The following is a 230,686-nucleotide window of genomic DNA, read 5'->3' as shown; positions in this document are numbered from 1 at the left end:
CTGTTCGAGGATCTTCGGCATATCGGTGCGGATGCGTAGCTGACGTGCTTGGTCCATGCCGGCGGTCCATTCGAAATTGACCGCGCCGGGGATATGGCCGCCCTTGGCTGCAAGAACCTTTTCGCCGGAGTACTCCAGCGGCCCGCGCGCATCCCAGATCGCCAGATCGGCGGCGCCGAGACGGCTTTGCAGGTACTCGCGGGTAGCCGTCGGCTCGTCGTGCAGGGTCAGCGCCACCGGACCTCCGACGGCTGGCGGCACTTGAATCGACATCGGCAAACCTTCCGCCAGCCAGGCCGGCAGGCCACCGTCTATATAGTGGTATTTATCGTGACCGATCACATCAAGCAGCCAGATGAACCGTCCGGCCCAGCCGCCTCCCTCGTCGTCATAGACCACGTAGACCGCATCCGCACGATGCCCCAGCTCACCGAACAACGCTTGCAGATCGGCTTGCGCTGGCAGCAGGCCCGGTGCCGGTGGCTGGCCGAGCTGAGTGCGTTTCGGGTCGACAAAACGTGCGCCGGGAAGGTGACCCTCGGTGTAGCGGGCAGGGCTGGTCAGGTCCACCAGAATCAGTTCCGGGGACCCGAGCCGCGGGAGCAGGTCGCTCGGCTCGATGACGAGCGGCAAGCCAGAGAAGTCAGACATGCGAGGTCTCCAGAGCACAAAGGGGAGGATTGTAGCGCAGGCTCATCGGCCACGGCTGCTAAAGCTGTGCAGGGCTTTTTCGATGCACTGCGCGGTTTTAGCGAACGCTTGCACGGTGATATCGGCGAACGGCCCGCCGCCCTGATCGGCGACGACGATCATGATCACCCGGCCGTTGTTGACCAGTGAGCGCAAGAACAGATGCTCGCCGCGAAACAGTGTGCGCAGGCTCGCGGGTAATAATGCAGAGAATTGCGCGTTGTTCTCCGGCGTGATCCGCACTTGCGCCTGTTGCGTCAGCAGGCGTTGCAGCACCTTGCTTTGACTGACGACGAAGCTCAGCGCGCCGGCTTCCTTCGGCAGGCCGGCGGTCTGATGCACGCGCAGCGTCGAGTGCGTGCGGTCGGCCATCAGAATCATCACCCGGCGCATGCCGCTGGCCACCAGCGCATCGCGCGCGGCGACGGTCAGGCTCATGGCGTTGGTGAAGCGACTGGGTTCGGCGAGCAGTTCCGCGCATTGCCGACGCCATTCGCTGAGGTCATCAGATGATGGTGCCGCTGCGGGCAACATCCCCGCCGGCAAGCGTCGCGTGCCCCACGGCCAGAGCAGCGCAACCGCCGGGTGCCACACATCCGGCATGGCGTGCTGGCGCGCGCTGTTCGCCGCTTGCTGGTGCAACTGCTGTTGCACCTCGTCCATGGACATCTGTAGATAAAGGCTGGTCAGGTACTGCCAGCGCTCGCTGTGCGGACTGTCCCAGGCCTGATGCGCCGACAGTGCCAGCCCGTTGGCCAGCAGCACGGTGTTGGCCGGCTGATTGAGCCAGCGGCGCAGGGTCGGGTCATCGTCCAGGCGATTCTGCTGGCGCAACGGATGTTCGCTGTCGCGGGCGATACGCAACACTTGCACCAGTTCACGCTGTTCGTTGAGCAGCAGTTTATAGCCTTGCTGAACCCAGATCGGCAGACGCCAGGCCTCGACCAGCGCATCGGCAATCTTCAGCAGGCGCACGCCAAACAATTGCTTCTCGACGAGGTGCGCCGGTTCGCGTTTGTGGATGACCCGCAGCTCCCATTCCTCAAGCAGTTGCGGAAAGGTCAGCGCTAGCGGCCACAGCGGTGACAGAAACAGCAGGCTGCCCCAATGGATGTCCTGCCACAGCCGCGCCAGGCGACTGGCGAAAAAACCATTGGCCTGTTGCGTCGCGTGCTGACTGATCAGCTGCAGCTGGCGCAGGGCCTTGGGGATCTGCATCTGCGGTTCGGCGGGCAGGCGTGCGAGCAATTCTTCGGTACGGGCGAGGCCGAGACGATTAATGGCAATCTCGAGATTTTCCGCCGGCGTGGCCATCGTGCCGTGGGTGTGACGATTCGCCTCACGCAGGATGCTCAAGGCCAGCGCCGGGCTGTCCTGCATCAGATCGGCGATGTCGCGCAGCGAGCTGCGATTGTCACGGATCGCCCGGCAGACTTTGTCGTGCGCCGCTTGCGGCACGGGCAGCCGGACGCTGTCGAGCAGCTTGACCCAGCCGTCGAGGGTGGTCGGTTTTGCGTGTGGGACGTTCGTTTCATTAGCCATGTCTGGACGGGATCTTCAGTGACTGTAGACGCGCCCGGCATGGGCTAAATTGGCTTTTCGCCTGAACTGGCTATAGTCTGGCGCAGTTTTGCCGATAAGTAGAAGAAGAGATTTTTTAACTTCCGAATATGACCTTGAACCCGACTTAAACAAGTACCTTCTACCTATGGCTAAAATTATCGGCATCATCGTCGTATTCGCGAGCGTGCTCGGCGGATACGTGCTCTCCCACGGCAAGATTGCCGCTCTGATCCAGCCCTTCGAGGTGATGATCATCGGCGGTGCGGCATTGGGTGCGTTCCTGCAGGCCAACCCCGGTTACATGACCATGCACGTGCTCAAGAAATCCCTGAGCATGTTCGGTTCGCGTTTCACCCACACCTTCTATCTGGAAGTGCTCGGGCTGATCTACGAGATCCTCAACAAGAGCCGCCGCGAAGGCATGATGGCTATTGAAGGTGACATCGAAGACGCTGCGGCGAGCCCGATCTTCGCCAAGTACCCGGCGGTACTCAAGGATGAGCGCATGACCGCGTTCGTCTGCGATTACCTGCGCATCATGTCCTCCGGCAACATGGCTCCGCACGAGCTCGAAGGCCTGTTCGACATGGAACTGTACAGCCTCAAAGAAGACCTAGAGCACCCGTCGCATGCGGTCAACGGCATTGCCGACGGTATGCCCGGTTTCGGTATCGTCGCGGCGGTACTCGGTATCGTGGTGACCATGGCCTCGCTGGGCGAGGGCGACCAGGCGTCGATCGGTCTGCACGTCGGTGCGGCACTGGTCGGTACGTTCTTCGGTATTCTCGCGGCGTACGGTTTCTTTGGCCCGCTGGCGCACTCGCTGGCTCACGATGCCAAGGAAGAACTCAACGTCTACGAAGCCATCAAGGCTTCGCTGGTGGCTTCGGCGTCCGGCATGCCGCCGTCGCTGGCGGTCGAGTTCGGTCGTAAGGTTCTGTACCCGGCGCACCGTCCGAGCTTCGCCGAGCTGGAACAAGCGGTTCGCGGTCGTTAAGTCATGGAAAATAATCAGCCGATCATAGTCAAGCGCGTCAAGCGCATTGCCGGCGGGCACCACGGTGGGGCGTGGAAAATCGCCTTCGCCGACTTCGCCACGGCGATGATGGCGTTCTTTCTGGTGTTGTGGCTGCTGTCCACGGCGACGCCGGAACAGAAAATCGCCATCGCCGGTTACTTCAAGGACCCGGTCGGCTTCTCCGAAAGCGGTACGCCGTACATCATCGATCTCGGCGGTACGCCGACCCCGGCGCCGGAAAATACCCTCAACCCGGAAGTGAAGTCGCAGCCGCAACCCGACAAGGTCACGGTCGACACCGACCAGGTTGAAGGCATGGCCGAACAGGTCGAGAAGGAGCGTCTGGAGCTGTTGCTGCAAGAACTGCAGAACAAGGTCGACGAGAACCCGCAGCTGCAGAAATTCAAGGACCAGATCCTCTTCGAGATCACGCCGAACGGCTTGCGCATCCAGATCATGGATGCCGAGAACCGGCCGATGTTCGACTCAGGTTCCGCACGTCTGAAACCGTACTTCGAAGACATCCTGCTGGCCATGGCCGACACCATCAAAGCGGTGCCGAACAAGATCAGCATCAGTGGCCACACCGACGCCAAGCCGTACATCGGCACGGGCGACTTCGGCAACTGGGAGCTATCGGCCAACCGCGCCAACGCTGCACGGCGCGCCCTGGTTGCCGGCAGCTACCCGGATGCGCAAGTGGCGCGAGTGGTCGGTTATGCCTCGTCGGCGCTGTTCGACCGCGAGAACCCGTTCAACCCGGTCAACCGCCGCATCGATATCGTCGTGTTGACCAAGAAGGCCCAGGCGGCCATCGAAGGTGCACAAGGTGCTGATGCTGCCAAGCCAGCGGATCAGAGTCAGAGCGGGGCTGCTCCGGCAACGCCTGCTGATCCGAACGCATTGCCGGCGGATCAGCAACCGGTGCCTGCGCATGAGCTGCGCGAGCGGTTGAATCTGTTTGATGATGCCGCGCCGAAGCCGGGTGGGGCGGCGCCAGCGCCGAAGCAGTGATTGATAAAAAAACCGACAGTGATGTCGGTTTTTTTTGCCTGATGTGTTCGGCTTGAGGATCACTGTGCGGCGAAGATCGCGGCCCCTCACCCCAGCCCTCTCCAGAGGGAGAGGGAGCCGATCTTCAGGGATTTCAAAACCAGAGTTCGACCGTGATACCTCAGGTCGGCGTACCCCTTGAGCTCGGCGCGGTCAGTCCCCTTTCCCGCCGGGAGAGGGCCAGGGTGAGCGGCTCTTCAGGCATGACAACGCTCTAGAACCCGCGCCGAATCCGGTTTTTCAGTTGTTCATGAAAGAACTCGGCATTGCGCTTGTAGCTGCCCTTGATCGATTCATTGATCGAATCCAGCGCCATCGAGCGTTTGCTCATGACTTCATCGCGATAGGCGTCGATGAAAAAATCCAGATCACTGGTGGTGCTCAGCTTCGGCCATTTATCCAGGTAAAGCGGCAGCTCCGCCGGGCCGGTCTTGAACGAACAGATCCGGCGATTGCTGATGGTCGCTTCGCCAATTTCGAACGGCACCCACCACGACAACGCCGTCTTCTCTGAAACCACCGCCAGCAAATGCGTGCACTCGGTGATGTTGCGCGTGATCACCCCGGTGATGTCATCGGTGGTCTGCGATTCCGGGTCGAGTACGTCGAGGTAAGTTTTGATCTTCGCCTGGGTCAGACGGGCATTGATAGCGATCGCATGGGCGCGGTCCATGTGGCGGTAGCTGATGAATACGGGCATCAGAAGTGTCCTTTGATGGCGAGTTCGCGGTAATAGGCGCCGAGGGCGGTAAGGCGGCAACCGGTGGAGTGGAGGGCGGCGTAGTACATGTGTTCGGCGTCGACCGGCTCGATCAGGCTGTGGCGGTTGCATTTCTGCAACTGGGCGAAGATCTCGCCATGCTCGGCCACGAACGTCGCTTCGGTGGGCTCATAGCTCGGGTCGAGCGCGAACACCGACTCGGCCTCGGCGAACCAGTCCGGCAACTTGCGCAGGATTTCCTTGGGGATCAGCGGCGAGACCTCGCGCAGGGATATGAACTGCGAAACGTTGGTCTTGAATACCGGGCGCTGCTCCCAGGCGTCGAGCGCATTGTCGACGAAGGAATACAGGCTGCCGGGGGTGATCTTGCCAAGGATGTTCGCCGCGCCGCCGTGCAACGCTTGCAGCAACAGGCCGGTAAATACTCCGTGCTGCGCGCCTTCCATGGCCGGCTGCTCTTTCTTGCAGGCAGTCAAAATGGTCATGCCTTCACCTATCGTGCTGCTTTCGCTGCGCAAGGCGCGCGCGTCGCCGGCCGAGCCGCTCTGACAGCAGTCGAGGATGATCACTTTGTTTTTGATGCGCGTGGCTTTGGTCGCCCAGTTGAGAATGTCGCTGATGCGGATGCCGTCTTTCGCGTTGCGGTAGTCCTGCGGGATCAACATGCCCTCATCGGTATCGGCGTCAAAGCCACCGTGTCCGGCGAAATACAGCAGGGCGACGTTGCAGTCGCCGGAAAACAGCTCGCGGATCTGGTCCTCGAGTCTTTCGCGGCTCAGGTAATCCTCGGCCGAGGTCAGCACGACATTCTTGAAGTTAGGGTCGCCATTGGCGTTGCTCTTGAGCACCGAGGCCATGGCCATGGCGTCATTGCAACAGCCGCTCAATCCGGAAATATTCGAGTAATCGTTAATGCCGATAAACAGTCCCTTGCGCATGCTCACACCGCCGTGTGCAGACGGATCGCACTGACGATGCTGTTGGTGTTCCACGCACATTCGGCGTGTGCCGCGTTGCGCACCACGGTCGAGATGCGCTCGGCGCCGAACGGTTTGATCGCAATGATCACCTTGCCCATGCGTTTGGCGATCTCGATTTCCTTGTTGATCCACTTGCTGTAGGTCGAATACATGCCGGCCATGATCAGCACCGCCGAGCAGGGGCGAATCTTGTTTTCTATGGCTTGCTCAAGTTCTTGATCGGTACGAGCATCAAGGATCGGGTTGTGCGTAGGCACCGAAAAATTCTTGTAGGTGAACCCCGGTTTCGCATTGAGCAGGCGCACCAGATTGTCGTGGGCGTGGGCATAGCTCCACGAATGGCTGATGAACAGATGATAGGTTTGCATGACGTTCCTCGAAGATCGCAAGAGGCGAAAGAGGAACCGAATGTAGGCATCTGGAACGCGCTCACAAGGTCTGAGCGGCAAAACAGAAATGTCCTTCAAGCAGGCGTGCGAAAGCCTTACAGAAAACTCCGACGTTTAAAAATGCCTCGAAGGATCAGGCAGAAACTGACAGTCGGCAGCCCCGCGTGAAGGGCTGCCGACTGGCCTGTTTAATAGCCGTTTTCAGGCAGGCTGGCGATGATCGAGCGGTAGCTGTTCATCCGCTGCTGCTGGATGCGCCCGTCTTCCAGTGCCTTGAGCAGCGCACAGTCAGGTTCACGGTCGTGCTTGCAGTCGCGAAAGCGGCAGGTGCCGAGCAAATCATCGAACTCGATGAAACCGGCTTCAACATCGGCGCGGCTGACGTGGCCAAGGCCGAATTCGCGGATACCCGGGGAGTCGATCAGTTCACCGCCGCCGGGGAAGTGGAACAGCCGCGCGGTGGTGGTGGTGTGCGTGCCCTGGCCGGACAACTCGGACAATGGCCCGACCCGGGTTTCCACCTCGGGCAGCAAGCTGTTGACCAGCGAGGACTTGCCGACCCCGGACTGGCCGACGAACACGCTGATGCGCCCGTCGAGCTGTTTCTGCAGTTGTTCCATGCCGTTGCCGTGGTGCGCGGAAACTTCCAGCACCGGATAACCCAGCGTGCGATAGACCGCCAGCAACGCGTTGAGCGCCGGAGCATTCTGTTCGTCGATCAGGTCGAACTTGTTCAGCAACAGCAACGGGCGGATGCCGGCGTGTTCGGCGGCGACCAGATAGCGGTCGATCAGGTTGGCATGTGGCTCGGGCAGCGGGGCGAAGACGATGACGATCATGTCGACGTTGGCTGCGACCGGTTTGAGCTGGCCACGGCTGTCGGGACGGCACAGTTCGGTGGTGCGCGGCAATTGCGCGACGATCACGCCGATGCCCTGGTTGCCGGCGCGCCAGACGACTTTGTCGCCAGTTACCAGCGCTGGCAGGTTGGCGCGCAAGTGGCAGCGAAATACCTGGCCAGCCAGTTCGCCGTCAACGGCCTCGACTTCGACCTGCACGCCAAAGTGCGCGATCACCAGGCCGTGCTGTTCAGGGCCGAGGTCGCCGCCCTCGAGCGCTTCGACCGCCGAGGACTCGCGTTTGGCGGCGCGGGCGGCGCGCTCGCCCTGAATCTTTTCGATGCGCCAGTTTTGACGACGATTGAGTTGGCGTTTGGCCATGGGTGTTCCGTCTGAAGAATGCAGCGATTAGGTAAAACGGCCGCGAGTTTAGCACGCCCGGCCAGCGGCCTAGGCTAAACTGCGCAGCATTGCCCAGGAGCCCGAATATGCAAAACCCGCAGAACCTGATCTGGATCGACCTTGAAATGACCGGTCTGGACCCGGATAACGACGTCATCATCGAGATGGCCACCATCGTCACCGACAGCGACCTCAACACGTTGGCCGAAGGCCCGGTGATCGCCATCCACCACAGCGACGAAGTCCTCGCGCGCATGGACGAGTGGAACACCCGCACCCACGGCAACTCAGGCCTGACCCAGCGTGTCCGCGACAGCCGCATCAGCATGGCCGAAGCCGAAGCCGAAACCATCGCCTTCCTGGAAAAGTGGGTGCCGAAGGGCAAGTCGCCGATCTGCGGCAACAGCATCTGCCAGGACCGTCGCTTCCTCTATACCCACATGAAAGCGCTGGAAAGCTACTTTCACTACCGCAACCTCGACGTTTCCACGCTCAAGGAACTGGCCGCACGCTGGGCGCCAGACGTGCGCGACAGCTTCAAGAAGGGCAGCACGCACCTGGCGCTGGACGATATCCGCGAATCAATCGCCGAGCTGCAGCATTACCGCAAGCACTTCATCAAGTTCTGACGGGGGTAGTGCAGGAGCTGCCGCGGGTTGCTCCTGCATTGAAACGTGTCGCTCGCGCCGTGTCGTGCCCGCGTAAAACGCGCTGGTGGCGCTTGCCGCTGATCGTCGATATTTGTCGCAAATGGCCTGCCGTAAAACTTCGAAGCAGATGTTATCTATTATTACTGTTGCGAAAAGCTGAACTTTAGTGTTGATCGGAGTTTAATTTGCATCGCGATGTAAGTTCAGGTTCGTCATTTTAATGGAATGATGATCGCTTTCTCGTTTTTTATTACACATTTCCAATGCGGGGTTTGATTGTTCTTGTGCTATTACTTGCGCTCTATTTCGAGTTGCGAAGTGCTCGAGACTCAAGTCTTGCAAGGAAGAAATTCATGAGTGAACAGTTGGATACATTACAAGGCCAGTCCGACCAGTCGGGTGCGGCGGAAAGTATAGGTAGTTTGGCTGTAAAGTTTGACGCAGGTGGATTCAGTCGGAATAAAGTCCTGTATGCCAATGGGCGCATGCAGGTTAAAGTCCAGGTCGTAGTATCTGGTCTGGATCGCGACGGAGACGTCGTTGCGGTTTCCGACGAGGTCATGGAGAGCATTCGTCTCATTCACTATGACAGCGGCAAAACCCTGCGTAATGGCTGGCGAGCCAGCGCGGAGCAGGGCCGTTTTACCCTGGCGGTAGCGCACACCGCCACCGTTGCGGAGGATGAGGGCGACGAGGATTCTTCGGGCCAGCGCCGGGTCCGCACGTTCTGGGTTTCCAGCGAGAATGTCGAAACCATCCAGATCGGTGCGTCCTTAAAGTTTGATAACACAATCATCCGCAGTAACGGCACAACGCTGTCGAGCAGGCATGACAGCAGCGTCAGCGTTGAGGCCATCCTGCCGGTTACCTATGCGGTGGAGCAATTCCGTTGGCAAGACGTCTGGTATGAAGGCGGGTTTAGAAATCAACGTATTTACAAGTACTACCTTGGCCTGTATCCCAATCTGCAACAAGTCAAGTTAGTGGACTGGATTGCTGAAGACTCCGTCAAGAATGTTGTTTTTGCCTTCGGTAATAAAATCAACGCGTGGAATGCAGCGTTTCAGGCAGGCATCATGGTTCGCCCGGACCGGCAAAGTCTTGATGTGTCGCTACCGTTTACCGACGTCGTCGGATCGACGCCAGACTCCATCAGAGATATTTATCATGAGAAGGACTACGAGGTTCGAGTCAACGACCGCGTCGGAGAACTGACGGTTGTCCAACTACTGTCCCCGGCTGCACGCGATCAACCACCGGTGGACAGGTCTGAAGTTTTCCGCTTTACCGCACTGGATCAATTTGGCACTGAACATAAACTGGCTATTCGCACCGATTTCAAAGAACGAAGCTTCAGACTGGAACGAGGCTAACGCCATCTCTTTTGATACCGGCGCGAAGTGGCTAGACTGCGCGCCTCTCTGCCGGGATCGCCACCATGTTGCTGATGCTCTATCTGATTGCCATTACCGCTGAAGCCATGACCGGGGCTTTATCTGCCGGCCGTCGCGGCATGGACTGGTTCGGTGTGGTACTGATTGCCTGCATCACCGCGTTGGGTGGCGGTTCGGTTCGTGATGTGCTGCTGGGGCATTACCCGCTGACATGGGTCAAACACCCGGAGTACCTGGTGTTGACCTCAGTTGCGGCAATGTTCACCGTATTCACCGCACGCTGGATGCGCCACCTGCGCTCATTGTTTCTGGTGCTCGACGCAGTCGGTCTGGTGGCGTTCACCCTGATCGGCTGCATGACTGCTCTGGAAATGGGCCACGGTATGCTGGTGGCATCGGTCAGTGGCGTGATCACCGGGGTATTCGGCGGCATTCTTCGCGATATTTTCTGCAACGATATTCCATTGATCTTCCGGCGCGAACTTTATGCGAGCGTGTCGTTTGCTGCAGCATGGTGCTACATGTTGTGTCTTTATCTTGAACTGCCCAGCGAGCAGGCCATTCTCATCACTTTGTTTGGCGGGTTCCTGTTACGTCTGCTCGCGATTCGCTTTCATTGGGAAATGCCAAAGTTTGTTTATAACGATGAGCACTGAATATTTCTATCTGAATGCGGCACAGGATATACGCTGGCAGTTTGCGTTAATTTTTATGAGTGCAATTTGTATCTGTAGCGCGGCTGATTAATGTTTTCACTGATGCAATGTCGGTGGAGGTAGTAACTGTATATGCCTCATGCGGTGTAGCGACCAATAAGCTGTGATGTTCAAGGGTGGGCAGTTTGCATAACCGCGCCCTTACCAACTTTCAGACGCTCGCCCCTTTGTCGAAAGGGGCAGCACAACCCCACTCAAGGATGAGTACACATGGCTGGAAAACCGCCAAAGGTCAAACCTGTTTCTGCCCCAACCAAAACGCCTGAGATCAATGCGGATGGCCCTCACCGGCCACCGTTCGCCTCTCCAGCAATGCCGCATTCGCCCATACCCGGCAGCTTCGAACCGTTGCGTCGTTCCTTCGAACCAGACGCCGTCGTAGTAATGCCGGCGATCAGCGTGAGCGCGAACCCGGGTTCTTCCGCAATCGACGAATTTGCGCTGCTTGCTGCGAAGTCTTCGCTGACGGATTACTGGGTACCCACACCCAAAAACCTCGGCGATGCCGATGCGCAGGGCATCCGGATTTTGAAGCAGCGTCAGTATGTCGCCGTCGCCAGTGACCATATCGTGCAAGTGGTTACGGACGCTGAGAGCGGTCTGCTTCGTGCCACGCTGGCCAGAGAACGCACGCCTTCCGGGCCTCTATTGAAGCGGGACGGCGAGTCCCGGTTTTGGGTCGCACTGGAGAGCGACGGTTTCACTATTTCCGATTCAATTACAGCGCAGGCCGCAGAACTTTTTCGCCGATCGGGACGCTCCGTTGCGCAGTTTTCCGACACCACGGTTGTACGCATGCTGGCAGTGAGCGGGGTTAACGAAGCAGTGCTGCGCGATGTGATCGCGCATGATCGTCCCGTGCCTTTTTTGTTGGAGGACACCCTCAGGCGATTCGAACTTGATCAGCAAGTTCAGGCGGAGGGGCGGGTAGCCCCTGAGAGTTTCAAGCGCTTCAAAGACGCTGAGGATGCGTTCGAGTCCGACTGTGATGAAAACACTTTACAGATGCGCCGGGTATTTCCTGATCTACCGAAGACCGCTGCCCAGGCGATATGGCGTAATACCAGTGCTGCCGAGCGTTTGCATATGCATAACCAGCCTGGCATGCCGCGGCAAATGGCAGAGCAAACGCTAGTGGCGCTGCGCGATGTTCGTCTCGCAAGAGCCTGCGAAGGCCTCTATCTGGATTCGGTGTCCAGTGCGGACAGTGAACGACTGGCGTTAAAAATGATGGAACGTCTTGCCGGATGGCCGTCAAAGATTCGTATCGAAATTCGTCAAGGCGTGGCGGATGGCGACGTTTTCAGCGCTATAGGCGATGCTCGATGGCCGGTTCGGCACGTGATGATTCGTCAAAACGAAGGTTACGCCATCCGGAACAGCGACAACCTGTTTGCTCAAGGGACGACTGGGCTGTATTCCGCAGTCTGGTTCCTGTTGCAACCCACGCAACACCGGTTGCTGGGTGTGACCGATGGCGGTGGTGCGGCGTTGCAGCAGTTGGTTCGAGCACTACCGTTGCCATCGCGGCAAGACGTGTGCGAATTGCTCGGGCTAGCACCGTTGCCAGTCACTCCCGTCACTGCTCAACACAGGCAAGCGGGGCAATTGCGAGGCGGTGGCGACACTAACCCGCAACCGTCAAAGTCCGTTGTCGAGCGTGTACGTGAGCTTTATCCACAGCTTTCGGATGAAGAAGTGAATTCGTTCGTTACCGAGCGTTTGAAGAGTGACCCAGCCGGCGTATTGACCCGCCTGGAAAAGAACTCGCGACATTGCGTGATGAATTGGCGTTATGGAATGCCAATGGGTCGTCACGTCATGCGCAGGGGGCGGAACAGGAGGGGGCGCCGCTAGCCGCCGGACAACGCCAGGCTCGCGAGCAGTTCAGCGCAAAGCTGCAGGATATCTGGCAGCGCAAGTCGGTTTCCAAGTGGAACGACGGACATGATTGTTTTTCCCACTATGTCGAATTTTCGGGTGAGCTACCAAAGTTGTCCGCCCGATTTGAGTACGTAACAGAGTTATTATTGACCGCAAATAAACCGGGCGCACGGATAGGCGCATTTCTTGACAGCTTTCCCAATATTGAATATTTGGGGGTCGTCCGCATAAAGATGGAGGAATTTCCCTCAGTTATATTTCAAATGCGCCAGTTAAGCGAGCTTACGCTGGACGGGTGTTCGCTGAAATTATCCGAGGTCACAGCTGAAGGATTGTCTAGAATCGAAACGCTTACCCGGTTGAATCTGGCCAACAACCCTCTGACACTCGCTCCGCATGTAGGCTACATGGCAGGTTTAACCGAATTGATGCTGAGCAACGCAAATATTTCCAGCGTCCCTTCAGGCATAGATAAGCTCAGGGAACTGGGTATGCTCGCATTGCATGATAATAATATCTCCGACATTGGAGATGAATTGTTCGAAATTCCGGATACCCAGGGGCTGTTCGTTGGTTTGTTGCGTAACCCGCTGAGTGACGTTTCGAAACAACGGATTAATCAGTATTTGGAAAATTCCAGTCTGGATCGCAAAGTGGAAATCCAGTCCGAGGAGGTGGTTTTGGAATCTGACTCCGATAGTGAGTCCTCTGAAAGCGGATTTTCGACAGGCTCGGACAGCGACTGAATATTTGTGAAAGTAACGGGATCTTTGTTTTCATAACATACCTCGAAAAGAATAAACTGCCTGGCGGCTCCCCTGCTGATTCGATACGCTTGAAGTCAGGAGGGAGAGTGATCATTGTGAGTCGGAACAGTAATGGCATTGCGAAAGTCTGTATCGTAAGGTTTGCGCTTTTCAGATTTATTAGTATTTGTGAAGTTTTTTCCTGGTGGTGTGGAGTTATTGCGTCTTCACAATTTGTCGAATGTCGCGGCTGTTCTTATTTAGATTGAGCCTCAATACTTTGCTGAGTCCTTAAAGGATGAAATTTATCAGTCAGCAAGGTGGTATCAAATGTTTGATGATCAAATTGGTATTTCCCGTATCGAGGTGAAACTCGACTCCACACGTTCAGGCCAGCACAAAGTGCTTTATGCCAACGGTCGTATGCAGGTGCGTGTATTGGTGCTTCTGCACGGCATCGATAACAACGGTGACGGCGCATCGTTGTACGGGCATCCCGGTTTGCAATCACTGCGATTGATTGCCTATAACGGCGCTCGGCCGCTGGATGGAGACTGGAGTGTATCGCTGCAAGAGAATCGTTATGCTCACGAAATGTCGGGTGGGGAAACGCGCCTGACAGAAGTTCCGCGTAGCACGGACCACCGGATAAGCGACCCCTCTGATCCGGTACAGATTTTTCAGTTCTGGGTTTCGGCTTCCAGACCTGGAATCATGGACGTGGCCGCCGAGATTTCCATGGACGGCGTGGTATTGCGAAGCAACGGAATCGGTTTCGACAGCAGTGTTACGCTGGAGGCGATCCCGCCGAAAAAATATACCCGGAGCAGTTTTTCTCTTCATAAGTACGGCACGTTCACGGAGCGAGTATACGAGGAGCGGATTCAATATTTTCATCTCGGACTTCACGCTGATGGTCGTCAGATAAACTTGCTTGATTGGTATAGTAATACCATAGCGCTTAATCCGTATGATGCTGAAGATGCGGTCATGGTGTACTCGTCAGGTACGATAAATCACAACAGTGGCGGCGGCAGAAGTTTTTATGGTTATCTGGCGCCGATCTACGGGCGATCGGCTTCGGTCAAGACTCCTCTCGGTTATATCACTTTTCCGCTCAACGATGTTCCGGGGGTGTTGACCCTTGTGCAGCGCACCACGCTTCAGACAGAGGAAAAGCCGGGCAGCGACGGTGCGTTTGAACTTGCAGTTATTGATGAGTTCGGTTCGGAACACTGGCTTGCTATTGATGGTGATATAGAACGACGGACTTTCATTCTGGGTGAATCGAAGCGTTCAACAAAGCAGTTTTCCTGATTTTACGTGTGTGGTCAGCGATTGTTCGCTGATCAACGTGACCTGCCATTATCTACATCTGAAGTAACGGAGATTTTTTTCTATGGAAAGTAATTCATCTTCCGCTGTTCAATCAAACGCGTTCAACTTCGGTGAGTTTGTTTCTGGAGGCGTTGATCCCCGCACGGGCATGTACACGTGCGCCTTTTCGTTGGGAAAATTGCATTCGGCGGATCTCAATGGTCCTGAGCTTGCACTTTCACTGGGCTTCAATCCGCTCAATCAGGCGGATGCCGGCTTTGGCATTGGCTGGTCTTTGACCATGACCAGTTACGACGTGCTCAGCAAAGTCATGACGCTGTCCAGCGGCGAGCGCTACAAAGCCGTAGAAACGCCTGACAGTCTGCACTTCAAGGAAATGAAGCTGCAAACGGCGAAAGTGTTGGTGGCCGGATCAGGGCGCTATGAAGTTCGGTACAGGGATGGGCGGCGCGAACTGCTCAAAGTCCTGGCTGGCACTCAGGTCGCCGTAGCGGAAAAGATAATCGCGGCGAACGGTGCGAGCATTACGCTGAAGCACGAGTCGTTCAACGGTTTTCCCCGATTGAGCGAAGTCCATGACGCCAAACGATGCTTGTTGAAAATCACCCGTTCTGAAGGTCGGGTCAACTTGACCCGGCATCCTGATACCTCGTCAAGTTCCAATTACAAGTTGATTTTGAGCAACAGTCGAGTAACGGAAATCAAGCTTCCGGTCGGCAGCGAATGGAAACTGGAGTATGAGGTTATTGATGGGGCCAGCTACTTGTGGCGCGTCGTCAATCCGTTGCGTGGCGTAGAAATCATTCGCTACAAGCGACTAGGTCACCGCTTCAAAAGTGACGGGGAAAAGACACTCCCCTTTGTCATTGCGCACGATGTTTACCCAGGACGCGGCCAGCCTCGACTCTGCAAGGCCTACGCTTACTCCGATCATAATTTTCTGGGGCAGGGCGTCGACGCGACTCCAGACAAGGACAACAAGGAACTGGATCCTCTTTATCTGGCGCAGGGTCACTATGTCTACACCTCGGACGAGCAGTTGATACTGAGCGGTAAGGTGCATACCCGCATTGTGCGCACCTACAACAAATTCCACTTGCTGGTGGCTGAGGTTACAACCTGTGGCGACGCTCAGGTCGCCACGGCCACTGAGTATCACTGTTCCGTCACCAAGCTTTTCAATGAGCAGGTGGCTCAGTTCCGCATGCCGAAGGTTCACACCGTGACTCACCTCGATCGGCGCACCCTACAGCAGCGTTTGGAAACGACCGTCACCGAGTTCGATGGTGAAGGCAATTTGCTCAAGCATGTTGAGCCAAGTGGTGTGACGACTACGACGGAGTTTTATCCGGCAAGTGGTGGCGATAACTGCCCGAAAGATCCGCTGGGTTTCTCCAGGTTCCCGAGAAAGAGGACGGTCACTGCTGCCGCCTCGGAGGATGCTTCGACAGTCACGTACTACGACTATGCCCTGCATCCGGCGCTGGAGGGCGCGGGATTGGCCAGCGTGTTACCGGTTGCGGAGCGGTTTTTCGAAATAGTGGACGGTGTCGAGATTTTGCGCTCGAAAACCGAACGCAGCTATCTGTCTACGCCAAAGGACCCGCTCAAGCACGGGGCCACGAAACAGCAAAATGTCATCCTCAACGATAAAAAAACCTCCACCGAATTTACCTACGAGCTTGAAGGCGACAAGTTGCGGGTCAAATCCAGCACCCGAGGGTTTGACGATGCGCTGCAGACTTTTGAGAAAGTGCTTTGCACACTCAATGGATTACCGTTGTCGGAGTTGGGTGTCGATGGTGAGCGCATCGAATATGAATACGATGCAATTGGCCGAACGGTGCGAAAAACGGTTGCTCCTGGCACCCCTTATGCGGCTGCCACTCAGTGGGCGTATCTGGCTGCCAGCAAGGAGCAGCCGGCGACGGTGGTGACCACCGATCCCGTCGGCGGCGAACAGCGGGTGACCTATGACGGTCTGGAGCGGGTGATCACCGTTCAGGAAAAGGACTGCGACCATCCGGACAAGGACGGGCTCATTCAGAGTCGCATGCTGTATTCGGCTCAGCATGATGCGGTCGGACGCAAAGTAAAAGTGACGCTGACCGATTGGCGTGAAGGCACGCCTTATCCTGCCAGCACCGGCTACGAGTTCGACTCTTGGGGCCAGGTCAGCAAGACGCTGCATGCCGACGGGCGAGTCGAAAAAAACGAGACGAATCCGGTCCTTCGCCAGCAAACCACTTGGCTCCAGGGAATGGGCAAGACACTCACCCTCGTCAATGATTTTGGCAAACCGCTGAGTGTCGAGAGCTTCAATCTGAAGAACAAGAGTCTGGGCAAAACCGTTTACGCCTACGACGGATTCGGACGCACAACCAGCGAGACAGATCCTGTCGGCAATACCACTCGATATGAGTACGACGTTTTTGATCGGATAATCCGCACGGTCCTGCCTGACGCCAGTGAGGTGATCACAGACTACGCCGAGCACAGCGACGAACAGCTGGCGATCGGTATCAAGGTCGATGGCAAAGCGTTGGGGCAGCAAACCTATGACGGTTTGAGTCGTTTGATCCAAAAGTACCGTGGGCGGGCGAAAGTCCGAGGCAGGTTATGAAGCGGGCTTCACTCAGCCTCAGTGGCACAAGAGTGCTGATGGCAAAAAAACCGAATTCACCTATTTGCGCGATCTGGGCGGTTTACTGACGGAGCGCAAGGCAGGGGAACTGGTCACCACCCTGACTTATGACCGCGTCAGTGGCAATCCTTTGGCTTGTACCGAAAACGGCAGGCAACGCAGTTTCAGCTATTACCCTTCCGGACGCGTCAAATCCGAAACGACGACCTTTGGCACTGTCACGAAAGCAACGTCCAGTAGCTATTCCCTACAGGGGCGCCCGGTCAGCCATGTCGATGTACTCGGAGTCCAAAGCACATCCGCATACGATGAGCACGGCCGCCTGCTGGTCACCACGCAGGGTTCGTTGAAAACCGAATTCCACTACGACCTCCAGACCGGGATGCTGGGCTGGACGAAAACCGAAGACACATCGATCAAGCGTCAGATGATCACCCGGTTTGCCTATGACGATATCGGTCGAGAAGTCCGCCGTACATTCGAGATCCAGGGCCAGCCTGACCAGACGCTGGAATCGACTTACACGCTTGCAGGCAAACTGGCGCAGAAGGTGTCCAGGCGCGGTACGCAACTCTTGCGTGATGAGCAATTCATCTACGATGTTCGCGGGCGTTTGATCCAGTACGACTGTGCCGGTACCCAAAAGCCCCACGATCCGTATGGCAAGGAAATTGTCCAGCAGAAATTCACCTTCGATGCGCTGGATAACATGCTTACCGTGCAGACGAAGTTCCCGCTGGGCGTGAATCTGACGACCTTCAGTTATGACAATCCAGATCCTGTACAGCTCAGCGCCGTCAAACATTCCCATGGCGACTATCCGCCGGCAGTGACGCTGGAGTACGACGCCAACGGCAGGATGATCAAGGACGATCAGGCGCGAACCCTGGCCTATGACGCGTTCGGGCGCCTTGAGCAATTATCCGGCGCAGGGGGATCAGTCATTCGTGGCTACCATTACGACGGTTTCGACGATCTGGTTGAACTGTCGCAACCCGACAAGGTAACGACGCAGCGTTACTACTACGCAGGCCGGGTCGCCCATGAGATCAGTGGTGAGAATTCATCCAGTGTCATGCGTCACGGTGGCGCGCTTGTGGGGCAACAGCAACTGGGCTTGAACGCCGGCGCCCAGCTGTTTGGCACCGATCAGCAGCAAAGCGTGCTGGCAACGCTGGGCAAGGAACAGCTCTACGATTGTGCCTACAGCCCTTACGGGCACCGTCCTGCTGAAGGCGGATTGTTCAGCCTGGCTGGATTCAACGGCGAGCAACTTGATCCGGTAACCGGACTGTATTTGCTGGGCAACGGTTACAGAGCCTATAGCCCGACATTGATGCGATTCCTCGCCCCCGACAGCATGAGTCCGTTCGGCGCGGGCGGATTGAATGCCTACAGTTATTGCCTGGGCGACCCTGTCAACCGTGTTGACCCGACCGGGCATATCTCCTGGCAATCAATATTGGGCATCGGGCTGAGTATTCTCGGGATTGTTGCCAGCGTGGTGACGATGGGCGCGGCGACGCCATGGGCAGTGGCGGCGTTGGGGCTGGCGGTTGCTTCAGGCCTGGCGGGTATTGCCGGCGAGGTGGTCAATGAGCTGGCACCGGCTTCTCAAGCAGGCGAGATATTGGGCTGGATCAGTTTCGGTCTCGGGCTGGCTTCGCTCGGTGCAGGTTTGGCCGCGGGTGCAAAAGCTGCCGTGAATGCTGGCAGGAAGATGGCTTCAGCCTTTAGCAAAGGGCTCAGCCCTGATCGTAACGGCGTAGCCAAAAACGCAAGACATGTAGGAACGCGTAGAACAAGCAACAATCCACAAAGTTCCACGGCGCCCGCAGCGGAAGAGGCGAAGCCCTGGCAGGTGCAAAGGCCCAAGAAACACAAAATTTCGACTGCTAAAAGGGAAGAAATGGCTGAAAAGTTTTACAAAAAAGTGGAAGAAAATGTGCCACCCAATGAAGCAGCCGCGGCGTCCGACATGCATTGGGGTGACATGGGAGGAGCCGGCGCTGGAAGAAGAGTAACGCATGTTTATTTCACGAGGTCGGCCGGACGCGGGGAGCGTATTTACCTGCTAGAGGACAGTAATACGAGAGTTTGCAAAGTCATGCAGGCAGGCGGCCATTGGACTAAGGAGGAAACCCCCGGAAGAATAAAAGCTGCTGCAAGTATGGAAGCAAAACGCCAATAGCATCCTGAGTACTTCGCTCGCCGTTTAGTGATCTGAAGGTCTGGAGTGCCGGCCCAGCGCCCACTCCACATGCTCTCTAACCAACTCTGACGGATAATCCCGTCGCGCCTTCAACGCTTCCAGCACCGGAATCGTTGAAGGCGCATTGCCCAGCCCCACTGCCAGATTCCGCAACCAGCGCTCATACCCCGCTCGCCGCAACGGCGAACCTTCGGTGCTGCTGAAAAACTTCTCTTCATCCCACAAAAACAACTCCGCCAGTTCGGCATTGTCGAGGTTGTGCCGTGGCTTGAAATCGCTTTCCCCGGAAGGCTTGGCGAAGCGGTTCCACGGGCAGACGATCTGGCAGTCGTCACAGCCGAACACTCGATTGCCGATCAGCGGGCGCAGCTCTTCGGGGATGGCGCTTTTCAGTTCGATGGTCAGATAGGAAATGCAGCGCCGCGCGTCCAGCACATACGGGCCGACGAAGGCGTTGGTCGGGCAGATATCCAGACACGCAGTGCAACGGCCGCAATGTTCAGTGCTGTGCGGCTCATCCACCGGCAGCGGCAGGTCGACGAACAGCTCGCTCAAGAAGAAATAACTGCCGGCCTTGCGATTCAGCACCAGGGTGTTCTTGCCGATCCAGCCCAGCCCGGCCTGTTCGGCGATGGCTTTTTCCAGCACCGGCGCGCTGTCGACAAACGCGCGAAAACCGAACGGGCCGATCTCGGCCTGAATCCTGTCGGCCAATTGTTGAACACGTTTACGGATCAATTTGTGGTAATCGCGGCCCAAGGCATAACGCGACACGTAGGCTTTTTCCGGTTGCGCCAGCATTTGCGCCATTTGGGTGTCACCGGGCAGGTAGTCCATGCGCAGCGAGACCACGCGCAAAGTACCCGGCACCAGTTCCTCGGGATGCGAGCGTTTGCTGCCATGGGCGCCCATGTAGTTCATTTCGCCGTGGTAGCCGGCGGCGAGCCAGCGCTCGAGGTGCTGCTCGTGCTCGGCGAGGTTCAGGCCGCTGATGCCGACTTGCTGAAAGCCCAGCTCGCGGCCCCACTCCTTGATCGATTGGGCGAGGGCGGGCAGGTCTGTGGTAATGGCGGACATGAGGCGAGAGAAACCGGAGCTGAGGTGCGTATAATTCTGCCAGACATCGGAGCCCGAAGACGCATGCCGCAGACGAAAGATGAATTACCCGACGCACTGTACGGCGCCGCTCAGGTGCGTGAGCTCGACGCGCGGCTGATTGCCGCCGGCACGCCGGGCTTCGAATTGATGCAGCGCGCGGCCCGGGCGAGCTGGCGCGCGCTGGTGCGGCAATGGCCGGACGCGAGCGAGCTGACGGTTCTGGCCGGGCACGGCAACAATGCCGGGGACGGTTACCTGATCGCCGCACTGGCATTGCGCGCCGGTTGGGCTGTGCGCGTGCTGGCGGTGGGCGATCCGCAGCGCTTGCAAGGGGATGCGGCACGCGCCCATGCCGAAGCTCTGGCCGCAGGTGTTGCTATGCAGCACTGGACAGATGACAGCGAGCTGCGCGGCATCGTTGTCGACGCCTTGCTGGGCACAGGCTTGAGCGGCGAGGTGCGCGAGCCTTATGCCGCAGCGATCAACGCGATCAATGCCAGCGGTCTGCCCGTGACGGCAGTCGATATTCCTTCCGGGCTTTGTGCTGACACCGGACGAACCTTGGGCGTCGCGGTGCAGGCTGATCTCACGGTGACTTTCATCGGCCTGAAACTCGGCCTGTTCAATGGCGATGCCGCCGATCACGTCGGTGTGCTGGTATTCAATGATCTGCAGGCCAGCGCCGACATTTATAGTGACATTGCTGTCCGCGCCCGACGCCTCAACCCGGCTAATCTTCCGCTGCCAGCCCCGCGCGCACCGACGGCGCACAAGGGCCGTTTTGGCCATGTGCTGTTGATCGGTGGTGATCACGGCTTTGGCGGAGCGATTCTGCTCAGTACGCAAATGGCCTTGCGCAGCGGCGCGGGCATGGTGTCGCTGGCGACGCGTCCCGAGCACGTTCCGGCGGCGCTGACCCGGGTGCCGGAAGCTATGGCCCTCGGCACCTCGTCGGCCAATCAGTTAATGGGTTTGCTGGAAAAGGTCTCGACGCTGGTCGTCGGGCCCGGGCTGGGGCAAGCCAGTTGGGGGCGCGCATTGTTGTCCGCCGCAGCCAACGCATCCTTGCCACAGGTGTGGGACGCCGATGCGTTGAACCTGCTGGCCAGCGGCTTCGTTCAATTACCCAAGGATTGCGTGATCACTCCGCATCCGGGGAGGCGGCGCGTTTGTTGGGCATCAGCACTGCCGAAGTGCAGGCGGATCGCCCGGCGGCAGCGCTGGCGTTGAGCAAGAAATACTCAGCAGTCGTCGTGCTCAAAGGCACGGGCAGTCTGATCGCGCATCCCGACGGGCGCCTTTCGCTGTGTCATCAAGGCCATCCGGCGATGGCCACGGGTGGCCTCGGCGATGTGCTGGCCGGTTTGATCGGCGCACTGCTGGCGCAGGGCATGCAGGCTTTCGATGCGGCAAGTCTCGCCGTGTGGCTGCACGCCAATGCCGGCTTGCAACAAGGCAAATTCGGCCGTGGGCTGGCGGCCAGTGATCTGATTCCAGCCATTCGTCAGTTGTTGGAGGAGCAAGCACCGTGTCTGAAGTAACCCTGTACCTGGCCGATGAACAGGCCATGAGCGACTTTGGCGCACGGATCGCCCGCGTGACCCAGGGCCATGGCCTGATTTTTCTCGAAGGCAACCTGGGCATGGGCAAAACCACGCTCTCGCGTGGCATCATTCGCGGGCTGGGGCATGTCGGCGCGGTAAAAAGTCCGACCTTCACCTTGGTCGAGCCCTACGAGATCGGTGACGTTCGTGCCTTCCACTTCGACCTGTATCGCCTGGTCGATCCGGAGGAACTGGAGTTTCTCGGCATCCGCGATTACTTCGAAGACGATGCGCTGTGCCTGATCGAGTGGCCCGATAAAGGTGCAGGCTTTTTGCCAAAGCCTGACCTGACCATTACCATTAGCCCGCAAGACAGCGGGCGTTCGCTGAAAATTTTATCCCAGGGCTCGCGTGGCGAGGCCTGGTGTGCCGCTTTGGCATTGGAATCCAATTAAATGATGGGGTTTGGTATGCGCTTTCGCGCGTTGGTGGCTGCCGCTGGACTGATGTTGATGGCAGTAACCGTCAACGCTGTGGCCGATTCAAAGGTCAACAGCGTGCGTCTGTGGCGGGCGCCGGACAACACGCGACTGGTCTTCGACCTGAGCGGCCCGGTACAGCACAGCGTATTTACCCTGACTGCACCGGACCGTCTGGTCATCGATATCAATGGTGCCACCCTCGGTGCGCCTCTGAATGTGCAGACCGCCAACACGCCGATCACCGCCATGCGCTCGGCCCAGCGCACGCCGACCGATTTGCGCGTGGTCATCGACCTGAAGAAAGCCGTCACCCCGAAAAGCTTCTCGCTGGCGCCGAACGCGCAGTACGGCAACCGATTGGTGGTCGACCTGTTCGACAACCCGGCCGATGCCGCGCCGCCGCCTGCGCCAACGCCTTCGGTGGCGACCGTGCCGGCAGTGCCGGTGACTCCGACGGAACCGGCGATCAAACTGCCGCCAGCCCCGGCCGGCAAGCGCGACATTATTGTGGTGATCGATGCCGGCCACGGCGGTGAAGACCCGGGTGCCTCTGGCTCACGCGGCCAGCGTGAAAAAGACGTGGTGCTGCAGATCGCTCGCGAATTGCAGCGTCAGGTCAACGGCATGAAAGGCTTCCGCGCCGAACTGACGCGCACCGGCGACTACTTCATTCCGCTGCGTGGGCGTACCGAAATCGCCCGCAAGAAGGGCGCCGACCTGTTCGTCTCGATTCACGCCGACGCCGCGCCATCCGCTGCGGCGTTTGGTGCGTCGGTGTTTGCCCTGTCTGATCGCGGCGCCACGTCCGAGACTGCCCGTTGGCTGGCCGACAGCGAAAACCGTTCCGACCTGATCGGTGGTGCCGGCAACGTCAGCCTAGATGACAAGGACCGCATGCTCGCCGGCGTGCTGCTCGACCTGTCGATGACGGCCTCGCTGACCTCCAGTCTCAACGTCGGCCAGAAAGTTCTGACCAACATTGGCCGCGTTACGCCGCTGCACAAACAGCGCGTGGAACAGGCCGGGTTCATGGTGTTGAAATCGCCGGACATCCCGTCGATTCTGGTCGAAACCGGTTTTATTTCGAACGCCAACGAGGCCAGCAAACTCTCGGCGTCGAGCCACCAGCAAGCGCTGGCCCGCTCGATCAGCAGCGGCGTGCGGCAGTTCTTCCAGCAGAACCCGCCACCGGGCACCTACATCGCCTGGCTGCGGGATTCCGGCAAGATCGCTCAAGGCCCGCGTGATCACCGCGTCGGTCCGGGCGAGACGCTGGCGATGATTGGTGTGCGTTACCAAGTGTCGCCGGCCACATTGCGCGCGGCGAACAACCTGAAAACCGATGAGCTGAAAGTCGGCCAGCACCTGACCATTCCCGGCACTGAACTGGCGTCGAAAGAATGAACGAGGTTTTGAACAGCGCCCGCATCGAACTGCTCAGCCCACGGCTGGCGAACCAGATTGCCGCCGGTGAGGTGGTTGAACGCCCGGCCTCGGTCATCAAGGAGCTGCTGGAAAACAGCCTCGACTCCGGCGCCAAACGTATCGATGTCGATGTCGAGCAGGGCGGTGTCAAGCTGTTGCGGGTGCGTGACGACGGTAGCGGCATTTCCGCCGACGACCTGCCGCTGGCGCTGGCCCGTCATGCCACCAGCAAGATTCGCAACCTCGAAGACCTTGAGCAGGTGATGAGCCTGGGTTTCCGTGGTGAGGCGCTGGCGTCGATCAGCTCCGTGGCGCGCCTGACCCTGACCTCGCGCACCCGCGATGCCGATCAGGCCTGGCAGGTCGAGACGGAGGGCCGCGACATGGCGCCTCGCGTACAGCCCGCCGCGCACCCGGTCGGCACCTCTGTAGAAGTCCGCGACCTGTTTTTCAATACCCCGGCGCGGCGCAAATTTCTCAAAACCGAAAAAACCGAATTCGATCATCTGCAAGAAGTGATCAAGCGTCTGGCGCTGGCGCGTTTCGACGTGGCCTTCCATCTGCGCCACAACGGCAAAACCATCCTCAGCCTGCACGAGGCCCACGATGATGCGGCCCGCGCCCGGCGGGTGGCGGCAATCTGCGGTTCGGGGTTCCTTGAGCAGGCGCTGCCGATCGAGATCGAGCGCAATGGTCTGCACCTGTGGGGCTGGGTCGGTTTGCCGACGTTCAACCGCAGTCAGGCCGATTTGCAGTATTTCTTTGTAAACGGCCGCGCGGTGCGCGACAAACTGGTCGCCCACGCGGTACGTCAGGCTTATCGCGACGTGCTGTTCAACGGTCGTCACCCGACGTTCGCGCTGTTTTTCGAGGTTGATCCGGCGGCGGTCGACGTCAACGTGCACCCGACCAAGCACGAAGTGCGCTTCCGCGACGGGCGCATGGTGCATGACTTCCTCTATGGCACCTTGCACCGTGCGCTGGGCGACGTGCGTCCGGAAGATCAACTGGCCGGCTCGGTCACCACGGCGATCGTTCGACCCAGCGGAATCGAGGCGGGCGAATTTGGCCCGCAGGGCGAGATGCGTCTGGCCGCCAATGCGCTGCTTGAGCAACCGCAGGCACAACCGGCGTTCAATACCTCGTCCGGTGCCAGTGCTGGCGGCGCTTATCAGTATCAGTACACGCCACGCCCGCAATCGGCTGTTCCCGCCGCCGAGGCTCAAGCCGCTTACAAAGAATTTTTTGCGCCGCTGCCTGAGGCTAATGCCAGCGCGCTACCGACCGGCCAGGAAGATATTCCGCCGCTCGGTTATGCACTGGCGCAGCTCAAAGGCATTTATATTCTGTCCGAGAACGCCCATGGCCTGGTGCTGGTGGACATGCATGCCGCACATGAGCGGATCATGTACGAACGCCTGAAGATCGCCATGGCCAGTGAAGGGCTCAGCGGACAGCCGTTGCTGGTGCCGGAGTCGCTGGCCGTGAGTCAGCGCGAAGCCGATTGCGCCGAAGAGCATGCCGCGTGGTTCCAGCGGCTGGGCTTCGAATTGCAGCGGCTGGGCCCGGAAACCCTGGCGATCCGGCAGATCCCGGCGTTGCTCAAGCAGGCCGAAGCCAATCGTTTGGTGGGTGACGTGCTCTCGGACCTGATGGAATACGGCACCAGCGACCGCATTCAGGCGCACCTGAATGAATTGCTCGGCACCATGGCCTGTCACGGCGCGATTCGCGCCAACCGGCGCCTGGCCCTGCCGGAAATGAACGGCCTGCTGCGCGACATGGAAAACACCGAGCGCAGCGGTCAATGCAACCATGGCCGACCGACCTGGACCCAACTGGGCCTGGACGATCTGGACAAACTGTTCCTGCGCGGTCGTTGATGAGCCAGCTGCCTCCAGCGATTTTTCTGATGGGCCCGACCGCTGCGGGCAAGACCGACCTGGCCATCGAGCTGACCAAGGTGTTGCCATGCGAGCTGATCAGTGTCGATTCGGCGCTGGTCTATCGCGGCATGGACATCGGCACCGCCAAGCCTTCAAAAGAGCTGCTGGCCGAGCATCCGCACCGCTTGATCGATATTCTTGATCCGGCCGAAGCCTATTCGGCTGCGGACTTTCGCCGTGATGCCCTGCAAGCCATGGCTGAAATCACCGCACGCGGAAAAATCCCGCTGCTGGTGGGCGGCACCATGCTCTATTACAAGGCGTTGGTCGACGGCCTGGCGGACATGCCCGCCGCCGATCCCGAGGTGCGCGCGCAGATCGAAGAAGAGGCCGCGCGCCTTGGCTGGCAGGCGCTGCACGATCAATTGGCGCTCATCGACCCGGTGTCGGCGGCGCGGATTCATCCCAACGATCCGCAGCGTCTGAGTCGCGCCCTCGAAGTGTATCGAGTCAGCGGTCGAAGCATGACCGACCTGCGTCAGCAACAATCTGCGCAAAGTACCGAAGCAGCCGCTTCGGGACTGCAACAATTGCCCTATACTGTCGCGAACCTGGCCATCGCCCCGGCAAACCGCCAGGTACTGCATGACCGTATCAGACAAAGATTCACAATTATGTTGGAACAGGGATTCATCGACGAGGTCGTAGCCCTGCGTAATAGAAGTGACCTGCATGCCGGGTTGCCGTCTATACGTGCGGTAGGCTATCGCCAAGTCTGGGACTACCTGGATGGCAAGCTGACGTTGGCCGAAATGCAGGAGCGCGGCATCATCGCCACGCGCCAATTGGCCAAACGCCAGTTCACCTGGCTGCGCAGCTGGGAAGATTTACACTGGCTGGACAGTCTTGATTGCGACAATCTGCCACGCGCCTTGAAATACCTTGGGACCATCTCCATATTGAGCTGAGTCCTTGCAATTGCCGTCTATCCTTGGGGGTGTGGCGGCCAAAGCCATCTGAATTACCTATTTTTTATTATTGAATCCTTAAAGGAGTGCGGCACATGTCAAAAGGGCATTCGCTACAAGACCCTTACCTGAATACTTTACGTAAAGAGAAAGTCGGGGTTTCCATCTACCTGGTCAACGGTATCAAACTGCAAGGCACGATCGAGTCGTTCGACCAGTTCGTGATCCTGCTGAAGAACACCGTCAGCCAGATGGTTTACAAACATGCTATCTCGACCGTAGTGCCGGTTCGTCCGATTCGTCTGCCTAGCGCAACCGAAAACGAACAGGGCGACGCAGAGCCAGCTCCGGGTAACGCCTGATAGGAGTCTCCTTTGTTCTTTGAGCGCCACGGTGGTGGTGAACGGGTAATCCTCGTTCACTTGGATGGACAGGACCCTGAGGCGCGCGAAGATCCGCAGGAGTTTCAGGAGTTGGCTAATTCGGCCGGCGCCGAGACCGTTGCGTTTTTTAACGTGCCGCGTCATCGGCCAACCGCCAAATACCTGATCGGCAGCGGCAAGGTCGAAGAGCTACGCGACCTGGTCAAGGCTGAAGAAGCCGATCTGGTGATTTTCAATCACGTCCTCACGCCCAGTCAGGAACGCAACCTCGAACGTGTTTTCGAGTGTCGCGTGATCGACCGCACCGGTCTGATTCTCGATATTTTCGCCCAACGCGCCCGTACCCATGAAGGCAAGCTCCAGGTCGAACTGGCCCAGCTTGACCACATGAGCACCCGGCTGGTCCGCGGCTGGACTCACCTTGAGCGTCAGGGTGGCGGCATCGGCATGCGCGGCCCGGGTGAAACCCAGCTCGAAACCGACCGGCGACTGCTGCGGGTTCGTCTGCGCCAGATCAAGGGCCGGCTGGAGAAGGTGCGCAGCCAGCGCGAGCAATCGCGTCGCGGCCGTTCGCGGGCAGAGATTCCGACTGTATCGCTGGTCGGCTATACCAACGCCGGCAAGTCCACGCTGTTCAACAACGTGACGAAATCCGAGGTCTACGCGGCTGACCAGTTGTTCGCCACGCTCGACCCGACCCTGCGTCGTCTGGATCTGGATGACCTGGGGCCGATTGTCCTGGCCGACACGGTGGGTTTCATCCGGCACTTGCCGCACAAGCTGGTTGAAGCATTTCGGTCTACCCTCGAAGAGTCGAGCAACTCAGACTTGCTGTTGCACGTCATCGACGCGGCGGAACCGGATCGCATGTTGCAGATCGAGCAGGTGATGGTGGTGCTGGGCGAGATTGGTGCCCAGGACTTGCCGATCCTCGAGGTCTATAACAAACTCGATTTGCTCGAAGGTGTCGAGCCGCAAATCCAGCGCGATGAAGACGGCAAGCCCCAGCGGGTCTGGCTGTCGGCGCGCGATGGCAGCGGTCTGGAATTGCTTGAGCAGGCGATTGCCGAATTGCTCGGCAGTGATCTGTTTGTCGGTACCTTGCGATTGCCGCAACGATTTGCGCGACTGCGTGCGCAGTTTTTCGAACTCGGCGCGGTGCAGAAAGAAGAGCACGACGAAGAAGGTGTCAGTCTGCTGACCGTTCGTTTGCCCCGGATCGAGTTGAATCGACTGGTAAGCCGCGAAGGATTGCAGCCGATGGAATTCATCGAGCAACACACTTTGCAATAAAAGCCTGAAAAAGCGGTTGTGCCGCAACGGCAGGCATTCTGTAGCATTGGTCGGCGCGCCGTGGGTGCGTCTTTGCTTTATCAGATGGAGAGCGCTATGGCTTGGAATGAGCCGGGTGGCAACTCGAACAATCAGGATCCCTGGGGTGGCAAGCGCCGCAATAACGGCGACCGCAAGGGGCCACCGGATCTCGACGAGGCCTTCCGAAAGCTGCAGGAAAGCCTGAACGGGTTGTTCGGTGGTGGCAAGAAACGTGGTGATGACGGCGGTGGTTCGGGCAAGAGCAGTGGCGGCTTCGGCGGCCTGCTCGGCATCGGCCTGGTCGTGCTGGCGGCCGTCTGGCTGTACAGCGCCGTCTACGTGGTGGACGAGCAGGAGCAGGCCGTGGTGCTGCGCTTCGGCAAGTACTACGAGACTGTCGGCCCGGGCCTGAACATCTATTTCCCGCCGATCGACAAGAAGTACATGGAAAACGTGACGCGTGAGCGTGCGTACTCCAAGCAGGGCCAGATGCTCACTGAAGACGAAAACATCGTCGAAGTGCCGCTGACCGTGCAGTACAAGATCAGCAACCTGCAGGACTTCGTGCTGAACGTCGATCAGCCGGAAATCAGTCTGCAGCACGCGACTGAAAGTGCCCTGCGCCACGTGGTCGGTTCGACCGCCATGGACCAGGTGCTGACCGAAGGTCGTGAATTGATGGCCAGCGAAATCAAGGAACGTCTGCAACGTTTCCTCGATACCTATCGCACCGGTATCACCGTTACCCAGGTCAACGTACAGAGCGCAGCGGCACCGCGTGAAGTGCAGGAAGCCTTCGATGACGTGATCCGCGCCCGTGAAGACGAGCAGCGTTCGCGCAACCAGGCCGAAACCTACGCCAACGGCGTGGTGCCGGAAGCCCGTGGTCAGGCCCAGCGCATCATCGAAGATGCCAACGGTTACCGCGACGAAACGATCTCGCGCGCCAAGGGTGAGGCCGATCGCTTTACCAAACTGGTCGCCGAATATCGCAAGGCGCCTGAAGTCACCCGCGAGCGTCTGTATCTGGACACCATGCAGGAAGTCTTCAGCAACACCAGCAAGGTACTCGTGACCGGCAACAAGAACGGCCAGAGCAATCTGCTCTATCTGCCGTTGGACAAGATGATCCAGAACAGTTCGGGCAACGCACCGGTGACTGGTTCGGCCGCCAGCAACAACTCGGACGTCACGCCGCATGTCACTGACGTGCCGCAGACGCGTACAAGGGAGACCCGCTGATGAGCAATAAATCGCTGATCGCCCTGATCGTTGGCGTCGTTGTGGTACTGGTGGGCTGGAATTGCTTCTACATCGTCGCTCAGACCGAGCGTGCGGTGCTGCTGCAATTCGGCCGTGTGGTTCAGGCGGACGTTCAGCCGGGTCTGCATGTGAAGGTGCCTTACGTTAACCAGGTGCGTAAATTCGACGCACGCCTGTTGACGCTGGACGCACCGACACAGCGCTTTCTGACCCTGGAAAAGAAAGCCGTGATGGTCGATGCCTACGCCAAGTGGCGGGTCAAGGATGCAGAGCGCTTCTACACCGCGACTTCCGGCCTCAAGCAGATTGCCGACGAGCGTTTGTCACGTCGTCTGGAATCCGGCCTGCGGGACCAGTTCGGCAAGCGCACCCTGCACGAAGTGGTGTCGGGTGAGCGGGACGCACTGATGGCTGACATCACTGCATCGCTGAACAAGATGGCGGAAAAAGAGCTGGGTATCGAAGTCGTCGATGTCCGGGTCAAGGCCATCGATCTGCCGAAGGAAGTGAACCGCAGCGTGTTCGAGCGTATGAGCACCGAGCGTGAGCGTGAAGCTCGCGAGCACCGCGCCAAGGGTAACGAGCTGGCCGAAGGCATCCGTGCCGACGCCGATCGTCAGCGCCGCGTGTTGCTGGCTGAAGCTTATCGTGAATCCGAAGAGGTTCGCGGTGATGGTGATGCCCAGGCCGCTGCGATCTATTCCAAGGCCTACGGTCAGGATCAGGAGTTCTACGGTTTCTACCGTAGCCTGCGTGCCTACCGTGAAAGCTTCGCGAACAAATCCGACGTCATGGTCCTCGACCCAAGCAGCGACTTCTTCCGTTACCTGGAAAAAGCCAAGCCTTGATGCGACGTTGACCTGAATCGCTCCGCCCGGCGGCTAAATCCTCGGGCGGGGTGATCCTTTGGGAAAACGTGTGTATGATGCGGCAGCCGGGAAATTCCCGGCTTTTTTGCGTCTGCACGTTTGATTGCTGTTTTTTGTTGCAGGCATCGGGTTGAATGGCCCGAACGTTTTTCGAGGAAAGTGGTGGGCGAAGCCGGTAACAGGCCTTTCGCCGCGTCGTTCATGCGCGTGCGTTTTGAACGGATCGATCATTTTCTGCTTCACTCAAGGCTCGCCCGCAGGCTGGCCGCCCGGATCAAAGGGGAATGGCGTAATGGCAACGGTAGACCGCTGGCTGCTGCCAGATGGCATCGAAGAAGTACTGCCACCGGAAGCGGCGCGCATCGAAGTCGCGCGTCGTCAGGTGTTGGATCTGTTCCAGAGCTGGGGTTACGAGTTTGTCGTGACTCCCCATATCGAGTACCTGGAATCCCTGCTGACCGGTGCAGGCCAGGACCTGGATCTGCGCACCTTCAAGGTCATCGACCCGCAGTCGGGCCGGCAGATGGGATTCCGCGCCGACATCACGCCGCAAGTCGCGCGCATCGATGCCCACACCCTGCGCCGCGAAGGCCCGAGCCGCCTGTGCTACGCCGGCAGCGTGCTGCACGCCCAGCCGCGGGCCTTGTCGTCCTCGCGCAGCCCGATCCAGTTGGGCGCCGAGTTGTACGGCGACGCCAGCCCGAGCAGCGACGTTGAAGTGATCAGCCTGATGCTGGCCATGCTGCAACTGGCCGACGTGCCGGATGTGCACATGGACCTTGGCCATGTCGGCATCTATCGGGGGCTGGCGCGCGCTGCCGGTTTGTCCGGTGAAGTCGAACAGCAGTTGTTCGATGCGCTGCAACGCAAGGCCATCGACGAGGTCATTACCCTGACCGAAGGCTTGCCAGCGGATCTGTCCGATATGTTGCGCGCACTGGTCGACCTGTGTGGCGGCCGTGAAGTATTGAGCGCTGCGCGCGAGCGTCTGGCCAATGCGCCGGCGCCAGTGCTGGCGGCCCTGGAAGACTTGCTGGCGATTGCCGAGCGTCTTTCGGCGCGCTTCCCTGATTTGCCGTTGTACTTCGACCTGGGCGAATTACGTGGTTACCACTACCACACCGGCGTGGTGTTCGCGGTGTTCGTGCCGGGCGTGGGTCAGTCCATCGCTCAGGGTGGTCGCTACGATGACATCGGCGCCGATTTTGGTCGTGCCCGTCCGGCGACCGGTTTTTCCACCGATTTGAAAACCCTGGTGACCCTGGGGCGTGCTGAGATCGAGCTACCGTCTGGCGGTATCTGGATGCCTGACAGTACGGATGCGGCACTCTGGCAGCAGGTTTGCCAGTTGCGCAGTGAGGGTCAGCGTGTCGTTCAGGCCTTGCCTGGACAACCTTTGGCCGCCGCCCGTGATGCGGACTGCGACCGGCAATTGATTCAGCAGAACGGGCTTTGGCAAGTATCGCCACTGGCTTCTTGAGTTTTCCTGCCGGCCATCGCCGGCACCAAGTTTGCGCGAATGAGGACAAGTGTTATGGGTAAGAATGTCGTAGTCCTGGGCACCCAGTGGGGTGATGAGGGCAAAGGCAAGATCGTTGATCTGCTGACCGAACATGCTGCCGCCGTAGTGCGCTACCAGGGTGGCCACAACGCGGGCCACACGCTGGTGATCGACGGCGAGAAAACCGTCTTGCACCTGATTCCGTCGGGCGTGCTGCGCGAAGGCGTGCAGTGCCTGATCGGCAACGGCGTGGTCGTCGCACCTGACGCCCTGCTGCGCGAGATCACCAAGCTGGAAGAGAAAGGCGTACCGGTGCGCGAGCGTCTGCGTATCAGCCCGTCCTGCCCGCTGATCCTGTCCTTCCACGTTGCGCTGGACCAGGCCCGTGAAAAGGCCCGTGGCGAGCTGAAGATCGGCACCACCGGTCGCGGCATCGGCCCGGCCTATGAAGACAAGGTTGCTCGTCGTGGCCTGCGTGTCGGCGATCTGCTGAACATGCCGCGCTTCGAAGACAAGCTGCGTGAACTCGTGGATTACCACAACTTCATGCTGGTCGGTTACTACAAAGAGCCGGCCATCGAGTTCGAAAAGACCCTGGCCGAGTGCAAGGAATACGCCGAACTGCTCAAGCCGCTGATGCTCGACGTGACGGCCGAGCTGCACGACCTGCGCCGTGCCGGCAAAGACATCATGTTCGAAGGCGCCCAGGGTTCGTTGCTCGACATCGACCACGGTACCTATCCGTACGTGACCAGCTCCAACACCACCGCCGGTGGCGTGGCGACCGGTTCGGGTGTTGGCCCGATGTTCCTCGATTACATCCTCGGCATCACCAAGGCGTACACCACTCGCGTTGGTTCCGGTCCGTTCCCGACTGAGCTGTTCGACGACGTCGGTGCACACCTGGCCAAGCAGGGTCACGAGTTCGGCGCCACCACCGGCCGTGCCCGTCGCTGTGGCTGGTTCGACGCCGTCATCCTGCGTCGCGCTATCGATGTGAACAGCATCTCGGGCATCTGCCTGACCAAGCTTGACGTACTCGACGGTCTGGAAACCATCAACATCTGCGTCGGCTACAAAGACGCGCAGGGCAACGCTGTTGCCCCGACCGATGCTGACAGCTACGTCGGCCTGCAGCCGGTGTACGAAGAAGTGCCGGGCTGGAGCGAATCGACCGTGGGTGCCAAGACCCTGGAAGAGCTGCCGGCCAATGCTCGCGCCTACATCAAACGCGTTGAAGAGTTGATCGGCGCACCGATCGACATTATTTCGACGGGCCCGGACCGCAACGAAACCATCGTTCTGCGTCATCCGTTTGCTTGATAAGTCGTTGATGTAAAAAACAAAGGCCCCTTAATCGGGGCCTTTGTCGTTTATGCCTGTTGGACGGCATGACCTTTGCTGTGAATCTGTCTACAAGAGTGCCATCAAATTAATGGCGTCAGACGTAGAGGGATTTCAAAGTGTCGGCCGTTCTCTCACTGTTACAAAGCCGTTTGCTGCGGCCCGTGTTCGTTACCTTGGGTATCGCCCTTTTGGTGCAAGTGTTGGTGGCCGTTGCCCTGACGCGGAGCACCGTCACGGCGCTGGAAGCAGATCTGGCGACGCGCCTGGGAACCGACAGCCAGAAGCTGTCCGGCGAACTGGAGCAGGCCGGGCGGGAGGTCACTTCCAGTCTCGACGCTTTGTCTGCCAGTACCCGGCAGCGACTCACCGCTGGCCTGTCTTCACGCCTCAAAGAAGAGCAGGCGCAACTGCGTGCCACGCTGGAAAAGGACCTCAAGGATTCGGCCAACGATATGGCGCAGTTGCTCGCCTCCGTAGCTCCGCGGGCGATGTGGGACAGCGACGTACCGACCCTGTCGGAATTTGCCCGCCGCGCCCAGCGCAATCCCAATGTGTTGTTTGTGGTGTATGACGATGCCGCCGGCCAGCACCTGACCCGTTATCTGAACCGGGAAAACCCGATCAACAAGGCTTTGCTGGAGAAGGGCCAGGGTGAGCGCGCGCTGGATAAAGTGCTGGATGCAGCGAAAAACGATCCCTCGGTGTATTACCTCGAAGCGTCGATCAATCCCAACGGTGTGGAAATCGGCAAAGTGCTGATGGGCGTTTCCACGGCCTCGGTGGAAACCGATCTGGTCGAACTCGACAAGCGTTTCTCGGCACTGATCGCCAGCAGCGACCAACTGGTCGGTGACAGCCTCAAAGGCGCTGCGGCGGACAGCGCCAAAGCCATGCAAGCGCGCCTGCAGTCGGCGCAGTCCACGGCTGGCGAGATGAAAGCCAATACCGCGCAAACCGTTCAAGAGGCAGCGGCGACTCTGCGCTGGCGCATCGGCCTGGGCCTGGCGCTGGTCGGATGTGCGGTGTTGCTGTTGCTGGCCGTGGTGTTGGGCCATCGCGTGGTCAATCGCCTGAAAATGCTCAACGCGGCGATGGACGATCTGGCGGCGGGCGAGGGCGATCTGACCAAGCGTGTGCAGATCAACAGCAAGGATGAAATCGGCGACATGGCCTCGGCGGTCAACCGCTTCGTGGACAAGTTGCAGCCGATCGTGCGCGAAGCTGGCGATGTGGCGCAGCGCACCGGAGTCGAGATTGGCGCGATGACCCTGCGCAACGCCGGCGCCGATGCGGCGGCCGGCATGCAGCGTGATGAAGTTGCCGAGAGCCTGCGTGCGTTGTCGCAGATGGCCGACGAGGCGCAATCGGAAAGCCATGCGATGCAGGCCGCACTCAAGCAAGTGGTGGAAATTCGACAGGCCACTGATGAAAACACCCGTACCTCGGCCAAGGTCGGCGGCCTGATCGAAGCGCTGGCCGGGCAGGTGGACACCGGGGCGAAAGTCATCGAGCGGCTGGCGCAGCAGAGTGAACAGATTGAAGTGGTGCTGACGGTGATCCACGGCATCGCTGAGCAGACCAACCTGTTGGCCTTGAACGCGGCGATTGAAGCAGCGCGCGCGGGCGAGACAGGCCGCGGCTTCGCCGTGGTGGCGGACGAAGTGCGGGCGTTGGCAAGCAAGACGCAAAGCTCCACCGGCGATATTCAGGCGCACATCGTCGCGTTGCAGCAGGGCGCGCGCGAGGCGGTCGAGGCGATCGGCCAGGCCGGGCGTCAGGCCAGTGAAGGCTTGCTGGTGTTGCGTGACAGCGCGCGACTGCAACAGTCGGTGCAGGCCTCGGTTGAACAGGTGCACGCAGCGATCGGCCTCGCGACACAAGCGGCAGCGCATCAGGCGCAGGGTGCGCAGGCGGTGCGTGGGCGGGTGGAAACAATTCACGCACAGGCGGAAAAAGCCGCGCAGGCGGTGGTGGAGACCACGGCCAGTGGCAAGGTGCTGGATGGTCTGGCGGCACAGCTCAAGGCGAGCCTGGGACAGTTCAGGGCCTGATATTGGCCGGGCTGGCCTCTTCGCGAGCAGGCTCACTCCTACATTTGAAATACGTTTCCCTGTAGGAGTGAGCCTGCTCGCGATAGCTTTTTCAACGGCTCAGATACATTCGCGTCGTGAGCAGATAAACCGGCAACCCCGACACCACGATCAACAACGCCGCATAAGGCGCTGCGGCCGCGAACTCGACATTCGCGGTATGTGCCCAGACCTCGGTCGCCAGCGTATTGAGCCCGGTCGGACTCAGCAGCAGCGTCGCCGTCAATTCCTTCATCGCATCGAGAAACACCAGCGCAAACGCCGCACCCAATGCCGGAAAAATGATCGGTAGTGTTACCCGGCAAAACGCCGTGAACGACGAAGCCCCGAGCGTGCGCGCCGCCTCTTCCAGCTGCGGTGCAGCCTTGTTCAGCGCCGTGCGAATTGGCGCCTGCGCCAACGGCAGAAACAGCAGCGCATAAGCAATCAGCAACAGTCCCGAGGTCTGATACAGCACTGGCACGTAGTGCAGAGCGAAATACACCAGCGTCAGGGCAATCACCAATCCCGGTAGCGCGTGCAGCAGATACGGCAAACGCTCGGCCCAGATCGCCAGTTGACCTTTGTAGCGCACCACCAGCAGCCCCACCGGAACCGCCAGCAGCAGGCACAGTGCCGCGCCGCCCAGTGACAATGCCAGCGATGACAGCAGCGCTTCGCTAATCGCCGCAACCGGGAACGCAGCCGATGAGCCAACCGCCAGCCAGTAAGCGAGCATTCCCAGTGGAATCCCGCTGCCGACAATCGCCAACGCCAGGCAATATAACTGACCCAGCGCAGCCCATGGTCCCAGGCGGACTTGTTCCGCCTGACGCGCTGCGCCTTGACCGGTGCGCACATGCCGGCCCTTGCCACGCACGCGCAGTTCCAGCCAGAGCAACAGCAGGCACAGCGCGAGCAGCACTGCCGAAAGCATCGCCGCGTTGGCGTTGCTGAATTCCAGCTCGAACTGCTGATAGATCGCGGTGGTAAAAGTTTGCAGACCGATGATCGACAGGGCGCCGAACTCCACCAGCATGTGCAAGGCGATCAGCAGCGAGCCGGCCAAAAGCGATGGCCAGAGCAGCGGCAGGGTCACGCGAAAAAATACCCCCCAACGATTCTGCCCCAATGTGCGTGCGGACTCCTCGAGTGAAGGATCAAGGTTGCGCAACGTCGCCGCGACCGGCAAAAGATCAGCGGATACTTCGACAGGCTCATCACCAGAATGGCCCCGCCAAGGCCTTCGAACTGTGCGCTCAGCGAAACCCAGGTAAAGCTGCTGACAAACGCCGGCACCGCGAACGGCAGACACAGAATCACGCCCCACAAGCGTCGCCCCGGCAGATTGCTGCGTTCCAGCAGCCAGGCCAGGGACAGGCCAATCACGCCGCAGGTGAGCGTCACGCCGACCATCAGCGCCACGGTATTGCGCAACAAGCCAAACACATACGGGCGCCACAGCAAATGCATCGCCTCGGCCCAACCCGCCTGCCACGCCTTGAGCCCGACATAGGCCAGCGGCAACAGGCTCAACACCACCAATAGCAATACCGGCAGCAGCAGCCAGATCGATGGCCGCTTGCGTTTTGGCACGTAACCCCCGCGCGGGGCGGGGGCGGATAACGATGCGCTCATCAGTTCAAGCCAACTTCGCGTTCCAGCTCCAGCGCTTCTTCAGCATTGCCCAGATCGGCCGGCGTCACGTTCGGTGCTTCCAGCTCGCTGAATGGCTTGAGCCCGCGATCCGATTCCATGCCTTTGTGCAGTGGATATTCGGCGGTGGTCTGGGTGATCACGCGCTGACCTTCTTCGCTGGCCATGAACGCAAGGAATTGCTGCGCTTCTTTTGGATGTTTGCTGGATTTCAGCACCGCAGCGCTGGACACTGTGATCAGGCCGCCAGCGTCACCGCCGGTAAAGTAGTGCAGTTTCGAATCGAGCTGGCCTTTCTCGCGTTGCAGGGCGAACCAGTAGTAGTTGTTCACCAGCACTGTGGCGACTTCGCCGTTTTCCACGGCTTTGAGCGCGACCATGTTGTTGCTGTAGGTCTTGCCGAACGCGCGCAGGCCGGTCAGCCATTCTTCGGCGGCGTCGCGCCCGTGCAGCTTGATGATCGCCACGGCCTGTTCCTGGAATGCGCCGCTGGTCGGCACGAAACCGACCTTGCCTTGCCATTGCGGCTCGGAAAACTCCATCACCGATTTCGGCAGGTCTTTCTCGTCGATCAGTTTCGGGTTGAACGCAACCACGCGCACGCGGGCGGTGACGCCTATCCAGGTGCCGTTGGTGGCGACGTATTTTTCCGGCAATACCGCCAGGGTTGCGTCATCAGCCTTGGCCAGCAGGCCTTGCTCGCCAAGATTATTCAGCGGCGGCGATTCTTCGGTGTAGATCACGTCGGCGGGGGAGCGGTCGCCTTCTTCGATGATCTGGCTGGCGAGCTGATTGCTGCTGCCTTTGCGCACGTTGACGTGAATGCCGGTCTTGGCTTCGAAGGCCTTGGCAATCGCATCGCCGACCTCTTTGTGCTGGCCGTTGTACAGGGTAAGGGAAACCGCATCGGCTGCCTGGGTGAGGGGAGTGGCGAGCGCCGCGCTGAGGAGGGTGAAGGCCAGGCCTCGGCGCAGGGTATTTCGAAACGTCATTCGCAGGGTTCCTCACTGTCGCATTGCAAAAACTTGCAACAATGATAAACGATATTGTTTCTCAAGTGCGCTTCGCGGTCCGATCGGCATGTGAGGTGCGAGTCGGCAATTAGCGGAAGCCAGAAACGCAAAAACCCGCTTTCGCGGGTTTCTGTGAAATTCAAGGCCTGAACCTTGAATTTGAATTGGTGCCCAGAAGAAGACTCGAACTTCCACGACCGTAAGGTCACCAGCACCTGAAGCTGGCGTGTCTACCAATTTCACCATCTGGGCAATCATCGCGAGCGTTGCCGCTGTTGATGTGGCGCACTATACGGAGCGCTTTTTGATCTGTAAACCCCTGATTTAATTTTAATAAATCGGTTTTAAGAAAACCCGGGCTTAGAATGCAAAAAACCCGCTTTCGCGGGTTTTGTGTGAGCCTTGAAACTGATCTAGTCTCAAGCTCGAAATTGGTGCCCAGAAGAAGACTCGAACTTCCACGACCGTAAGGTCACCAGCACCTGAAGCTGGCGTGTCTACCAATTTCACCATCTGGGCAGCATCGTCAACGCATCTGCGTCGTCAATGGCGCGCACTATACGGAGGGTCTTTTTAGCTGTAAACCCCTGTCAGCAAAAAATATGATTTTTTTTACCAGCGGTGGTCAAAATGGCTTTCGGACGGCAGATCATGGCATCCGTTGCGCCTTATATAGCCGGAAATTTCCCGTTTCATGGCGCCTATGCCAAACTAACCCGTATATAGACAAGGTGAAAACTCTCTAATGGCCGATTGGCAGTCCCTCGATCCCGAGGCCGCTCGTGAAGCGGAAAAATACGAAAACCCTATTCCTAGCCGCGAACTGATCCTGGCGCATCTCGCCGATCGTGGTTCGCCGGCTGCCCGCGAGCAACTGGTCGAAGAGTTCGGTCTGACCACCGAAGACCAGATTGAAGCCCTGCGCCGCCGTCTGCGCGCCATGGAACGCGACGCTCAACTGATCTACACCCGTCGTGGCACCTATGCCCCGGTGGACAAGCTCGATCTGATCCTTGGTCGCATCAGCGGTCACCGTGACGGTTTCGGCTTCCTGGTCCCGGACGACGGCAGCGACGACCTGTTCATGAGCCCGGCGCAAATGCGTCTGGTGTTCGATGGCGATCGTGCGCTGGCCCGCGTTTCCGGCCTCGACCGTCGCGGTCGTCGCGAGGGCGTGATCGTTGAAGTGGTGTCCCGTGCCCATGAAACCATCGTCGGTCGTTACTTCGAAGAAGGCGGCATCGGTTTCGTCGTTGCCGACAACCCGAAGATCCAGCAGGAAGTGCTGGTCACACCGGGCCGCAACGCCAACGCGCAGATCGGTCAGTTCGTCGAGGTGAAAATCACCCACTGGCCGACGCCGCGCTTCCAGCCGCAGGGCGACGTGGTCGAAGTGGTCGGCAACTACATGGCACCGGGCATGGAGATCGATGTTGCCCTGCGCACCTACGACATTCCGCACGTCTGGCCTGAAGCCGTACTGAAGGAAGCCGGCAAGCTCAAGCCGGAAGTTGAAGAAAAAGACAAAGAGAAGCGCATTGACCTGCGCCATCTGCCGTTCGTCACCATCGACGGCGAAGATGCCCGCGACTTCGATGACGCGGTTTACTGCGAAGCCAAGCCGGGCAAGCTGCGCCTGTTCTCCGGCGGCTGGAAGTTGTACGTGGCGATTGCCGACGTCTCCAGCTATGTGAAAATCGGTTCGGCGCTGGACAACGAAGCGCAGGTGCGCGGCAACTCGGTGTACTTCCCTGAGCGCGTGATTCCGATGCTGCCAGAGCAGCTGTCCAACGGCCTGTGCTCGCTGAATCCGCACGTTGATCGCCTGGCCATGGTCTGCGAGATGACCATCTCCAAGTCCGGCGAAATGACCGATTACTGCTTCTATGAGGCGGTGATTCACTCTCACGCCCGCCTGACCTACAACAAGGTCAGCGCCATGCTGGAAACGCCGAAGGCTACCGAAGCGCGCAAGCTGCGTGGCGAGTACACCGACGTCTTACCGCACCTGAAGCAGCTTTATGCGCTGTACAAAGTGCTGCTGGCAGCCCGTCATGTGCGTGGTGCGATTGATTTCGAAACGCAGGAAACCCGGATCATCTTCGGTTCCGAGCGCAAGATCGCCGAAATCCGTCCGACCATCCGCAACGATGCGCACAAGCTGATCGAGGAGTGCATGCTGGCGGCCAACGTGGCCACTGCCGAATTCCTCAAGAAGCATGAAATTCCTGCGCTGTATCGCGTTCACGCCGGTCCGCCGCCGGAGCGTCTGGAAAAACTGCGCGCCTTCCTGGGCGAGCTCGGCCTGTCCTTGCACAAGGGCAAGGACGGTCCATCGCCGAAGGACTATCAGGCCTTGTTGGCGGGCCTCAAGGATCGTCCGGATTTCCATCTGATCCAGACCGTCATGCTGCGCTCGTTGAGCCAGGCGGTGTACAGCGCTGAAAACGACGGCCACTTCGGCCTGAATTACGAAGCCTATACCCACTTCACTTCGCCGATCCGTCGTTATCCGGACCTGCTGACGCACCGCGCGATCCGCAGCGTGATCCATTCGAAGCAGGACACCCCGCACGTTCGCCGTGCCGGTGCGATGACCATTCCAAAGGCGCGCATCTATCCGTACGACGAAGCGGCGCTGGAACAGCTCGGCGAGCAATGCTCGATGAGCGAGCGTCGTGCCGACGAAGCGACCCGCGACGTAGTGAACTGGCTCAAGTGCGAGTTCATGAAGGATCGCGTCGGCGAGTCGTTCCCGGGCGTGATCACTGCGGTGACCGGTTTCGGCCTGTTCGTCGAGCTGACCGACATTTATGTCGAGGGTCTGGTCCACGTCACGGCGCTACCAGGCGATTACTATCACTTCGACCCCGTGCATCACCGCTTGGCGGGCGAGCGCACCGGGCGCAGTTTCCGCCTCGGCGATACCGTTGAAGTGCGGGTCATGCGCGTCGATCTCGACGAGCGCAAGATCGACTTCGAGATGGCAGAAAAAACCATCAGCGCGCCGATCGGCCGCAAAAAACGCGGCGCTGAAACCGCCGCGCCGGCTGCCAAGGCTGCAGAAGACAAGGCGCCGGCGAAAACCGCCAGCCGTCGTCCGGCCAAGGAAAAGGTGTCCGAGGCTTATCGGCCAAGCGACGCTGTGGCAAAAAACGCCGAGCTGCGTAAAAGCCGTGAAATGAAAAAGGCCTTGCTCGCCGATGCAAAAAGCGGTGGTAAAGCGCCGTCTGCGGGAAAGACCGGACGGTCGGCGCCTGAGAAGGCTTCCGGCGGCAAGCCAGCCAAACCGAGCAAGCACCGCAAGGGCCCGCCAAAAGCGGGTTCCGCTCCAGCCAAAAGTGGCGGAGCCCGTAAACCGAAGGCGAAGTCATGAGTCAGTTGGAAAAAATCTACGGCGTTCACGCGGTAGAAGCGTTACTGCGTCACCACCCAAAACGCGTCAAGCAGATCTGGCTGGCGGAAAGCCGCAACGATCCGCGGGTGCAGACCCTGGTTGAGCTGGCTAACGAAAATCGTGTTCAGGTTGGTCAGGCCGAGCGCCGCGAAATGGACGCTTGGGTCGAAGGCGTCCACCAGGGTGTGGTTGCGGAAGTCAGCCCGAGCCAGGTCTGGGGCGAAGCGATGCTCGACGAACTGCTCGATCGCACCGAAGGCGCGCCGCTGCTGCTGGTGCTCGACGGCGTGACCGACCCGCACAACCTCGGCGCCTGCCTGCGCTCGGCCGATGCGGCCGGGGCGCTGGCGGTGATCGTGCCGAAAGACAAGTCGGCGACCCTGACGCCTGTGGTGCGCAAAGTCGCTTGCGGCGCAGCGGAAGTCATCCCGCTGGTGGCAGTGACCAACCTCGCCCGCACGCTGGAGAAACTTCAGCAGCGCGGCCTGTGGGTGGTGGGTACGGCGGGGGAGGCCGAGGTCAGCATTTATGACCAGGACCTGACCGGCCCGACCATCCTTATCATGGGCGCCGAAGGCAAAGGCATGCGTCGCCTGACTCGCGAGCACTGCGACTATCTGGTAAACCTGCCGATGGCCGGTAGCGTCAGCAGTCTCAACGTCTCCGTGGCTACCGGCGTCTGCCTGTTCGAAGCCCAGCGCCAGCGTGGCGCCAAGGCGCGCGCTTCGCGCAAGCCATAAGTGCAAGCTGCAAGCCTCAAGTCAAAAGCGGTCCGCTTGCAGCTTGAGGCTTGTAGCTCATAGCTGCTGTTCATTTATTCACCAATTACCTTGCACCCCCGCAGTCCCTTCTCTACAATTGCGCCCCTTGCTGTGGCGGCAGGCACGCATGTGCCCCGGGCCAGCAAGTCCATAAGTGTCATTCACTCCTTGTCTGACCGTTTTTGAGCGGCAGGCTACAACCCGTAAGGAGCATTCATGCGTCATTACGAAATCATCTTTCTGGTCCACCCGGATCAGAGCGAGCAAGTCGGCGGCATGGTTGAGCGTTACACCAAGCTGATCGAAGAAGACGGCGGCAAAATCCACCGTCTGGAAGATTGGGGCCGTCGTCAACTGGCCTACGCAATCAACAATGTTCACAAGGCTCACTACGTGATGCTGAACGTTGAGTGCACTGGCAAAGCCCTGGCCGAGCTGGAAGACAACTTCCGCTACAACGATGCAGTGATCCGTAACCTGGTCATCCGTCGCGACGAAGCCGTTACTGGCCAGTCCGAGATGCTCAAGGCTGAAGAAAACCGCAGTGAGCGCCGTGAGCGTCGCGACCGTCCTGAACACGAAGGCGCCGAAGGCTGATGACAGTGACAACAGCGATAACGCTGACGAGTAATCCACGGACCTTATTAAGGAGCCTATCAAATGGCACGTTTCTTCCGTCGTCGTAAATTCTGCCGCTTCACCGCTGAAGATGTGAAAGAGATCGATTACAAAGATCTCAACACTCTGAAAGCCTACGTATCCGAGACCGGCAAAATCGTTCCAAGCCGTATCACCGGTACCAAAGCTCGTTATCAGCGTCAGCTGGCCACCGCTATCAAGCGCGCCCGCTTCCTGGCCCTGCTGGCCTACACCGACAGCCACGGCCGCTGAGACCGGGCAGTCGACAAGTAGCAAAGGATTGAATGCATGCGCGCCTTAGCTGAGTTCATCATGCGCGGCCGCATGCAGGCCACTCTCGTGGTGGCCGGATGTGCAACATTGCCGTTGTTGTATTGGTTGGGTGCTGCCGCAGGGAGCCTTGTGCTGCTGCGGCGCGGACTGACGGACGCCCTGGGTGTTCTGTCTCTGGGGCTGCTGCCGGCGTTGATCTGGTGGCTGTATGCCGATGACCCACGAGCGCTTCTGGTGCTGCTGGGGTCTTCGGGGCTTGCGCTGGTTTTGCGCGCAAGTGAGTCCTGGGTTCGCACGCTGCTGGTCAGCGTAGTGATAGGAGTGGTGTTTTCAGTGGTGCTCGGGGCCGCGTTTGCGGCACAGATCGAGATGCTCGCGCAGGCTTTGATAAAAATCATGCCGACGCTTCTTGGTGAAACCTACAAGCAATTGTCGGTGGATGAGCAAGGGCGTTTCGCGTCCCTGATTGCACCGGTCCTGACCGGCCTGATTGCGGCATTGTTGCAAATCGTCAGCGTGCTGAGCCTGATTGTCGGGCGGCATTGGCAGGCGTTGTTGTACAACCCGGGTGGTTTTGGTCGCGAGTTTCGCGCCATCCGCATTCCGCTGGGGCCGGCGATGTTACTGCTGGCGTTGATGCTTCTGGGCCCGAATCTCGGTGCACAGATGGCCATGTTGACGCCGTTGTGCAGTGTACCGCTGGTGTTCGCCGGGCTGGCCCTGATTCACGGGCTGGTCGGGCAGAAGCGACTGGCCGGTTTCTGGCTGGTGGGGTTGTACGTCACGCTGCTGTTGTTCATGCAGCTGATCTATCCGTTGCTCGTGGTTCTGGCCATTGTCGACAGCCTGATTGATTTTCGCGGTCGTCACGTGTCGAAAGACACCGACAGCGCGAACGGTGAAGGTTAAAAGTTAGAGGATTTTCACATGCAACTGATCCTTCTGGAAAAAATCGCCAACCTGGGCAACCTGGGCGACAAAGTAAACGTTAAGGCCGGTTACGGCCGTAACTACCTGCTGCCTTTCGGCAAGGCTACCGCTGCGACCGCTGCCAACCTGGCTGCGTTCGAAGAGCGTCGCGCCGAGCTGGAAAAAGCCGCCGCAGACCGTAAAGCATCGGCCGAAAGCCGTGCTGCCCAACTGGCCGAGCTGGAAGTGACCATCACTGCCACCGCTGGCGACGAAGGCAAGCTGTTCGGTTCGATCGGTACTCACGACATCGCTGACGCACTGACCGCTTCCGGCGTTGAAGTGCAGAAGAGCGAAGTTCGTCTGCCGAACGGCACCATCCGCAACGTGGGTGAATTCGACGTAGCCGTGCACCTGCACGCCGAAGTTGAAGCCACCGTACGCGTTGTCGTGGTAGCAGCTTAAGCAACACCGGATCGGCTGGCGGCTTGTCCGTCAGGCGGTTAACATCGGGCACGATCCTGTTTACAGGTCGTGCCCTTTGTCTTTCTGAATCCCTGCTTTTCACTGATTATCAAGTGGCCATGAACGATATCTCCGCTCCCGAGCAATACGATCTGCAAACCGCTGCCCTGAAGGTGCCGCCACATTCCATCGAGGCCGAACAGGCCGTACTCGGTGGTTTGATGCTGGACAACAACGCCTGGGAACGCGTGCTCGATCAAGTCTCCGACGGCGATTTCTATCGACATGACCACCGCCTGATCTTCCGTGCGATCGCCAAACTGGCCGATCAGAACATGCCGATCGACGTCGTGACCCTGTCCGAGCAACTGGACAAGGAAGGCCAGACGTCCCAGGTCGGCGGTCTCGGTTATCTCGGTGAGCTGGCGAAAAACACGCCGTCCGTCGCCAACATCAAGGCCTATGCGCAAATCGTCCGCCAGCGCGCGACGTTGCGCCAGCTGATCGGCATCAGTACCGAAATCGCCGACAGCGCGTTCAACCCTGAAGGCCGTACCGCCGAAGAAATCCTCGATGAAGCCGAACGGCAGATCTTCCAGATCGCCGAGGCGCGACCGAAGACCGGCGGCCCGGTTGGCGTCAACGAACTGTTGACCAAGGCCATCGATCGCATCGACACCCTGTTCAACACCGACAATGCCATCACCGGCCTGTCGACCGGCTACACCGACCTCGACGAGAAGACCAGCGGCCTGCAACCGGCCGACTTGATCATCGTCGCCGGCCGTCCGTCGATGGGTAAAACCACCTTCGCGATGAACCTGGTGGAAAACGCCGTGTTGCGCAGCGAGAAAGCCGTACTGGTGTACTCCCTCGAGATGCCAGGCGAGTCGCTGATCATGCGTATGCTTTCGTCGCTTGGCCGCATCGACCAGACCAAGGTCCGTTCAGGCCAACTGGAAGACGACGACTGGCCGCGCCTGACCTCGGCGGTCAACCTGCTCAACGACCGCAAGCTGTTCATCGATGACACCGCCGGCATCAGCCCGTCGGAAATGCGCGCGCGGACCCGGCGACTGGTGCGTGAGCACGGAGACGTCGGCTTGATCATGATCGACTATTTGCAGTTGATGCAGATTCCGGGCTCCAGTGGTGATAACCGTACCAACGAAATTTCCGAGATCTCGCGATCCCTGAAAGCGCTGGCCAAGGAATTCAACTGCCCGGTTGTGGCCCTGTCGCAGCTCAACCGTTCCCTCGAACAGCGCCCGAACAAACGCCCGGTGAACTCCGACTTGCGTGAATCGGGTGCGATCGAGCAGGACGCCGACGTGATCATGTTCGTGTACCGGGACGAGGTGTATCACCCGGAAACCGAACACAAGGGCATCGCCGAAATCATCATCGGCAAGCAGCGTAACGGCCCGATCGGCTTTATTCGCCTGGCGTTCATCGGCAAATACACACGCTTCGAAAACCTCGCGCCGGGCAGCTACAACTTCGACGACGACGAGTAAAAGGCTGGCCACAACGCTTCGGCCAGCCCTCGCCTTATCGGCTACGCACTTGTGCCGGCGGCATTCTCTTCAGTGTCGCTGGCCTTGTATTGCGCCAGTTCCTTGCGGCTCAGTTTTTCGATCAGGGCCGACTCCTCGATCAGCCATTCTGCCTGCATCGCTTTTGATTGCGCGTCGTAGTCGGCGAATGACAATTCGTTTGCCTTGAATGATTCATCCAGAGCCGCCTGGCGGTCTTGAAACGGCTGACGCCGGGCTTCGAAGACCTCCTGATAGTGCGTAGTCAGGTATGTTTGCCAGAACTCCCTCGCCACCAGGGCCTGAAACTCCTCGGCTGAGTTATCTCGCGCGAGGACGGTTTGGCAAGCACTGTCCAGTTGCGCTTTGGAGACGCTGACCAGGTGGGCAAACCCCATTTTCTCCGGTTGCCCGGGCAGCTGCAGGCGGTCTTTGAGACCGTGGCGATAGAACAGCCTGATTTCAACTTCTTCGGGCACCTCTGGCGGCCGCAGATTGGCGGCCTCTTGCGGTGTTCTGGCTGCGGCAAGGTTCGCTTCGCGCTGGGCGATGTCCGCCGAGGCAATCTTGTCGACTTCATGCAAGCGGAACAGCGCTCTGTTCAACTTGAACAGTTCCAGCCCCTGCGTTTTGTCGCCGGCCCGGGCCACAGCGTTGTGCGTCAACGACAAGATCTCGAGATTGGCGAAGGTAAAAGCTGCCCGGTCACAGCAGGCCGCTTCGCCGGCGCGATCAAAGACTTCGTTGCGCAACCGTTCGGACTGTGCGGTGTTTTCGGTGATGCTATCGATCAACCGCCAGACTCGCCCTTGAAGTGCCAAGTGGCCGGTTGGCGTATCCAGCAGGCGTTGCAGTGTGTTGAACAAACCGTCCGAGCGCGCCTGATCGCGTAGGGTTTGCCATTGCCGTGTTCGTGTCGTCAGCTGTTTTTCGGTGAAGCCCGCTGTCCAGCGCAGCATCGGGTCAGCCGGAGCCAGGCGAAGGGGCTCCGGCCTGGCGCTCGCCGTGTCGAGGATGTTCCTTAAGCCTGTCAGCGGTGTGCCGGCTGCTCTCAGGCGACTGCGGTAGTTGATCAGGCGGCTGTATGTCGCGTCCGACAATGGATTATTCGAAATATCAGTGATGTTGTTGATGCGCACGGTGTTCGCCAGTTGATCATCCGGCGGCGCGATGACGGCGTCGGGAATTTCCGTGATGCGGTTGCTGTGCAGCTCGATGGTATCCAGCAGCGGCTGATGGATGAGGCCATTGGGAAAGGTGTCGATCCCTGTGAGAGCCAGACTGACCGACCGCAGGTCGACGATCTGGCTCATATCCGGGGCGATGCCCAGTTGCCGGTTTCCCTGCAGCTCCAGTGCACGCAAGGTCGTGCGGCTCGCGAGGACGCGGGCAGTGTCGGCGGTCAGGGTGATGTTGTTGCTATCCAGCGACAACCACGTCAGACCATGCATTTCGCCAATCGCCGGTGGCAGTTCACGCAGTTGATTGCGCGACAATTTCAACCAGCGTATGTGGCGGAAACGCGTCAGAAAACCTTCCGGCGACGTGCTCAGGCGCATATTGACGAGTTTGAGTGAGCCGACGTGAGTGAAGTCAGCATCTATGTCCGGCAGGCTGGGCAGCCGCAGATTGCTCAGATCGAGCTCCAGGCCGATGGGAGTACCGTCATGGGCATGAGCTTGCGGCCCCTCTCGGCGCCAGCAACTGATGATTCTGTCGTTGGCCGTGACCCGATCAGCTCGGTTCTGTGCATTGAGCGCCAGTTGGTCGGCGCGAATGTACCCGCCCAGATTGCCTCCACCGGAAAAAACCCAGGCGTCGAGCTGGCGTTTGAGTCGCGCGAACTCCTGCTCAAGACTGCGCACCTTGATGGTCGCGGCGTCAACGTCCATGGTCCAAAGGTATTCTCTGCACTGCTTCAAGTCTTTTGGGGAAACAGTCGCCGGTAACGTTTCGCCAAGGAGTTGTCGCTATCGAACATCACACCCTGATGAGAGGTCAGCAGTTCGGGAGCGACTGCGCTGACGCGTCGCCAGTAGGCATCGAATTTCTTCCAGTAATCGGCCGGGAACGGATTGCCTTTGAGCCGGGTTACGGCGTTGACCCGTGCGACCGCCAACAAGTCCTCATCCGCTGGATCGATGAATGTCGGCGGCACTTCCTTCAAGCGGTTGTTGCTTAGATCCAGTGTGATCAGCCCCGTCTTGTCGTGTAACCCGCTCGGCCACTGATCGATACCGATATTGCTCAGCAGCAGATGCCTGAGTCTGGACATATGGCTGAAATCAGGCGTCAGGCCGAGGGCCGGATTGTCGGTCAGGTTGATCGTCCCCAGATGATGCATGGCACTGAGTGTTGCCGCGCTCTGCTCAGTCAGTTGCAGGCGATTATGGGACAGATTCAGATTGACCAGGCCACGCATGGCAGCAATCGGTGCGGGCAAGTTTTCAAGCCCGCAATGATTGATGAGCAAGCGTTCCAGATTGGGGAAACCGGCCAGGAAGGTATCGGCGTCAGCCGACCATTTAGCGGTGTTGATAATCAGTGTTTTGACATGGCCGAAGTCCGCGCTGAGCGGCGGCAGTGACGCCTCTGTCGACGACAGCCTCAGTGTGTGCATGGAATTGAGCCAATTGGCCTGGAGGGTGGCGGCAACGCGGCGCGCCTGAATCCTGGCCGGCGTGTCTGCGCCGGACGCATCGGTCTGGCTGCCATCGACGTAGGCCTCTAGCTGGGACTGCAGCGAGTCCAGCGCTGCGACACGGCGTGCCAGTCGCGCTTTGCCGTCATCATTCAGAGCGAGTAGAAATGCCCGCACCTGCTGAGGATTCTTGTTTGGGTAAACCCGCTGCACGTCGGGGGTTTCCGGCATGTCACTGGGGAGTCTGAATGCATCGGCCAGAGCGCTGCTGCCCAGCTCCGGTTGATCGATCGCCACCCGTTGCCAAAAGTCTTCCAGTTTCGTCCAGTAGCCGGGTGGAAAAGGATTGCCTTCCAGCAGGCTGACACTGTTGATACGCGCGAGCGCTTCGAACTGATCGGCTGGTGGATTGAGGTTGGCTTCCGGGACCGCGCTCAAGCGGTTGTTGCGCAAGTCCACACGCACCAGTCGGGCCTGGCTGTGCAGACCTGCCGGCCACTGCTCCAGTTGCGCATTGCTCAGGTTCAGCGTCTTGAGGTCGGCCATGGCGGAAAAGTCCGGCGTTTGCCCCAACGGGTTGTCGGACAGATCCAGATGCTTGAGTTTGCTCAGTGAACCCAGTGCAGCGGTCGTTTGTTCGTTGAGGGCGATGCGGTTCGCACTCAGATCAAGGCTCTTCAAATCGGCCATCTGCACGAGAGCTGCGGGCAGCGTGTCCAGTGTCGAGCCGCTGATGTGCAGGCTTTCCAGTCCGGAGAAGTTGCCGAGCATAATGCCTGAGGCGTCTGACCATGCGACCGATTTCAGTGTCAGGTGTCGGACGTGGCTGAAATCGGCTTTCAGCGCCGGCAGTGTGCCGTTGCCAGCCTCGAGCCAAAGTATGGCGCCGCTCTGATGGCGCCAGCAGCGCTTGAGACTGTGCGCGATTTGCTGCGCGGCGGTTGGCGAAGTGCCGGACGGCGCTGCATTGGCGGATTGCCGCAGCCAGGCATCGAGTTCAATCTTGAGGGATTTGTAGGCGCTCTCGCGCTGGGTCAAACCGCCAGCGACGTCATTTCCCAAGGACTTGATGAATTGACCGATTTCTTCATCGGTGTGGTCCGGAAACAGCTTTCGCGCCCGCGATTGAGGGCTGCGCAACCGGTTCAAAACCTGCGACAGCCGCTCGCGCATGCTCGAATGCGCAGGCACGTTGACGCCGTCGCCACGCATCATGCCGCCGGCGCCGGCCACGGTGGTGCCCACCCAGCCTTGTATGGCATCGAAAACAATCGGTTCCGACCGGCCCGGACGCGTCGCGACATACCGATTGGCGCTGTCGCTGGCGACCGGGTCATCGCTGCGGACGATGCGCATCACCGAGGCCAGCGGCGTCGAGGCATCCAGATCGTGCAACACCTGATAAGCATGGTTATCGATCAGCGCATACAGTTTGCCGTCGATGCGGTGCAGTCCGTCGCTGCCAGGTTCAACGCTGTGCAGTTGCAGGGTTGTGCGAAACGCTGCCAGACGGCTCTCGCTCAGGGCAAAGGTTATCGGTTCAAAATCTTCCAGCGGATGCCACAGGCCGCTGTCCGGATCGCGCAGCAGAATCGGCCCGGAAGCTTTCGCTTCGCTGGGCAGCCTGGCGCGGAACAGCCCGCTGTCGGCATCCTGAGCGATCTGTACGGTGCCGATCTCGACCACATCGACGTATTGCCGCCCTTTGAACAGGCGCAAGCCCTCGGCATTGGCTGCCGGCAAATCGACAGCGGCCGTGACCCGGTAATCCTCCAGCGGCAGACCGACCGCGCGTGGCGTTTCGCTCGGCGATGCCGATGGGTGAACAGTAACGATAGGCGCTGAAGTGTTCGCATCGAGATCGGTGTCGCCGGCGGGCCCGCCGGGACGTGTTGGCAGGCCGCGGTTGTCAAAGCCGGGACGCGATGTGGTACCGGGGCGCGGCGTAGTCACGTCCGGCATCGTTGTCGGACGAACAGTTGTGACGCCTGAGGTGTTGCCTTTGGGCGGCGATTTGATGGGCATGAAAAACTTCCTTGTAGGTTGCCAGTCGCTCCCGCAGTCGGGCAGCGGCTGGCCGGTTCGGCGTCATTGCCGGTGCGAATGAATCAGTGGGCCGCCGCTGCGCTTTGGCTGGCGAGAGCAAAGATCTTGCTCGCGGTCCTGCCGTCGAATGTCTGGCGCCAGATGGCAACGTGGGGTAGGCCGGCCTGTGCGTCACGGCGTTGAGATTCGATGCCGCGCGTGCCTTGTTCCAGCGTTTTCAGGTGACCACCCTTGATGCTGAAACTCAGCGTCTCGCTGTTGTGCCTGTCGTAGTGAAAGTGCGCTTCCCATAACGGCGCATCGTCAGCGCGATCGCGGATCGAATAGACGTCGAGAAAGGATTTCTCCTTGCCCTTGCCCTGCTGTTTGCGATCTACCGTTTTGCGCACACTGAGTTCGGCATGATCGAGCAGCCAGTTCAGACGCATGATGTCCAGTACGTCCTTGTTCTTGTACATCCGCACCAGCGCCCTTTGGCCATGCGCGGTTAGTGTGTCAGCAGCTGTTTGCAAGCGTTCGGCCAAGCTCTGGATCTCGGCATCCTCGGCCGCGTTTTCTTGGTTTTGCAGGCGGCGTGCCTGCTCGTTGAGCGGGTCGACAGCTTTTTCGAGGTCTTCAATAATTTCCGTCGGATTGTCTTTCGCGGTTTCTTTGGTCCGTGCTACGGCGATGTGCTTTTCAACGTCAGCCAATAAACGGTTGGCCTCGGCGATCAGTTCCGGTCGCGGAGTGCTGACGATGGGCGGACGAACTGGCAGCCATTCACCCTGCCTTTTCTCGTAGCGTTCGACCGGGCCATTCGGCTGGAACGGGTTGCAAACCTTGACGATAACGCTGCCGTCTGCGGCGGTTTCCGTGTCGCCAACCATTACCCTGGAAGTGCCGTGCCGTCGGGTGCGGAAGACTTTCCTCATTGACGGCGGTCGGACTGCCACGCTATCGCTTGGCCGCGGCGGAATGAAATCGAAGTCGATGTTCTGTTCCAGGCTGGGCAGCTCGGTATCGCGGTTGAACGAGGCAAAGATGTCTTTCAAGCGGGTTTCGATGCCGGTCTCGAACTGATCGGCCAGCGCGAGGATCTCCCGGGCGTACTCGGATTTGACGCTGCCTGCCGACAGCTCTGCTTCAAAGCGACCTCTCTCACCTCTTATTTGATCAAGGGTCAGCATCAGCGCCAATGGCTGCATGGCTTCGGGAATGTTTTGCAGATCGTCAGTGAGCAGGTCGATGGAATAAAGCGAGCGCATGGTCGCTTCGGGCGCGTAGTCAGGCGTGCCTGCGAACATGTGGACGTACAGGTTCAACTTGTTGAAATTGATGCGCTCGGCCGAATCCACTTTATTACGGAGCTTTGCAAGTATCGGGGCCGCTCCTCGGTCTGCTTTCAGGATCTGCTCCATCACCAGATCCCGGTCTTCGAGAAGCTTCAGCTTTTTGTTCATAATGCTGATGACTTTCATACAGGTGTCAGCATTCAGCGTGGTGAACATAGACTCACCCCTGAAATTCATGACTATCATCAGTCGGTTCAGGTATTCCACCCGGTCCAGGCGAAGGGCATGAAGCTCTTCGGCGTACACCCCGTTGGCTTTGATGTGCATCAACCAGGATTTGTGGTCGAGTATTAACTGCAAATTGTCAGCCTGCTTTTTGATGTGCCTGAGCAGGTGAACTTCAACGGCAATCAATGCCGCCGTCCGCCCTGCGCTGTCTTTCGGCAGAGCGTCTGCCTGCGCCGCGAGCTCGTTATAGCGTTCAGCGGACTGATTAATCTCGTTTATTCTCATGACGAAGGGCTCATAGCGCTGCATCAGAATCGGTATCGCGTCCTGGCGGCGCATTCCTCCAAGCAAGCCGGTGGAGGCGGAAACCCAGGTATCGTGAGCATTGCGTGTGATGGCCCGAGACTCTCCACTGCGGCTGGCGTGATAGATGTTGTCGCTATCACTCGCCACAGGATCTTTGGCATTAACGATGCGCCAGACCTTTCGTACAGGCGTAGACCCATCCCTATCAAGCATGACCTGATAAGCATGTTCGTGGATGAGCGCGTAGCGTTTGCCATCGTGCCCAAACAAACCGTCGAGGTCGGGTTCGCTCGTACTGAAGTCCAGATCCGTACGAAACGCCTGCAGACTCGCATCGGTAAGAGCAGCGGTAGTGGCATTTCCATCGTCGGTTGCCCGCCAGAGCCCATCGTTTCCATCGCGAAACAAGACAGGCCCGGAAGCTTTCGCTTCGCTGGGCAATCTGGCGCGGAACAGACCGCTGTCGGCATCCTGAGCGACCTGTACGGTGCCGATCTCGACCACATCGACGTATTGCCGCCCTTTGAACAGGCGCAAGCCCTCGGCATTGGCTGCCGGCAGATCGACAGCGGCCGTGACCCGGTAATGCTCAAGCGGCAGACCGCCTGCGTGTGGTGGGTCGTCCTGTCGGGCCGAGCGATGCACAGTGACAGTGGGCGCCGGGGAGATCGCATCGAGATCGGCGTCGCCGGCGGGCCCGCCGGGACGTATTGGCAGGCCGCGGTTGTCAAAGCCGGGATGCGTTGTGATACCGGGGCGCGGCGTAGTCACGTCCGGCGTCGTTGTCGGACGAACAGTTGTGACGCCTGAGGTGTTGCCTTTGGGCGGCGATTTGATGGGCATGAAAAACTTCCTTGTAGGTTGCCAGTCGCTCCCGCAGTCGGGCAGCGGCTGGCCGGTTCGGCGTCATTGCCGGTGCGAATGAATCAGTGGGCCGCCGCTGCGCTTTGGCTGGCGAGAGCAAAGATCTTGCTCGCGGTCCTGCCGTCGAAGGTCTCGCGCCAGATGGCAACGTGGGGCAGGCCGGCCTGCGCGTCACGGCGTTGAGATTCGATGCCGCGCGAGCCCTGTTCCAGCGTTTTCAGGTGACCACCCTTGATGCTGAAACTCAGCGGCTCGCTGTTGTGCCTGTCGTAGTGAAAGTGCGCTTCCCATAACGGTGCATCGTCAGCGCGGTCCCTGATCGAATAGACGTCGAGAAAGGATTTCTCCTTACCTTTGCCTTGCTGTTTGCGATCTACCGTTTTGCGCACACTGAGTTCGGCATGATCGAGCAGCCAGTTCAGACGCATGATGTCCAGTACGTCCTTGTTCTTGTACATCCGCACCAGCAGCTGTTGCCCTTGCGCGGATAAAGTGTCGGCGGCGCTTTGCAAGCGCTCGATCAAGGCTTCGACTTCAGCGTCCTGCTGCGCTTTTTCGAGGTTCTGCAGGCGCCTGGCCTGCTCGCTCAGCGGGTCGATGGCTTTTTCCAGATCTTCAAGAATATTCGTCGGGTTGTCTTTTTGCGCTTCTTTAGCCCTGGCATCGGCGCTGTGGTTTTCGACCTGCGCCAACAGCTGGTTGGCTTCGGCAATCAACTGCGGTTTCGGTGTGCGGACAAGCGGCGGGGGAACCGGCACCCATTCGCCGTGACGCTGTTCATAGCGTTCAGCCGGGCCGTCGGGCCGCAGCGGGTTGGCTACCTTGATGACGATGCTGCCGTCCGCAGCGGTTTCGGTGTCGCCGATGAGAATTCTGGAAGTGCCGTGCCGACGGGTACGGAACACCTTGCGGGTCGCAGGCGCTGTGGCTGGCACATTGTCGCTTGGCCGCGGTGGCAGGAAGCTGAAGTCGATGTCCTGATCCAGGTTCGGCAGTTCGGTATTGCGATCGAACGTGGCGAAGAGTTCGTTCAACCGTGCTTCGATGCGGATTTCGATCGGGTCAAGCAACGCGATGATTTCCCGGGCGTATTCGGCTTTCGCATCCTCGGTAGACAATTGCGATTCGAAGCGGCTTTTGTCGCTTCGGATCTGATCAAGCGTCAGCATCAGAGCCAGTGGGTGCGAGCGTTCAGGGATGTTGTGCAACTCACCGGTGACCAGATCGATGGACGCGAGCGAAGGCATGGTGACATTGGGCGAATGGTCGGGCGCGTCGGCATACAGATGGACATACAACATCAGTTTGTTGAGGTTGATGCGTTCGGCCGAGGGCACTTCCTGGCTGAGTTCGATCAATGTGGGCCCCGCTCCGGGGCTGCTTTGCGGATCTGTTCCATGACGTTCTGGCGGTCTTCGATCAGCTTCAGTTTCTTGTTCAGGTGCGTGATCATTTTTTTACAATTTTCTGCGCTCGTCGTCGCAAACAGCGGAGCGATGCGAAAGTCCATCACGGCCATGAGCCGGTTCAGATAACGCACGCGATCCAGGCGGAACGTGTGCAGCTCTTCCCTGTAAACCCCGCCGACTTTCAGATGGACCATCCAGTCCTTGTTATCGACAAGGGACTGGACGAAATCCGTCTGCTTTTTGATGTGCTTGAGCAGATGAACTTCAACGGCGATCAGGGCTGCGGTTTTCCCCTCGCTGTCCTGCGCCTGCGCACGTGCCTCACTCCAGAGACGGTCGAAGCGGGTAGCAGACTCGACCAGTTCCCGATGCGCAGCGGCAAAGGTTCATAGCGTTGCATCAGCATCGCCATATTGGCCTGAGCCGTTTCACGGCGGCGCATGCCTGCGTTCAGGCCTGGGAAAACCAGCACCCAGGCGTCTTGCGCATTGCGTGCAATGGCACGGGTCTCGCCGCTGCGGCTGGCGTGGTAAATGTTTTCGCTGTCCGTGGCCACCGGGTCCCCGGGCTTGACGATGCGCCAGACCTTTTGCACCGGCGTCGAGGCCTGCGTATCGAGCAGCGCTTGATGGGCGTGGTCGTGGATGACCACGTAACGTTTGCCATCGTGGTGAAACAAACCGTCAATGTCGGGTTCGCTGGTACTGAAGTCCAGATCCATACGAAACGCTCGCAGGCTGGCATCGGTAAGAGGGGCAGTAATGACTTCGTCGGTATCGTTTGGCCGCCAGAATCCGCTATCGACATCGCGAACCAGAACAGGGCCGGAAGGCTTCGATTCGCTCGTCAGGTGAGCCCTGTACTGTCCGGTCTCGGCGTCTTTGGCGACATGCACAACCCCGACATTGACCACATCGACATACTGGCGGCCTTTATGAATTCTGAAGCCCTCGAAATTGGCTGCCGGCAGGTCGACAGCGGCCGTGACACGGTAATCCTCCAGCGGCAGACCGACCGCGCGTGGCGTTTCGCTCGGCGATGCCAATGGGTGAACAGTAACGACAGGCGCCAAAGTGATTGCATCGGGGTCGATGCCGCCAGGTGATCCGCCCGGTCGGTATTTCGGATGGATCGACGTTGCAGTGTCGAAGCCTGACCGCACTGTTATGTCGGGGCGAAGAGCTGGTGAATCCACTGCGGTATCCGGCCGCGGATGCACTTGGGCGGTAGTAGTGCCTTTTGAAAGTGTTTTGATTGGCATGGTTTACGTTCCTTGTGGAATTGGCCAGCAGCCTTCCGATGCTGCTGGTGTTCTCGGCGTCATGGCCTGAGGGTGATGACGACGTGGCTGTAGCGGATTCTTTCCCGCGAACGGCGCACCGGGTTACTTTCCCGTCAGGCCGTACGATGCCCGGCACGGGAGGCCATTACGGGACGCGATCAGTGGTGGTGGCCGCCAGATCGAAAATTCTCTGCGCGGTGCGTCTGTCGAAGTGATGGCGCCAAATGGCAACGTGTTGTCGTCCGGCCTGTTCTTCTCTGCGCTGCGACATACTGCCCTTCGCACTTTGCTCAAGGGTTTTCAGGTGAGCGCCGCGCACGTTGAAGTTCAGAGCGGGCGTGTCTGCGGCGGGGTAATGAAAATGCGCATGCCAGAGTGGCGCGCCGGTATGGGCATCCGTCAGCACGTAAATGTCGAGGTACTCCCTGTCCTGGCGCTTGCCCCGTTTCAGTCGGGTGACGGTTTGCTGCGCCCGGACGTGCTGCCTGTCGATCAGATAAATCACCCGGTCGACGCAGAGAAAATTCTTGTCCTTGTAAATCCGGATGCGAATGTCCTCACCTGCGGTCCGCAGACGCTGACTGTCCTGTTTCAGCCTTTGGATCAACGCCTTGGCAGTGGCATCGTTGTGTTCGAACCGCTGAAGCTGCAGGGCTGTGTCATCCAGCGCTCTGACTTTCTCTTCAAGTTTTTCGACAATGTTGTCCGGGTTGATTTTTTCCCGCTCCTCCCTTAGGGCGGTATTGACGTGCGAGTCGGATTCGCGCAGCAGTTGATCGGCGTCTGCCAGCAGCGCGGGCAAGGCTTTTTCCGGATCGACTGCACCGGGCGCCATTCCCCCTCTCTGTGCTCGTAGGTTTGTATGGGTTGCTGCGGATTGAAGGGGCTGCTGACGTCAATGACCTCTACCCCTAGAGCGGTGCGCCGTGACTCGCCGATGTTGATCTTGCTGACACCGTTCTTTTTTGCCCGAAACAGGCGCCAGGGCTTTGTTTGCGGGCCGCTCCGGTCTTGTGGCGGAATATAGTCGAAGTCAATCGGCTGCTCCGGGGCGGGTCGTGCGGAGCCATCCGGCTGGTCCAGATAGAGGCGCGTCAGGCGAGTTTCCAGGGTGAGTTCGAACGCCTGGATTTCGGCGTTGATGTCATTGCGTGAGGTGACGTGTTCGGGGCCGGCTGGCAGGTCCAGTCGATCGTACCAGTCGCGCAGTGCGGCGCATTGCTGAGACAGGCCACTGAGTACCGATACGTGCAGGTCTTCCGGGATCTTGCCAAGCGCTGCGTAAACGACGGTCGCCATACCGAACTGGACAGCCAGGTCAGAAGCCTGAACAGCGTTGCCGGCCGACAGCGGATTGTCCAGCAGTACACTTTTGGTGAGCACCCACGAGGCGACGACGTTATGCGTGTCCGCCGATGAAAGTATGTCGCTCAGATCGTCCGGCGAGACCTTCCATTTTTTCACCAGATTATCGGCAATGAGCTGGCGCTCTTTCAGGTGGCCCATCATTCGGTAGAGGAAGCTGACGGTCCGTGGAAGCCCGTCCGGAGCAAGGTCAAGCAGTGGGCCCTTGAGTGCACGACGACTCAGGCCGCATTCTATGAGCTGTTGATAGGCGAGCATCTGGCCTTTTTGCAACGCGATCATTTTGTCTCTGTAATCTGCCTCCGAAATAAGCGTACTTACGACGGATTTTTGCTCTTTGTAGTAGTTCAGGGCCTCCCTAAGACTTCTCAGTTCCTTGAGGCTGTGCAGTTCGCGATCTACAAGTGCCGTTAATTCGCCAGCCACCCGCTTGGCGGGCTCACCCTCCAGATCCTTCGCAGTCAGCCATGCAGCGATGAGTTCTTGACGTGTCTCGTGAGCTTTTTGGATTCGCAGATTTATCTGGTCAAGTTCAGAAGCCACTTCCAGACGCTGCCAGAAGGCACTTGAAGACGCTGCCACGGTTCGCGGCATGCCTGCGGCACCGTACACAATCGTGCCCTGCCAGCCGTGCCGGGTATCGAAAGCGACAGGCTCCGAACTGCCGGGGCGCGAAGCCACGTAAAGATTGCCAGCATCGGTGGCGACCGCGTCCCCGGGACGAACGATGCGCATCACCGACCTCTGCGGTGACGAGGCATCGAGATCATGCAGAACTTGATAGGCATGTTGCTCTATCCGTGCGTAGAGCTTGCCATTGAAGCGATACAGTCCATCACTTCCCGGATCGGCCGTGCTGAAATCCAGGTCGGTACGAAACGCCTCCAGTCGTGCAGTTGATAGCGCAAAGGTCAACGGCACCAGGCGTTCAACCGGATACCAGAGCGAACTTTCGACGTCGGGTTTTAAAACCGGTCCTGAAGGTATCAGTTCACTCGGTAATTTCGCGCGATAAAGGCCGCTGGCCGGATCCACTCCGATCTGCACATGACCGCCGTCCGGCACTTCAACATACTGACGTCCTCGGTAGATCGAAATGCCTTCGGCGTCAGGGGCCGGCAGCACCGCCAGCGACGTGATCCAGTAATCTTTCAGTGGACGCTCGGGCAGAGCGGGGGCAGGTGCTGAGTTCGCCGTTGCGCTGACCGCAACTCGCGGTGGCACAGGAGTGATGACCGGATGAACTGCATCGGTCGGTGAGGATGGGCGTCGGGTAGGAGATGGGGGCACCAATGTGCCGCCGAATGGATTCCTGTTAACGGGTCCGGGTACTGACTCGCTGACGCGCGTCCCATGGACCGAGGCGGTTGTTGTGCCTCTGACTGGCGGTTTGATTGGCATTGCTTGTCACCCTTTAACGTTCACGCCTCGCTATCCCATAAAAGATGCGCTGAGTGGTCGGCTTCCTTGCCGTGTCATGCGTCGTGCGTTCGTATGAAACGCGTAATGTCCGGAGGAGCGGCCTCTTGGAGAAACCGACCACTGTCGTCGGAATTGGTCAAAATTTGTGCTATATTCCGCGCCCGCGATTTTTCACTTCAACACCGGTCGTCGACATGCAAGCAGCCAAGCCGTTATTTGACTATCCAAAATATTGGGCCGAATGTTTCGGACCCGCGCCATTCCTGCCGATGAGCAGGGAGGAGATGGATCAGCTTGGCTGGGATTCGTGCGACATCATCATTGTTACTGGTGATGCCTACGTCGATCACCCATCGTTCGGCATGGCGATCATTGGCCGGCTGCTGGAGTCGCAAGGCTTCCGCGTCGGGATCATTGCCCAGCCGAACTGGCAGTCCAAAGACGACTTCATGAAGCTCGGCGAGCCGAACCTGTTTTTCGGCGTCGCGGCGGGCAACATGGACTCGATGATCAACCGCTACACCGCGGACAAGAAAATCCGTTCCGACGACGCCTACACGCCCGGCGGCATGGCCGGCAAACGTCCGGACCGCGCGAGCCTGGTTTACAGCCAGCGCTGCAAGGAAGCCTACAAGCACGTGCCAATCGTGCTCGGCGGCATCGAAGCTTCGCTGCGGCGCATCGCCCATTACGACTACTGGCAGGACCGCGTGCGCAACTCGATCCTGATCGACGCCAGCGCCGACATTCTCCTGTACGGCAACGCCGAGCGGGCCATCGTCGAAGTCGCCCAGCGTCTGTCCTACGGCCACAAGATCGAAGACATCACCGATGTGCGCGGCACGGCGTTCATCCGTCGTGACACGCCGCAGGGCTGGTACGAAGTCGATTCCACGCGCATCGATCGTCCGGGCAAGGTCGACAAGATCATCAACCCGTACGTCAACACCCAGGACACTCAGGCTTGCGCCATCGAGCAGGAAAAGGGCCCGGTCGAAGATCCGCAGGAAGCCAAGGTCGTGCAGATCCTGGCCAGCCCGCGCATGACCCGCGACAAGACGGTCATCCGTCTGCCGTCGATGGAGAAAGTCCGTAACGACCCGGTTCTGTATGCCCACGCCAACCGCGTGCTGCACCTGGAAACCAACCCGGGCAACGCCCGTGCGCTGGTGCAAAAGCATGGCGAGATCGACGTCTGGTTCAACCCGCCGCCGATTCCGATGACCACTGAAGAAATGGACTACGTGTTCGGCATGCCTTACGCCCGTGTCCCGCACCCGGCGTACGGCAAGGAAAAGATCCCGGCTTACGACATGATCCGTTTCTCGGTGAACATCATGCGTGGCTGCTTCGGCGGCTGTACCTTCTGTTCGATCACCGAGCACGAAGGCCGGATCATCCAGAACCGTTCCGAAGAATCGATCATTCGCGAAATCGAAGAGATCCGCGACAAGGTTCCGGGCTTTACCGGGGTCATTTCCGACCTCGGCGGGCCGACCGCGAACATGTACCGCATCGCCTGCAAGAGCCCGGAAATCGAATCCGCATGCCGCAAGCCGTCGTGCGTGTTCCCGGGTATCTGCCCGAACCTGAACACCGATCACTCGTCGCTGATTCAGTTGTATCGCAGCGCCCGCGCTTTGCCGGGTGTGAAGAAGATCCTGATTGCTTCCGGCCTGCGTTACGACCTCGCGGTCGAGTCGCCGGAATACGTCAAGGAGCTGGTGACCCACCACGTTGGCGGCTACCTGAAGATCGCCCCGGAGCATACCGAGGAAGGTCCGCTCAACCAGATGATGAAACCGGGCATCGGCAGCTACGACAAGTTCAAGCGCATGTTCGAGAAGTACACCAAGGAAGCGGGCAAGGAGCAGTACCTGATTCCGTACTTCATCGCGGCGCACCCGGGTACCACCGACGAAGACATGATGAACCTCGCGCTGTGGCTCAAGGGCAACGGCTTCCGTGCCGACCAGGTGCAGGCGTTCTACCCGTCGCCGATGGCCACCGCCACCGCGATGTACCACTCGGGCAAGAACCCGCTGCGCAAGGTGACGTACAAGAGCGACGGCGTGACCATCGTCAAGAGCGAGGACCAGCGTCGTCTGCATAAGGCGTTCCTGCGTTATCACGACCCGAAAGGCTGGCCAATGCTGCGTGAAGCGCTGATCCGCATGGGCCGTGGCGACCTGATCGGCCCGGGCAAGGATCAACTGATCCCGGCGCATCAGCCGGCCACCGACAGTTATCAGAGCGCGCGTCGCAAGAACTCGACGCCGGCCGGCAGCCATAAAGTGGCGAAGGAAGGCAAAGAGAAGACCACCAAGATCCTCACCCAGCACAACGGCCTGCCGCCGCGTGCCAGTGATGGCGGCAACCCTTGGGACAAGCGTGAACAGGCCAAGGCCGCGGCATTCGCCCGCAACCAGCAGGCCGCCAAAGAGCGCAAGGACGCCGCCAAAGGCAAAGGGCCGAAGCCGACACGCAAGCCGGTCGTACCGCGCTAAACGAAAACGCCAACCTTCGGGTTGGCGTTTTGCGTTTCAGGCCTTGAGAAATGTGGTGTCAGGATCATCGCTTCCCCCTCACCCCAGCCCTCTCCCCCAAAGGGGGCGAGGGGAAGGGAGCAGATCTCCAGGCTTTTCAAACTCGCAGCTCGATTCAAGACCGGGCGCGCTGATCGTTCCCACGCTCCTGCGTGGGAATGCCTCAAGGGACGCTCTGCGTTCCAGCCGTTACTCGCAGTATTGCCGAACAGGGTTGTGACGCGGAGCGTCACGGGCTGCGTTCCCACGCAGAGCGTGGGAACGATCAAAGGGTGTTGAGGAGACTGGCTTCTGCTGATCGTTCCCACGCTCCTGCGTGGGAATGCCTCAAGGGACGCTCTGCGTTCCAGCCGTTACTCGCAGTATTGTCGAACAGGGTCGTGACGCGGAGCGTCACGGGCTGCATTCCCACGCAGAGCGTGGGAACGATCAAAGGGTGTTGAGGAGACTGGCTACTGCTGATCGTTCCCACGCTCCGGCGTGGGAATGCCTCAAGGGACGCTCTGCGTTCCAGCCGTTACTCGCAGTATTGTCGAACAGGGTCGTGACGCGGAGCGTCACGGGCTGCATTCCCACGCAGAGCGTGGGAACGATCAATACAACCGGCCCCTTCGCGAGCATTCTTACAGGCCTGCCACAAATAGAAGCAAACTCGCCAAAGCTTTTCCTCGCATCGCCCGGTTTTGGTGCTGTACTGCCCTGAGCATTCCGCGAAAGTGCGCAAGCCTGTGCATGGCATAAGTCTTGCGCGCTTTCCCATACGCCCAAGGCTCGCAGGAGGCACGCCGTGTCGATTCATGTCGCATTGCACCACGTCACGCATTACCGCTACGACCGCGCTGTCGAACTCGGCCCGCAGATCGTGCGTCTGCGTCCGGCTGCCCACAGCCGCACGCGGATTCTGTCCTATGCGCTGAAAGTCTCGCCCGAGCAGCATTTCATCAACTGGCAGCAGGACCCGCAGGGCAATTACCTCGCGCGCCTGGTATTTCCCGAGAAGACCGATGAGCTGCGCATCGAAGTCGACCTGCTCGCCGAGATGGCGGTGTTCAATCCGTTCGACTTCTTCCTTGAGCCTTACGCCGAAAAGATCCCGTTCGCCTATGCCGCCGACGAGCGCAAGGAGCTGGCGCCGTACCTCGAAACCCTGCCATTGACGCCGAAATTCAAAGCCTATCTGGATGCCATCGATCGCACGCCATTGCCAGCGGTGGACTTTCTCGTCGCGCTCAACCAGCGCCTGAGCGAGGACATCGGCTATTTGATCCGTATGGAGCCGGGCGTGCAAACTCCCGAGCACACCCTCGAACACGCCTCCGGTTCCTGCCGCGATTCGGCGTGGCTGCTGGTGCAATTGCTGCGCAACCTCGGGCTGGCGGCGCGGTTCGTGTCCGGTTATCTGATCCAGCTCACCGCCGACGTGAAAAGCCTTGATGGCCCGTCTGGCACCGAAGTGGACTTCACCGACCTGCACGCCTGGTGCGAGGTGTATTTACCGGGGGCCGGCTGGATCGGCCTCGATGCGACTTCAGGGCTGTTTGCCGGTGAAGGGCACATCCCGTTGGCTTGCAGCCCCGATCCGTCCTCGGCGGCGCCGATCAGTGGTCTGGTGGAGCCGTGTGAATGTGAGTTCAGCCACGAAATGTCCGTCGAGCGCATCTGGGAAGCGCCGCGGGTCACCAAGCCCTACACCGATGAACAATGGCGGGCGATCGAAGCGCTGGGCCGGCAGATCGATGCTGACCTGCTCGAAGGCGACGTGCGTCTGACCATGGGCGGCGAACCGACCTTCGTCTCGATCGACGACCCGGACGGTGCCGAGTGGAACACCGCCGCGCTGGGCCCGGCCAAACGCCGGCTCTCCGCCGAACTGTTCGAACGCATGCGTACGCATTACGCGCCGCAGGGACTGGTGCATTTCGGCCAGGGCAAGTGGTACCCCGGCGAGCAACTGCCGCGCTGGTCGCTCAACTGCTACTGGCGCCGCGACGGCGTGCCGATCTGGCACAACAACGCGCTGATTGCCGATGAGCAGCAGGACTACGGCGCCGACGGCGAACTGGCCGGGCGCTTTCTGGCGAGCGTTGCTGAACGGCTGAAACTGCCGCCACGTTTCGTCTTTCCGGCCTACGAGGACAATTTCTATTACCTGTGGCGCGAGGGCGCGTTGCCGAGCAACGTCAGCGCAGAAGACTCGCGTCTGGAGGAGCCGCTGGAGCGCGCACGCCTGCGCAAAGTCTTCAGCCAGGGGCTGAACAAGGTCATCGGCCAGGTGCTGCCGCTGGCACGTACTGCCAAGGGGGATCAATGGCAGAGCGGGCGCTGGTATCTGCGTGATGAACATTGCCGGCTGGTGCCGGGGATTCGCCGCTTGGCTACCGTCTGCCGCTGGCTTCGCAGCCTTGGGTCAAGGCTGCCGAATACCCGTTCATTCATCCGCAGGATCCGAATCAGGACTTCCCCGAATTGCCAGATGCCGAGCGGCTCAACCGGCACGCTGAGGCTGCGCCCCTGACGAGCGTGCGCCGGGCATCGACGAATCCGCCGACTGGCTGACCCGCACGGCATTCTGCGCCGAGGCGCGCGCAGGGCGTTTGTATCTGTTCATGCCACCGCTGGAGCGGGTCGAGGATTATCTTGAACTGGTCGCGGCCATCGAGGCCACCGCCGAAGAACTGCATTGCCCGGTGCTGCTCGAAGGCTATGAGCCGCCGAGCGATCCGCGCCTGAGCAACTTCCGTATCACCCCGGACCCCGGCGTGATCGAAGTCAACGTACAGCCCTCGTCAACGTGGAGCGAGTTGGTCGAACGCACCGAATTCTTGTATGAGCAGGCGCGGCAAACCCGATTGACCACCGAGAAATTCATGATCGACGGCCGCCACACCGGCACCGGTGGCGGTAACCATTTCGTGCTCGGTGGCGCGACGCCGGCAGACTCGCCGTTCCTGCGCCGCCCCGACCTGTTGCGCAGCCTGATCAGTTACTGGCACAACCATCCGTCGTTGTCGTATCTGTTCTCCGGCTTGTTCATCGGCCCGACCTCCCAGGCACCACGGGTCGACGAGGCACGCAACGATGCGTTGTACGAGCTGGAAATCGCCTTCGCGCAGATGCCTGCACCGGGCGAAGCCTGCGCGCCATGGCTGGTCGATCGTCTGCTGCGCAATTTGCTCATCGACGTCACCGGCAATACCCATCGCGCCGAATTCTGCATCGACAAGCTGTATTCGCCGGACGGCGCCACCGGACGGCTGGGTTTGCTGGAACTGCGCGCCTTTGAAATGCCGCCGCACGCACGCATGAGCCTGGCCCAGCAATTGTTGCTGCGGGCACTGGTGGCGCGGTTCTGGCGCGAGCCTTATGCACCGCCGAAACTGGCACGCTGGGGTACCGAACTGCACGACCGTTTCCTGCTGCCGCACTTTATCGAGCAGGACTTTGCCGATGTCATTGTCGAACTCAACAACGCCGGGTATCCGTTGCGCGCCGAATGGTTCGCCGCGCACCTGGAGTTTCGTTTTCCCAAGGTCGGCGATTATGCGGTCAACGGCATTGAACTCGAGCTGCGCCAGGCATTGGAGCCCTGGCATGTGCTGGGCGAGGAGGGCGCGGTGGGCGGCGCGGTGCGCTATGTCGATTCATCGCTGGAGCGTTTGCAGGTCAAACTCAAAGGCCTGCCGCCGCAGCGCTATCTGCTGACCTGCAACGGCGTTGCCGTGCCGCTGCACCCGACCGGGCGTGTCGGCGAGTTCGTCGCCGGCGTGCGCTACCGCGCCTGGCAACCGGCCAACTGCCTGCAACCGACAATCCCGGTGCACGCACCGCTGGTGTTCGACCTGCTCGACACCTGGATGGGCCGTTCGCTGGGCGGTTGTCAGTATCACGTTGCCCATCCCGGCGGGCGCAATTACGAGACTTTGCCGGTCAACGCCAACGAAGCGGAGAGCCGGCGCATGGCGCGGTTCTTCCGCGTCGGACACACGCCGGGGAAACTTCCGACGCCCCCTGTCGAAATCACTGACGAGCTGCCGATGACCCTCGATTTGCGACGTTTCCGTGTCCTGCGCGACGAGTAGATGTTTCGTCTATCCGGGCGTCATGTGCCTGCGTTAGTCTGACCGTTCCTTGCTGTCTGCCGAGCTTTCCATGCCTGACCTGCTAGACCGCTACCCGCTGAATGCGGGCACTTATCACGAACTGCTCGACGGCAGTGGAGCGGTGCGCGCGCATTGGCAGCGGCTGTTCGATCAATTGCAGCGCAGCACCCCGGCGCAACTGATTCAGCGCCAGGCGTTGCTGGCCCGGCAGATTCAGGAAAACGGCGTGACCTACAACGTCTATGCCGACCCCAAAGGCGCAGACCGGCCGTGGGAACTGGACCTGCTGCCGCACGTCATCGCCGCGGATGAATGGCAGCATTTGTCCGCCGGCATTGCTCAGCGCGCGCGCCTGCTCAACGCGGTACTGGCCGACCTGTATGGCCCGCAACGGCTGATCAGCGAAGGTCTGCTGCCAGCGGAACTGGTGTTCGGCCACAACAATTTCCTCTGGCCTTGCCAGCACGTCACCACCCCGGAACAGACGTTTCTGCACTTGTACGCGGTGGATCTGGCGCGGACCCCGGACGGGCGCTGGTGGGTGACGGCTGATCGAACCCAGGCGCCTTCCGGCGCCGGGTATGCCCTGGAAAACCGCACCATCGTCTCGCGCGCGTTCCCTGAGTTGTACCGCGATCTCAAGGTGCAGCATCTGGCCGGGTTTTTCCGCACCTTGCAGGAGACCCTCGCGCGGCAGGCGCCGTGTGACGATGACGCGCCGTTGGTGGTACTGCTCACGCCGGGGCGCTTCAACGAAAGCTATTTCGAACATCTGTATCTGGCTCGCCAGCTCGGCTATCCCTTGGTCGAGGGCGGTGATCTGACGGTGCGCGATGCCACGGTCTACCTGAAGACCCTGAGCGGCCTGCGCCGGGTGCACGCGATCATGCGCCGGCTCGATGATGATTTCTGCGACCCGCTGGAGTTGCGTACAGACTCGGCGCTTGGCGTGCCCGGCCTGCTCGAAGCGGTGCGGCAGGGACGGGTGCTGGTGGCCAATGCGTTGGGCAGCGGGGTGCTGGAGTCGCCGGGATTATTGGGGTTTCTACCAAAGATCAATCAATACCTGTTTGGTGAAGAACTGATATTGCCGTCGATTGCCACGTGGTGGTGCGGCGAAGCGCCGGTGCTCGCGCAGGCGCTGGAAAAACTCCCGGAGCTGCTGATCAAACCGGCGTTTCCCTCGCAAAGTTTTTCCCCGGTGTTCGGTCGCGATTTGACGGAAACACAACGTCAGGAACTGGCCGCGCGCATGCAGGCCCGGCCGTATGCCTACGTGGCGCAGGAACTGGCGCAGCTGTCCCAGGCGCCCGTCTGGCAAGCCGACGAAGGCCAGTTGCAGCCGCGGGCCATCGGCATGCGCATGTACGCGGTGGCCAGCGCTGATGGCTATCGGGTGCTGCCCGGCGGCTTGACCCGGGTCGCCGCCGAAGCCGATGCCGAGGTGGTGTCGATGCAGCGTGGCGGGGCGAGCAAGGACACCTGGGTGCTCGGTGACCGGCCGCCGAATGGCGAACAGTGGAAGAGCCAGCGCAATGTCGGGGTCCATGATCTGGTGCGGCGTGATCCTTACCTGCCATCACGGGTGGTGGAGAATCTGTTCTGGTTCGGTCGTTATTGCGAGCGCTGCGATGACAGCGCGCGTCTGTTGCGGATCATGCTCGCCCGCCATGTCGATGGCGATGACCCGCAAGCGCTGCAGGCCGCCGTCGACCTCGGCGAGCGGCTGTCGCTGCTGCCCGACGAAGGCGAGCTGCCCGAACGCCTGCTCGCGGCGCTGCTGGGTGACGATTGGTCATTCAGCCTGCGCTCCAACTTGCAGCGCTTGCAGTGGGCGGCGTCACAGGTGCGCGGCAAGCTCTCGCGGGAGAACTGGCAGGCGCTGGTGGAATTGCAGCGCGAGGCCATGGAGCTGGAAACCGATGAGCCGGATTTTGCCGAGTTGCTGGATTTTCTCAACCGTCTGGTGATGTCGCTGGCGGCGCTGTCCGGTTTCGCCCTGGATGACATGACCCGCGATGAGGGCTGGCGCTTCCTGATGATCGGTCGACGCATTGAGCGTCTGCAGTTTCTCAGCAGCAGCCTCGCCGCATTTTTGCGCGGCGCCGGGGCTTATGATCAGGCCGGGCTGGAATGGCTGCTGGAACTGGGCAACAGCAGCATCACTTACCGCTCACGCTATCTGGCCGTGGCGCAGTTGATCCCGGTGCTCGACTTGCTGTTACTTGATGAGCAGAACCCGCATGCGGTGCTGTTTCAGCTGAAGCTGGTGACGCGCACACTGAAACGCCTGAACGATGATTTCGGCGCGCCACGGGAGGCCGGCCTGGCGAAACTGGTCGAGCGTCTGGCGCGGTTCGATCTGGGCTGTCTGGAAAATCCTTTGTTTGGTGAATCCAGCGTGCGTGCGGCACTGGAGGGGTTGGCCGATCTGCTGCAGGACATCGCCGAGGCCAGCGGTCAGGTCTCCGATCGCCTGGCGCTGCGGCATTTTGCTCACGTCGATGATGTCAGCCAGCGCACGGTGTCCGTCTGATGAACGCTCGCTACCAGATCTTCCACGACACCTGTTATCACTACGACAGCCCGGTTTCGCTGGCGCAACAACTGGCGCATCTGTGGCCGCGTGAGTGCGCCTGGCAGCGCTGCACTGAGCAGCAATTGCTGATCAGCCCGCAGCCTACGTCGCGCCGCGATGAACGGGATGTATTCGGCAATCCGCTGACCCGTCTGGCGTTCGAGCGCCCGCATGACCAACTGCAGGTCGGCGCACGGCTGACCGTCGAGGTGCTGGCGCGGCCGGCGCTGGACTTCAACCAGTCGCCGGCCTGGGAATCGACCCGCGATGCGCTGACCTACAGCAGTCAGCCGTTGCCCGCCGATGTGCTCGAGGCCTGCCGTTTTCGGTTCCAGTCGCCGTACGTACATTTAAAACGCAGCTTCGTCGAGTTTTCACACAGCTGCTTTCCGCCGGGCCGGCCGTTGTTGTTGGGCGTGCAGGACTTGATGGAAAAAATCTTCAGCGAATTCACCTTCGATGCCGAGGCGACCCAGGTGGCGACGCCACTGGTGGAAGTGCTGGAACGCCGGCGTGGGGTCTGTCAGGACTTTGCGCACCTGATGTTGGCATGTGTGCGTTCGCGAGGGCTGGCGGCGCGCTACGTCAGCGGCTATCTGCTGACCCAGCCACCGCCGGGACAGCCACGGCTGATCGGCGCCGATGCCTCGCATGCCTGGGTGTCGGTGTTCTGTCCGGTGCTGGGCTGGGTGGATTTCGACCCGACCAACAATGTGCAGCCGGCGCTGGAGCACATCACCCTGGCGTGGGGGCGGGATTTTTCGGATGTTTCACCGCTGCGTGGGGTGATTCTCGGTGGCGGCAATCATGACCCGGAAGTGAGCGTCACGGTGATGCCGCTGGATGAATGATGGTGAACCCTGTGGGAGCGGGCTTGCCCGCGATGACGGAGTGTCTGTGACGACGTTTTCGGATGTGCCGCCGCCATCGCGGGCAAGCCCGCTCCCACAAGGTTTCCAATTGAATTCTGAAAAAAACAGGGTTGTGAGGGCCGGCAGGTTAACCGCCAGCCCTGTCACAAATCCGCAGGGTTCGATGCGCTGATCAAACCCGGTGGGGCTCAGGCGTCGGGCGCCTGGTCTTTCGGTGCTTCCGGTGCATCAACATCATCATCTGTCGCCACTTCACCGTCAGGGTTCAGTGCCGCTTCTTCAGCGGTTTGTTTCTTGCGCTGAAGCTTTTCCTCTTTCTTCTGTTCCTTTGCCAGGTCTCGTTGACGTTTGGCGAAGGAGTAATTGGGTTTGGCCATGGGCGATCCTCTAGGTCGAAGGTGAGGTTGAGCGGCGCATATTCTGCCCTGTATCGGTGCCGGAGGGTTAACCGGGTTTTTGGTCGACCCACTTGGGCGTGACGGTCGGCCGCCATTGATCAAGGGTGTCGAGCAGGGTTTGCGACGATTCGCTCACTTGCAGCATGTCACGGTGTGGCGCGCGAACGAAGCCTTCGCCGACGATATGGTCGAGAAAATCGGTGAGTTTGCTGTAGAAAGCCTTCACTTCCAGCAGGCCAAGCGGCTTGGGATGGTAGCCGAGCTGGCCCCAGGTCCAGACTTCGAACAGCTCTTCGAGCGTGCCGAGGCCGCCGGGCAAAGCGATGAATGCATCGCTGAGTTCGGCCATTCGGGCCTTGCGCGCATGCATGCCGTCGACCACTTCCAGGCGCGTCAGGCCTTTGTGACCGATTTCCTTGTCCATCAGGCTCTGCGGGATGATGCCGATCACTTCACCGCCAGCGGCCAGCGCGGCGTCGGCGACAATGCCCATCAAACCGACGGCACCGCCGCCGTAAACCAGCGTCAGTTGCCGTTCGGCCAGCGCGCGGCCGAGGGCCACGGCGGCTTCGCTGTAAGCCGGATCAGCGCCCGCATTGGCACCGCAAAACACACAAACGGATTTCAAAGACATGCCTTGCTCCTGAGTCGATCCGTCACAGGGTAATGGCTGGCACGCCTTGATCCAAGGGCTAAACTTCGCGCTCTGGCGATTCAAACGTACCGCTGGCGCCACAGGCGTAGGCGGCGAGCAGGCTGCGTAACAGACCGTTGATGAACATGATCGTACTCCGTCTCGGTTGATGGGCCGATCATAGGTGGTGCCGCCTGAAAGGGCCGTTAGATTGTTTCCATGAGTGTCATAGCCTGAAAGTTGTATACAATTTTTGACACAAGTCATAGGAACTTGCGAAGATTTCAGGCAGTCTTTCCACCACTAGTGCTTTTGTTAACCCTGCCTTGGAGATTCACCATGTTTTCCAAAGTTGTTGCGGTATCCCTGCTGGCACTGGCCAGCAGCCAATTGATGGCCGCCGAGTGCAAAACCACCGTTGACTCCACCGATCAGATGTCCTTCAACACCAAGGAAATCGTGATCGACAAGAGCTGCAAGACCTTCACCGTCGAACTGACCCATTCCGGCAGCCTGCCGAAAAACGTCATGGGCCATAACCTGGTGATCAGCAAAGAAGCCGACATGCAGCCAATCGCGACCGACGGTCTGCAAGCGGGTATCGACAAGAACTACTTGAAGGAAGGCGATGCTCGGATCATCGCCCACACCAAGATTATCGGCGCCAAGGAAACCGACTCGCTGACTTTCGACGTAGCCAAGATCGCTGACGGCGGCTACGGTTTCTTCTGCTCGTTCCCGGGCCACATCTCGATGATGAAAGGCACCATCGTCGTCAAGTAATCCGCGTCATCGTTCTTCGCGAGCAGGCTCGCTCCCACACCATGCTGTGTCGGTCACACATTTTGTGAATCACAGAGAACCCTGTGGGAGCGAGCCTGCTCGCGAAGAGGCCATCAGCATCGATAGATGATCTGGCCAAAGAAAAGCCCGCTGAGGATCACTCCCCAGCGGGCTTTTTCATGCACTCACAAGATCAAGGCGCAAATGGCATGACCCGCTTGTGATGGGTCTTGTTGTACGTGTCGACAATGATCTTCGCCGCTTCGTCACGTACCGTTTTACCGTGCAGAAACGCATCGATCTCGGCATAGGTCACGCCATGTGCCGCCTCGTCCGGTTTGCCCGGCGAGAGGTCTTCCAGGTCCGCCGTCGGCACCTTCTCAACCAGCGACTCCGGCGCGCCAAAGCTACGGGCAATTGCGCGAACCTGATTTTTCACCAGGCCGCTGAGCGGGGCGAGGTCGCAAGCGCCATCGCCGAACTTGGTGAAGAAACCCATCACCGCTTCCGCCGCATGATCGGTACCAATCACTAAACCGCCCGACACACCGGCAATCGTGTACTGCGCAACCATGCGCATGCGCGCCTTGGTATTGCCCAGCACAAAATCCACCGACGCCGCTGGCTTGCCTTCAAACGCACGCACCTGCGCGGCCAGCGCCTTGACCGCCGGGCCGATGTTCACGGTGTGAATTTCGTCCGGGGCGATGCAGTCGAGCGAAGCCTGGGCGTCATGCTCGTCAAACTGGGTTTCGTAGGGCAGGCGCACGGCGATGAATTTGTAACTGCTGTCGCCGGTTTTCTCGCGCAGCTCACGCATGGCGCGCTGGGCGAGGAGGCCGGCGGTCAGCGAGTCGACGCCGCCGCTGATGCCGAGCACCAGTGTCTTGAGCCCGGAATTGACCAGGCAATCCTGAATGAACGTCAGGCGCCGGGCGACTTCGGCCTGCAGGGCCTGATCATCGGCGAATGGCGGTTGCACCTTGAGCTGCTCAGCAATCTCACGCTGTACGGCTTGCATGAATTCACTCCTTGCTAGATAGACTGGAATCGGCAGGAACCTGGAATACGTGTCGCAAATAGGCGACGAAATTCGGGTCTTTGCAGTGGGTCTTGCCTGGCTCGTCGGAGATCTTCGCCACCGGCTGGCCGTTGCAGGCGGTCATTTTAAGCACGATGCTCATCGGTTCGACACCCGGAATGTCGCAGGTGAAGTTGGTACCAATGCCGAAGCTCACATTAATGCGACCGTGCAACGCGCGGAAAATCTCCAGCGATTTTGGCAGCGTCAGACTGTCGGAAAAAACCAGGGTCTTGCTCATCGGGTCGATGCCGAGCTTGTGGTAGTGGGCGATGCATTTCTCACCCCAGGCCACCGGATCGCCGGAGTCATGGCGCAAGCCGTCGAACAGCTTGGCGAAGAACAGATCGAAATCGCCGAGGAAAGCATCGGTGGTGATGCAGTCGGTGAGGGCGATGCCGAGCAGGCCGCGGTACTCGCGGACCCAGCAATCGAGCGCGGCAATCTGGCTGTCGATCAGGCGCGGGCCTAGTTGCTGGTGCGCCATGATCCACTCATGGGCCATAGTGCCGAGCGGTTTCATGTCGAGTTCGCGCGACAGATGCACGTTGCTGGTGCCGACGAAACGGCCGGGGAAGTCGTGCTTGAGCACGTTGACCACTTCAGCCTGCACACCGTAGGAAAAACGCCGGCGCGTGCCGAAATCAGCGACTTGCAGCTGCGACAGTTCATCGGCCGAAGCGTTGGCGCTCAGCCAGTCGAACTTGCGATACAGCTGCTCGCGCGCGCGTTCCAGTGACATGTCGTGATAGCGATGGCGGTTGCGCACTTCGCTGACAATCGCCAACAGCGGCACTTCATAGAGGATCACATGCAACCACGGCCCGCGCAGGCGGATGAACAGTTCGCCGTTCTCGATGCCGGTTTGCACGTAGCGCAGATTGAAGCGAAACAGCCCGAGAAAACGCAGAAAGTCCGGTTTGAGAAAGCTGATGCGTTCAAGGAAATTCAGCTGATCGCCGCTCAGGCTGGTTTCGGCCAGGCGCTCGATCTGAAAGCGGATCTCGGCCAGATACGGGCGCAGGTCCTCGCTGTTACGGCAGCGGAACTCCCATTCGACCTCGACGTTGGGGTAGTTGTGCAGCACCGCCTGCATCATCGTCAGTTTGTAGAAGTCGGTGTCGAGCAGGTTCTGCACGATGCGATCGGCAAACACACTCTCGCTCATAACGGGGTCTCCAGGTGCGCCGCGCCGTGGCGCGGTCTATATCGATGGCGCTAGTGGCGCATATCAGCGGTGGGGATTGCCAGCATTTTTTAAGCACATCACAGAACCCATGTGGGAGCGGTGGATTTCAGGTTGGGCTATCAATCTGCTCCAGCATCCACTTCACGAAATCGCGCACCTTGGGCACTTCCGCTGCGTGTTCCGGATACGCCAGGTAATAGGCGTCCGTGCTGGGCATGGCATGCGCCCACGGAATGACCAGTTTGCCGTCGGCCAATTCTTCTTCGACCAGAAACCGTGGCAACAACGCCACGCCGCAGCCCACCTGGGCTGCGCGAATGCACATATAGAAAGTCTCGAAACGCGGCCCGTGATAGCTGTGTTCGGTCTGGTAACCCTGGCTGTCGAACCAGTCGTGCCACGCCTGCGGACGCGAGGCATTTTGCAGCAGGACCAGATCGGTCAGTTGCGTCGGATCAGTAAACGGCGTGTCCGGCAGGCTGCCCGGCGCGCAGACGGGCACCAGCTCTTCGCCGAACAATTTCAGGCACTCGGTTCCCGGCCGGGCGCCTTGACCGAAATAGAACGCCAGATCGCTGCGCCCTTGCAGCAGATCGTCCGCCTCCTGCTCGTTGCACAGGTCCAGATGGATCGACGGATGGCGCAGGCGCCAGCCTTTCAGGCGCGGCACCAGCCAGCGCGCGCCGAAGGTCGACGGCGTGGAGACGCGCAGGACTTCGGTTTCGCCGCCGTAGGAACGCAGGTAGTGCGTCGACATCTCGACCTGGGTGAGGATTTTTCTCACCTCCACCAGGTACAAATCCCCGGCCGGGGTCATCTGCAAGCGCCGACGCACGCGGCGAAACAGCAGATGCTGCAGCAACTCTTCGAGCTGCGCGACCTGTTTGCTCACGGCGCTCTGAGTCAGATTCAACTCTTCCGCGGCGCGGGTGAAGCTCAGGTGCCGGGTTACCGCCTCGAAGCACTGCAACGCAGTGATCGAGGGCAAGTGGCGTTTGTTCAGCATGGCCAGTCCTTTTCTTGTCTTTCTATGCTCAGCATGAATAAACGGAATGATATCTGGCGTAAAGGTCGTTTGTTGCCGCCGTCATTGGACGCTACAACTAAAGGCCTGCCCGGTCGCGAAAAGGCGACCGCACACATTCAGTTTTTCGCTTGAGGAGTGACCCATGGTTGCCGCATTGCTTGATCGTCTCGGTGTGAACCCGGCCCTGTATCAGAACGGCAAAGTGCCGGTGCATTCACCGATCGACGGCAGCCGCATCGCGGCGGTGAACTGGGAAGGTGCGGCGCAAGTCGAGCAGCACATCAGTCGCGCCGATCATGCATTCGAACAATGGCGCAACGTGCCGGCCCCGCGTCGTGGCGAGCTGGTGCGCCAATTTGGCGAAGTGTTGCGCGAATACAAGGCTGATCTCGGTGAGCTGGTGTCGTGGGAGGCGGGCAAGATCACTCAGGAAGGTCTGGGCGAAGTGCAGGAGATGATCGACATCTGCGATTTCGCCGTCGGCCTGTCGCGTCAGTTGTACGGTTTGACCATCGCTTCCGAGCGTCCGGGCCATCACATGCGCGAAACCTGGCATCCGTTGGGCGTGGTCGGGGTGATCAGTGCATTCAATTTCCCGGTCGCGGTGTGGGCGTGGAACACCGCCCTGGCGTTGGTCTGCGGTAATCCGGTGGTGTGGAAACCGTCGGAGAAAACCCCGCTGACCGCGCTGGCCTGTCAGGCGCTGTTTGATCGCGTGGTGAAGAATTTCAGCGATGCGCCGGCGAGCCTTTGCCAGGTCATCATCGGTGGTCGCGATGCCGGTGAAGCGCTGGTCGATGACCCGCGTGTCGCCCTGATCAGTGCCACCGGCAGCACGCGCATGGGCCGCGAAGTGGCGCCAAAAGTCGCCGCACGGTTTGCCCGCAGCATTCTCGAGCTCGGTGGCAACAACGCAATGATCCTCGGCCCGAGCGCCGATCTGGACATGGCCGTGCGTGCCATTCTGTTCAGCGCCGTCGGCACTGCCGGGCAGCGTTGCACCACGTTGCGCCGGCTGATCGCCCATGAGTCGGTGAAAGAGGAAATCGTCACCCGCCTCAAAGCCGCGTATTCGAAAGTGCGCATCGGCCATCCGCTGCAAGGCAATCTGGTCGGCCCGCTGATCGACAAGCACAGCTTCGAAAACATGCAGGACGCGCTGGAGCAAGCGTTGAGCGAAGGCGGTCGGGTGTTCGGCGGCCAGCGTCAACTTGAAGATCAGTTCCCCAACGCCTACTACGTGTCGCCGGCCATCGTCGAAATGCCCGAGCAGAGCGACGTGGTCTGCAGCGAGACCTTCGCGCCGATTCTCTACGTGGTTGGCTACAGCGATTTCGAGGAAGCCCTGCGCCTGAACAATGCCGTGCCGCAAGGCTTGTCGTCGTGCATCTTCACCACCGATGTGCGCGAGGCCGAGCGCTTCATGTCGGCGGTCGGCAGCGACTGCGGCATCGCCAACGTCAACATCGGCCCGAGCGGCGCAGAAATCGGCGGCGCGTTCGGTGGCGAAAAAGAAACCGGTGGCGGCCGCGAATCCGGCTCCGACGCCTGGCGCGCCTACATGCGCCGGCAGACCAACACGGTCAACTACTCGCTTGAGCTGCCGTTGGCGCAGGGCATCACATTCGATTAAGCAGCGGCAAGCCTCAAGCCCCAAGCGACAAGCTGATCGGCTTGCTGCTTGTAGCTTGAAGCTTGCAGCTGCTCCGACAGGAGCTTGGCAATGCCGTTACGCGAAGAATGTCTGTGGGAAAAGCTCACGCCACAACGCCCGGATCACACCGCGCTCAGGGGCGAGGTCAAGGTTGATGTCTGCGTGATCGGCGCCGGATTCACCGGGTTGTCGGCGGCGCTGCACTTGCTGGAAAAAGGCAAAAGCGTCTGCATTGTCGAGGCCCATCGCGCCGGGCATGGCGGGTCCGGGCGCAATGTCGGGCTGGTCAACGCCGGCTTGTGGATTCCTCCGGACGAGATCGAAGCCGGTTTCGGCGAAGCGGTCGGCACTCAGCTCAACCGCATGCTCGGTGCGGCGCCGGCGTTGGTGTTCAGTCTTGTCGATAAGTACCACATCGATTGTCAGCTGCGCCGCGAAGGCACCTTGCACATGGCGCATAACGCCAAGGGCGAGGCCGACCTGCGCAGTCGCGAGCAACAATGGCAGCGCCGTGGCGCACCGGTCGAACTGCTGACCGGCAAGGCCTGTGAACAAGCCACCGGTACGCAGAAAATTGCCGCCGCACTACTCGACCGTCGCGCCGGCACGCTCAATCCGATGGCCTATGTGACCGGGCTGGCCAACGCCGTACTCGGGCTCGGCGGGCAGATGTTCGATCATTCACCGGTCACCCGCCTCGAACGCGTCGGCCAGCAATGGTCGGTGCAGACCGCGCAGGGTTCGGTGCTCGCCGAGCAAGTGGTCATCGCTTCAAACGCTTACACCGAAGGCGACTGGACCGAGCTCAAGCGCAATTTCTTTCCCGGTTATTACTATCAGGTCGCCTCCGTCCCGCTCAGCGAAGACGCTGCACAGGAAATTCTGCCCGGCGGGCAGGGGTCGTGGGATACCCGCCAGGTATTGAGCAGCATCCGCCGCGACAAGGAAGGGCGGTTATTGCTGGGCAGCCTCGGCAATGGCAATCAGAAACCGACCTGGTTTCTCAAGGCCTGGGCCGACCGGGTGCAGCAGCATTATTTCCCCAATCTGAAGCCGGTCGAATGGGAATGCACCTGGACCGGGCGCATTGCCTTTACGCCCGATCACCTGATGCGCCTGTTCGAACCGGCACCGGGGCTGGTGGCCGTCACCGGTTACAACGGCCGCGGCGTCACCACCGGCACGGTGGTCGGCAAAGCCTTTGCCGATTACCTGTGCAATGGCGATGCGCAGGCATTGCCGATTCCCTTTGCACCGATGCAGCCCCTGGCCGGCGTCGGCTTGCGCAGTTGCCTGTACGAGGCCGGATTTTCGCTCTATCACGCGGGCCAGTGCCTGCGCATCGTCATTTGAGTGTTGAAATTTGTTGCCGGAAGCGGCGCTTTTGCATCGAGCGACTAGCCTGTAATGGTGCGGGTTGTAGCAGTCCCGCACCAGCAGTGTGCAGTTCGGTGACGCGGGCTGTTACAGGCTGGTTGCACGTCGTTTGCCGCTGCGGTTGCAATGATGGCGCGCACAGGTTGCGCCTGAAAAAAACAATGGTTACACCTTCCGCGGTTTAGACGGTTGCACGCCCAATGAAAATGGGAACGAAACAGTCGAAATAACAAGAAAGCAGCGACTTTTTGAAGAATAAAAAACCGCTGGCACGGGCCTTGCTCTGAGCTTTGAGTGAAGTGAAGTCGCAGTGCCAACTAAAAAAAACCTTGGAGCACCACCTCATGTCCCAGACGTTTTACAAGAAAGGCTTTCTGGCCCTCGCAGTAGCTGCTGCGTTGGGTGTTTCTGCGTTTGCTCAAGCCGATATCAAAATCGGTGTAGCGGGTCCAATGACGGGCGCCAACGCGGCGTTTGGCGAGCAGTACATGAAAGGGGCACAGGCAGCGGCTGACGCAGTCAACGCGGCAGGCGGCGTCAACGGCGAGAAAATCGTTCTGGTCAAGGGCGATGACGCCTGTGAGCCGAAGCAGGCCGTGACGGTCGCCAAGGATCTGACCAACCAGAAAGTCGCCGGCGTGGTCGGTCACTTCTGCTCTTCTTCGACCATTCCAGCCTCGGAAATCTACGACGAGGCCGGGATCATCGCGATCACTCCGGGCTCGACCAACCCGCAAGTCACCGAGCGCGGCCTGAGCGCCATGTTCCGCATGTGCGGGCGTGACGACCAGCAGGGTATCGTCGCCGGCGACTACATCGTCGACATGCTCAAGGGCAAGAAAGTCGTCGTGCTGCACGACAAGGACACCTACGGCCAAGGCCTGGCCGACGCCACCAAGGCTCAACTGGAAAAACGCGGCGTCAAGCCAGTGCTGTACGAAGGCCTGACCCGTGGCGAGAAAGACTTCAGCACCATCGTCACCAAGATCCGTGGCGCCGGCGCCGACGTCGTCTACTTCGGCGGCCTGCACCCGGAAGCCGGTCCACTGGTTCGCCAGTTGCGTGAACAAGGTCTGAAAGACGTCAAGTTCATGTCCGATGACGGCATTGTGACCGACGAACTGGTGACCACCGCTGGCGGCCCGCAATTCACCGATGGCGTGCTGATGACCTTCGGCGCCGACCCACGCCTGCTGCCAGAAAGCAAAACCGTGGTGGATGCTTTCCGCAAGGCCGGCACCGAGCCTGAGGGCTACACCCTGTACGCCTACGCTTCGGTTCAGACCCTAGCCGCTGCGTTCAACGGCGCGAAGAAAAATGACGGTGAAGCGGCTGCCAAGTGGCTGAAAGCCAACCCGGTGAAAACCGTGATGGGCGAGAAGACCTGGGATGCCAAGGGCGACCTGAAAGTCTCCGACTACGTGGTTTACCAGTGGGACAAGGACGGCAAATACCACCAGCTGGAAAAACAGAAGTAAGGGCTGAGGTGGTCAGTCGTCTCACTTGAAACCCTGTGGGAGCGGGCTTGCCCGCGATGGCGTCAGGTCAATCGACACACAAGTTGGCTGATCCACCGCTATCGCTGGCAAGCCAGCTCCCACAAGGTTCAATGGTGATCGAACTGTTCACACTCCGACATTGCTCCGACGTAAATCTGTATTTTTCCTAGAAGAACCGCGCGCCCCAGGGTGCGCAGGTTCTCACTGCGTGAGATTGCGTTATGGATGGTATTTTCCTTCAGCAACTGGTCAACGGCCTGACCCTCGGGTCGGTCTATGGCCTGATCGCCATCGGCTACACAATGGTCTATGGCATCATCGGCATGATCAACTTCGCCCACGGCGAGGTTTACATGATTTCTGCTTACCTGGCGGCAATCAGTCTGGCTCTGCTGGCTTACTTCGGTATCGAATCCTTCCCGCTGCTGATGCTCGGCACCCTGATCTTCACCATCGTGGTTACGGCGGTGTATGGCTGGGTCATCGAGCGCGTCGCTTACAAACCCCTGCGCAACTCGACCCGACTGGCACCGCTGATCAGCGCCATCGGTATTTCGCTGATCCTGCAGAACTACGCACAGATCGCTCAGGGCGCCAAACAACAGGGCGTGCCTACGCTGCTGACCGGTGCCTGGCGTGTCGAAGTCGGGACTGGCTTCGTGCAACTGACCTACACCAAAGTCTTCATCCTGATCGCCGCTTTCGTTGGCATGGGATTGCTGACCTACATCATCAAATACACCAAGCTCGGGCGCATGTGCCGGGCAACCCAGCAAGACCGCAAGATGGCCTCGATCCTCGGGATCAACACCGACCGGGTGATCTCCTACGTGTTCATCATCGGTGCAGCCATGGCCGCACTGGCCGGCGTGCTGATCACCATGAACTACGGCACCTTCGACTTCTATGCCGGCTTCATCATCGGCATCAAGGCGTTCACCGCAGCGGTACTCGGCGGGATCGGTTCACTGCCCGGCGCGATGCTCGGCGGAATCATCCTCGGCATCTCCGAGTCGTTGTTTTCCGGCCTGGTCAACTCCGACTACAAAGACGTGTTCAGCTTCTCGCTGCTCGTACTTGTTCTGGTCTTCCGACCGCAAGGTCTGTTGGGCCGTCCTCTTGTGTCGAAGGTGTAAGCGATGTCTTCAACAACCACTGAAAAATCCATCGATATCAAAAAAAGCCTGGTCGAAGCGATTCTCGCCGGCCTGATTGCCCTGATCGTGTTCGGACCGATTGTTGGCGTGGTGCTCGACGGCTATAGCTTCAATCTGGAAACGACCCGCGTGGCGTGGATCATCGCCATCGTCATGGCCGGGCGCTTTGCCCTCAGCCTGTTCCTGCAAACGCCCAAAGGCCTGAAGATCCTCGACAGCTTCGAAAGCAGCGGCTCCGGCGTGCACGTGCTGCCGCCGGATTACAAATCGCGGCTGCGCTGGATCATTCCACTGATGATTGTGCTGGCGATCATCGTGCCGTTTGTTTCCAACTCCTATCTGCTGGGGGTGGTCATTCTCGGGTTGATCTACGTGCTGCTGGGGTTGGGCCTGAACATCGTGGTCGGCCTGGCCGGTCTGCTCGATCTGGGTTACGTGGCGTTCTACGCCATTGGTGCCTATGGCTTGGCGCTGGGTTACCAGTACCTCGGTCTGGGTTTCTGGACGGTGCTGCCATTGGCGGCAATCACCGCGGGCCTGGCCGGTTGCATTCTCGGTTTCCCGGTGTTGCGTCTGCACGGCGACTACCTGGCGATCGTGACCCTGGGCTTCGGTGAAATCATTCGTCTGGTGCTGAACAACTGGCTGTCGCTGACCGGCGGGCCGAACGGCATGCCGGCACCCCTGCCGACCTTCTTCGGTCTGGAATTCGGCAAGCGGGCGAAGGATGGCGGGGTACCGTTTCACGAATTTTTCGGCATCGCCTACAACCCGGATGTGAAGTACTACTTCATCTACGCGGTGTTGTTCCTCGTGGTACTGGCCGTGCTGTACATCAAACATCGTCTGGTGAAAATGCCGGTCGGCCGCGCCTGGGAAGCATTGCGCGAAGACGAGATTGCCTGCCGCTCGATGGGCCTCAATCACGTACTGGTCAAGCTTTCGGCGTTCACCATCGGTGCGTCGACGGCGGGTCTGGCGGGGGTGTTCTTCGCCACCTATCAAGGCTTCGTCAACCCGACCTCGTTCACCTTCTTCGAATCGGCACTGATCCTCGCCATCGTCGTGCTGGGTGGCATGGGCTCGACCATCGGCGTGGTGATCGCTGCGTTCGTACTCACCGTCGCCCCGGAACTGCTGCGTGGCTTCGCTGAATACCGCGTGTTGCTGTTCGGCATCCTGATGGTGCTGATGATGATCTGGCGTCCACGCGGGCTGATCCGCATCAGCCGCTCCGGGGTCAAACCACGCAAAGGTGCCATTCACTACGAGAGGGCTGCGCCATGAGTGAAGTCGTACTCTCCGTTGAAAAACTGATGATGCATTTCGGTGGCATCAAGGCCTTGAGCGATGTCAGCTTGAAGGTCAAACGCAACTCGATCTTCGCCCTGATCGGCCCGAACGGTGCCGGCAAGACCACGGTGTTCAACTGCCTGACCGGTTTCTACAAGGCTTCCGGTGGCAAGATCGAACTCAACGTGCGTGGCCAGCAGACCAACGTCATCCAGTTGCTGGGCGAGTCGTTCAAACCGACCGACTTCGTCTCGCCGAAATCCTTCCTCAGTCGCCTGTACTACAAGATGTTCGGCGGCACCCATCTGGTGAATCGTGCCGGCCTGGCGCGGACTTTCCAGAACATTCGCCTGTTCAAGGAAATGTCGGTCCTGGAGAACCTGCTGGTGGCCCAACACATGTGGGTCAACCGCAACATGCTTGCTGGCATCCTCAATACCAAGGGCTATCGCAAGGCCGAAAGCGATGCGCTGGACTGCGCGTTCTATTGGCTGGAAGTGGTCGATCTGGTCGACTGCGCCAACCGCCTCGCCGGGGAATTGTCCTACGGCCAGCAACGTCGTCTGGAAATCGCCCGGGCCATGTGCACGCGGCCGCAGATCATCTGCCTCGACGAACCGGCCGCCGGCCTCAACCCTCAGGAAACCGAAGCGCTGAGCGCGATGATCCGGCTGCTGCGCGACGAGCATGATCTGACCGTGGTGCTGATCGAGCACGACATGGGCATGGTGATGAGCATTTCCGACCACATCGTGGTGCTGGACCACGGCATCGTCATTGCCGAAGGCGGGCCGGAAGCGATCCGCAACGACCCGAAAGTGATCGCAGCCTATCTGGGCGCCGATGAAGAGGAAGTGGCATGACCGGACCCATCCTCGAACTGAAAAATCTCGACGTGTTCTACGGCCCGATTCAGGCGCTCAAGGGCGTTTCGCTGCAGATCAACGAAGGCGAGACTGTCAGCCTGATCGGCTCCAACGGTGCCGGTAAATCAACCTTGCTGATGTCGATTTTCGGCCAGCCACGCGCTGCCGGTGGGCAGATTCTCTACCAGGGCGTCGACATCACCCACAAGTCATCGCACTACATCGCCTCCAACGGCATCGCGCAATCGCCGGAAGGACGGCGGGTGTTCCCCGACATGACCGTCGAGGAAAACCTGCTGATGGGCACTATCCCGATTGGCGACAAGTACGCCAAAGAGGATATGCAGCGCATGTTCGAGCTGTTTCCCCGGCTCGAAGAGCGGCGCACCCAGCGGGCAATGACCATGTCCGGTGGCGAACAGCAGATGCTCGCGATTGCCCGGGCGTTGATGAGCCGACCGAAGTTGTTGCTGCTCGACGAGCCGAGCCTGGGGCTGGCGCCGATCGTGGTGAAGCAGATCTTTGCCACGCTGCGCGAACTGGCGAAAACCGGCATGACGATCTTCCTCGTCGAGCAGAACGCCAACCATGCGCTGAAGCTGTCGGATCGCGCGTATGTCATGGTCAACGGCGAAATCCGCTTGTCCGGCACCGGTAAAGAGTTGCTGGTAAATGAGGAGGTGCGTAACGCCTATCTGGGCGGGCACTGATTAATCACAAGTTGTCCATAAACCCCGACACGCAACTGTCGGGGTTTTTTTATCTCTTGAATCCACCGCAACCCCTGTGGGAGCTGGCTTGCCAGCGATAGCGGTTCATCGTTCAACCTGATGCCTGGCGTGCTGGCCTCATCGCTGGCAAGCCAGCTCCCACAGGTAACGCAGTGACCCTCGGCACAATTGTGGAAAACAAATCCACCAAGCTGCCAAAGCGCGACATATAGACGCTGCAAACAGCTGTTTTTCCACGGTTTTGACTTGTCCCCGTTTGCTGTGGAGCTGGCTGTGAATAACATGGGTGTATTAAGCTGCGCGCCTTGTATTACGGGGCTTTCAGGCGATTGATCATATTTTGATCGGGCGGTTTTGAGAGTGCGGCACGCGCCATTGTCAACCTTTTTATCGTGCCGCGAGCATGGCCTCTCGTCCGTATGCATGCCTGTGGATAAGTCTGTGATTAAACTCTGGAAAGACCGCGCCAAGGGCCGTCAGCACTGGCCTTGCGCAATCACTGCGCTGAGCGTTCTATCGTGCACGACGCCCTGTCCGGCATAACTGCCGTTGCCGGGTCAAGCAAAAAACTTTCTGTTTCGCCCGCAAAGCCTTGTGTGGCGTGGCTTTGCGCAATTCCACTTGCCCCCGAAAACTGTGGAACGGACTGTGGATAACATGCGCGTACATGGCTACAGGCCACGGCGGCTATGGCGTTGGCACGCTTGATTGTTTTTTGTACAGCGCGTGACAGTTGCCCGTAAAAGCGCGGGCGGGCATGCTGCCTGCTGATTTTCTATTCCAAGGGCTGCCGCGGTGGCCGAAGCAAGGAGAACACGATGTCCAACACCCTGTTTATCACCGGCGCGACCTCCGGTTTTGGTGAAGCCTGTGCCCGTCGTTTTGCCGAGGCTGGCTGGAAACTGGTGCTGACCGGCCGTCGTGAAGAACGCCTGACTGCGCTCTGCGCCGAGCTTTCGAAGCAGACCGAAGTGCACGGTCTGGTGCTGGATGTACGGGATCGCAAAGCGATGGAGGAGGCAATCGCCAACCTGCCACCGTCGTTCGCCACCCTGCGCGGCCTGATCAATAACGCCGGGCTGGCCCTGGGTGTCGACCCGGCGCCGAAGTGCGATCTGGATGACTGGGACACCATGGTCGACACCAACGTCAAAGGTCTGATGTACGCCACCCGCCTGTTGCTGCCACGCCTGATCGCTCACGGCCGCGGCGCCGGTATCATCAACCTTGGCTCCATTGCCGGTAACTACCCGTATCCGGGCAGCCACGTCTATGGCGCGACCAAGGCCTTCGTCAAACAGTTCTCGCTGAACCTGCGCTGCGACTTGCAGGGTACCGGCGTGCGGGTCAGCAACATCGAGCCGGGGCTGTGTGAAAGCGAGTTCTCGCTGGTGCGTTTCGCCGGGGATCAGGAGCGTTACAACGCGACCTACGCTGGCGCCGAGCCGATCCAGCCGCAAGACATCGCCGAAACTATTTTCTGGGTGATGAACACGCCAGCGCACATCAACATCAACAGCCTGGAGCTGATGCCGGTGAGCCAGACCTGGGCCGGGTTTGCCATTGAGCGTAACAAGGCTTGAGACCGCGCTGAAGCCATTCGCGAGCAGGCTCGCTCCCACGGAGGAACGCATTCCAATGTGGGAGCGAGCCTGCTCGCGAAAGCGATCTATAGATCAGCGCAGATATTCAGCCAATCCGCTGTAGCAAGTCGCCAAGTGATACGGCGTAGTGGAAGGCATGTCCTTGCGACTGACCTCTCCCTGCTCATCCCGACACTCATACCAGCCGCCAGCATGCAGAAAGCGCTGCTGCAACGCCTGCAATTGGCGCAGCACTGCCGCTTCACTGTCCGGACGCAATGTCAGTGCACGCAGGTATTCCGCCTGAGCCCAGATTCGCTGGGTCGAATCCCGCGGCCGTCCGTTGCTTTCCAGATCGAGCATGGCGCGCACCGCGCCGCAGGCTTCGAGCACACCGTACTGCTCGGTAAAGGCAAATGCGCGATCCAGTGCCCGGTGCAATTTCGAGTCGCGTAGCAGCGGCGAGGATTGCAGCAGGAAATACCATTCGAATTGATGGCCCGGTTCGTACCAGTTATCCACAGCACCGAGCGGCTTCTCCATCAACACGCCATATTGCGGATCGACGAAGTGTTTGTGCATGGCTGTGCATAACGCGAGCAGGTCCTTTTGCGTCTGCGGGTCTTCGCGCACGGCCAGCGTCGCAAGGAAGGCTTCGGCCAGATGCATCAGCGGGTTTTGCAGCGGGCCGGTTTGCAGGCTGATCCAGTTGCGATCCAGACACGCCTCGTAAAGACCATCGCCGGTGGCGAAGCGACGGCCGATGATTTCCAGCGCGGCATTCAATGTCGACTCGACCAGCGGATCAGCGGATTTGGCCCAGTAATGCGCGCAGGCGAACAGGATGAACGCGTGGGTGTAGAGGTCCTTGCGCTGATCCAGCGGCTTGCCTTGGGCATCGATGCTGTAGAACCAGCCGCCGTGCTCGGCATCGTGAAAATGCCGTTGCAGCGAACGGAACAGCGCCGCCGCGCGAACTTCAGCGTTATCCACAACCCCGATCAGGCTGGAAAACAGGTACAGCTGCCGTGCGCAGGCCATGGCCCGATAGCGCTGCACGGGCAGCGGTTGCTGTGCGGCGTCCAACGCCTCGTACGGCAACGCCATGTCGGCATTCCAGCCCGGCTCTTGCCACAGCGGCACGATGACATGCAGAAAATGCTGCTGCACCTCGGCAAACAGGGCGGACAATTCGGGCAGGGCGGTGGAACGGCAAGCGTGGGGCATGGGCGGGCGTCACGGGCTGGGGCGATTGCGCGACATGGTAGCAGAGAGGCAGCCTTTAAAGGTTTGGTGTCTGATCGGCCGCCATCGCTGGCAAGCCAGCTCCCACAGGTTATTGGGTAAGTCCACCATTGTGTGAACACCCAATATCCCTGTGGGAGCTGGCTTGCCAGCGATGAGACCCGCTCAGACGATGGAGATTAGCCTGCCAGCAGCCACGCGCCCGTGATTGCTGAGGCAGCACCTGCAAGACGCACTAACGGTGCAGCGGCTTGAGGCAAGAAGCGCACTACGGCATAACCGGCGGCATGCAACGCTGCGGTCGCGGCAACGAAACCGGCCGCATACGCCCACGGGCTGCTCATCTCCGGCAGTTCCAGCCCGTGCGCCACGCCATGGAACAGCGCAAACAGCGCCGTCGCGGCCACCGCCATGAGCAGCGGTGGACGCACCGCCAGTGCCACCGCCAGACCCAGCGCCAGCACCGAGGCGGCAATGCCGCTTTCCAGTGCAGGCAGCTCCAGCCCTTCAAAGCCGAGCAGGCCGCCGAGCAGCATGGTGCCGACAAACGTGCACGGCAGCGCCCAGCGTGCCGCGCCTTGCTGTTGCGCGGCCCACAAACCGACGGCGAGCATTGCCAGCAAATGGTCGAGGCCACCAATCGGGTGGCCGATGCCGGCGATCAGACCGCTGTCGCCATGCCCCGGATGAGCAAAGGCCAGCGCCGGGGTCAGCAGCAGCGCAAGCGCGCCAACAATGCGTTTGAATGTCATGGATAAGCTTCCTTGTTGATAAGTGGATCAGGCTGCGCTCAGCAGGCCCTGGCGTTCGATGAAAGCGATGATCTGCTCAAGGCCCTGACCGGTTTTCTGGTTGCTGAAAACGAACGGCTTGCCGTTGCGCATGCGCTGGGTGTCGCTGTCCATCATTTCCAGCGAGGCACCCACGAGCGGTGCCAGGTCGATCTTGTTGATCACCAGCAGGTCGGACTTGCAGATCCCCGGGCCACCCTTGCGCGGCAGCTTGTCGCCGGCCGAGACGTCAATCACGTAGATGGTCAGGTCGGACAGTTCCGGGCTGAAGGTCGCCGAAAGGTTGTCGCCACCGGACTCCACCAGAATCAGATCGAGGCCCGGAAAACGTCGGTTCAGTTGATCGACCGCCTCGAGGTTGATCGAGGCGTCTTCGCGGATCGCCGTGTGCGGGCAGCCGCCGGTTTCCACGCCGATGATCCGCTCCGGGGCCAACGCTTCATTGCGTACGAGGAAATCGGCGTCTTCGCGGGTGTAAATGTCGTTGGTCACCACGGCGAGGTTGTAGCGCTCGCGCAGGGCCAGGCACAGGGCGAGGGTCAATGCGGTTTTGCCGGAACCGACCGGGCCGCCGATGCCGACGCGCAGAGGTTGTGTATTCATCTGATGGTTCTCCTAAGAGCGAAAGAGGCGGCTGTACTGGCGCTCATGGGCCATGCACGCCAGGGACAGGCCAAACGCGGCGCTGCCGAGGTGATCAGGATCGATGCGGGTCGCGTCGTGCTGCGCCTGCTGCAGCAGCGGCAGCAATTCGCTGGTCAGGCGCTGCGCGGCTTGCTGGCCCAGCGGCAGGGTTTTCATCAGCACCGCGAGCTGGTTTTCCAGCCAGCTCCACAGCCACGCGGCGAGCGCGTCTTGCGGATTGATCTGCCAGGCGCGTGCGGCCAGCGCCCAGCCAAGGGCCAGGTGGGGTTCGGCGCATTGTTCAAGAAAGGCACGCGCAGGCGCGTCGAGCTCGGGTAAGCCGTTGAGCAGTTGCTGCAACGAGTAGCCCATCTGCCGGCTCTCCAGATGCAGCTCGCGGGTTTCGCGACTGGCGCGATGGCGTTCGCAGATCTGCAGCAGCTCGGCCCAGTGTTCATCGGCGGCGGCCTGACAATGCGCAAGCAGCAGCGGCGCTTCGAAGCGCGCGAGGTTGAGCAGCAACTGATCACTGATCCAGCGGCGCGCGCTGTCGGGGTTGTTGACCCGGCCGTTGTCCACCGCCATTTCCAGGCCCTGCGAATAGCTGTAGCCGCCAATCGGCAACTGCGGACTGGCCAGGCGCAACAGCGCCCAGGCCGGATTCACAGGCGTACGCCGAACTGATGGAGTTTCGGCGCGTAATTGAAGTCTTCGTCGCCATGGCGTGAATGGTGATGGCCGCCGCCGTAGGCGCCGTGTTCCGGCTGGAACGGCGCCTCGATGGCGGTGACCTGCGCACCCAGTTGTTCGAGCATGGCCTTGAGCACGTAATCGTCGAGCAGGCGCAACCAGCCATCGCCGACCTGCAAGGCAACATGACGATTACCGAGGTGATAGGCGGCGCGGGTCAGTTCAAACGCGTTGGCACAGGTGACGTGTAGCAAATGCTCGGGGCGGGCGCAGACGCGGACGATGCGGCCGTCTTCGGCTTGCAGGCACTCGCCGTCAAACAGCGGCGGCTGGCCGCGCTCCAAAAACAACCCGACGTCTTCGCCCTCGGCACTGAAACAGCGCAAACGGCTCTTGCTGCGCGCTTCGAAGGTCAGGTGCAACTCGGCGGCCCAGACGGGTTGAGGGTCGATTCTGCGGTGAATCACCAGCATCGGAAATCTTCCAGCAATGGACAATGATCAGGCTAGAGCAAGGGCCGCGCCAATCGGCCGATCTGTAGGAAATGACTGTCGGCGCGCGACTGATCTTTCAACAGGCGGGAGGTTTCTGGAAGGTTTTGGTGCGTGAAGAATTTGTCATGCACCAAATCAATGCGGCGCTGCTGCACCTTTGTAGGAGTGAGCCTGCTCGCGATAGCGGTTTGTCAGATAGACACGCTTCGCTTGGCATACCGCTATCGCGAGCAGGCTCACTCCTACATGGAAATGGGGGAGGCTGCGTTTACTCGGTACTGCCCAACCCCTGCCAGTGCTTAAGCCCGATAAAGATGAAGCGCAGCTGCTGGGTGATCTTCGCCTGCGGGGTCAGGTGCTCGGGCAAGGCTTCGGCGGGCGGGTCGATAATGTCCGGCAGGGTGGCGAATACCGATTTGACGATCAGGTCGGCCATCACGCTCAGACCGGCGATGTCCAGATGTTGCAGTTTGGGCATCAACGCCAGGTCGGCGGCAAGGTCGGCGCTGATGTTCTCGCGCAAGCGGCCAATCGCCTGACGCACCGGCAGCGAGCCGCCATATTGCTCGCGGGCCAGAAACAGGAATTGCGAGCGATTGGCGCTGACCACGTCGAGAAAGATCCGCACCGAGGCATCGATAATGCCGCCCATGACGAATTCGTTGTGGCGCACCAGGCGGATGGTTTCGCGGAAGGTCTGGCCGACCTCGCTGACCAGCACCAGCCCGAGTTCGTCCATATCGGCAAAATGCCGATAGAAACCGGTGGGTACGATGCCGGCGGTTTTGCTGACTTCACGCAGGCTCAGGCTGCCGAAACCGCGGCCGCTTTCCATCAAGTGGCGGGCGGCGTCCATCAGAGCGTTGCGGGTCTGTTGTTTCTGTTCGGCGCGGGGCAGCATCGCTGGGCGTGTTCTTTGGCAGGACGAGCGTCGCACTCTAGCAAATCGGCTTTGCCGGCGTCGAACGGGAGAAGGTGAGGCAGAAGTTTCAGCAGGGCAGAAAAGTCAAAAGCCCAATCCGGGGATTGGGCTTTTTTTCGAGGCCACCATGGGCTTAGCTCAAGGCACTGTTGCGTTCGATTACACGGTCACCACCACCTTCGGCAAGGGTTTGACCTTGTGGGGTGCGGTCGAAGCCGTCAGCGGCGACAGCCTGGCCTTGTGGAGTCTTGTCGTAACCGTCTTCAACCAGGCCTTTTTCTTCGAGGCGGTTGCGACCGTTTTCGGCGACAGCCTGGCCTTGTGGGGTTTTATCGTAGCCATCTTCAACCAGGCCTTTTTCTTCAAGACGGTTGCGGCCGTTTTCAGCCAGAGTCTGGCCTTGTGGCGTGCGGTCGGAACCATCGGCCGCTACGGTCTGGCTGAACACCGAGTGGCTCGATTTGACTTGCGGAGTTGCTTGATCGGCAGCGGGCAGAGCGAAAGCAGTGCTGGCTAGCATCGACAGGGTAAGGCTGAGCAGTAATTGGCGTTTCATGATGGGTTGCTCCTTGGGAGGGCGATAAAGTGGGTACGAGGGCAATGCTACTCTCGATAAGTCGATATAAAAGTTCATAAACGCAATGGTAATAATCAACAGAATTGATTGTTCGCCGCGAAGGCTCTAGATCGGGCCTTTGCGGCCGGTGGTTTTGCACCGAGGTGGGTATTTTCGACTCACTCGCGCCTCGCAAAAGTGCGGGTCGCGGTAACACTGCTCGACCAATCGGTCAGATTTGCCGGCCTTTTTATGGCTTAAACTGCCTTTCAATTAAACCTGCGGGCCTTTCGCCAGTCACAGACTGCATGAGGGCCGCTTCGGTCTGCCGTTTCAAACTGTGCGTCGGGTTCCGGGTGCGCAGCCGTGATCAGGAGCTTTGTGCATGACGCGCACTGGAAAAATCTTCAGCTGGACCTTCGCCACGCTCGTACTGCTTTTGGCAGTGCTGATTCTGATCATCGTGTTTTTTGACTGGAACCGGATCAAACCCACCCTCAACAGCAAAGTCTCCGAAGAGCTGCACCGCGCGTTTGCCATCAACGGCAACCTGGCGGTTATCTGGCAGCGCGAGCCTGAAGAAGGCGGCTGGCGTGCCTGGGTGCCGTGGCCGCATGTAGTCGCCGAAGACCTGAGCCTGGGTAACCCGGACTGGTCGAAACAGGCGCAGATGGTCACCCTGAAAAAGGTCGAGCTGCGTATCTCGCCGCTGGCTTTGCTGGCGCAGCGCGTGGTGATTCCACGTATCGACTTGACCGAACCCAATGCCGAGCTGCAACGCCTGGCCGACGGTCGCGCCAACTGGGTGTTCAAGTTCGACCCGAAAGACCCCAACGCTGAACCATCCAATTGGGTGGTCGACATTGGCGCCATCGGTTTCGACAAGGGCCACGTCACGCTCGATGACCAGACCCTCAAGACCCGTCTCGATGTGCTGATCGATCCGCTCGGCAAGCCGATTCCGTACAGCGACATCGTCGGCGCCAAAGCGGCGAAAACTGCGCAGGACCAGGGCGGCGCGCCGCAGGATTATGCGTTTGCGCTGAAGGTCAAAGGCCAATACCACGGCCAGAATCTGACCGGCCAGGGCAAGATCGGCGGGCTGCTGGCATTGCAGGATGCGCGCAAGCCCTTCCCGTTGCAGGCGCAAGCGCAGATCGGCGACACCCGCATCGAACTGGCGGGCACCCTGACCGACCCGCTCAACCTCGGCGCTCTCGACCTGCGCCTGAAGCTGGCCGGCGCCAGCCTTGGCAACCTCTACCCGCTGACTGGCGTGACCCTGCCGGACACGCCGCTGTATTCCACCGACGGCCATCTGATCGCCAAACTGCATGACGAGGCGGGAGCGAAGTTCACCTACGAAAAATTCAACGGCAAGATCGGCGACAGCGACATTCATGGCGACCTGACTTACGTCGCCAGCCAGCCCCGGCCGAAGCTCAGCGGCGCGCTGCTCTCCAATCAATTGTTGTTCGCCGATCTCGCGCCGCTGATTGGCGCCGATTCCAACACCGAGCAAAAGGCCCGTGGCGGTGCGAGCAAGCAACCGACCGACAAAGTGCTGCCGGTCGAGGAGTTCAAGACCGATCGCTGGCGCGCGATGGACGCTGACGTCGAATTCACCGGCAAGCGCATCGTGCACAGCGAAAAGCTGCCATTCACCGACCTCTATACCCATTTGAAACTCGACGACGGCGAACTCAGCCTCGAGCCGCTGCGCTTTGGCGTGGCCGGTGGCAATCTGGATGCGCAGATTCGCCTCAATGGTCGCACCGAGCCGCTGGAAGGCCGGGCCCGCTTGACCGCGCGCAAGTTCAAGCTCAAGGAGCTGTTCCCGACCTTCGAACCGATGAAGACCAGTTTCGGTGAGCTCAACGGCGACGCCGATATCAGCGGACGCGGCAACTCGGTGGCCAAGCTGCTCGGCGGTGCCAACGGCAAGTTGAAAATGTTGATCAACGACGGCGCGATCAGCCGCGAGCTGATGGAACTGGCCGGGCTCAACGTTGGTAATTACGTGGTCGGCAAGATCTTTGGCGACAAGGAAGTGAAGATCAATTGCGCTGCTGCCGACTTCGATATCAAGACCGGGCTGGCGACCACGCAGCTGTTTGTCTTCGATACCGAGAACGCAATCATCTACATCGACGGCACGGCGAACATGGCCACCGAGCAACTGGACCTGACGGTGACGCCGGAATCCAAGGGCTGGCGCCTGATCTCCCTGCGTTCGCCGCTGTATGTGCGGGGCAAGTTCATCAAGCCGGATGCCGGGGTCAAAGCCGTGCCGTTGATGCTGCGTGGCGCGGGCATGGTCGCGCTGGGTGTGATCGCCGCGCCGGCGGCGGGGCTGTTGGCGCTGGTCGCGCCAAGCGGCGGCGAGCCGAACCAGTGCGCGCCGTTGCTGGAGCAGATGAAGCAGGGCAAGGCGCCGGTGACTGTTAAACCTACCAAGTAATCGGTTGCCTTTGACGACCCCTTCGCGAGCAGGCTCGCTCCCACATTTGAACGTATTCCTTCAGTTTGATCGTTCCCACGCTCCGCGTGGGAATGCAGCCCGGGACGCTCCGCGTCCCAACAGCGGACGCAGAGCGTCCATTGAGGCGTTCCCACGCAGAGCGTGGGAACGATCTGCATCAGCTTAGGAGTCACAACAGCCTGGGGTTACAGGTCTTTCAGAATGTCCGCCATATCATCGGCGTGTTCTTCTTCCTGGGCCAGAATGTCTTCGAAGATGCGCCGGGTTGTCGGGTCCTTGTCACCGAGGTACTGGATGATTTCTCGGTAACTGTCGATGGCGATCCGCTCCGCAACAAGGTCTTCGTAAACCATTTCCTTGAGCGTATTGCCCGCCACGTATTGTGCGTGGGACAGCTTGCTCAGCAGGTCGGGATTGAATTCCGGTTCACCGCCCAGTTGCACGATGCGCTCGGCCAGGCGATCAGCGTGCTCGGCTTCCTGCACTGCATGCTCGAGGAATTCATCGGCGGCGGCTTTGGCTTTCAGGCCGGTGGCCATGAAGTAGTGCCGTTTATAGCGCAAGGTGCACACCAGCTCGGTGGCCAGCGATTCGTTGAGCAAGCGCAGCACTTCTTCACGATTGGCGCTGTAGCTCTCGGTGACGGCGCCGTTTTCGACGTGTTGGCGCGCACGTTCGCGCAGGGTTGGTACATCTGACAAATGCAGGTCGTCGCTCATGTGAGTCTCTCCAGGAGGCTAATCCGATGGTCGCCACGTTCTGCTGACGCGGTCGCTACCCAAGCTGTGAGTGACAAGCATGGCGAAAAGTTTTATGCGATTTGCGCCGACCTTGGGGTCAACCCGCAGCGCTGCGCTTCTTCACGCAACCAGGCGAAAAAGGCCCGTACCGGCGGATGCCGCTCGCGGCCCGGCACACACAAGGCGCTGTAACCGGCGCCATCGACCTGCACCTCGCCGCGGTACGGCACCAGCACACCGCTGGCGACGCTCTGCGAAACCAGAATATTGCTCGCCAGCACCAGACCTTGTCCGGCGATCGCCGCTTGCAGGGCGTAATGCTCTTCATCGTATTCGCGGATCGCCGGCGGCGGATTCAGCCAGTTCTCGCCAGACTTTGCGCACCACGCTTGCCAGCCATGGGCGTAGAGCTTCGAGTTGTACCAGTGCACGCTGATCAGCGTCGGCGTGCGCCGGGCGGCCAGCGCCACCTGCTCGGGCGAACCATAGACGCCGAACGACTCATCGAACAGGCACAGACCATACAGATTCGGGTAGTCCTCGAGGCTGTAGCGCAGCACCAGATCGACGCTGGCGTCCTGACGCAGATCGATGACTTCGCAATGGGTGTCGAGGCGCACGTTGATGTCCGGATGCTGCGCATAGAAACGCCCGAGCCGTGGTACCAGCCACAGCGCGGCGAACGCGGCGGTGGTCGACAGCGTCAGGCTGCTGCCGCTGCGTTGCGGGCGCAGGGTATCGACGCTTTGCGCCACCTCCAGCAGCGCGCCGTGCAGGCTGCGAAACAGCCGCTCGCCGCCCTCGGTCAGGCGCACCTGGCGCGGCAGGCGCTCGAACAGCGCGATGCCGAGCCAGTCTTCCAGCGCGCGAACCTGATGGGAAATGGCGGTGGGCGTGACGGACAGTTCTTCAGCGGCGGCTTTGAAACTCAGCAGCCGCGAAGCGGATTCAAAGGCACGCAGGGCGGTCAGCGGCAACGAGGCGAACATGGGTAACTCCATGGATGAAATCAATTCATCCCGACTGATTTTTGCTCATTTGAAATGAAGCAGCGGCCAGCTTCAAGCTGCGAGCGTCAAGTGGTCAGATTCTAGTCAGGAGATTTATAGATGAGCAGGATTCTTGTGGTACACGGCAGTCCGCGGGGCGATCGGTCGACTTCGCGGCGGCTGTCGGAAGGGTTTTTGCGTGCCTGGCAGGCGCGTCATTCGGGGGCGCAGGTGACTCGGCGTGAGGTCGGGCGGGCGTTGATTCCAGCGGTCAACGAAGCGTTTGTGGCGGCGGCGTTTTATCCCGAGCCCGAGGCGCGACCCTTGGTGATGCAGGCGGATCTGGCGTTGAGTGACGAGTTGGTGACTGAACTGTCCGAGCATGACTTGCTGCTAATTTCTACGCCGATGTACAACTTCAACGTGCCCAGCGGCCTCAAGGCCTGGGTCGATCAGATTGTGCGTCTGGGGTTGACCTTCGACCACACACTGGACAACGGCGTCGCCCAGTACACGCCATTGTTGCAGGGCAAGAAAGCCCTGATCGTCACCAGTCGCGGCGGTTTTGGCTTCGGCCCGGGCGGCGAGCTCGAAGCCTTGAACCATGCCGATCCGTGGCTGCGCACGGCCCTGGGTTTCATCGGCATCAATGACGTCACGGTCGTCGCCGCCGAGGGTGAGGAGTCTGCCGAACGCACCTTTGCGGTGTCGGTGGCCGAGGCCGAGCAACGCCTGCTCGAACTCGCCCGGACATTCTGATGGCCTGGCTGTTCTTGCTGATCGCTGCCGGGTTTGAAGTGACGTTCGCCATGGGTATGAAGTACGCCGAAGGCTTCACTCGCCCATGGCCTTCGTTGATCACCGTGACTGCGGCGGTCGGCGGGATTTATTTTCTGACCCTGGCCATGCGCGACCTGCCGGTGAGCATCGCTTACCCGATCTGGACTGCAATTGGCTCGCTGGGCACGGTGTTTCTCGGTTTCGCCCTGCTGGGCGAGAGCCTGACCCTGGTCAAACTGCTTTCGGTGGGGCTGATCGTGGCGGGGGTGGTGGGCCTGAAGTAGGCTGGTGGTCGAGTTGTCATGATCTGCGTGGATGCTTGGCGGGCGTTTTGCACACCTTGCACCCACCCACCAACCACAAGGATGTCCGCCGATGTCGACACGTTATCCACTGGTGCTGGTGCCGGGCATGCTCGGGTTTGTCCGGCTGCTGTTCTACCCGTATTGGTACGGCATCATCAAGGCGTTGCGCCGCACGGGAGCGACGGTGATTGCCGTGCAGGTCTCGCCGCTCAATTCGACTGAGGTGCGTGGCGAGCAGTTGCTGGCGCGAATCGATGCAATCCTGCGCGAGACCGGTGCGCCGAAGGTCAACCTGTTCGGCCACAGCCAGGGCGCGCTGACCGCGCGTTATGCGGCGGCGAAACGCCCGGATCTGGTCGCCTCGGTGACGTCGGTGGCCGGGCCGAATCACGGTTCGGAACTGGCAGACCATCTGGAAAAACATTACCCCGCCGACAGCGCCAGGGGGCGTCTGCTCGAAGCCCTGCTGCGCCTGGTCGGCTGGGTCATGGCCTTGCTCGATAGCGGCTACCACGGGCCGAAACTGCCGGTGGATATCCATGCCTCGCACCATTCGCTGACCACGGCCGGCGTAGCGCTGTTCAATCAGCGCTATCCACAGGGCTTGCCGCGAACCTGGGGCGGGCAGGGGCCGGAGGAGGTCAATGGTGTGCGCTATTACTCGTGGTCAGGCACGTTGCAGCCCGGCAAGACTGATCGGGGCGGCAATCTGTTCGACGGGACGAATCGCAGCTGTCGCCTGTTTGCGAAAACCTTCGTGCGCGAGCCAGGGCAGTGCGACGGCATGGTCGGTCGCTTCAGCTCACACTTGGGTACGGTGATTGGCGATGACTTTCCGCTGGACCACTTCGACATCGTCAATCAGTCGTTGGGGCTGGTGGGCAAGGGTGCGGACCCGGTAAGGCTGTTTGTCGAGCATGCGGCGCGGCTGGAGGCGGCTGGGTGTTGACAGTCCGTCCGCGTCATCGTTTTTAGCGAGCAGGCTCGCTCCCACATTGGAATGCGGATACCCGTGGGAGCGAGCCTGATCGCGAAGAGGCCTGATCAGGCAATACTGATCTTGCGGCCCAACACTGTGGTCCAGCGCTCTGACAAAACCACCCCACCCAACGTCAGCAACCCCCGACCAGGTGATACATCGCCAACTGCTCCTTCAATACCGCCGCGGCAATCAACGCGGTGATCAACGGCAGCAAATTGAAGAACAGCGTCGTGCGGCTCGGCCCGAGGCGCTGCACCGCCTGCATCCATGCCAGCGGCGCGAGCATCGATGCCAGCAGGCAGGCGTACAACACCAGCGGAATGTTCTGCGCGGTCAGCCCGGTTTTCGGCGAAGCGGCATACAGCGGAAACAACACGACGATCGCCACCAACACCTGCAAATACAACAACACCAGCGGCGGCAAACGCAGCTGCCATTTTTTCAGCAGCGTGCTGTAGATCGCATAGGCCAGCGTGGCGATCAGCATCATCGCATCGCCCAGATTCACCCCGTGTTGCAGCAGGCTGCCGAGGCTGCCGGACGACACCACCACCAGCACCCCGGCGAACGACAGCACCGCGCCGACCAGCGCCCCGGCAGTCAGGCGTTGCCCTAGACTGATGATCGCCATGGCCAGCGACATCAATGGCATCAGCGAGAGGATGATGCCCATGTTAGTGGCGGTGGTCAGGGTCGCGGCGAAGTAGGCGAGGCTCTGATACACCGCCATGCCCAGCACGCCGAGGATGAAAATCCTGCCCAGGTTCGGGCGGATCTGCGGCCAGTGCGCGATCACTGCCTTGAGCATGAACGGAGTGACCAGGAGGCCCGCCAGCAGCCAGCGGTAAAAGCCGATCTCGGCGGGGAAAATCGCCCCGACCGCCAGTTTGTTGATCACGGTATTGCCGGCCCAGATAAAAATCGCCAGCAGCGGAAACGCGTATTGCATGAGTTGAAACCAGTACGTTGATGAACGGCAATTATCCCTTGTCTGGATGCAGCCCTATACTGCGAACCGGACAACCTGCCTCTGCAACCGGACAGCATGAACAGCAAACACATCGATCTGCTGGATTTCAGCGAGCTGCCGTCGGCGGTGTACTTTCGCTACGCCGATTTCAATGCTCACGAATTTGCCGCACCGCATCGGCACCCGTGGGGCACGCTGGAGTATGCGGCGCACGGCGTGCTGCACATGGATGTCGACGGCAACCGCTTCATGTCACCGCCGCAATACGCGGTGTGGGTGCCGCCGCAGGTCGAGCACAGTTTCTACAGCCATCAACCGGTCAACTACCGTGCGGTGTGCCTCGATCCCCAGGTCTGCGCCGGGTTGCCGGCGCGGGCCTGCACCTTGGCGATCAGCGATATTCTCAAGGCGATCCTCAAAGACTTCGCTGCCCGCGATGTGAAGATTCCAGAACTCGATGCTGATCAGCGCCTGGCCCAGGTGCTGGTCGACCAATTGCAACAGGCGCCGGTGCACGAGTGCTACCTGCCGTACGCCAGCAGCCCAGGTTTGCTGGCGATTCTCGAGGCGTTGCAGACCGAGCCGGGCAACAATCAGCCGCTGGCACACTGGGCGCTGCAGGTGCATGTCAGCGAGCGCACGCTGGCGCGGCAGTTTGTCCGCGAACTGGGGATGAGTTTTGGTGAGTGGCGCCAGCGTTTGCGTTACCTCGCCGCCATTGAGGCACTGGAAACCGCACGCAGCGTGCAGGAAATCGCTTTCGATCTTGGCTACAGCAGCGGCTCGGCGTTCATCGCCATGTTCGCGCGTCAGGCCGGGTGTACGCCGGAGCAATACCGCCGCAGCCACCTGGAAGGCAGGAAGGTGTAACAGGATTTGGCTACACTCCAGCCAAGGCCGCATCCATCGGTGCGGCAACCAGGAGAAAACTCCATGAAGATGTTGCGTGTGCCTTTGTTGATGATCGGTCTGCTCCTGTGTTCCCAGGGTTTCGCCGCCACGGCGCAACAGAACAAGATGACCACCTGCAATGCCGATGCGACCGCCAAGAGTCTGAAAGGCGACGAGCGCAAAACTTTCATGAGCACTTGCCTCAAGGCCACCCCGGCGGCCAATGACGGCAAGGTCCTGACCCCGCAGCAGCAGAAAATGAGTACCTGCAATGCCGACGCGAAAACCAAGGCGCTGACCGGCGATGCGCGCAAGGCGTTTATGAGTGATTGTCTGAAGAAGAAATAAGCGGTGCGATGGGGCGCCCAATAATGTGATCGTCTCCAGATTGACCCTCACCCTAGCCCTCTCCCAAAGGGAGAGGGAACCGATCGGGGATGATGAGCAAATGCGCCGTCCTGAGAATGCTTCATCGAATCCCTAATCGATTGGGTAGTGCAGATCGATGAGGGTTTTGGAACAATGCGGTCGGTCCCTCTCCCTTTGGGAGAGGGCCAGGGTGAGGGGAAAATTCGCAAGCGATGCGCGAAAATCCGAAACCCCGCATATCCCTAGTGCTCTCCCCGGATCGCTGGCAGACTGCCCATCCTTTTACGCCGTTCGTTTTGAGGCTGTATGCCAACGTTTTCTCAGCGTCATGTCGTGTTCTGGGTCAGTTGCGTCATCATTTTCGGCGGTCTGCTGCTGGTGCTGCCGCTGCGCTTGTTGCCGAGTCTGCTGGCCGGGTTGCTGGTATTCGAGCTGGTCAACATGCTGACCCCGCAGTTGCAGCGCTTGATCGAAGGCCGCCGGGCGCGTTGGCTGGCGGTGGCGTTGCTGGGCACGCTGGTGGTGAGTGTGCTGGCGCTGCTCTTCGCCGGCGCGATCAGTTTTCTGTTGCACGAAGCCGAAAATCCGGGCGCATCCCTCGACAAATTCATGGGCGTGGTTGACCGTGCGCGCGGGCAGTTGCCGCCGTTCATCGACGCCTATCTGCCGGCCAGTGCGGCGGAGTTTCGTGTGGCGATTGGCGAATGGATGGGCAAGCACCTGTCCGACCTGCAACTGGTCGGCAAGGACGCTGCGCACATGTTCGTCACGCTGCTGATCGGCATGGTGCTCGGCGCGATCATTGCGCTGCAACGCATCCCTGACGTGACCAAACGCAAGCCACTGGCCGCGGCACTGTTCGATCGTCTGCACCTGTTGGTGCAGGCGTTTCGCAACATCGTCTTCGCGCAGATCAAGATTTCCCTGCTCAACACCTTCTTCACCGGGATCTTTCTTGCGGTGGTCCTGCCGATGTTCGGGATCAAGCTGCCGCTGACAAAAACCCTGATCGTGCTGACGTTCCTGCTCGGCCTGCTGCCGGTGATCGGCAACCTGATTTCCAACACGCTGATCACCATCGTCGGCCTGTCGCTGTCGATCTGGGTGGCGATTGCAGCGTTGGGCTACCTGATTTTCATTCACAAGCTTGAGTACTTTCTCAACGCGCGCATCGTCGGCGGGCAGATCAGTGCCAAGTCGTGGGAGTTGCTGCTGGCGATGCTGGTGTTCGAAGCCGCGTTCGGTTTGCCGGGGGTGGTGGCGGGGCCGATTTATTATGCGTACCTGAAGAGCGAACTGAAGCTGGGCGGGATGGTGTAACTCCAGATCGTTCCCACGCTCTGCGTGGGAATGCATCCCGTGACGCTCCGCGTCACAGCCTCAACAGCGGACGCAGAGCGTCCATGGCGGCATTCCCACGCGGAGCGTGGGAACGATCAGCTCAAGACCGGTCAGGACATCGAGCCATAGCGCTTCATGGCTTCAATCGCCAGGCCGCTGCCGATGCTGCCAAAGATATTGCCTTCGACATGCCGGGCCTGCGGCAGCATGGCCGAGACGCTGTTGCGCAGGGCCGGGATGCCGCTGGAGCCGCCAGTGAAGAACACCGTATCGACCTGATCGACCGCCACACCGGCATCGCTCAACAGTTGCGTGACACTGCCGCGCACCCGCTCCAGCAGCGCATCGATCGACGATTCGAACAGCGCCCGCGTCAGCTCCACACTCAAACCGGCTTCGATACGGTCCAGCGGCACATGGCGGCTGTCGGTGTGGGTCAGCTGGATCTTGGTTTCTTCGACTTCCATCGCCAGCCAGTGCCCGGCGCGCTGTTCGATCAGCTTGAACAGCCGGTCGATGCCGCCGGTGTCTTCGATGTCGTAGCGCATGCTGCCCAGCGCCAACGTCGACTTCTGCGAATACACCGAGTTGATGGTGTGCCAGGTCGCCAGGTTCATGTGGTGGCTGGTCGGCATGTAGGCGCCGCTCTTCATGCGGCTGCCGTAACCGAACAGTGGCATCAGGCCTTGCAGGCTCAGCTGTTTGTCGAAGTCGGTACCGCCGATGTGCACGCCGCCGGTGGCGAGGATGTCGTCGTGACGGTTATCCATCGCGCGCCGCTCAGGCGACAGGCGCACCAGCGAGAAGTCGGAGGTACCGCCGCCGATATCGACGATCAGCACCAGTTCTTCTTTCTCGATGGTCGACTCGTAGTCGAATGCGGCGGCGATCGGTTCGTACTGGAACGACACCTCTTTGAAACCGATTTTGCGAGCGACCTCGACCAGGGTGTCTTCGGCTTCCTGGTCGGCCAGCGGATCGTCGTCGACGAAGAACACCGGGCGCCCCAGCACCACTTGCTCGAACTCGCGACCGGCGGCGGTTTCGGCGCGGCTCTTGAGCTGGCCGATGAACAGCCCGAGCAGGTCCTTGAACGGCATCGCCGTGCCGAGCACGCTGGTGTCGTGCTTGATCAGCTTGGAACCGAGCAGGCTTTTCAGCGAGCGCATCAGCCGGCCTTCGTAACCTTCCAGGTACTCGTGCAGCGCCAGGCGTCCATAGACCGGGCGACGTTCCTCGATATTGAAGAAGACCACCGAAGGCAGGGTGATCTTGTCGTCTTCCAGCGCGATCATGGTGTCCATGCCGGGGCGCAGCCAACCGACGGTGGAGTTGGACGTGCCGAAGTCGATGCCGCAGGCACGGGCTGGAGAGGCGTCTTTCATGTCTTTCGGTTCCGGTCAAAAAAACGGCCGCGCAGTGTATGTCAGTGCGCGCCAGATTCGAAGGCCGGTCATCTGCTATTTCGCATCCCGGCAGCCTTGAAACCCCGTGGTTCGCCCCAAACTTGCTGGCATGGGCCGGCAGATACACCGGCGGTCAGCAGAACCGCCGTCCACTGCCGATAAACTTCTGCGGCGCCACCCGGTCACAATCTTGAGATCGGTCAACCCGGCACGTGCCAATCGGGCGCAGGCTGGTAACGGCGCGAAATCGATAACGGATGGTGATCCTTCAATGGACTTCAAAGACTATTACAAGATACTCGGCGTGGAGCCGACAGCGGACGACAAGGCGATCAAGGCGGCCTATCGCAAGCTGGCGCGCAAATACCACCCCGATGTCAGCAAGGAAAAGGACGCCGAGGCCAAGTTCAAGGATGCCTCGGAAGCCTATGAAGCGCTGAAAAGCGCCGACAAGCGCGCCGAATACGACGAACTGCGCCGTTATGGTCAGCACGGTCAGCCCTTCCAGGGGCCGCCGGGCTGGCAGAGCCGCGGCGGCTTCGGCGGCGGTGGGGCTGATACCGGCGACTTCTCGGACTTCTTCAGTTCGATCTTCGGCAATCGCGGCCCCGGTTTCGGTGGCGGCGAAGGCCGGCAATCCCGTGGGCGGCGAGGGCAGGACGTGGAAATGGAATTGCCGGTGTTTCTTGAGGAAACCCTGTCGGACGAGTCGAAGAAGGTCACCTTCCAGGTGCCGCAGTACAACGCGCACGGCCAGCACGTCAGCAACACCAGCAAGAGCCTCAACGTGAAGATTCCGGCGGGCGTTGCCGATGGCGAGCGCATTCGCTTGAAGGGCCAGGGCGCGCCGGGTGTCGGTGGCGGGGCGAATGGTGATCTGTATCTGACCATCCGCTTTGCGCCGCACCCCAAATTCGATGTCGAAGGCGACAACCTGATCATCACCTTGCCGCTGGCACCGTGGGAACTGGCGCTGGGCACCGAAGTGGCGGTACCGACGCTGACCGGCAAGATCAACCTCAAGGTGCCGGCCGGCAGCCAGAATGGCCAGCGCATGCGTGCCAAGGGCCACGGCTTGAAGAGCAAGAACGGCGAGCGCGGTTATCTGTTTGTGCAACTCAAGGCGGTGATGCCGAAAGCGGCCGACGATGAGGTCAAGGCGCTGTGGCAGGAACTGGCGAAAAAAGCCGCGTTCAACCCGCGCGAGAACTTCTGAATTCGACGACGGAGTAGCCCATCATGAGCACCCCCCTGAGCGTTCAACTGGACATGACAGAGTTCTGTGAGGCGGCCGATCTGACGGACGTCTACGTGATCGAGATCGTCGAACACGGCATCCTCGAACCTCAGGGCGGGCCGCCGCGCGAATGGCGCTTCACCGATTACGAACTGACCCTGGCCAAACGCGCCGCCAAGCTGCGGCGCGACCTGGAGCTGGAATGGGAAGGCGTCGCCCTGGCGCTGGACCTGCTCGAAGAAGTGCGCGAACTGCGCGCCGAAAACCGCATGTTGCGTCAGCGGTTGGGGCGGTTGGTGGTCGAGTAGAGCCGCCGTTCACGGTTATTGTGTGCACATGTTTTTCTGGTTTGAACGGGCGGATCGGTCTGCTAGTTTGCGTTGAGGATCGGCAATGGACGCCGATTCACGCAGCGCCACTGCATGCCGTGGCGTTGCGCCGTTCTTACAAGGAAACGTACTCATGCCAGTCAAACCCAAACCGCCAACGCCCGGCACGACCAGCGTCGATGTGCCCCAGCGCCCACGTACGCCCACCGATTCGACCTCGCCCGCAGCGCAGACGCCGCGCTTTACGCCCGACCCCTTGGCCGCAGAATTCCAGGCGATACGCCTGAAGCTGCCGGCAGCACTATCGACTCTTCGCACACGGCTACGACCTCAAGGGTCCAGGTGCATGCATCGACGTCCGCTGCCGCTGAAACCGTCAACGCCGACGTCCCTGCGCTGCAGCAATATCTGATTCCCGCTTCAATCACTTTGCCGCAGGCCGATGCGCAGGGCGTGCGGACGTTCAAGGGGCGGCAATACGCCGATGTTCAAGGGGGCGGCACGGTGTTGCTCGCTGTCGATGCGCAAACCGGGCTGCACCGGGCCCGCCTGGCGAGCGAACTGCAACCCTCGGGGCCAGTGCTGGCGCACGATCCTGCGAACAACCATTGGTATCCGCTGGAGGACTTCGCCGTTTCCGCGCCGCACACGGTCATGCCGCGCAAGAGTCGCCGCTCGCCTCGACGCAGTGACGATGAGTTCGAAATGGCCCTCGAGGAGTTGCCACGCAATGACGATGGGGCCTCGGAGCAGTTTTACCTGGCTTCCGAATCGATGCCGATCAAGCCTTTCACGGCCGATGAACTGAGGACGATGCGCAGCGAAACGCGTTACTCATTCCTCGGGAATCAGCTCGGTACCTACAACCGCGCGAACAATGGCAAGTACCCGCTGCGAGACGTTGCCGGCAGACCCATTCGCATTCGCAAACTGGAAACCAAAGTGCGTCTGGCCAATGGTGAGCTTTATACGTCGGAACAGATCAAGCCCTACATCAAGTTTGAAGGTCATGAAGATGTCGCGATGCTCTATGAACAAAAACTGCAATGGCGGGTATTCACCGAGGCCGATGTAAAAGTCCCCGGCGAAAAGGCGTTGATCGGCCAGTCGATGGTGGTCGCCAACCGACGCATTGCCAAGGGCGAGGCAATCGGCGTCTACGGTGGCGTCATCACGCCGGCAAGGTTCGTACGGCGTTATGAACAGACGTTCAGCATGCTGGCCGGAATGCGCCTGCAATATGGCCCGGGCCAGATGCTGCCCGACCCACTGTCCATACTGGGCGACAACATCATTTCCCGGATCAATACCAATTTCGAATACAACGAAGCGGGCAAGCCGATTCGTCAGGCGCCGGATGGCTACAACGTTGTGACGGTGCCCTTCGATATCGAGGCGCAACAATGGGTGGGCGACAAGCAGGTAACCCGCGACTTTATCCTCAACATGGTGTTCGCGTCGCAGGATATCCCGGCAGGCACCGAGTTGCGCCTGGACTACAACTACAAAGAGCACCAGATGCCGTGGGCATTTCCTGACTGATCAACCTGCGCTGTCGGGATGGCCAGCGTGACCGTACCCGACAGCGCAAGAACCGTCAGAACAGGAAATAGCGCTGCGCCATCGGCAGCGTTTCCGCTGGCTCACACCACAGCAGCACGCCGTCGGCCTTGACCTGATAGGTCTGCGGGTCGACGTCGATGTCCGGCAGGTAATCGTTGTGAATCAGGTCGGTTTTCTGCACGTCGCGGCAACCTTTGACCACGGCGATTTTCTTCTTCAACCCCAACGCTTCAGGCAATCCGGCTTCCTGCGCCGCCTGACTGATAAAGGTCAGGCTGGTGGCATGCAGCGAGCCACCGTAACTGGCGAACATCGGTCGGTAATGCACCGGCTGGGGGGTCGGAATCGAAGCGTTGGCGTCGCCCATCAGGCTCGCGGCAATCGCGCCGCCCTTGAGAATCAGCGTTGGCTTTACGCCGAAAAACGCCGGACGCCAGAGCACCAGATCGGCCCATTTGCCGACTTCCACCGAGCCGACTTCATGGCTGATGCCGTGAGTGATCGCCGGGTTGATGGTGTACTTGGCGATGTAGCGTTTGGCGCGGAAGTTGTCGTTGCCTTCGCCGTCCTGCGGCAGCGGGCCGCGCTGTTTTTTCATCTTGTCGGCGGTCTGCCAGGTGCGCGTGATGACTTCGCCGACACGGCCCATGGCCTGGCTGTCGGAGCTGATCATCGAGAACGCGCCAAGATCATGAAGAATGTCTTCGGCGGCAATCGTTTCGCGGCGGATGCGGCTTTCGGCGAACGCCACGTCTTCGGCGATGCTCGGGTCGAGGTGGTGGCAGACCATCAGCATGTCGAGGTGTTCGTCGATGGTGTTGCGGGTGAACGGCCGGGTCGGGTTGGTCGAGCTCGGCAATACGTTAGGGAAGCCACAGGCCTTGATGATGTCCGGCGCATGTCCGCCGCCAGCCCCTTCGGTGTGATAGGTGTGAATGGTGCGACCCTTGAACGCGCCAAGGGTGGTTTCGACGAAGCCGGATTCGTTGAGGGTGTCGGTGTGGATCGCTACCTGCACGTCGAACTGATCGGCAACGCTGAGGCAGTTGTCGATGCTCGCCGGGGTGGTGCCCCAATCTTCGTGCAACTTCAAACCGATAGCGCCGGCCTTGACCTGTTCGATCAGCGGCTCGGGCAGGCTGGCGTTGCCTTTGCCGGTGAGGCCGATGTTCATCGGGAACGCGTCGGCCGCCTGGAGCATGCGCGCCAGGTGCCAGGGGCCGGAGGTGCAGGTGGTGGCGTTGGTGCCGGTCGCCGGGCCGGTGCCGCCGCCGATCATCGTGGTGACACCGCTCATCAGCGCTTCTTCGATCTGCTGCGGGCAGATGAAATGGATGTGCGTGTCGATGCCGCCCGCGGTGAGGATCATGCCTTCACCGGCAATCACTTCGGTGCCGGCGCCGATGGCGATGGTCACGTCGGGCTGCACGTCGGGGTTGCCGGCCTTGCCGATCGCCGCAATGCGCCCGTCCTTGAGACCGACGTCGGCCTTGACGATGCCCCAGTGGTCGATGATCAGCGCATTGGTGATCAGCGTGTCGACCACTTCAGCAGCGAGCAGCTGGCTCTGACCCTGGCCGTCGCGGATGACCTTGCCGCCACCGAATTTCACTTCTTCGCCGTAGGTGGTGAAGTCTTTCTCGACTTCGATCCACAGCTCGGTGTCGGCCAGGCGCACCTTGTCGCCGACGGTGGGGCCGAACATGTCGGCGTAGGCGCTTCTGGAAATCTTCATGTGCTTGCCTTGGGATTCAATGATCGTTCCCACGCTCTGCGTGGGAATGCCGCCATGGACGCTCTGCGTCCGCCTTTGTTGACGCGGAGCGTCACGGGATGCATTCCCACGCGGAGCGTGGGAACGATCAGTCAGTCGAGATCACCCATGATGCGTCCGGCAAAACCGAACACCCGGCGATGCCCGGCGTAATCCACGAGTTCGACTTCACGGCTCTGCCCCGGCTCGAAACGCACCGCCGTGCCGGCCGGTATGTTCAGGCGCATGCCGCGGCTGGCGGCGCGGTCGAACAGCAGCGCGTCGTTGGTTTCGAAAAAATGGTAGTGCGAGCCGACCTGGATCGGCCGGTCGCCGCTGTTGGCAACTTTCAGGCTGACGGTGCGGCGGCCGACGTTGAGTTCGATGTCGCCGGGCTGGATCTGGTATTGGCCAGGAATCATCACTGGGCTCCTTGCAGAATCTTGTAATAGAGAGCGGTCGGGCGATACGTGCCGTGGGGGTCGCAGGCGTAGTCGGGGATTTCCCCGGCGCGGCTGTAACCCAGGGCTTGATAGAAATCTTCCGCGGGCGAGCCCGCTTCGGTGTCGAGATAGAGCATGCCGCGCTGGTGTTTGCGCGCCTCAAGTTCCAGCGCTTGCATCAGCTGCTGGCCGAGGCCGCGCCGCCGCGCGTGTTCGCGCACCAGCAGTTTCTGCACTTCGGCGCGATTACGGCCGTTGGCTTTCTGGCACAAGCCCAATTGCACGCTGGCCAGCACTTGCTCGTCCTTGACCACCACCCAGAGCAGCACGCTGCCCTTGTTGACGTTGTCCTGCACTTCATCGAAATAGGCGCGCGCCTGCGCCGCATCGAGATCAGCCATGAAGCCGACGCTGGCGCCATAACCGACGGCGTCGAGCAACAGATCGATCAAGCCCTGGCGGTAATGCGCAAAGCTTTCAGCGTTGACGCGGCGCAACTGGGCGGCGTTCATCGGGGTCACTCCTTGTCGGCGTCAGGCGGCTGCGCGCCAGGGTTGAGGGTCAATTGCATGAAGGTCAGATCGAGCCAGCGGCCGAACTTGGTGCCGACCTGCGGCATCTGCCCGGTGACGCTGAAACCGGCGCGCTCGTGCAGACGAATCGAGGCGGCGTTACCGCTTTCGATGGCGGCGACCATGACGTGTTTGCCGCAGGTTGTTGCGCATTCGATCAGCGCTGTCATCAGTTGCGGGCCGAGGCCGTTGCCGCGCTGATCGCTGCGCACGTAGACCGAGTGTTCGACGGTGTGGCGGAAGCCGTCGAATGGGCGCCAGTCACCGAACGATGCGTAGCCGAGCACCGCGTCGTCGCGGTCGACGATCACCAGAATCGGGTAGGCCTGAGCCTGCCGCGCGCTGAACCACGCCTGGCGGTTGCCGAGGTCGACGGCTTGCTCGTTCCAGATCGCCGTGGTGTTGAGCACCGCGTCGTTGTAGATCTCGCGGATTGCTGGCAGGTCGGCATGGACGGCCTCGCGAATGGAGTAGGTCATGGCGCGCCTCAGACGATCGGTTGGTGAACGGTGACCAGTTTGGTGCCGTCGGGGAACGTCGCTTCGACCTGGATTTCCGGGATCATTTCCGCGATGCCTTCCATTACTTGCTCGCGGCTGAGCAGGGTGGTGCCGTAGTGCATCAGCTCGGCGACGGTCTGGCCGTCACGCGCACCTTCGAGCAGCGCGGCGGAAATGTAAGCCATGGCTTCCGGGTAATTGAGTTTCACGCCACGGGCCAGACGCCGCTCGGCAACGAGGCCGGCGGTGAAGATCAGCAGCTTGTCTTTTTCGCGTGGAGTCAGGTCCATGGTTCGGGTTCCATCAGGGCAGATTTGTGTAATGTCCGTGCAGGGCGGGGTGCCAGTCAGAGCGGCCCCTCACCCTAGCCCTCTCCCGAGGGAGAGGGAACTGATCTCGATTGTTTTCACTGGCCGGTTCAGTCAACAGTATTTTTCAGGCAGATGAATTCATTCAGACGACTCGGTCAGGCTCCCTCTCCCTCCGGGAGAGGGCGGGGGGTGAGGGTCTGGATTTCAGGTGCTCCATATTCTTGGCGCGACAGCCTCCCGACCGAGCAAAGCAGGTCTTAGCAGTCGCCACAAATCAATCAGCCAGGCACGGGCGAGCAACGCCTCGCTCGCCAGACAACGCGCCACCAACAACCCCGGCAACTGCGTCAGATCCCCGCGCACTGCGTGGTCCAGCGAGCGACAGCGCTCCAGCAGTTCAGCGTCGATCTCACCGGTCACCAACAACGTCGCAAACACCGGATGGCCATCCAGACCGATCGGCGAATCGAGCAAGCCATCGCCGCCGCCGATGCGCTGGCGTTCATGCCAGAGCAAACGGCCGTCGCGACGAATGTCCAGCTGCGCCTGAAAATGCCCGAGGTCGAAACGCTCGCCGCTGGCCGGCCTGCCCAGCGCCACGACATCCCAGTAGAACAGCCGCGCATCGCCTTCAAGGTCTATGCTCGTGCTCAGTTCAGCCTGCGCGGCGCTGTAGACGATGGTTTCCTGCGGCAGCCATTCCAGGGTCGCCCCGGCCGCCACGTGCAGATCGAGTTGCTGATAAGCCGACCCGCCGGCGCGGTACCACTTGGCGGCGCCGGGGCTGGTGATCTGCGCCCAGGCGTTGGCTTCGACGCGGGCACTGATGTCGAGGCGATCACCGCCGGCAATTCCCCCGGTGGGTGGACGATGATGTGCTGGCAGACTTCGGGGCCTTCGGCGTACAGGTGCTTTTGCACACGCAGCGGGCCGAGGTGCCGGCGCATGACCGGCCGTGTGCAATCGCCGAAGCGCGCGTAGGCCAGTTCCAGCTCGGCGTGCCAGCTCGGGGTAAACAGGGCAGGTGCAACAGTCGAATTCATGGTGTGTGATTATCGTTAGGAAGCTACAGATTAGACCGGTGCGTTAGATCGTGACCAGCCCGCGAACACCTTCGGCCTCCATATTTTCACCGCGACCCTGCTGGACGATCTCGCCGCGCGACATCACCAGGTACTGATCGGCCAGTTCGGCGGCGAAATCGTAGAACTGCTCGACCAGCAAAATCGCCATGTCGCCGCGTTCCGCGAGTTTCTTGATCACCGCGCCAATCTCCTTGATCACCGAGGGCTGGATGCCTTCGGTGGGTTCGTCGAGAATCAGCAAACGCGGACGACTGGCCAGCGCGCGGCCAATCGCCAACTGCTGTTGCTGGCCGCCGGACAAATCACCGCCGCGGCGCTGCTTCATTTGTAGCAGCACCGGGAACAACTCGTAGATGAAACCTGGCACTTCTTTGGCTTCACTGCCGGGAAAGCGCGACAGGCCCATCAGCAGGTTTTCTTCTACCGTCAGACGACCGAAAATCTCGCGACCCTGCGGCACATAGGCGATTCCGGCATGCACGCGCTGATGCGGCTTGAGTGTGGTGATCGGTTTACCTTCCCAATTCACCGCGCCTTCTTTGGCCGGAAGCAGGCCCATCAGGCATTTGAGCAGGGTGGTCTTGCCCACGCCGTTACGCCCGAGCAGGCAGGTGACTTCGCCGACCTTCACGTCAAAGCTCAGGCCGCGCAGGATATGGCTACCGCCGTAGTACTGATGAAGTTGTTGGACCTGTAGCATCTGAACTCCGTTAGTTGGGCTTCAAGCTTCAAGCTTCAAGCTTCAAGCTTCAGCCGAAAGCAAGGGCAGGGCGGTATGACAGGCTTTTACTTGCTGCTTGAAGCTTGCCGCTAGTAGCTGGCCGATTCATCGCCCCAAATAAACCTCGATTACTCGCTCATCGGCCTGCACTTGTTCCAGCGAGCCTTCCGCCAGGACGCTGCCCTGATGCAACACGGTGACGTGATCGGCAATCGAGCCGACAAAGCCCATGTCATGCTCGACCACCATCAGCGAATGCTTGCCCGCCAGCGACTTGAACAGCTCGGCGGTGAACTCGGTTTCGGCATCGGTCATGCCCGCCACCGGCTCATCGAGCAGAAGCAATTGCGGGTCTTGCATCAGCAGCATGCCGATTTCCAGAAACTGCTTCTGGCCGTGGGACAACAGGCCCGCCGGACGATTGACCGAGGTGGTCAGGCGAATGGTTTCCAGCACTTCGCTGATGCGATCCTTTTGCTCACCACTGAGGCGCGCACGCAAGCTGGCCCACACCGACTTGTCGGTTTTCTGCGCCAGCTCAAGGTTCTCGAACACGCTCAAGGCTTCGAATACTGTCGGTTTCTGAAACTTGCGGCCAATCCCGGACTGGGCGATCTGCACTTCGCTCATCTGCGTCAAATCCAGCGTTTCGCCGAACCACGCCTTGCCGTGGCTCGGCCGGGTCTTGCCGGTGATCACGTCCATCAGCGTGGTCTTGCCCGCGCCGTTGGGGCCGATGATGCAGCGCAATTCGCCGACGCCGATGTACAGGTTGAGATTGTTCAGCGCGCGGAAGCCGTCGAAGCTGACGCTGATGTCTTCCAGGGTCAGGATCGTGCCGTGACGGGTGTCGAGGCCCGGGCCGACGCGTTGGCCGAGGCCGATCGAGTCGCGGCTGGTGCCCTCGTCCTTGTTCGGCTCGACCGGGAAGAATGCCGGTTCGAGCATGAATTCAGCACTCGCGGTTACTCTCATTGTTCACCTCGTTTCTTCAGCAAACCGATCACGCCTTTGGGCAGGTACAGCGTCACGACGATGAACAGCGCGCCGAGGAAGAACAGCCAGTATTCCGGGAAGGCCACGGTGAACCAGCTCTTCATGCCGTTGACCACGCCGGCACCGAGCAGCGGCCCGATCAGCGTGCCGCGCCCGCCGAGAGCGACCCACACCGCCGCTTCGATCGAGTTGGTCGGCGACATTTCGCTCGGGTTGATGATGCCCACCTGCGGCACATACAACGCACCGGCCAGGCCACACAACACCGCACTCAACACCCAGACGAACAGCTTGAAACCGCGCGGGTCGTAGCCGCAGAACATCAAACGGTTTTCCGCATCGCGCAGCGCCGTCAGCACCCGGCCGAACTTGCTTTGCGCCAGTCGCCAGCCGATGAACAGACTCGCCACCAGCAGCAACACGGTCGCCAGAAACAGCACCGCGCGGGTGCCCGGTTCGGTGATGCCGAAACCGAGGATCGTGCGGAAATTGGTAAAACCGTTGTTGCCGCCGAACCCGGTCTCGTTGCGGAAAAACAGGAGCATGCCGGCGAAGGTCAGCGCCTGGGTCATGATCGAGAAATACACGCCTTTGATCCGCGAGCGGAAGGCGAAGAAACCGAACACCAGCGCCAGCAGACCCGGCGCCAAGACCACCAGACACAGCGCCCAGACAAAGCTGCTGGTGCCGGTCCAGTACCACGGCAATTCGCTCCACGACAGGAAAGTCATGAACGCCGGCAGACCATCGCCGGCGGCCTGGCGCATCAGGTACATGCCCATCGCATAACCGCCGAGGGCGAAGAACAGACCGTGGCCCAGCGACAGCAACCCGGCGTAACCCCAGACCAGGTCCAGCGCCAGGGCGACGATGGCGTAGCAGAGGATTTTGCCGACCAGCGTCAGCGTGTACGCCGAGATCGACAGGGCATTTTCCGCTGGCAACAACGACAGCAGTGGCAGGGCGATCAGCAAGGCGAGAACCACCGCGCCGACCGCGATGGTGACTTTTGGCCCGGCCTTTTGTGTGGCCGTGACTAACAGAGGCTGGTTCATCAGTCGATCACCCGTCCTTTCAGTGCGAAGAGGCCTTGCGGACGTTTCTGAATAAACAGAATGATCAGCGCGAGGATCAGGATCTTGCCGAGCACCGCACCGATCTGCGGTTCGAGAATTTTGTTCGCAATGCCCAAGCCAAATGCCGCGAGCACGCTACCGGCGAGTTGCCCGACGCCACCGAGCACCACCACCAGGAACGAGTCGATGATGTAGCTCTGGCCGAGGTCCGGGCCGACGTTGCCGATCTGGCTCAGCGCTACACCACCGAGGCCGGCGATGCCCGAGCCGAGGCCGAACGCGAGCATGTCGACACGCCCGGTGGGCACGCCGCAGCAGGCGGCCATGTTGCGGTTCTGGGTGACGGCACGTACGTTCAGGCCCAGGCGGGTCTTGTTCAGCAGCAGCCAGGTCAGCACCACCACGAACAGCGCGAACGCGATGATCACGATGCGGTTGTACGGCAGCACCAGATTCGGCAGCACCTGAATTCCGCCCGACAGCCACGCCGGGTTGGCCACTTCAACGTTCTGCGCACCGAACAGCAGGCGCACCAGTTGAATCAACATCAGGCTGATGCCCCAGGTGGCGAGCAGGGTTTCCAGCGGGCGGCCGTAGAGGTGACGGATCACCGTGCGCTCCAGCGCCATGCCGATCGCCGCCGTGACGAAAAATGCCACCGGCAGCGCGATCAACGGATAGAACTCGATGGCGTGCGGTGCGTAGCGCTGGAACATCAACTGCACCACGTAGGTCGAGTAGGCGCCGAGCATCAGCATTTCGCCGTGGGCCATGTTGATCACCCCGAGCAAGCCGAAGGTGATCGCCAGACCGAGCGCCGCCAGCAGCAGAATCGAGCCGAGGGACATGCCGCTGAATGCCTGACCAAGGACTTCACCGATCAGCAGTTTGCGTTTGACCTGGGCGAGGCTGGTTTCAGCGGCGGTGCGTACGCCGGCATCGCTTTCGACGCCCGGTTCGAGCAGGCCTTCGAGGCGTGTGCGCGCCAGCGGGTCGCCGGTTTCGCCGAGCAGGCGCACGGCGGCAAGACGCACGGCCGGATCGGCGTCGACCAGTTGCAGATTGGCCAGCGCCAGGCTCAGAGCAGCGTGAACACTTTCATCTTTTTCGCCAGCCAGTTGCTGGTCGAGGAATTTCAGCTGCGCGGGTTTCGCGCTTTTCTGCAATTGCTGCGCGGCGCTCAGACGGATTTTGGCGTCGGCGGCGAGCAATTGGTGGCTGGCCATCGCGGTGTCGATCAGACCCCGCAGGCGGTTGTTCAGGCGCAGGGTTTTGGCTTGGCCATCGATGCTCAGCTCGCCTTGCTGCAAGGCACCGAGCAGTTCGATGCGCGCCGGATCGGGCTGCGCGGCCCAGGTTTCCAGCAGCTTTGCCTGTTGCACGGGATTGGCCGCGACAAAGTCTTCGGCGTCGCCGGCGTGGGCCAGTAGCGGCAGCAAGAGTGCGATGGCATAGATAAATCGGTAAAGGGCAGTGGGCATATGCTTGGCCTTGCATAGTGATCGTTCCCACGCTCCGCGTGGGAATGCAGCCCGGGACGCTCCGCGTCCCTGACGGACGCAGAGCGTCCGTCGAGGCATTCCCACGCAGAGCGTGGGAACGATCAGGTTGAGCGGGATGACTCAGTTGCTCTTCACCGCATAATCGGGCTTCTTGTCGTTGCCCTGAATGAACGGGCTCCACGGTTGCGCGCGCACCGGCCCTTCGGTTTGCCAGACGACGTTGAACTGACCGTCGCTCTGGATCTCGCCGATCATCACTGGCTTGTGCAGGTGGTGGTTGGTCTTGTCCATGGTCAGGGTGTAACCGGACGGCGCGGCAAAAGTCTGGCCGGCGAGGGCCTCGCGGACCTTGTCGACGTCGGTCGATTTGGCTTTCTCGACCGCCTGCGCCCACATGTGGATGCCGACGTAAGTGGCTTCCATCGGGTCGTTGGTCACGGCTTTGTCGGCGCCCGGCAGGTTGTGTTTCTTCGCATAGGCTTTCCAGTCCGCGACGAACTTCTGGTTCACCGGATTCTCGACCGATTCGAAGTAGTTCCACGCCGCGAGGTTGCCCACCAGCGGTTTGGTGTCGATACCGCGCAGCTCTTCTTCACCGACCGAGAACGCGACAACCGGTACGTCGGTGGCCTTCAGGCCCTGGTTGGCCAGTTCTTTATAGAACGGCACGTTGGAGTCGCCATTGACTGTCGAAATGACCGCAGTCTTGCCACCGGCCGAGAACTTTTTGATGTTGGCAACGATGGTCTGGTAGTCACTGTGACCGAACGGCGTGTAGACCTCTTCGATGTCCTTGTCAGCCACGCCTTTGGAGTGCAGGAACGCGCGCAGGATCTTGTTGGTGGTGCGCGGGTAGACGTAGTCGGTGCCGAGCAGGAAGTAGCGCTTGGCGCCGCCGCCTTCTTCGCTCATCAAATATTCCACCGCAGGAATCGCCTGCTGGTTCGGCGCCGCGCCGGTGTAGAAGACGTTCGGCGACATCTCTTCGCCTTCGTATTGCACCGGGTAGAACAGCAAGCCATTGAGTTCTTCGAACACCGGCAGTACCGACTTGCGCGACACCGAAGTCCAGCAGCCGAACACCACGGCGACCTTGTCCTGGGTCAGCAACTGCCGGCCCTTTTCGGCGAACAGCGGCCAGTTCGAGGCCGGGTCGACCACCACCGGCTCAAGCATCTTGCCGTTCACCCCGCCCTTGGCGTTGATCTCGTCGATGGTCATCAGCGCCATGTCCTTGAGCGATGTTTCGGAGATCGCCATGGTCCCGGACAACGAATGCAGAATCCCGACCTTGATGGTCTCGGCGGCCTGGACAGTCCAGGTCATGCCCATCGCGGCAATGCTTGCCGTGAGTGTGAAAGCCTTGATCAAACTGCGACGCTTCATTGTGCGATCTCCATGAACATTGAGTTTTTATGGTTGGCAGATGCGGACGACTGAAGGGTGTTTTGCAAGGGCTGTGCCCGGTCGGGTTTAAGCAAGAAAATGTCGTATCAGAGCGGTCGCTCGCTGAAGGCGTGCACCAGGAGTGGACGGGTTGCGGGCGGTGGTGCGCCGAGGTGCGCCAGATTGGGGCGCAAAAAAACCGTGCAGGAGCAACCTGCACGGGATTGGCCATGAAGGCAGAGCGGGGTTTCAGGATGGGGTCGAGGCAGACCGCGTTTGCCGGTTCATTCGCGACAGCAGGAGCCGATCAAGCAACCACACCACCACCAGCGATGCCCCGACCAGCGGGAATATCACCGCCAACGCCAGCATGATCAATACGCCGGTTTTCCACTTCGGCAGGTCATGGCGCAGCGGCGGTACACCGAACTTGCCTTCGGGGCGACGCTTCCACCAGATCACCACGCCACTGACGGCACTGAGCAGAATCATCAGGCAGATCAGCAGCACGACGATCTGGTTGAAGGTGCCGAACATCTTGCCTACGTGGAGCATCACGCCGATTTCCGTGGCACGGGCTACGGTGCCGTAGTGCTCGAAGCGCACATCGGCAAGGACTTTTCCGGTGTATTGATCGACATGCAGGGTGGCGTCGTTGCGTGGGTCGTCGGCGAACACGGCGATGGTGAACACGCCGGTGGCGGTGGTCGGCAAGGTGATGCTGTAGCCCGGTTCGACTTGGCGCGCGGTGGCAATGTCCTGTACCGCTTGCAGGCTGACGGTCGGCGCGGCAGGACCGGCGTGGGCGCCCGCGTGCGCCATGTGTTCGGCGTGGTCGCCGGACATCGGCATCGGCGTGTTTTCCATTGCCCACGGCACGGTCTGGCGCGTGGCGCTGTTGAGGCTGCGGGCTTCAATGTCGGAGGTCGGCACGTTGTTCCACATCGCTGCCGGGAACACGTTCCATACCGCCGCATATTGTTTGCCCCAGAACCCGGTCCAGGTCATGCCGCTGAGCAGCATCACCAGCAGCAACGTTGCGCCCCAGAACCCGGTGACGGCGTGCAGGTCACGCCACAGCACACGACCGCGGGCATTCAAGCGCGGCCACAAAATGCCCGCCGCCTGACCGCGCGGCCACCACAGGAACAGCCCCGACACCACCAGCACCACGCCCCAGCCGGCGGCCATTTCGATCAGCCGGTCGCCGACGGTGCCGATCATCAATTCCCCGTGAATGGCGCGGGCGATGGCTTGCAGGTTCTGCTTGGCATCCTGCTCGCCGAGGATGTCACCGTGGTACGGATCGACGAATACGTTGAGTTCGTGGCCGGCGTTGTTGACCACAAACTGCGCACTGCGCTCGGCGTTCAGCGGCGGCAGGTACTGGGTCACCTGACCCTGCGGATAGGCGTTTTTTACCCGCTGCAGCAGGTCATCGGCCGGCACCGTGTGATGGCCGGCGGGGACGTTGAGCAGGCTGCTGTACATCAGCGAGTCGAGTTGCGGTTTGAACAGGTAGATGATGCCGGTCAGTGCCAGCATCACCATGAACGGGGCGACGAACAGACCGGCGTAAAAATGCCAACGCCAGGCCAGGTTGTAGAAATTCGGTTGGGGCTGTTTCATCAGGTTTGCTCCGCTTGGCTTGGTTCTTCTGGTTGTCTGTTTACCTGTGGGAGCGAGCCTGCTCGCGAAGGCGTCGCGCCAGGCGACATCAATGTTGACCGTGCCGCTGTTTTCGCGAGCAGGCTCGCTCCCACATAGGGTGGTGTTGACCGTTAGAAACTCATATCGACTTTGGTCCAGAGCGTGCGCCCCGGTTCATTAATGGCTTGCGGGTCGTTGGCCGGGTAGCCGAATCCGGCGTTACCCGCCAGGTTCAGATGCTCGGCGTACGCCTTGCCGAACAGGTTGTCGACGCCGCTGCTGACCTTCCAGTGCTTGTTGATCCGGTAGGCACCGTTGAGCGAAAACACGCCGAAACCTGCGCTCTGGTCGTAGTCCTTGCCGACCACGTTGCCTTTGTTCTGATCGATACGGTGTTGCGCGGCGACCACCCGCCACAGGGCTCCGGCGCTCCAGTCGTCCGCGCTGTAGGTCAGGCCGAAACGCGCATCCAGCGGCGGCATTTGCGGCAGCGCCGTGCCGTCACTGCTGTTCTTGCCCCAGGCGTAGGCGAGGGTCGCGTCGGCTTTCCAGTGGTCGGTGAGCTTGTAGGCGGCACCGACTTCGCCGCCCATGATCCGCGCGTCGATGTTCTCGGCCCGCGAGGTGCTCATGCCCATCATTGCCGGGGAGTAATCGAAAAGAATGTAATCGCGCACCACGCCGACGTAAGCGGACGCCCAGGCTTCGAGGTCGGCGCGCTTGTAGTTCAGGCCGACGTCGAACTGGGTGGTCTTTTCCGGTTTGATCGCATCGAAGGCATTGACCGAACCCACCGGTCCGCTGCTTGCGGAAAACAGTTCCCAGTAATCCGGGAAACGCTGGGCATGGCCCAAACCGGCGTAAAGCGTGGTCGGGCTGTCAGCGAGGTCATGTTCATAACGCACGAAACCGCTGGGCAGGGTGTCGGCGCGCGTATCGTCAGCGGTCGGGTTGGGCCGTGACATCATTCCCGAACCGGTGGTTTGCCGGTAATCCCTGGCCGAGGCGCGGTCGAGCCGGGCACCGCTGATCAGTCGATCGCGGTCGGCGGCGTACCAGGTCATTTCGCTGAACACGCCATAGTTATGGAAATCGGCGTCCTTGCTGTACGGCAGCGCCTTGTAAGTGCCGATACCCATCGCACTGCGCTGACGGTGTTCGTTGGTCTGCGCGTCGAGGCCGGTGATCAACTGAATATCGGCCCAGCGCCAGGTCGCCTTGATCCGCGCGCCGAGGGTGCGGCGGTCGACGTTGGACGCCATCGGCCCGGCCATCATGCCGGTGCCGGACGGTGTGCGCAGGGTGTAATTGTCCATCACATGGTCGGCGTAGTTGTAGTAGACCTGCGCTTCGAGCTTCTCCAACACGTCAGTAATGTTTGATTTCTTGAAGCGCAGGCCGAGGCTCTCACGCAGGAATTGCGCGCCGTCCATGCCGCGTCCGGCATAGCGCGCTTCGCCATCGCCCTTGCCGGCGGTGAGCTCGATCAAGGTGTCGGCGTCCGGGGTCCAGCCGAGTGCGATATCGCCGTTCCACTTGTCATAGCGCGAGGCGACGATGTCGTTGTTGCCGTCGCGATAGTCGTCGGAATGCGCGGTATTGCCGATCACCCGCACGTAACCCAACGGGCCGCCAGCAGCGGCGTCGATGACCTTGTCAAAGCGCCCGTGGGAGCCAGCCAGAATGCTCGCGTTGACCCGTGTGCCGAGTTCGCCGAAGTTTTCCGGTTCACGCTCGAACAGCACCGTACCGGCCGATGCACCCGGCCCCCAAAGTACGGTTTGCGGACCTTTGATCACCGTGAGCTGATCGTAGGTTTCCGGGGAAATGTACGAGGTCGGCGCATCCATCCGCCCGGGGCAGGCGCCGAGCATCATGCTGCCGTTGGTGAGGATGTTCAGGCGCGAGCCGAACATGCCGCGCAGCACCGGATCGCCGTTGGTACCGCCATTGCGCACCAGGGCAAAACCGGGAATGGTCTTCAGATAATCGCCACCGTCGCTGGCCGGCACCGGCTGGCGCGGGTCTTTGGGGTTGGTGACGATGGTCAGCGGCGAGCTCGGTGCGATCGCGGTGATCACCGTCGGGCTCAGTTCCTGATTGTGGCCGGCGTGTTCATCGGCCAGTACCAGCGGGGACAGCAGGACGCCGCAAAGCACGGCGGTAGCTTGCCTGAAACGAATCGATGATTCGTGCAAAGCGAAAGACGCCGGGGCAGCCCCCAAGCGTGAAACAGCAACAAACCTGGACATGACAATTTCCATCGAACAGTCGTAAACGACACGGCCGGCAGCCTGAAGCTGTCTTCTCAACCGTGTGCAATCAGCGGTGCGTGTTTACGCGGCGATGGGCGGGGCGCGGGTGCGGGCGCCGGGAAAGAAGGATTGCCGGGCGTGACCCAGGCGTGGCGAGGGCGGGGTAAAGGTATTCTGCGGCGGGACGTTGAACGCGACAAAGTCGCCTGCGCCGGTCAGTGCCGGGCAATTGAACAGCAGGCTGCAGTAGCCGCATTTTTCCCACAGCACATGGTGGGAGGATTGCGGCGGGCAGTGTTCGGCCGTCGGTTGTACGTCATGGCCGCTGTGGTCCGTGCCGGCCATGTCGCTCGACATGTCCATGCTCATCGGCACCGAAGTCGAGGCGTGTTGATCCATCGGCATCGACTGAGAAATCAGTGGGCCGATGAAAATCATCAACATGGCGAACAGGGCGATCCAGCTGCCGCGGGTCAGGTGTTCAGTCTGACGGCGTTGCCGGGTGGGCCTGCTGCCTGGCGAGCGCATGGGCGAGGTCTGCCGGATGGCTTACTGAGCGTGCGCGTGCGTCTGCGTGGTTTCCGGAGGTTTTTTCTGCACGGCGACTTCGACAGTGACCTCACCGGCCTTCTCGAAATGCAGCGTCATCGGGAAGCGTTTGCCATCGCTGAGCAGGCTGCGATCGCTCGGGTTGAGCAGCATGACGTGGTAGGCCATTGGCGCGAAGGTCACGGTACCGCCGGCCGGAATCGCCACGCTCGGCACCTGCTGCATCTTCATCAGATCACCCTGCATGATGTGTTCGTGCAGTTGCGCTTCGGGGGCGATTGGCGAATCGACGCTTAACAGGCGATCTTCGGTCTTCCCAGCGTTGTGAATGATGAAATAGGCAGCGACCGTTGGCGCATTCGGCGGCAGTTCCTGCGACCACGGATGCGCGATTTCCAGCGCGCCGGCCTTGTATTCGTGGGCATGGGCAAAACACGCCGGCAACAGCAGCGCAGCGACGATGATGAGTTTGTTCAACATGGCAGTTCTCCAGAACGATTTGAAACGCGGGTTATTGCGCGAACAAATCAGACCAGAGGGGAAGCTCGGGGATTGAGACTCGGCCATTGCTGGCGCGGTGTCGGTGTTTGCAACGAGGCGGGCGCGACGCTGCGATTGCTGTCAAAGCGGGTAAAATACAGCTGCGGCGAATGCCCCGGCAGCGCCACCAACGGCGCCGAGCCCGAGCAACACCAGCAATGCTGCATGTTCGAATGAGTGTCGTTGAGCGGCGCTTGCTGATCGCTGGCGCCGATATCGATAGCGACCATCTTCGTACCGCTGCCGGTGCAGAAACTGCTCCAGAGCAATTGCTCGGCCGGAGAACTGGCCGCCTGCGCCATCGCCCCGCTCATCGGCATGGCGAGCATGTTGAACAGCACTGCAAAGCAGGCGATCCAGGCAATTGCTAGCCGGTGTCGGTTCATGGGACAGATCCATTGCAGTGGGCGATCAGGCCCGGGCTATTTAGCCTGATCAGGGCCGATAAGTAAAAAAGCGTCGTGCGGTTTGGTGTCGCAGTGCTTTTAAAGTGTGACGGCATGCAGTCTCAAGCCAAGAGCTTTCATGACTTTCATGATAGTTGCGAATTCGGGGTTGCCGGTGTGGCTCAGAGCTTTATAAAGACTTTCGCGGCCCAAACCTGCATCCCGTGCTACTTGTGTCATGCCTTGAGCCCGGGCGATGTCATTGAGCGCTGCACGGATAAGGACGCCGTCGCCTTCATCGTCGTCAAAACAGGCATCCAGATACGCCGCCATGTCCTCGGGAGTTTTGAGGTACTCGGCGGCATCAAAACGGGCGAATTCTTCGCTCATGATCTACTCCTCATTTCCGATGTTATGAGCCATCTGCACGGCACGTTTGATATCTCTTTTTTGTGTCGATTTGTCGCCCCCGATCAGCAGCAGATAAATCACTTCACCTTTGCGTGTGAAGTACATCCTGTAACCAGGGCCATAATGGACACGCATTTCATAAACAGTGTCACCGACGAACCCGCAATCACCGAAGTTGCCATTTTCGGCTTTTTTGATTCTGGAGATGATTCGGCCTTTCCCATTGAGGTCTTTCAAGGCGTCGAGCCATTCGGAAAATATGCGGGATCGTTCAAAAGCGATCATGTCGGGATCGTATTCCTTGGGATACAAGCTGGCAAGCCGCTTTTCTTGGCTGTCTGCTTGTCGGGATTAAAGGAACCGAAGTATTGGGGTGAGGATGTAGTGAAAAACAGTCGGCTGCGTCCTCAAAAATTGCAGGTAAATTCGCAAATAAATTCGAAGTCAGGAAAAGTCTGACGTCGTCAGGGCCTCAAGGACTTCAGACGCTGATCGAAATCCCCGATCAACTTCTGGCAACCCCGGCCTCTGCAACACCAGCACCGGCACCCCGCGCTCGCGCGCCACTTGCAGCTTCGGCTCGGTGGCGCCGCTGCCGCTGTTCTTGCTGATCAGTACATCGATCTGCCGGCGCTCGAACAGCGCTCGCTCATCCTCCAGCAGAAACGGCCCACGGGCGCCGATGACTTCGCAGCGGTCGTTGCCGGGGTAAACGTCGAGGGCGCGCAGGGTCCAGAACTGGTGTTCAGGGATCTCATCCAAATGGTGCAACGGCTCACGCCCGAGGGTGAACAGCGGCCGGCGGAACGGTTTGAGCGCGCTGATCAACTCGGCCCAGTCGCTGACTTCGCGCCAGTCGTCGCCGGGCTGTGGCTGCCACGCCGGGCGCCGCAAGGCCCAGCAGGGGATACCGGTCAGTTGCGCGGCAGTCGCGGCGTTCCGGCTGATTTGCGCGGCATAGGGATGCGTGGCGTCGAGCAGCAGATCGATGCCTTCATCCGTGACAAATCGCGCCAGACCTTCGGCACCGCCATAGCCGCCAACGCGCACCTGACAGGTCAGATCGCTCGGCACCCGCCCAACCCCGGCGAGGCTGTAGATGTGTTCCGGCCCAAGCGTTCGGGCAATCGCCAACGCTTCAGTCACGCCGCCCAGCAGCAGAATCCGCTTCATGCAAAACCTCCGGCATGCCCGACAACGCCGCCCTGACGATCGATCGCAAACACCTCGACCTGCACCTGCGCCGGGACCACGCTGCGTGCAAAGTTCAGCGCATGCCGGCACACCTCATCGCCGAGTGCGATCCCAGCTGCAGCCGCCATGGCCAGCGCCTGCTGACTGGTGTTGGCCGCGCGAATGCCTTGCTGCAACGCGGCATCTGCGCCGATTGCCGCCGCCCAGTCGGCCAGTTGCGGCAAATCGATGCTCGAGTGCCGTGAATGCAGGTCCATGTGCCCGGCGGCGAGTTTGCTGATCTTGCCGAAACCGCCACACAGGCTGAGTTTTTCCACGGGCACTTTGCGCAGGTGCTTGAGCACCGCACCGACGAAATCACCCATTTCGATCAGGGCGATTTCCGGCAGGTTGTAGACCCGGCGCATGGTGTCTTCGCTGGCGTTGCCGGTGCAGGCGGCGATGTGCAGGTAGCCGTTGGTTTTCGCCACGTCGATGCCCTGATGGATCGAGGCGATGTAGGCTGCGCAGGAAAAGGGCCGAACGATACCGCTGGTGCCGAGGATCGACAGTCCGCCGAGAATGCCCAGGCGCGGATTCATGGTTTTCAGCGCCAGTTCTGCGCCACCTTCGACATTCACCGTGACTTCGAACCCGCCGCCGTAGCCAGTCTCCGCCGCGAGCAGGCTCAAATGGTCGCTGATCATTTTGCGCGGCACCGGGTTGATCGCCGGTTCGCCCACCGCCAGCACCAGACCCGGGCGGGTCACCGTGCCGACGCCGGCACCGGCGATGAAGCGCACGCCCGGCTCGGCCTGCAGCCGCACCTGGGAAAAAGCAGTGCGCCGTGGGTCACGTCGGGATCGTCGCCGGCGTCCTTGATCGTGCCGGCTTCGGCGCCGTCCGCGCTCAGTCGGCAGAACTCCAGACGCATCTGCACCTGCTTGCCTTTGGGCAAGACGATCTGCACCGCATCGGCCGCCGTGCCGCTGAGCAGCAGGCGCGCGGCGGCGAGGCTGGTGGCGGTGGCGCAGCTGCCGGTGGTCAGGCCGCTGCGCAGGGGCGCAGGTTGTTCGGCGGTTTCGTCACGCATCAAGGGGTTTGACCAGGTCGAGCAGGGTGATCGGCAAGGCCTGGCGCCAGGTGTCGAAGTCGCCGAGCGGCTGGGCCTGGGCGACATGAATGCGCGTCAGCTCGCCGCCGTAGCGCTCGCGCCAGTTCATCAGCGTCAGTTCGCTTTGCAGCGTCACCGCGTTGGCAACCAGACGGCCACCGGGTTTGAGCTGTTGCCAGCAGGTTTCGAACACGCCTTCGCGGGTCACGCCGCCGCCGATGAACACCGCGTCAGGGCGCTCCAGCCCGGCCAGCGCCTGCGGTGCCTTGCCACGAATCAGCTGCAAACCGGGTACGCCCAAGGCATCGCGGTTGCGTTCGATCAGTTGCTGGCGGCCGGCGTCGGCTTCGATGGCCAGTGCGCGACAGCTCGGGTGCGCGCGCATCCATTCAATGCCGATCGAGCCGCTGCCGGCGCCGACGTCCCAGAGCAATTCACCGGGCGTCGGCGCGAGGCGGGCGAGGGTGATGGCGCGTACGTCGCGTTTGGTCAGTTGGCCGTCATGTTCGAATGCCGAATCGGGCAGCCCGGCCAGACGCGATAAGCCGCGCGTCTCGGCATCTGCCAGGCATTCGAGGGCGATGACATTGAGGTCGGCCACCGGCGCATCAGGCCAGCCGCTGGCCATTGCGTCGACGCGCCGCTCGGCGTCGCCGCCCAGATGCTCGAGGACGCTCATGCGACTGGCGCCGAAACCACGCTCACACAACAACCGCGCGACTGCCGCCGGGCTCTCGCCGTCGTTGCTCAGCAACAACAGACGCACGCCACTGGCCAGATGCGCATTCAGCGCCGCCAGCGGCCGGGCCACCAGCGACAGCGTCACCACGTCCTGCAACGGCCAGCCGAGGCGCGCGGCCGCCAGCGAACAGGACGACGGCGCGGGCAGAACCTGCATCTCGTCACTCGCCACCTGCCGCGCCAGACTGGCGCCGACGCCGTAGAACATCGGGTCACCGCTGGCCAGTACGCAGATTGCTTCACCACGACGTTCCAGCACGGGCGCGAGGGAAAACGGACTCGGCCACACTTGCCGTGCGCCACCAATGCACGGCGGTAACAGATCCAGCTGGCGCTGACCGCCGACGATCCGCGAGGCCGCCATCAGGGCACGCCGGGCCTGCTTGCCCAAGCCCTTGAAGCCGTCTTCACCGATTCCCACCACTGTCAGCCAAGGGCTCATTCCGATCCTCAAATATCTGCAGGTCTTTACCGGGCGACATGATAACGCGATGGCAGTGCACTGACTGCTTTCTGTTTGCCATTCGGTAGAAATCAAATGTATCGGTTGTGTTTAGAAAGTTCGTTTTCTTGTTGTTAGTTTGCTCAGGCGCCTGCGAATAACGTCAGGCAGATAAAACGAACTAATCAATGAGGTTTTCGGTGAGTGAAATTAATGAGGTCTTGTCTGATGAAAGTAATAGTGCGGTGCAGGGTGGCAATCTTTTGTCTTTTTTTTCTGAAGTGAGCAGGGAAGATAAACGCTTCATAAAGAACAGCATGCGCTGGGCGGAACATAATGCAGACCTGCGCTTCAATAGAAAGCTGGAGTCCGCTAACTGGTTTGAATTTTATTCGGGTCAGCTCTGGTCGGTGGGTTGGGGGCTTGAGCATGAGCCCGTCATTGTTTCTGAAAAAAGCATCACCGGCGATGTTGTCGAAATTTGGGCGAAGTCCCTCTCTACGCTCCTGAGTCGAGAGAAAGTAAGAGCCATGAAGGCATCATTTCAGTTGCTGGAATTCGATCCAGCGGCCATTGAGGTGTTTACCAGCAGTACACGCAAGTTTGGTGATTTCCGGTTTTCACCGGCGCAGTACAACCGTTACACGGAACTGGAGATAGTCATTAGTAACGTGCGTTTGCTGAGTTCTGAGTGGGCCTCGACCTATCTGTTCTGGAATCTGCAGCACAACGGCTCGCAACTGGACATCCAGTCCAGGCGCTTCGTCATCAAGCCAGCGCAGATCGACAAGTACCGAGAACGTCTTAATGCTGCTGTAGCCGAACTGCGGGTGAAGGAGATTGAATTGGCAGGTTAATGCGTTAGTTGGGGGGTGTCTGTGGGTGTGGAAACAAGTTGAATGAAGTGTAGTTTGATTGTTCTGTACTTGGCAGGTAATTTTGTTTTGCGCCATAGGGGCGCAATTGATATTTGAAAGGACTAAGTAATGAATATGGAATCTGAACAAGTAATGTGCGCTGCCGAGCGCATCGCTTTAATTGAAGAGTGCAATGCATTTATTGCCGCACAACCTGTGCGGAGTGCGCGAGCGGCCAGCGTGGGTGTTGCCCTGCCAATCGATAAGGACGAACTTAATGCGGCCATTATGGGCTCGGGTATTGCCGGTTTTGATGCAAGCATGTCCAAGCGTAGTAAGCGGATCGTCAAGAATACTTACATGTATGCCGATCTCGCAGCGTTGTTAAAGTATCCGGCGGCCTCGCAAAAAGAGCAGCGCTACAATGAATTCATGCGTCTTATGAAACTGGCGGGCTGGTTCGCGTTCAGCCAGCCCTATAACCGTTATCAGGCCGAGTCGCAAAAAGTGACGATGGACAATATTGCGCTGTCGATTATTCACGGCGCGGTGGGTGCTGCTGTCGGCCAGGGACAGGCAGCCCTGAAAGTGTTGTCGACCGTGGCGGACTCGACCATGGAGGCGCTCAAGAATGAGCCAGAAGCGCTGGCACTCTTCGAAAAAAACTCGAAGAAAGCCGAAGGCGGCAATTTCTGCATGACCAGCGCCCTGCAGGATGCCGAGGGCGGGATCACCATGGCGGTCGCGGCGGTACAGTATTTTGCCAAGGCTCAGCAGACCAAAGTGCTGTTCATCGAGTGGGCGCCTACCAGCGTCGAGGTTTACAACGGCGCGGCCACCATGGAAATGGATGAAGAAGACTATCTGATCGCCGAGCCCCTGATCGTCAAGGCGCTGACCGCCATGCGCGAGAAAGCGTTGAGCATGGAATTTGGCCCCAAGGCCTGATTTCGCTTAAGGCCAGAGGTGAAAACCTCTGGCTTTTCAGGAGTGGCCAAATGAGCACCGGACTTGGTTGTAATGCATTCGTTTGCGCTGGAACGTTGGTTCTGGTGGCGAACGAGTTGCCTGATGCACAGAAGACTGACGTACTGAATGCGCTGCTTTACGCGCAAACAGTGGCCGACCGCAAGGTAGCGAACTTTTCAGCGATCGCTTCGTGGAATCAGGCCAGAAACAGGGCGATGAGCGTGACCGGGGCACTGCTGCTGGGAGAACCGGAGATACATTTTCCAGTGCCAGCGCCGGCCAGTTTCACCGTGCTGACATTGGCGCAGCAGGCCATGCACCGTGTAAATCCGGATATGGCTGTTATTGCCGATGGCTGGCTTCAGGGGTTGCGACTGGAGCAGACACCTGCTGCGCTCCAAGTGCTCGAAAAGCATGTCGTGAAAGAGGAGAAGTGGGTCCGGTTCTTGCTCACGCTCGTCTCTGCGCAAGCCGGCATCAGCACGGTGGTCATCTGCTTTCAGGCAGCCGACCTCAGGGAGGCGCCGGTTATGCAGCGCCGTTTCAGTGCTGAAGCCTTGATCGGAAACATGTCTATTAGCGCAAGCAAGGTGTTGCTGGAGTCGGAGGACTATGATTTTTCACGGGCAGCGATACTTTCGTTATTGGGAGAAAGGTGTCTTGAACAAATCGTTGGCTTGACCTGAGCAGCTGTCACTCGAGCGTTCAGTCTGTGCATCTGCCCGTCCCTGTTGCGTTCCGACGGGCAGACTTTTCATGCCAGTGGACAAAGCAGGCATAATACCGCGCCTTCGCTTGCGAAGCGCCTTTGCCACGCAACCGGTCAGCCCCTTGAACGAACGTCCGACATCTACCGCTATACGCCCCTCGGCCTGTCCGGGGTTGCTGCGTATCGTCCAGGCGCTGGATGGCGGGATCTGTCGGATCAAGCTCAACGGCGGTTCGATCAGCGCTGAGCAGGCCGATGCCGTGGCCGATTCCGCCGAACGCTTTGCCAGTGGCGCGATCGAGGTAACCAACCGTGCCAATCTGCAGATTCGCGGAATCGGCGCGCAATCGGCGGCCTTGATCGACAACCTGCTCGCTGCCGGGCTCGGTCCGCGTACTGCTGCCGGCGACGACGTGCGCAATCTGATGCTCAGCCCTGTTGCCGGAATCGACCGGCAGATGCGCTTCGATACCAGCGCCCTCGCCGAGCAAATCCTCGACACCTTGCAAAGCCATCCGCGGTTCCATGAGCTGAGCGCCAAATTCGCCGTGCAACTGGACGGCGGCGAGGCGCTGGCGATGCTCGAGCATGCCCACGACTTATGGTTGTCGGCGTTCGAGCGTGACGGCGAAACCTGGCTGGCCTTCGGCCTGGCCGGCTGCCCGACGGATCGTGCGCTGGGTGCAGTGGCGGTGGAGAACGGCCACGCATTGGTGGTGGCGGTTTTGGAAGTGTTTCTCGACCTTGCGCGTCCCGAACAGACACGCATGCGCCATGTGCTGGAAGAACTTCCCGTGCTGGCGTTTCTTGAGCAGTTGAGCAGCCGTGTGCCGGTCAAAGCCATCAGTGACTGGAAGCGCCAACCTGCGCAGGATGATCTGCACATCGGCGTGCATCCACAAAACATGGCCGGGCGGGTTTATGTCGGCGCGGTCCCGCCGCTGGGGCGACTCAATCCGATGATGCTGCGCGCAGCGGCACAACTGGCCCGCCAGTTCGGCGACGGCAGCCTGCGCATGACGCCGTGGCAAAGCCTGCTGCTGCCGAATATCACGGCAGCGGATGCCGGTGAGGTGCTGCGTCGATTACAGGCATTGGGTCTGCTGACCGAGGCCACCGAGCCGTTGGCGCGGCTGATTGCCTGCACCGGCTCCAGCGGTTGCGGCAAAGGCCTTGCCGACACCAAGAATGACGCCCGGCAACTGGCGACGCGCCTGCCCGCAGCGATCGAGGTACATCTGAGCGGCTGCACGCGTTCCTGCGCCGCCGCCCACTGTGCCGCGGCGACGCTGCTGGCCGTCAGTCCCGGTCATTACGACCTCTATTTTCGCGATGCAGCGTTGCCGGGTTTCGGCGCGCTGCACGCCTGCAACCTTACTATTGAAGCGGCCGCGACCCTGCTCGCCGCCCGCGCCCGGAGCCCCTTGATGCTTGATTACATCCGCGACGGTCAGGAGATTTATCGCAACTCCTTCGCGATCATTCGCCGCGAGGCCAATCTGGCGCGTATCCCGGCCGACCTGGAAAAACTCGCGGTGCGGGTGATCCACGCCTGCGGCATGGTCGAAGCCGTCGACGGCCTGCAATTTTCCGAGGGTGCCGGCAAGGCCGGGCGCGATGCGCTGGCGGCTGGCGCGCCGATCCTGTGTGATGCGCGAATGGTCTCCGAGGGCGTGACCCGTGCGCGCCTGCCTGCCAGCAACGAGGTGATCTGCACCTTGCGTGATGACAGCGTGGCGGATCTGGCTCGCGAGCTGGGCAACACCCGTTCCGCCGCCGCGCTGGAACTGTGGCGCCCACACCTGGAAGGCAGCGTGGTGGTGATCGGCAACGCGCCGACCGCGCTGTTCTATCTGCTGGAAATGCTCGACGCCGGTGCACCGAAACCGGCGCTGATTCTCGGCTTCCCGGTGGGCTTCGTCGGCGCCGCCGAATCGAAAGCCGCACTCGCCGCCGACAGCCGTGGCGTGCCGTTCGTGATCATGCGGGGCCGTCTTGGCGGCAGCGCCATGGCCGCCGCGGCGGTCAACGCGCTCGCCACGGAGGTGGAATGATGCAGGCCATAGGACGTCTCATCGGCCTCGGAGTCGGCCCCGGTGATCCGGAACTGATTACCGTCAAAGCCCTGCGCCTGCTGCGCGAATCGCCGGTGGTGGCGTACTTCGTCGCCAAAGGCAAAAAGGGCAACGCGTTCGGCATCATCGAAGCGCATCTGGTCGAGGCGCAGAACCTGCTGCCGCTGGTGTACCCGGTGACCACCGAAGCGTTGCCGGCACCGCTGTCGTACGAGCAGGTCATCAGCGATTTCTACGACGAGGCCGCCGTGGCGGTCGCCGAACATCTGGATGCCGGTCGCGACGTCGCGGTGATCTGCGAGGGCGATCCGTTCTTCTACGGCTCTTACATGTATCTGCATGACCGCCTCGCCACCCGTTACGAGGCCGAAGTGGTGCCAGGCGTGTGCTCAATGCTCGGCGGCGCTTCGGTGCTCGGTGCGCCGCTGGTGTATCGCAACCAAAGCCTGTCGGTGCTCTCCGGCGTGTTGCCTCACGAAGAGCTGAAACGCCGGCTGGCTGATGCCGACGCGGCGGTGATCATGAAGCTGGGGCGCAACTTTCCCAAAGTGCGTCAGGTACTCGAAGAACTCGGCCTAGCTGAGCGTGCGCTGTATGTCGAGCGCGCGACCATGGCCAACCAGAAGATCGTGCCGATGGATCAGGTCGAGCCAATGTCCTCGCCATACTTCTCGTTGATCATCGTGCCCGGCGAACGGTGGCAAGGTTGATGACGCCGATCACTCCCGCCATTGTCATTCTCGGTCAGGGCAGCCTGGCCACCGCGCGGCGCATTCAGCAGGTGTACCCGGCGGCGCAGATTCACGGCCTCGCCGGGCGCGTAGAAGGTGCCGATTGCACCTATCAGGAATTCGGCGCGACCCTGCGCGCGCTGTATCAGCAGGCCACGCCGATCATTGCCCTGTGTGCGGCGGGGATTGTCATTCGTACGCTGGCGCCGCTGTTGCTGGAAAAGGGCGCCGAGCCACCCGTACTCGCAGTCGCCGAGGATGGCAGCGCGGTAGTGCCGTTGCTGGGCGGCCTCGGCGGGGTCAACGTCATGGCGCGGGACATCGCTGCCGGATTGCAGGTCGCAGCGGCGATCACCACCAGCGGCGAGTTGCGCTTTGGTACCTGCCTGCTCAATCCACCGAGCGGTTATGCGCTGGGCGATCTGGAATCGGGCAAGCGCTTTGTCTCCGACCTGCTTGCCGGCCACAGCGTGCGCATCGAAGGCGCCGCACCGTGGCTGGATCAGGCGCAGTTGCCGCAGGACCCACAGGCGCAACGCACGATCCGTGTCGGCAGTGCCGAGCGTCAAGCGAGCGCCGATGAATTACTGATTTACCCGCGCAGCGTCGCAGTGGCGGTGAGTGCAGAAACAGCCGACCTGGCGAATGCCGTGCGCAGCGCGTTGCAGCAGGCAAAAATTGCCGTGCAATCGTTGGCCTGCCTGCTGGCGGCTGATTCCGAAATGGCCTCGGCGACCTTGCGCGAAGCGGCGCTGGAGTTGGGCGTGCCGCTGCGCTTTGTCGCGGCGCAGAATGATCTGTCGGCAATCGCGCTGGCTGCTGTACCGCAAGCGCAAATACACCTCATGCAGAATCTGGCCATTGCCGTGGCCGCCGAGCCGCTGGACATCGAGCACGTCGGCCGACCTCGCGGGCGTCTCGCGGTGATCGGTCTCGGCCCCGGTGCTGCCGAGTTGATGGTGCCGGCGGTGAAAGCCGAGCTGGCCCGCGCCACCGACGTGCTCGGCTACGAAACCTACGTGCGCATGGCAGGCCCCTTCCGCGACGATCAGGTGCAGCATTGCACCGACAACCGCGAAGAGATGCAGCGTGCCCGTCACGCTTTCCGCCTCGCCGCCGAAGGGCGCTCGGTGATCGTCGTGTCTTCGGGCGATCCCGGTGTGTTCGCCATGGCTGCGGCAGTGCTCGAAGCGTTGCACGAATCGAGCGACCCGGCCTGGCACAGCGTCGATCTGGAAATTCTGCCCGGCGTCTCCGCTTCGCTGGCCACCGCCGCGCAGGCGGGTGCGCCACTGGGCCACGACTTCTGCGTGATGTCGCTGTCGGACAACCTCAAGCCGTGGTCGATCATCGAAAAACGTCTGGATCTCGCTGCGCAAGCGGATCTGGCGCTGGCGTTCTATAACCCGATTTCCCGTGCTCGACCGTGGCAATTGGGCAGGGCGCTGGAGATCGTTGCGCAGCACCGCACCCCTGAAACACCGGTGGTGCTGGGACGCGACATCGGCCGTCCGGGCCAGACCTTGCGCACCACCACCTTGGGCGAGCTGACGCCCGATCAGGTCGACATGCGCACGATGGTGCTCATCGGCTCTTCCACCACCTGCACTTTCCCCGCGCCAGTGGTGGGGATTGGGTTTACACACCGCGCTGGTACGGTGAAAAGCCGCTTTCCTGAAATCCGTGTCGAGGCAAGTTGTAAGCAACTTGCCTCGGCGAGATATCCAGTCAAGGTTCATTAGCGGCTTTTTCCCTTCGATACCGGGCGCTGCTTGCGTCAAGAACGCCGCTTTGCCGGTTTGGCCAATCGCGCCTTAGTTACTTTTCTGTAGCCGGATCATGCTCGTGAGTAACTTGTCTGTTATTTGATATTTCTCGGGTAATCATTTGAGTTTTGTTCTTTTTGAAGTTGCGCCGCCGGCGACATAACTTCGCCCAGGTTCTTTTATTGAATCAGGGATGAAGTTTATGGGTGTCACGGAACGTTACGTCGGCGATGCGGATTTTATTTCCACCGAAGAGTATTCAACGCTTGAACGAGCCTTCAGCAAGCTTTCCACAACGGCCGACTACGCAGAACTGGCGACGCTCTACGAGGGGGCCGCCCAGGTATCCGACCGCAGCGAAAAACTGCAGCGGGTAACGCTCTTTCTGGCGACGTTCGAGCGTCTGGCCAAACGCCGGTCTACACCTTTGCCGCCGGCAGTCGATCGAATCGAAAGCCGCGTGCGCGATTACGCTGCACGCTTGTCGGGAACAGTGCAGGTGTTCAGCGATACAGCCACCGCGGTGCCGAAAATCATGCACTTTGTCTGGGTGGGTGGCAGCGAGGTCGGCAGCATCCAGCGTGACTACATGAACATCTGGCGGCAGGTTCTGGCTGCTGAGAATTACCAGTTCAACTTGTGGTACGACAGTGACGCCTTGCTCGCTTTCGAAATGAACCGGGTGATTACCGACAGCGCCCGAGTCGATGCGATGGAATCCGGCGGCGACACCGTGAGCAGGCCCGGTGAGTTGGCAAAGATGATTGAAGATCGTGCACGGGTATTGAAGCGCGAGATGTTCGAATTCCTCCAACAACCGCAGTGGCAAGGCCAGGCCGATCAGGCCCGCATCGAGTTACTGGTGCGCGCCTACGGAAAAGACCGGGCTACTCTGGAGAACTTTCGGCAACGCTGTTTGCAAACTCATCAGCAAATGGCCGGCAGCGACTTGCAGTTGCGTGATGTTCGCCGCGAGTTTGCCGGACATTTTCTGCAAGACGTCTATCAACGTGAAGTGGCAATGCGTGGCAACTTTGCTGCAGCCAGCGATGTGGTGCGCTTGCAGGCTGAATATCTGGAGGGCGGGCGTTATTGCGACATGGATTATTTGCCGCCGCTGGCCGACAGACTGGGCGGCGTCGATATCAGCGCTTTCAGCGACGAGCAACGGTTGGGCGTATTGCAACTTTTGCTCAATCACGATGAAACGTTGATGCCGGGACGTGATCGCCTGCGCTACGCCGACCGCACCGATACCCTGCCTGCCGCAGATCGTGATGCGTTGCTGGCCTTCGCCCGCAGCCGACCTGGCGTGGCGCAGATATTCGTCGCGCCGCTCGAAGTCCGTAGTTCGCGGCACGGCCTGCGCATGGGTATGCAATTCGACAGAGAAATGAATGCGCATATGCTGGCCCACCCGCAGAGTGAAATGACCCTCGCGGTCATGGAAGTGATCCGGTTCAACTACGACTGTCTGCAGGCCGTTGAACGGTTGGCCGTGGCCTCGTCGGTGGATTGGTCGCAGACCGAACGATTGCTCGATGTGATCGAAAACGTGATGAACGAGAAAATCGAGCGCGGCCAACTGACGCAACCGCTACGGGATTTCGTCGGTAGCTTGAGCACAGCCATTTTCAATTACTACCGTGACGGCATTCGTGTCGGAGCGCGGGGCACCATTGCGCTGACCGGGCCGGGTGCGGCGGTGACCGGGCTGAAGCACTATGTCGAGACTCACCTGTTTGCGCAGGACGAGGTCAAGGTTCAGAAACAGTTGCGGCTGGCCGAGGGTTACAACGTTCAGACCGAAGAGGAGGCGATTTCCGGCTGGACGGTCAATGACGATGAGGCGCAATGGCTGGCCAAAGAGCAGGAAAAATGGCGCAGCGGCAAACTCCGGTCGCGTTACACCGGGCAATTGGCGGACCTGCTCAAGCCGCAGCAGACGCTGACATTCAAACAGGGTTGGCCGGTGGTGGGTGGCAGGCCGGTGCTGCTGACGTCGGTGTTGCAACAACTGCTGGATGACCTGGGGAGCCTTTCGCCCATGCCATGCGCGAGAAACTCAGCGGTGACATCACCTTCACCGATGCCTTTTACCTCAGCTTCGATACGCGTCAGCTGATTGTTGCGCAACCGGTTAGCGAGCTGCCGATCTCCCATGGCGCCGAAACGGCCAGCAACTTCAACGAACTGTTCAGTCGTATTGCCCACGACGCTTTGTCGATGGAGCAATTGAGCCCACTGGTTCGGGTGTTGCTCGGGGGCATCTTTGGTGCCAGCAGCCTCGACGATGCGGGATTCGCGGATGTCTGGCAAAACGTGCGCAGACTGGCTGTGCAAACCGATGGCGACGGCACGTTTGCCCGTTATGACGCGATCGAGAATGCTCTGCGCCAGCGGCACTCGGCAGATTTCGAGGCCGGGCTGGCACGCGGGGGACGGCAATCCACGCTGACGGCGCGCGAGCTCAAGGTCCGGGCACTGTTCGATCCGCTGACGGTCGGACAATGGGGCGAGCGTATCGGCCAGATCAAGCGCACCGCGCAGCGCGAATACCGCACGCGGATTCTTGAGCGCAGTGCGCAGGTGCGTGAAATATTCATCAGTGCCGGAGCGACCTCAGCGCGGCAATTGTCGCAGGACTTGCTGACGCATTCAGCGAGCGACCCCGGGCGCCGTTGTTACCCGCTGGCGCTGCTGATGGGCGCAGCCGTGGCGGCGGGCGAGTCGGCCGAGCGCACCTTGGTCGGGCACGTCGCCACGGCGAACATCAGCCCTGAACACACCGGCTCGAAAGCGTTGCTCAGTGCGTTGAATGAACTCCGGGCCTTGCCCACCAGCGCCATCGGTGAGTCCCGCGGTTTGCAGCGTCTGGACACGCTGATGCAGACGCTGGAGGCCAACGATACTTCGACTGTTCTTCTGCTGGATACCGGCGACCACGCGCTGCTGATGGCCAAAGTGCAGGTGGATGGTCGGTTCGTCTACCGTTTCTACGACCCGAACTTTGCCATCTACGCCTTTGCCAACGCCGCGCAGGCAAAGCTCGGCGTGGAGCGCTACCTGAGTGCCGGCGACAGTGCATTGGCCAGGCTTTATGGTCTGGGCGACATGACCGGGGCGCAATTCAATGTGATTGAGCTCAATACCCAGGTGATTGCCGCGCACAAGCTGTCGGCGGGTCTGCGCGCGGACAGTTTTTTGCACGCGCCTTCGGGCGATGCGCGCCGTGCTTCGGTCTGGGCCAGACAAGCGCTGGCGCGCCAGCGTTCGCTCAGTGAAAACGCACGGATGGGCGCCAGCCTGGCGCACGTTGACGCGCGGTTCTGGGCACATGAGTTTGAGCAGGCTACGCAACGCTTGCGCAATGAACACACACTGGGGCGTGAATATGTGCCGTTGCTGAATACCCTCAAACCGCAGAGCGATGGCGGTTTTTCACTAACGCTGGTGAACGCGCAGAAGCCGCAGCAGACGCGCACTGTCAGCACCGCTGATACGCGTTTCAATCAGCTCAAGCAGCATTTGCATCAGGGCCTGAAGGCGAGCAACACCCATGCCCCGACCGACGCGGATGGCGGCAGCCGCTTGAGTTTCGCGTTTGCGATCCAGACGCTCATCAGCGAAATGCGCCAGCGCGAATACCAGGCCGGTGATCAGGTGCCAGCCTTGTCCATCGCTCTGCAAGTGCAGCTCTACGTCAGTTATGCGCAGTTGAGTTTCGGCGTGGTCAGCGATGCCGTACAGGTGATCGATCTGGTGCGGCAAGTGGCGGCCAGTGAACAGGTATTGCTGTTGCGCCAGTCGTCACTGTCTGGCCGCGTACTGGGGCGCGCGGCGACCGGTGTCGGCTTTGCGTTCTCACTGGTCAACATCGGCTTCGATATCTACAACCTTTCGCTGGCGCAAAATCACGAACAACGCTCGCGGCTGTCCACGTCGCTGACGTTCAATATTGCCGCGCTCGGACTGGACATAGCCGCACTGGCGGCAGGTGGCGCGGTGGGCGCGGCGGCGGCTTTTCTCTCTGTGCCGTTGCTTGGCATCGGCATCGGTGCCACCGCCATTGCCAGCAACCTGGGACAGATTGCCGACAAGGCGACTGCAGTCGGCAACCATTTGCGCGCGATCCACAACGCCTATCAACCAGGCGCTTTTACCTGCGCAGACGGGGTGTTGCAGTTCCCGCCCGAGGCTGTCATCACCGACCTCGATCTACAGGACGGACGGCTGGTTTTTGACAGTCAGCGGTTTTATCCGTGGGGCGGCGGCCCGCTGGAGTTGCCGCAGTACAACGATGATCCAAAGCAGATCCACCGGTCTCTGAACATTCGCCAGGCCTTCGGTCTGGCCGAGAGCGCAACCTTGAACATCAAGGCCGATGCGCAGCCGCATACCGTGGTGCTGCCCTGCACACCGCTCTGTTATTACGGCTACGAATATCAACTGGGAGGCGCGGGGTACGTCTACGAACCGTTGTCGGGCGAGCGGGTTGAACCACGTAGCGCCAGTGAACATCCCGACCTCAACTGGTTGCTGCCTCTCAATCCGCTCACGGCTCTGGGCGATACGCTGCGAACACAGCTGGACGAGCGCATCCACACCCGCTACCCGCAGTTGCGCAACCGCCTGGCCGACAAGCTGGAATACGACGAACAAGGCAACCGGCGCTTTTACTTGCACAGCACGCCGTCGTTCAAACACATTCTCTATAAATTGCACCCGGTTTATAAGCAGACCACGATCAGCGTGCAATTGAACGCGCAGGTTCGCCAGTTGGTGGTGCCGGCCTTACCTTTGGAGTGGCAGCAGAAGATCGCCTACGAAATCACCGCTACACCCGGTCACTGCCAGCTGCGCTTGACTGCGGGTTTGACGTCGGTGCAGTTCAAGGGCTATGGCAACTGGCTGGTGCATGCACCTTGGGTGAACATCGATCAGGTCAGTTTCGCGGCCGTCATGGTGGATGACGGCGGGCCGCAGTTGCATCTGGCGGGACGCCAGTTGACGGTTGACGGCATCGTGTTGTCGGCCTTCGAAGGCCTGATCGAACTGGCCGGGGGAGAACTGTATGAACTGGACTGGAAAACCAGTGCCTTGCGTCTGGTGTCCGTCACCCTTGGCGACACCAACACCCCGCGCGACGTCATGGCTCGTCTGCGCCAATTGGGCCAGGCGCAACGTCTTGCCGCGGGTTACCTGACACTCAAGCGATTCAATGTACTGTTCAGGCCGGCCGCCCGTCCGTTGCGCACAACCGCCTTTTACGACACCGCGCAAAAGCGCCTGCTATACGCCCGCGATGTGCCGGAGGACGTCAGTGACGGCTTGATACTGGGTGGTGCCAACGCAGATCACGCGTGGTTCTATCACCCTGACCACGCCACGATCTGGCGCGTCGCTGTGCTCACCGGCCTGGTCGTGCAGCGCTATCGTTTGCCGAGTCTGGAATCGGGTACGAAAATCAGCGCATTCGGGCAACTGGCGGATGGCACCTGGCGTGTCGCGCAGCAGTTGGTGGAGCGAGCAGACGTCAAGCTGCGCACCACGCTGGAATTTCATCTGAGCGATCAGGACGTCACGCTCACGGATATCAAACTGTGGACGCCCGATCTCAACAACAGCGTGCTCAAGCCCGAGGACGGCACGCGGGTGGTGTTTTTCCGTCACCGTCAGAAACCGCCTCGCCCTTATGCCGACGAGACCCCGGCAATGGCTTCGGCCATCAGCCACTGGCGTTACGCACCTTATATTCAGGTGCAGGCCTGGGCTCTGGAGCGACTGCTGGAGCGTGCCTGGATCGGTGCGCAGGACGGTCGGTACGTGGGGGTGGAAGTCGACAGTGATCCGGATAGCGTAATGCTGATGCCTCGATCTGCCGAGCCGGGTTCGGCGCTGCTGTTCTACAGCAAGCGAAGCCGGGTGCTCAGCCATGGTATCGAACGGCGTGACGATGTATTCATGCAGCAAACACTGGTGAAGGACGTGATCGACGTCAGCCGTGTCGGCGAGCGTTACCTCGCCACGCTTGAGGATGGTCGACTGTTTGAAGTCGACCTGGATGCCAGGGACGATAACTGGCTATCGGAGATTGACAGGGATGTCCTGCAGTTTGTCGGTCTCAGCCAGCGTTGGCTGCAACAACAACCCGACTGGCTGGCGGCGTTGCCGGCCGTGGCACGCAAGTACAGCAGTGCGGCGTTTGCGATTTTCGGTTTGCGCGCCCAGACAGGACAATCCGTTCTCGCCGCGTGGTGCATTGACGAACGGCTCGTGCTGGCGCAAACCCCGGGTAACCACGATTTGACGTTATTGGGATTGACTCCGGACCGGCAGGCCGTCTGGCTGCTGGATGCTGATGCGGGGACCTTGTGGCGGCAGACACTCGCCTCCTTCGAGGATATTCGCGCAGCCTTCGGCAGCGCCAGCGTGGCGCAGCACCGCCAGGCGTTGCCACAGGCGGAACAGGTCTGGTCGTCGTGGGCGTTTCGCGAAGTGCTGCCGCACGGCAATGGCTTGCTCGGGCAGACCCGGGAGGGCGTGACGTTGCTGTTGCACGATCGGCAGCCGGCACGGATCGTCGGCACGGAAAGTCGTTGGTCGAACGTGCCTGGCCAGACATCTGCGCAACTGTGCGAACGATTGAAACAGTTACTGGCCGGACACGCTCATGCCGCGTTTCTGCCGGTCGAACAGACTGGCAGTGATGACCGATACTACGTGCCCGCGCTCGACCGACTGTTCGATGTGCCGGCACGGGAAGATGGCCAATGGGCAACGCTTCTCGGAACACGTGATGGAGCCAGGCCACTGCTGTTCGACCCGGTCGAGGAGTGGATTTTCAGCGTCGGTGAGACCGACGACGTCGAGTTGCCGGACAGCTTCGCTCAGCGTGACGAGGCGGTCATGTCGCTGCAGGTCAGCGATGACCTGACCGAGGTGCAGCCGTTACTCGTCGACGGCGTGCGCACGTTGATCCTGAGCCTGGGGTGGAACACCGAGGGTTATCGGCTCTCGGGCGAGAGCTGGCAGCGTCTGGATTGCGTTGTCATCGATGTACAGCGTCCGTCCGGTGCGCAGGTGCAGGAACCCGGTCTGTTGGTGCTGGATCTGGCTGAGTGCGGGCATCTATGGATGGCGAAGATCGATGGGGACCTGGTGTTTGCCGATCCGGACTATGGTCGCAATCTGGTCATCCGCAATGCCGGCGAGCAGAGCGCATTCGAGCTGGCTGTCAGAATCTCGGGTCGCCAGTATCTGTTCGCGCTGCAGTATTGGTTGCTGGCGTTCGAGGCTGCGCGGGGCAGTGATGCCATCGCCAGTCTGGCAGCCATGGCCGAACAGCTGCCCTGAAGGGTTAATCCACCTGGCCAATGAAAACGCCGCGAACGTTGCCGTTCGCGGCGTTTTCATTCAGACCGTTTGCACCGAGGGGGCATCGTTCAAGGCACCAGATAACCTTTGATCCCGGTAAAAATGATTTGCGCAGCCAGTGCGCAAACGAACAGGCCCATCAGGCGACTGACGATCTGCAAGCCCTGATCGCCGAGAATCCGTTCGATGCGGTTCGACAGGTACAGCACCACCCCCACGGTAAAGCTGGCCAGCGCAATGCTCATGATCGCGGTGAGCTTGTCGTCCCAGTGCGGCTGGCTGACGCCCATGACCAGCAAGGCACCGATGGTGCCCGGGCCGACCGTCAGCGGAATGGTCAGCGGCACGATGGTGACGTCCTGCTGCACGTTGTCGGCCTGCACCGCCGGCTTGCCCTGCGCCATGCCCAGCGCGGAAATGAACAGCACGCTGCCGGCACCGATGCGGAACGCGTCGACGGTGATGCCGAACACATCGAAGATCACCCGCCCGAACAGATATAACAACACGCTGGAGATCAGCGTCGCCACCGCGACCTTCCAGGCCAGACGCCGTTGCTCCTTGCGCGAGTAGCCGCGGGTCAGGCTGATAAAGCAGGACAACACGAAGAACGGGCTGTAAAGCACCAGCATCTTCAGATAAACGCTGAACAACACGTGAAGCATGATGCAGGCTCACTGGCGGGGGAATCGTAAGGAGTCTATCAGGCACCGCAAAGCCTGTCGGCTTACGAAGGTTGCGTCGAGGTGCGGTTTTGCTGGTCGCGCTGGGCTACCCAATGTTCGATCAATTCGCGCAACTGCGACAACTCGACCGGTTTGGACATGTGCCCGTCCATGCCGGCCTGGCGCGCGCGTTCCTTGTGTTCAGCGAGAATGTGCGCAGTCAACGCGACGATTGGCGTGCGAACGCGTTGGTTGCTGACTTCCCAGGCGCGCAATTGCTGAGTCGCCGAAAAACCATCGAGGATCGGCATCTCGCAGTCCATCAGCACCAGGTCATAACGCTGCGCCTTCATCGCTTGCAGCGCTTCTTCGCCGTTGGCGGCGGTGTCCGGCTGCAGGTTGAGCTTGCCGAGCATGCCGCGAATCACTTTGGTCGAGATCGTGTTGTCTTCAGCGACGAGGATGCGGAAATCGCTGGGTACTTTTGCCGCCGTGGCCGCAGTGAGCACTTGCGGCTGGAACACGGTCTGGCCTTTGTTGCGCTGGTTGAGCTCATCGGCGAGGGTGGTTTTCAGGGTGTAGCCTGCCACCGGTTTGGCGAGGATGCGTTTGATCCCCGAATTGCGCGCGATGATCTTGCTCGGTGCATTGCTGATGCCAGTGAGCATGATCAACAGAATGTCGTGATTGAGGCTCGGGTCTTCCTTGATCTTGGCCGCCAGCTGCATGCCGGTCATGCCCGGCATGTTCTGGTCGAGCAGCACCACATCGAAATAATCGCGCAGGTGCGCCTTGGTCCGTAGCAGGGCCAGCGCTTCCTTGCCCGACGGCACGGCACTGACATTCAAGCCCCAGGCGCTGCACTGCTGCACCAGCACTTTACGACAGGTGTCATTGTCGTCGACCACCAGCACCCGCGCGCCTTGCAGCGGGCTATCGAGGTCCGAGGTCGGGTGTTCGAGGCGATCGGGATCCAGCGGCAGCGTCAGCCACAAGGTACTGCCCTGCGTGGCGCCGCTCTTGATGCCGAATTCGCCGTGCATCAAGCGGATCAGTTGCCGCGCGATGACCAGACCCAGATTGCCGCCCAGGCGATTGGCCGACAGGAAATGCTTGCTGTGCAGCTCGGCGTGCATCAGCGCGTCGCGTTCTTCCTGTTCCATCGGTTGACCGCTGTCCTGCACGGCAATGCGCAGGCGCGGCTTGCTGCTGCGCTCGTCAAGGGCGACAACGATCAGCACTTCGCCTTCGTCGGTTTTCTTCAGCGCGTTTTCCAGCAGGCTCAGCAGGGTCTGGCGCAGACGCGTCGGGTCGCCGCTGATCACTCGCGGCACTTGCGGCTGGATAAAGCTGATGAGCTCGACGTTCTGCTGTTCGGCCTTGGCGCGATAGATGCTCAGGCAGTCGTCGATCAAGGCATTGAGGTCGAATTGCACATCGTCCAGTTCGATCTGCCCGGACTCGAGTTTGGAGATGTCGAGAATCTCGTTGATCAGCGTCAGCAGTTCATTGCCGGCGCTGTGGATGGTTTGCACATAGTCGCGTTGCTTGACCGACAGCGGCGTGCCCAGCAGCAGTTCGGTCATGCCCAGTACGCCGTTCATCGGCGTACGGATTTCATGGCTGATCTTGGCGAGGAACTCGGCTTTGGCGTTGATCTCGGCGTTGCTCGCGGCCAGATCGCGACTGACGCTGAATCGGCTCTCGGTGATGCTGCGCTGACGCTCACCCAGGGCGATGCTCATCAGCAGACCGCTGATGCAGATGAACACCATCAGGGTCATGATCAGGCCTTGCGGCGACACCAGCGTCAGCCCCAGCAGCGCTGGCAGAATGATCAGCGTGCCGATGTTGAACACTACCATCGCTGCAACGAACAGCCGTGCCGGACGGTAGCCTTTTTGCCAATGGTAGAAGCCGACGAACAACATGCTCAGGCCGGCCAGTGCCACCAGGGCGTAAGTAATGATGTTCAGCGGCAAGGTGTTGACGAATAGCAGCAGCAGGCTGCACGTGACGATGAACAGGATGTCGCCGAGCAACAGTTTGTTCAGCGGGTGCGGGCCGAGCGGGGCGAAGTAGCGGTAAGCGAACATCAGCCCGGCCGGCGCGGTCAGCAGCAGCGCCAGGTAAGCGCCCGGCGTCTGCACCGCATGCCAGTTCGGCAGCCACGGCCCGGCGAGGTTGAGCAGCAGCAACAGACTCAGGCCCAGCAGGCCCTCGCAGACCGCCAGCCACAGGCTGCTGCGCGAACGCGAATAGGCGTAGCGCACCAGATTGTGCAACAGCAGCATGGCCAGACAGCCGAACAGCAGGCCAAACATCAGCGTCTGATTGTGATCGGCCGCGCTCATCACCGCCGATTGCAGGGTGACGTGCGGGCGCAATTGATGATCGGAGACCATGCGCAGATAGACATCGAGCGGTTTATCGCTCTGCGGCAGCGGCAGCATGAAGTCGCTGCTCGGCAGCGGTCGCTCGGCTTGAGGCTGGTCGGTGCCGGTGTTGCGTTGCTCGACCAACTTGTCGCCGTCGAGCACATACAGATTGAGCTGTGAAAGGTCGGGGGCAAAGATGCGCAGCACTTGTTCGTGCTTGCCCGGCGCCAACCTGAAACGCAGCCACAAGGCGCCATCGGGCGCGGACGCGGTGAGGCGCTCGAGATCGATAGGGCTAAATTGATTGGTGTAGCGAGCGGAGCGGATATCGCTCAGTTGCAGACTGCCCTGATCGTCAAGCAATACCGACCAGCCACTGCCTTGTCCGGCCAGGGCCGGGAGCATGCAGAGCAAGGTCAGCAGCGTGACGGTGAAGCTTATGGCAATCCTGAGCCAGCGCACGGCGAAATCCCTTCGTAGGTTGATGCCAGAATATAACGACGCGCGGCGGCAGAACAGCCCGGCGAGGAACGGCATCCCTCGCCGGGCGTGGGCCTGAGCTTATTGCTGAGTTTCGCCACGTTCACGGGCAATGGCGCGATAGCCAATGTCCTTGCGGTAGAAGCAGCCTTCCCAGTCGATGGCCGCTGCCAGCTTGTACGCCTGCTGCTGCGCTTCACCCACGGTCGCACCCATGGCTGTGGCGCAGAGCACGCGACCGCCGGCGGTGACGACGGCGCCGTCTTGCAGCGCGGTACCGGCGTGGAAGACTTTACCTTCCAGTTTCGCTGCCGCGTCCAGACCGTTGATCGCCGCGCCCTTGGCGTAGTCGCCCGGGTAGCCGCCAGCGGCCAGCACGATGCCGACGCTCGGACGTGGATCCCACTGCGCTTCAACCTTGTCCAGCGCTTGCGCCAGTGCGGCTTCGACCAGCAGCACCAGGCTCGATTGCAGACGCAGCATCACCGGTTGGGTTTCCGGATCGCCGAAACGGCAGTTGAACTCGATGACTTTCGGGTTGCCGGCCTTGTCGATCATCAGACCGGCATAGAGGAACCCCGTGTAGACGTTGCCTTCATCGGCCATGCCACGCACGGTCGGCCAGATCACCTGATCCATCACGCGCTGGTGCACGTCGGCGGTGACCACCGGGGCAGGGGAGTAAGCACCCATGCCGCCAGTGTTCGGGCCGCTGTCGCCGTCGCCGACGCGTTTGTGGTCCTGGCTGGTGGCCATCGGCAGGACATTCTTGCCGTCGACCATGACGATGAACGAGGCCTCTTCGCCGTCGAGGAATTCCTCGATGACTACGCGCGAACCGGCGTCGCCGAACGCATTGCCGGCGAGCATGTCGCGCACGGCCTCTTCGGCTTCAGCGAGCGTCATGGCGACGATTACACCTTTACCGGCCGCCAGGCCGTCGGCCTTGATTACGATCGGCGCGCCTTTTTCGCGCAGATAAGCCAGGGCTGGCTCGATCTCGGTGAAGTTCTGGTAATCGGCGGTCGGAATCTTGTGGCGCGCGAGGAAATCCTTGGTGAACGCTTTCGAGCCTTCGAGCTGCGCAGCACCGGCGGTCGGGCCGAAGCAGTCCAGGCCACGGGCGCGGAAGAGATCGACGACGCCGGCGACCAGCGGCACTTCCGGGCCGACGATGGTCAGGGAAACGTTTTTCTCGGCGAAATCGGCCAGTTGCTCAAGGGCCAGCACGTCGATGGCGACGTTCTCGCACTTGGCTTCAATTGCCGTACCGGCGTTGCCCGGCGCGACGAAAACCTTCTGCACGCGCGGATCCTGAGCCACTTTCCAGGCCAGGGCGTGTTCACGGCCACCGCTGCCAATGATCAAAACATTCATTTCAAAAACCTCGGATGACGCTAATTCTGTTGAGCGCCGCAGGGACGCTGATCGTTCCCACGCTCTGCGTGGGAATGCCTCTACGGACGCTCTGCGTCCGAGGGACGCGGAGCGTCCCGGGCTGCGTGCCCACGCAGAGCGTGGGCACGATCAAGCAAAATAATCAGTGACGGAAGTGGCGCATGCCGGTGAACACCATCGCAATGCCGGCCTCGTCGGCTGCGGCAATCACTTCAGCATCACGCATCGAGCCGCCAGGCTGAATCACCGCAGTAATGCCGACCTTGGCCGCGTTATCCAGACCGTCGCGGAACGGGAAGAACGCGTCCGAGGCCATCACCGAACCGGCGACCTGGAGGCCGGCGTGCTCAGCCTTGATCGCGGCGATACGCGCCGAGTTTACGCGGCTCATCTGGCCGGCGCCGACACCGATGGTCTGACGGTTCTTGGCGTAGACGATGGCGTTGGATTTAACGTACTTGGCGACTTTCCAGGCGAAGATCAGGTCGTGGATTTCCTGTTCGGTCGGGGCACGTTTGGTCACGACTTTCAGGTCATCGGCGCTGATCATGCCGATATCGCGGCTCTGTACCAGCAGGCCGCCGTTGACGCGCTTGTAGTCCCACGCGGCGGCGCGGTCTGCCGACCACTCGCCGCAGGCCAGCAGGCGCACGTTGGCTTTGGCGGCGACGATGGCACGGGCTTCTTCGCTGACGCTCGGGGCGATGATCACTTCAACGAACTGACGCTCGACGATCGCCTTGGCGGTCTCGGCATCCAGTTCACGGTTGAAGGCGATGATCCCGCCGAAGGCCGATTCGGTGTCGGTGGCGTAGGCCAGCTCGTAGGCCTGACGGATACCGCCTTCAGCGTCCGGGCTCACGGCAACGCCACACGGGTTGGCGTGCTTGACGATCACGCAGGCTGGCTTGACGAAGCTCTTCACGCATTCCAGCGCGGCGTCGGTGTCGGCCACGTTGTTGTACGACAGCTCTTTGCCCTGCAGTTGGGTCGCGGTGGCGATGCCGACTTCGGCAGGCTTGGCTTCAACGTAGAACGCCGCGCTCTGGTGCGGGTTCTCGCCGTAGCGCATTTCCTGGGCCTTGATGAACTGGCTGTTGAAGGTGCGCGGGAATTCGCTGCGCCCTTCGGTGCTCAGGGTTTCAGCCGCCTGATTCACGGTGCCCATGTAGTTGGCGATCATGCCGTCGTAGGCGGCGGTGTGTTCGAAGGCCTTGAGCATCAGGTCGAAACGCTGCGCGTAGGTCAGGCCGCCGGCTTTCAGGCTTTCGAGCACGTTGGCGTAGTCGCTGGCATTTACCACGATCGCCACGTCTTTATGGTTTTTCGCTGCCGAACGGACCATGGTCGGGCCGCCGATATCGATGTTCTCGATCGCGGTCGGCAGGTCGCAGCCTGGCTTGTTGATGGTGGCTTCGAACGGATACAGGTTGACCGCGACCAGATCGATCGGCTGGATGCCGTGCTCGCTCATGATTGCATCGTCGATCCCGCGACGACCGAGGATGCCGCCGTGGATTTTCGGGTGCAGGGTTTTCACCCGGCCGTCCATCATTTCGGCGAAACCGGTGTAATCCGCGACTTCCACTGCGGCAACGCCGTTGTCGCGCAGCAGCTTGAACGTTCCGCCGGTGGAGAGGATCTCGACGCCGAGAGCTTCCAGCTCCTTGGCGAATTCGAGGATCCCGGTCTTGTCGGAGACGCTGATCAAGGCGCGGCGGATCGGCAGGCGGGTAGTCTGGTCGGTCATCTCAATTTCCATCAAAAGCAAAGGAAGTCAGCAAAAAAGGCGACCGTTTTTTACGCGGGCGCCTTTCTGGTTTGATTGAATGCTTACAGCAGATCGTACTGCTTGAGTTTCTTGCGCAGCGTGCCGCGGTTGAGTCCCAGCAGCTCACTGGCCTTGGTCTGGTTGCCCTTGACGTAGTTCATCACGCTTTCGAGCAGGGGAGCCTCGACTTCGGAGAGCACCAGGTTGTACACATCCGTGACGGACGCGCCCTCAAGGTGGGCGAAATAATTGTGCAGCGCCTTCTCGACACTCCCGCGAAGGGTCTGGCCTTCTTCGCTCGGCGTGTTGAGGTGCTGTTTCAAATTCACGTTGTCGCTCACGGGTGTTGTTCCACTCACTAAAGTCTCGGTCATCATCGTCATGCGGCCACCCCTTCTTCGTCCCCTGTCAGGCTCTTGTAACGCTCGGCGAAGAACTCCCGAACGTTGGCGCATTGTGTTTCCGTACCATCCAAACGATTGAAACGGGCGCGAAACTCCCTGGCGCCCGGCAAGGTTGCGAGATACCAGCCCACATGCTTGCGCGCAATGCGCACGCCCATCACATCCCCATAGAAAGCGTGAAGGGCGGCCAGATGTTCCAGCAGAATGCGTTCCACTTCGTTCAGTTCCGGTGCCGGCATTTTCTCGCCGGTGCGCAGGAAATGATCGATCTCGCGAAAAATCCATGGCCGCCCTTGAGCGGCGCGCCCCACCAACAGGCCATCGGCACCGGTGGCATCAAGCACGTAACGGGCCTTCTCTGGCGAATCGATATCGCCATTGGCAAAGACCGGAATCGACACCGCCTGCTTGATCGCGGCAATCGTGTCGTATTCGGCTTCCCCGGTGTACAGATCAGCGCGCGTGCGGCCATGCACGGCCAGCGCAGTGATCCCGGCCTGTTCGGCGATTTTCGCCACGGTCAGGCCGTTCTTGTTCTCGCGATCCCAGCCGGTGCGGATCTTCAGGGTGACCGGCACATCCACCGCAGCCACCACGGCCTGCAGGATCTCGGTCACCAGTGCTTCGTCTTTCAGCAACGCGGAGCCGGCGGCCTTGTTGCAGACCTTCTTCGCCGGACAGCCCATGTTGATATCGATAATCTGCGCACCCAGTTCTACGTTGGCCCGGGCCGCATCCGCCAGCATCTGCGCATCACCACCGGCAATCTGCACCGAGCGTGGCTCGGGATCGCCTTCGTGGATCATGCGCATGCGCGACTTGCGGGTGTTCCACAGGCTCATGTCACTGGTGACCATTTCCGAGACTACAAGCCCTGCGCCCAGGCGCTTGCACAGCTGACGAAAGGGCTGATCGGTAACCCCCGCCATCGGGGCGAGAATCAAGCCGTTCTGCAATGTGTATGGGCCGATGCGTACCGCCGACATAGGACTTCCCTGAGGTGGGGCCGGATCATGAGAGTTCGAAAAAGGGTTGGCATGATACCCGCTCTCGATGACTGGTTAAAGGCTGAATTGAACAAAATCTGAACAGTAATTTTGTTATCGCCGCTGGTTTGGTCGAGCGCGGCGAAGTCAGAAAACCGCCGTCAATGCACAAGCCCCGCGGGCCTCACTCGGGCGAGTGGAAACTCAGGCTGTAATTCACCGCTTTAGGGCCTGGATCGAGGATGTCCAGTGCGATGTGGATCGGCGTCTGCGGCGGCATCTCCGGCAGACCTTCAAGATCGCCCTTGAGGTATTCGCCGGGTTTGAAGCGACGACTGGCGATCAGATGGCCGTTGAGGTCGGCAAAGCGCAGCTCCAGCAGCGGAAACGGCTGGGAAAACGTCGCCCGGTTGTAGATGATCGCATCGACCACCAGCGCACCATTGAACTCTGGATGGCTGCGCACCACCAGATTGCTGCTCTTGATTCTGGCGATATCGACCTTGGACGGCACCGTGCAGCCGATCTGCGGGCAGATCTGCTGAAACCACGGGCGGTATTGATCCTGTCGTGCCAGTTCTTCGAAGTGATAGGCAATGTATTGTGCTGCCAGACCGCCTGCCGCGATCAGCACCAGCAGCAGCCAGAGCAGACGTCGGCCCCAGGGCGAACGGCGTTTCTGCCAGTCGAGTTGCAGCGGGTCGTCGGTCAGGTCTTGCAGGACTTCGGCACGTACGCCGGGTTCTGCGCGATCGCGCTTTTTGCGCAGCGGCGCGATCGACGGCAAATCGTCATCATCACTGTCGTCGCTGGCTGACAGCCGTTCACGGCGTGCATTCGGGTCGATCGGGTCGTGCAGGCGCAGCTGCGGAATGCGCGGCTCGTCATCGAGATCCACCGGTTCCAGCGACAGCGAGGGTTCGGTGCGCTCGGGTTCGAGGATTTCGATGTCCGGCTCGACATCCAGCTTCGGTGTGCGCTCATCGGCAGGTTCGCTGAACAGGCTGCCGGGCCATGCCGCGTCATCCGGTTCGGGGTTGTCGCGGCGCGCACTCAGGGCGTCTTCGCGCGGACGCCCCAGCTCGGTAGCTGGCTGGATTTCGCGCTGTTCAAGACGGGCCAGTTCCTGGTCCAGGTCGAGACTGTCGAGATCCAGCTCCGAGGCGTTCCATTGCTTCTGGCTGATCGCGCGTGGTGCCGGTGCTTCATCAATAGAAGGCGATGGCGCTTCAGCCAGCGGCGGCGCAACGGGCGTCAGCGCATCCTTGCCAGCGTGTTGTTCAAGCAGCTGTTTGGCGGCATTGAACACTTGCAGGCAGGAGCCGCAGCGAACCACCCCGCGGGCCACGCTCAATTGGGCATGGCTGACACGGAAGCTGGTTTGGCAATGCGGGCACTGAGTGACGAAGCTGTCGGTCATGCGACGATCCGGTTTATGCAGGCGCTCATATTAGCGCCGACGGCCAGTGATGCGCACCCAGCCGTCGCGATTGGCAATCGGGTCGAGGTCGAAGTCCTGTGCATAAGCGGCGGCGACTTCGTCACCTTGTTCGGCGAGGATGCCCGAGAGCGCCAGACGCCCACCAGGCTTGACCAGCCCGGACAGTTGCGGCGCCAGGGAAACCAGCGGGCCGGCGAGAATGTTGGCGACCAGCACATCGGCTTTGACCTGCGGCAGATCTTGCGGCAGATACAGCGGGAACAGTTCGTCGGCGATATGGTTGCGCCCGGCATTGTCGCGCGACGCTTCCAGCGCCTGCACGTCGATGTCGGTACCGACCGCTTGTTTCGCGCCCAGCAATAACGCCGCGATCGCCAGAATCCCCGAGCCGCAGCCGAAGTCGAGCACGTTGCAGTCTTTCAAATCCTGGCCGTCGAGCCATTCCAGGCACAGCGCGGTGGTCGGGTGCGTGCCGGTGCCGAAGGCCAGGCCCGGGTCCAGCAGCAGGTTGACCGCGTCAGGCTCGGGCGCGGCGTGCCAGCTCGGCACGATCCACAGGCGCTGGCCGAAACGCATCGGCTGAAAACCGTCCATCCAGCTGCGCTCCCAGTCCTGATCTTCGATCACTTCACTGTGGTGCTCGGGCAACGGGCTGCCGGTCAGCAACTCCAGATGAGCCAGAACCGGCTCCGGTTCGGTGCCACCCTCGAACAGCGCCAGCAGATGGGTGTGCGACCACAGCGGGGTGGTGTTGAGTTCCGGCTCGAAGATCGGCTGGTCTTCGGCGTCCATGAAAGTCACCGACACGGCGCCGACTTCGAGGAATGCGTCCTCGTAGGTTTCGGCTTGTTCCGGGGTGATGGCGAGACGGACTTGCAGCCAGGGCATGGCGGTTACCTTCGAAAATCTGTGGAGCAGCCCGAAGCTGCAAAAGCGCGCAGTTTACGCCAGGTCGCCGGCAAAGTGGACAAGCCGCTTTGCTGTTACACATTGGCCGGCGCGATATACCCGTGTATCGCCTTGACGCGTTTGTCGGCAAATACAGTAGAGGCTCATTTCTACGCAACGACGGGCTGGGATATGGCGAGTCAACAAGGGATTGTAGAAGAAACGGCAAGCGCCGCTGCGTCCACCGGGACGGTGCAGGAGATTCTGCTGCGGATCACGCGCTGGCAGGTGCTGCTCGACAAGCGTCTGAGCAGCCAGATGAGCTTGCTGGAGGCCATGGAAGATTTCGCATTGACCGAACTGCGCAGTCATTACCCTGATGGCAATATCGATCCGGGGTTTGTGCAAGCCCTGCTCGACGCGATTCTGCAAAAAATCATCGATGGCAAACCGCTGATGTACCTGGCGATCCGCGATTCGCCGTACCGCTGGCCAGGCGGCGCCGACCGCGGGTTGGCCGCCAGCCATCGTCAGGCGGTCATCCAGACAGTGGATAGCGTAGCCGCGCATTTCCTTGTTCAGTACAAGAACTACCTGCGCGAACACTGGCAAACCAAGGAACTTGAGGCGGGGTTCGATCGCTTGGTGTTGCGCAAGCTGCAGCGTTTTATCGACGACATCGACGCGCTGTTCCAGGCAGACCGGCTCGCGGCGCTGACACTGGATCGCTTGCGCAGGCAAATCGACAGGATTCACCGCCGAAGCACTCGCCGGTACCGGTTGACCTCGCTGGCAAGCGGTGCGGAAAAGAAAATGCTTCAAGCACATTCATTCGCACAATTGCCGCATTGGCTGCGAGTGCTGAACGAACCGGACCGTGCCAGGTTGCGCCAGCATCAGCAACAGACGTCAATGGCGCAGGCCGCGCTTGATCACCTGCTGGAAGGCTATGGATCGCTGCGCGCCTACGCCCGTCAACAAGCGATCGATGACATCCTGCTCAAACTCGACATCGAAGTGGAGCCGGACCGGATCGAAGCGCGCTTGAAATGGCGCTCGGCCGTTGGCGAGCCGACGCAAAGCCGCAGCCTGAGCGAATTGCTCGCGGCCGGGCCGATCGGGGAGGATTTCGCTACGGTGCTGGAAGTTACCAGCGGCCCTGCGAAACGTAGTCAGCCACTGGAGCCGACATTCGTTGCCCGGATGCTGGCAGAGCAGGACTACCCGGCGGATTACCTGCAAGAACTGGCCAGCCAGTATGAGCGCGACGACGTACAGCAAGCCGCATTCGACTGGTTTGCCGCGCGACTCAAGCAAAGCGCTTTTATTGCACGTTGCGCGGGGCATATGACGGTGGCTGACCATGCCCGTCTCGAGCAGGCGTGGGCGGCGGGCGTCACGAAAGCAACTTTGCAATTCGCCGCGCTGACACTGCCCAACGGCATGCAATGCGCTGACCTGCTGGTGTGTTATCGCGAAGAAACAGCGCAAACGGTAGAGGACCTCTTGTTGTATGCGCCGAACAAGCCGGACGGCCAGGAGTGGGTGCGGCTGCGTTCGCTGGCCGCATTGACCGGGGAAGTCTGGAGCTGGACGCAGAACGAATCCGGACGCGAGTACTTGTTGCAGCAACTCTCGCCGACTGCAGATCGTGCGGCGCGGGATTACCTGTTAGCCGTATCTGCCAGCCCGGCACTCTGGGGAATGACCAGCGACATCCGTCGTGACCCGTTGCCGTTCGCCGAATGCATCGAAACAGCGGTAAAAATGGGCCTGGCAAAAAATCTGCAGCGCGTCGAGGAAGACAACGCGCTGCGCTGGTACACGACGCTTGGCCTTGAAGCTCGCCGGCGCATCAGCAGCCTGAATCAGGAATTGGTCGTGCATCAGCAGGCTTTCAATGAATTGCTGGGCGGTTTCGAAGTGTTTGTCGACTTCGCCAGGCGCACCGTTGCCGCCGCGATTGCGCCGTACATGCGCAGCAAGAATGTGCTCGAGCCGGTCGACCCGGCGACCGTGTTGATCGATTACAGCCCCGGCGTTGCCGACCGCAGGAAGCAATCATCAGCGAGTCTGCTCGACCTGGCGATCTACGGCTACGACGACAACGCTGGCATTGAACATCCGAAAAGAGGCGTGCGCTCCTCAGTCGGTCAGGATTTGAGTCAGGTGCGCAGTGCCGATCTGGCGCGGTACATGCGTGGAGCCTGGCTCGGTGAACAGTACGCGAAAGAGATCCGTGGCCAATATCTGGACGCTCGCGATGAAATCTACGAGTCGCGTCGGTTCGGCTACCGCAATGTGCTGCTGTCGAAAATGGATCGTGATCTGCGGATTGCCAGAAGTCAGGCGCGATTAAGCGACGCGGTGTATTCAGCGCTGGTTCGTCAGGTTTCGCTGTTGAGTCAACTGCCTGCGCCGGGAGCACATTGGCCGGGCGCCGACATTGCCACGAGTGACGGCGTGTTCAGGCTTACGGTGCGCCATAACGTCGTGCTCGGGGTGTACGTTTTTATCTGCTGCCACCCCGAACCGTCCCGGTGGCTGTACACGCCGGACGCGCCCGACGGTCTGACGGTGCGTCCGTATCTGTCACTGGAGGGCGACGTTGCCGCAACCTTGCATGACTATCTGATGGCGCGCAGCCCGGTTGTTGCGCGCAATACTGTGTCGCGCTCATTGCATGCCATGGCGGCAAGGAAGCAGCGCGTCGATACGCTGTACGAAGCGCAGCGATTGATTGACGCGCGCGATGAGTTCAACGCTTACATCGAGCGCACGGTCACCGACGTGGAGGACATCACCACCAGCCGTGGAGAAATGATCGAGCGACAAGTCGTCAAGGGCCTGATGTTTGGCGCGGCCCCGTTTTGCATGGTGTTTCCGCCGTTTGCCTTGCTGCTCGATATCGTGTTCATCGCGGTCAGCGCCGGCCAGGCAGTCGCGGCGCACCTGGAGGGTGATGTCGATGGCGCGCTCGGTCATTGGCTGGAGGCATCCTGGGGCGCGCTGTTTGCCCTGGTTGGCGCCGGCAGTTCGGTCAAGTTGCTCGCCGGCACGGCCAGAAATCTTAAGCACACGACGCGGCCGGTCTCCTTGTTGGCCGAACGCTTTCAAGCCCTGACGCCGATTCGCAAGGAAACGCTGCCGGCGGTCCGGGAAGTGCGGTTTAGCGCCGGGCAGGCGGTCGGAAAGGCGCCCGAACATTTGCAGCGGGTCACTGAAGAAGGCGTCTTTTTCGGCACTTGGCGCAGTCCGCCCAGTGCTGCGCAGCCTCAGCCGATCTACTACATCCGCAACAAAGGCAGGTATTTCCAGGTCAGGGAAAACCCGCATTTCGGTGGGCTCAGCCTGATTGATGCCAGTCGCCCCACTGCCTTCTATCAGCGGCCGATCCGGTTGACCGCGAGCGGCAAGTGGACACATGACCGGGTCGGGCTGCGCGGCGGCAATGATCAGGTGCGCAATCTTGGTCATGTGAACCATCTGCGCAGCGCGTTTCCCGGACGTGTCGAGCCGGTGCTCAATCGCGGGGCGATGCAGGGGGAGGCGGTGGTGGCAAAGTTCATTGCCGGATCGAAGGACAACTATCTGTTTTCGCTGAACGCGCAGACCTGTGTCATCGCCTCGATGTACAACCCGCTGACGAAGGTTGGCGCGGTCATCCATTTCGATCACAACATTCGCGCGCTGATCGAGCGCACTGTTCGCGACGTGATGAAGCGCTTGGGAGGTTCGGCCAAGGATGTTCGCGCCACGCTGGTGGGGGCGACTGGTTGACGGGTACCGATATCGGTGGACCGGTCAGAAGCGTATTGCGCCAGCAAGGGCTGCGGCCGACCTGGGATTACTGGTCGTATTCTTCTTGTCTGGGTAACAACTATGCCGTGTCGTTGAATTTGCAGAACGGCGTGTCGACCGTGTTCAAGACTTCCGCCAGTCAGGTTGAACGGTTGTATACGCCGGTTTTGCAGCGAGCGCGGTATGCCAATGACGCGGTCTCGACGCGCGCGACGAGCTTTATGCAGCGGGTGCGCAGCAAGCCGTTGTATGAGAATGGCTCGGGCAATGTCGTCGATCAGGCCGGCCGTCAGGCCACCGCGGCGATGATCGAGGAACAGGCTTTCTCTACGGTGTTGATGAATTGATGTGTTTGTTGCAGGCATAAAAAACCCGATCGCAGGATCGGGTTTTTCACGCCAATGCAGTCTTACGACTGTTTGGCCAGCTTGTGCTCAAGGTAGTGAATGTTCACACCGCCTTTGCAGAAGCCTTCGTCACGGACCAGATCACGGTGCAGCGGGATGTTGGTCTTGATCCCGTCGACCACGATTTCGTCCAGGGCATTGCGCATGCGCGCCATGGCTTCGTCGCGGGTCGCGCCGTAAGTGATCAGCTTGCCGATCAGCGAGTCGTAGTTCGGTGGCACGGCATAACCGCTGTACAGGTGCGAATCGACGCGAACGCCGTTGCCGCCTGGTGCGTGGAAATGCTTGACCGTACCCGGGCTCGGCATGAAGGTTTTCGGGTCTTCGGCGTTGATCCGGCACTCCAGCGAGTGACCGCGGATCACCACGTCATCCTGAGTGAACGACAGCTTGTTGCCAGCGGCGATGCTGAGCATCTCCTTGACGATGTCGATACCTGTGACCATCTCCGAAACCGGGTGCTCCACCTGAACACGGGTGTTCATTTCGATGAAGTAGAAACGACCGTTTTCGTAGAGGAACTCGAAAGTACCGGCGCCACGGTAGCCGATGTCGATGCACGCCTTGACGCAGCGAGCCAGTACTTCCTGACGCGCTTTCTCGTCGATGCCCGGTGCCGGCGCTTCTTCGAGAACCTTCTGATGACGACGCTGCAGCGAGCAGTCGCGGTCGCCCAGATGGATGGCGTGGCCCTGGCCGTCGGACAGCACTTGCACTTCGACGTGGCGTGGGTTGGTGAGGAATTTTTCCAGATAGACCATCGGGTTGCCGAACGCCGCGCCTGCTTCGGTGCGGGTCAGTTTGGCGAAGGCGATCAGGTCTTCTTCCTTGTGCACGACACGCATGCCGCGACCACCGCCGCCGCCAGCGGCCTTGATGATCACCGGGTAGCCGACTTCGCGGCCGATGCGCAGCGCCGTTTCTTCGTCTTCCGGCAATGGGCCGTCGGAACCTGGAACGGTAGGAACGCCTGCTTCGATCATCGCGTGCTTGGCCGAGACCTTGTCACCCATCAGGCGAATGGTTTCGGCTTTCGGGCCGATGAAGGCGAAGCCGGAGTTCTCGACCTGCTCGGCAAAATCGGCGTTTTCCGCGAGGAAACCGTAGCCGGGGTGAATGGCGGTAGCGCCAGTCACTTCAGCGGCGGCGATGATGGCCGGGATGTGCAGGTAAGACTGAGAGGCAGACGCCGGGCCAATGCAGACGGATTCGTCTGCCAGACCCAGGTGCATCAGCTCTTTGTCGGCCTTGGAGTAAACGGCGACGGTCTTGATGCCCATCTCTTTGCAGGCACGCAGAATCCGCAGGGCGATCTCACCGCGGTTCGCGATCAGAACTTTTTCCAACTTCGCAGTCATCAAAGGCTCTCCGCGGTTCAAACGATGGTGAACAGCGGTTGGTCGTACTCAACCGGCTGGCCGTCTTCGACGAGGATGGACTCGATCACACCGCTGGTTTCAGCTTCGATGTGGTTCATCATCTTCATGGCTTCGACGATGCACAGGGTGTCGCCTTTCTTCACGGTCTGGCCGACTTCAACGAAGGCTGGCGAGGCTGGCGAAGATTTGCGATAGAAGGTGCCGACCATCGGCGAACGGGCAACGGTGCCGTTCAACGCCGGGGCAGCAGCGGCAACCGGTGCGGCAGCAGCGACTGGAGCGGCGGCAGGTGCAGCGGCCGGAGCCTGCATCGGGGCCGGCGCGTAGTATTGCTGAGCCGGAGTCTTGCTGTGACGGCTGATGCGTACGGACTCTTCGCCTTCCTTGATCTCGAGCTCGTCGATGCCGGACTCTTCCAGCAATTCGATCAGTTTCTTAACTTTACGGATATCCATGAATCATCAACTCCCAAGGGTCGGTCAGGGGCGTTTAACGCTTGTTGTTCAAGTCGTTGCCTGTGTTTCAAGCTGTTCTAGCGCGGCCTCCAGGGCCAGTCGGTAACCGCTGGCGCCAAGGCCGCAGATCACTCCCACCGCTACGTCGGAGAAGTAGGAGTGATGGCGGAAAGGTTCGCGTTTGTGCACGTTGGACAAATGCACTTCGATGAATGGGATGCTCACTCCCAGCAGCGCGTCACGTAATGCGACACTTGTGTGCGTAAAAGCCGCCGGATTGATCAGAATGAAGTCGACACCTTCGCCGCGGGCGGCGTGGATGCGCTCGATCAGTTCGTACTCGGCGTTGCTTTGCAGATGCAACAGATGATGACCGGCGTCACGGGCGCGGCGCTCCAGATCCTGGTTGATCTGCGCCAGTGTCGTCGAACCGTAGGTGCCGGGTTCGCGGGTGCCGAGCAGGTTCAGGTTGGGGCCGTGCAGCACCAGTAGGGTCGCCATCTGCGGAGTCCTTGTCATGAATGAGCAATCGTCAGAACCCGGCGACTATGCCGCAAAGCCTTTGTGACTGTCCAGTTCCATGCAATAGCCAGCACGATGGCCGATGTTTGCGCGAAGTATGTGACCAAGTGCTCTGATCCGGTCATTTGTGGCGCCTGGGCTGACGTCTTCGCGAGCAGGCTCGCTCCCACAGGGGGTGGGTTCCTATTGTGGGAGTGAGCCTGCTCGCGATAGCGGTCTGTCAGACGCGAAAGGCCTGAACGGCTGTATGCAGTTGTCCACCCAATATCAGCAAGTTCTCGCCTTGTTCGCGTCCGCGACCAATACGCAGCAGATTATCCCCACCCAACTGATGAATCCGCTCACTGTGATCACGAATCTCGCTGACCGCACCGCTCTGCTGCGCGGTCACGTCGGCGATGCGGATCGCCGTGTCGGAAATGGTCTGGATCGCCCCGACAATCTTGTCCAGCGCGCCGTCCGCCGCTTGCGCCTGATTGGCCGTGGCCTCGGCGTGTTCGACCTGCGCACGCATGCCTTCGACCGATTGCCGGGCGGCGGTTTGCAGGCCGGCGATCAGCGTCTGGATCTCGGCGGTCGCGCCGGCGGTGCGTTGCGCCAGCGAGCGCACTTCTTCGGCCACCACGGCAAAGCCGCGACCCATTTCCCCGGCGCGCGCCGCTTCAATCGCCGCATTCAGGGCGAGCAGGTTGGTCTGGTCGGCAATCGAGCGAATCACCGTCAGCACGCCGCCGATGGTGGCTGACTCTTCGGCCAGGTGCTCGATCATCTGCGCGTTGCCCTGTACCTCACCGACCAACGCATGCAGACCGGTCAGGCTCTGGCCGATCACCGTCTGACCATGCTCAACGGCTAGGCCCGCGTGGCGGCTGGCGTCTGCTGCCTGCTGGGCATCGCCGGCGACCTGTTGAATGGTCGCTTCCAGTTCGCCCAGCGAATCACGGATCAGTGCGGTGTCGCCGGCCTGATGCTCAGCGCCGCTGTGCAGGTCATTGCTCAATTCGGCCAAGGTGCGGCTGCTGCCGGCGACTTGCTCGGCATTGCCGCGAATGGTCCCGACGAGATCCACCAGATAGGCACGCAAGCGGTTGAGTGAGGCTTCGATGTCGTGCAGTTCGCGGTTGGTCTTGCCCAAGCGGATGTCACTGCTGAAATCGCCCTCAGCCCAGGTCGACAGCGCCGGGGCGAGATTGGTCAAGGTGCGCGCCAGACGGCGCTGCAAGGTATCGATCAGCAGTGCGATGAGCAGAATCAGACCGATCATCACCCCTTGCATCAAGCGCACTTCGCCCTGGATCTGGCCGTGCTGGGCGCGTACGGCCGGTTCCAGAGCCGCGATGGCTTGTTGTACCGCAGCGATTTTCTGATGGGTCGCGACACTTAAATCCGTGCGTTTCTGAATCTGTTCGCGGGTGCGCTCAAGCTCCGCCGGATAACGACCGAGCAAGCTGTTGAGTTCGCGTTTGAGGCCGACGCCAGCGTCTTCGGCGACGGTTTTTTCGCTGTTCTCGATACCCATCATGGCGGCGAAGTCGTCGCTGTCGGAGGCGCTCTGACTGACCACGCCGAGCAAGGGCAGGGCGTCGATGGCTTGCGCTTGGGCGCGGATGTTGCCGACTTCGCGCTCGACATCCGCGGCCAGTTCGCTGCGTCCGCTGCTGACCAGTTTGTCCCGTGCCAGCGAAAGCTTGCCCAGATGCTGCGACGCCACCAGCAGCGGCGTCAGATAGCTCGCGTTACCGTTGGCGTACGTGCTCAGTTGTTCGAGGCTGGCGCTCAATTCGCGCTCGGCTTGCAGCAGCAAAGCCTGCGGATCACCGGCCAGTTTACCGGCGGCGAGCAGGTCGGTCTTGCTGAACTCGGCCAGCCCGGACAGGCTCGGGCGCAGTGATTCAGCCAGCGTCGGCGGTAGTTCAGCGAGTTGGGTTTGCAAGTCATCGATGGCCTGGCTGGCACTGCTCAGACGCAAGGCGTCGCCGCTGGCGAGGTAATCCTCGACGTTGCGCGCGACCTCGTTCTGGAATTGCTGGGACAGGCCCAGATAGCGCTCCATCAGCAGATAGGGGCGCTCCAAGGCTTTTTGCGACCACCACAGCGTGGCGCCGAGTGCCAGGCACACAGCGACCAGCAGCAGCGTATTGAGATTGGTGAGCAACTTCAGGCGCATGACGGCTACCAACGGCAGAAATGGTAAGCGCCTGAATTTATTGCGGTTCTGTTACAGGGTTATGACCGAATCAGTGGATTCCGATGAAAAAGTGGCACTTTGCTTTGAGTGCCGTGCGGTCTGCACCCGATTGCGTCCGGCCCCCTTGGCGCGGTACAGCGCTTCGTCCGCCTGACTGGCCATCATCAGGCTGTCGCAGTCGTCGTGCATTTCCACTACGCCGGCGCTGAAGGTGCACCACAAGTCCTGCGGCTGCGCCGGATAGTGGATTTCGGCGAAGCGCTGGCGGATCTCATCGAGCACGTTGTGCGCCGCTTCAATGTCGGTGTCTGGCATGACGATGGCGAACTCTTCACCGCCGTAACGGCCGATGAAATCGGTCTTGCGCAAGCGCTGCTTGAGAAACAGCGCCAGGCTCTTGATCACCCGGTCGCCCATCGGGTGGCCATGGCTGTCGTTGACCCGTTTGAAGTGGTCGATGTCCAGCATGGCAAAACTCAGCGGCTTGTTCTCGCGGCGGGCGCGGAACGAGCAGTCCTCAAGCAACTGCAGGATGTGCGTGTGGTTGTACAGGCCGGTGAGGCTGTCGCGCACCATTCGTGCTTTCAGATTGCGCGCACGGGCGGCACGGTTGCGCACCGTGGTAATCAGGTGGCGCGGCTTGATCGGCTTGGTCAGGAAGTCATCGCCGCCCTCGCTCATGGCGTCGAGTTGCTTGTCCAGATCGTCCTCGGCCGACAGATAAATGATCGGCACGCTGACGTAACGGTCATTGTGGCGAATCACCTTGGCCAGTTCGGTGCCGGTGCAGGCCGGCATGTACATGTCGAGGATGATCAGATCGGGCTGGAAATCCGCCAGTTCGGCCATCGCCTGGATCGGCTCGATCAACGTGCGGGTGACGATCCCGGCGCTGTTGAGCAGGCGCTCGGTGTGCAAGGCCTGGGCGCGCGAATCGTCGATGATCAGCACTTTATAGGGCTCGTACTGCGCGACGCAGGTGAGCACTTCGATTTTTTCCAGCAGGCTCGACGCTTCGAGGGTGCCGGTGAGAAATTCCTGGCCGCCGGCACGCACGGCGGCGAGACGGGTCGGGGTGTCGGTTTCATGCAGGCTGAAAAACAGCAGCGGCAACGGCTCGTCGAGACCGACCTGGGCTTCAGCCGCAAGCTTGAGGCCGACACCGGGGCCGCTGAAATCCACATCCATCACAATCGCCGCCGGCAGGCGCTCGACCATCGATGAGCGAAACGCCGACACGCTGTCCAGCGCCTGCGCGCTCAGGCCGAAGAATTCCAGTTGTTTGGCCAGCCGTTCAGCGCGGTCGTGATCCTGCAGCAGCACGTAAATCGGTTTGCGCAGCGGCGGCAGAAAGGTCTGCTCAAGCTGATCGCCGTGGCGCAGACCGGTGCGCGACAAACGCTGCATCAAGCGATTGAGGTCGGTGATCAGCCCGCTGCTGAGGCGGCCGCGATTGGCGTCCACCGCTTCCAGCGACTGGCTGATATGCCGCGCCAGTTGCGTGTGCTCAGGCTGTTCGAAGCGCTCGGCGAAACGCAGCAGGCGCAGGTTGGCCTCGCTCAGTTCAGCGAGGTCGACGGTTGACCATTCGCTGCGCTGCAGGCGCTGCCAAATCTCAAGAATCTGCCGCGCCTGATGAATTACCTGCTGGGCAAAGTGGTGCTTGAGACGCTCACGGCTGGGGTCTTCTGGCTCGGTCATATCCTGACTACTAGTTAGGCTGCATGCTGAGATCGACTGGTGGCTCTATGCTAGCACCTCTTTTCCCTTAGACGAGTGTCGTACGTCAATAATCTGATGTGCGACACCATTCAGTTTCTGACTGGCTGGTTTCGTGCCCGGCCTGCCGGGCGCATGCTGCGCTGTGCGCGCGCGTCGCGGATGTTGGCCCAGAGCGCTTTGCGGCGGTGGTGCTCGCCTTGCGGGTCTTACAAGTGCGAGCTAGGACTCAGGGATTCCCCTAGGGCGAGGGCAAGCGTCACTTGCCCGCATCATTTGCGGCTTATCGCAACCGGCCAGTGCCCCGCCAAGGCACGTTGTTGTATGGTTGTGGTCGAACCGTTGAACCCAAGTGATTGAAAGGATATCGCCATGCTGGACTGGAAAAACCGCGCGGGCAGTGCGCCTGAACGTGCCGCCGAGCCCAAGTCGGCCACCCGCAGCTACGTCGGCGGGCTGTTGTTCAGCCGCGCACTGGCCACACTGGTCGGCCTTTATCTGCTGGTGACCATTGGCCTGGGCTGGTACTGGAGCCAGGAGCCGGCGCTGTTTCCGGTGGCGCAAAACGCCCAGGTCGCGGCCGAGAAAGAAGGCAAGCAAATGGTCGTCGGCTATACGACCGTGGAGACTCTGAAAACCGTCGCCGGCACCTTGCTCGACAAGCCGGGCGGCTACATTTCCAACGACCGCTTCCCGCCGGGCCTGTGGATGGACAACACGCCAAGCTGGGAATACGGCGTGCTGGTACAGGTACGTGACCTGACCCGGGCCCTGCGCAAGGATTTCGCCCGTTCGCAATCGCAGTCGGCCGAAGACGCCGATCTGGCCAAGGCCGAGCCGCGCTTCAACTTCGACAATAAAAGCTGGGTGCTGCCGTCCAGCGAGTCGGAATACCAGGAAGGCATCAATTCCCTGAGCCGCTACCAGTCGCGTCTCTCCGACCCGAACCAGAAAAACGCATTGTTCTACGCGCGTGCCGACAACCTCAACAACTGGCTCGGCGATGTCGGCACCCGTCTCGGTTCGCTGTCGCAACGGCTGTCCGCCAGTGTTGGCCGGGTCAAACTCAATACCGCGCTGAAAACCGAAGTGCCCGCCGTCGGCGAAGTGCCGCAGGTCGACGAGGAAGTCGTCGAGACCCCGTGGATGCAGATCGATAACGTGTTTTACGAAGCACGCGGTCAGGCCTGGGCGCTGTCGCACTTGCTGCGCGCAATCGAAGTTGATTTTGCCGATGTGCTGGCGAAGAAGAACGCAACGGTCAGCGTGCGTCAGATCATCCGCGAGCTGGAAGCCTCGCAGGAACCGGTATGGAGTCCTATGATTCTCAATGGCAGCGGCTTCGGCGTGCTGGCCAACCACTCGCTGGTGATGGCCAACTATATTTCCCGGGCCAACGCCGCGGTGATCGATTTGCGTCAACTGCTCAATCAGGGCTGATCAATGAGCCACAACGCCAGGGAGGCAGCCCATCGCGCCGCCTCCGATGCTGAACAGATCGCCTGGGTCGACGAGCACGACAACCTGCTCGGCGCCCTGGTGCGCTCCGACCTGCGCGAGCGTGGGCTGATCGGCCGAGGCACCTACATCATGCTGTTCAATTCCGCCGGTGAGCTGTGCGTGCACCAGCGCACGTTGAGCAAGGCGATTTATCCCGGTTATTGGGACGTCGCTGCGGGCGGGATGGTCCAGGCGGACGAAACCTATGCCGAGTCGGCGGCCCGTGAGCTGGAGGAGGAACTGGGTGTGAGTGGCGTCGAACTCACCGCTCACGACCATTTCTACTTCGAAGACACCGGCAACCGGCTCTGGTGCTCGGCGTTTTCTGCTGTATGGGACGGTCCGCTGAAATTGCAGCCGGAAGAAGTCCTCGAAGCACGCTTTATCCCCGTCGAGCAGGTCATGCAGGAAATCGAGCAGAAGCCTTATTGCCCGGACTCTTTGGCAGCGCTGAAGCGCTATCTCAAGGCGCAGCAAAGCGACGTCGCAAAGAACACATGAATTGGCGCCGATTGGCACTTAGCAATCGCGATTTTTGCCGTTACACTGCGCGACCTTTTCAAGCTGCACCGCGTCGTTTTGCATAAACGTTCGCTGCAGTAGCGCTGCCCCTGCCTGAGTGGGGCTTCGCGGTCGCTGACCTTGCCCAAGGTCGCGATCAGTCTTTGTCCTCCCGAGAGGATTGCCGGTGGCCAAAAAAGCCGCATCCTTCGCCGCCCTGGGCGGCCTGGTATTTTCTACCGACGCAGGTCGTCACTGTCCGGAATGCAGTAAGCCGGTGGACGCCTGTATCTGCAAACAAACCGTGATCCCGGCCGGTGACGGCATTGCTCGCGTGCGTCGCGAAAGCAAGGGGCGTGGCGGCAAGACGGTGACCACCATCACCGGCGTGCCGCTGGCCGAAGACGCGCTCAAGGAACTGGCGACAACGTTGAAGAAACGTTGTGGCACCGGCGGGGCGCTGAAGGACGGCATCATCGAAATCCAGGGCGATCACGTCGAGCTACTCCTGGCGGAACTGATCAAGCACGGTTTCAAAGCGAAGAAGTCCGGCGGCTAGCAGCCTCTGTGAAACCCTCCGGCGGCTTGACCCGGCTTTGCAGCGTTGCAGATCCGGCGTCGTCGCCATGGTTTTCACAGAGCCTGTTCATGACCGGTTTCTAAACTCCACGCAGTCAGTGCGGTCTACCGCCGCACTGACGAACCGTCATTTTCATTCTTTAGACTGCGCCGGCCTGAACGTCAGGCGACGCACTCTGACTTCTTTATAGGGGACTTCGATGTCCGTACGACGCACACGTAAAGACGATGGCAGCCAATGGACAGTTGCGGACAGCCGCAGCGTTTACGGGATTCGCCATTGGGGGGCCGGGTATTTCGCGATCAATGAAGCCGGTCGCGTCGAAGTACGTCCGAACGGCCCGAGCAGCTCGCCGATCGACCTGTTCGAGCAAGTCGACCAACTGCGCAAGAGCGGTTTGTCCTTGCCGCTGCTGGTGCGTTTCCCCGATATCCTGCAAGACCGTGTCCGTCAGTTGACCGGCGCTTTCGATTCGAACATCGAGCGCCTGGAATACCAGAGCAAATACACCGCGCTGTACCCGATCAAGGTCAACCAGCAGGAAGCGGTGATCGAGAACATCATCGCCACCCAGAACGTGTCCATCGGTCTGGAAGCCGGCTCCAAGCCTGAGCTGCTCGCCGTGCTGGCGCTGGCGCCAAAGGGCGGCACCATCGTCTGCAACGGTTACAAGGACCGTGAGTTCATCCGCTTGGCGCTGATGGGCCAGAAGCTCGGCCACAACGTATTCATCGTCATCGAAAAAGAATCCGAAGTCGGCCTGGTGATCGAAGAGGCCGCCTCGCTCAAGGTCAAGCCACAGGTTGGCTTGCGCGTGCGTCTGTCGTCACTGGCCTCCTCGAAGTGGGCGGACACCGGTGGCGAGAAATCCAAGTTCGGTCTTTCGGCGGCTCAGTTGCTGTCGGTGGTCGAGCGTTTCCGTGGCGCCGGGCTGGATCAGGGCATTCGCCTGCTGCATTTCCACATGGGTTCGCAGATCGCCAACCTCGCTGACTACCAGCACGGCTTCAAGGAAGCGATCCGTTACTACGGCGAATTGCGCAACCTCGGTCTGCCGGTCGATCACATCGACGTCGGTGGTGGTCTGGGTGTCGACTACGACGGTACTCATTCGCGCAACGCCAGTTCGATCAACTACGACATGGATGATTACGCCGGTGTTGTGGTTGGCATGCTCAAGGAATTCTGCGACGCGCAGAGCCTGCCGCATCCGCACATCTTCTCCGAGAGCGGCCGCTCGCTGACCGCGCACCACGCCATGCTGGTGGTGCAGGTGACCGACGTCGAGAAACACAACGACGAAATCCCGCTGATCGAGAACAAGGAAAGCCTGCCGGAAACCGTGCAGTGGCTGGTTGACCTGCTCGGCCCGACCGACATCGAAATGGTCACCGAAACCTACTGGCGCGCCACTCATTACATGAGTGACGTGGCCGCGCAGTACGCCGACGGCAAGCTGACCCTGGCGGAAAAAGCCCTCGCCGAGCAGTGCTACTTTGCCGTGTGCCGGCGCCTGCACAACTCGCTCAAAGCGCGTCAGCGTTCGCACCGTCAGGTGCTCGACGAGCTCAACGACAAACTGGCCGACAAGTACATTTGCAACTTCTCGGTATTCCAGAGCCTGCCGGACACCTGGGCGATCGATCAGGTGCTGCCGATCATTCCGCTGCACCGTCTCGACGAAGAGCCGCTGCGCCGCGCGGTATTGCAGGACCTGACCTGCGACTCCGACGGCAAGATCAATCAGTACGTCGACGAGCAGAGCATTGAAACCAGTCTGCCGGTGCACGCCTTGAATGAAGGCGAAGACTACCTGTTGGGCGTGTTCCTGGTCGGCGCCTACCAGGAAATTCTCGGCGACATGCACAACCTGTTCGGTGACACCGACTCGGTGAACATCTACCAGAACGCCGATGGCAGCGTTTACCACGCCGGCATCGAGACCCACGACACCATCGAAGACATGCTGCGTTACGTGCACTTGTCGCCGGAAGAGCTGATGACGCACTACCGCGACAAGTGCGCCAGTGCACGCATCAGCGCCAGCGAACGCACGCAATTTCTCGATGCCTTGCGTCTGGGCCTGACCCGCTCCTCCTACCTGTCTTCCTGAAGCCAGATGGCGATCACGCCGGGTTGTCTGAAACTTTCCCGCTAGCCGCGGAAAATTCGGATGATCCGGTGGGATGTCTCTCTAAATCTGCGCGAAATGCTTGCCGGTCCAAGCCAGCAAAGTCATCCGGTCTGCTTTTCGCGTAGGTCATTTCCTAAGTTGTACTTCAGCTCTCTACTCGGCCATGGCTCTCGGCGAGAATCCTCGGCCGCCCCTCCTGTAGAGATCCGCCCATGTTCGATCCAGTCAACGAGTCGTCGTTTCGTCTCGATGTAGCGGGCCTGTCCGACCCTTTCGAAGTCCTGGCCTTTACCGGTAGCGAAGCCCTCAGCGAAGCCTTTGCATTCGAGATCGATGTGTTGATCGACGATCCGCACCTGGACCTCGCCGGCCTGCTGCACCGTTCGGCTTTCCTCTGTTTCGGGCCGTCAGGGGAGGGCGTGCACGGGCAATTGCAAAGCCTTGTCCAGCATGAGCACGGCACCGGCTTGCGCTTGAGCCGGGTCCGGCTGGGGCCGAAACTCGCCTGTCTGGCGCTGCGCCTGAGCCAGCGCATCTTCAGCGGTCGTTCAGTACCGCAGATCCTCGAACAAGTGCTCAGAGAGCATGGCATCGTCGGTCACCAGCGCCGCTTCGATCTGCGTGGCGACTACCCGGCGCGCACGTTCTGCACGCAATACCGCGAGTCGGATCTGCAACTGCTGCAGCGTTTGTGCGCGCAGGCGCAGATCCACTATTACTTCGAACACGAGCGCGACCGGCACTGCCTGGTGTTCACCGATGATCCGGCGCACCTGCCACTGGCCGGTGCGGCGCGCTATCAATGCGAAGACGACGAAACCTGCGTTTCACCGGCGCTGCGCCAATGGCAATTGTGCAAGGCATTGCAGCCAGGACCGTCAGGTCTGCAAACCGTGCAGCACGCCGAAGGTTGCAGTGACCTGTCAACGTTGCGCTGCGGACACTGGCTGCGCCTGGCCGGCCATCCCTTTGCCGAATGCAATCGCCAATGGTTGCTGACGCGCATCGAACATTGCGCCGATCCGTCCCTCGACGTGCCCTATACCAATCGCGTGTTCGGCGCGGTCCAGTTGCCGACCTCGGCCGCCAGCGCGACCTCGCGCCTGCGCATGCACAGCCTGCAACGCGCCTGGGTGGTGACGGTCGATGAGCCACAGCCTGATCATCAGCGACCGGTGGCGGTGCAGTTCGACTGGCTCTATCAAGGCGAAGGCGCTGCGCCGAGTCACTGTTGGCTGCCACTGGCACCCTCGCTGGCGCAGTCGTCCATGGCGACGCTGGACGATGGCGTCGAAGTGGTGGTGAGTTTCTTCGAGGGCGATCCGGATCAACCGATGATCAGCGGTGTGCTGCAGCCATCGTCCAGCGCTGTCGAGCATGACGCGGATCCGCCACCGTTGCCCGACAGCCTGGAAAGTCATGGGCTGCAGCAACTGCTGATGTCCGCTGAGCCATTGCTGTTGCTGTGCCTGATCCCCGGCGGCGGCAGTTTCAGTCACTGTGCGCAGGCGGTTTGCAGCTGTCGGCTGGTCACGGCGCTTGAACAGAGTGGCGCAACATGACGGGCGCCGAGCCCGAAGGGCAGTGGCTGTTGCTCGATCGCCTGGATGCACCGCAGGCCTTGCCGGTGTTGCGCCAGGCGTTCAGCGAAGTGCGCCGTTTCAGCCTGTTCGATGGCACCGAGTTCGAACCGGTCAGTGCCCACGGGCCGCTGTTGATCGATTTGAGCGAATGCCCGGCCCTGACTGCATTGTGTCACCGCGACCCGAACACCTGGCGCGGGCTGTTGCTCGTCAGCGAGGCGCCGGTGCAGCAACTGCTCAGCCATTTGCAGCGCATGTTGACGGTGTCGTTCGGCTTGAGCCATCGCGCCTTGCTCAGCTATTACAACCGGCAGACCGCGAGCTATTTTTTCGATGCCTGCGACGCTGCTGAACTGAGCCGCTGGCTTGGGCCGATCCGGCAGATGCGCTGGTTCGGTGGCACCTGGGCCGACCGGGCGATCGGCAGCCAGGGCTGGCAGCAGTTGCGCAATCCGGGGCTGGCGGTCGAGCCGCTGAACATCGAACAAAGCCTGACCCGGCGCCAGCGCGAGCGCTTGCAGACCTGCCTGCTCGAGCAGCACATCTGGCGCTGGTGCCAATCGCTGGGAACCGAATATGCCACCATGGCCTCCCATGTTCAGCAAGGCCTGGCCCTGGGCTTCAGCGACCGCAGCGTGCTCGATGGCTGGTTGTGGCTACGCTTGTTGCATCCGCGTGCGGTGCTGGTGCCACCGCCGGTGGGGCTGACCCAGCAACAACGGCTCGACCATGTGCGGCGCCAGTGGCGCGGCGATCAGCCCTGAGACGAGGTTCGGCGCGGATGGCAGGTTCATTTCGGCAAGGCTTTTGGGCACTGCTCGGCAGTCTGTGGCTGCTGGCGCTGGGCGCGTGTTCGCCGGTGCAAGTGCTCAATGCACTGACGCCGGACAGCACTTACCGCAAAACCGCGGACATCGCTTATGGCGACGATCCGCGGCAGAAGCTCGATGTGTATGTGCCGCACACGTCATTGCCGGATGCACCGGTGGTGGTGTTTTTCTATGGTGGCAGCTGGAACAGCGGCTCGCGGCATGACTACGGTTTTGTCGGCGAAGCGCTGGCGTCCAGAGGCATCGTTGCGGTGGTGGCCGATTACCGCTTGTATCCGCAGGTGCGTTATCCGTCGTTTCTGCAGGACGGCGCACGTGCCGTGGCATGGACCCGGACGCATATCGGTGAATTTTCCGGCAATCCGCAAAACCTCTATCTGATGGGCCATAGCTCTGGCGCCTACAACGCGGCGATGCTCGCGCTGGACGGCGAATGGCTGGCGGCGGTCGGTCTGTCGCCCAAGGACCTGCGCGGCTGGATCGGACTGGCCGGGCCGTATGATTTTCTGCCGATCAAGAACCCGGCCGTGCGCCCGGTGTTCTTCTGGCCGGACTCACCGCCCCGGTCGCAGCCGATCAACCATGTCAGCCACGGTGCGCCGCCTTCGCTGCTGATTGCGGCCAGTGAAGATGACCTCGTCAACCCGACGCGCAACACCGCCGGTCTCGCCGACAAGCTGCGCGCCGCCGGCGTTCCGGTGCAGGATCTGTATTACGCGCGCCCCAGCCACATCACGTTGGTCGCGAGCCTGTCACGGCCGTTGCGGCGCCTGGCACCGGTGCTCGATCAGGTGATCGGCTTCATCCGGCATACGCCGACTCAGTGAACGCCGCCGTTGAACCAGCCATCGTGGCGCTTGAGCCACCAGCCTTGCACGCCGAGGGTAAGGCTGCGCAGCACCATGAACAGCAGGAAAGATATCCACAACCCGTGATTGCCCAGACTTTGCAACGCCCAGGCGAACGGCACTAGCAGCACCACGGTGATCAGCATGCCATTGCGCATCTCCCGCGCACGGGTCGCACCAATGAACAAGCCGTCGAGCAGATAGCTCCACACCGCAATCAGCGGCAGCACGGCGAGGTACGGCAGGTAGATGTACGCGGTCTCGCGCACGCTCTGGATGTCGGTCTGCATTTCGATGAACAGGTGCCCGCCAAGCAGAAACAGCACGGCAAAACCAAGGCTGGCGATCAACGACCAGCCCCCGGCAACCACCAGCGAACGCCGCAGGGCGAGCCGGTCGCGGGCGCCAATGGCGTGGCCGCACAAGGCTTCCACCGCATGGGCGAGGCCGTCGAGCGCATGCGCGGTCAGCAGCAGGCCGTTGAGCAGCAGCGCATTGGCTGCCACGGTCGCATCGCCCAGTCGCGCACCTTGCACGGTGATCATGAAAAACACCGATTGCAGCGCCAGGCTGCGAATGAAAATGTCGCGGTTGACCGCCAGCAGCGGGCGCCAGCTCTGCCATCGCTTCAACGCCGCCCACATGATGTGCCCCGGATACGCGCGCAGCGCCTTGCGCGTCAGCAACAGGCCGAGCAGGGCGCCGCTCCATTCGGCGATTACCGAGGCCCGCGCCGAACCGACCACACCCCAATCCAGGCCCATGACGAACCACAGGTTGAGGACGATGTTGATCAGGTTGGTGCTCAGCAGAATCGCCAGTGGCGCCCGCGCGTTCTGCGTACCGAGGAACCAGCCGACCAGCGCATAACTGGCCAGCGCAGCCGGTAGCCCGAACAGCCGTGTGTGGAAGAATTCGCGCGTGAGCTGATCCAGCTCCGCCGAGGCTTGCATGAAGTGCAGCGCGACCCCGCTCAGCGGCACGCCCAATGCGCCAAGCAGCAGCGCCAGGCCCATCGCCAGCAACAAGCCCTGCAACAGGATCTGCCGCAACGCCGCGCCATCGCTGCGCCCTGCAGCCTGCGCGGCAAACCCGGTGGTGCCCATGCGCAGAAAGCCCATGGCCCAGGCCAGAAACGTGTAAAGGCTGGCGCCCACCGCCACCGCGCCCAGTTGATGGGCGTGCGGCAAATGGCCGATGACGGTGCTGTCGACCAGCGCCACCAGCGGCACGGAAATATTGGACAAAATCATCGGCGCGGCGAGCGCCCAGACCTTGCGGTGGGTCAGGCGGTCGCGCCAGTCGGCAATCAGAGTGGACATGCAGGCTCCTTCGGGGAGCCGGCATTGTAGCGATTCATGAGACTTGAAACGCGATCAGTGTAGGAGCGAGCCTGCTCGCGAAGGTGTCTTTTCAGGCGAATCATCGGTGACTGACCCACCGCTATCGCGAGCGGGCTCACTCCAGGTTTTGTGTTCTCAGTGAATAATCCAGCTGAGTAACCACAACCCCAGCAAGAGCCAGATGATCCCGGCAATGATCGACGCGTTCATGAACGCGCGAATCGCCGACCACAACAGCATCAAACCGACGATCAGGGCAATGATGCTGATTATCGAAGTGTCCATGCCCAGCGTGCGCGAGAGTCCGTCGACGAAGTTGCCACCGGCATTGCTCAGCAGGTTGAACAGGCCGCTGAGCCCATCGACGATAAAGCGGATTACCGAACCGAGCACCTGCCCGAGCCATTCGAAAAAGCTTTCTACCTGCATGTGTGCGTCCTGATGAAAGAGCTGAGCCTTGGGCCACAAGGGTGGTGGCCGAGTTCCCTGCATCATAGAAGGTTTACCACAATCCTGTAGGAGTGAGCCTGCTCGCGATGGCGTCGTGTCAGGCAAATCAATTTCAATGACACGACGCCATCGCGAGCAGGCTCACTCCTACAAAGATCAACAGCGCCGCGCTTGCCTTCAGGCGTTATCCCCCCGAAGCTATACGCCTTCAGGAGAGCCCGATGAACCTTGTTGAACTGACCGAACGCCTGCACGCCATTCGCGACCGCAATGACTGGCGGCAATTTCACAGCCCGAAGAACCTGACGATGGCTGCCAGCGTCGAGATGTCCGAACTGGTGGAAATCTTCCAGTGGCTGACGGAAGACCAGTCGCGCCAGTTGCCCGCCGAGCAGCTTGCCCATGCGGGGCAGGAAATCGGCGATATCGTCCTGTACCTGTTGTTGCTGTGCAGCGAGCTGGGGTTGGACATGAATGAAGTGGTGCGCGCCAAGCTCGCCGACAGCGAACGGCGGTTCAGTTGATGGGCGACCGGCATTTCGATCAGTTGGCGACGCGTTTCGCTGAAAAAATCTATGGCGGCGCCAAAGGCGCGATTCGCCTTGCGGTGTTGCAGGCCGACCTCGCCGAAGCGTTGCCGGAGCGTCCATTGCGCGTGCTCGACATCGGTGGCGGGCTCGGCCATATGTCGCTGTGGCTGGCCGAACGTGGGCACGACGTCACGTTTACCGAGCCGGCTGAGCCGATGCTCGAAGGCGCCCGCCAGCGTTTCGCTGATGCCGGGCAGCGCGCCACGTTCATTCAGGCGCCGTGGCAAGCACTGCCCGACCAGCTCAGCGAACCTTTCGATCTGGTGATCTGCCATGCCGTGCTCGAATGGCTGGCCGAGCCCCACGCGATCTTGCCGGTGCTGCATCAACTGACCCGCCCCGGCGGCTGGTTGTCGCTGGCGTTCTACAACCGCGACGCGCTGATCTACCGCAACCTGCTCAAAGGCCATTTCAAGAAAATGCGCAAAAACGTCATGGCTGGCGAAAAGCAGAGCCTGACCCCGCAGCAGCCGCTCGATCCGCGCGAGTTGGCAACGCAACTCGACGGTCTGTGGCAGGTCGAAAGCCAAAGTGGCGTACGGGTTTTTCACGATTACATGCCGGTGGAATTCCAGGCCCGCGCCGACCTTGCGGATTTGCTCGAGATGGAGCTCGCCCACCGCCGTCACCCCAGCTTCGCCGGGCTTGGGCGATACCTGCACTGGATCTGCCGGCCGATCTGATCGGAGCGCGTCATGAAAGCTCAATCCCGTTTATTGCTCATGTGCCTGGGGTTGGCCGCCTGTCAGGGCAGCAACCCTTACGTGGCACAATCGCGGCCGTTGCCGCCGGCACCGCCACAAGCCGCCACCACCTTTGATCGCAGCGCCTATCCGGCCGCGCCGCGTGATTACGCGCGCTACCGCAATTGGGCCTGGCGCAACGGCCAGCTGCCGCCGGGCACCGTGTGGGCGGACTCGGCGCAAGTCGCCGAAGCGGTCAGCAATGCCCTTGATCAACGTGGTCTGCGCCCGCTCCGCGACAACCGTCCGGCAGATGTGCTGGTCAGCGCCAACCTGCGCCTGGAAACCCGCTTGCGTCAGGTCCGCGACGACTACGGTTATTACGGTGGATACGGCGGCTACGATCGCTACGGGCGTGGCTACGGCATGTACAACAGCGTGCCGATCGTGCGCACCTATCAAGAGCAGGTCGTGGTGGTCCAGGTCGATCTGTTCGACGCCGGCAACGGTCAGCCGGTGTGGAGTGCCAGCGCCGAAACCGCCGCCACCGGCAATCAGCTCGAGCGCAGCGATGCGATCCGCGAGGCTGTGGAAAAGGCCTTGGCGGCGTATCCTCCGGGTTGACTTCACCGCATTCGCAACGCCCGCAGGTTCATGTCTTCAACCGGAGAAAAATCATGTTCCGCCGTCTCGCTCTACTCGCCATGGCCGCATTGCTCAGCGCTTGCGCGGCTAACCAGGTCAATCACGATTTCGATGCCAGCCGCGACTTCGCCGCCTATCGCAGCTGGAGCTGGAAAGACCCCGCCTTGCAATATCGTCCTGACGATCCACGGATCAAGAGCGACCTCACCGAACAGCGCATTCGCCAGGCGGTGGCCGATCAACTCGATCAGCGCGGTTTGCGCCCGGCGCCTGCGGGCGCCAAGGCTGATTTGAATGTGCAGACCTATCTGATCGTCGAGGATCGCCAGCAACAAGTGACGACCAACTACGGCGGCGGTTGGGGTGGCCCGTGGAATGGCTATTGGGGCGCGCCGATGTACAACGAAACGCGCAACATCACCTACAAGGTCGCGACCATCCAGGTCGATCTGCTCGACGGCAAGGACGGCAAACTGGTCTGGCGCGGCAGCGACGAACAGATGCTCGCCAGCCGGCCGAACCCGGAAGATCGCAGCAGTGCGATTCGCGAAACCGTGACGCGGATTCTGAGCAACTATCCGCCGCGTTGATCTGCAGGTAAAAGGGAGCCGCGGAGCTCCCTTTTACCTGCACACCCACTCCCACAGGCTTGTTTCTCTGTTCGCAAGGATGCACAGCCCCAAGCCCCGTCTACACTCACCAGCACCCACAGGAGGTCACGGCAAAGGAGTGCGCCATGTCGCCTCGTTCGCGATTCAACGGTCCGGCCCGGCAACGCGGGGCGATTGGATTGATGGCGGCGGCCACGCTCAGTCTGGCGGTGGTCATGCTGTTGCTGGTGGTCGACAGCGGTCGCTTGTACATGGAGCAACGCAAGTTGCAGCGCGTGGTCGACAACGCCGCGCTCGAAGCGGTCAGCCGTGGCGGCACATGCCTGCCGGGCCTGAGCGCCGCCAATTACGCCGGGCAGAGCGCGCTGCGCAATGGCTACATCGTCGACGCCAGCAACACCCTCGCCACCACCTGCGGCACCCTGCTCACGACGGCGGGCGGGCTGCGCACCTTCAGCGTGGATGCCACCCAAGCGGTGGCGGTGAAAGTCGCCGCCAGTCGCACCGTCACCAGCAGTTTGGCCGGCGGCGTACAGGCATTGTTCAGTGCCAACCCGGTCAGCCTGAACACCACGCTCAATGCCTCGGCAGTGGCTGCCAAGCCGCAGCCGACGGTGGCCCAGTTGAATATCCGCAGTAACCTGGCGACGATCGACACGGCGCAATCGAACATCCTCAATCCACTGTTTTCCGGCCTGCTGGGCGGTAACGTCAATCTCACCGCACTCGGTTGGGACGGCTTGCTCAATACCGATATCAACCTGCTGAAATACCTCGATCAGTTGGCAATCAACCTTAACGTCGCCGCCGGCGATTACACGCAATTGCTCAATACTCAAACCAGCGTCACGCAGCTGATTCAGGCGGCCGCGACGGTGGTGCAGGCCAACGGCGCGACCGCCCAGGTGGCCACCGCTTTGGGTCAGTTGCAGGTCGCGGCGATCAACGCGGCACCGGTCAAACTCGGCGACATCCTGCAATTGCAGACCGGCACCCCGGCGGCGGGGCTGGATGCCAACCTGCAATTGCTGCAACTGGTTCAGGGCGTGGTGCAACTGGCCAACAGCAAGAGTGCGGTGGCGGCGACGCTGCCGGTCAGCGTGTTGGGGCTGGCGAACGTCACGGTGCGGGTCAAGGTGATCGAGCCGCCGCAGTTCTCGGCGATTGGCGATCCGGCGCGGGCCAAGGTCGATCCGCTGGGAGCGGACCGGATTTATGTGCGGACAGCGCAGGTGCGCACGATGCTCTCGGTCAATTTGCCGGTGCTCTCCGGGGTGACTGGACTGCCCAATGCGGTGCTGGGACTCGTTGGCGGATTGACCCCGACACTCAACGCGCTGCTGAGTCTGAATCTGGTCGGCACGCTCAATTCAGCGCTGTGTCTGCTGGGCGCGGGTTGCGAGCAACTTGATCCGCAATTGCTGCCATCGCCAAGGATCGACATCAGCCTCGACGCCGGCGGCGCGAAAAGCTACGTGACCGATTACAGCTGCCCGATAGGCACCAGCGGCACCAAGAGCCTGACCGCGCACACCGTCACTTCACTGGCCGACCTCAAGCTCGGCAAGATCGACCCGATCAACGCTTTTTCTTCCGCCGCCCAGCCGACCGTCGCGCCCTTGCCATTGATCGATCTGGGCATCGTCACCTGTCATAAGATCCTCTTGCTCGGCACCTGTAATCCCGCCACTCACGTTCCGTTCGGCGCCGGGGGCATCGGCATCAAACTCGACACCAGCGTCGCGCAGAACTCGCAAGATCTGGTGTTCTCCAGCGCCACGCCGTTCGCCACCCCGGCCAACCTGAAATTGCCGCCGAGCGTGCTCTCCGCTGTGCCGACCAGCAACGTCGTCGGCAGCCTGTCGAATACGCTGGCGGGGATCAATCTGATTGTCTACCAACCCGTGGGCAGCAATCCGCTGGGCGCGATCGTCACCGGCGTCGCTTCGTTGATCAGTGATGTCACCAACCGTTTGTTGCCAGTCGTGACCAGCACCATCAGCCCCTTGCTCGATCCCTTGCTCAACAACCTGCTTAAAGGGCTGGGCATCAACCTGATGGACGTCAAGGTCGGCGCCAACATGACTTGCGGCCAGACCGGCAAGGCCTATCTGGTGATCTAGGCCTCGCTGGCAATCGGCAATTCGATGCAAAACCGCGCGCCCTCCACCGAGTTGCGCACGCTCAAGCGGCCGCCCATGTTGTCGATGATGCCGTAACTCACCGACAACCCCAGCCCGGTGCCAACACCGATTGGTTTGGTGGTGAAAAACGGTTCGAAAATACGCTCGAGCAAACGCGCATCGATGCCGCCACCGTTGTCCTCGACCCACAGCCGCACATGCTGCTCATCGCGTTCGACGTACATCGATATCCAGGGGTTGAACGCTGATTCCTTCTCGCGCTTGCTCAGCAGTGCATCGCGCGCGTTGACCATCAGGTTGATCAGCACTTGCTCCAGCTGATCGACGTAGCCGCGTACCTGAACCTCGAACGTGGTCTCGCTGATGCGCAGGTCCACGCCTTTGCCGCGCATGCCTTCGGCCAACAGCGACAACGTGCCTTCGATGGCGTAAGCGGGGTTGAACAATTGCTGTTCGATTTCCGAGCGCCGGCCGAACACGCGCATGTGATCGACCACTTTCGCCGCGCGCTGCACTTGCGCGTCGATGCGCTTGAGCTTGTCGGTCAGGTAGTCGATCTGCACGTCACCGTTGCTCAGGCGTTTGAGCACGTTGACGATGGCCATGCGCATCACGTTCAGCGGCTGGTTGATTTCATGGGCCAGGCCGGTGGCCATTTCGCCGAGGGTGGCCATTTTTGCGCTTTGCGTGAGTTGTTGCTGCGAGCGGCGCAACTCGGTGTTGTCGCGGCCCACCGCTTGCACTTCGATCAAGCGCCCCTGTTCGTCGAACACGCCGCGATCGGACCACACCCACCAGGCGTGTTCGCGGCCGGGCAGTTGCAGGCTGATCTCCGCGGTGCTCACCGGTTGCTCCGGGGTCAGCGCGCCGAGACGTTGAACAAACGCGCTGCGCTGTTCATCGGACATCCAGCTACCAAGATCGACCCCCGGCAGTGCCTGCGGCGCGCATTCCAGATACGTCGCCAACGGGCGATTGCCGAAGGTCAAAGTCAGATCCGGGCGGTAGCGACAGATCATCGCTGGCGAATCCTCGACCAGAATCCGGTAGCGCTCTTCGCTGTTTTTTACCTGCTCGGCGGCCAGCGTCGCTTCGGTGACGTCCAGCCACAATCCCACCGCTTCGACCGGCAGGCCAAGGTCGTCGCGCAGCAATCTGGCTTCATCGAGCAGCCAGTGATAACTGCCGTGACGGTCACGCAGGCGATAACGCCCACGCACCGCACCTTCGCGCAGCAGCTGACGCGTACGTTCGAAATAAAGATCGCGATCGTCAGGGTGGACCTTCTCGATCAGCGCGCCGTCGGCACAATCGGCCAGGCTCCAGCCGAGCAGCGGTTGCAGGCTGGCGCTGAAAAACGTCGGAATCAGCGCACCCTCGCGGTACTGCTGAACGTAAATCACCGCGGGCGAACTGGCGATCAGGTTGTCCAGCCGCGCATGCGCGGCCGCGGCGCGTTGCTGCTGGTTCTGGATGTCACTGATGTCGAGCATGAACCCGATCAGCCGCCGGTTGACGCCGCTGCCGATGACCTGGCCTTGCACCCGGTACCACGTCGCGGGTTGCGCAGGCTCGCTGCCGGCCAGGCGCACCGACAGCGTCAGGGCTTCGCCGTGTTGCTGCAAGGCGTTAAGACGGCTGCGCAACTCGTCGCGGTCGGCGGGATGAATCTGCGTCAGCCAGTCTTCAAGGGCTGGTTCGCCAGTGTCCAGTTGCAGCGCAGCGGCCAGCGAGGGGGCCAGTTGCACGCGCTGGCGGTCGGCGAAAATTTCCCACCAACCGCTGCCCAACAGGCTTTGCAGCGCTTCGATGCGTTCCAGTTGCAACTGATGCTGGTGTTCGCGCAGACGTCCCAGCAACGGGCCGGCGAGGGCGCCGAGCAATGCCGTCCAGTCGCGTTCGCTCAGGTACGGCGCGGCTGTCTCGACAGGGTAAAAAGCGCAGAGCAGCCAGGCGACCACGCCACGTTCATCGCTGTACGGCACCGCGAAGCCTTCAGCATTGCCGAACAGTATTTGTACCCGCGAATGCTCATCGAAACCCGGTTGCCCGCCGATCCGCTGCGGCGCCGCGCCGTTCAAACTGTCGAGGGGCGTGCCGAGACGCTGGTCATCCTCCCAGAGGTTCGGCGCATCGTGAGCGCGATATTGTCGATAGACCTGCCAGCCCAGTTCCTCATCATCGAGCAAGGCCAGCGCTACACAAGGGATGTGCCAACGCTGCGCGATCACTTGCAGTTGTTCACCGACTATTTCCGGCAAGCGCGTCTGGCTGCACGCCCGCACCTGCTCGCTGATTCTTGCGGCGATCGATTGGCAATCGTCGCGCTGACGCGCTTGCTGGCGTTCAAGCAGCAAGTCGCCGATATCGATCAATTGCAGCAGCCAGCCTTCGCCCAGCGGTTGCACCCAGCCGCGCAGGTGCAAGGTCTGCTCGCCAAGGCCAGAAAAATCCAGATCGAGCAACAGGCCTTGCCACTCCCTTGGCCGGCCTTCGATAGCCAGCGTGCTGTGGGCTTGCACGTAGGTGCTTAGCGGCAGGGGCTTGTCGTGGGGTTTGTGCTGCGCGAGCAGATGCCGCAGCGGCCCGGCCATTTGCACCACACCGCCGTCGTCGTTGAGGTACAGATGCAAACCACTGGTGGGCGAGCCGAGCCGGTCGGGCAATTCCTGCGGGGCAAATGTGGTGCGTTTGAGCAAACGCCCGAAGAGCTTGTCGCCCGTGGTCAAAATTGCAGACTCGAGGTGGCGGTCAGATGACTGGGCAGACTGGGGACCGCGCCGATACCCGGCAGCACCAGTACCGGCATGACCTGATTCAACTTGCTGACCGGATAATCCACTCGCACGGTCAGCAGGCCAGTCGCGCTGTATTGGCTGCTGGTATCAACGCCGACCACCAGGTTGAAGACCGGCGGAATCCAGGACAATTGCTGAGTCAGCGTCGCGTTCGCGGTGTTGAGCACGACCGTTGAATAGTTGGGTGTGTTCGGATCGACCGCCACACTGCGGCGTACCGCTTCGGCCGTGGCCTGATTGAACGATTGCATCATCACCAGCGGCAGGCTGTAGCTGACCAAGCCATAAAAAACCGCGAAAAAGATGATGAACACCAGGGCGAACTCGATCGCCACCGCACCTGTTTGCGACTTCCGGAAGGCGTATTTCATGAGTGCGTCTACCCTGACTGTCACTGCGTAGTATCAGCATAGAATCATTCAGCAAAAACGGACGGCTTTTAGCGGATGCACAGTTTTATCCTTTTGCTTTGGCTGGTGCTGTGCGCTGGGCAAGATGCGCGTCAACGGCGCATTGCCAACGTGCTCACTTTGGGGGCGGCTGCGCTGGCGCTGGTTTATCTGCTGGCGACTGGCAACACCTGGCTGGGCGCGGAAGCCGGGCAGGGCGGTTGGGCCGTTCTGATTGCGCTGACGCTGACGTTGCCGGGCTTTTTCCTGGGGCGCATGGGCGCCGGTGATGTGAAATTAATGACAGCTCTGGGGCTTGCGACGAACGGTCTGTTTATTCTTGGTGTGTTTATTGGCGCGGCTATCGCCAGCGTGATCTGGATGCTGCTGGCGCCAAGACTCTGGCTTCATATGAGTCAAGGGCTTAGAGAGCGTTGGCGGTATCTGGCGCCAGACAAGTCAAAAAAGCTGCCATTTGCACCGTTTGTGCTGGTCGGCGCCCTGTCTGTTTTACCGTGGATTCGTTGATCGCCAAGCGCCACTAGTTCTATGTACATAGTCGGAAAGTAGGTCTACTTTCAACTGGAACGGGGTTATACAGCCAAAGTTGGCGGTACAGGAATGGTCAGCTTTGGCCCAGGGTAATGGAGTGGCACGTGAACAAGCTTACGTCTGCGGTGAAAATCCTTGTAGTCGACGATCAGCCGTTGGTGGTCGAAGAACTCTGCGAATTTCTGGAAAGCAGCGGTTACCGCTGTGTGCCGTGCCAATCCAGTCTGCAGGCGATCGAGCGATTCAGCGACGACGCCGAGATCGGCCTGGTGCTGAGCGATCTGCACATGCCGGACATGGATGGCATTCAGTTGATTCAAGAGTTGCAGCGGTTGGCCGGCAAGCATCGGGTGTTCGAGGCGATCATGCTGACGGGGCGTGCGGACAAGCAGGATGTGATCAAGGCGTTGCGTGCCGGGATTGCCGATTACTATCAGAAGCCGATCAATCTGGATGAGATGCTTGAAGGCGTGCAGCGTCAGGAAGCGGCGCTGCAGGAGCGTCAGAAGAATCTGCATCTGGGGCACCTGAATCAGAAATTGCAGTTTTTGTCGGAGTCGATCGACGATCTTTACCAGGATCTGGACAAGGTCCGGCGCAGTCCGGCGGCGGCTCGCGATGTGTCGGGCGGTGAGCCTGACGGGGGCGAGGCGCAGGAGATGCCGGCGCTGTTCAGTCAGTTGTCGCCGCGCCAGCTCGATGTGGCGCGGTTGGTGGGCAAAGGGCAGACCAATTATCAGATTGCCTGTGAGTTGGGGATTACCGAGAACACGGTGAAGTTGTATGTGTCGCAGGTGCTGCGGTTGACGCATATGCATAATCGTACGCAGTTGGCGTTGGCCTTGGCGCCCAGTGGTTCTGCTTTGCGGCAGCGGGTTACGGCGCATTGACCTTGGCGGCCTCTGGGCCGACCAGGCTTTGGTTGTTTTTGGGTGAATATCCGTTTTTTGGGGTGTGGCTGCTGGCGGTTTCGCCCTTACGGCGGGTCACCTTTTTCAAACGCCAAAAAGGTAACCCAAAACGCTTGCTCCTACGTACGGCCCTCGCAGGCTCGGGTCCCTTCGCTCCGGGACCGATCCGGGCGCAGCGGCTACGGTTTGCTTCGCTGCACCTACGTCCGCTGTGTCTGGCTGCGCCAGACGGTCGCTGCGCTCCCACGCCCGGATCGATCCCTCCACTCAGCCTTCCGATGTCGCCGGTGACGCAAGATCAAGATCAAGAGCACGCGAGCTAACGCTCATTGTTGAGTGGTTAGAAGCGGGTGGTTGGCTTGGGATTGGTGGTGGATTTGCCCCTCACCCCAGCCCTCTCCCGAGGGAGAGGGAGCCGATTTTTGGGCCGTTCAGAACCTGAGTACGACTCGATATCCCAAGCCGGCGTAGCCCTCGCATCCACCACGATCAGTCCCCTCTCCCTCCGGGAGAGGGCTAGGGTGAGGGTTGGCTTTCAGCTGTGCCGTGCTTGACTGAACACACCCAATCCAAATGTAGGAGCGAGCCTGCTCGCGATAGCGTCTGCAAGCTCACCACTTCACTAATTCTTGGTCTCGAGCTTCCCGCCCGCATCCGGGTCATAAAAATCTGGAATCTCGTATTTGTACTTTTTCAACCAGCGCTGCATGGCCAGGTCGCGTTCGGTGGCGGTAGCCGTTTGCGGTTTTGGCGAGGCGACTTTGTTGCGGCTTTGCAGGAGCAGCCAGCCTTCGGTTTCCTGTTGTTGCGCCGAGGCGGGGCCGGCGTCGATGGCTACGGCGCTGAGGGGCAGGGTGAGCAGGGTCAGGTAGCACAGGCCTTTGAGGGGGGGCATGGCTGTCTCCTTATTTGAGCGACGGCGGCAGAGGGTCGGCCACGGCGGCGACCTGGTTGCCGGTAGTGGGTCTGGCTTTGGCCGGCGCTTTGAGTTGTTCGGCGCGTTGTTGGGCCTGGGTGAATTGTTCCGGGGTGAGTTTGGCGCGGCTGACGATCTCGGCGGCTTGCGGCCAGTCGTTCTGGTACAGCAGCAGGGTGACCATGTTCAGTGTCGCCAATTCGTTGTTCTGCTTGAGTTCGATGGCGGTGAGAAATTCGAATCGGGCGTCGTTGAGGCGCAGCTGGTTGAGGTAGACCACGCCGAGGTCGTTGCGGATTTTCTCGTCGGTGGGTGCCAGCCGGGCGGCGCGTTGCAGGTGGGCCTGGGCCTGGCCGTAGTCGCTTCGCGCGGCGTAGAGCTGGCCCAAACCATGTTCGGCCTGGGCGGTCAGGCAGCCGCCGAGCAGGCTGCGATACAACGGTTCCGCCTCGCTGCGGCCGAGCAGACGGTAGACCTTGGCTTTGCGCAGGCGCACTTCGCTGAGGTTGTCCGGCAGGCTTTGCAGGTTGGCGAGGCTGGCGTGCAGTTTGCCGTCGTTGGCCAAGTCATCGGCCAGGTTCAGCGCCAGTTCCTGCTCCTGGGTCATCTTGCTGCAACTGCTCGGTGACAGCAGCGCCGTCCACGGTGCCTGGCCGTCGGTGGCGCAACCGCCGAGCAGCAGCAGACTTGCCATGAGTATCAGTGTTTTCATCAAACGCTCTCCATGAGCCGAGGTCAGTTTGCGAACGCCCGGGCAATCGCGGTGAAGCCCGGGCCGGCGAGGACGATCAGCAAGGCCGGAAACAGAAACAGCATCATCACCACCGACATCTTTGCCGACATTTTCGAGATGTATTCCTGCAAGCGGGTCAGGCGTCGGTCATCCAGCAGTTGCTTGAGCGCCAGCAGCGATTTCATCGCGCCGCCGCCCTGGTGAATCAGTTGTTCAAGGATCACGCAGGTATCGCTGAACTCGTCGACGGCGAGCATCACCGCCGCTTTGTGCAGCTCCTGGCCGAGTTCCAGGCCGCTGTCGACGCGCGCCAGAATCAGGCGCAGTTCGCGGGTCAGCTCCGGCAGCAGTTTTTGCGCCTCGCTGCTCAGCACGCGCAGTGCCTGTTCCACCGCCATGCCGGATTCGAAGAGGATGCGCAGCAGCGGAATGAAGGTGGATATCTCTACGGCGAGGGTGCGCTGGCGCCGCGCAGCGGCGTAGGCGAGCACGCGTTTGGGTAGCAGATAGCCGCCGCCGGTGGCGAGCATCGGCACGATCCAGCCATTGCCGGCCTGGGGGAAGAACACTTGCTGCAGAAAGATCGCCAGGCCCAGGGTCAGCAGCGGCGTGCCGATCTGGCAGGCGGCGTACAACGAGCGCTCGCTGGCGCGGCGCCAGCCGAGGCGGTTGAGCAGGGTCTGGGTTTCGCTGTCGATGCTCACCGAGCGCTGGCCGAAGCGACTGCTGCCGACTGCGCGCAGCCAGCTGCCGAAGCGGTTCTCGCGCAAGGTTTGACCCTGCAGGCGCTGGTTGATCTGCCGCACCCGGCGCCGCTCGACCAGCCAGTGATTGGTCACCAGTAACAGCGCGCCGAGCAGCAGCATGAGTGCCGCGAGCCAGACCATCTCAAACGCTCCGCAACATGCGCCACAGCGCCAGACTGCCAACCACTTGCAACGCGGCGGCGCTGATAAGCATCTGCCGTCCGCCCGCGTCGTTCCACATGCCCAGCATGTAGCCGGGGTTGGTCAGCATGAAGTAACTCACCAGCAGCAGCGGCAATGCGCCGAGCACCCAGGCGGTCATGCGTGTTTCGCCGGTGAGCGCGCGCAGTTGCCGCGCCCCCTGATCTCGCTCGCGGATCAGTTTGATCAGGTTCTCCAGCAGCTCGCTGGCGTTGCCGCCGTAGCGGTGGTTGACCTTGAGGCCGAGGGCGAACATGCGCAATTCGTCTTGCTCATACAGCTCGGCAAAATCGCTGACGGCGTCGGGCAGGTTCACGCCCAATTGCACGTTGCGCTGCACCCGGCCCATGGCCTCTTTCAGCGGGTCGTCGCTGGCGTCGATGCTGCCCATCACCGCGTCGCTCAGGGTGCGCCCGGATTTCAGGCTGCGCACGGTGTGATCGAGAAATTGCGGCAGTTGTTCGATCATGCGCTTGATCCGCCGCTGATACAGAAAGGCGATGTACAGCCGCAGCGTCAGAGGCGGCACGACGATCATCAGCAGCACGCCGATCCAGTCGGCGAGCATGTAACCCAAGCCCACGACCACCGCCCACAGACTCAGCCACAGGCCGAAGCGCTCGGTCGGACGGCCCAGTCCGGCGCGCAGAAACATCCGTTCCAGCCGGACCCAGACGGGCTTCTCCACAGCCAGTTGCGGTTGCCCGGCGGCCAGCCGGTTGAGAACTTTCTCCGTGGCAGTCTTGCGCAAACCTTGCACAAACAGACGGATCGACAGCCCCAGCAGGGCCAGGCAGACGACAATCAGAATCAGCGGTGCCCACATGTTCGCTGCTCCTCGCCGTCAGACCGAATGCGCATCAAAGCGCAGCTTGTCGCCAGCCGGATTCACCGCTTCGCGCAGAAAGCCAATACCTGTGCGGCGGTCGAGGCGGAACAGGGTGTTGGTGACGTATACGTCCTCGCGAATGCCGACCACTTCCACCACTTCGCTGACGCAGCGGCGCCCGTCGGGCATGCGCGTCAGCTGGATGATCACGTCAAGCGCGGCGCAGATCATCTGCCGCAGGGTGCGTTCGGCGATGGAACGACCGGTCAGACCGACCAGGGTCTCCAGTCGCAGCAGGGCATCCTGAGCATTGTTGGCGTGCACGGTGCTCATCGAACCGTCATGGCCGGTGTTCATCGCGGTGAGCACGTCGACCACTTCAACGCCGCGAATCTCGCCGAGGATGATCCGGTCCGGGCGCATGCGCAGGGCATTGCGAATCAGGTCGCTGGCCTTCACTTCGCCGTGGCCTTCGGCATTTGGCGGGCGGGTTTCCAGACGCACCACATGCGGGTGGCCGAGCTGCAATTCGGCGACGTCCTCAATGGTCACCAGTCGTTCGTGGGGATTGATCAACTGGCTGAGAATGTTCAGCAGCGTGGTCTTGCCGGTGCCGGTGCCGCCGCTGATGAGGATATTGCAACGCTTGCCGACCGCCATCTGAAAAAACTCGAAGATCGCCAGGTCGATGGTCTGCATCGCCATCAGGTCGCTGCTGTTGAGCATGTCCTTGCGAAATTTGCGAATCGACAGACACGGCCCGTCGAGGGCGATCGGCGGAATGATCGCATTGACCCGGCTGCCATCGGGCAGGCGCGCATCGACCATCGGCGAAGACTCGTCGAGGCGTCGGCCGAGCGGCGCAAGAATTCGCTGCATGACCCGCTCGACGTGATGCGCATCGATAAAACGCAAATCGCTTTGATGCAGCACGCCGTCGCGTTCGATGAACACCCGGTGCGGGCCGTTGACCAGAATCTCGGTCACCGACGGGTCGCGCAGCAGCACTTCCAGCGGGCCGAAACCGGTGAGCTCATCGACGATCTCTTCAGCCAGCCGCTCCATTTCATAGCGGGAAATCGCCAGGTGCAGACGGGCGATGTACTCGGCAACCTTGTCGGTGACGAATTGCGCGAGCTGCTGCCGCGAGCCTTCCAGAAGATTTTTCCCCGACTCTTCGAGGGCATCGATGATGTAGCGATGCAGGACCAGTTTCAGGCCTTCGTGATCGCTGTTGCCGTTACCGGCGCGCGGTGCGCTGCCGAACAGTTTTTCTGCGTTCATGAGCTGCCTCGCAAACGGTCGAACCAGGTGACTTTGGGTTTCGCCAGCCCCTCGGAGCGTTTTGCCAGACGTTCGCCAAGGTCGCGCAGGCTTTGCGTCAGTTTTTCCCGCGGGGCCAGTTCGAACAGGCTGACGCCCTGGTTTTTTGCGTTCAGGCGCACTTCCGGAGTCAGGGCCAGGGTGGCGATCACTTCGAGGTTGAAGGTCTTGCCGAGGGTTTCCGCATTCGGCGCAACGTTGCTCAAATAGCGGTCGACCAGCAGGCGACCGTGGTCGAGCTTCATGCCCTTTTCGCGCCACAGGTTGAGCACCGCGAGGTTGCGTCGGCAATTGAGCACGTTCTGGTCGGTGTACCAGAGCAGCTTGTCGCAATGACTGACGAAGGTGCGCAAGGCTTCGCTGTCGCTCTGCCCGGTAAGGTTCACGACGATGTGCTGGAAGTGCTGACGCAGGGCACTGAGCAGCATGTACAGCTCGGCGGCGCTGGTGTTTTCCAGCGGCTCGTCGTTGCCCGCATAGGCGAGAATGCGCAGGCCGGCTTCGGTGCTGGTGAAAGCGCTGTCGATCAGTGTCGCGTCGAGCCGGCGCAAGTGGCGCAAGGCATCGCCGAAATGAAACGAGCTCTCCAGCCCGAGCAGCGCCAGGCTGTCGCCGCGCGGCAGGCCGAGATCGAGCAGCAAGGTTTGCTGGCCGCTCTTCTGCACCACCTGCGCCATGTGGTTGGACAGCAGCGCGCCGTCGGAACTGCTCTGCACGCCGTACATCACCGTCAGCCCGCCCAGCTGCGTGTTCGGCGCCACCGGCGGCAAGCGTTTGCTCAAGCGCCGCACCAGCCCGGCGACTTCGCTGGAACGTGAGCCATAAGCGACAAAATCCCGCGCGCCGGCGCGCATGGCATTGAGCACCAGCTGATTGTCCATGCCGTCGCCAAGGGCAACGATCGCCAGCATCGGTTTGGCTTCCAGCGCGCCTTCGATGAGGGCACTCTGCGCGACCACGTGCTCGCGATCGAGGCCGACAAACACCAGGCTGGCGAACGTCACGTCAACCAATGCCAGCAACTCGTCGAGGCTGCCGCCACCGGCGCTGACCACTTGGCCGAGCGGCGCGAGCGCACCTTGCAGCCACTCCAGGTCAGTGCTGTTGCGGGTGATGGCGAGGAACGTCTGGCTGAGGTTCTGGCTCATTGCGATAACCCGCTGCGCTTGTCGAAATTGCCGTTCTCGAGGAAAAACATGCGGTAGAAATTCGGGTCGTAGTTGCGCAGCTTTTCACCGGGCAACGACGGTAATTGCGCGTCCGCCGCCAATGGTTGCACCAGATGCGGTGTGACGATCATCAGCAATTCGCGTTCTTCGCGCTTGATCTGCGAGCCTTTGAAAAACGCACCGAGCACCGGGATGTCGCCCAGGCCGGGAAACTTGTTCACCTGCGAGCTGTTGGTGGTGCTGATCAAGCCGCTGATCACAAAGCTTTCGCCATCGCCCAGCGACACGCTGGTGTCGGTGCGGCGGATGGTCAGCGCGGGCACGGTGGTGCCGGCGATGATTACCGCATTGGCGAAGTCCAGTTCGCTGACTTCCGGGGCGACCTTCAAGGCGATGCGATCACGCCCGATGATGGTCGGCGTCAGGGTCAGGCGGATGCCGAATTCCTTGTACTCGATCGACACGTTGTCGCTGCCGGAACTGGGTACCGGAATCGGGATTTCACCGCCGGCAAGGAAGCTCGCGCTCTGGCCGTTCAGCGCCACCAGACTCGGGCGGGCGAGGGTGTAGGCGAAACCACTGGTTTCCAGTGCATTGATGATCGCCATGGTCTTGCCGCCGACCCACGAAAAGTTGAACAGCGAGTTATCCACCGGCAGGCGTGGCTGCGGCACCCCGGCAATCGGCGGCAGGGTGCCGGGCGAACCGAAGAGAAAGTTGCCGCGTGTGCCGATCAGCGAGGCGGTGGCTTCCTTGAGTTTGGTCCGGCTGACCTCGACAAAACGAATGTCGGTCTGCACCTGCGAGGGCAGGCTTGGATCGTCCGAAGGCAGGCTGCCGGTCATCGCTGCAGTGGCGGCGCCCTGGACAAAGACCATGCTCTGGCGCGGCTCGCTGGAACAGGCCGTCCAGACCATCAGGCTGGTGGCACCGGGCGCCACGCCGGTAAGCAAGAATGATGAACTGCCGTTGGCGTGCACGTCGGCGATTTTCGGATCGCCGATTGCCAGGCGGGTGATCGCCACGGGCGACTGCACGTCCTGCTGAAAGCCTTCGCCGATCTCGATCACCGGCGGCAAACGGCCGAGGGTCGAGCAACTGCCGACGGCCGCGAACGCCGCGTCCAGCGACAGTCCCATGACCATCAAGACACGGAGCATGTGCTTCCCTGTCGACCTGCAACGACTCTGCATGCACCTGGATCCTTGCGCTGTCATGGGTTCTGTTGGCTGAGCTGATTGCCGCGGATGATTTCCACCGCAGGGCGCGCGATTGCGTTTGAGCCGCTGCTGGACGGTGTTTTCGCTGCGCTGCCCATGGCCAGTTGGGTGAACTGGAAGAGCTGGCTGTTGGCGTTATCGAGGTGTGTCGGGGACTGTTTCTCACCGGCCCAGTACCTCGCTAGGCGTTGTTCTTCGCTGCTGCGCACGGCCAGGCGCAAGGTGCCGGCCTGGGTCGCAAGCATCAGGCGACTCAGCAGCTGCTGCGGCACTGCGAGCACCACCGTGCGTGCGGCGAGGCGGCGTTGATCCTGTCTGAGTTTGTCTTCGGCGCTGAGCGCCGGCGTGGCCGGTTGGCCATCGTTGGTCAGGCCGTACTGCTCGCCAACGCCGAGCACGCGCATCGCCGGCAGGACGATTTGCGCCGACTGCTGCGGGTTACTGGCGTCCTGACGCAGGTACAGCAACACATCGACGTAATCGCCGGGCAGCAATTGCCCGGCCGCGCCAATAACCTCGTCAACTGCCACGGTCAGCGCGCGTTCATCGCTGCGGATCATCCGCGCCAGTGCACCGCCGGCGTTGAAGCTTTCATCGTTGAGCCAGGTGCCCGCACTCAAGCCGCGCCAGGGTGTGCGACCGATGGCCTGATCGACATTGCTCAAACTGCCGGCCGGCGCGCTGCGCAGTTTTTCCACGGTCACATCGGCCGCCGTCAGTGCGGCGAACGGCGGCACATCGTGCAGCAGCACCACCACCGGTTGGCGAGTCTGGTCTTCGGCGATCGCGACAGTGTTTTCAACGCTGACCGCCGGGGCGATCGGTGCTTGCGCGACGGGGGCCGGCTGTCGACTGAGGACCAGCCCCCAATAACCGACAAAAATCGCGCCCAGCAAGAGGATGGCGGCAAGGGCCATGGTGACGCGACTGTTCATGACGGCTCTCCCTTTCCTGCTGCACTACCCGTCGAACGTGTTAACGAGAGAAATTCCCGATTCTGCAGCTATGAACATGCAACTATTTCGCTATTTGCACGCTAGCTGATCTGCACAAAAGCGCCATTAATGACAGGCAAATAACCCACTAAAGTATGGCTCCTGGCCAATTAACAGCAGAAAAAGGCGCCCACAGGCATGGATTAATGCTTTGTGATTAATCCGTTCTTACAGTTGTTGGGCGGGGGTTTGTTGACAATGCTCAGGTTGCACGGTGGAACCTTGCCGCGGTGGTGATGTCGGCGCCAGAGGCGCGAAGGAGCAGGCGTATGTTGGGCATGAATCTGGAATATCTGATGGCCAAGGCCCGTTTGTTGTTCAAGAGCGAGGAGGGCGCTTCGGCGATTGAATATGCGATTGTCGTGGCGATGGTCGCCGTAGTGGTCGTGGCGTTTGTTACCCCGTTGGGCGACCGGGTGCTGGCGATCTTCAACAACATTCTGACCAGTCTGGATGGGACCGCTGTAACCAGGCCGACACCGTGATCGCGGTGTGGGTCGCCGTTGGCTGATCTCGGGCTACACTCTGGTTTACTTTCAGTTTTCAGGGATTGCCCATGAATTCTCTCCCTATGCCCCGCCAGCAGTTGCTTCTGGTTGACGATGAAGAGGACGCGTTGCTGGAGTTGGCGGAGTTGTTAGAGGGGGAGGACTTTGTCTGTCATACCGCGACGTCGGTGAAGCAGGCGTTGCATCATCTGACCCGGCATCCGGACATTGCGTTGGTGATTACTGATCTGCGCATGCCGGAGGAGTCGGGGATGTCGCTGATCCGGCGGTTGCGTGAGCATACGTCTCGGGAGCATTTGCCGGTGATTGTGATGTCGGGGCATGCGGATATGGAGGATGTCAGCGACATGTTGCGGTTGCAGGTACTGGATCTGTTTCGCAAGCCGATTTATCACGTTCGGCTTTTTGAGACGCTGGATAATTTGTTCCCCAAGGTTCGGGGTGGGTGACGCGGCGGCCTGTGGGCCGACCGGGTTTTTGGGGTTTATCCGTTGCTTCGGGTTTGCCGGCTGGCGGTTTCGCCCTGACGGCGACTTACTTTTTTACAAGCGCCCAAAAAAGTAAGCAAAAAACGCTAGCTCCTACGTACGGCCCTCGCAGGCTCGGGTCCCTTCGCTCCGGGATCGATCCGGGCGCAGCGGCTACGGTTTGCTTCGCTGCACCTCCTTCCGCTGTGTACGACTTCGTCGTACGGTCGCTGCGCTCCCACGCCCGGATCAATCCCTCCACTCAGCCTTCCGATGTCGCCGGTGAATCAAGATCAAAAGCAGGCGAGCTGACACTCGGCCTATTGAGTGGTGAGAAGCGGCGCATGGCTTTGGATTTGCGGTGTATTTGCCCCTCACCCCAGCCCTCTCCCCTAGGAGAGGGAGCCGATTTTGGTTGGCTTTGAAGTTTGCGTACGACTCGGTATTTCACGTCGGCGTATCTCTCACATCCACCTCGGTCAGTCCCCTCTCCCTCCGGGAGAGGGCTAGGGTGAGGGTCGGCTTTTGGCTTCCAGGCCCGATCCGCGAGATCACCGCGTTCATCGCCAGCAGGCTGGCTCCCACAAACCGTGCACCGATCTGAAATCAGCGCAAAACCTGTGGGAGCTGGCTTGCCAGCGATGGCGTCCTCCCAGCCACCTAACCTTTAACTGAAAGCACAAAGTCCAATTGTAGGAGTGAGCCTGCTCGCGATGGCGGCCTCACAGCCGACCACTATTTTCCAGAATGCACCCAGTCCATTTGTAGGAGTGAGCCTGCTCGCGATGGCGGCCTCACAGCCGACCACTATTTTCCAGAATGCACCCAGTCCATTTGTGAGAGCGAGCCTGCTCGCGAATACGGCAGCTCAGCCAAAACAATCTGCCTCTCGAACCACCATCGCGAACATCCTCCCCCTACAACTGATAACTGAAACTGACGCTATACCGCGGTTTGCGATTCAACGTGTCCAGCGCTTCATCGGACATGGCCTTGGCCACTTCCAGCGATATGTTGTAGTACCTGGCGTCGCCAAACCGCAGGCCGATGGCGGTCGAGGAGAGGTTGTTGGCCTGCACTGGCAACTGGTTGAACCAGCTGCGCGAGCGGTCGAGGACGACGTACGGTTGCAGGATGCGCAGCCAGTTGCCGTCGCGGTTGAAGCTGTAGTTGACCTCGTATGCCACGCCCCAGCCCTTGTCGCCGGAGGCCTGGTCGTCGGGGTAGCCGCGGCCGAAGTTCTGGCCGCCGAATACCGCGCGTTCGCTGTCGGGCAGGGTGTCGTCGCTCCAGTACAGCGCGGCCGAGAGGACGCCTTGCCAGTTGTCGAGGAATTTGTCGCTCTGCACGCCCGACAGGCGCACGCGGAAGAAGTCCAGGTCGATGTCGTCGTAGTTGGTGTTCGCGCCGAGGCTGTCGAAGCCTTGGTAGACGCCGGCGCTAAGGATACGCAGTTGGCGGGCGTCGGCCTTGCGCCAGTCGCCTTCGAAGGCGAGGGCGCGGACGTCGGTGCGCAATTCGGTGCTGAACGGGAAGTTGATGCCGTCGTAGCGGGTCTTGTCGTCGACGGCATAGAGGCGTGAGCCGGCGGTCAGCAGTTCGTTGGCAGAGGCGATCAAGGGTGTGCTGAAGCCGATCGAGTAGCGGTCGTTTTCGCGGTGGGTGCTGAGTCGTCCGCCGCCGTTGACCAGCACTTCGGTATCGGGATCGGCGCGGTAGCGCGAGGCCGAAAGATTCAGTTGGGTGCCTTCGCTGTCGAGGAACTGGCTGTAGTCGAGTCGGTAGTAATGCTCTTTGTCATCGCCCGGTGGAAACAGGCCGCTGAGGCTCAGTTGCTCGCCCAGCGACGTCTGCGAATTGCTGCTGACGCCGAGCAGGGCCTGCGGGCCGTTGCGGTTGTCTTCGGTGGTGCTCAGGGTGCTGGTGAACGGTTTGCGGCTGGCCTGGGCGATCAGCGTGGTGGCGCCATCGGTGGTGCCCGGCGGTGGCACCTGGGCCTGGATGGTCACGCCGGGGATACGCGTCATCAGCGTGGTGTAACGCTCGAAGGTCTTGCGGGTCAGCGGCCGTTCGGCCTGAATTTTTGCCGCCAGTTTGTCGAGCAGGCCTTTGACCCGGCCGACGTCGCCCTGCATCTGGACATCGCGCACGTAGCCTTCCACCAGCACCACCCGGGCCACGCCGTCGTCGAAGTTCTGTTGTGGCAAAAATGCGTAGGACAACAGGTAGCCGTCCTGTTGATAGCGACGGGTGATGTTGCGCGTGGCTTCGATCAGGTCGGCGAGGCTGGTTTGCCGGCCAATCAGCAGTTTGTAGACTTCGGCCAGTTCGTTGAGCGGGTAGATCGTGCCGCCTTCGATCTGCACGGTCTTAAGATTGACTTTGGTTTCCATCAGCAAGGGCTGCGCGGCAGTCGCGCCGGGGTCCGGCACTTGCAGCGGCGTCGCGCTCGGGCGATAGGCGTCGGCCGGCAGGTTCGGTTGGGGCAGGTTGCGGATGGTTTCGTTGCTGTTGAGAAAGCTGGGCAGGGTGTCGGCGAAGGCGGTGGAGGTGAGGCTGAGCAGCAGCAGGGATGCCATTACGCGCATAGGACACTCCATGGTCAGATCGCAGCACTGGGCGGGTTTTTCCTGAGAAAAAAGGCGGAAGACTCGTGGGAATCTTCCGCCCTCAACCAAGCGTAGGCGCTGTAGGTATGGCCGTCGAATCGGCCAGGTGCAATTTAGCGTTTGTTGCCTCCCAGAGTGCCGGTCAGACCACCGAGTACCCCGCCCAGACCGCCAGTTGTGCCGCCAGTGGCAGTGCCGCCGTTGACCAGGCCACCGACTGCCGCCACGGTACCGCCGACGTTAGTCACCAGACCACCGACCGCTGTGGTGACCGGGTTGTTGGTCGCGGCAATGCTGTTGCCGAGACTGCTGACCGCGCCGCCGACTTGACCGGTGAGGCCGGCTACTGGTGAGCCAAGGCCAGTGGCGGCGCCGACTTGCTGGGTGACGCTGGTGACGGCGCTGGTGACCGGGTTCAGACCTGCGCCCACAGCGGCGCCGACGGTGGCCAGCGGTGACGTGGTGGCGGTGATCGGCGTACCGGAGCCACCGAGTACGGTGTTGAGCGAAGCGATGGTGTTGCCCAGACCGCCAGCGGTCACGCCACCGGCACTGACCACGCCATTGGTGTTGCCAGCATTGAGACCCGTGCCGACGTTGACCACCGCACCACCGACAGTCTGCAGCAGGCCGGTGCCGCCGAGGCCGCCACCCAGACCACCGCCAGTGCCCGAACCGTTGCCGTTGGACACCAGGCCACCGGCTTTGCCAACTGCCGTGCCGGTGTTGCTCAGCGCACCGCCCAGCGTGTTGGTCAGCGCATTGCCGCTTCCAGCGCCGGTCACTTTACCGCCGAGGGAGTTCACCGCGCCGCCCACTTGCGCCACGGCGCCTTTGAGCGGATCGCCGAGGCCGGTGGCATCGCCGAGTTTGTCGGTGGTGCTTTCGACCATGGCAATCACCGGGACCAGGCTGCTGCCGACTTTATTGGTCAGCTGGCTGGTCGGTCCGTTGCTCAGGGTGGTGTTGAGGGTGTCGCCGAGCATGGTGACTTTCACCCCGACTCCGTCGAGTACCGGGGCCACTTTGGTAACCACGCCGCCCACCACCGGCACGCTGCTGGTGGCGCTGGCCAATTTGCCGCTCAGGTCCGATACGCCGTCGCCGACATCCGACACCACGCCGCCGACCGAGGCCACGGTCGTGGTCAGGCCTTTCGGGTCGGTGGCCAGTTTGCCGATGCCGTTGCTGACGCCGTCACCCAGTGTGCTGACTACGTTGCCTGCCGTGTTGGCCGCGCTTTGCACGATGCCGCCGGCCACTGGTACGCCGCTCAGGGAGTCGCCGATCTGACCGACGCCATCGCCGACACCGCTGACCGTTTTGCCGACGTCCTGCACCAGCGTGGTGGTGACAAGCGCGGGTGCGGTCGGGTTGGTCGGATTGGTGGGATCAGTCGGGTTGGTTGGATTGGTCGGATCGGTGCCGCCGCCGGTTCCGCCAGTGCCACCGGTTCCACCACCAGTACCACCAGTACCACCGGTGCCTGCGGTATCACCACCGCCAGCAGTGCCGCCTGCGCCACCGGAGCCGTCGGTGCCAGCCGTGCCGTCCGCCGCTGCACCGCCCGAACTGCCCGAACTGCTGCGATGGCCGCCACCGCCGCTGCTGCAGCCGGCGATGCCGAGGGAGAGGATCAATGCCAGAGCGATTGCCGATTTGCACCACGCTTCTTGAGTTTTCATGATCGAGATTCCTGCACCTGTCACAACGTTACGTTGCCTTCGATGGCCCGCCGATCTGTTGTCGGCGATGCCTCGTCCATGGCTCTAATCTCAGTCGATGGATGATTTCGCACCATTCTCAAGTTGGTATTAACGCCTTTATACAAGTGCCGCAGCGCACTGCCTTAGGACTAATACCGCGGTACTAAACGCGCAAAAAAAAGCCTTGAAAATCAAGGCTTCGACTTTTTGAACAGGGGGAGTGACGGGCGAAAAACTTAAGTTATATACACACAATTAACGGCTTTACCGCTCGATCCGCTCAGGCGATCGGCTGCCACTGGCCGACCATGTGCTCCAGTTCCCCGCTGCCAACCAGCCGCAACTCGCCACTGGAACCCGCCGCACTCGCCAGCAATGTCACATCGCTTGGCAGGCGCACCGGTTTGCGAAAATGCACGGCGATTTCAAGATTGGCTTTTGGCAGATGCCCGGACAGTGCCGCCAGCGTGCGCGCCTTGTTCCACAAACCGTGAGCGATGGCAGTGGGGAAGCCGAACAGTTTTGCGCTGGCAGCGCTCAGGTGAATCGGGTTGTAGTCGCCGGAGACTTTCGCGTACTGCCGGCCGATGTCCGCCGGCGCTTGCCAGTGCGCCACCTCCAACAGGGCTTGCGCGGGTTGCCAGGTTTGTTCGCCGGGCTCGCCGTCGAGTTTCACGCCGCGACAGAGCATCTGACTCTGCGCTTCCCACAATGGCCCGAGCTGATCATCCAGCGTGGTCAACAGATCGAACGTCGCGCCTTTGGCATGCGCTTGCAGGTTGTTCACGCGTACGCTGACCTGCGCCCGGCTGACCGCGCCCAGCGGTCGCAGCACGCGAATGCGGTTGCTCAGATGAACCAGCCCCAGCAGCGGAAACGGGAATTCTTTGTCAGTGAGCAATTGCATCTGCAAGGCGAAGGCAAGGATGTGCGGATACGTCGGCGGCAGCAAACCGTCATCGGTGAAGCCGCAGACCTTGCGATACGCCGCCAGACGTTTGCCATCGATGTCGACCCAGCAGCGCAAACCTCGGCCGGGCAATTGCGTGCCAGTGATCTTGCGTCGCGTCGCCGCCCTTGCATACAGCGCGGGCAGGTTCGGTTCGCGGTCCAGCGTGCGCCATTCGATGCTCATGCCTAAGCCCCCAGAACGCTTTGACCGCAGACCCGCAGCGCCTGGCCGGTGAACGCGCCGCTGCCCGGTTGTGCCAGCCACGCCACTGCTTCGGCGACATCCTGCGGCAGGCCGCCCTGGCCCAGCGAACTCATGCGGCGCCCGGCCTCGCGCAGGCCGAAGGGAATGTGCGCAGTCATTTGCGTCTCGATAAAACCCGGCGCGACGGCGTTGATACTGATACCGCGGGGCAGCAGGGTCGGCGCCCAGGCCTGCGCGAGACCGATCAACCCGGCCTTGCTTGCGGCGTAGTTGGTTTGCCCGCGGTTGCCGGCGATGCCGCTGATCGAGGCGAGCAGAACCACCCGCGCGTTGTCACGCAGGGTGCCGCTGTCGAGCAGGGCCTTGGTCAGCACTTGCGGGGCATTGAGGTTGACCGCCAGCACCGCGTCCCAGAATTCCGGGGTCATGTTGGCCAGGGTCTTGTCGCGGGTGATCCCGGCGTTGTGCACCAGAATGTCGAGGCCGTCGGGGAGCTGTTCGATCAGTTGCGCGGCGGCGTCTTCAGCGCAGATATCCAGGGTGATGCTGCGCCCGCCCAAGCGAGCGGCGAGGGCTTCCAGATCGGCTTTGGCCGGCGGCACGTCGAGCAGAATCACCTCGGCACCATCGCGGGCGAGGGTTTCGGCAATCGATGCGCCGATACCCCGCGCCGCACCGGTCACCAGCGCTTTACGCCCGGCCAGGGGTCGCGTCCAGTCGCTGACCGGCGTAGCGCAGGGGCTGAGGCGAATCACCTGGCCGGAGATGAACGCGCTCTTCGGCGAGAGGAAAAACCGCAGCGGGCCTTCCAGCTGATCTTCGGCGCCTTCGCCGACATAGATCAGTTGCAGCGTGCCGCCGCTGCGCAGCTCTTTCGCCAGCGAGCGGGAAAAGCCTTCCAGCGCGCGCTGTGCACTTGATGCAAACGGATCGCTGAGGGTTTCCGGCGCACGGCCAAGAATGACCAGATGCGCGCTGTGTTCGAGGTTCTTCAGCAGCGGCTGGAAAAACTCACGCAGCTGTTTGAGCTGGTCGGTGTGCTGCAATGCGCTGGCATCGAACACCACCGCCTTGAGTTTCGGCCCATGACCGGGTATCCATTCGCTGGCGCTCGCCGGTTGTTCGCCGTAGCGGTAGATACCATCGGTCAAGCGATTGGCGAATACGCTGATGCGCTCGGCCAGCGGCCCGCCACCGATCAGCAGCGCGCCCTCGACCGGCCGCAGGCGCCCGGCCTGCCAGCGTTCCAGCCGCACCGGCGACGGCAGGCCCAACGCCCCGACCAGACGATGGCCGAGGGACGAGTTGGCGAAGTCGATATAGCGGTCAGACATGGAACGCTCTCCAGAAGTTGGGGTTCAAAGTGTGGACTGCCGACGGCAATCAATCGTTCGATCAGCGCAATAAGGCCTACGCTGCAAAGCAGAGTAGACCACCTACCCTGTGGGAGCTGGCTTGCCAGCGATGGCGTAGTGTCAGCCACCGAGGATATTGGATGTGCCGGCCCCATCGCTGGCAAGCCAGCTCCCACAGGGCTCCACGTGTATTGTGAAAAGGAGTTATTCATGACCCAGCTGCGCCGCGTCGCGATCATCGGCGGTAACCGTATTCCCTTCGCCCGCTCCAACGGACCGTACGCCACGGCCAGCAATCAGGCGATGCTCACCGCCGCCCTCGAAGGCCTGATCGAACGCTACAACCTGCACGGCCAGCGCATCGGCGAGGTGGTCACGGGCGCGGTACTGAAATTGTCACGGGATATGAACCTGACCCGCGAATGCGTACTCGGCTCGCGCCTGTCACCGGCCACCCCGGCCTACGACATCCAGCAAGCCTGCGGCACCGGTCTGGAGGCGGCGATACTGGTGGCGAACAAGATCGCCCTCGGTCAGATCGACTGCGGCATCGCTGGCGGCGTCGACACCACGTCGGACGCGCCGATCAGCGTCAGCGAAGGCTTGCGCAAGATTCTCCTGCAAGCCAACCGCGCCAAGAACACCGGCGACAAACTGAAAACCTTTTTACAACTTCGGCCCCGACATCTGATCCCGGATTTCCCGCGCATCGGCGAGCCACGCACCGGTCTGTCGATGGGGCAACACTGCGAGTTGATGGCGCAGACCTGGCAGATCCCCGCGAAGAACAGGATCAACTGGCGCTCGAAAGTCATCAAAAACTCGCTGCGTCCTACAGCGAAGGCTGGCACAACGACCTGATGACACCGTTTCTCGGCCTGACCCGTGACAACAACCTGCGCCCGGATCTGACCCTGGAAAAACTCGCGAGCCTGAAACCGGCCTTCGAAAAAAGCGCGAAAGGCACGCTGACCGCCGGCAATTCCACACCGCTGACCGATGGCGCCTCGGTGGTGCTGCTCGGCACTGAAGAATGGGCCAGGGAGCGGGGCCTGCCGATCCTCGCCTACCTGCGAGACGGCGAAGCGGCGGCGGTGGATTTCGTCAACGGCGCCGAAGGTCTGCTGATGGCCCCGGTGTACGCGGTGCCGCGTTTGCTGGCGCGCAATGGCCTGACCCTGCAGGACTTCGATTACTACGAAATTCATGAAGCGTTTGCGGCGCAAGTGCTGTGCACGCTCAAGGCCTGGGAAGACCTCGACTACTGCAAGACCCGCCTGGGCCTCGACGCGCCGCTGGGCTCGATCGACCGCAGCCGGCTGAATGTGAAGGGCAGCTCGCTGGCGGCGGGTCATCCGTTTGCTGCAACCGGTGGGCGGATTGTGGCGAACCTGGCGAAGTTGCTGGATGCGGCGGGGAAGGGGCGTGGGTTGATCTCGATTTGTGCGGCGGGTGGGCAGGGCGTGACTGCGATTGTTGAACGCTGAGAGAGCTTTCCCTCACCCTAACCCTCTCCCGGGGGAGGGGGGACTGATTGGGGGATGCTTTAGAGGTACGCCGACCTGAGAGAATTGTGCTGAATCCAGAAACGAACCGATTTGGAGAATTCCATTTCGACACGGTCTTTCAGGTCGATGTAAGGCGCCAGATACCTCGGTCCGCTCCCTCTCCCTTTGGGAGAGGGCTGGGGTGAGGGGCTTTTGAGGTCAGGTCCGAAACCGTCGAACCAACCCATCCAGCTCATTCGACAACCCCGCCAGACTCTGCGAATCCAGCCTCGCCGAATTAGCCAGTTCCGCCACCAATTGCGCATCCCCGTGAATCTGGCTGATGTGGCGATTAATGTCTTCAGCCACCTGGTGCTGTTCTTCCGCCGCCGTGGCGATCTGCGTGTTCATGTCGCGGATCACGTCCACCGATTCGCGGATCTGCCCGAAGCTTTCGCGTGCCTCGCCGATGCGCGTCACCGATTGCTGCGAGACCTGCAGGCTGGCGTGCATCTGTTGGGTGACCTGGCTGGTGCGCTTGGCCAGGTTGCCGAGCAAACCGTCGATCTCGGCCGTCGAATCCGCGGTGCGTTTGGCCAGCGCGCGAACCTCGTCGGCGACCACGGCGAACCCGCGGCCCTGCTCACCAGCACGCGCAGCCTCGATGGCGGCGTTAAGCGCCAGCAGGTTGGTCTGTTCGGCGATCGAGCGGATGGTGCCGAGGATCGACTGGATATCGTTGCTGTCGCGCTCCAGTTGCTGCATCGACTGCGCCGATTGCTCCAGTTCCTGGCTCAACTGATCGACGCTGTGCACCGCCGCATCGATCTGTTGCTGGCCCTGCCGCGCCTGACGCTGGCCGCTGTCGGCGGAGTCCGCCGCCTGACTGCATGAACGCGCGACTTCGTTGGCGGTGGCAACCATTTCATGGAAGGCCGTCGACACCATGTCGACCGCTTCGCGCTGTCGCCCGGCGGCTTCGGCCATGTCGCTGGATACCTGGGTCGAGCTCTGCGAGGTGGCGAGAATTTTCCCCGCCGCGCCGCCGATGTGCTGGATCAGGCTGCGGATCGCCGTCAGGAACTGGTTGAACCAGTTGGCCAGTTGCGCGGTTTCGTCGCTGCCACGGATATCGAGGTTTTTGGTCAGGTCGCCTTCGCCCTGAGCGATGCCTTCCAGGCCACTGGCGACGCTGCGGATCGGCCGTACGATGAGGCTGGCGAAACTGGCGCCGACCACGGCGAACAACACGGCAAGCACCGCAGCGATGATTGCGATCAACCAGGTCAGTTGCGTGGCGGAGCTCATCACATCGCTCTGCTTGATCAGGCCGACGAAAGTCCAGCCCAGTTGCTCCGATGGCCAGACGTTGGCCATGTAGCGCTCGCCGTTGAGCTCGACTTCCACCAGCCCTTTGCCGGCCTTGGCCAGTTGCGCATAACCGTCGCCGAGGCTGTCGAGTGGCTTGAAGTTGTGTTCCGGCTGTTTCGGATCGACCAGCACCGTGCCACTGTTTTCCAGCAGCATCAGGTAACCGCTGTCGCCGAGCTTGATCTGTTTGACGATTTCGGTGAGCTGCTTGAGCGTCACGTCGATGCTGACCACGCCGCCGTTGCTGCCGAGCTTGTTGTCGATGGTGCGCACGGTGCTGACGTAGGTGGCATCGTCCTGCGCCCAGTAATAAGCCGCGGTGCGAAACGGTTTGCCCGGCTTGGCCTGGGCGGCCTTGTACCAGGGGCGCTGGCGCGGGTCGTAATTGTTCAGCTTGGGATCGTCCGGCCACGACACGTAACCGCCGGCAGCGGTGCCGACAATTGCGTAGGCATAAGCGGGGTGGGCGTTGCCCAGGTCCTGCAGAAACGCGAAGACCTTTTTGTCCATCTCGCCCTGCGGGATGGTTTCGGCGTTGGCGCTCATGTAGGTCTTGAGGCTGTCGTCGGTGTTCTTGATCAGCGGTTGCGACGCCAGGTAATCGACGTTCTGGCTGATGCCGTCAAAAAACAACTGCATGGCGTTGCTGACCTGGCGGATCTCGCGGCCGCTGCTGTCGACAAAACTGTCCCGGGCATCGCTGCGCAGGTTCATGACCACGAGGGTGGCGACCAGCACTACCGGCAAGCAGGCGATGATTGCAAACGCCCACGTCAATTTCTGTTTGATGTTCATCCGCGCTCCAGATTTTCTTGTAGGCCCACGCAGTGCAGATGACTTGTGGTTTATTGGCAGCCGAAAACGTTGTGGATCACCCGTTTCCCTGGGCGCGGCATCGCAGGTTGTTATGGAACGATTGTCGAACAGATCCCTCTGTCATTCAGGGCTTCGGCTGCGCAGACGGGAAATTGAGGCGGCGCGGAAAAAATCTGCCGAAGGGTAGTCGGGGGCCAATGTCAGATTCTGTCGCAAATGCCCTTGCAGACGGGGACCAACAAACTCGTCGGGCTCGGCTATGATTCGCATCGGTCGATGCGCAAGCGCAGAGTTGGCCCTGTAATCCGGCACAGTGTGTGCATTCTCTACGTTCACAGGTCGGCACCCCCTCCCCGTGATGCGAGGATTGCCGTATAACGAGTGACATTCGCGTGTTTGGTAATAAAGGACCCACAATAAAAGCTGATGAAAACTCCAAAACGCATTGAACCCCTGATCGAGGACGGTCTGGTCGACGAAGTGCTGCGCCCACTGATGAGTGGCAAAGAGGCAGCTGTTTATGTGGTGCGCTGCGGCAATCAGTTACGTTGCGCCAAGGTCTACAAGGAGGCGAACAAACGCAGTTTCCGCCAGGCGGCCGAGTATCAGGAAGGCCGCAAGGTGCGCAACAGCCGACAGGCTCGTGCGATGGCCAAGGGCTCCAAGTTCGGTCGCAAGGAGACCGAAGACGCCTGGCAGAACGCCGAAGTGGCGGCGCTGTTCCGTCTGGCCGGTGCCGGTGTTCGAGTGCCGAAACCCTACGATTTCCTCGACGGCGTGCTGTTGATGGAATTGGTGGCCGACGAGTTCGGCGACGCTGCGCCGCGTCTGAACGACGTGGTGCTGGAGCCGGATCAGGCGCGCGAGTATCACGCGTTCCTGATTTCGCAGATCGTGCTGATGTTGTGTACCGGTCTGGTGCACGGTGACCTCTCGGAGTTCAACGTGCTGCTGACGCCGACCGGCCCGGTGATCATCGACCTGCCGCAAGCGGTCGACGCCGCCGGCAACAACCACGCGTTCAGCATGCTCGAGCGCGACGTTGGCAACATGGCTTCGTACTTCGGTCGCTTCGCTCCGGAGCTGAAGAAGACCAAATACGCCAAGGAAATGTGGGCACTGTACGAAGCCGGCACCTTGCACCCCAACAGCGTGCTGACCGGCGAGTTCGATGACCCGGAAGACCTCGCCGATGTGGGCGGGGTGCTGCGCGAGATCGAAGCGGCGCGCCTCGACGAAGAACGCAAGCAGGCCATCCGCGCGGCGGACGACGAGCCCAAAGGCAAGTCCGAGGAACCACCTCCACCGCCGTGGATGCAGTGATTGCGTGAACAGAAACCCGGCTTCGGCCGGGTTTTTTGTGCCTGCTCCGTTGCCAATGCACCACGAATCCCCTGTAGATACTCTGTTCACGGTCAAGCTTTTGCGAGGTGTTTCTCGCTAAAAAGCTTGGCCGTATTGAAATCTTCGCCGGCTCGCATACAGGCCCACAAGCCGGTCAGGTATTTGCGCATGACGGCGATGATGGCCTGCATCTTTCTTTTCCCTCGCCCGATCAAGGCTTCGTAAAGGCTTTCACGTTACTGTCGCAACGTATGGCAGTCAGCGCTGGCATATACATCGCTGAGCGTAGGTAGGCGTTTCCGCCCTTACTTATCCGTCCAGGTTTATCGATGCTGGTACCTGATTGCGTAAGCCGCACATCGAGCCCTGCATGTCGGCTGACCTGGGCGGACTTAAGCGTCACTGGCAAGGTCGTCAATTCAGCCAATGCCGAAAATACTGAAATTTCGCCCATGCCTGGCGCTGCGATCATGTGCCCGAACTGGGCGCTTAGGGTTGGGCAATTGTCGATCAGCGCCCGACCTGCGAGCCTGAAACGCTCGATTCGCTTGTCAAAAGCTTCAATGGCTTCTTCTTCGTCTTCAATCAGCATTTTCACGGTTGTTTGAGTAGCTTTCAGCGCATGCAGCTCGTTCTTGGCTCGGGTGCGATGACACGTCAAACGATTGATATGCCTTCCGATAGCCCGCAGTTCCAGCTGTATGGTCGTGGGCGGCGTCCACAATTTTGGACTCATGCGTTCGCCGTATTCAGCTAGCAGCTGGGCATCGATCGCATCGGTTTTGCTGTTTTTCAACATCAGCTTGGCAAAGTTATGAAAGCTCTTCGGGTTGATAACCGAAACGGGCAAACCCGCCGCAGTGAGTTCCATGGCCAAATCCAGGTAATAGATGCCGGTGGCCTCCATCACTACGGATAAAGGCTTGAGCTCGAGCAATCTGTTGACCGCTGCTTTGCGCCCGGCGGGCGTTTGGTCGATGTTGCAGGCACCTGCAAAACGGCCGTCTTTGCGCCAGCCCATGGCGGTCGTGCGAGACCCCACATCCAAACCGACATGCATGCTCATGCTTTCAACTCCGAGTGAACTGGGTTAGAAATGTATCCTGGTTCCCCTGACCTCGAACTTCATGCCACTGCAACCTTGTAATGCGAAGTCCGACTTGTCGGCTTCTCGATACTCTTCGTGGTGGGCAATGAGGCGGGGGGACCTCTCTACAGACAAGGTCAGGAGCAAGTCCTGCCTTTAGGAGTGATCGGTCTCCCCCAGAAACACATCTTCGTATGTCCGCACCAGCGAGCTTAGATCTCAATCGACTGGTGTGAGGGCAACATACAAGGAGTGAGCCTGCTCGCGATAGCGTCAGCACAGTCAGCATCTCCATAGGCTGAACCGCCGCAATCGCGAGCAGGCTCACTCCTACAGGGGTTGTGGTGTTGTAGGAAGTTGTATGGGACTCTCACCGGCTCCAACCACACTCAAGGACTGAATGTGACCACCCCACGCAACCTCCAGTTGATCGTCAGCGCCCGGCTGATCTCCGATTTCGGCGCTTTCCTCAACATGGTCGCGCTGGCCACTTACGTCTACCTGCTGAGCAATAGCGCCATGAGCGTCGGCATTTTCCTCGCCAGCCGCGTCGGCGGCGGGATTTTTGCCAGTCTGATCGGTACCGCGTTCTACCGCCGCTGCAGCGGCCGCGTGCCGTTGATCGCCTTTGATCTGCTGCGCGCCGGCGCACTGGCGTTGCTGCTGATTGTGCCAGTCGGTCAACAAGCGCTGCTGCTGCCGCTGATCGCCTTCGTGCTCGGTTTGGGCAATTCGATGTTCGCGATTGGCGTGAACAGCCAGCTCCCGCGCTTGATCGAGCCGGCGCAGTTGCTCAAGGCCAATGCCTGGATCACATCAGCCTCATCGGCGGCAATGGTCGGCGGCAGTCTGGTGTCCGGTTTGCTGGTGGCGGGGTTTGGTTTCGAAACGGTGTTCGCCCTGAATGCGCTGACCTATGTATTGGCCGCGCTGTTGATTGTGCCGCTGCGTTTTGCCGCCACGACGGACGACCCAGCACCCGGACGCGGCGAATGGACCGCCCTCAAAAAAGGTCTGCGCGGTGCCCCGGTGGTCGCGGCGATGCTCGCGGTGACCATGGCCGATACCCTCGGCAGCGCCGCACACAACGTTGGCTTCCCGATCATTTCGAAACTGCTCACGCCCGAGTCGGCGAGCACCACCCTGGGCCTGGCACTGGCGGTGTGGGCCTGCGGCAAGCTGCTCGGTGCGCGCATTGCCAGTCGCTTCAAGGCTACGGACAACAGCGATCTGCAGCGCCGCTATTTTCTCGGCGTGGCCGTAATGTCCTGTGGATTCATCCTGATGTTCCAGCAGCACAGCCTGTATGGCTTGCTGTTGTTTGCCTTGCCGGCCGGCCTCGGTGACGGGATGTCCGAAGTCAGCCTGATGTCGCGCCTGCAACGCGAGCCCGAGCAACTGCGCCTGCCGATCTTCAGCGTCCTGACCCTGCTGCAAATGACCGGTTTCGGCATCGGTATGCTCATTGCTGCACCGTTCTACGAGTGGTGGGCACCGGGGGCCGTGGTCATGCTGTTCCACGGCATTCCCCTCGGCACGCTGCTGGTGCTGAAAGGGTTGGCGCTCAGGCGCGCGCGGGTTGCGCGCAGCAGCCCGACGCCAGTTCCTTGAGAATCGGGCAGTCGGGACGCTGGTCGCCGTTGCAGTGTTCGACCAGATCCTGCAGGGTGTCGCGCAACTCGCCCAGCTCGCGGATCTTCTGATTCAGCTCGTCGATGTGCTGGCGCGCCAAGGCCTTCACATCGGCGCTGGCGCGCTGGCGGTCCTGCCACAAGGTCAGCAACTTGCCGACCTCTTCCAGCGAGAAACCCAGGTCCCGCGAGCGCTTGATAAACGCTAATGTATGCAAGTCATCGCTACCGTAGACGCGGTAGCCGGCGTCGGTACGATGGGCCGGTTTGAGCAAACCGATCGACTCGTAATAGCGGATCATTTTTGCGCTGAGGCCACTTTGCCGGGCCGCTTGGCCGATGTTCATCGCTGTTCCTCCAGTTCGTCGGGTTTCCAGGTTTTCAACAGTAGCGCATTGCTCACCACGCTGACGCTCGACAAGGCCATGGCCGCGCCGGCCAGCACCGGATTGAGGAAACCGAACGCTGCCAGCGGAATGCCGATCAGGTTGTAGACGAAGGCCCAGAACAGGTTCTGGCGGATCTTGGCGTAGGTCTTGCGGCTGATTTCCAGCGCTGCCGGCACCAGTCGCGGGTCGCCGCGCATCAGGGTGATGCCGGCGGCGTGCATGGCGACGTCGGTGCCGCCGCCCATGGCGATACCGATGTCGGCGGCGGCCAGGGCTGGCGCATCGTTGATGCCGTCGCCGACCATCGCCACTACGCCGGTCTTCTTCAGTTCGGTGACGGTAGCGGCTTTGTCTGCCGGCAACACTTCGGCGTGGACATGGGTGATGCCCAGCGCCTCGGCGACCACTCGCGCACTGCCGCGGTTGTCGCCGGTCAGCAGATGGCTGTGGATATTGCGCGCTGCAAGCTGTTGCACGGCGTGCAGCGCGCCGGGTTTCAGGGTGTCGCCGAAAGCGAACAGTCCAAGCACGCGCGGCTGCGGGCTCTGCTCGATCAGCCACGACAAGGTGCGGCCTTCGGTTTCCCAGGCCGTGGCGCTGTCATTGAGTGGTGCGGCGCTCAATCCACTTTCCTCGAGCAAGCGCCGGTTGCCCAGGGCCAGACGCTGGCCGTTCAGCGTCCCGGCGATGCCGCGCCCGGTCAGCGACTGGCTGTCGCTGACATTCGGCACATCGAGGCCGCGTTCGGCGGCGGCATCCAGCACCGCTTTGGCCAATGGATGTTCGCTGCCGCGTTGCAGCGCCCCAGCCAGTTTCAGCAAGGTGTCATCGTCGCCATCAATCGCGCTGAAATGGGCGATACGCGGTGTGCCCGACGTCAGCGTGCCGGTCTTGTCGAACACCACGCTGCTGACGGCATGGGCGCGCTCCAGTGCTTCGGCGTCCTTGATCAGAATGCCGTGGCGCGCCGCCACACCGGTGCCGGCCATGATCGCGGTCGGCGTGGCAAGGCCGAGCGCACATGGGCAGGCGATGACCAGCACCGCGACGGCGTTGATCAGCGCGGTTTCCATCGGCGCGCCGTAGAGCCACCAGCCGATCAGCGTCGCCAGAGCAATCAGCAACACCGTCGGCACGAAAATCTGGCTGACTTTATCCACCAGCTTCTGGATCGGCGCTTTCGCCGCTTGCGCGTCTTCGACCAGACGGATGATCCGTGCCAGTACGCTTTCCGCGCCCAGCGCTTGAGTGCGCACCAGCAAGCGCCCCTCACCGTTGATCGCGCCACCGGTGACCGGGTCGCCGGGTTGTTTCGGCACCGGCAGGCTTTCGCCGCTGATCAGCGCTTCGTCGGCATGGCTCTGGCCTTCGATGACTTCGCCGTCGACCGGGAAGCGTTCGCCGGGTTTGACCAGTACCACGTCATTGAGGCGCAGGGCACTGATGGCGACGTCCTGCTCGCGGCCGTCGATCACTTGAATCGCGCGTTCCGGGCGCAACGCTTCAAGGGCGCGGATGGCGCTGGCGGTCTGGCGTTTGGCGCGGCTTTCCAGGTATTTGCCGAGCAGCACCAGGGCGATGACCACCGCCGAGGCTTCGAAATACAGATGCGGCATGCGTCCGGCGGCGGTAGCCCATTCGTAGACGCTCAAGCCGTAACCGGCGCTGGTGCCGAGGGCTACCAGCAAGTCCATGTTGCCGGCGCCGGCGCGCACGGCTTTCCACGCGGCGACATAGAAACGTGCGCCGAAAATGAATTGCACCGGCGTGGCGAGGGCGAATTGCGCCCAGGCCGGGAGCATCCAGTGCAGGCCGAACGGTTGCAGCAACATTGGCGCCACGAGCGGCAGGGCCAGGGCGACTGCGCAGATCAGTGCCCAGCGCTCGTGCTTGAGGCGCTGTTGCTGGTTATCGGTATTCGCCGATTCGGCTTGCCAGACGCTGGCGGCGTAACCGGCCTTGCTCACCGCATCGAGCAACGTTTGCTGATCGACCTGGCCGAGCAATTCGAGGTGTGCGCGTTCGTTGGCCAGGTTGACGCTGACGCTTTTCACCCCGGCGACCTTGTTCAGGGCGCGCTCGACGCGGCCGACGCAGGATGCGCAGGTCATGCCGTCGATATTCAATTCGATAGTCTGCTGCGGGACGCTGTAACCGGCGCGCTCCACCGCTGCCAACAACGCCGGCAGGCTGTCACCCGGCGCCTGCACGCGGGCCTGTTCGGTGGCGAGGTTGACGCTGATGGCATGGGCGCCGCTGACTTTGCTCAAGGCGCGCTCGACACGCCCGGCGCAACTGGCGCAGGTCATGCCGGCAATCGGCAGATCGAAAGTGGTGGAATCGGACATCGGTCGTACTCCCTGCAGTAGATGCCTGCAAGGATCAACCTTGCCATGCGGGCAAGGTCAAGTACCTGTTTTTTTATTGATCGTTGGGACGCAGAGCGTCCATGGCTGCATTCCCACGCAGAGCGTGGGAACGATCGGCACCGTATTCGCGAGCAGGCTCGCTCCCACAGGTTCAGGTCGGCTCAGTAACCGAGATCGGCACGCTTGAGGTACATGCCTTCCTGATTCATCGCTATCCGGTACTTCTGTATATCGCCCGCTTGCAGCTTTATGTCCTGGGAGCGGGGTGCGAGCAAGCCCGGATTGCAACCGGGTACTTGCCCCGGCAACAGCTTCAAGCGCAAAGAAACATTACCCGGCGGCAGATTGAACGAAGTGCTCTGCTCCTGAAACAGTCGCGCCGAGAGCTGATCCTGAATGTACACGCCAATTTCGCACGAGGTCGCCACTTCCAAGCGCTCGCGGGAAATGATCAGTACCGCGTAGTCTTCCCCGACAGCGTGCACGGGCGCGACGGCGGTGAAGAGACCGAGAAAGCCAAACAGGCTGAAAGCTGACCAGCGCATGGCTGCATCTCCTGCAATTGAAGTCATTGATGTACGCAGCTTGGCCGAGCGCGGCGCCGATTGCCAGCCCGGCAGTTTTTGCCAGAACTTGACCTTGCCATCGTGGCAAGCTCGAAACTGCCGACAACCTCACTCAAAGGAGTCATCCCATGCAAGTTTTTAACGTTCAAGGCATGTCCTGCGGCCATTGCGTCAAAGCCATCACCAACGCCGTGCAGACCAGGGATCCGGCGGCCAGTGTGCGCGTCGATCTGGCGAGTAAAGAGGTCGGCGTCGAGAGCAGGCTGGATGCCGCGCAGATCATCGAAGCGATCAGCGCAGAAGGGTATGCGGTGAAGCTCGTCTGAAATTGATCGTTAGCGAGCTATCGGAATGTTCAAGGCGTCCGGGCGCGGCTAGACTGTCGGGCTGCGACTTGCCCACCTGGATGCCTGATGAACTTTCGTACCATTTTGATACTTGGCGCCTTGAGCGCTTTCGGTCCGTTGGCGATCGATTTCTATTTGCCAGCGTTTCCGGCCATGGCGCTGGCCTTCGGCACGGATGAGCAGCATGTGCAGCTGACGCTGGCGGCTTACTTCCTCGGCCTGTCGCTGGGTCAATTGGCTTACGGGCCGATTTCCGATCGGTTCGGCCGGCGGGTTCCACTGCTCAGCGGTGTCGGCCTGTTCACCCTGGCGTCATTGGCCTGTGCCTATGCGCCGAGTCTGGAATGGCTGATCGCCGCGCGTTTCGTCCAGGCGCTCGGGGGCTGTGCGGGCATGGTGATTTCCCGCGCGGTGGTCGCCGACAAATGCGATGCCGTGGGTTCGGCGAAAGTTTTTTCGCAACTGATGCTGGTGATGGGCCTGGCGCCGATTCTGGCGCCGATGCTCGGCGGTCTGCTGGTCAATACCAGCGGCTGGCAGTCGATCTTTCTGGTGCTGACCGGTTTCAGCGCCCTCGCGGCGCTGGCGGTGGCGCTTGGTCTGCCGGAAAGTATGCCGGCACACGTGCCACGCCAGCCGTTGTCCGGCGCATTGCGCCAATACACGCGACTGGTCAAGGACCGGGTTTACCTCGGCCACGCACTTACCGGCGGCATCGCCATCGCCGGCATGTTCGCCTATATCGCCGGTTCACCCTTTGTGTTCATCAAGCTGTACGGCGTGCCCGCCGAGCATTTCGGCTGGCTGTTCGGCACCAACGCGGCGGGTTTCATTCTGGTGGCGCAGGTCAACGCGCGGCTGTTGGCCAAGCGCGGCCCGGCGTTTCTGCTGGTGCGTGCGGTGTGGGTTTATTTTCTCGCGGGGCTTACCTTGCTGGCGGTCGGCGCGATGCGCCCGGAAGCCTTGTGGCCGTTGCTGATTCCGTTGTTCATCTGCATCGCCAGCCTCGGTTGCATCATCCCCAACGCATCCGCCTGTGCGATGAACGGCCAAGGGGCGCGGGCCGGCAGCGCGTCGGCGATGCTCGGTTGTCTACAATTCAGCATCGCCGCCGGTGCGGCCGCGCTGGTGGGCGTGCTGCACGATGGCAGCGCCGTGCCGATGGCCATGGTCATCAGCCTGTGCGGGTTGCTGGTAGTCAGCGTCGCTTTGTTTACCCGCCGCCTGCAGAATGCCCGGGCATTGGCGCAAGCCCAGGCCGAGGCGTAAACAGCCTCAGCCGGCAGCGCGCTGCTGGCTGTACTCGGGAATGCGATGGGGCGCGCAGAGTCGCGCTTCGAGGGTGCGAGTGAACGCCAGCGCTTCGGCTTCACTGCGAAAGGTCACGACATGCTGGTCGAGGCGAACCTGCCATTGAGACTTTGCCACTTCTTTTATCAGGATCTTCATTGCTGACCTCCCTTGCGTAAAAGATGTATCGCAGAGGCTTCGATTGTAGACCCGAATACGATCGCAATTGTGACAACGCCCGGGCATCGGACTGACGGCAAACAACCTCGCAGCCCGGCCAGCCGCTCTAGCGCTGGCACGGGCTGCGAGGTCCGGGTTTCTCAGAAACCTTCTAAAACAATTTTCCCCTTGGCCTTGCCGCTTTCCAGCAATTCATGGGCGCGACGCAGGTTGGCCGCATTGATGCTGCCGAAGTGTTCGCCCACGGTCGTTTTCAAGGTGCCGGCGTCGATCAGTTGCGCGACACGGTTGAGCAGGTTGTGCTGCTCGATCATGTCCGGCGTCTCGAACAGCGAGCGGGTGTACATGAACTCCCAGTGCAGCGACAGGCTCTTGCGCTTGAGTTTGCTCACGTCCAGCGACTTCGGATCGTCGATCAGCGCCAGTTTGCCCTGCGGCGCCAACGCCTCGACCAGTTGCTCCAGATGCTGGTCGGTCTGGGTCAGGCTGGCGACGTGGGTCACGCTGTCGAGGCCGGCGCGCTTGAGTTCTTCGCTCAGCGGCTGGCTGTGATCGATTACGACATCGGCGCCCAATGCCTTGACCCAGTCGCGGGTCTGTTCGCGGGACGCGGTGCCGATGACTTTCAGGCCGGTCAGTTGCTTCGCCAGTTGTGTAAGGATCGAGCCGACCCCACCGGCCGCGCCGACGATCAGCAGGCGCTGGCCTACGTCGGTTTTACCTTCGCTGATTTGCAGACGCTCGAAGAGCAATTCCCAGGCCGTGATCGCGGTCAGCGGCAGCGCCGCGGCTTCGGCAAAGCCGAGGGTTTTCGGCATATGGCCGACGATGCGCTCATCGACGACGTGCAACTCACTGTTGCCGCCGGCACGAGCGATGGAGCCGGCGTAGAAGACTTTGTCGCCGGCCTTGAACAGCGTCACGTCACTGCCGACCGCTTTGACTACACCGGCAACGTCCCAGCCCAGTACTTTCGCGGCGCCGTTTTCCGGCGCTACGTTCTGCCGCACTTTGGTGTCGACCGGGTTGACCGAAATGGCTTTGACTTCTACCAGCAGGTCGCGCGGGCCGGCGACCGGTTCCGGCAGTTCGATGTCCTGCAAGGCGTTGGTGTCGTTGATCGGCAGGGATGCGTAATAGGCGATGGCTTTCATGAAAGGCTCCGTACGTTAATAGAAGAAGAAATCAGGCAATCGCACCGAGGCGCTTGAGCTGGAAGTGTTCGATGGTGTCGCCGGCACTGCTCTGAAACTGCTGAAAATGCGCGCTGGCGTTGTGTGCCTGCAGCACCTCGTCACTGGCCCACTGCTCGATCACGTAGAAAACCTGAGGGTCGGCGAGGTCGCGGTGCAGGTCGTACTGGCCGCAACCGGCCTCGGCGCGGCTCGGTGCAACCAGCGCGCGCAGGGCCTGTTCGAGGGCATCCTGCTGGCCGGGTTTGGCGGTCAGGGTGGCGATGGCAGTGAAGGGCTGGGACATGTCGGGCTCCAATAGTGCAGCGAGAAAATCGATGGACAGATGATTCGCTATTTCTGTTGGCGATAAAACCGGCTAAAACAGCAGTCTCTTTCAATATTATTTTGATAATCGGGGCTGAGGATGCTGCGTTTCGATGACTTGCAACTGTTTGTCCGCGCGGCGGATCTGGGCAGCCTGTCGGCAGCGGCGCGGGTGATGGACATGTCTGCCGCGGTGGCGAGTGCGGCGTTGAAGCGCATCGAGCAGCAGTTGGGCGCGCGCTTGCTCGCGCGCTCGACGCGCAGTCTGCGTCTGACCGCCGAAGGCGAGGGGTTTCTTGAGTACGCTCGCGCGGCGCTGAGCAACCTCGATGAAGGCCGACGCCTGCTCGCCAGCGGCCAGGATCAGGTCAGCGGCATTTTGCAATTGTCCGCGCCGTCGGATTTCGGCCGCAATCTGCTGCTGCCGTGGCTCGATGAATTCCAGCGCGAGCACCCACGGCTGACCGTGCGTTTGCTGCTCGGCGACCGTATCGCCGATCTGTTCCGCCAGCCGGTGGACATCGCCTTGCGGTACGGCGAGCCGGAGGACTCCAGCCTGGTCGCGTTGCCCATCGCCGCGCACAACCGTCGCGTGCTTTGTGCGTCCCCGGCGTACCTGGCCCGGCATGGCGAGCCGCGCCAGCTCGAGCAACTGGCCCAGCACAATTGCCTGCTGTACATGCTCGGCAGCCGCGTTCACGACCATTGGAGTTTCCATGACGGCAAGCGCGAAGTGGGCCTGACGGTCAGTGGTGATCGTTTCAGCGACGATGCCGACGTCGTGCGTTTGTGGGCGCTGGCCGGTGCCGGGATCGCCTATAAATCCTGGCTCGACGTCGGCACTGATGTCCTGGCCGGACGCCTCAAGGTACTGCTGCCGGAACTGCTGTGTGAGCGCGCACCGCTGAATCTGTTGTGCGCTCATCGCGCCCAATTGAGTAAGCCGGTGAACCTTCTGCGCGAGATGCTCGCCAGCCGATGCGCTGAATTGAGTAGTCAATTTCCCGCTTTTTCCAAACTTGATCATTAGTCGCAGGTAAATAGAGAAATTTCTCTCAGGAACAATCACCACCTGCGCAGGACCCGGCGCAGGACGCGGCGCCTAACCGGCTTATACTAGCGCCCGCCTCATGCCAGCACCGACACCCCGGCCCGGAGACTTTCGCACCCCGTCGCCCGAATTGGCGTGACGGTCGCGCATCTGCTGCGGGTGCTGTGCCGGGGCAGGCTGCGTCAGTGGCTTGCCTCGCCCCGGTTCATGGCGATTTTCGCGTCTTGGCCGACGACTGATTACCGGCCAAGATGTCTCCGAGCAGTAGACGATACGATTCAACAGGGAGTGAACACATGGAACATGCACCTTGCATCAGCCAGATCGCCACGTTGCTGGCCGACCCCAAGCGCAGCGCGATGATGTGGGCGTTGATGGATGGCGCGGCGCGGCAGACCGAGGAGCTTGCGCTATTGGCAGGGCTGTCGCCGTCCTCGGCCAGCGCGCACCTGACGCGGCTGGCCACGGGTGGTCTGTTGAAGGTCGAAGTCCGTGGTCGCAAGCGTTTTTTCCGCCTCGCAGCGCCGGAGGTCGGTGCGGCGATAGAAGCTCTCGCCAGCGCCACCATCGCCAGTGCGCCGCGCGACGTTCCTGAAGTGTTCAAGCGCAGCACGCCGCTGGCCAAGCCGCAGACCGCACCGTCGTCGCTGTTGCGTGCACGTTTTTGCGACGATCACCTGGGCGGTACGCTGGCCGCCGATCTGTACCAGCGGTTGCTCGACTCTGGCTGGATTGAACAGCTGGAGCACCGTGTGGCGGTCACCCAGAAAGGCGCGAAGTTGCTGGCCGAGCGTGGCGTGTTCATTCAGGCGCTGGCCCATCGCAACGTGCAAGTGGCGTGTGCCTGCCCGGACTGGAGCGAACGCCGTCCGCACATGGGCGGCTCACTGGGGGCGGCGTTGCTGCAGTTGTTCATGCAATCCGGCTGGCTGACGCTGCCCAACGATTCCCGAGCGTTGCAACTGACGGCCACCGGGCAACGCGAGTTGCATCGTTTCGCCAAAGACACCGAGCTGGAAATGGCGTAGCAGAGCCTTGCATGAGCGCTACCCGAGCTGCGCCAATGCTTTTGGCGTCGTTGACGGTTGCGAACAGGTCGCATCCAGCAGCAACGCCAGATCGCTATCGCGCACACTCGATCCGGGGATCATTTCGGATGGGGGACGCAGCATGCAAACACAGCGCTACAGCGCGGCGGAACGTCTGGAACGACTGCCGATCAGCGGCTATCACCGGATCATCTTCATCATCATCGCCCTGGCGTTTTTCTTCGACTCCATGGACCTGGCGATGATGACGTTTTTGCTCGGCTCGATCAAAGCCGAGTTCGGCCTGAGCAGCGCACAAGCCGGACTGCTCGCCAGTTCGAGCTTCTTCGGCATGGTGCTCGGCGCCTCGCTGTCGGGGATGCTCGCCGATCGCTTCGGACGCAAGCCGGTGTTTCAGTGGAGCATCGTGCTTTGGGGCGTGGCCAGTTATCTGTGTTCGACGGCGCAAACGGTCGAGACCCTGACCCTGTTCCGCATCCTGTTGGGGATCGGCATGGGCATGGAGTTTCCGATTGCCCAGTCGATGCTGTCGGAGCTGATTCCGGCGCAACGACGCGGGCGTTACATCGCCTTGATGGATGGGTTCTGGCCGCTCGGCTTCGTCGCGGCGGGCGTGCTCTCGTACTTTCTGTTGCCGGTGATTGGCTGGCGCGACATCTTTCTGGTGCTGGCGGTACCGGCGGTGTTCGTGCTGGCGATCCGCTTTTTCATTCCGGAGTCACCGCGTTGGCTCGAGCAGGCCGGGCGCGATGCCGATGCGGACAAGGTGTTGAACGGTATTGAAGCGCGGGTGCGCGCTTCGCTTGGCGGTGCGGCGCTGCCCGAACCGCTGAGCTTGCCGCGCACCGTGACGCCACCGGGCAATTTCTTCGCTGCGCTGAAACAGATCTGGTCACCGCAGTATCGCCAGCGCACGACGATGATCTGGAGCCTGTGGTTTTTTGCCTTGCTCGGCTTTTACGGGCTGACTTCGTGGCTCAGTGCGTTGCTGCAGCAGTCGGGGTTTGCCGTGACGCAGTCGGTGTATTACACGGTGCTGATTTCCCTGGGCGGGATTCCCGGTTTTCTCATGGCTGCCTGGCTGGTCGAGCGCTGGGGACGCAAACCGGTGTGCATCGTGACCTTGCTCGGCGGTGGGGTGATGGCATTTCTCTATGGGCAGAGCGCGGTGTTCGGCGGCAACGTGGCGCTGCTGATCGGCACCGGACTGTTGATGCAGTTTTTCCTGTTCGGCATGTGGGCGGTGCTCTACACCTATACGCCGGAGCTATATCCGACGTCGGCGCGAGCAACCGGTTCGGGCTTTGCTTCGGCGATTGGCCGGGTCGGCTCGCTGCTCGGGCCTTTGGTTACCGGGCTGGTGTTCCCGATTACCGGGCAGGGCGGGGTGTTTGCGCTGGGCGCGGCGTGCTTTGCGATCGCGGCGGGGGTGGTGTGGCTGTTCGGGATGGAGACGCGAGGGAAAACCCTTGAGGAGCTGACTGAAGCCCAAATCCCAGACTAACCAAAGAACCCACTGTGGGAGCGAGCCTGCTCGCGAAAGCGGAGGGTCATTAAACGAAAATGTTAACTGACACTCCCTCTTCGCGAGCAGGCTCGCTCCCACATGGGTACTTCGTTGTGGTTCAGGGTTTTACCAGACGTGCATCCAGGCTGTTTTGCGCCAAACGCTTGGCCTGATCCTGGGTCATGCCCAAATGTTCATGCAGCGCGTAGAAGTTCTCGGTCACATAACCACCAAAGTACGCCGGGTCATCGGAATTCACCGTGACCTTCACACCGCGCTCGAGCATGTCGAGGATGTTGTGCTGCGACATGTGATCGAACACGCAAAGCTTGGTGTTCGACAGCGGGCACACGGTCAGCGGGATCTGCTCGTCGATGATCCGCTGCATCAGACGCTCGTCTTCGATGGCGCGCACGCCGTGGTCGATGCGCTGGATTTTCAGCAGGTCGATGGCTTCCCAGATGTACTCCGGCGGGCCTTCCTCACCCGCATGGGCAACGGTCAGAAAACCTTCGTGACGGGCGCGATCGAACACGCGCTTGAACTTGCTCGGCGGGTGGCCCATCTCGGAGCTGTCCAGACCGACGGCAACGAACGCATCGCGGAACGGCAGCGCCTGATCAAGGGTTTTCTCCGCTTCTGCTTCGCTCAGATGACGCAGGAAACTCAGGATCAAACCGCTGGTGATGCCCAGTTGCGTCTCGCCATCTTTCAGCGCTGCCGCGATGCCATTGAGCACCACTTCGAAGGGAATGCCGCGGTCGGTGTGGGTCTGCGGATCGAAGAACGGTTCGGTGTGAATCACGTTCTGTTCTTTGCAGCGCAGCAGGTAGGCCCAGGTCAGGTCGTAGAAATCCTGCGAGGTGCGCAGCACGTCAGCGCCCTGGTAATACAGGTCGAGAAATTCCTGCAGGTTGTTGAAGGCGTAGGCCTTGCGCAGGGTTTCCACGTCGTTCCACGGCAGGGCGATCTTGTTGCGCTCGGCCAGGGCGAACAGCAGCTCGGGCTCCAGCGAGCCTTCCAGATGCAGGTGCAGTTCAGCCTTCGGCAAGGCGTTGAGCCAGTCGTACATAGTCTTTTCTCATCAGGTGCAATGACGGCATTCTACAGATGCTCGCCGAAACAATTGGCAAAACCTGACCAAGCGATCCATCACACCGCCGCTTGCTCGCGCCGATAAGCGTAGGTATCGGCGAAGCGCGACAACAGGAATTCGGCGCAGGTGGTAGTCGGATATTTCGCCGGGTGCTGTGCGTCCTGGCAACCGGGCAGGCATTCGATGCGGGTGTCCGGATGTGGCTCGGCGAAGAACGGCATCGAATAGCGGTCGACGCCGAGCGGGCTGATCACCCGGTGCGGGGTCGAGCGATAGCGGTCGTTGCTCCAGCGCGCCATCATGTCGCCGAGGTTGACCACGAAGGTGCCGTCAATCGGCGGCGCGTCGATCCATCGGCCCTGAACATTCTTGACCTGCAAGCCGCCGGCGCTGTCCTGATAGAGCAGGGTGATGCAGCCGTAATCGGTGTGCGCGCCGGCACCTTGCTGCTCGGCAGAACTGGCGGTGTGGCGCGGCGGATAGTGGATCATGCGCAGCACGCTGACCGGGTCGACGAAACGGCTGTCGAAGAAATCGCGCTCGATCCCCAGCGCCACGGTCATCGCCCGCAACAGCGTCTGCGCCAGCGCCTGCATGTCGAGGTAATGCTGCTCCATCAATTCAACCCAGCCTGCCTGCGCCGGATGCCGGTTGGGCCCGCGCAACGGTTTTCCGGCGAGTACCTCGGGATGTTCAGCGGGCAGGTGCAGGCCCATGTCGAAGGTTTCTTTCAGATCGCTGGGTTTGTCCGGATCGAGCTGTTCGGTGGCGATGGCACCGTAGCCGCGATGATGGCGAGTCTGGGTGATGTCGATCTGCAGTTTTTCCGCTGCGGGCAGGGCGAAAAAACGGTGAGTCTGATCGAGCACCGCGTCGATGCGTTGCGCGGAAATCGGATGGCCCTTGATGTAGAAAAAGCCCCATTCGCGGCAGGCCTGGTCGATTTGTTCGGCCACCGCAGGCCAGGCGGATTCGTCGTCGCTATAGAGCGGGCTGATATCAATGATCGGAAGCTGATCCATGTTGCGTTCTCACAGTTGGTGATCGTTCCCACGCTCTGCGTGGGAACGCCTCAATGGACGCTCCGCGTCCGCTTTCGGCAGGGACGCGGAGCGTCCTGGCGGCATTCCCACGCAGAGCGTGGGAACGATCGAGGTAAGTGGATTACTTCGGCATCTCGGCCTTCATGCCTTCCACGTAGTAATTCATCGACGCCAGTTCGGCATTCGTCGCACTCACGCCCGCCGGGATTTTCTCCACCCCGGCCTGATCTTTGATCGGCCCGGTGAACGGCTGCAGCGCACCGCTCTTGATGTCGGCAATGATCTGCTCGGCTTCGGCCTTCACCGGCGCCGGCACCAGATCGCTGATTGGCAGCTCAACCGTGCCTTCCTTCAGTCCGCCCCAGTAATCCTGCGGTTTCCAGGTGTGATCGATCACGCTTTGCGTCGCCTGGATGTAATGCGGTGCCCAGTCGTTGACGATCGATGTCAGTACCGCTTTCGGCCCGAAGTGCGCCATGTCCGAGGCGTAACCCACCGCGTACACGCCACGGCGTTCTGCAGCCTGAATCGGTGCCGGGCTGTCAGTGTGCTGGAACACCACGTCGACGCCCTGATCGATCAGCGCGTTGGCTGCATCGGCTTCCTTGCCCGGATCGAACCACGAGTTGACCCAGACCACTTTGATCTCGGTGCCGGGGTTGTATTTGTTCAGGGCCAGTTGAATGGCATTGATGTCGCGGATCACTTCCGGAATCGGAAACGAGGCGACGTAGCCGATCTTTTTGCTTTTGGTCATCTTTGCCGCGAGGAAGCCGCCGACGTAACGCCCCTCGTAAGTGCGCGCCAGATAGGTGCCGAGGTTCTTGTCCTGCTTGTAGCCGGTGGCGTGTTCGAAGGTCACCTTGGGAAACTGTTTGGCGACTTTCACGGTGGGGTTCATGTAGCCGAAGGAAGTGGTGAAGATCAGGTCGTACTTGTCCTTGGCCATGTTGCGGATCACCCGCTCGGCGTCGGCGCCTTCGGCGACGTTTTCCACATAGTTGGTGGTGATCTGGCTGCCGAACTTTTCCGCCAGCGCCTTGCGCCCCTGTTCATGCTGATACGTCCAGCCGTGGTCACCGATCGGGCCGATGTAGACGAAACCGACCTTTAGCGGATCGGCAGCGCTGGCGCTCAGGCTGATGCCCAGGCCGATGGCGGCGCACAGCAGTTTGTGCAGCGGACGTATTTGCATGAAGTGGAGCTCCGTTTTGTTGTGTGTGCCCAGAGCCAATGCAAATTGCTGACCAACAGGACAACAAACGTTTCGAAACCGCATTGCGGCCTTCGCGAGCAGGCTCGCTCCCACAGGGGATCGCATTTCAGGGTGGGAGCGAGCCTGCTCGCGAAGAGGCCGGCAAGGCCAATAAAAGGGCAACTGCCAAAACGGCTGCCATGGCTTGGTGCGCGAAGATGTAACGAAACGTTAGCGCCGCGCGGCAGTCAGTAGCTTCATCAGCTTCTTTCGGCAAAAGGTCCGCCATGCTCTCGATCCTCAAACAGGAAAGCTTTCTGCTGCTGGCAATCATTGCCGCGTGCATCGCTTACCCGCTGGAACACTGGTTGCTGCACAGCGGCCAGATCATCGCGCTGGTCGGCGGGCTGGTGCTGATCGGCTTCATCGTCGCCGCGTCGATGCGCGTCGCCCACCACGCCGAACTGCTCGCGGAAAAGGTCGGCGACCCTTACGGCACGATGATCCTGACCCTCGCCGCTGTGCTGGTCGAGGTGGTGATTCTGGCAATCATGATGAGCAACGAAGCCTCGCCGACGCTGGTGCGCGACACGATCTATTCGGCGGTAATGCTCGACATCAACGGCATCCTCGGCCTCGCCGCGCTGATGGGCGGGATCAAGCATGGCGAGCAGTCCTACAACGACGATTCGGCGCGCAGTTACAGCGTGATGATCCTCACCGCCATGGGTGTGTCGATGGTGGTGCCGGAGTTCATTCCCGAAGCGAACTGGAAGCTCTATTCGGCGTTCACTATTGGCGCGATGGTGGTGCTTTACACCTTGTTCCTGCGCATGCAAGTCGGGCCACACAGCTACTTTTTCAGCTACAGCTACCCGGACAAGCGGCGCAAGAAAGAACCCATCGAGCAAGAGCCGAAACCGCTCAGCCTGGGCCTGTCGATCGGCATTCTGGTCGGCGGTGTGGTGGTGATCGGCGCGCTCGCCGAGATCATGTCCAAGACCCTTGATCTCGGCCTGGAAGGCACCGGGGCGCCGCCGGTGATCACGGCGATTCTGGTGGCGGCCATTTCGGCGGCGCCGGAAATTCTCACGGCATTGCGCGCGGCACTGGCCAACCGCATGCAGTCGGTAGTGAACATTGCGATGGGCGCGTCATTGTCGACGGTGATCCTGACCGTGCCGGTGATGGAGGCCATGGCGCTGTACACCGGTCAGCCGTTCCAGATGGCGATGACTCCGGTGCAGACAGTGATGATCTTCATCACCCTGATCGTCAGCGCGATCAACCTCAACGACGGTGAGACCAATGCCATCGAAGGCATGACCCACTTTGTGCTGTTTGCGACGTTCATCATGCTGTCCCTGCTCGGTCTCTAAGCACCGATCTTCCCTTGATGATCGTTCCCACGCTCCGCGTGGGAATGCATCTCGGGACGCTCCGCGTCCCAGCGGTGGACGCAGAGCGTCCGTGGCGGCATTCCCACGCAGAGCGTGGGAACGATCATGCGGGGGAAATCAGGTCCCGGCGATCAACTGGCGCGCCGCCTGGCTGTGATCGGCAATCAGGCCTTTGAGATCCAGGCCTTCAACCTGGCCATCCACCACGCGCCACTTGCCACCAATCATCACCCGATCCGCACGGTCCGCGCCGCACAGCAGCAGCGCCGAAATCGGGTCGTGGCTGCCGGAGAAGCGCAGTTCGTCGAGCTTGAACAATGCCAGATCCGCCTGCTTGCCGACCGCCAGCTCACCGATATCGCTGCGGCCCAGCAAACTCGCCGAGCCCTTGGTCGCCCAACCGAGCACGCGTTCCGGGGTGATCTTTTCGGCGCCATAACGCAGGCGCTGGATGTACAGCGCCTGACGCGCTTCAAGGATCATGTTCGAGGCGTCGTTGGACGCCGAACCGTCAACGCCCAGCCCAAACAGCGCGCCGGCGTCGGTCAGGTCGATACTCGGGCAAATGCCCGACGCCAGACGCATGTTCGAACTCGGGCAATGGCAGATACCGGTGCCGGCCTGACCAAGGCGAGCGATTTCGTCCGGGTTGAAGTGGATGCCGTGGGCCAGCCAGGTGCGCGGGCCGAGCCAGCCGACGCTGTCCAGATAATCGACGGTGCGCAGGCCGAAACGCTGCAGGCAGAAATCTTCTTCGTCGAGCGTTTCAGCCAGGTGCGTGTGCAGGCGCACGTCGAGGGTGTTCGCCAGTTCGGCGCTGGCCGACATGATTTCGGGTGTTACCGAGAACGGTGAGCACGGTGCGAGGGCGATCTGGATCTGCGCGCCGTCGCCGCGTTCGTGGTACTCGTGAATCAGGCGCTGACTGTCGTCGAGAATCACTTGGCCTTCCTGGACGGTCTGCTGCGGTGGCAGGCCGCCGTCCTTTTCGCCGAGGCTCATCGAACCGCGAGTCAGCATGGCGCGCATGCCCAGTTCGCGCACGGTTTCGACTTGCACGTCGATGGCGTTTTCCAGACCGTCCGGGAACAGGTAGTGATGGTCAGCGGCGGTGGTGCAGCCCGACAGCAGCAGCTCGGCCAGCGCCACTTTAGTGGCGAGGGCGAGTTTTTCCGGAGTCAGGCGTGCCCATACCGGGTACAGGGTTTTCAGCCACGGGAACAACGGCTGATTGACCACCGGTGCCCAGGCGCGGGTCAGGGTTTGATAGAAGTGGTGGTGGGTGTTGATCAGTCCCGGCAGGATCACATGCTCGCGGGCATCGAACACTTCGTTGCACGGCGCCGAGGGTTGCTGCCCGGCGGCAAGCACTTCGACGATGACACCGTCTTGCAGGACCAGACCGCCACGGGCGTCGAGCGCGTTGGCCGTGAAAATGGCGAGGGAGTTTTTTAACCAGATACGGGTCGCAGGCATGGTCGCCGGCTCCTCTGAAAGTTGGGTTCAGGGTTGCCAGCTCAGTGTTGTCCTGTCTGCTGATCCAGGTTCGCCGCGACGGACGAGGCGCGCAGTTTCAAACAAATTGCCGCGCCGGGCAAGCCCGACCCGACCATTCACCGCACTACCCCTGTAGGAGCGAGCCTGCTCGCGAAGGTGCCGTATCAGTCGAAACATCCATTATCTGACACACCGCATTCGCGAGCAGGCTCGCTCCTACAAGGGATTTTCAGCGCTTACCAGGGAATCGTTTCACCCTTGTAATTGACAAAATGGTGCCCGCCCTTGCCGCTGTACGCGTTGACCTGATCAATCAGCCCACGGGTACTGGTTTCCACGTCGAGGTCAGCGCCATCACCGCCCATGTCGGTTTTCACCCAGCCCGGATGCAGCGACAGCACGGTCAGTTTCTGCTCGCCCAGCTGCGTGACGAAGGTGTTGGTCATCGAGTTCAACGCCGCCTTGCTCGCCTTGTACAACGCCAGCTCCGGCGCATCCGGCACCGTCACGCTGCCCAGCCCCGAGCTCATGAACGCCAGCACGCCGCTGCCGTCGCGGATCTGCCCGACAAAGCGCTGGGCCAGATTGATCGGCGCCACTGCGTTGGTGAAAAACAGCTTGCCGACTTCGGCCAGCGTCGCGCCGCCCGGGGTCTGTACCTCCGGGCCCTTGACGCCGGCATTGACGAATAGCAGATCGAACGTTTCGCCCTTCAATTGCTGACTGAGGGCGATCACCGCCTGCTGATCATCCATGTCGAGCTTCTCGATCCGCACGCTGCCCAGCGCTTGCAGCGCCTCGGCGTTTTGCGGATTGCGCACGGTGGCGGTGACTTGCCAGGCGTCGGCCAGCAGGGTTTTCACCAGCCCGAGGCCCAAGCCCCGAGAGGCACCGATGATCAGTGCGTTTTTTGCCTGAGACATGATAGGTTCCTTGAGAGTCAACGTTCAGGATTCAATGGACAGGCCTGCCCGTGCCGAAGTTGCAGTGTCCGGCGCAAAAGCGGCAGCGCCCCGGAGCATACCCCAGCCCTCGTCGTGCTGGCTTCCCCTATGCGGACGCTTTCGCGAGCAGGCTCGCTCCCACATTTGACCGGGTTCACTCAATACCCGGTGGGAGCGAGCCTGCTCGCGAAGAGGCCCGCTCTGACAACATCAATGCCCTGATTGCCACGGCTGCCCCAACGACACCGGCGCATACAACCGTGTACGCAGCGCATCCCGCGACAACAGCACCAACACCACAATCGTCGCCACATACGGCAGCATCGCCAACAGACTCGACGGAATCGCCAGCCCCAAGCCCTGCGCCACCAGATGCAGGATGCTGGCGAGGCCGAACAGGTACGCGCCGAGCAACAACCGCCACACCCGCCAACTGGCAAACACCACCAGCGCCAGAGCGATCCAGCCGCGCCCGGCGGTCATGTTTTCCGCCCACATCGGCGTGTACGCCAGCGACAGATAGGCCCCGGCCAGCCCGGCCATCGCCCCGCCAAACAGCACCGCCAGGGTGCGCACGGTCAGCACCGGCAAACCCATCGCGCTGGCCGCATCGGGGTTTTCGCCGACCGCTTGGATGATCAGCCCGACACGACTCTTGATGATCACCCACGCCACCAGCGCAAACAGCGCGAACGACAGGTACACCAGCAGGTCCTGGGCAAACAGCATGCGCCCGAGCAGCGGAATGTCACTCAGGTACGGAATCGCCAACGGCTCAAACCCGGCCAGCGGTTTCCCCACCCAGGCCGCGCCGACAAAGGTCGACAGTCCCACGCCAAAAATCGTCAGCGCCAGCCCGGTCGCCACCTGATTGGCGTTGAACACCAAGGCGACCACGGCAAACAGCGACGACAGCAGCATTCCCGCGAGCATCGCCAGCAGCACGCCCAGCCACAGGTTGCCGCTGCTGAGCGCGACGATAAAACCGATCACCGCGCCAAACAGCATCATCCCTTCCTGACCGAGGTTGAGCACGCCGCTCTTCTCACAGATCAGTTCACCCAAGGCCACCAGCAACAGCGGCGTGCCGCAGCGCACCATGGCGTAGAAAATATTGCTCAACAGATCGATATCCATCACAGCGCTCCGGCAGTTACGGTGGCGGTCGACGTGCGTCGGGCCCAGCGCCGATTCAGGCGCGGCCGATAGAGGATCAGCACGTCACAGGCGAGCAGGAAAAACAGCATCATTCCCTGAAACAACTGGGTGATCGCCTGCGGTAGATTCAACGTCATCTGCGCGCTCTCGCCGCCGAGGTACAGCAGCGCCATCAACAGACTGGAAAACACGATGCCGAGCGGATTCAGCCGGCCGAGAAACGCCACGGTAATTGCTGCGTAGCCATATCCCGGCGAAACCTGCGGGACCAATTGGCCAATCGGCCCGGTAACCTCGCTGACCCCGGCAAGCCCAGCCAGTCCTCCGCTGATCAGCAGCGCCAGCCAGATCAAACGCTTCTCGCGAAAACCGACGAAGCCCGCCGCACGCTTGTCCAGACCGAGCACTTTGATCTGGAAACCGACAAAGCTTTTCTGCAGCAGCACCCACACCGCCACCAACGCGAGCAGGGCGAAATACACCCCGGCATGCACGCGGCCATCTTCGAGCAACAGCGGCAAGCGGCTGGCGTCGCCGAACATCGCCGATTCAGGGAAGTTGAACCCGGCCGGGTCCTTCAGCGGCCCGTGCACGCAAAACAGCAGCAGGTTCAGCGCGATGTAGTTGAGCATGATGCTGGTGAGAATCTCATTGGCGTTGAAGCGCGTGCGCAACCACGCCGTCAGCCCGGCCCAGGCGGCGCCGGCGAGCATGCCAACGAGCAGAATCAGCACCAGTGCCCAACGGCTTTGCCAGTCGATGATGTGCACCGCCACGGCGCTGCCAGCGAGTGCGCCGAGGAGCAATTGACCTTCGGCGCCGATGTTCCAGATCCGTGCCTGATAGGCCACCGCCAGGCCGAGTGCGCAGAGCAGAATTGGCAAGGCCTTGACCAGCAATTCGGAGATGCCATAGAGATCGCTGACCGGCGCGATCAGCAGCGTGTGCAAGGTTTGCAGCGGGTCGTGGCCAAGGGCGATGAACAGCAGCGAGCCGCATGCCAGGGTCAGCACAGCGGCCAGTAACGGCGAACACCAGAGCATCAGGCGCGATTGCTGGCCGCGCGGTTCGAGGGAAAGCAGCATGTCAGGAAAACTCCGTTAAACCGTGGCCGATGAAGGTGAGTGCGCGAACTGCCCGGCCATCCAGCCGCCGACGTCGCTGAGCTGCGTTTCGCCGGTGTCACGGAGCGGCGACAGACGCCCTCCGCACAACGCGCCGAGGCGGTCGCTGATCTGGAACAGCTCGTCGAGATCTTCGGAGATCACCAGAATCGCCGCGCCGGCATCGCGCAGCGCAACCAATGCGCGGTGGATGGTCGCGGCAGCGCCAACGTCGACGCCCCAGGTTGGATGCGCGGCGATCAACAGTTTCGGTTGCTGAAGAATTTCCCGGCCGAGAATGAATTTCTGCAGATTGCCCCCGGAAAGGCTGCGCGCGGCGGCCTGCGTGTCCGGGGTTTTTACGCCGAAGCGCTGGATGATTTGTTCAGCGAAGGTTTCGAGTTTGCTGCGCTGGATCATGCCGCGGCTGACCAGTCCCTGCTGAAAAGCGCTGAGCAGGGCGTTATCGGCCAGGCTCAGCTCCGGCACTGCGCCGTGGCCCAGACGTTCGGCCGGGACAAACGCCAGACCGAGTTTGCGCCGCGCATCCGGGCGCAGATCGGCAACGTTTTGCGCGCCGAATCGAATGGTGGCAGCGTCTGTTCGAGGCAAGCGCTGTTCGCCGCTGAGCAGCGCCAGCAATTCATCCTGACCATTGCCGGCCACCCCGGCGATGCCGACGATTTCTCCGCTGCGTACCTGCAAGTCGATATCGCGCAACGAGCAGCCGAATGGGTCCGGGTTGTGCCAGCTCAAGCCGTTCACCTGCAAGAACGCCGCGCCGCCGCTGACCTTGGGGTATTCACCGATCAACGCCGCTGCTTCGCCAACCATCAATTGCGCCAGTTGCTGATCCGAGCATTCGGCCGGTCGGCAATGCCCGGCCACACGCCCGCCGCGCAAAACCGTAGCGCTGTGGCACAGGGCGCGAACCTCACCGAGCTTGTGGCTGATGAACAAAATGCTGCAGCCCTCGGCGGCGAGCCGGCGCAGGGTGACGAACAGCTCGTCGGCCTCCTGCGGCGTCAGCACCGACGTGGGTTCATCGAGGATCAGCAGACGAATGTCCTGCATCAGGCAGCGCACAATCTCGACGCGCTGGCGCTCGCCGATCGACAGACTGTGGACAAGTCGTTCCGGCTCCAGCGCCATGCCATAACGCCGCGACACTTCGGCAATCTGCGGTGCCAGCTGTTGCGGCGTGCCGGCCGCCGCGCCCATCGCCAAGGCAATGTTCTGCGCCACGCTGAGGGTTTCGAACAGCGAGAAATGCTGGAACACCATGCCGATGCCCAGCTGCCGCGCCTGTGCCGGGTTGCGGATTTTTACCGGCTGACCTTGCCAAAGCACTTCGCCTGCATCGGCCTGGGTGACACCGTAGATGATCTTCATCAATGTGCTTTTGCCGGCGCCGTTTTCGCCGAGCAGGGCATGGATTTCACCGGGCACGATGTTCAGGTCGATGGCATCGTTGGCCAGGCAGCCGGGGTAGCGTTTGCTGATATGGCGCAGTTGCAGGCGCGGAACGGGCGGAGCGATTGGCATGACAGGCTCGACTGCTTGAAGTTGTGCCTGTGGATAAAGCAATTTCCTGGCCATTGAGTCAGGAACGCGCGCGGGCCGCGTTTGGCGGCGCTGGATGTAGAGCTTCGGATTAGTAAAGGGATGGAAACGCAGCACCAATTCAGCGCAAAGGTCTTGATCGGGCTCCAGTTTTGCCCATCGCTGACTGATCAAAAAACGAGCAAACCGTTGCGAAGCAGGCAGAACCTGCGACAGCGCAGGTCATGAACGGGTTATCCACAGGTTGTTCCACAGTTATTGTGCGCAAGCCAGAAAGCTCGGCATAAGCACTGCGATGCTTTGTTCTAATGGTGCTAAACATCGCTAACTGATTGTTTAGGCTTGGAATTTCCGTTTCGTCGGAGAAATTGAACGAAAAGTGAACAAACCGCGCAAAGCCGCGTGACAGAAGGGTTACAGGCGAATGTACTCAGGTTATCCACAGTCGGGTACACAGCGCATGTGGGCAACTTGGCGGAATAAGAGCAAACGGCTGCGCCCTAAAAACTCGCAGCTTTCTAGCGCTGCAGCAAAATCCGTCCGCGGCTCAGATCGGCCAATTGGCTTTGCAGCAATTCGATGTGTGCCGCCCCCAGTGCCAGACGCAATTCGACGCCGTTGGCGGTGAAATGTTCTTCCAGCACCAGGCCACCGAGATCGGCGACGCGCAGCTTGACCAGCGCCAGTTCGGAAAATCCACAGGCGCAACTCAGCGGCACGCGACTGATCAGTTCGATCTTGTCCGCCGCTTGCAGGCATTTGTTCGCGCCCCCGCCGTACGCCCGGGCCAAGCCACCGGTGCCCAGTTGAATGCCACCGTACCAACGGATCACCAGCACTGCGACCTGATCGCAATCCTGCGCCTCGATTGCCGCCAGAATCGGTCGCCCGGCGGTGCCGCCGGGCTCGCCGTCATCGCTGCTGCGGTATTGCGCACCGAGTTTCCATGCCCAGCAATTGTGCGTGGCATTCAGATCGCTGTGCTGCTCGAAGAACGCCTGCGCATCGCTTGGGCTGTCGATCGGCACGGCGAGGGTAATGAAGCGGCTTTTGCGAATCTCTTCGCGGTACTCGCAAAAACCGCTGAGGGTAAAAGGCATAAAACGTCTTATACAGAAGGAGTGAGGCCGCAGCCCTTGAGAATGATGCGGATCAGGTTGTTGCCGGCGTCTTCCATGTCCTGTTTGGTCAACTTGCTGCGCCCGCTGACCCGGCAGATCTGCGTGGCGAAGTCGGCGTAATGCTGGGTGCTGCCCCACAGCAGGAAGATCAGGTGCACCGGATCGACCGGGTCCATTTTGCCCGCGTCGATCCAGGCCTGGAATACGGCGGCGCGGCCCTGGAACCAGGCGCGATAGTCCTGATTGAAATACTCGCTCAGGCATTCGCCGCCGCTGATCACTTCCATCGCGAAAATCCGCGAAGCCTGTGGCTGGCGGCGGGAGAACTCCATTTTGGCGCGGATGTAGCGGGTAAGCGCTTCAGCCGGATCATCCTCGGCGGTCAGGGTGTTAAAAGTGCTGTCCCACAATTCGATGATGTTGCTCAGCACCGCCACGTACAAACCGAGTTTGTTGGTGAAGTAGTAATGCAGATTGGCTTTCGGCAACCCGGCATTCTGCGCGATGGTGTTCATGCTGGTGCCTTTGAACCCGTGACGGGCGAACTCGTCTTCGGCGGCTTTGAGAATGGTCTCTTCGTTCTTCTGACGAATGCGGCTGGCGGGCTTGCCGCCGTGAGCGGGGACTTCAAAGGTCATAGGCACTTCCGGGTTTGTCTGTGGGTGCAACCAGTTGCGTTGATAGCGCACCCACAGGCATCCGACAAGTCCTTGCGCGATAAAACCGTTACGCCTGTTCGATCTTGTTCAGCGTGGCCGGCACTTTAGTCGCCGTGGTTTGGCTTTCCGGCAGCAGCAGGCACAGGACGATGGCGGTCAAGCCGCCGCTGGTAATCGCCGAGTCGAACAGGTTCTGCACCAGCTTCGGCATCAGGTGCAGCAGGTTCGGTTGCGCAGCGATGCCCAGGCCGACACCGAACGAAGTGGCAATGATCAACATGCTGCGCCGGTCCAGCGGCGACTGGGCAAGAATGCGCACCCCGGCCGCCGCAACGGCGCCGAACATCACCAGCGTTGCGCCACCCAGCACCGGTTTCGGAATCTGCTGCAGCACCGCGCCGATCATCGGGAACAGGCCGAGGCAGAACAGGATCGCGCCGATGTACAGGCCGACGTAACGGCTGGCGACTCCGGTCAATTGGATCACCCCATTGTTCTGCGCGAAGGTGGTGTTGGGGAATGCGCTGAACGTCGCGGCGATCATGCAGCTCACGCCATCGCCCAATACGCCACCGCGTAGACGACTTATATAAGAAGGACCGCTGATCGGCTGGCGGGCCAGCATGCAATTGGCGGTGAGGTCGCCGACGGTTTCGATGGTGCTGATCAGATAAATCAGCGCGACCGGCAGGAAAGCTGTCCAGTCGAAGCTGAAACCGAACTTGAACGGCGTGGGAAAACTCACCAGCGGCAATTCAGGCAACGGCTGCGGCACCAACTTCCCGCTGAACCACGCCGCCAGACTACCCAGCAGCAAGCCGATAATGATCGCCGACAGGCGCACCCACGGCGTGTTCGAGCGGTTGAGCAGAATGATCGTCAGCAGCACAAACACGCCCAACGCCAGATTGCCCGGCGCACCAAAGTCCGGCGCATTGAAGCCACCGCCCAGATCGGTAATGCCGACCTTGATCAGGCTGATACCGATCAACGTGATGACAATGCCCGTCACCAGCGGCGTGACGACCCGGCGCAACTGGCCGATGTACCGGCTGAGCACGATCTGCACCAGCGCACCGAAAAAACATACACCGAAGATCATCGCCAGAATGTCTTCCGGGCTGCCGCCGCGCTGCTTGACCAGAAATCCGGCTGACAGCACCGCGCCAAGAAAGGCGAAACTGGTGCCCTGCAGGCAAATCATCCCGGCACCAATGCCGAACGGCCGCCGCGCCTGAATAAAGGTGCCGACGCCGGAGACCATCAGCGCCATGCTGATCAGATACGGCAAGTGCGCGGTCAGGCCGAGCGCCGAGCCGATCACCAGCGGCGGGGTGATGATGCCGACGAAACTGGCGAGCACGTGTTGCAGTGCGGCAAGGATCGCGGCGAGCGGTTTTGGACGGTCGTCGAGGCCGTAGATCAGTTCACTGGACGATTCGGAATCTGGCTGCATGGCGCTGGGCTTCTTGTTCAGGGATCGGGTTGATCCTGCTTTGCAAAAAGCTGTCCACTTGCTCAGGTTATTCTGTTTTCTAGTCTGTGAGGCCCAGCGCTGCCGGGCCTTGCGGGGATTTTCAGCGCGTCGCCGCCAGGCTTTCCAGAAAACTTTCCAGCACCAAATGAGGGCGACGCCCCTTGCGCGTGACCGATGCGAGGCTCAGGTCATAGAAACGTGTGGTTGATTTCAGCGCACGCAGACGACCCTGTTGAACCCAGAGGCTGGCGTAGTGATCCGGCAGGTAACCGATGTAGCGCCCGGTCAGGATCAGGAACGCCATGCCTTCACGATCGGAAGCGCTGGCGGTGCAATTGAGTGCTTGATAATGCGCCTGGATGTCCGCCGGTAAACGGAACGTCGGCGCGATGGCGTCCTGACTGTTAAGGCGCTGGTCATCGAGTTGTTTGTCGTCGACATAAAACAACGGGTGGCCGACCGCGCAATAAAGCAGCGATCGCTCACTGTATAGCGGCTGATACTCCAGCCCCGACAGCGCGCTGGCCTGCGGCACTACGCCGACATGCAGACGGCCGTCGAGTACGCCTTGCTCGACTTCATTGGGCGCGATCATGCGGATCTGAATCTGCACATCCGGCCCACGCTCCTTCAACTGCGCGAGAGCGTGGGTGATGCGCATGTGGGGCAGGGTGACGAGATTGTCGGTCAGGCCGATGATCAACTCGCCGCGTAAATGCTGGTGCAGGCCGTTGACCTCGGTGCGAAAACTTTCCAGCGCACTCAGCAGTTGTAGCGCCGATTGATAGACCTCGCGGCCTTCTTCGGTCAGCGAAAAACCGGCGCGACCGCGTTGGCACAGGCGCAACCCGAGGCGTTGCTCCAGATCGCTCATCTGCTGGCTGATCGCCGAGCGACCGATGCCCAGCACGGTTTCCGCTGCGGAGAAGCCACCGCACTCCACCACGCTGCGAAAAATCCGCAGCAGGCGAATATCAAAATCACTGACCTGGGCCAGCGGATCGGGGCGGCGGCTGCTCATTTATTGGGCTCTTTGTTTAGCAGTGTTCTAACTGAAGGTTAGAAAAGTTGGATTTCACCGACTTTATCGCCGTGGCAACTTAGCTGCAATAACGCTTTTTATCTCCCTGCCGCTTATGCCCTGCGAGGTTTTGCCCGATGAACATGCCTGAAAACGCGCCGTCGCCACTGGCCAGCCAGCTGAAGCTGGACGCGCACTGGATGCCGTACACCGCCAACCGCAACTTTCAGCGCGACCCGCGGCTGATCGTTGGTGCCGAAGGCAGCTGGCTGTTCGATGACAAGGGCCGCAAGATCTACGACTCGCTGTCCGGTCTGTGGACCTGCGGCGCCGGGCACACCCGTAAGGAAATCCAGGAAGCGGTGGCCAAACAGTTGGGCACCCTCGATTACTCGCCCGGCTTCCAGTACGGCCATCCGCTGTCGTTTCAACTGGCGGAGAAAATCACCGAGCTGACCCCGGGCAATCTCAATCACGTGTTCTTCACCGACTCCGGTTCCGAGTGCGCCGACACCGCGGTGAAAATGGTCCGCGCCTACTGGCGCCTGAAAGGCCAGGCGACCAAAACCAAAATGATCGGCCGTGCCCGTGGCTATCACGGGGTGAACATCGCCGGTACCAGCCTCGGCGGCGTCAACGGCAACCGCAAGCTGTTCGGTCAGCCGATGATGGATGTCGATCACCTGCCGCACACTTTGCTGGCGAGTAACGCTTTCTCTCGCGGCATGCCGGAGCAGGGCGGGATCGCTTTGGCGGATGAGTTGCTGAAGCTGATCGAACTGCACGATGCGTCGAACATCGCTGCAGTCTTCGTCGAGCCGATGGCCGGTTCCGCCGGTGTACTGGTGCCGCCGCAGGGTTACCTCAAGCGCCTGCGCGAGATCTGCGATCAGCACAACATCCTGCTGGTGTTCGACGAAGTGATCACCGGCTTCGGTCGCACCGGTTCGATGTTCGGCGCCGACAGTTTCGGCGTGACCCCGGACCTGATGTGCATCGCCAAGCAAGTCACCAACGGCGCGATTCCGATGGGCGCGGTGATTGCCAGCTCCGAGATCTACCAGACCTTCATGAACCAGCCGACCCCGGAATACGCGGTGGAATTCCCCCATGGCTACACCTACTCGGCGCACCCGGTTGCCTGCGCCGCTGGCCTGGCCGCACTCGATCTGCTGCAAAAGGAAAACCTGGTGCAGAGCGTCGCGGAAGTTGCACCGCATTTCGAAAATGCGCTGCACGGTTTGAAAGGGGCGAAGAACGTCATCGACATTCGTAACTACGGTCTCGCCGGCGCGATCCAGATTGCCGGTCGCGACGGCGACGCCATCGTGCGCCCATTCGAAGCGGGCATGGCGCTGTGGAAGGCCGGATTCTATGTGCGCTTCGGCGGCGACACCCTGCAGTTCGGCCCAACCTTCAACAGCAAGCCGCAGGACCTCGATCGTCTGTTCGACGCGGTCGGCGAAGTGCTGAACAAGCTCGACTGATTTTTCCTTCTATATAGATGCACCAATGGCAGGCGCTCCATGCGGGCGTCTGCGCACCAGAATTCAGGAGTGTTCGATGAGCGTTATTCCGCATTTGATCAATGGCGAGTTGGTGACCGAAAACGGTCGTGCAGTGGATGTGTTCAACCCGTCTACCGGTCAAGCCATTCACAAACTGCCACTGGCCAGCCAGGCCACCATCCAGAAAGCCATCGATGCCGCCAAGGCTGCGTTCCCGGCGTGGCGCAACACGCCACCGGCCAAACGTGCGCAGGTAATGTTCCGCTTCAAGCAACTGCTGGAGCAGAACGAAGCGCGCATCTCGCAATTGATCAGCGAAGAACACGGCAAAACCCTGGAAGACGCCGCCGGTGAACTGAAGCGCGGCATCGAGAACGTCGAGTTCGCCTGCGCCGCCCCGGAAATCCTCAAGGGTGAATACAGCCGCAACGTCGGCCCGAACATCGACGCCTGGTCGGACTTCCAGCCACTGGGCATCGTGGCCGGGATCACCCCGTTCAACTTCCCGGCCATGGTGCCGCTGTGGATGTACCCACTGGCGATCGTCTGCGGCAACTGCTTCATCCTCAAGCCGTCCGAGCGCGATCCAAGTTCGACGCTGCTGATCGCTCAACTGCTGCTGGAGGCCGGTTTGCCGAAAGGCGTGATGAGCGTCGTTCACGGTGACAAGACCGCGGTAGACGCGTTGATCGAAGCGCCGGAAATCAAGGCGCTGAGTTTTGTCGGCTCGACGCCGATTGCCGAGTACATCTACGCCGAGGGCACCAAGCGCGGCAAACGTGTCCAGGCACTCGGCGGCGCGAAGAACCACGCGGTGCTGATGCCGGATGCCGATCTGGATAACGCGGTCAGCGCATTGGTGGGCGCGGCGTACGGTTCTTGCGGCGAACGCTGCATGGCGATCTCCGTTGCCGTGTGTGTCGGTGATCAAGTGGCGGATGCACTGGTAGCCAAACTGGTGCCGCAGATCAAGGCGCTGAAAATCGGTGCCGGCACTTCCTGTGGCCTGGACATGGGGCCTCTGGTGACTGGTCAGGCGCGGGACAAGGTCAGCGGTTATGTCGATGACGGCGTCGCGGCGGGCGCGACGTTGGTCGTCGATGGTCGGGGTCTGAGCGTGGCCGGTCACGAAGAGGGTTTCTTCCTCGGTGGCTGCCTGTTCGACAACGTCACCCCGGAGATGCGCATCTATAAAGAAGAGATCTTCGGGCCGGTTCTTTGCGTGGTTCGGGTGAACAGCCTGGAAGAGGCCATGCAACTGATCAACGATCACGAATACGGCAACGGCACCTGTATCTTCACCCGTGATGGCGAAGCGGCGCGTCTGTTCTGCGACGAGATCGAAGTCGGCATGGTTGGCGTCAACGTACCGTTGCCGGTGCCGGTGGCTTATCACAGCTTCGGCGGTTGGAAGCGTTCGCTGTTTGGTGACCTGCACGCTTACGGTCCGGATGGCGTGCGCTTTTACACGCGACGCAAGGCGATTACCCAGCGCTGGCCGCAGCGTGCCAGTCATGAAGCTTCGCAATTCGCTTTCCCTAGCTTGTAAGTAGCGGGGCGGAAGCACAGAAGGCCGACCTCGCTGAGGTCGGCCTTCTGTGTTTTTGGGCTTTTTTGACTGATATGACAGATTTATGAAAATAGAGGTTGACGGCGAATTTCAGATGTCTATAATTCGCCCCACTTCCGGCGCAGTCGAAACGGAAAACTCCTTGATATTCAACGAGTTAAGTAGGTTTCGGCGGTAAGCGGCTTCAGTTCATCGAAGCGCAAAAGGAAGTTGAAAAAGAGGTGTTGACAGCAGCGTGTAACGCTGTAGAATTCGCCTCCCGCTGACGAGAGATCGGAAGCGCAAGTGGTTGAAGTTGTTGAAGAAATCTTCGAAAGCTTCTGAAAATAATCACTTGACAGCAAATGAGGCTGCTGTAGAATGCGCGCCTCGGTTGAGGCGAAAGATCTTAACCAACCGCTCT

182 protein-coding genes, 2 tRNA genes and 14 pseudogenes (1 of these 198 cut by a window edge) are annotated in these 230,686 nt (G+C 60.9%); 91 read left to right on the top strand and 107 right to left on the bottom strand.

What is annotated here, in order from left to right; translation table 11 throughout:
• Positions 1 to 651, bottom strand: the 5' portion of a protein-coding gene (gene rhdA / locus M0746_RS23100; protein WP_258450705.1) for a thiosulfate sulfurtransferase. The gene continues 186 nt to the left of window position 1, outside the view; only the first 651 of its 837 coding nucleotides appear in the window; it begins with the start codon at positions 649 to 651; its stop codon lies beyond the left edge, outside the window.
• A gap of 42 nt (positions 652 to 693) precedes the next feature.
• Complete coding sequence (locus tag M0746_RS23095; RefSeq protein ID WP_258450704.1) at positions 694 to 2,232, bottom strand: HDOD domain-containing protein; 1,539 nt, start codon at positions 2,230 to 2,232, stop codon at positions 694 to 696.
• 166 nt (positions 2,233 to 2,398) lie between these two features.
• Between M0746_RS23095 and motA the strand changes: the two genes are divergently transcribed.
• Both motA and motB read left to right on the top strand, forming a co-directional pair.
• A complete protein-coding gene (motA, locus tag M0746_RS23090; protein ID WP_024011357.1) occupies positions 2,399 to 3,250 on the top strand; it encodes a flagellar motor stator protein MotA in 852 nt (283 codons plus the stop codon).
• Between the two features lie 3 nt (positions 3,251 to 3,253).
• Positions 3,254 to 4,285, top strand: coding sequence for a flagellar motor protein MotB (motB, locus tag M0746_RS23085; RefSeq protein WP_258450703.1), 1,032 nt, complete (start codon positions 3,254 to 3,256; stop codon positions 4,283 to 4,285).
• Between the two features lie 253 nt (positions 4,286 to 4,538).
• Here motB and M0746_RS23080 read toward each other — a convergent pair whose 3' ends face one another.
• The 4 genes from M0746_RS23080 to rsgA all read right to left on the bottom strand — a co-directional run bounded on the left by M0746_RS23080 (position 4,539) and on the right by rsgA (position 7,634).
• Complete coding sequence (locus M0746_RS23080) at positions 4,539 to 5,024, bottom strand: toll/interleukin-1 receptor domain-containing protein (protein WP_208938973.1); 486 nt, start codon at positions 5,022 to 5,024, stop codon at positions 4,539 to 4,541.
• Complete coding sequence (locus tag M0746_RS23075; RefSeq protein WP_258450702.1) at positions 5,024 to 5,983, bottom strand: caspase family protein; 960 nt, start codon at positions 5,981 to 5,983, stop codon at positions 5,024 to 5,026. Before M0746_RS23075 ends, M0746_RS23080 begins: the two co-directional genes overlap by 1 nt.
• A 2-nt stretch (positions 5,984 to 5,985) precedes the next feature.
• Positions 5,986 to 6,393: a TIR domain-containing protein gene (locus M0746_RS23070; RefSeq protein WP_090280733.1), complete on the bottom strand. Its 408-nt coding sequence runs from the start codon at positions 6,391 to 6,393 to the stop codon at positions 5,986 to 5,988.
• Between the two features lie 209 nt (positions 6,394 to 6,602).
• Positions 6,603 to 7,634, bottom strand: coding sequence for a small ribosomal subunit biogenesis GTPase RsgA (rsgA, locus tag M0746_RS23065; protein WP_258450701.1), 1,032 nt, complete (start codon positions 7,632 to 7,634; stop codon positions 6,603 to 6,605).
• Between the two features lie 107 nt (positions 7,635 to 7,741).
• Between rsgA and orn the strand changes: the two genes are divergently transcribed.
• From orn to M0746_RS23025, 8 genes are all read left to right on the top strand, one after another.
• Positions 7,742 to 8,284, top strand: coding sequence for an oligoribonuclease (gene orn, locus M0746_RS23060; protein ID WP_053116764.1), 543 nt, complete (start codon positions 7,742 to 7,744; stop codon positions 8,282 to 8,284).
• Positions 8,285 to 8,658: 374 nt separating this feature from the next.
• Positions 8,659 to 9,678, top strand: coding sequence for a hypothetical protein (locus M0746_RS23055; RefSeq protein ID WP_258450700.1), 1,020 nt, complete (start codon positions 8,659 to 8,661; stop codon positions 9,676 to 9,678).
• A 65-nt stretch (positions 9,679 to 9,743) separates the two neighbouring features.
• The gene (locus M0746_RS23050) at positions 9,744 to 10,355 is read left to right on the top strand and encodes a trimeric intracellular cation channel family protein (protein WP_208938969.1); all 612 of its coding nucleotides are present in this window, start codon (positions 9,744 to 9,746) and stop codon (positions 10,353 to 10,355) included.
• Between the two features lie 270 nt (positions 10,356 to 10,625).
• Entirely contained in the window at positions 10,626 to 12,272 is a 1,647-nt protein-coding gene (locus tag M0746_RS23045) for a DUF6543 domain-containing protein (protein ID WP_258450699.1), read from the top strand.
• Positions 12,191 to 13,045 carry a leucine-rich repeat domain-containing protein gene (locus M0746_RS23040; RefSeq protein ID WP_258450698.1) on the top strand — a complete coding sequence of 285 codons (855 nt, stop codon included), beginning with the start codon at positions 12,191 to 12,193 and terminating at the stop codon, positions 13,043 to 13,045. The genes M0746_RS23045 and M0746_RS23040 overlap by 82 nt, the downstream gene beginning before the upstream one ends.
• Before the next feature lie 330 nt (positions 13,046 to 13,375).
• Positions 13,376 to 14,362 carry a hypothetical protein gene (locus M0746_RS23035; protein WP_258450697.1) on the top strand — a complete coding sequence of 329 codons (987 nt, stop codon included), beginning with the start codon at positions 13,376 to 13,378 and terminating at the stop codon, positions 14,360 to 14,362.
• Positions 14,363 to 14,444: 82 nt separating this feature from the next.
• Positions 14,445 to 17,006: an RHS repeat domain-containing protein gene (locus M0746_RS23030; protein WP_258450696.1), complete on the top strand. Its 2,562-nt coding sequence runs from the start codon at positions 14,445 to 14,447 to the stop codon at positions 17,004 to 17,006.
• Positions 16,975 to 19,218, top strand: a complete 2,244-nt coding sequence (locus tag M0746_RS23025) for an RHS repeat-associated core domain-containing protein (protein WP_258450695.1) — start codon at positions 16,975 to 16,977, stop codon at positions 19,216 to 19,218. The genes M0746_RS23030 and M0746_RS23025 overlap by 32 nt, the downstream gene beginning before the upstream one ends.
• Before the next feature lie 24 nt (positions 19,219 to 19,242).
• On the opposite strand, the gene queG is transcribed toward M0746_RS23025, so the two are convergent.
• On the bottom strand, positions 19,243 to 20,316 hold the full coding sequence (gene queG, locus M0746_RS23020) for a tRNA epoxyqueuosine(34) reductase QueG (RefSeq protein WP_258450694.1): 1,074 nt from the start codon (positions 20,314 to 20,316) through the stop codon (positions 19,243 to 19,245).
• A 63-nt stretch (positions 20,317 to 20,379) separates the two neighbouring features.
• Between queG and M0746_RS23015 the strand changes: the two are divergent.
• The 12 genes and pseudogenes from M0746_RS23015 to M0746_RS22960 all read left to right on the top strand — a co-directional run bounded on the left by M0746_RS23015 (position 20,380) and on the right by M0746_RS22960 (position 35,370).
• A pseudogene (locus tag M0746_RS23015) lies at positions 20,380 to 21,878 on the top strand (NAD(P)H-hydrate dehydratase).
• Complete coding sequence (tsaE, locus tag M0746_RS23010) at positions 21,866 to 22,336, top strand: tRNA (adenosine(37)-N6)-threonylcarbamoyltransferase complex ATPase subunit type 1 TsaE (protein ID WP_007967425.1); 471 nt, start codon at positions 21,866 to 21,868, stop codon at positions 22,334 to 22,336. The pseudogene M0746_RS23015 and the gene tsaE overlap by 13 nt, the downstream one beginning before the upstream one ends.
• A 51-nt stretch (positions 22,337 to 22,387) precedes the next feature.
• On the top strand, positions 22,388 to 23,767 hold the full coding sequence (locus tag M0746_RS23005; RefSeq protein ID WP_394598461.1) for an N-acetylmuramoyl-L-alanine amidase: 1,380 nt from the start codon (positions 22,388 to 22,390) through the stop codon (positions 23,765 to 23,767).
• A complete protein-coding gene (gene mutL / locus M0746_RS23000; protein ID WP_258450693.1) occupies positions 23,764 to 25,671 on the top strand; it encodes a DNA mismatch repair endonuclease MutL in 1,908 nt (635 codons plus the stop codon). The genes M0746_RS23005 and mutL overlap by 4 nt, the downstream gene beginning before the upstream one ends.
• Positions 25,671 to 26,642, top strand: coding sequence for a tRNA (adenosine(37)-N6)-dimethylallyltransferase MiaA (gene miaA, locus M0746_RS22995; protein ID WP_258450692.1), 972 nt, complete (start codon positions 25,671 to 25,673; stop codon positions 26,640 to 26,642). The genes mutL and miaA overlap by 1 nt, the downstream gene beginning before the upstream one ends.
• A gap of 95 nt (positions 26,643 to 26,737) precedes the next feature.
• Entirely contained in the window at positions 26,738 to 27,004 is a 267-nt protein-coding gene (gene hfq, locus M0746_RS22990; protein ID WP_090280768.1) for an RNA chaperone Hfq, read from the top strand.
• A 12-nt stretch (positions 27,005 to 27,016) separates the two neighbouring features.
• Entirely contained in the window at positions 27,017 to 28,318 is a 1,302-nt protein-coding gene (hflX, locus tag M0746_RS22985; RefSeq protein WP_090280771.1) for a ribosome rescue GTPase HflX, read from the top strand.
• 96 nt (positions 28,319 to 28,414) lie between these two features.
• Positions 28,415 to 29,581: an FtsH protease activity modulator HflK gene (gene hflK / locus M0746_RS22980; protein ID WP_208938959.1), complete on the top strand. Its 1,167-nt coding sequence runs from the start codon at positions 28,415 to 28,417 to the stop codon at positions 29,579 to 29,581.
• Positions 29,581 to 30,450, top strand: a complete 870-nt coding sequence (gene hflC / locus M0746_RS22975; protein WP_039756857.1) for a protease modulator HflC — start codon at positions 29,581 to 29,583, stop codon at positions 30,448 to 30,450. Before hflK ends, hflC begins: the two co-directional genes overlap by 1 nt.
• A 313-nt stretch (positions 30,451 to 30,763) precedes the next feature.
• Positions 30,764 to 31,951, top strand: a complete 1,188-nt coding sequence (locus M0746_RS22970) for an ATP phosphoribosyltransferase regulatory subunit (protein ID WP_208938958.1) — start codon at positions 30,764 to 30,766, stop codon at positions 31,949 to 31,951.
• A gap of 54 nt (positions 31,952 to 32,005) precedes the next feature.
• Positions 32,006 to 33,295: an adenylosuccinate synthase gene (locus M0746_RS22965; protein WP_039756860.1), complete on the top strand. Its 1,290-nt coding sequence runs from the start codon at positions 32,006 to 32,008 to the stop codon at positions 33,293 to 33,295.
• A gap of 140 nt (positions 33,296 to 33,435) precedes the next feature.
• Positions 33,436 to 35,370, top strand: a complete 1,935-nt coding sequence (locus M0746_RS22960) for a methyl-accepting chemotaxis protein (RefSeq protein WP_258450691.1) — start codon at positions 33,436 to 33,438, stop codon at positions 35,368 to 35,370.
• Positions 35,371 to 35,461: 91 nt separating this feature from the next.
• Here M0746_RS22960 and M0746_RS22955 read toward each other — a convergent pair.
• From M0746_RS22955 to M0746_RS22940, 4 genes and pseudogenes are all read right to left on the bottom strand, one after another.
• Positions 35,462 to 37,026 (bottom strand): annotated as a pseudogene (locus M0746_RS22955) (ABC transporter permease).
• Positions 37,026 to 38,036, bottom strand: coding sequence for an extracellular solute-binding protein (locus M0746_RS22950; protein WP_258450690.1), 1,011 nt, complete (start codon positions 38,034 to 38,036; stop codon positions 37,026 to 37,028). The pseudogene M0746_RS22955 and the gene M0746_RS22950 overlap by 1 nt, the downstream one beginning before the upstream one ends.
• 186 nt (positions 38,037 to 38,222) lie before the next feature.
• Positions 38,223 to 38,309: transfer RNA gene (locus M0746_RS22945), tRNA-Leu, on the bottom strand.
• Between the two features lie 180 nt (positions 38,310 to 38,489).
• Positions 38,490 to 38,576: transfer RNA gene (locus M0746_RS22940), tRNA-Leu, on the bottom strand.
• Positions 38,577 to 38,802: 226 nt separating this feature from the next.
• Between M0746_RS22940 and rnr the strand changes: the two genes are divergently transcribed.
• The 7 genes and pseudogenes from rnr to dnaB all read left to right on the top strand — a co-directional run bounded on the left by rnr (position 38,803) and on the right by dnaB (position 46,018).
• Positions 38,803 to 41,433 carry a ribonuclease R gene (rnr, locus tag M0746_RS22935; RefSeq protein WP_258450689.1) on the top strand — a complete coding sequence of 877 codons (2,631 nt, stop codon included), beginning with the start codon at positions 38,803 to 38,805 and terminating at the stop codon, positions 41,431 to 41,433.
• Positions 41,430 to 42,194 carry a 23S rRNA (guanosine(2251)-2'-O)-methyltransferase RlmB gene (gene rlmB / locus M0746_RS22930; protein WP_090280791.1) on the top strand — a complete coding sequence of 255 codons (765 nt, stop codon included), beginning with the start codon at positions 41,430 to 41,432 and terminating at the stop codon, positions 42,192 to 42,194. The genes rnr and rlmB overlap by 4 nt, the downstream gene beginning before the upstream one ends.
• A gap of 237 nt (positions 42,195 to 42,431) precedes the next feature.
• Positions 42,432 to 42,846: pseudogene (gene rpsF, locus M0746_RS22925) on the top strand (30S ribosomal protein S6).
• A 29-nt stretch (positions 42,847 to 42,875) separates the two neighbouring features.
• Positions 42,876 to 43,106, top strand: coding sequence for a 30S ribosomal protein S18 (gene rpsR, locus M0746_RS22920; RefSeq protein WP_002551829.1), 231 nt, complete (start codon positions 42,876 to 42,878; stop codon positions 43,104 to 43,106).
• Positions 43,107 to 43,142: 36 nt separating this feature from the next.
• A complete protein-coding gene (locus tag M0746_RS22915) occupies positions 43,143 to 44,036 on the top strand; it encodes a hypothetical protein (protein ID WP_208938953.1) in 894 nt (297 codons plus the stop codon).
• Positions 44,037 to 44,054: 18 nt separating this feature from the next.
• Complete coding sequence (rplI, locus tag M0746_RS22910) at positions 44,055 to 44,501, top strand: 50S ribosomal protein L9 (RefSeq protein WP_003221136.1); 447 nt, start codon at positions 44,055 to 44,057, stop codon at positions 44,499 to 44,501.
• A 119-nt stretch (positions 44,502 to 44,620) separates the two neighbouring features.
• The gene (dnaB, locus tag M0746_RS22905) at positions 44,621 to 46,018 is read left to right on the top strand and encodes a replicative DNA helicase (protein ID WP_008016882.1); all 1,398 of its coding nucleotides are present in this window, start codon (positions 44,621 to 44,623) and stop codon (positions 46,016 to 46,018) included.
• A 41-nt stretch (positions 46,019 to 46,059) separates the two neighbouring features.
• Here dnaB and M0746_RS22900 read toward each other — a convergent pair whose 3' ends face one another.
• The gene (locus tag M0746_RS22900; RefSeq protein WP_258451517.1) at positions 46,060 to 47,487 is read right to left on the bottom strand and encodes an NEL domain-containing protein; all 1,428 of its coding nucleotides are present in this window, start codon (positions 47,485 to 47,487) and stop codon (positions 46,060 to 46,062) included.
• 18 nt (positions 47,488 to 47,505) lie between these two features.
• A pseudogene (locus tag M0746_RS22895) lies at positions 47,506 to 47,595 on the bottom strand (hypothetical protein); the annotation flags it as partial.
• Between the two features lie 24 nt (positions 47,596 to 47,619).
• On the opposite strand from M0746_RS22895, the gene M0746_RS22890 reads away from it, so the two are divergent.
• Positions 47,620 to 47,985 (top strand): hypothetical protein, encoded by a 366-nt coding sequence (locus tag M0746_RS22890; RefSeq protein WP_258451539.1) that lies wholly within the window; start codon positions 47,620 to 47,622, stop codon positions 47,983 to 47,985.
• On the opposite strand, the gene M0746_RS22885 is transcribed toward M0746_RS22890, so the two are convergent.
• The 7 genes from M0746_RS22885 to M0746_RS22855 form a co-directional block, all read right to left on the bottom strand.
• On the bottom strand, positions 47,955 to 50,702 hold the full coding sequence (locus tag M0746_RS22885) for a leucine-rich repeat domain-containing protein (RefSeq protein WP_258450688.1): 2,748 nt from the start codon (positions 50,700 to 50,702) through the stop codon (positions 47,955 to 47,957). The genes M0746_RS22890 and M0746_RS22885 overlap by 31 nt on opposite strands.
• 83 nt (positions 50,703 to 50,785) lie before the next feature.
• Positions 50,786 to 53,374, bottom strand: coding sequence for a hypothetical protein (locus M0746_RS22880; RefSeq protein WP_258450687.1), 2,589 nt, complete (start codon positions 53,372 to 53,374; stop codon positions 50,786 to 50,788).
• 83 nt (positions 53,375 to 53,457) lie between these two features.
• Positions 53,458 to 54,753, bottom strand: coding sequence for a hypothetical protein (locus M0746_RS22875; RefSeq protein ID WP_258450686.1), 1,296 nt, complete (start codon positions 54,751 to 54,753; stop codon positions 53,458 to 53,460).
• On the bottom strand, positions 54,750 to 54,998 hold the full coding sequence (locus M0746_RS22870) for a hypothetical protein (protein WP_258450685.1): 249 nt from the start codon (positions 54,996 to 54,998) through the stop codon (positions 54,750 to 54,752). Before M0746_RS22870 ends, M0746_RS22875 begins: the two co-directional genes overlap by 4 nt.
• An 80-nt stretch (positions 54,999 to 55,078) precedes the next feature.
• Positions 55,079 to 56,065, bottom strand: coding sequence for a hypothetical protein (locus tag M0746_RS22865; RefSeq protein ID WP_258450684.1), 987 nt, complete (start codon positions 56,063 to 56,065; stop codon positions 55,079 to 55,081).
• A 166-nt stretch (positions 56,066 to 56,231) separates the two neighbouring features.
• The gene (locus tag M0746_RS22860) at positions 56,232 to 56,888 is read right to left on the bottom strand and encodes a hypothetical protein (RefSeq protein ID WP_258450683.1); all 657 of its coding nucleotides are present in this window, start codon (positions 56,886 to 56,888) and stop codon (positions 56,232 to 56,234) included.
• Positions 56,819 to 58,675: a hypothetical protein gene (locus M0746_RS22855; RefSeq protein WP_258450682.1), complete on the bottom strand. Its 1,857-nt coding sequence runs from the start codon at positions 58,673 to 58,675 to the stop codon at positions 56,819 to 56,821. Before M0746_RS22855 ends, M0746_RS22860 begins: the two co-directional genes overlap by 70 nt.
• A 392-nt stretch (positions 58,676 to 59,067) precedes the next feature.
• Here M0746_RS22855 and M0746_RS22850 point away from each other — a divergent pair, with 392 nt between their 5' ends.
• The 4 genes and pseudogenes from M0746_RS22850 to M0746_RS22835 all read left to right on the top strand — a co-directional run bounded on the left by M0746_RS22850 (position 59,068) and on the right by M0746_RS22835 (position 68,948).
• A complete protein-coding gene (locus M0746_RS22850) occupies positions 59,068 to 61,380 on the top strand; it encodes a YgiQ family radical SAM protein (RefSeq protein ID WP_208938951.1) in 2,313 nt (770 codons plus the stop codon).
• An 826-nt stretch (positions 61,381 to 62,206) separates the two neighbouring features.
• Positions 62,207 to 65,498: pseudogene (locus M0746_RS22845) on the top strand (transglutaminase family protein).
• Between the two features lie 70 nt (positions 65,499 to 65,568).
• The gene (locus M0746_RS22840; RefSeq protein WP_258450681.1) at positions 65,569 to 68,055 is read left to right on the top strand and encodes a circularly permuted type 2 ATP-grasp protein; all 2,487 of its coding nucleotides are present in this window, start codon (positions 65,569 to 65,571) and stop codon (positions 68,053 to 68,055) included.
• Entirely contained in the window at positions 68,055 to 68,948 is an 894-nt protein-coding gene (locus tag M0746_RS22835; RefSeq protein WP_258450680.1) for a transglutaminase family protein, read from the top strand. The genes M0746_RS22840 and M0746_RS22835 overlap by 1 nt, the downstream gene beginning before the upstream one ends.
• A gap of 209 nt (positions 68,949 to 69,157) precedes the next feature.
• Here the strand turns inward: M0746_RS22835 and M0746_RS22830 are convergent, their stop codons facing one another.
• Both M0746_RS22830 and M0746_RS22825 read right to left on the bottom strand, forming a co-directional pair.
• Positions 69,158 to 69,346, bottom strand: coding sequence for a hypothetical protein (locus tag M0746_RS22830; protein WP_258450679.1), 189 nt, complete (start codon positions 69,344 to 69,346; stop codon positions 69,158 to 69,160).
• A 67-nt stretch (positions 69,347 to 69,413) separates the two neighbouring features.
• Positions 69,414 to 70,001 carry an LOG family protein gene (locus M0746_RS22825; RefSeq protein ID WP_258450678.1) on the bottom strand — a complete coding sequence of 196 codons (588 nt, stop codon included), beginning with the start codon at positions 69,999 to 70,001 and terminating at the stop codon, positions 69,414 to 69,416.
• A gap of 339 nt (positions 70,002 to 70,340) precedes the next feature.
• On the opposite strand from M0746_RS22825, the gene azu reads away from it, so the two are divergent.
• Positions 70,341 to 70,784 (top strand): azurin, encoded by a 444-nt coding sequence (gene azu / locus M0746_RS22820; protein ID WP_258450677.1) that lies wholly within the window; start codon positions 70,341 to 70,343, stop codon positions 70,782 to 70,784.
• A 193-nt stretch (positions 70,785 to 70,977) separates the two neighbouring features.
• On the opposite strand, the gene nadE is transcribed toward azu, so the two are convergent.
• From nadE to M0746_RS22805, 3 genes are all read right to left on the bottom strand, one after another.
• Entirely contained in the window at positions 70,978 to 71,805 is an 828-nt protein-coding gene (nadE, locus tag M0746_RS22815) for an ammonia-dependent NAD(+) synthetase (RefSeq protein WP_258450676.1), read from the bottom strand.
• Between the two features lie 4 nt (positions 71,806 to 71,809).
• Positions 71,810 to 73,033 (bottom strand): nicotinate phosphoribosyltransferase, encoded by a 1,224-nt coding sequence (gene pncB, locus M0746_RS22810; RefSeq protein WP_203420521.1) that lies wholly within the window; start codon positions 73,031 to 73,033, stop codon positions 71,810 to 71,812.
• Positions 73,034 to 73,160: 127 nt separating this feature from the next.
• Positions 73,161 to 74,060, bottom strand: a complete 900-nt coding sequence (locus tag M0746_RS22805) for a LysR family transcriptional regulator (RefSeq protein ID WP_208938944.1) — start codon at positions 74,058 to 74,060, stop codon at positions 73,161 to 73,163.
• 163 nt (positions 74,061 to 74,223) lie between these two features.
• On the opposite strand from M0746_RS22805, the gene amaB reads away from it, so the two are divergent.
• From amaB to M0746_RS22765, 8 genes are all read left to right on the top strand, one after another.
• Positions 74,224 to 75,714: an L-piperidine-6-carboxylate dehydrogenase gene (gene amaB / locus M0746_RS22800; protein WP_258450675.1), complete on the top strand. Its 1,491-nt coding sequence runs from the start codon at positions 74,224 to 74,226 to the stop codon at positions 75,712 to 75,714.
• 90 nt (positions 75,715 to 75,804) lie between these two features.
• A complete protein-coding gene (gene amaA, locus M0746_RS22795; RefSeq protein WP_258450674.1) occupies positions 75,805 to 77,088 on the top strand; it encodes an L-pipecolate oxidase in 1,284 nt (427 codons plus the stop codon).
• A gap of 368 nt (positions 77,089 to 77,456) precedes the next feature.
• Positions 77,457 to 78,590 carry a branched-chain amino acid ABC transporter substrate-binding protein gene (locus M0746_RS22790; protein WP_126359604.1) on the top strand — a complete coding sequence of 378 codons (1,134 nt, stop codon included), beginning with the start codon at positions 77,457 to 77,459 and terminating at the stop codon, positions 78,588 to 78,590.
• 242 nt (positions 78,591 to 78,832) lie between these two features.
• The gene (locus M0746_RS22785) at positions 78,833 to 79,747 is read left to right on the top strand and encodes an ABC transporter permease subunit (protein ID WP_041480712.1); all 915 of its coding nucleotides are present in this window, start codon (positions 78,833 to 78,835) and stop codon (positions 79,745 to 79,747) included.
• Between the two features lie 3 nt (positions 79,748 to 79,750).
• Positions 79,751 to 81,055, top strand: coding sequence for a high-affinity branched-chain amino acid ABC transporter permease LivM (gene livM, locus M0746_RS22780; protein WP_258450673.1), 1,305 nt, complete (start codon positions 79,751 to 79,753; stop codon positions 81,053 to 81,055).
• Positions 81,052 to 81,924 (top strand): ABC transporter ATP-binding protein, encoded by an 873-nt coding sequence (locus M0746_RS22775; RefSeq protein WP_208938939.1) that lies wholly within the window; start codon positions 81,052 to 81,054, stop codon positions 81,922 to 81,924. The genes livM and M0746_RS22775 overlap by 4 nt, the downstream gene beginning before the upstream one ends.
• Positions 81,921 to 82,637 (top strand): ABC transporter ATP-binding protein, encoded by a 717-nt coding sequence (locus tag M0746_RS22770; protein WP_090280850.1) that lies wholly within the window; start codon positions 81,921 to 81,923, stop codon positions 82,635 to 82,637. Before M0746_RS22775 ends, M0746_RS22770 begins: the two co-directional genes overlap by 4 nt.
• An 839-nt stretch (positions 82,638 to 83,476) precedes the next feature.
• Positions 83,477 to 84,241 carry an SDR family oxidoreductase gene (locus tag M0746_RS22765; RefSeq protein ID WP_208938938.1) on the top strand — a complete coding sequence of 255 codons (765 nt, stop codon included), beginning with the start codon at positions 83,477 to 83,479 and terminating at the stop codon, positions 84,239 to 84,241.
• Positions 84,242 to 84,334: 93 nt separating this feature from the next.
• Here the strand turns inward: M0746_RS22765 and M0746_RS22760 are convergent, their stop codons facing one another.
• The 7 genes from M0746_RS22760 to M0746_RS22730 form a co-directional block, all read right to left on the bottom strand.
• Positions 84,335 to 85,468 (bottom strand): AGE family epimerase/isomerase, encoded by a 1,134-nt coding sequence (locus M0746_RS22760; RefSeq protein WP_208938937.1) that lies wholly within the window; start codon positions 85,466 to 85,468, stop codon positions 84,335 to 84,337.
• Between the two features lie 197 nt (positions 85,469 to 85,665).
• The gene (locus M0746_RS22755; protein WP_258450672.1) at positions 85,666 to 86,238 is read right to left on the bottom strand and encodes a HupE/UreJ family protein; all 573 of its coding nucleotides are present in this window, start codon (positions 86,236 to 86,238) and stop codon (positions 85,666 to 85,668) included.
• Positions 86,239 to 86,265: 27 nt separating this feature from the next.
• A complete protein-coding gene (gene ureG / locus M0746_RS22750) occupies positions 86,266 to 86,880 on the bottom strand; it encodes an urease accessory protein UreG (protein ID WP_090280868.1) in 615 nt (204 codons plus the stop codon).
• Between the two features lie 12 nt (positions 86,881 to 86,892).
• Positions 86,893 to 87,567 carry an urease accessory protein UreF gene (locus M0746_RS22745; RefSeq protein ID WP_258450671.1) on the bottom strand — a complete coding sequence of 225 codons (675 nt, stop codon included), beginning with the start codon at positions 87,565 to 87,567 and terminating at the stop codon, positions 86,893 to 86,895.
• Entirely contained in the window at positions 87,564 to 88,064 is a 501-nt protein-coding gene (ureE, locus tag M0746_RS22740; protein WP_258450670.1) for an urease accessory protein UreE, read from the bottom strand. The genes M0746_RS22745 and ureE overlap by 4 nt, the downstream gene beginning before the upstream one ends.
• Positions 88,065 to 88,353: 289 nt before the next feature.
• Positions 88,354 to 88,986, bottom strand: coding sequence for a TetR family transcriptional regulator (locus M0746_RS22735; protein WP_093105297.1), 633 nt, complete (start codon positions 88,984 to 88,986; stop codon positions 88,354 to 88,356).
• A gap of 154 nt (positions 88,987 to 89,140) precedes the next feature.
• Positions 89,141 to 89,563, bottom strand: a complete 423-nt coding sequence (locus M0746_RS22730; RefSeq protein ID WP_258450669.1) for a hypothetical protein — start codon at positions 89,561 to 89,563, stop codon at positions 89,141 to 89,143.
• A 385-nt stretch (positions 89,564 to 89,948) separates the two neighbouring features.
• Here M0746_RS22730 and M0746_RS22725 point away from each other — a divergent pair, with 385 nt between their 5' ends.
• A complete protein-coding gene (locus tag M0746_RS22725) occupies positions 89,949 to 92,024 on the top strand; it encodes an AsmA family protein (protein WP_258450668.1) in 2,076 nt (691 codons plus the stop codon).
• A gap of 206 nt (positions 92,025 to 92,230) precedes the next feature.
• Here M0746_RS22725 and M0746_RS22720 read toward each other — a convergent pair whose 3' ends face one another.
• Together M0746_RS22720 and M0746_RS22715 are read right to left on the bottom strand one after the other, a co-directional pair.
• Complete coding sequence (locus M0746_RS22720) at positions 92,231 to 92,764, bottom strand: ferritin-like domain-containing protein (protein WP_258450667.1); 534 nt, start codon at positions 92,762 to 92,764, stop codon at positions 92,231 to 92,233.
• 92 nt (positions 92,765 to 92,856) lie between these two features.
• Complete coding sequence (locus tag M0746_RS22715) at positions 92,857 to 93,786, bottom strand: LysR substrate-binding domain-containing protein (RefSeq protein WP_258450666.1); 930 nt, start codon at positions 93,784 to 93,786, stop codon at positions 92,857 to 92,859.
• 108 nt (positions 93,787 to 93,894) lie between these two features.
• On the opposite strand from M0746_RS22715, the gene M0746_RS22710 reads away from it, so the two are divergent.
• The 3 genes from M0746_RS22710 (at position 93,895) to M0746_RS22700 (ending at position 95,808) form a co-directional block, all read left to right on the top strand.
• A complete protein-coding gene (locus M0746_RS22710) occupies positions 93,895 to 94,533 on the top strand; it encodes an FMN-dependent NADH-azoreductase (protein WP_258450665.1) in 639 nt (212 codons plus the stop codon).
• Positions 94,533 to 94,838 carry a DMT family transporter gene (locus tag M0746_RS22705; protein WP_208938927.1) on the top strand — a complete coding sequence of 102 codons (306 nt, stop codon included), beginning with the start codon at positions 94,533 to 94,535 and terminating at the stop codon, positions 94,836 to 94,838. The genes M0746_RS22710 and M0746_RS22705 overlap by 1 nt, the downstream gene beginning before the upstream one ends.
• 91 nt (positions 94,839 to 94,929) lie before the next feature.
• On the top strand, positions 94,930 to 95,808 hold the full coding sequence (locus M0746_RS22700; RefSeq protein WP_258450664.1) for an esterase/lipase family protein: 879 nt from the start codon (positions 94,930 to 94,932) through the stop codon (positions 95,806 to 95,808).
• Positions 95,809 to 95,903: 95 nt separating this feature from the next.
• On the opposite strand, the pseudogene M0746_RS22695 reads toward M0746_RS22700, so the two are convergent.
• Positions 95,904 to 96,790, bottom strand: a pseudogene (locus tag M0746_RS22695) (DMT family transporter).
• 96 nt (positions 96,791 to 96,886) lie between these two features.
• Here M0746_RS22695 and M0746_RS22690 point away from each other — a divergent pair.
• The 3 genes from M0746_RS22690 to M0746_RS22680 all read left to right on the top strand — a co-directional run bounded on the left by M0746_RS22690 (position 96,887) and on the right by M0746_RS22680 (position 99,391).
• Positions 96,887 to 97,681 (top strand): AraC family transcriptional regulator, encoded by a 795-nt coding sequence (locus M0746_RS22690; RefSeq protein WP_258450663.1) that lies wholly within the window; start codon positions 96,887 to 96,889, stop codon positions 97,679 to 97,681.
• Between the two features lie 63 nt (positions 97,682 to 97,744).
• Positions 97,745 to 98,050, top strand: a complete 306-nt coding sequence (locus tag M0746_RS22685; RefSeq protein WP_090280913.1) for a PsiF family protein — start codon at positions 97,745 to 97,747, stop codon at positions 98,048 to 98,050.
• A gap of 327 nt (positions 98,051 to 98,377) precedes the next feature.
• A complete protein-coding gene (locus tag M0746_RS22680; RefSeq protein WP_258450662.1) occupies positions 98,378 to 99,391 on the top strand; it encodes an AI-2E family transporter in 1,014 nt (337 codons plus the stop codon).
• A 131-nt stretch (positions 99,392 to 99,522) separates the two neighbouring features.
• On the opposite strand, the gene M0746_RS22675 is transcribed toward M0746_RS22680, so the two are convergent.
• A complete protein-coding gene (locus M0746_RS22675) occupies positions 99,523 to 100,797 on the bottom strand; it encodes an Hsp70 family protein (RefSeq protein WP_258450661.1) in 1,275 nt (424 codons plus the stop codon).
• A 292-nt stretch (positions 100,798 to 101,089) separates the two neighbouring features.
• Here M0746_RS22675 and M0746_RS22670 point away from each other — a divergent pair, with 292 nt between their 5' ends.
• The 3 genes from M0746_RS22670 (at position 101,090) to M0746_RS22660 (ending at position 103,926) form a co-directional block, all read left to right on the top strand.
• Positions 101,090 to 102,034 (top strand): DnaJ C-terminal domain-containing protein, encoded by a 945-nt coding sequence (locus tag M0746_RS22670; RefSeq protein WP_258450660.1) that lies wholly within the window; start codon positions 101,090 to 101,092, stop codon positions 102,032 to 102,034.
• Between the two features lie 23 nt (positions 102,035 to 102,057).
• A complete protein-coding gene (locus tag M0746_RS22665; protein WP_208938920.1) occupies positions 102,058 to 102,363 on the top strand; it encodes a chaperone modulator CbpM in 306 nt (101 codons plus the stop codon).
• Between the two features lie 114 nt (positions 102,364 to 102,477).
• Positions 102,478 to 103,926 carry a hypothetical protein gene (locus M0746_RS22660; protein WP_258450659.1) on the top strand — a complete coding sequence of 483 codons (1,449 nt, stop codon included), beginning with the start codon at positions 102,478 to 102,480 and terminating at the stop codon, positions 103,924 to 103,926.
• Positions 103,927 to 103,981: 55 nt separating this feature from the next.
• Here M0746_RS22660 and ureC read toward each other — a convergent pair whose 3' ends face one another.
• The 21 genes and pseudogenes from ureC to cbiE form a co-directional block, all read right to left on the bottom strand.
• Positions 103,982 to 105,682, bottom strand: a complete 1,701-nt coding sequence (ureC, locus tag M0746_RS22655; RefSeq protein ID WP_258450658.1) for an urease subunit alpha — start codon at positions 105,680 to 105,682, stop codon at positions 103,982 to 103,984.
• A 131-nt stretch (positions 105,683 to 105,813) separates the two neighbouring features.
• Positions 105,814 to 106,122, bottom strand: coding sequence for an urease subunit beta (locus M0746_RS22650; RefSeq protein WP_208938918.1), 309 nt, complete (start codon positions 106,120 to 106,122; stop codon positions 105,814 to 105,816).
• The gene (locus tag M0746_RS22645) at positions 106,122 to 106,655 is read right to left on the bottom strand and encodes a GNAT family N-acetyltransferase (protein ID WP_258450657.1); all 534 of its coding nucleotides are present in this window, start codon (positions 106,653 to 106,655) and stop codon (positions 106,122 to 106,124) included. The genes M0746_RS22650 and M0746_RS22645 overlap by 1 nt, the downstream gene beginning before the upstream one ends.
• Before the next feature lie 5 nt (positions 106,656 to 106,660).
• Entirely contained in the window at positions 106,661 to 107,194 is a 534-nt protein-coding gene (locus tag M0746_RS22640) for a GNAT family N-acetyltransferase (RefSeq protein WP_258450656.1), read from the bottom strand.
• A gap of 8 nt (positions 107,195 to 107,202) precedes the next feature.
• Positions 107,203 to 107,505, bottom strand: coding sequence for an urease subunit gamma (gene ureA / locus M0746_RS22635; protein WP_042608931.1), 303 nt, complete (start codon positions 107,503 to 107,505; stop codon positions 107,203 to 107,205).
• Between the two features lie 225 nt (positions 107,506 to 107,730).
• Positions 107,731 to 108,569, bottom strand: a pseudogene (locus M0746_RS22630) (urease accessory protein UreD).
• A gap of 43 nt (positions 108,570 to 108,612) precedes the next feature.
• Entirely contained in the window at positions 108,613 to 109,311 is a 699-nt protein-coding gene (urtE, locus tag M0746_RS22625; RefSeq protein WP_093105238.1) for an urea ABC transporter ATP-binding subunit UrtE, read from the bottom strand.
• Positions 109,312 to 109,437: 126 nt separating this feature from the next.
• Positions 109,438 to 110,307: an urea ABC transporter ATP-binding protein UrtD gene (gene urtD / locus M0746_RS22620; RefSeq protein ID WP_423815329.1), complete on the bottom strand. Its 870-nt coding sequence runs from the start codon at positions 110,305 to 110,307 to the stop codon at positions 109,438 to 109,440.
• The gene (gene urtC / locus M0746_RS22615; protein ID WP_258450655.1) at positions 110,304 to 111,383 is read right to left on the bottom strand and encodes an urea ABC transporter permease subunit UrtC; all 1,080 of its coding nucleotides are present in this window, start codon (positions 111,381 to 111,383) and stop codon (positions 110,304 to 110,306) included. The genes urtD and urtC overlap by 4 nt, the downstream gene beginning before the upstream one ends.
• Positions 111,383 to 112,885, bottom strand: a complete 1,503-nt coding sequence (gene urtB, locus M0746_RS22610; RefSeq protein WP_258450654.1) for an urea ABC transporter permease subunit UrtB — start codon at positions 112,883 to 112,885, stop codon at positions 111,383 to 111,385. The genes urtC and urtB overlap by 1 nt, the downstream gene beginning before the upstream one ends.
• 141 nt (positions 112,886 to 113,026) lie before the next feature.
• The gene (gene urtA, locus M0746_RS22605) at positions 113,027 to 114,292 is read right to left on the bottom strand and encodes an urea ABC transporter substrate-binding protein (RefSeq protein ID WP_258450653.1); all 1,266 of its coding nucleotides are present in this window, start codon (positions 114,290 to 114,292) and stop codon (positions 113,027 to 113,029) included.
• A gap of 249 nt (positions 114,293 to 114,541) precedes the next feature.
• Positions 114,542 to 115,921, bottom strand: a complete 1,380-nt coding sequence (locus M0746_RS22600; RefSeq protein WP_258450652.1) for a PepSY-associated TM helix domain-containing protein — start codon at positions 115,919 to 115,921, stop codon at positions 114,542 to 114,544.
• Between the two features lie 152 nt (positions 115,922 to 116,073).
• The gene (locus M0746_RS22595) at positions 116,074 to 118,194 is read right to left on the bottom strand and encodes a TonB-dependent copper receptor (RefSeq protein ID WP_258450651.1); all 2,121 of its coding nucleotides are present in this window, start codon (positions 118,192 to 118,194) and stop codon (positions 116,074 to 116,076) included.
• 84 nt (positions 118,195 to 118,278) lie between these two features.
• Positions 118,279 to 118,725 (bottom strand): DUF2946 domain-containing protein, encoded by a 447-nt coding sequence (locus M0746_RS22590; protein ID WP_258450650.1) that lies wholly within the window; start codon positions 118,723 to 118,725, stop codon positions 118,279 to 118,281.
• 21 nt (positions 118,726 to 118,746) lie between these two features.
• Entirely contained in the window at positions 118,747 to 119,226 is a 480-nt protein-coding gene (locus M0746_RS22585) for a copper chaperone PCu(A)C (RefSeq protein WP_208938907.1), read from the bottom strand.
• A gap of 47 nt (positions 119,227 to 119,273) precedes the next feature.
• Positions 119,274 to 119,672 carry a DUF2946 domain-containing protein gene (locus M0746_RS22580; RefSeq protein ID WP_258450649.1) on the bottom strand — a complete coding sequence of 133 codons (399 nt, stop codon included), beginning with the start codon at positions 119,670 to 119,672 and terminating at the stop codon, positions 119,274 to 119,276.
• Positions 119,673 to 119,771: 99 nt separating this feature from the next.
• Entirely contained in the window at positions 119,772 to 120,062 is a 291-nt protein-coding gene (locus M0746_RS22575; protein ID WP_208938905.1) for an addiction module antidote protein, read from the bottom strand.
• Between the two features lie 3 nt (positions 120,063 to 120,065).
• Entirely contained in the window at positions 120,066 to 120,368 is a 303-nt protein-coding gene (locus tag M0746_RS22570; protein WP_208938904.1) for a type II toxin-antitoxin system RelE/ParE family toxin, read from the bottom strand.
• 159 nt (positions 120,369 to 120,527) lie between these two features.
• Positions 120,528 to 121,256, bottom strand: coding sequence for a cobalt-precorrin-6A reductase (locus M0746_RS22565; RefSeq protein ID WP_258450648.1), 729 nt, complete (start codon positions 121,254 to 121,256; stop codon positions 120,528 to 120,530).
• Positions 121,253 to 122,349 (bottom strand): annotated as a pseudogene (locus M0746_RS22560) (cobalt-precorrin-5B (C(1))-methyltransferase). Before M0746_RS22560 ends, M0746_RS22565 begins: the two are co-directional and overlap by 4 nt.
• Complete coding sequence (gene cbiE, locus M0746_RS22555; protein WP_258450647.1) at positions 122,342 to 123,553, bottom strand: precorrin-6y C5,15-methyltransferase (decarboxylating) subunit CbiE; 1,212 nt, start codon at positions 123,551 to 123,553, stop codon at positions 122,342 to 122,344. The pseudogene M0746_RS22560 and the gene cbiE overlap by 8 nt, the downstream one beginning before the upstream one ends.
• A 200-nt stretch (positions 123,554 to 123,753) precedes the next feature.
• Between cbiE and M0746_RS22550 the strand changes: the two genes are divergently transcribed.
• The 9 genes and pseudogenes from M0746_RS22550 (at position 123,754) to M0746_RS22510 (ending at position 138,016) form a co-directional block, all read left to right on the top strand.
• Positions 123,754 to 124,410: a hypothetical protein gene (locus tag M0746_RS22550; protein ID WP_258450646.1), complete on the top strand. Its 657-nt coding sequence runs from the start codon at positions 123,754 to 123,756 to the stop codon at positions 124,408 to 124,410.
• A 129-nt stretch (positions 124,411 to 124,539) separates the two neighbouring features.
• Positions 124,540 to 125,358, top strand: coding sequence for a hypothetical protein (locus tag M0746_RS22545; protein WP_258450645.1), 819 nt, complete (start codon positions 124,540 to 124,542; stop codon positions 125,356 to 125,358).
• A 50-nt stretch (positions 125,359 to 125,408) separates the two neighbouring features.
• A complete protein-coding gene (locus M0746_RS22540; protein WP_258450644.1) occupies positions 125,409 to 126,065 on the top strand; it encodes a hypothetical protein in 657 nt (218 codons plus the stop codon).
• Between the two features lie 70 nt (positions 126,066 to 126,135).
• Positions 126,136 to 127,515, top strand: a pseudogene (gene cobG, locus M0746_RS22535) (precorrin-3B synthase); the annotation flags it as partial.
• Positions 127,516 to 128,142: a precorrin-8X methylmutase gene (locus M0746_RS22530; RefSeq protein WP_258451515.1), complete on the top strand. Its 627-nt coding sequence runs from the start codon at positions 127,516 to 127,518 to the stop codon at positions 128,140 to 128,142.
• Positions 128,139 to 128,873 carry a precorrin-2 C(20)-methyltransferase gene (locus M0746_RS22525; RefSeq protein ID WP_258450643.1) on the top strand — a complete coding sequence of 245 codons (735 nt, stop codon included), beginning with the start codon at positions 128,139 to 128,141 and terminating at the stop codon, positions 128,871 to 128,873. The genes M0746_RS22530 and M0746_RS22525 overlap by 4 nt, the downstream gene beginning before the upstream one ends.
• Positions 128,873 to 130,572 (top strand): annotated as a pseudogene (gene cobJ / locus M0746_RS22520) (precorrin-3B C(17)-methyltransferase). The gene M0746_RS22525 and the pseudogene cobJ overlap by 1 nt, the downstream one beginning before the upstream one ends.
• Before the next feature lie 290 nt (positions 130,573 to 130,862).
• A complete protein-coding gene (locus M0746_RS22515) occupies positions 130,863 to 132,785 on the top strand; it encodes a TcdA/TcdB catalytic glycosyltransferase domain-containing protein (RefSeq protein ID WP_258450642.1) in 1,923 nt (640 codons plus the stop codon).
• Positions 132,713 to 138,016 (top strand): TcdA/TcdB pore-forming domain-containing protein, encoded by a 5,304-nt coding sequence (locus tag M0746_RS22510; protein WP_258450641.1) that lies wholly within the window; start codon positions 132,713 to 132,715, stop codon positions 138,014 to 138,016. Before M0746_RS22515 ends, M0746_RS22510 begins: the two co-directional genes overlap by 73 nt.
• Positions 138,017 to 138,105: 89 nt before the next feature.
• Here the strand turns inward: M0746_RS22510 and M0746_RS22505 are convergent, their stop codons facing one another.
• The 8 genes from M0746_RS22505 to prmA all read right to left on the bottom strand — a co-directional run bounded on the left by M0746_RS22505 (position 138,106) and on the right by prmA (position 148,448).
• Positions 138,106 to 138,702 carry a MarC family protein gene (locus tag M0746_RS22505; protein ID WP_258450640.1) on the bottom strand — a complete coding sequence of 199 codons (597 nt, stop codon included), beginning with the start codon at positions 138,700 to 138,702 and terminating at the stop codon, positions 138,106 to 138,108.
• A 62-nt stretch (positions 138,703 to 138,764) separates the two neighbouring features.
• Positions 138,765 to 141,542 (bottom strand): hybrid sensor histidine kinase/response regulator, encoded by a 2,778-nt coding sequence (locus tag M0746_RS22500; protein ID WP_258450639.1) that lies wholly within the window; start codon positions 141,540 to 141,542, stop codon positions 138,765 to 138,767.
• A gap of 99 nt (positions 141,543 to 141,641) precedes the next feature.
• Complete coding sequence (gene purD, locus M0746_RS22495) at positions 141,642 to 142,937, bottom strand: phosphoribosylamine--glycine ligase (RefSeq protein ID WP_258450638.1); 1,296 nt, start codon at positions 142,935 to 142,937, stop codon at positions 141,642 to 141,644.
• A gap of 163 nt (positions 142,938 to 143,100) precedes the next feature.
• Entirely contained in the window at positions 143,101 to 144,708 is a 1,608-nt protein-coding gene (gene purH / locus M0746_RS22490) for a bifunctional phosphoribosylaminoimidazolecarboxamide formyltransferase/IMP cyclohydrolase (protein ID WP_258450637.1), read from the bottom strand.
• Between the two features lie 83 nt (positions 144,709 to 144,791).
• Positions 144,792 to 145,112, bottom strand: a complete 321-nt coding sequence (fis, locus tag M0746_RS22485; protein WP_002555375.1) for a DNA-binding transcriptional regulator Fis — start codon at positions 145,110 to 145,112, stop codon at positions 144,792 to 144,794.
• The gene (gene dusB, locus M0746_RS22480; RefSeq protein ID WP_258450636.1) at positions 145,109 to 146,119 is read right to left on the bottom strand and encodes a tRNA dihydrouridine synthase DusB; all 1,011 of its coding nucleotides are present in this window, start codon (positions 146,117 to 146,119) and stop codon (positions 145,109 to 145,111) included. The genes fis and dusB overlap by 4 nt, the downstream gene beginning before the upstream one ends.
• Positions 146,120 to 146,303: 184 nt before the next feature.
• On the bottom strand, positions 146,304 to 147,539 hold the full coding sequence (locus tag M0746_RS22475) for a DUF3426 domain-containing protein (protein ID WP_258450635.1): 1,236 nt from the start codon (positions 147,537 to 147,539) through the stop codon (positions 146,304 to 146,306).
• Between the two features lie 30 nt (positions 147,540 to 147,569).
• On the bottom strand, positions 147,570 to 148,448 hold the full coding sequence (gene prmA, locus M0746_RS22470) for a 50S ribosomal protein L11 methyltransferase (RefSeq protein WP_208938887.1): 879 nt from the start codon (positions 148,446 to 148,448) through the stop codon (positions 147,570 to 147,572).
• A 192-nt stretch (positions 148,449 to 148,640) separates the two neighbouring features.
• Here prmA and M0746_RS22465 point away from each other — a divergent pair, with 192 nt between their 5' ends.
• Together M0746_RS22465 and M0746_RS22460 are read left to right on the top strand one after the other, a co-directional pair.
• Positions 148,641 to 152,228 carry a type III effector 1 gene (locus M0746_RS22465; RefSeq protein ID WP_258450634.1) on the top strand — a complete coding sequence of 1,196 codons (3,588 nt, stop codon included), beginning with the start codon at positions 148,641 to 148,643 and terminating at the stop codon, positions 152,226 to 152,228.
• The gene (locus tag M0746_RS22460; RefSeq protein ID WP_258450633.1) at positions 152,225 to 152,596 is read left to right on the top strand and encodes a hypothetical protein; all 372 of its coding nucleotides are present in this window, start codon (positions 152,225 to 152,227) and stop codon (positions 152,594 to 152,596) included. The genes M0746_RS22465 and M0746_RS22460 overlap by 4 nt, the downstream gene beginning before the upstream one ends.
• 62 nt (positions 152,597 to 152,658) lie before the next feature.
• On the opposite strand, the gene accC is transcribed toward M0746_RS22460, so the two are convergent.
• The 5 genes from accC to gcbA form a co-directional block, all read right to left on the bottom strand.
• Positions 152,659 to 154,014 (bottom strand): acetyl-CoA carboxylase biotin carboxylase subunit, encoded by a 1,356-nt coding sequence (gene accC, locus M0746_RS22455; protein WP_203420579.1) that lies wholly within the window; start codon positions 154,012 to 154,014, stop codon positions 152,659 to 152,661.
• 17 nt (positions 154,015 to 154,031) lie between these two features.
• On the bottom strand, positions 154,032 to 154,490 hold the full coding sequence (accB, locus tag M0746_RS22450) for an acetyl-CoA carboxylase biotin carboxyl carrier protein (RefSeq protein ID WP_093105137.1): 459 nt from the start codon (positions 154,488 to 154,490) through the stop codon (positions 154,032 to 154,034).
• Between the two features lie 48 nt (positions 154,491 to 154,538).
• The gene (gene aroQ / locus M0746_RS22445; RefSeq protein WP_208938885.1) at positions 154,539 to 154,991 is read right to left on the bottom strand and encodes a type II 3-dehydroquinate dehydratase; all 453 of its coding nucleotides are present in this window, start codon (positions 154,989 to 154,991) and stop codon (positions 154,539 to 154,541) included.
• A 241-nt stretch (positions 154,992 to 155,232) separates the two neighbouring features.
• The gene (locus tag M0746_RS29595) at positions 155,233 to 156,276 is read right to left on the bottom strand and encodes a methyl-accepting chemotaxis protein (protein ID WP_446731307.1); all 1,044 of its coding nucleotides are present in this window, start codon (positions 156,274 to 156,276) and stop codon (positions 155,233 to 155,235) included.
• 954 nt (positions 156,277 to 157,230) lie between these two features.
• Entirely contained in the window at positions 157,231 to 158,901 is a 1,671-nt protein-coding gene (gcbA, locus tag M0746_RS22435; protein WP_258450631.1) for a diguanylate cyclase GcbA, read from the bottom strand.
• Between the two features lie 390 nt (positions 158,902 to 159,291).
• Between gcbA and M0746_RS22430 the strand changes: the two genes are divergently transcribed.
• From M0746_RS22430 to M0746_RS22400, 7 genes are all read left to right on the top strand, one after another.
• Positions 159,292 to 160,359 carry a DUF2333 family protein gene (locus M0746_RS22430; RefSeq protein ID WP_203420587.1) on the top strand — a complete coding sequence of 356 codons (1,068 nt, stop codon included), beginning with the start codon at positions 159,292 to 159,294 and terminating at the stop codon, positions 160,357 to 160,359.
• Between the two features lie 3 nt (positions 160,360 to 160,362).
• The gene (locus tag M0746_RS22425; RefSeq protein ID WP_258450630.1) at positions 160,363 to 160,920 is read left to right on the top strand and encodes an NUDIX hydrolase; all 558 of its coding nucleotides are present in this window, start codon (positions 160,363 to 160,365) and stop codon (positions 160,918 to 160,920) included.
• A gap of 187 nt (positions 160,921 to 161,107) precedes the next feature.
• Positions 161,108 to 161,479: a translation initiation factor Sui1 gene (locus M0746_RS22420; protein WP_007914613.1), complete on the top strand. Its 372-nt coding sequence runs from the start codon at positions 161,108 to 161,110 to the stop codon at positions 161,477 to 161,479.
• Between the two features lie 220 nt (positions 161,480 to 161,699).
• Entirely contained in the window at positions 161,700 to 163,613 is a 1,914-nt protein-coding gene (speA, locus tag M0746_RS22415; RefSeq protein WP_016771856.1) for an arginine decarboxylase, read from the top strand.
• A gap of 233 nt (positions 163,614 to 163,846) precedes the next feature.
• On the top strand, positions 163,847 to 165,196 hold the full coding sequence (locus M0746_RS22410) for a type VI secretion system Vgr family protein (RefSeq protein ID WP_258450629.1): 1,350 nt from the start codon (positions 163,847 to 163,849) through the stop codon (positions 165,194 to 165,196).
• Positions 165,193 to 165,981 (top strand): DUF4123 domain-containing protein, encoded by a 789-nt coding sequence (locus tag M0746_RS22405; RefSeq protein WP_258450628.1) that lies wholly within the window; start codon positions 165,193 to 165,195, stop codon positions 165,979 to 165,981. Before M0746_RS22410 ends, M0746_RS22405 begins: the two co-directional genes overlap by 4 nt.
• 17 nt (positions 165,982 to 165,998) lie before the next feature.
• Positions 165,999 to 166,874, top strand: coding sequence for an alpha/beta hydrolase (locus M0746_RS22400; protein WP_258450627.1), 876 nt, complete (start codon positions 165,999 to 166,001; stop codon positions 166,872 to 166,874).
• Here the strand turns inward: M0746_RS22400 and M0746_RS22395 are convergent.
• Positions 166,868 to 168,217 (bottom strand): MATE family efflux transporter, encoded by a 1,350-nt coding sequence (locus tag M0746_RS22395; protein ID WP_258450626.1) that lies wholly within the window; start codon positions 168,215 to 168,217, stop codon positions 166,868 to 166,870. The genes M0746_RS22400 and M0746_RS22395 overlap by 7 nt on opposite strands.
• 156 nt (positions 168,218 to 168,373) lie before the next feature.
• Positions 168,374 to 168,667, bottom strand: a complete 294-nt coding sequence (locus M0746_RS22390; protein ID WP_090281091.1) for a hypothetical protein — start codon at positions 168,665 to 168,667, stop codon at positions 168,374 to 168,376.
• Positions 168,668 to 168,909: 242 nt separating this feature from the next.
• Here M0746_RS22390 and M0746_RS22385 point away from each other — a divergent pair, with 242 nt between their 5' ends.
• The 5 genes from M0746_RS22385 to M0746_RS22365 all read left to right on the top strand — a co-directional run bounded on the left by M0746_RS22385 (position 168,910) and on the right by M0746_RS22365 (position 173,340).
• Positions 168,910 to 169,212, top strand: a complete 303-nt coding sequence (locus M0746_RS22385) for a MazG-like family protein (protein WP_258450625.1) — start codon at positions 168,910 to 168,912, stop codon at positions 169,210 to 169,212.
• On the top strand, positions 169,212 to 169,961 hold the full coding sequence (locus M0746_RS22380; protein WP_208938874.1) for a methyltransferase: 750 nt from the start codon (positions 169,212 to 169,214) through the stop codon (positions 169,959 to 169,961). The genes M0746_RS22385 and M0746_RS22380 overlap by 1 nt, the downstream gene beginning before the upstream one ends.
• 12 nt (positions 169,962 to 169,973) lie before the next feature.
• On the top strand, positions 169,974 to 170,585 hold the full coding sequence (locus tag M0746_RS22375; RefSeq protein ID WP_258450624.1) for a DUF4136 domain-containing protein: 612 nt from the start codon (positions 169,974 to 169,976) through the stop codon (positions 170,583 to 170,585).
• A gap of 53 nt (positions 170,586 to 170,638) precedes the next feature.
• A complete protein-coding gene (locus M0746_RS22370) occupies positions 170,639 to 171,196 on the top strand; it encodes a DUF4136 domain-containing protein (RefSeq protein WP_208938872.1) in 558 nt (185 codons plus the stop codon).
• Between the two features lie 146 nt (positions 171,197 to 171,342).
• Positions 171,343 to 173,340 carry a pilus assembly protein TadG-related protein gene (locus M0746_RS22365; protein ID WP_258450623.1) on the top strand — a complete coding sequence of 666 codons (1,998 nt, stop codon included), beginning with the start codon at positions 171,343 to 171,345 and terminating at the stop codon, positions 173,338 to 173,340.
• Here M0746_RS22365 and M0746_RS22360 read toward each other — a convergent pair.
• Both M0746_RS22360 and M0746_RS22355 read right to left on the bottom strand, forming a co-directional pair.
• On the bottom strand, positions 173,337 to 176,090 hold the full coding sequence (locus M0746_RS22360) for a PAS domain-containing sensor histidine kinase (RefSeq protein WP_258450622.1): 2,754 nt from the start codon (positions 176,088 to 176,090) through the stop codon (positions 173,337 to 173,339). The two genes, M0746_RS22365 and M0746_RS22360, sit on opposite strands and share 4 nt — an antisense overlap.
• The gene (locus M0746_RS22355; protein WP_208938869.1) at positions 176,087 to 176,530 is read right to left on the bottom strand and encodes a TadE/TadG family type IV pilus assembly protein; all 444 of its coding nucleotides are present in this window, start codon (positions 176,528 to 176,530) and stop codon (positions 176,087 to 176,089) included. The genes M0746_RS22360 and M0746_RS22355 overlap by 4 nt, the downstream gene beginning before the upstream one ends.
• Before the next feature lie 75 nt (positions 176,531 to 176,605).
• Between M0746_RS22355 and M0746_RS22350 the strand changes: the two genes are divergently transcribed.
• Positions 176,606 to 177,076, top strand: coding sequence for a prepilin peptidase (locus M0746_RS22350; protein ID WP_258450621.1), 471 nt, complete (start codon positions 176,606 to 176,608; stop codon positions 177,074 to 177,076).
• 128 nt (positions 177,077 to 177,204) lie between these two features.
• Complete coding sequence (locus M0746_RS22345) at positions 177,205 to 177,990, top strand: response regulator transcription factor (protein WP_342454900.1); 786 nt, start codon at positions 177,205 to 177,207, stop codon at positions 177,988 to 177,990.
• A 643-nt stretch (positions 177,991 to 178,633) separates the two neighbouring features.
• On the opposite strand, the gene M0746_RS22340 is transcribed toward M0746_RS22345, so the two are convergent.
• The 8 genes from M0746_RS22340 to cpaB are packed head-to-tail and all read right to left on the bottom strand — an operon-like array spanning position 178,634 to position 186,083.
• On the bottom strand, positions 178,634 to 178,906 hold the full coding sequence (locus M0746_RS22340; RefSeq protein ID WP_208938866.1) for a DUF3613 domain-containing protein: 273 nt from the start codon (positions 178,904 to 178,906) through the stop codon (positions 178,634 to 178,636).
• Positions 178,907 to 178,916: 10 nt separating this feature from the next.
• Entirely contained in the window at positions 178,917 to 179,639 is a 723-nt protein-coding gene (locus M0746_RS22335) for a tetratricopeptide repeat protein (protein ID WP_258450619.1), read from the bottom strand.
• Positions 179,640 to 179,662: 23 nt separating this feature from the next.
• A complete protein-coding gene (locus tag M0746_RS22330) occupies positions 179,663 to 180,547 on the bottom strand; it encodes a type II secretion system F family protein (RefSeq protein ID WP_258450618.1) in 885 nt (294 codons plus the stop codon).
• A gap of 1 nt (position 180,548) precedes the next feature.
• Positions 180,549 to 181,433, bottom strand: coding sequence for a type II secretion system F family protein (locus M0746_RS22325; protein ID WP_258450617.1), 885 nt, complete (start codon positions 181,431 to 181,433; stop codon positions 180,549 to 180,551).
• A gap of 18 nt (positions 181,434 to 181,451) precedes the next feature.
• Entirely contained in the window at positions 181,452 to 182,720 is a 1,269-nt protein-coding gene (locus tag M0746_RS22320; RefSeq protein ID WP_258450616.1) for a CpaF family protein, read from the bottom strand.
• Positions 182,717 to 183,907 carry an AAA family ATPase gene (locus tag M0746_RS22315; RefSeq protein ID WP_258450615.1) on the bottom strand — a complete coding sequence of 397 codons (1,191 nt, stop codon included), beginning with the start codon at positions 183,905 to 183,907 and terminating at the stop codon, positions 182,717 to 182,719. The genes M0746_RS22320 and M0746_RS22315 overlap by 4 nt, the downstream gene beginning before the upstream one ends.
• Positions 183,904 to 185,121, bottom strand: a complete 1,218-nt coding sequence (locus M0746_RS22310) for a type II and III secretion system protein family protein (protein ID WP_208938860.1) — start codon at positions 185,119 to 185,121, stop codon at positions 183,904 to 183,906. The genes M0746_RS22315 and M0746_RS22310 overlap by 4 nt, the downstream gene beginning before the upstream one ends.
• A gap of 20 nt (positions 185,122 to 185,141) precedes the next feature.
• Positions 185,142 to 186,083, bottom strand: a complete 942-nt coding sequence (gene cpaB / locus M0746_RS22305) for a Flp pilus assembly protein CpaB (protein WP_258450614.1) — start codon at positions 186,081 to 186,083, stop codon at positions 185,142 to 185,144.
• Between the two features lie 338 nt (positions 186,084 to 186,421).
• On the opposite strand from cpaB, the gene M0746_RS22300 reads away from it, so the two are divergent.
• Positions 186,422 to 186,628: a Flp family type IVb pilin gene (locus M0746_RS22300; protein ID WP_090288410.1), complete on the top strand. Its 207-nt coding sequence runs from the start codon at positions 186,422 to 186,424 to the stop codon at positions 186,626 to 186,628.
• A 71-nt stretch (positions 186,629 to 186,699) separates the two neighbouring features.
• Positions 186,700 to 187,101, top strand: coding sequence for a response regulator (locus M0746_RS22295; RefSeq protein WP_090281126.1), 402 nt, complete (start codon positions 186,700 to 186,702; stop codon positions 187,099 to 187,101).
• A gap of 935 nt (positions 187,102 to 188,036) precedes the next feature.
• Here the strand turns inward: M0746_RS22295 and M0746_RS22290 are convergent.
• The 4 genes from M0746_RS22290 to M0746_RS22275 all read right to left on the bottom strand — a co-directional run bounded on the left by M0746_RS22290 (position 188,037) and on the right by M0746_RS22275 (position 193,924).
• The gene (locus M0746_RS22290; RefSeq protein ID WP_258450613.1) at positions 188,037 to 189,707 is read right to left on the bottom strand and encodes a ShlB/FhaC/HecB family hemolysin secretion/activation protein; all 1,671 of its coding nucleotides are present in this window, start codon (positions 189,705 to 189,707) and stop codon (positions 188,037 to 188,039) included.
• A gap of 134 nt (positions 189,708 to 189,841) precedes the next feature.
• Positions 189,842 to 191,413, bottom strand: coding sequence for a collagen-like triple helix repeat-containing protein (locus tag M0746_RS22285; protein ID WP_258450612.1), 1,572 nt, complete (start codon positions 191,411 to 191,413; stop codon positions 189,842 to 189,844).
• A gap of 301 nt (positions 191,414 to 191,714) precedes the next feature.
• Complete coding sequence (locus M0746_RS22280) at positions 191,715 to 192,569, bottom strand: MaoC family dehydratase (protein WP_258450611.1); 855 nt, start codon at positions 192,567 to 192,569, stop codon at positions 191,715 to 191,717.
• A gap of 2 nt (positions 192,570 to 192,571) precedes the next feature.
• Positions 192,572 to 193,924: a 3-oxoacyl-ACP reductase gene (locus M0746_RS22275; protein ID WP_258450610.1), complete on the bottom strand. Its 1,353-nt coding sequence runs from the start codon at positions 193,922 to 193,924 to the stop codon at positions 192,572 to 192,574.
• 231 nt (positions 193,925 to 194,155) lie between these two features.
• Here M0746_RS22275 and M0746_RS22270 point away from each other — a divergent pair.
• Positions 194,156 to 195,432: pseudogene (locus M0746_RS22270) on the top strand (acetyl-CoA C-acetyltransferase).
• A gap of 219 nt (positions 195,433 to 195,651) precedes the next feature.
• Here M0746_RS22270 and M0746_RS29590 read toward each other — a convergent pair.
• Together M0746_RS29590 and M0746_RS29585 are read right to left on the bottom strand one after the other, a co-directional pair.
• A pseudogene (locus tag M0746_RS29590) lies at positions 195,652 to 196,251 on the bottom strand (methyl-accepting chemotaxis protein); the annotation flags it as partial.
• Positions 196,252 to 196,509: 258 nt separating this feature from the next.
• A pseudogene (locus tag M0746_RS29585) lies at positions 196,510 to 197,442 on the bottom strand (cache domain-containing protein); the annotation flags it as partial.
• Positions 197,443 to 198,045: 603 nt separating this feature from the next.
• Between M0746_RS29585 and M0746_RS22260 the strand changes: the two are divergent.
• Positions 198,046 to 198,942 (top strand): PA4780 family RIO1-like protein kinase, encoded by an 897-nt coding sequence (locus M0746_RS22260; protein ID WP_090281144.1) that lies wholly within the window; start codon positions 198,046 to 198,048, stop codon positions 198,940 to 198,942.
• A 92-nt stretch (positions 198,943 to 199,034) separates the two neighbouring features.
• Here M0746_RS22260 and M0746_RS22255 read toward each other — a convergent pair.
• Positions 199,035 to 200,029 (bottom strand): annotated as a pseudogene (locus M0746_RS22255) (IS110 family transposase).
• Positions 200,030 to 200,452: 423 nt separating this feature from the next.
• On the opposite strand from M0746_RS22255, the gene M0746_RS22250 reads away from it, so the two are divergent.
• A complete protein-coding gene (locus M0746_RS22250) occupies positions 200,453 to 201,661 on the top strand; it encodes an MFS transporter (protein ID WP_258450608.1) in 1,209 nt (402 codons plus the stop codon).
• Here the strand turns inward: M0746_RS22250 and cueR are convergent.
• The 3 genes from cueR to M0746_RS22235 all read right to left on the bottom strand — a co-directional run bounded on the left by cueR (position 201,615) and on the right by M0746_RS22235 (position 204,984).
• Positions 201,615 to 202,028 carry a Cu(I)-responsive transcriptional regulator gene (gene cueR, locus M0746_RS22245; RefSeq protein ID WP_258450607.1) on the bottom strand — a complete coding sequence of 138 codons (414 nt, stop codon included), beginning with the start codon at positions 202,026 to 202,028 and terminating at the stop codon, positions 201,615 to 201,617. The genes M0746_RS22250 and cueR overlap by 47 nt on opposite strands.
• A complete protein-coding gene (locus M0746_RS22240; protein WP_258450606.1) occupies positions 202,025 to 204,418 on the bottom strand; it encodes a heavy metal translocating P-type ATPase in 2,394 nt (797 codons plus the stop codon). The genes cueR and M0746_RS22240 overlap by 4 nt, the downstream gene beginning before the upstream one ends.
• 182 nt (positions 204,419 to 204,600) lie before the next feature.
• Positions 204,601 to 204,984 (bottom strand): hypothetical protein, encoded by a 384-nt coding sequence (locus M0746_RS22235; protein WP_258450605.1) that lies wholly within the window; start codon positions 204,982 to 204,984, stop codon positions 204,601 to 204,603.
• 149 nt (positions 204,985 to 205,133) lie between these two features.
• On the opposite strand from M0746_RS22235, the gene M0746_RS22230 reads away from it, so the two are divergent.
• Both M0746_RS22230 and M0746_RS22225 read left to right on the top strand, forming a co-directional pair.
• Complete coding sequence (locus M0746_RS22230; RefSeq protein ID WP_258450604.1) at positions 205,134 to 205,331, top strand: heavy-metal-associated domain-containing protein; 198 nt, start codon at positions 205,134 to 205,136, stop codon at positions 205,329 to 205,331.
• Positions 205,332 to 205,418: 87 nt separating this feature from the next.
• Positions 205,419 to 206,621, top strand: a complete 1,203-nt coding sequence (locus tag M0746_RS22225) for a multidrug effflux MFS transporter (protein WP_258450603.1) — start codon at positions 205,419 to 205,421, stop codon at positions 206,619 to 206,621.
• A 6-nt stretch (positions 206,622 to 206,627) separates the two neighbouring features.
• Here M0746_RS22225 and M0746_RS22220 read toward each other — a convergent pair whose 3' ends face one another.
• The 3 genes from M0746_RS22220 to M0746_RS22210 form a co-directional block, all read right to left on the bottom strand.
• Positions 206,628 to 206,801 (bottom strand): hypothetical protein, encoded by a 174-nt coding sequence (locus tag M0746_RS22220; protein ID WP_172833298.1) that lies wholly within the window; start codon positions 206,799 to 206,801, stop codon positions 206,628 to 206,630.
• 161 nt (positions 206,802 to 206,962) lie between these two features.
• A complete protein-coding gene (locus tag M0746_RS22215) occupies positions 206,963 to 207,976 on the bottom strand; it encodes a zinc-binding alcohol dehydrogenase family protein (RefSeq protein WP_258450602.1) in 1,014 nt (337 codons plus the stop codon).
• A gap of 31 nt (positions 207,977 to 208,007) precedes the next feature.
• Positions 208,008 to 208,301 (bottom strand): putative quinol monooxygenase, encoded by a 294-nt coding sequence (locus M0746_RS22210; RefSeq protein WP_258450601.1) that lies wholly within the window; start codon positions 208,299 to 208,301, stop codon positions 208,008 to 208,010.
• Between the two features lie 120 nt (positions 208,302 to 208,421).
• On the opposite strand from M0746_RS22210, the gene M0746_RS22205 reads away from it, so the two are divergent.
• The 3 genes from M0746_RS22205 to M0746_RS22195 all read left to right on the top strand — a co-directional run bounded on the left by M0746_RS22205 (position 208,422) and on the right by M0746_RS22195 (position 211,925).
• Entirely contained in the window at positions 208,422 to 209,351 is a 930-nt protein-coding gene (locus M0746_RS22205) for a LysR family transcriptional regulator (RefSeq protein ID WP_258450600.1), read from the top strand.
• A 317-nt stretch (positions 209,352 to 209,668) separates the two neighbouring features.
• Positions 209,669 to 210,400 carry an ArsR/SmtB family transcription factor gene (locus M0746_RS22200; RefSeq protein WP_208938839.1) on the top strand — a complete coding sequence of 244 codons (732 nt, stop codon included), beginning with the start codon at positions 209,669 to 209,671 and terminating at the stop codon, positions 210,398 to 210,400.
• 142 nt (positions 210,401 to 210,542) lie between these two features.
• Entirely contained in the window at positions 210,543 to 211,925 is a 1,383-nt protein-coding gene (locus M0746_RS22195; protein ID WP_258450599.1) for an MFS transporter, read from the top strand.
• A 121-nt stretch (positions 211,926 to 212,046) separates the two neighbouring features.
• Here the strand turns inward: M0746_RS22195 and M0746_RS22190 are convergent, their stop codons facing one another.
• The 3 genes from M0746_RS22190 to M0746_RS22180 form a co-directional block, all read right to left on the bottom strand.
• On the bottom strand, positions 212,047 to 213,000 hold the full coding sequence (locus M0746_RS22190) for an adenosine deaminase (RefSeq protein WP_258450598.1): 954 nt from the start codon (positions 212,998 to 213,000) through the stop codon (positions 212,047 to 212,049).
• A gap of 80 nt (positions 213,001 to 213,080) precedes the next feature.
• Positions 213,081 to 214,046 carry a 2-oxoglutarate and iron-dependent oxygenase domain-containing protein gene (locus tag M0746_RS22185; protein WP_258450597.1) on the bottom strand — a complete coding sequence of 322 codons (966 nt, stop codon included), beginning with the start codon at positions 214,044 to 214,046 and terminating at the stop codon, positions 213,081 to 213,083.
• A 142-nt stretch (positions 214,047 to 214,188) separates the two neighbouring features.
• Positions 214,189 to 215,262, bottom strand: a complete 1,074-nt coding sequence (locus M0746_RS22180; RefSeq protein ID WP_258450596.1) for a BMP family ABC transporter substrate-binding protein — start codon at positions 215,260 to 215,262, stop codon at positions 214,189 to 214,191.
• A gap of 287 nt (positions 215,263 to 215,549) precedes the next feature.
• Here M0746_RS22180 and M0746_RS22175 point away from each other — a divergent pair, with 287 nt between their 5' ends.
• Positions 215,550 to 216,641: a calcium:proton antiporter gene (locus tag M0746_RS22175; protein ID WP_258450595.1), complete on the top strand. Its 1,092-nt coding sequence runs from the start codon at positions 215,550 to 215,552 to the stop codon at positions 216,639 to 216,641.
• Positions 216,642 to 216,779: 138 nt separating this feature from the next.
• On the opposite strand, the gene M0746_RS22170 is transcribed toward M0746_RS22175, so the two are convergent.
• The 9 genes from M0746_RS22170 to M0746_RS22130 all read right to left on the bottom strand — a co-directional run bounded on the left by M0746_RS22170 (position 216,780) and on the right by M0746_RS22130 (position 227,205).
• Positions 216,780 to 218,138, bottom strand: a complete 1,359-nt coding sequence (locus tag M0746_RS22170) for an 8-oxoguanine deaminase (RefSeq protein WP_258450594.1) — start codon at positions 218,136 to 218,138, stop codon at positions 216,780 to 216,782.
• 257 nt (positions 218,139 to 218,395) lie between these two features.
• A complete protein-coding gene (locus M0746_RS22165; protein WP_258450593.1) occupies positions 218,396 to 219,082 on the bottom strand; it encodes an SDR family oxidoreductase in 687 nt (228 codons plus the stop codon).
• A 231-nt stretch (positions 219,083 to 219,313) separates the two neighbouring features.
• Entirely contained in the window at positions 219,314 to 220,240 is a 927-nt protein-coding gene (locus M0746_RS22160; protein WP_208938831.1) for an ABC transporter permease, read from the bottom strand.
• Positions 220,240 to 221,346, bottom strand: coding sequence for an ABC transporter permease (locus tag M0746_RS22155; RefSeq protein ID WP_258450592.1), 1,107 nt, complete (start codon positions 221,344 to 221,346; stop codon positions 220,240 to 220,242). The genes M0746_RS22160 and M0746_RS22155 overlap by 1 nt, the downstream gene beginning before the upstream one ends.
• 15 nt (positions 221,347 to 221,361) lie before the next feature.
• Positions 221,362 to 222,909, bottom strand: a complete 1,548-nt coding sequence (locus tag M0746_RS22150) for an ABC transporter ATP-binding protein (protein ID WP_258450591.1) — start codon at positions 222,907 to 222,909, stop codon at positions 221,362 to 221,364.
• 536 nt (positions 222,910 to 223,445) lie between these two features.
• Positions 223,446 to 224,027: an IMPACT family protein gene (locus M0746_RS22145; protein ID WP_258450590.1), complete on the bottom strand. Its 582-nt coding sequence runs from the start codon at positions 224,025 to 224,027 to the stop codon at positions 223,446 to 223,448.
• A gap of 8 nt (positions 224,028 to 224,035) precedes the next feature.
• Positions 224,036 to 224,686, bottom strand: a complete 651-nt coding sequence (locus tag M0746_RS22140) for a TetR/AcrR family transcriptional regulator (protein ID WP_208938827.1) — start codon at positions 224,684 to 224,686, stop codon at positions 224,036 to 224,038.
• Between the two features lie 88 nt (positions 224,687 to 224,774).
• The gene (locus M0746_RS22135) at positions 224,775 to 226,163 is read right to left on the bottom strand and encodes a uracil-xanthine permease family protein (RefSeq protein WP_258450589.1); all 1,389 of its coding nucleotides are present in this window, start codon (positions 226,161 to 226,163) and stop codon (positions 224,775 to 224,777) included.
• Between the two features lie 121 nt (positions 226,164 to 226,284).
• Positions 226,285 to 227,205, bottom strand: coding sequence for a LysR family transcriptional regulator (locus M0746_RS22130; RefSeq protein ID WP_093104952.1), 921 nt, complete (start codon positions 227,203 to 227,205; stop codon positions 226,285 to 226,287).
• 137 nt (positions 227,206 to 227,342) lie between these two features.
• Between M0746_RS22130 and M0746_RS22125 the strand changes: the two genes are divergently transcribed.
• Complete coding sequence (locus tag M0746_RS22125) at positions 227,343 to 228,692, top strand: aspartate aminotransferase family protein (protein WP_258450588.1); 1,350 nt, start codon at positions 227,343 to 227,345, stop codon at positions 228,690 to 228,692.
• A 76-nt stretch (positions 228,693 to 228,768) separates the two neighbouring features.
• Entirely contained in the window at positions 228,769 to 230,262 is a 1,494-nt protein-coding gene (locus M0746_RS22120; protein WP_258450587.1) for a CoA-acylating methylmalonate-semialdehyde dehydrogenase, read from the top strand.
• Positions 230,263 to 230,686 lie beyond the last annotated feature (424 nt).

The organism is Pseudomonas sp. S11P7, assembly GCF_023195435.1.
Lineage (GTDB): Bacteria > Pseudomonadota > Gammaproteobacteria > Pseudomonadales > Pseudomonadaceae > Aquipseudomonas > Aquipseudomonas fluorescens_G.
This window is presented reverse-complemented; position numbering and strand designations above follow the sequence as displayed.

Bases quoted from the DNA above. Each gene is read 5' to 3' on its own strand.
- M0746_RS22575 (WP_208938905.1), bottom strand. From the start codon at position 120,062: ATGAGCGAAGAATTCGCCCGTTTTGATGCCGCCGAGTACCTCAAAACT.
- M0746_RS22320 (WP_258450616.1), bottom strand. From the start codon at position 182,720: ATGAACGCAGAAAAACTGTTCGGCAGCGCACCGCGCGCCGGTAACGGC.
- M0746_RS22570 (WP_208938904.1), bottom strand. From the start codon at position 120,368: ATGATCGCTTTTGAACGATCCCGCATATTTTCCGAATGGCTCGACGCC.
- M0746_RS22730 (WP_258450669.1), bottom strand. From the start codon at position 89,563: ATGAAACGCCAATTACTGCTCAGCCTTACCCTGTCGATGCTAGCCAGC.
- urtA (WP_258450653.1), bottom strand. From the start codon at position 114,292: ATGAAGCGTCGCAGTTTGATCAAGGCTTTCACACTCACGGCAAGCATT.
- M0746_RS22400 (WP_258450627.1), top strand. From the start codon at position 165,999: ATGGCAGGTTCATTTCGGCAAGGCTTTTGGGCACTGCTCGGCAGTCTG.
- M0746_RS22720 (WP_258450667.1), bottom strand. From the start codon at position 92,764: ATGAGCGACGACCTGCATTTGTCAGATGTACCAACCCTGCGCGAACGT.
- M0746_RS23005 (WP_394598461.1), top strand. From the start codon at position 22,388: ATGTTGATGGCAGTAACCGTCAACGCTGTGGCCGATTCAAAGGTCAAC.
- M0746_RS23095 (WP_258450704.1), bottom strand. From the start codon at position 2,232: ATGGCTAATGAAACGAACGTCCCACACGCAAAACCGACCACCCTCGAC.
- M0746_RS22340 (WP_208938866.1), bottom strand. From the start codon at position 178,906: ATGCCCCCCCTCAAAGGCCTGTGCTACCTGACCCTGCTCACCCTGCCC.
- M0746_RS22790 (WP_126359604.1), top strand. From the start codon at position 77,457: ATGTCCCAGACGTTTTACAAGAAAGGCTTTCTGGCCCTCGCAGTAGCT.
- M0746_RS22240 (WP_258450606.1), bottom strand. From the start codon at position 204,418: ATGTCCGATTCCACCACTTTCGATCTGCCGATTGCCGGCATGACCTGC.
- mutL (WP_258450693.1), top strand. From the start codon at position 23,764: ATGAACGAGGTTTTGAACAGCGCCCGCATCGAACTGCTCAGCCCACGG.
- M0746_RS22510 (WP_258450641.1), top strand. From the start codon at position 132,713: ATGCGCGAGAAACTCAGCGGTGACATCACCTTCACCGATGCCTTTTAC.
- M0746_RS22970 (WP_208938958.1), top strand. From the start codon at position 30,764: ATGGCAACGGTAGACCGCTGGCTGCTGCCAGATGGCATCGAAGAAGTA.
- purD (WP_258450638.1), bottom strand. From the start codon at position 142,937: ATGAATGTTTTGATCATTGGCAGCGGTGGCCGTGAACACGCCCTGGCC.
- hflC (WP_039756857.1), top strand. From the start codon at position 29,581: ATGAGCAATAAATCGCTGATCGCCCTGATCGTTGGCGTCGTTGTGGTA.
- orn (WP_053116764.1), top strand. From the start codon at position 7,742: ATGCAAAACCCGCAGAACCTGATCTGGATCGACCTTGAAATGACCGGT.
- M0746_RS22770 (WP_090280850.1), top strand. From the start codon at position 81,921: ATGACCGGACCCATCCTCGAACTGAAAAATCTCGACGTGTTCTACGGC.
- cueR (WP_258450607.1), bottom strand. From the start codon at position 202,028: ATGAACATCGGCCAAGCGGCCCGGCAAAGTGGCCTCAGCGCAAAAATG.
- M0746_RS22735 (WP_093105297.1), bottom strand. From the start codon at position 88,986: ATGCTGCCCCGCGCCGAACAGAAACAACAGACCCGCAACGCTCTGATG.
- prmA (WP_208938887.1), bottom strand. From the start codon at position 148,448: ATGCCCTGGCTGCAAGTCCGTCTCGCCATCACCCCGGAACAAGCCGAA.
- M0746_RS22785 (WP_041480712.1), top strand. From the start codon at position 78,833: ATGGATGGTATTTTCCTTCAGCAACTGGTCAACGGCCTGACCCTCGGG.
- M0746_RS22170 (WP_258450594.1), bottom strand. From the start codon at position 218,138: ATGCCTGCGACCCGTATCTGGTTAAAAAACTCCCTCGCCATTTTCACG.
- M0746_RS22275 (WP_258450610.1), bottom strand. From the start codon at position 193,924: ATGTCTGACCGCTATATCGACTTCGCCAACTCGTCCCTCGGCCATCGT.
- azu (WP_258450677.1), top strand. From the start codon at position 70,341: ATGTTTTCCAAAGTTGTTGCGGTATCCCTGCTGGCACTGGCCAGCAGC.
- motA (WP_024011357.1), top strand. From the start codon at position 2,399: ATGGCTAAAATTATCGGCATCATCGTCGTATTCGCGAGCGTGCTCGGC.
- M0746_RS22590 (WP_258450650.1), bottom strand. From the start codon at position 118,725: ATGCGCTCGCCAGGCAGCAGGCCCACCCGGCAACGCCGTCAGACTGAA.
- M0746_RS23055 (WP_258450700.1), top strand. From the start codon at position 8,659: ATGAGTGAACAGTTGGATACATTACAAGGCCAGTCCGACCAGTCGGGT.
- M0746_RS22410 (WP_258450629.1), top strand. From the start codon at position 163,847: ATGTTCGATCCAGTCAACGAGTCGTCGTTTCGTCTCGATGTAGCGGGC.
- M0746_RS22425 (WP_258450630.1), top strand. From the start codon at position 160,363: ATGAGCCACAACGCCAGGGAGGCAGCCCATCGCGCCGCCTCCGATGCT.
- speA (WP_016771856.1), top strand. From the start codon at position 161,700: ATGTCCGTACGACGCACACGTAAAGACGATGGCAGCCAATGGACAGTT.
- M0746_RS22190 (WP_258450598.1), bottom strand. From the start codon at position 213,000: ATGTACGACTGGCTCAACGCCTTGCCGAAGGCTGAACTGCACCTGCAT.
- M0746_RS22505 (WP_258450640.1), bottom strand. From the start codon at position 138,702: ATGCTTCACGTGTTGTTCAGCGTTTATCTGAAGATGCTGGTGCTTTAC.
- M0746_RS22205 (WP_258450600.1), top strand. From the start codon at position 208,422: ATGCTGCGTTTCGATGACTTGCAACTGTTTGTCCGCGCGGCGGATCTG.
- M0746_RS22215 (WP_258450602.1), bottom strand. From the start codon at position 207,976: ATGAAAGCCATCGCCTATTACGCATCCCTGCCGATCAACGACACCAAC.
- accC (WP_203420579.1), bottom strand. From the start codon at position 154,014: ATGACTGCGAAGTTGGAAAAAGTTCTGATCGCGAACCGCGGTGAGATC.
- cbiE (WP_258450647.1), bottom strand. From the start codon at position 123,553: ATGAGCCCTTGGCTGACAGTGGTGGGAATCGGTGAAGACGGCTTCAAG.
- queG (WP_258450694.1), bottom strand. From the start codon at position 20,316: ATGTCCGCCATTACCACAGACCTGCCCGCCCTCGCCCAATCGATCAAG.
- M0746_RS22685 (WP_090280913.1), top strand. From the start codon at position 97,745: ATGAAGATGTTGCGTGTGCCTTTGTTGATGATCGGTCTGCTCCTGTGT.
- M0746_RS23050 (WP_208938969.1), top strand. From the start codon at position 9,744: ATGTTGCTGATGCTCTATCTGATTGCCATTACCGCTGAAGCCATGACC.
- M0746_RS22915 (WP_208938953.1), top strand. From the start codon at position 43,143: ATGCGCGCCTTAGCTGAGTTCATCATGCGCGGCCGCATGCAGGCCACT.
- M0746_RS22580 (WP_258450649.1), bottom strand. From the start codon at position 119,672: ATGAACCGACACCGGCTAGCAATTGCCTGGATCGCCTGCTTTGCAGTG.
- M0746_RS22195 (WP_258450599.1), top strand. From the start codon at position 210,543: ATGCAAACACAGCGCTACAGCGCGGCGGAACGTCTGGAACGACTGCCG.
- urtD (WP_423815329.1), bottom strand. From the start codon at position 110,307: ATGAGAGTAACCGCGAGTGCTGAATTCATGCTCGAACCGGCATTCTTC.
- M0746_RS22120 (WP_258450587.1), top strand. From the start codon at position 228,769: ATGAGCGTTATTCCGCATTTGATCAATGGCGAGTTGGTGACCGAAAAC.
- M0746_RS22805 (WP_208938944.1), bottom strand. From the start codon at position 74,060: ATGCTGAACAAACGCCACTTGCCCTCGATCACTGCGTTGCAGTGCTTC.
- M0746_RS22475 (WP_258450635.1), bottom strand. From the start codon at position 147,539: ATGACCGACAGCTTCGTCACTCAGTGCCCGCATTGCCAAACCAGCTTC.
- M0746_RS23075 (WP_258450702.1), bottom strand. From the start codon at position 5,983: ATGCGCAAGGGACTGTTTATCGGCATTAACGATTACTCGAATATTTCC.
- M0746_RS22565 (WP_258450648.1), bottom strand. From the start codon at position 121,256: ATGAAGCGGATTCTGCTGCTGGGCGGCGTGACTGAAGCGTTGGCGATT.
- rnr (WP_258450689.1), top strand. From the start codon at position 38,803: ATGGCCGATTGGCAGTCCCTCGATCCCGAGGCCGCTCGTGAAGCGGAA.
- M0746_RS23035 (WP_258450697.1), top strand. From the start codon at position 13,376: ATGTTTGATGATCAAATTGGTATTTCCCGTATCGAGGTGAAACTCGAC.
- M0746_RS22715 (WP_258450666.1), bottom strand. From the start codon at position 93,786: ATGGAGTTACCCATGTTCGCCTCGTTGCCGCTGACCGCCCTGCGTGCC.
- urtC (WP_258450655.1), bottom strand. From the start codon at position 111,383: ATGAACCAGCCTCTGTTAGTCACGGCCACACAAAAGGCCGGGCCAAAA.
- M0746_RS22160 (WP_208938831.1), bottom strand. From the start codon at position 220,240: ATGGATATCGATCTGTTGAGCAATATTTTCTACGCCATGGTGCGCTGC.
- livM (WP_258450673.1), top strand. From the start codon at position 79,751: ATGTCTTCAACAACCACTGAAAAATCCATCGATATCAAAAAAAGCCTG.
- M0746_RS22285 (WP_258450612.1), bottom strand. From the start codon at position 191,413: ATGAAAACTCAAGAAGCGTGGTGCAAATCGGCAATCGCTCTGGCATTG.
- M0746_RS22595 (WP_258450651.1), bottom strand. From the start codon at position 118,194: ATGTCCAGGTTTGTTGCTGTTTCACGCTTGGGGGCTGCCCCGGCGTCT.
- M0746_RS22885 (WP_258450688.1), bottom strand. From the start codon at position 50,702: ATGCCCATCAAATCGCCGCCCAAAGGCAACACCTCAGGCGTCACAACT.
- nadE (WP_258450676.1), bottom strand. From the start codon at position 71,805: ATGCAAGCCGTACAGCGTGAGATTGCTGAGCAGCTCAAGGTGCAACCG.
- amaB (WP_258450675.1), top strand. From the start codon at position 74,224: ATGGTTGCCGCATTGCTTGATCGTCTCGGTGTGAACCCGGCCCTGTAT.
- M0746_RS22775 (WP_208938939.1), top strand. From the start codon at position 81,052: ATGAGTGAAGTCGTACTCTCCGTTGAAAAACTGATGATGCATTTCGGT.
- M0746_RS22660 (WP_258450659.1), top strand. From the start codon at position 102,478: ATGCCGTGGCGTTGCGCCGTTCTTACAAGGAAACGTACTCATGCCAGT.
- ureE (WP_258450670.1), bottom strand. From the start codon at position 88,064: ATGCTGGTGATTCACCGCAGAATCGACCCTCAACCCGTCTGGGCCGCC.
- M0746_RS22705 (WP_208938927.1), top strand. From the start codon at position 94,533: ATGGCCTGGCTGTTCTTGCTGATCGCTGCCGGGTTTGAAGTGACGTTC.
- M0746_RS22760 (WP_208938937.1), bottom strand. From the start codon at position 85,468: ATGCCCCACGCTTGCCGTTCCACCGCCCTGCCCGAATTGTCCGCCCTG.
- M0746_RS22225 (WP_258450603.1), top strand. From the start codon at position 205,419: ATGAACTTTCGTACCATTTTGATACTTGGCGCCTTGAGCGCTTTCGGT.
- M0746_RS22125 (WP_258450588.1), top strand. From the start codon at position 227,343: ATGAACATGCCTGAAAACGCGCCGTCGCCACTGGCCAGCCAGCTGAAG.
- M0746_RS23070 (WP_090280733.1), bottom strand. From the start codon at position 6,393: ATGCAAACCTATCATCTGTTCATCAGCCATTCGTGGAGCTATGCCCAC.
- M0746_RS22200 (WP_208938839.1), top strand. From the start codon at position 209,669: ATGGAACATGCACCTTGCATCAGCCAGATCGCCACGTTGCTGGCCGAC.
- M0746_RS22185 (WP_258450597.1), bottom strand. From the start codon at position 214,046: ATGGATCAGCTTCCGATCATTGATATCAGCCCGCTCTATAGCGACGAC.
- M0746_RS22545 (WP_258450645.1), top strand. From the start codon at position 124,540: ATGAATATGGAATCTGAACAAGTAATGTGCGCTGCCGAGCGCATCGCT.
- M0746_RS23080 (WP_208938973.1), bottom strand. From the start codon at position 5,024: ATGCCCGTATTCATCAGCTACCGCCACATGGACCGCGCCCATGCGATC.
- ureG (WP_090280868.1), bottom strand. From the start codon at position 86,880: ATGAATACACAACCTCTGCGCGTCGGCATCGGCGGCCCGGTCGGTTCC.
- M0746_RS22235 (WP_258450605.1), bottom strand. From the start codon at position 204,984: ATGCGCTGGTCAGCTTTCAGCCTGTTTGGCTTTCTCGGTCTCTTCACC.
- M0746_RS22830 (WP_258450679.1), bottom strand. From the start codon at position 69,346: ATGGCCAAACCCAATTACTCCTTCGCCAAACGTCAACGAGACCTGGCA.
- M0746_RS22165 (WP_258450593.1), bottom strand. From the start codon at position 219,082: ATGTCTCAGGCAAAAAACGCACTGATCATCGGTGCCTCTCGGGGCTTG.
- M0746_RS22370 (WP_208938872.1), top strand. From the start codon at position 170,639: ATGTTCCGCCGTCTCGCTCTACTCGCCATGGCCGCATTGCTCAGCGCT.
- M0746_RS22280 (WP_258450611.1), bottom strand. From the start codon at position 192,569: ATGAGCATCGAATGGCGCACGCTGGACCGCGAACCGAACCTGCCCGCG.
- M0746_RS22310 (WP_208938860.1), bottom strand. From the start codon at position 185,121: ATGCAGAGTCGTTGCAGGTCGACAGGGAAGCACATGCTCCGTGTCTTG.
- aroQ (WP_208938885.1), bottom strand. From the start codon at position 154,991: ATGGCGACCCTACTGGTGCTGCACGGCCCCAACCTGAACCTGCTCGGC.
- M0746_RS22145 (WP_258450590.1), bottom strand. From the start codon at position 224,027: ATGCCTTTTACCCTCAGCGGTTTTTGCGAGTACCGCGAAGAGATTCGC.
- M0746_RS22680 (WP_258450662.1), top strand. From the start codon at position 98,378: ATGCCAACGTTTTCTCAGCGTCATGTCGTGTTCTGGGTCAGTTGCGTC.
- ureA (WP_042608931.1), bottom strand. From the start codon at position 107,505: ATGGACCTGACTCCACGCGAAAAAGACAAGCTGCTGATCTTCACCGCC.
- M0746_RS22515 (WP_258450642.1), top strand. From the start codon at position 130,863: ATGGGTGTCACGGAACGTTACGTCGGCGATGCGGATTTTATTTCCACC.
- accB (WP_093105137.1), bottom strand. From the start codon at position 154,490: ATGGATATCCGTAAAGTTAAGAAACTGATCGAATTGCTGGAAGAGTCC.
- M0746_RS22180 (WP_258450596.1), bottom strand. From the start codon at position 215,262: ATGCAAATACGTCCGCTGCACAAACTGCTGTGCGCCGCCATCGGCCTG.
- M0746_RS22315 (WP_258450615.1), bottom strand. From the start codon at position 183,907: ATGAGCCAGAACCTCAGCCAGACGTTCCTCGCCATCACCCGCAACAGC.
- hflK (WP_208938959.1), top strand. From the start codon at position 28,415: ATGGCTTGGAATGAGCCGGGTGGCAACTCGAACAATCAGGATCCCTGG.
- M0746_RS22175 (WP_258450595.1), top strand. From the start codon at position 215,550: ATGCTCTCGATCCTCAAACAGGAAAGCTTTCTGCTGCTGGCAATCATT.
- M0746_RS22725 (WP_258450668.1), top strand. From the start codon at position 89,949: ATGACGCGCACTGGAAAAATCTTCAGCTGGACCTTCGCCACGCTCGTA.
- M0746_RS22600 (WP_258450652.1), bottom strand. From the start codon at position 115,921: ATGAAACAGCCCCAACCGAATTTCTACAACCTGGCCTGGCGTTGGCAT.
- M0746_RS22540 (WP_258450644.1), top strand. From the start codon at position 125,409: ATGAGCACCGGACTTGGTTGTAATGCATTCGTTTGCGCTGGAACGTTG.
- M0746_RS22870 (WP_258450685.1), bottom strand. From the start codon at position 54,998: ATGGTCCATCTGAAAGTCGGCGGGGTTTACAGGGAAGAGCTGCACACG.
- purH (WP_258450637.1), bottom strand. From the start codon at position 144,708: ATGACCGACCAGACTACCCGCCTGCCGATCCGCCGCGCCTTGATCAGC.
- M0746_RS22950 (WP_258450690.1), bottom strand. From the start codon at position 38,036: ATGACGTTTCGAAATACCCTGCGCCGAGGCCTGGCCTTCACCCTCCTC.
- M0746_RS22710 (WP_258450665.1), top strand. From the start codon at position 93,895: ATGAGCAGGATTCTTGTGGTACACGGCAGTCCGCGGGGCGATCGGTCG.
- dusB (WP_258450636.1), bottom strand. From the start codon at position 146,119: ATGTCGGCGGTACGCATCGGCCCATACACATTGCAGAACGGCTTGATT.
- M0746_RS22670 (WP_258450660.1), top strand. From the start codon at position 101,090: ATGGACTTCAAAGACTATTACAAGATACTCGGCGTGGAGCCGACAGCG.
- M0746_RS22210 (WP_258450601.1), bottom strand. From the start codon at position 208,301: ATGTCCCAGCCCTTCACTGCCATCGCCACCCTGACCGCCAAACCCGGC.
- M0746_RS22965 (WP_039756860.1), top strand. From the start codon at position 32,006: ATGGGTAAGAATGTCGTAGTCCTGGGCACCCAGTGGGGTGATGAGGGC.
- motB (WP_258450703.1), top strand. From the start codon at position 3,254: ATGGAAAATAATCAGCCGATCATAGTCAAGCGCGTCAAGCGCATTGCC.
- M0746_RS22525 (WP_258450643.1), top strand. From the start codon at position 128,139: ATGATGCAGGCCATAGGACGTCTCATCGGCCTCGGAGTCGGCCCCGGT.
- M0746_RS29595 (WP_446731307.1), bottom strand. From the start codon at position 156,276: ATGATCGGTCTGATTCTGCTCATCGCACTGCTGATCGATACCTTGCAG.
- M0746_RS22395 (WP_258450626.1), bottom strand. From the start codon at position 168,217: ATGTCCACTCTGATTGCCGACTGGCGCGACCGCCTGACCCACCGCAAG.
- dnaB (WP_008016882.1), top strand. From the start codon at position 44,621: ATGAACGATATCTCCGCTCCCGAGCAATACGATCTGCAAACCGCTGCC.
- M0746_RS22140 (WP_208938827.1), bottom strand. From the start codon at position 224,686: ATGACCTTTGAAGTCCCCGCTCACGGCGGCAAGCCCGCCAGCCGCATT.
- M0746_RS22405 (WP_258450628.1), top strand. From the start codon at position 165,193: ATGACGGGCGCCGAGCCCGAAGGGCAGTGGCTGTTGCTCGATCGCCTG.
- pncB (WP_203420521.1), bottom strand. From the start codon at position 73,033: ATGAGCGAGAGTGTGTTTGCCGATCGCATCGTGCAGAACCTGCTCGAC.
- cpaB (WP_258450614.1), bottom strand. From the start codon at position 186,083: ATGAACAGTCGCGTCACCATGGCCCTTGCCGCCATCCTCTTGCTGGGC.
- M0746_RS22825 (WP_258450678.1), bottom strand. From the start codon at position 70,001: ATGTCTTTGAAATCCGTTTGTGTGTTTTGCGGTGCCAATGCGGGCGCT.
- ureC (WP_258450658.1), bottom strand. From the start codon at position 105,682: ATGAAGATTTCCAGAAGCGCCTACGCCGACATGTTCGGCCCCACCGTC.
- M0746_RS22295 (WP_090281126.1), top strand. From the start codon at position 186,700: ATGAATTCTCTCCCTATGCCCCGCCAGCAGTTGCTTCTGGTTGACGAT.
- M0746_RS22850 (WP_208938951.1), top strand. From the start codon at position 59,068: ATGCAAGCAGCCAAGCCGTTATTTGACTATCCAAAATATTGGGCCGAA.
- M0746_RS22700 (WP_258450664.1), top strand. From the start codon at position 94,930: ATGTCGACACGTTATCCACTGGTGCTGGTGCCGGGCATGCTCGGGTTT.
- M0746_RS22840 (WP_258450681.1), top strand. From the start codon at position 65,569: ATGCCTGACCTGCTAGACCGCTACCCGCTGAATGCGGGCACTTATCAC.
- M0746_RS22650 (WP_208938918.1), bottom strand. From the start codon at position 106,122: ATGATTCCTGGCCAATACCAGATCCAGCCCGGCGACATCGAACTCAAC.
- M0746_RS22390 (WP_090281091.1), bottom strand. From the start codon at position 168,667: ATGCAGGTAGAAAGCTTTTTCGAATGGCTCGGGCAGGTGCTCGGTTCG.
- M0746_RS22465 (WP_258450634.1), top strand. From the start codon at position 148,641: ATGGCGAGTCAACAAGGGATTGTAGAAGAAACGGCAAGCGCCGCTGCG.
- M0746_RS22230 (WP_258450604.1), top strand. From the start codon at position 205,134: ATGCAAGTTTTTAACGTTCAAGGCATGTCCTGCGGCCATTGCGTCAAA.
- gcbA (WP_258450631.1), bottom strand. From the start codon at position 158,901: ATGACCGAGCCAGAAGACCCCAGCCGTGAGCGTCTCAAGCACCACTTT.
- M0746_RS22880 (WP_258450687.1), bottom strand. From the start codon at position 53,374: ATGCCCATCAAATCGCCGCCCAAAGGCAACACCTCAGGCGTCACAACT.
- urtB (WP_258450654.1), bottom strand. From the start codon at position 112,885: ATGCCCACTGCCCTTTACCGATTTATCTATGCCATCGCACTCTTGCTG.
- M0746_RS22135 (WP_258450589.1), bottom strand. From the start codon at position 226,163: ATGCAGCCAGATTCCGAATCGTCCAGTGAACTGATCTACGGCCTCGAC.
- M0746_RS22430 (WP_203420587.1), top strand. From the start codon at position 159,292: ATGCTGGACTGGAAAAACCGCGCGGGCAGTGCGCCTGAACGTGCCGCC.
- M0746_RS22645 (WP_258450657.1), bottom strand. From the start codon at position 106,655: ATGAACGCCGCCCAGTTGCGCCGCGTCAACGCTGAAAGCTTTGCGCAT.
- M0746_RS22665 (WP_208938920.1), top strand. From the start codon at position 102,058: ATGAGCACCCCCCTGAGCGTTCAACTGGACATGACAGAGTTCTGTGAG.
- M0746_RS22765 (WP_208938938.1), top strand. From the start codon at position 83,477: ATGTCCAACACCCTGTTTATCACCGGCGCGACCTCCGGTTTTGGTGAA.
- M0746_RS22380 (WP_208938874.1), top strand. From the start codon at position 169,212: ATGGGCGACCGGCATTTCGATCAGTTGGCGACGCGTTTCGCTGAAAAA.
- M0746_RS22865 (WP_258450684.1), bottom strand. From the start codon at position 56,065: ATGCCAATCAAAACACTTTCAAAAGGCACTACTACCGCCCAAGTGCAT.
- M0746_RS22900 (WP_258451517.1), bottom strand. From the start codon at position 47,487: ATGCATGGTCTGACGTGGTTGTCGCTGGATAGCAACAACATCACCCTG.
- hfq (WP_090280768.1), top strand. From the start codon at position 26,738: ATGTCAAAAGGGCATTCGCTACAAGACCCTTACCTGAATACTTTACGT.
- M0746_RS22385 (WP_258450625.1), top strand. From the start codon at position 168,910: ATGAACCTTGTTGAACTGACCGAACGCCTGCACGCCATTCGCGACCGC.
- M0746_RS22835 (WP_258450680.1), top strand. From the start codon at position 68,055: ATGAACGCTCGCTACCAGATCTTCCACGACACCTGTTATCACTACGAC.
- M0746_RS22365 (WP_258450623.1), top strand. From the start codon at position 171,343: ATGTCGCCTCGTTCGCGATTCAACGGTCCGGCCCGGCAACGCGGGGCG.
- M0746_RS23030 (WP_258450696.1), top strand. From the start codon at position 14,445: ATGGAAAGTAATTCATCTTCCGCTGTTCAATCAAACGCGTTCAACTTC.
- M0746_RS22330 (WP_258450618.1), bottom strand. From the start codon at position 180,547: ATGGTCTGGCTCGCGGCACTCATGCTGCTGCTCGGCGCGCTGTTACTG.
- urtE (WP_093105238.1), bottom strand. From the start codon at position 109,311: ATGCTACAGGTCCAACAACTTCATCAGTACTACGGCGGTAGCCATATC.
- M0746_RS22300 (WP_090288410.1), top strand. From the start codon at position 186,422: ATGAATCTGGAATATCTGATGGCCAAGGCCCGTTTGTTGTTCAAGAGC.
- M0746_RS22130 (WP_093104952.1), bottom strand. From the start codon at position 227,205: ATGAGCAGCCGCCGCCCCGATCCGCTGGCCCAGGTCAGTGATTTTGAT.
- rsgA (WP_258450701.1), bottom strand. From the start codon at position 7,634: ATGGCCAAACGCCAACTCAATCGTCGTCAAAACTGGCGCATCGAAAAG.
- rpsR (WP_002551829.1), top strand. From the start codon at position 42,876: ATGGCACGTTTCTTCCGTCGTCGTAAATTCTGCCGCTTCACCGCTGAA.
- fis (WP_002555375.1), bottom strand. From the start codon at position 145,112: ATGACGATGATGACCGAGACTTTAGTGAGTGGAACAACACCCGTGAGC.
- M0746_RS22290 (WP_258450613.1), bottom strand. From the start codon at position 189,707: ATGCGCGTAATGGCATCCCTGCTGCTGCTCAGCCTCACCTCCACCGCC.
- M0746_RS22675 (WP_258450661.1), bottom strand. From the start codon at position 100,797: ATGAAAGACGCCTCTCCAGCCCGTGCCTGCGGCATCGACTTCGGCACG.
- M0746_RS22530 (WP_258451515.1), top strand. From the start codon at position 127,516: ATGCTTGATTACATCCGCGACGGTCAGGAGATTTATCGCAACTCCTTC.
- M0746_RS22220 (WP_172833298.1), bottom strand. From the start codon at position 206,801: ATGAAGATCCTGATAAAAGAAGTGGCAAAGTCTCAATGGCAGGTTCGC.
- M0746_RS22355 (WP_208938869.1), bottom strand. From the start codon at position 176,530: ATGAAATACGCCTTCCGGAAGTCGCAAACAGGTGCGGTGGCGATCGAG.
- M0746_RS22335 (WP_258450619.1), bottom strand. From the start codon at position 179,639: ATGAAAACACTGATACTCATGGCAAGTCTGCTGCTGCTCGGCGGTTGC.
- M0746_RS22690 (WP_258450663.1), top strand. From the start codon at position 96,887: ATGAACAGCAAACACATCGATCTGCTGGATTTCAGCGAGCTGCCGTCG.
- miaA (WP_258450692.1), top strand. From the start codon at position 25,671: ATGAGCCAGCTGCCTCCAGCGATTTTTCTGATGGGCCCGACCGCTGCG.
- M0746_RS22755 (WP_258450672.1), bottom strand. From the start codon at position 86,238: ATGACATTCAAACGCATTGTTGGCGCGCTTGCGCTGCTGCTGACCCCG.
- M0746_RS22640 (WP_258450656.1), bottom strand. From the start codon at position 107,194: ATGACCTACTCCATTCGCGAGGCCGTCCATGCCGACCTGCCAGCAATC.
- M0746_RS22155 (WP_258450592.1), bottom strand. From the start codon at position 221,346: ATGCTGCTTTCCCTCGAACCGCGCGGCCAGCAATCGCGCCTGATGCTC.
- rplI (WP_003221136.1), top strand. From the start codon at position 44,055: ATGCAACTGATCCTTCTGGAAAAAATCGCCAACCTGGGCAACCTGGGC.
- M0746_RS22375 (WP_258450624.1), top strand. From the start codon at position 169,974: ATGAAAGCTCAATCCCGTTTATTGCTCATGTGCCTGGGGTTGGCCGCC.
- M0746_RS22260 (WP_090281144.1), top strand. From the start codon at position 198,046: ATGAAAACTCCAAAACGCATTGAACCCCTGATCGAGGACGGTCTGGTC.
- M0746_RS22150 (WP_258450591.1), bottom strand. From the start codon at position 222,909: ATGCCAATCGCTCCGCCCGTTCCGCGCCTGCAACTGCGCCATATCAGC.
- M0746_RS23045 (WP_258450699.1), top strand. From the start codon at position 10,626: ATGGCTGGAAAACCGCCAAAGGTCAAACCTGTTTCTGCCCCAACCAAA.
- M0746_RS22325 (WP_258450617.1), bottom strand. From the start codon at position 181,433: ATGTGGGCACCGCTGATTCTGATTGTCGTCTGCCTGGCCCTGCTGGGG.
- M0746_RS22585 (WP_208938907.1), bottom strand. From the start codon at position 119,226: ATGTTGAACAAACTCATCATCGTCGCTGCGCTGCTGTTGCCGGCGTGT.
- M0746_RS22350 (WP_258450621.1), top strand. From the start codon at position 176,606: ATGCACAGTTTTATCCTTTTGCTTTGGCTGGTGCTGTGCGCTGGGCAA.
- amaA (WP_258450674.1), top strand. From the start codon at position 75,805: ATGCCGTTACGCGAAGAATGTCTGTGGGAAAAGCTCACGCCACAACGC.
- rlmB (WP_090280791.1), top strand. From the start codon at position 41,430: ATGAGTCAGTTGGAAAAAATCTACGGCGTTCACGCGGTAGAAGCGTTA.